This is a genomic window from Wolbachia endosymbiont of Litomosoides sigmodontis (assembly GCF_013365435.1).
GTDB lineage: Bacteria > Pseudomonadota > Alphaproteobacteria > Rickettsiales > Anaplasmataceae > Wolbachia.
Genome location: NZ_CP046577.1, coordinates 807,400 through 1,038,085, shown reverse-complemented (window position 1 = coordinate 1,038,085; position 230,686 = coordinate 807,400). Strand labels below are relative to the sequence as shown.

Genomic DNA, 230,686 nt, shown 5'->3' with positions numbered 1-230,686 from the left:
GGAGAAATTTTGAAGAGCGTGGTGAAGCATTTTGTAGGATGTTTGAAAATCTCAGAGATTCGTTTACAATTACACGTGCTATTTAGTACAATGTTGTTATGGAACAAGATGAAATAAAGTTGATAATAGATGAGCTAATCAAAGTTATTCCATTTGAAGGGATAAGCGATAAAACTCTCCTAAAAGTGTGCACAAACCTTAATCTAGCTAATAGCTTTTGCAAATTTTGTAATGGGATATATAGTGCTTTAGAGCACATAATGGAGAACTTAAATGCTTCAATGGAAGCTGAACTTCGAAAATCTAATTTAGAAGATATGAAAATACGGGAGCGAATAAGGTTAGCTATTCAAATACATCTCTCAAATTATGCTAAATTACCAAATTACAGAGAGTTTTTAAAAAATGTTTTATTCTTTTCTGTATTACCAAAAAATACATACTTTTCTAGTAAACTTTTGTATGAAACAGTTAATGTGATTTGGTATAGTATTCATGATCAATCGACAAATTTTAATTACTATACAAAACGGATAATACTAGCTTGGATATACTTAAGCACAATACTCTTTTTTATTAATGACTATTCAGAAGGTTTTGCACATACTCTATCATTTCTTGATAAGCTCATCAATAATGTTTTGATGTTTCAAAAATTTAAAATCCATCTAAAAGAAATTGTAGGGAGTTTTCTATAGGGCTTTTATTATGTTATAGTCCATATTTTAAAGCTATCTTGGCTTTTTTTTAAATTTTTATATTAAAATGACTGAATATTTACTAAAGATAAATGGAAGTTGTTTGTTATCTAGATAATGATATCAAGCTAAAAGATGGATGGATAACGTGTATAAACTTTTTTTGGAGTACTTGGATATATTAAGGTTAATGTACTTGGTAAAGGTATACCTAAGAAGCAAGAAAGTGAATTAGTTAAGCATTATTTGGCTGTCCTTATTTTTCTAGAACTATTAATTCAAAATTCCTTGAAGAGAAATTAAAGGATAAAGCAAGAAAATTTGCTATAAGGATGATATCATTATGGTTATTTTCTGTAATATTATCTATAACTTCTGTTGTATTATTATATTTATACTAATTCTCATTATTAATGAATAAAATAAGTGACATTGTAGAATTGTTTAATTGTGGAATGAGAAAGAAGATAATTAAATTTGCACAAAAAGCTCTCAAGCAAGGTAATTATATTACAAACTTTACTACGCAAAATGTTCTATTTTATACACAACCAAAGTCTCTCAATAGAATCAAGCTTTGGCAGTATGGTGGGGTGGTATATAACCTAGATATTTTTAGGTGCCATTTAAATTTTTTGACTTATTTCAATTAGCACAATTCACGATAAGAAAGGCATCTTGTCTTCTAAAATATTGCAACATTTGTTCAAGAAATATATCCATACAATAATCAGTATTTACATTGGGTGCAAATAAGCTAGGGGACTCTCTCCGTTTTTAGAACTAACTGTATTGTAAAGATAAAAATTTTTGTCTACCTAATTTTACTTTAACCTATATTCTGACGTCCTTTTAGAACTACCGATGTTCAACTTTTGAATGTATGCAAACTGCGATTCATCAAAGATGAATAACTCTTGTTTAGGATACTTACCAATAAGCTCATTAAGTTTTTTTAAATTGTTCTTGTTTACCTTTATATTGTTCATTATGAATTGGTCTTGATATAATACACGAAAGCTCATTTTTGCATATTTATGGTATGCTGTAGATTTGCTGATATTTAAACCAAATTTTTCCTGGATTTTTAACTCCTATTTCTTTAATAGTAATGTTATGATTTTCTTGTATCCGTGCTTCAACTTATTCAAATTTGCTCTGGTTCAATCTGATTTTTTTATGACGTTTAGAGAGGCAAAAAATTTTCTTCTCTTCCGAATTTTGGGTACTTTATTCATGCAATTAATGCTGTTCTTAAAATACAATATATTTTTTCTATGGTTGTTATATTGTAATTTTTTGCGGCAATTAAGTATTTGTTTTTTTTGCAATATATGTGTTATTTTGCGCTTTCTTCTGCATTTTTTTGCTAGTTTTACAACTTTTTTGATTCGTTAATTTTAATGCCATTTAAATTTTGCTATTTTACTTACTTCAATAGGGTTTCTTTTCTATTATTATCTATCTCTACCATTATGTAATAATGGGAATTGGTATTAGAATGCAGCCTAAAATAAAATTAAGTAGACAAAATTTTATCTCTACAGTGCAGTCTATTCTAAAAATAGAGAGAATTCTAGCTTATTTATACCTAATGTTAATACTGATTGTATGAATATATTTTTTGAAGAAATATTGCAATATTTAAGAAGGTAAGATGCCTTTCTTATCGTGAATTGTGCTAATTGAAATAAGTCAAAAAATTTAAATGGCACCTAAAAATATCTAGGTTATATACCACCCCACCATACTGCCAAAGCTTGATTCTATTGAGAGACTTTGGTTGTGTATAAAATAGAACATTTTGCGTAGTAAAGTTTGTAATATAATTACCTTGCTTGAGAGCTTTTTGTGCAAATTTAATTATCTTCTTTCTCATTTCGCAATTAAACAATTCTGCAATTCACTTGTTTAACTCGCTAACAATAAGAATTGGTATTAAGATTACCGTTTGTTTTTAAGCCTATAACCAAATATAGAGAAAGAAGTAAAACGTATAAAAAATCAAGGTTATACTGGAAAATCTGCTCTATATTTAAGCAGAGAGTTGCTAAATCATTAGTTTAGGTTTTTTAAATTGGCTAATGTACTGTAGCTATTTATAGCAGCAAGGTTTTTGACTTGACAGGGCAATACTAAAGAGTTATATCTCAAATATTTTTTCATAAGCTTTTTAAGCCTTTTTAGATTATTCAAATAGTTCCATTTTGCTTGTAGAACTTTTATGTCATTTTATACCAAATTAATCTCATTTCTTATTTCTATATAGTTCTTTATTTAATAACTGAACGTGTAATTTTACCTTAAACAGCCCTACAATAGTAAAAAGATATAACTATTGAATGGATACAGAAAATTCTTATAATAACCTCTGTATAGCTCTTAGCTTTGCTGAACGCGAACGTGGGTTTGCATTTACTTCTTCTGCGCTTGCTTTGATTGTTTTTTTATTTAGAAGAGAGAATGCCTTACAATCGGTAGATCTTGGCTCGCATAAACTTTTAAAAAAAGTTTTGACTATACGGTCTTCTAAAGAATGAAAAGTGACAACTATTAACTTGCCATTCTTATTTAAAATTTCAGATGCTGCTTTAATGCCCTTTTTAAGTTCTTCCAGCTCGTCGTTTACCCATATTCTGATTGCCTGAAATGTCTTAGTTGCAGGATCAATTTTACTTTTTCTACGAAACACTACAGAACGCACAATATTTGCAAGCTCTAATGTAGTTTTAATAGTTTTTTTCTTCCGTGCATTTACTATCGCTCTTGCAATTTTATATGAATGACGCTCATTTCCGTAGTTATATATAGTATTTGCAATTTCTTTTTCACGTAAAGCGTTAACAAATGTTGAAGCGTTTATATGAGAGGAGTTGTCCATGCTCATGTCAAGCGGACCATCGTGTAAAAATGAAAATCCTCTATCTCCGTCATCAAGTTGCATAGATGAAACTCCTATGTCAAATACAACCCCATCTACAGCATTACTTAGTGTCATTTCAGTGTTTGACACTGGAATACATATATTTTTTTTTTGAATCATAGATGAGATAACGGAAGAGGATTTTGAGGTAATAGAGGGATCTACTAAGCATTCAAGGCTATCATTGTCTAATATATTTTTCATATTGCTAAATCTTTCAATAAATAGCTTTATCCTGCTGGGATATCTAACATTTAAATCTTCATAAAATTTAATAACAGTCTTATCTCTATCAATTGCATACACTTTGCAATCAGCTGACTCCAGTATTGCTTTGCTATATCCACCAGCTCCGAATGTGGCATCTACATATATACCACCATTTTGTGGTGAAAGTTGTGATAGCATCTCTTTTAACAAGACTGGAGTATGTGTCATAGCTGTTTTATCAAAAGATTTTGTCCATATAAAAATAACTTTTTTTACTTAAGCATGGTATTTTATAGAAACATATTGGCAATAATATAAAAATGCTTAATATAGTCAATAATATAAAAAATATTAAAATTTAATGAGATATCGTTATTAACATAGTATTTATATCATACTCATATTTTTTCCCGTGTTTCAAAAAATAAGACATATCACTATGATATAAAACAAACTGTGATGTATACTCTCTCACTCTACCTATTTGGTGAAAGAGGTGGTTATAAGTTATAAGATATAGGTTATAAATGTTGTTTAAAGTTAGGTTTTTCTCAGTTACACTTTTTACTTGTGAATCAATTATAATAGCTGCATTCTTTGATTTGTCGTTTATTATCCAATACCTATGAATTTTTTAATTCAGTTTCACTCTCTTTAACAAAGAGCTGTTATACTTATTGGCTGATGTAATAGTATTATACATTTGCAGCACTAATTTTTCATTTAAGCAACACAAAATTGACAAGTCTGCTAAATAAATTATAGTGATACACTGGCAATTGTATTATAATCGTATACTGCTATGGCAATTCCAGCAACAGTAAGGTTAATAAGATTAATAGCGCGGCAATACACAATTTGCTTATTCTCATGTAGCTATAAAATGATTATACAGCCTTACATAGCTGTTCTTCTGTCAGATTAAAAGCTGCATCATAATTAAGATTATAAAATGCAAAACTACTATCTAGATTTTTCTTTATTAGTATGGTATGTCCAAGATTTCCACTTATAATAGGTTCATAAAGTATTTTTATATACTGATTTTATTTATTGTTGCCATATTTAAGTATACTACAGCTAATATCTTTAATTTTCTCCTTGCTAAGGAGGGTATTTTTTCTTTTTCTAAGAAATCTGTGTACATTTGTTTAAACTCTTTTAAGAAATTCTTTTATTTATCTTCTTTAAGTCAAATGCAATATACTTCAATATTTCTTTTTTCTACCTCTATAAAAACTTTTATTTTGTTAAAACTGTTGCTTACTTTCTGTCTAATTCTGATGGTTCACTCTATCTGGAGTAATAATACTATTCTTGACTTTCTTGATTAAGTCATCTACTTAACAAGTTTTTCCTCGATGCATATAAAATGCTCTAATAAAAGATTTTTTGTTAATTCACAAATCGTTCAAAGCAACTTAACCATATAAATTTCTACCATTTATTAGACACAAATCTTTCTTTGTATTTTAAAAATACTTCTCTTTAAAAAAACTATTAAATGAGCATAAAAAACTGTACTAGGTAAAACTTTTTGAGTTTTTTCTACGTATATAATTATGCTAAAACGTTAAAAAGATGTCAAATTTTTTACCTTGAGTAAGTTGAGTGTATGAATAAGACTTTAAAAGATTCTACGGTTAGGAAGTTAGTTGCATCAGCAATTTAAAACCTACAACTTTGTTATGGCTTGTAATTGGCTGAAGACTCAAAACTCTTGTCACTTTTAAATTTATATGTAATCAATGAACAAGAAACCTCCTGATTTATTTTACTCTTCATATTCTGAATGTAAAAGATTATGTGGTAAGTAACAAGAGTAATACTATCAAGTTTAATTTATAACACTTTAATTATAGTGTGATCACATGTTTTTTGGTCACCTATAAAATAACTGGCGATTAGTTGGCTAGCATATTAAAGGCTTTTGAGGTATTTGTTTGCAGTGAATTTTCTGATGAGATTAATCTGTGCTGCTATATTTGGCACTTGTATTGGCGATAGATATGAAGAAAAGGTTGCTCTATTTTATTTTCAATTATATTGATGACTCTATCAACCATATTAATTTCTTTTACGCTAGGGTACAAAAAACTTGAAGAGCTCATATTAATATTAGTGGTAAGTTTAAGGTTATTGCAGAATATATCTCTTAGAAGAAAGGCAAGAAATGCTCTGTCTTTAAATAAAGCATGCTCATAATACTAATTTCCACTATACAAGGAACGTATGAACAATAATAGAAAAGAAGCCTTACTGAAGTAGTAAAGTAGCAAGGTTGAAATGACGTTGAAATCAATAATTTTTGAATAAAAAATTGTGAAATTGGCAAAAGGAACGCTGAAGAAAATGCAAAATAACGTGTATATTTTGTAAAAGAACTAAATGCTATAATTGTAGCAAAAAGCACAGTATAACAACAGCCGTGGCAAAAATATGTTGCACTCAAAAACAGCATTGACTACATGAGCTAGGCACCTAAACTTTGGAAGAGAAGAAAAATTATTTACTTCTCATTAACGATGTAGAAAAACTGGATCGAATTAGAGTTAGTTTAAACGAATTGAAGTATGGATGCAAGAAAATTCTAGTATTGCCATTAAAGAAATAAAAATAAGAATCTAGGAGAAATTTAGCTTAAATGTTAGCAAATCTATATCATAACCATGATATACTAAGACCAATTTATAATGAACAAGATAAAGCAAATAGGAAGAGTATAAAAAACTTAATGAGACTATTAGTGATATCCTGAGTAAAAGTTATTCATCTTAGATAAGTCCTAAGTTGCACACATTTGAAAGTTGGGCACAGGTAGTTTAAAAATGGTATTAGGACATAGGCTAAAGTAAAATTAGGTAGATAAAATTTTTATCTTTACAGTGCAGTTAATTCTAGAAATGGAGAGAGTGCTAACTTATTTATACTGCGAATATTAACACTAATTGTATAAATATATTTCTTGAACAGATGTCGTAATATTTAAGAATACGAAAAGACTTTTTTGTCATGAATTATGTTAGTTTACATAATTCAAAAAACTTAAAGGTATCTAAAAATATCAAGATTATATACCTATCACCATACTCATCAAAACTCAATTCTATTGAGAGATTTTTGGTTATATATAAAACAGAGTATTTTGCGTAATAAAGTCTATAGTACAATTGCTTTGCTTGAGAGCGCTTTGTGCAAATTTATTACCTCTCTTTCTCACTCCATAATTAAACAACTCTACAATGTCACTTATTTGGACTATTAACAATAAGAATTGATATAAGTAGACACATAAAAAAAAGCAGCTACTTTAAGTATAGCTTCATAATGTGTTTTTTGTATATGATTATAGGTCTAACGGGTGGAATTGGAGTAGGGAAGAGTTTTGTAGCAAATTGCTTTAAAAGATTTGGTGCTGCTGTATTTGATGCTGATTCTGTTGTACGCCAGTTTTATAGAATGGATAAAAACATAATAAGCTACGCAGAAAAAAAATTTCCTGGAGTAATAATAAATGGTAAAATAGATAAAACAGTATTGTCCAAATATTTCTTAATTTATGATGAAAATTGGAGACAATTCCAATCTTTAGTTCATTCCTCTGTGCGAAATGAACTGGAAATTTTTATTGCTCGTGAGAAAGGGATCGATAGAAAACTCTTAGTTTTAGACGTTCCACTTCTACTAGAAGTGAGATTTCGTTTATATTGCGACTTTATTGTTTTCGTCTATGCAGATAGTACTACACAAGCTCAAAGGCTCAGTGAACGTAATATGGATAAAAAAAAGCTGAATCTAATTTTTAGTATCCAATTACCTGTTAAAAAAAAAGGCAAATGAGTGACTTTATCATTGACACCAGAGCAAGTAAAGAATATGTTCTCTCTCAAGTAAAAGATATAGTAGATTTATTAAGTCTTTATGGTTAATTCAATTTACAATTTACCTTCACTAAGTCACTCCGAATTTTGACTGTATTATTTGCAGATTTTATTACTGAAATTTCAAACTTTGAGTTTTCATTCAAAAATGACTCAATTGACATACCAAAAAAAATATATCTCCATCCCTTAAATAGTTTATCTACCTGACCGTGCATTGATTCAACTAATTCATCTTTTGACGAAACCAATTTTCTTGATATATTATTTTCCTTACATTTGTTCTCTAAAATAATTGAGAGCATATCGAATACAGACCTATCATAATTTTTTAACAAAGTATAATCTTGCTGCATAAAGTTTTTCTCATTTTCATTAAAAACATCTATAAATTCTAATAAATCTTCCTCTCTTATATTTTTTGTGTTCCTCCTAAGATCATCCAAAATTTCGTCAACGTGTTCCACGTTTTTTTCAATAAGACCAGCTACTACAGCATTATTCACTATTTTATTACGGTTTATATTATAACGCTGTGCTAAGGTCTCTTGCCATTCACTAACTGCTTTAATAGTTACCATCAATTTTGGATTTACCTCATAATTAAACTTAATCTTCTTCCATGCATCTTTTGGATTATGCAAATATCTATTTATATCAACTACTGATTCCATCTCCTCATAAAACCAGTCTATTCTGCTATTTTCTTCAAGTCTATCGTATAATATTTGGTGTAAGTCATATAAGTGTACCACATCGCTTATTGCGTAGTCTAATTGATCCTCGGACAATGGCCTTCTTAACCAATCTGAATTTTTAGCTTTAATTTTATCTAATACTACTCCTTGGTATTGTTCTACTACTTTTGAGTAACCAATAAAGTCGTGATAATAATGACAAAACATAGCAGCAACTTGGGTATCAAAAATAGGAGCAGGAATACATTTTAACATAGTGAATAGAGACTCTATATCTTGCCGACAACTATGGAATACTTTAGTTATTTCTTGGTTGAGCATGATTTTCTTAATAAATGATAAATCAATCTCTGGTGCTAATACATCTATAATAAAATTCTTCTTTCCATAAGAAATTTGAATTAACGACAATTTGGGGTAATAGGTTAAGTGATTTCTAATAAATTCCGTATCAACTGCTATAAACTTCGGCTTTTTTGCTATTAGCTCTTCACATATATTCTCCAGCTCCAATGTTGTATTAATTAACATATATTTTTTATTAAGTAGTTCTATTTTACTACTTATATTAAATTTTACAATTAACGACTTTCTTGATTAAGCTTTTAGCTCTTCAAGAACTTCGCTTGCTCTATTTAAAATATGGTCAGGAAAACCAGCAAGTTTTGCCACATGTATCCCGTATGACTCATCTGCAACGCCCTCAACTACTTCACGTAAAAAAATCACTTCTCCATTCCATTCTTTTATTCTTACGCAGAAACATTTTACACTTTTCAAGTATTTGCTTACTTTAGTTAGTTCATGATAATGAGTTGCAAAGATGGCACGGCACTTATTTACATTGTGAATATGTTCAATCACTGCCTGAGCAATAGATAAGCCATCATATACTCCTGTTCCTCTACCAATTTCATCAAGTATTACCAAGGAACGATCTGTTGCCTGATTGATTATGGTTGCTGTTTCAAGCATCTCCACCATGAAGGTAGAGTAACCAGCTGTTATATTATCTGTTGCGCCAACCCTGCTGAATATCTTATCAATCACTCCAATGTGTGCACTATCTGCTGGCACAAATGAGCCCATATGAGCTAAAATTGCAATGAGAGCGTTTTGTCTCAAGAAAGTGCTTTTTCCAGCCATATTAGGACCAGTAATTAGATGTATACCAGATAAATTGATGCTATTTGCAATGAATTTATCGTTATTTTCAATAACTGGGTGTCTTCCATTGCAGATATTGAATTCCTTACTATCGTCAATGATGGGTTTCGTGTAACTATTTTGTACCGCAAGCTCTGCAAACGCGGTTCTGATATCGAGTTTTGCCAAAGCATTTGCAGCAAGAGCAATACTCTCAGATTCTTTAGCAATTTTACTACACAATTCACTAAAGATTTTTATTTCTAAGCTGATTAGAGCATCACGTGCTGTAAGAATTTTATTTTCTAATTTTTTTAATTCATTAGTAGTATAGCGCGTGCTATTTGCTAAGCTTTGCCTGTGAATAAATATATCTGAAGTTATTTTGTGGTTTGCTGATACTTCAATGTAATAGCCTAGTATGTTATTGTGTAATATTTTTAACGTAGCAATACCAGTCAGGTCACGGTAAGATTCACGAAGTTTTGTTATTAGTTTGTTGCTATTACTCAGCACATAAGATAACTCGGATAGCTCTTGATTATATTTTGGATTGATAAATCCTCCTTCTTTTGCAGAGCTGAGATTATTATCAAGTACAGCGCTGTTTAGAAGCTCTAATAGGTCTTTATGGTTGCCAAGGCTTTTATGTATCATACTAAGTTCATTTTCATCTGATTTTACTGTCATTTCAGCACGCGTCACTGATTGTTGAATCTCAGCATCAAATATTGGGATGATACATTCTTGTAAGAGAGGTTCATTTTTACTAGATTTAATTCTAGATAAAAGCTGAGATAACTCTAAAGTTTTTCCAAGGCCTATTTTTAATAAATTAATATCTTTTGGTGAACCACGTCCCAGCATTAAACGTGATAAACACCTTTCAATATCTGAAATGTTAGATAATATTTCCCGTATTTTCTTGCGTGGTTCATGGTTATTTACAAAAAATTCAATGGTACTGAGCCTCAAGTTAATCGCCTTAGAACAAGCGAGCGGTGATGCAAGCATTTGTTTTAGCAAACGTCCACCAGAAGCTGTTACTGTGTGATCGATAACTGAAATTAGTGAGCCTTTCTTTTCACCAGACTGAGTTAAAAATAACTCAAGATTTCTTCTTGCTGAGGTATCAATAAGCATGAAATTTTGCTGCTTATAGGGTTTTGGTAATTCAAGTCTTGGAATGGAGCCTTTTTGTGTTACTCTAACATATTCAAGCAGTGTACCACACGCCATAATCTCCACTTTGCTGAAATTTCCTATAACCCCAAGTTCTCTAACTTTATAAAATTCGCACAGTGTTCTATGAGATTTATTATGCTCAAAAAAGCTCTGTGCATGCTGCGTAATCGATATTTTATAATTTTTTAAAATTGATCTGATTTTTTTATCCTCAGCTAATTTATCAGAAATTAGTAATTCTTTTGGTGATATGCGCAATAAATCACTGTCCAGAGCTTTTAAATTCGTTAAGGTATGAAAAAATTTTCCTGTTGACAATTCAAGCCAGCCAATAGCGTACTCCCCATTTTGCTCAACTATAGATGCGAGATAATTGTTGTTTTTATCCTCTAATAGCGAATCTTCAACAATTGTCCCTGGAGTTATAATTCGCACTACATCACGTTTTACTATAGATTTATAGCCTCTCCTTTTTGCTTCATCAGCAGTTTCTAACTGATCGCAGATTGCTACTTTAAATCCTAAATCTATTAATTTATGAAGGTAAGATTCACTACTATGTACTGGCACTCCACACATCGGCACTTCTTGCCCATACGAATTGCCCCTCTTAGTTAGTACTATATTCAACAACTTTGCAGCTTTAATAGCATCATCAAAAAATAACTCGTAAAAATCTCCCAGTCTATAAAATAACAGATGATCCTGATATTGAGCTTTTAGTCTTAAATATTGCTCTATTACAGGAGTGTTTTTTTCTCTAAAGAAATTCATAATTTTTTAAGTAAGTTGATTATATGGACGACATAGAATTTAAATGGGAACACTTTGCACTATGCGAAAATAATACTGCTCGTTTTTTAGGAAATTGTTCATATTTAATGAATCTGTGATAGTATCTTTTCTAGAATCTATAATTTATAACTAGAATTATATGGAATTTTGGCTTTTTGAAAAGCTTAAACTACCATTTATGGAGGTATGTATTAATCATTTTGCCAAACTGAATTACAGACTAGAATATCAACTAGAGGAAAAAGATGAAAAAACTCCTCTATATTCCATTTTTGGGGAAAATTGAAAATAAGGAGGTTTTTTATTTTCATACACGTAAATAAAATTAATCCTTAATTTTCTTTGAGTTTTTTTTGTAAATAGTGTTTACTATAAAAATAGTATGCTAGATTGAGTGAATGGATATTGATATTAATTCATTATTATTTGAGTCATGAATAACATTATCAAAGTTGTTTAATTGAGTAGTGAAAAAGAGAGATGATAAATTTACACAAAGCGCTCTCATAGTAATGCAATTCTATTATAGACTTTTTGTTCATAAAATATTCTGTTTATATACAATTAAAGTCTCTCAATATGATTAAGCTTAGGTAGGTGTGGTGTAGATATATAGCCTAGATATTTTAGATACTTCTAAATTTTTTGACTTAGATCAACTAGCACAGTCCATAATAAGAAAGGTTCCTAATATTCTTAAATATTGTGGTATTTGTTCAAAAAATATATTCATACAATCAGTGTTGATCACACATTTAGGACAAATAAGCTAAAAACTCTCTTCTTTTCTAGGATTAACTGCATTATAGAGGTAAAAGTTTTATCTACCTAATTTTGCTTTAATCTGTGTTTTAACGCCTTTTTTAAATCACCAGTACTCAACTTTTGAACATGTACCAAACTGCAATTCATCAAAGATGAATAACTCTTGTTCAGGATACCTACCAATAGTCTCATTAAGTTTTTTTAACTCTTCCTGTCTACCTTATATCTTATTTATTGTGAATTAATCTTGATATAATACATGAAAACTCATTTTTGTATATTATGGTGTATTGTAGGACTTACTGACATTTAAGCAAAAATTTTTCTGGATTTTTTTATTCTTATTTCTTTAAATGGTGATGTTATAACTTTCTTGTATTCGTGCTTCAACTTATTTAAATTAACTCTAATTCAATCTAGTTTTTCTATAACTTTGATAGAGAGTAAACAACTTTTCTTCTCTTCTAAATTTTAGCGCTTTATCCATATAGTCAATGCTGTTCTTGAATGTAACATATGCGTTATTTTGTACTTTTTTCAGTGTTTCTTTTGCTGATTTTACGGTTTTTTCATTTGATAATTATTGATTTCAATGTCATTTGAATCTTGCTACCTTACTTAGTAAGGCTTCTCTTTTATTATTGTTTATATGTTCCTTGTATAGTGGGAATTAGTATTAATATATAGAGACTTTGATTTGAGGAGAAAACTCTTCTATCACTGTTTTATAAACTTTCTTTTTAAATGGTATGGCATTAGCTACTAAATTATCTACACTTTGCCAACGCCACGCCTTAAACTCTGGATGATCAGTATAGTTGATATTAATATCTTTATCTTCTCCATTAAATTTCATTAAGAACCACCTTTGCTTTTGGCCAAAATATCTCCCGTTCCAGCATGTTGGTATAATTTCCTTAGGCAAGTTGTAATATATCCAATCCTTATTTTTAGCTATAATCTTTGCTTTATCAGTACCAACTTCCTCTAGCAATTCCCGTAGTGCTGCTTTCTCTAGCTTTTCACCATCATCAATTCCCCCTTGTGGCATTTGCCAGTAAGAGTCGCTATCAAAGCGTTTCCCAATGAATACATGTCCTTGTTTGTTAAATAGCATTATGCCAACGCAAGGACGATATTTATCTTTTTGCTCAATCACAAGTATGTCCTGTTATTAGATTATTTGTTGCGGAGGTTTTAATTAATCTTTTTCTGTTCTTTATCTTGTCAGCAATTTTTTTGCAACCCTCTTTACGCTTAATTTCGAGTTGTTAATCTCAAAAGCACCTTTAGATACAAATAACCTTTTTCTTTCAATTTTCTTTGAAGCAAGATCTAAATCGGTAATTTTATTTTCCTGATGCCTATCTTCTGATTGGATCCGCTCTACTAGTCCTTTACTATTGCAACGTAATACCATAAAAAGAATTTTTACGCTCATTTTTTTGCTTAAGTTTACTACTGAGTAGTATACTTTTTAGGTGCGGGGATTACCATCTATATAATTCATTTATAAATATGTAATGCTTTGATTTTGTGGAATACTGTTCTAATATTGCTAACATATTTTCTCTGATTGTAAAAATTTTTTTCATAAGTTACCTGTAACTTCGGTATTACTTAATTTAACGATTTTGAGTATAATATTATTAAAAAGGTTATTGCTTACTATCACCGCATCAATGACCTTACATAGTTCTTTTGCAATAATCAATTTTCTCCTACCTAGGAAGCCGATTAAGTAAATGAGAGTCTTACTCATAATAAATATAATAGAGAAATTACCTTTCATTGTATACAAGAGGATATGTGCTGTACATATTGTTACACTGAAAGCTTAAACTACTTGCTTAGCAAGCAACTATATCAAAATGGTTTATGTTTAGAGATTTTGGGTGTATAATTATAAATGAATTATATAATCTAGTATAATGACTAACGTATCCAGTGATACAGAATCAATAAAAAGCACAATTGTAAGTACAATAGATCAAAATAAAGGTCATAATATAGTCATTTTTGATGTGCAAAATAAAACCTTTATTGCAAAATATATGATTATTGCATCTGGTGATTCAAGTCGCCATGTGAAGGCATTAGCTGAACATGTAATAAAAAGTTTTAAGCAATATTATAAAATAGATGTGGAAGGTATGGATGAAGGCAATTGGGTGATTTTGAATTTTCAAGACATAATGGTTCATATATTCAGGTCAGAGGTAAGGGAATATTATAAAATAGAAGAATTGTGGAATTAACTTTCTTCCATTTATAAGATTTGTGAGTTAGAATCACTTTAATTAATAAAAGTAAACCGTGAAGCACAAGTCTGAATTTTTAAATCTCATTCAAGAAAGAGGATATCTGTATCAATGTACAAATATTAAAGGGTTAGACCAATTACTATTACAGGATAACTATGTGGTTGCGTATATTGGGTTTGATTGTACAGCGTCAAGTCTTCATATTGGTAGCTTAATCCAAATTATGATGCTTCGTCACCTACAAAAATTCGGTTATAAGCCGATAGTTTTACTTGGAGGTGGCACAACAAAGATTGGTGATCCATCTGGTAAAGACAAAGCAAGAAGCTTTTTGCCTATTGAAAATATAAATCAAAATATATCTAGCATAAAAAAAGTGCTTGAGAAAATGGTATCTTTTGATGATGGAAAGACTGGTGCAATTATAGTAAATAATGCAGATTGGCTAGATAATATAAAATACATAGATTTTTTGCGTGATATAGGGGTGCATTTTTCTGTAAATCGCATGCTCAGTTTTGATAGTGTAAAAACTAGACTTGATAGAGAACAAAATCTAAGTTTTCTAGAATTTAATTACATGTTATTACAGGCTTACGACTTTGCTGAGTTAAACAAAAGGTATGACTGCCGTTTACAAATAGGAGGATCGGACCAGTGGGGAAATATAATAAGTGGAATTGAACTTGGCAAAAAATTGAATTTACCTGAGCTATTTGGTCTTACTACGCCTCTTTTGTTGAGTACTCATGGAAAAAAAATGGGCAAAACTGAGAGTGGTACTGTGTGGCTTGATGGTGATATGCTAAAGCCTTATGACTACTGGCAGTACTTTCGCAACATTGATGATCAAGACATTGGGCGCTTTTTGAGATTTTTCACTGACTTATCAATTGATGAGATTAAAGAACTAGAATCTTTAAAAAATCAAGAAATAAACGAAGCAAAAAAAGTTTTGGCAACAGAGGTGACAAAAATATGTCATGGTGATAAAGAAACAGAACTTGCACAATCTGCTGCAGTCTCTGTTTTTGAAAATGAAGACGACTCTCTACTTCCTGATTATACTATAACAAAAGAACAAGTAGCAAATGGCATATCGTTAGTAGGCTTACTGTATGATATAGGTCTTGAACCTTCAAAAGGTGCTGCAAAGCGTTTAATACAGGGCAATGGATGCAGAGTTAATGATCATACTATAAATGATATTAATTACATAATAAATTCTAAAAGCTTTAAAGATCAGTCGTTTATAAAACTTTCTGCAGGAAAGAAACGCCACATAAAAATTATGGTGAGTTAGCTTTTGAAGGAGAAGGTAAGTTTCATACAAATAAGCAGCATGATATGAATGACTTAAATTCAATATATTTATTCCAATCATAAACCTGTATCAAATTTCATTTTAATTTTTGTATTACCTTTTACAAGGCACTAGAGTTATACGTGGATTACCTTGTGGAGGTAATCTTGATATACTGATTACTATCAGTACTCAATGAGAAATTAGGAATGTGTAATATAAGACATACACTGACTTATAAATTAAGCCACGAGTATGAGGTCAATATTACACTGCATATGATAGTTTTTATGATGAATAAAGTAAATACTCTAAAAGTCTCTACAGCCCCAAGTGAGTATAATTTATCACACATTTCAGAAATGGATTGCTATTTTCAGCATAAAGGTTAAATTATTAATGTAATTTGTCAGAAAACAGCACATTATTAGAACTGGTAGAGAAAGAGAGAATTAAATATGGATAACTTGGGCACTACTATAAAATAGAAAAGCACAAACAATCTATTGAAAATTGGCTAATGAACAGCCAAAACATACTCTACAGTATGGAGTAAATTTTTAAAATTCGGGAACTATACGTAGAATAACTAGAAAGATAGTAGAAAGCGAAGTTCTATTATATATACCTCCAAATGAAGATATAAGAATTGATGTTTTGTACCAGGAAAGTATTTATAACTTGCGCAAAAAAATGGCAGAGTTGTGTTTGATGTGCAATTTCTAGATATTAGTAAATACATAAAGAACATATTTAGATATGGTAAATTATTAAGAGGAAGTAATTGCTCCCATTTTAGAAACAACTGCTTCTGATGATAATTAAAGTATCTTGCACAATTTTACAACTTAGATGTAATTTTATCAGTTGATTGTTAGAGTGAATTCTGATTGTTAGTGAGTCAAATAAGTAACATTGTAGAGTTGTTTAATTGCGTGGTGAAAAAGAGAGGTGATAAATTCGCACGAAGCGCTCTCAAGCAAGGCGATTGTATTATAGATATAGACTTTATTACATAAAATATTCCATTTTATATATAAAACCAAAATCTCTCAATAGGATAAGCTTAAGAGGTGTAGTGGTAAGTATATAGCCTCGATATTTTAAAATACTTCTAAATTTTTGGCTTAGATCAACTAGCATAGTCCATGATAAGAAAGGCTTCTCGTATTCTTAAATATTGCGGCATTTATTCAAGAAATGTATTCATATAATCAGTATTAACATTTGATACAAATAAGCTAGAACTCTCTTCATTTCTAGGATTAACTGCATTATAGAGATAAAGATTTTGTCTAGCTAATTTTACTTTAACCTATGTTCCAATGCCTTTTTAAAATCACAGTATTCAACTTTTGAACATGTGCCAAACTGCAATTCATCAAAGGTGAATAACTCTTATTCAGGATACTTATCAATACTTTCATTAAGTTGTTTTGAAACTCTTTCCTGTCTACCTTTATCTTGTTCATTGTGAATTGGTCTTGGCGTAATATATAAAACTTTATTTTTTGCATACTACGGTGTAGTGTAGACTTGTTGATATTCAAGCCAAATTTTTTCTGAGTTCTTATTTCTTTAATGATAATATTATGGTTTTTTTATATCCATACTTCAACTTGTTCAAATTAACTTGGATTTAATCTAATTTTTTCACGCATTGGAAAGAGAAAATAATTTTTTCTCTTCCAAATTTTAGGTATTTTATTCATACAGTTAGTGCTATTCTTGATACGGCTGTTATACTATGTTTTTATTACAATTACAGCATTTGATTTTTTTGTAACATATGAGTTATTTTATACTTTCTTCAGCATTTCTTTCCTGATTTCACGATTTTTTATCTAATAATTTTGATACTATTTAAATATAGCTATTTTACTTGTTTCAGTATAGCTTCTTTCCATTATTGAAGATCCGTTTCTTGTATAGTGAGAATTAGTATAACACTATAGAACCTCTAGTTAAGAACATATCCATCCACCCCCGATAACTTGCTCATCTTTGTATACTACACAGGCTTGGCCAGGGCTGATGCCAAAGTAATCTTCGTTTAAAATGACATAAGCTTTATTTTGTTCTCTGATTGGATATATTGTTGCCAAATTTCCCGAGTGTGATGAACGGAGCTTTACAATTACTTCCATACCTTCCTTTGGTTGTTCTAACCAATTTAACTCCTTAACTAATACTTTTCTTTGCATTAGTGCATTAACTGGTCCTACTACTATTTCATTATTTTTCGTGTTGATTCTTACAACATAAAGAGGTTCACTATGTGCGATACCTAACCCTTTTCTTTGTCCCACTGTAAAGTTTACTATACCATTATGGTCGCCTAGTACTTTTCCATTTACATCTACAATTTTGCCTTTCTGTACAGATTGTGGAGCTAGCTTAGCTATTGTTTTGCTGTAGCTTTCGGAAACAAAGCATATATCTTGACTATCTGGCTTCTCAGAAATTGGCAAATTAAAGTACTTTGCTAATTTTCTTACATCGTGTTTACAGAACTTGCCAAGTGGAAATCTCAAAAATTCCAACTGCTTCTTTGTTATGGTAAACAGAAAATAGCTTTGGTCTTTACTTTTATCTATGCCTCTATACAACTTTACTTCACCATTTTTTTCTAATCTTCTCGCGTAGTGTCCTGTAATTAAGACATCTGCACTAAGATTTTTTGTGATTTGTAATAAATCACGGAACTTTACTGTTTGGTTACATTTTATGCATGGTATAGGAGTTTTTCCCTGCATATAGGTTTGTGCAAAATTCTCTATCACTTCTTTTTTGAATATTTTTTCATAATTTAAGATATAATGAGGAAACCCAGTACTTTCAGCTACATGCTTGGCATCGTAAATATCTTGTCCGGCGCAGCATGCACCTTTTCTTGCATTGGCATTGCTACTATCAGTAGCATATAGCTGAAGAGTTACACCAATTACTTGATACCCGAGATGATGTAGTAACACTGCAGCAACGGAGCTATCTACTCCACCAGACATTGCAACTACAGCCTTGATTTGATGTGGAGCTTTATCTTTTAACAGAGGTTCAATTTTAAGTTCTTTTAGCATATAACTTATAAGTAAATGTAGTAAATGGGGTAAGCTTTGCCTCTCTTTATCTTATGATAGGGAGTTCAGTGTAAAAAGCCTAAATCCCAGTATTAGCTGCTTGGGTAACTGCAACTTTCTATTGTTACCAGAGTAACTGACATTGGCATGGCTTTGTTGCATAATGGCCAAGAAACTTAGTGTGGTTGCTGATAGAGTTCATTATAAATGACTATTTAATTGCTTAAGAAAAAATAGGCCAGTAAAAATGAAATCAAGTAACCACAACCAATATAACAAATTTCTTGAAGAAGGGGGAAATATTTTTCATTCACTTAATGAAGTAGTCTCTAATTATTATGAAGATAGTCCAAAAATATAAGTGGCAATTACTTTTATAGTGATAAAGTAGTGATTTTGGTGCATATATAATCTTTAATTCTTCAGAATTGATTTAAGATAAACAGTAGGCTTTCAGTGTCAGTTATTTTCATGATATCGAACATTGCCGTTTCAATACTATTAGGATTTATACCTTTTTTCCCTGGTTACATGTTAGACGCAATTCATTGTACCGAGATTTATTCGCGATATCTCTAAGTTACGCTAACAAACAGCTGGATGACGGTAGATAATACAAATATTTGAGAAATTTACTAAATAGCACCGAATAGAAGAAATCTGCTAAACTTAGGAAGAGATTTCTTAGTTTAAAGTTTTTATACCAATTTCTACTTTATAAAGAACGGATAGATAATAATGGAAAAGAAGCATTACTGAAATAATACCAATTCTTATTGTTAGTGAGTAAGATAAGTGACATTGCAGAATTGTTTAATTACGGAGTAAGGAAGAGAGGTAATAAATTTGCACAAAGCGCTCTCAAGTAAAGCAATTTTATTATTGCCTTTATTATACAAAATGTTCTGTTTTATATATAACCAAAATCTCTCAATAAGGCTGAGCTCCAGTGAGTATGGTAATAGATATATAACCTAGATATTTTTAGATACCTTTAAATTTTTCAACCTATATCAATTAACACAATCCATGATAAGAGAGGCTTTCCATATTTTTAAATGTTGTAACATTTATTCAAGGAATATATTCACATAATCAGTGTTGACATTCGGTATAAATAAGCTGGGATTCTCTTCATTTTTAGGCTTAATTGGCCTATAGAGATAAAAAAATTTGCCTACCTAATTTTACTTTAACCTATGTTCTAATGCCGTTTTTAAATACCCGTGTCAACTTGAATATATGCTAAACTGCAATTTATCAAAGATGAATAACCTCTTGTTTAGGGTGCTTACCAATAATCTCATTAAGTTTTTTTAGCTCTTCTTATCTATCTTTATCTTGTTTATTGTGAATTGGTTTTGCGTAATATATGAAAATTTCATTTTTTGTATATTACGATGTGCTATAGACTTACTGACATTTAAGGCAAATTTTTCCTGGGTTCTTATTCTCATTTTTTTAGTGATGATATTAGTTTTTTTGGTATCTATACTTCAACTTATTCAAATTAGCTCTGATTCAATCTGCTTTTTCTATAACGTTTAGAGGGGGAGGCAAGGAATTTTCTCCTCTTCCAAATTTTAAGTGCTTTATTCATGCAGTTAGTGCTATTTAAAAAATACAACAACATACTTTTGCTATGGCTGTTATACTGTGCTTTTTTGCTGCAATTACAGCATTGGTTTTTTGCAACATATGCGTTGTTTTGTACTGTCTTCAGCATTTCTTTCACTAATTTCATGATTTTTACCTAATAATTTTGATTCTAGTGCCATTTAAATCTTGCTATTTTACTTACTTCAATATGGCTTCTTTTTCATTATTATTTGTCCATTTTTTACGCAGGAGAGTTGGTGTTAAAACACAGTTAAAGTAAAATTAGGTAGGCATAAATTTTATCTCTACAGCACAATTGAGCTTAAAAATGAAGAGAATCCTAGCTTATTTATACCGAATGTCAACACTGATTATGTGAATATATTCCTTGAATAAAGGTTACAACATTTAAAAACATGGAAAGCCTCTCTTATCATGGATTGTGTTAATTGATATAGGTTGAAAAATTTAAAGGTATCTAAAAATATCTAGGTTATATATCTATTACCATACTCACTGGAGCTCAGCCTTATTGAGAGATTTTGGTTATATATAAAACAGAACATTTTGTATAATAAAGGCAATAATAAAATTGCTTTACTTGAGAGCGCTTTGTGCAAATTTATTACCTCTCTTCCTTACTCCGTAATTAAACAATTCTGCAATGTCACTTATTTTGACCTATTAACAATGATAGATAATTAATCCTGTAATCTAATTTATGATGCACAATTTCATCAAAAAAAAATTAATAAATTACCTTCAAAACAGTTATCATACTTAATCTTGCTTAAATAAAACATGGCTAAAATAATCCATATTTTCAAGCACTTTACCACTACCAAGGGCAACGCAACAGAGTGGGTCATCTGCAACGCGTACTGGTAATTTTGTTGTTTCACCGATGACTTGCCCTAAATTGCGTAACAATCCACCTCCACCAGATAAAATTATTCCTTTATCGACTATGTCAGAAGAAAGTTCGGGAGGAGTACTCTCTAATGCTGTTTTAATAGCAGAGATTATCTGGTGTACAGGCTCTATTAAACTCTCCACAACTTGATATTCTGATAAAAGCATTTCTTTTGGCATACCGCTCACTAAGTCCCTGCCTTTGACTGTCATCCCTTCTTTATTATTTTTATCTGGTAGGCTTGCTGAACCTACGCTCTTTTTGATTTTTTCAGCTGTTGCCTCACCAATTAACAGTTTATGATTTTCACGGATATATGATCTTATTGCTTCATCCATAATATCGCCACCTACCCTAGCAGAACGTGAATAAACAATTCCACCTAAAGAAATAATTGCAACTTCAGTTGTACCACCTCCTATGTCAACAATCATGGAACCCTCAGGTTCAGTAACTGGAAGTCCTGCTCCAATAGCTGCAGCCATTGGTTCTTCAATTAAAAATACTTCATTCACACCAGCGCTTTCTGCTGCGTCTTGTATAGCACGTCTTTCAACTGGGGTGGATCCAGATGGAACACATATGACAATGTTAGGTTTATTGATAGTGAATTTTGTGTTTGCACTGCGTATGAAATATTTTAGCATCTCTTCCGCGCTTTTGAAATCGGCAATGACTCCATCTTTTAGTGGTCTGATTGCCTCTATTTCTCCTGGTGTTTTCCCTAGCATCATTTTAGCTTTTTTACCAAAAGCATAAGGAACATAGCTTCCTTTTTCCTTTATTCTTGCTACAACCGACGGCTCATCAAGCACTATTCCTTGATTTTTTTGATAAACTAAAGTGTTTGCAGTGCCAAGGTCTATAGCAATATCGCTAGCAAATAAACCTTTAAAGGTGAAAAAATTACAAAACTTTCTGGTTGATTTTTGAAAAAATTCATACATGACTCAAAGAGACCATTTTATTGAGATAAATCATACTTTTCAGATAAGTAGCTAGTACAGCATTCAACATCTAAGCCTTTACCTGTTACTTTTTTCATCAGATCCAAAAAACCACACCTTGCACTACATACGTTTTGAGATAACCAGCCAATGAGTAACCCAAAATCTCCTTTTATTATAGCACCCAAAAACTCGTAATGATTTTTTTTTATGAAAGAAAAAATCTGTACAGCAATAATTAAAGCTATAATTTTAATGGGGAAATAGCCTATAGTTCCGCTTACCCAATATTTATCTTGAAAATAAGTGTCTAGTTCATTTTTAGCTTTGACTGGGATTTTATAATGTTCCATACCTACTAGCCATGCGTCATGCAAGTCTTTGACCTCTAGCGTACCATTTATTATGTCTTGTTCTAACTTTGTTCTCAACATGATATGGGCTAGCAGGCTAAATTCATCTGCCTTCTTTAAAGGAGAGGAAAGATTCACTTTATTAAAAATCAAGTACAAGTTTTCAATACTATTGATCTTTGCATTAACTTTGCCTTTTATAGTAAACTTCTCTTTTATATGCGGTTGAATAAATTTAATAAATTCTCTTGATGTTCCAATCATTCTTTCCATGAACAATCCTTGAGCTTCACACATAACGTGTTTTGTAAATGAGCTTCTTATAGAATTTTGTGCTAAACATCTTTGATAAATTTCATGACCACTACACCGTAAAAGTAAAAACAAACCGTAACAAAAATCAGATTCGTCGTAATCTATAGGGTAGTGATAAAAAGTATGGTGTGACGTAACACTTATTTGCTGTAAACATAACGAGCCAAGTTCAATCTGCTTCTGAGTAGTAATCTTCTGTATATTAGTAATCTTGTCTTTCTTCTGCTTTTCAATTATTCTATCTATATTGTCGCTAAAAAATTTGCCTAGCTTGGAAAATATTTCTTTTATATCCTTTTCTGTAATATCAGAGTCGTAGTCAGCAAGCAGTGAATCATATTTTGAACATTTTAATTGCTGCGATTTTATTGAAGCTACTCCACGAATAAGTTTGATCAAGTCAGCAAAGCGTTCTTTTAGCTTTTCTAAGCTACTAGATTCAGATTGAGATAGCCTCCATAAATTTTGGCACTCAATTTTAGCTTTAGACAGGGATTTTACTAAATCAATGGGAATAGCACTGTTACTTTTATGCATTCTCTCTATTAACTTTAGCTGCCAACTATCACCTTTCTTTTTGTTACCAAGGGCACCTGCTTCTGCTAGTGACTCTTTTATTATGTTGTGAGAGATAACTTCATGTCTAATTTCTTCTAGGAGACCCATTTGTTCAATTTTATCCTCTACGTTCAGTTGACTCTGATCTAGTACTTTTAGTGTACTCTCAATATTCTTTAATCTATGTAATACTTCTTCTAGAAACTTGTAAGATTTCATAATTTGTGCATCTTTATTTAGAAAACATCTGTTTAATATCGTAATAGATTAATAATAAAGTTACAAAGTATATTTACTTAAATCACAATAAAAAATTGTACCTTTGCCAGATTTTTCTACCAAAGATCTGGCATTTTATTAGAAAATTAATTGTAAAACTGTAGAAAAAGTGTTTAGTATTTTATTTTTCTTGACTATATTGCAATAGAGAGACTATTAACTACTAAAAATTAAAGTTACGCACTGTTTTAAAATTTATGGAGGTTTAGTAATGTGGAATAAATTAGTTGCAATGTGCTGTTTTTGTTTACTGTTTACTGGTATAAGTTCTTGCCAAAAAAGAGAGGTAAATGCAACAAATAAAGTTAACTTTATTGTTAAGCAGATGAAAGAAAAAAGGATTTTCTTTGATTATGATAAATCTAATATTAATGAAGCAGGTGCAGATGCATTGCTTAATGTAGTGAAAATGTTGCAAAATGATCCTAATGTAAAAGTTACTTTGATTGGTCATACTGACAATCGTGGTTCTTATGAATACAACATTGCGCTAGGTGCTAGAAGGGCAGATGCGGCTAAAAAATTTATGGTTAGTTGTACACCTTACTTAGAAAATAGAATAAAAACTGCTTCTAAAGGTGAAACTGAACCTTTGGTTTATGTGGCAGATAATTCTAAGAACTCTAAATATGAAAAGGAGCATGCTAAAAATCGTAGAGTAGAGTTTTCATTTTCTAGAATAAAAAGGTAGTTTTTTAGCTACAGCTGATGCAGTTTCATATCATGCCGTGATTTGTCGTGGCCTTTTTAACGTAAGATCTAGCTTGCAAGCAGTAAAATGATGTAATTTTGAGCTACTTATAGCTATGAGGTTCAATTGTTAAGGAAGTTCTGGGTCTCAGTGTTTAAACACTGGGGTAAGAAATGGAATTAGAGTCGTTACTTCAAGATGTAATAGACGATCTTGCTATCTATAATAATAAAGTTGCAGTTGCAGTATCAGGTGGTATAGACAGTATAACTTTATTGCATTTAATAATCAGTTGGGCAAAAAAAAGACAATGTCTACCACCTATAGCATTAGTAGTAAATCACAGATTGCGTCCAGAATCTCAGAAAGAAGTTGAATTTGTTGTAAATTATGCAAAGGAACTTGGGGTGAAGGAATCGTTCATATTAAACTGGGAGAAGAAGAATATCAAAGGCAATGTTCAATCAGAGGCACGAAAAGCACGGTACGAGCTACTAACAAAATGGTGCAAAAATAACAATGTTAAGCACCTATTTATTGCGCATCATAAAGATGATCAAGCAGAAACTTTTCTACTGAGACTTGAGCGTGGTAGTGGCCTAGATGGATTGTCATCTATGGACTACAAGTTTTCTTTAAATGGGGTTTACATATTAAGACCATTATTAAGTTTTAGCCGTGGTAGAATAAGAAAATACGCCGACTTTTATCGGCTAAAGTGGGTTGAAGATAGAAGTAATCAAGATTTAAAATATAGGCGCACGTTATATCGCAACTTACTTAAAGTAAGTGATGATCAAGAGATTTTGACAGAACGAATATGTCTCACAGCTCTTCATATGAAAAGAGCCAAGAAAGCGTTAATATATTATACATATCTTGCATTCAATGATTGTGTTAATATTCATGATCTTGGTTATATCGAAATTAAACTAAGTGAATTTTATAAATTGCCAGAAGAAATAGGCTTAAGGCTTCTTCTTTATTCTATAATGGTAATCAGCAGTAAACACTATAAACCAAGATATAATAGTCTTATTAACATATTTAATAAAGTACTGCGAAAGGATAACGATGTTCATTGCACACTTTCTGAGTGTAAAATAAGGAAATATGGAGAGAGTATTTTAATAATTAGAGAATCTTCAAAGATACAGGAAGTATCTGTTAATTTGCCGTTAAATGGTTTTATTGAATGGGATAATAGATTTAGCTGCACGATACTTGGAAGTCAAGAATGTTCAGTAACTATTACTCCACTAAAAAAAACACAGAAGGTTCCTAAATTTTTAAAGGATTATAATTGCTGCCATGAAGTTTTTTATTCTTTACCTATAGTGTTAAAAGATGGAAAAGTGTTAGCTTATCCTTGCCTGAATTATAAGGAAAAAGACATCAATGATGATGAAGTTAAATGCATTATTAATAGCATAATAAAACAAAATTTGCTAAAATTAACTGATATTTAGTTAGAAGTAACAATGAAAAAATTTTTGGAAGGCTTATTGATTTGGTTAATAATTATTGTGCTTGTTTCTGTTGCTTATATTCAGTTTAGCGGGAATATAGGTAAAAGTAAAATAACCATACCTTTTTCAGAATTTTTAACCAAACTAGAAGATAATGATGTAGAAAAAATTGTTATAAAGAACCAGAGCATTGAAGGTAAGTTTAGAGACGGATCAAGCTTTAATTCAAGTGGTATTATATATAATGACTTAATAAAAAGCTTACATGACAAAAAAGTGAAATTCTCCTTTTCTACTGGAGATTCTGCAATGAGCATAATTGGTGGGTTACTTATCCAATGGATTCCAACGTTTATCTTTATTGGCTTATTGCTGTTTCTTTTAAAACAAACGCAAGCAGGAGGTAACAGAACTATAAGCTTTGGCAAATCAAAAGCTAGGCTCATGACTAGTGGAAAAAAAGTGACATTTGATGATGTTGCTGGGATTGACGAAGCAAAAGAAGAGTTAGTAGAAATTGTTGACTTTCTTAAACAGAGGCAAAAATTTCAAGTATTAGGTGGAAAAATACCAAAAGGGTGTCTTTTGATTGGCTCTCCTGGTACTGGTAAAACTCTCCTTGCTCGTGCAATTGCAGGTGAAGCCAATGTGCCGTTTTTTAGCATTTCTGGATCTGATTTTGTCGAGATGTTTGTTGGTGTTGGTGCAAGTCGTGTCCGTGATATGTTCGATCAGGGTAAAAAAAATGCTCCTTGTATAATTTTTATAGATGAAATAGATGCAGTAGGTAGACATCGTGGCATTGGTCTTGGTGGTGGTAATGACGAGAGAGAGCAAACATTAAATCAGTTATTAGTTGAGATGGATGGCTTTGAGTCTAATGAGGGTGTGATAATAGTTGCTGCGACTAACCGTCCGGATGTTTTAGATCCAGCACTGCTTAGGCCTGGTCGTTTTGATCGACAGATTACTATTTCTTTGCCCGATATAAATGGGCGTGAAAGGATATTAAATACGCATATAAAGAAAATATCAATAGCACCAGATGTAAATGTGAAAATAGTTGCAAGAGGAACACCTGGGTTTTCTGGAGCTGATCTAGCAAATTTAGTGAATGAATCTGCGCTTATCGCTGCGAGAAGAAATAAGAAGATTGTTACTATGGATGACTTTGAATATGCACGTGATAAAGTGATGATGGGTGTGGAAAGACGGTCTCTAATGATGACAGAAGAGGAGAAAAAGCTTACTGCATACCATGAAGCTGGTCATGCAATAGTTGCTGTTAACATGCCTGCCTCAGATCCAATACACAAGGCGACTATTATTCCAAGAGGTAGAGCTCTAGGCTTAGTTATGAGGTTGCCGGAAACAGATAGGGTGTCACATACAAGAGAAAAAATGATAGCAGATATAACTGTTGCCATGGGTGGAAGAGTAGCAGAAGAGCTAATTTTTGGTTATGATAAAATTACAAGTGGTGCATCTTCAGATATAAAACAAGCGTCTGATTTATCACGTGCTATGGTAATGAAATGGGGCATGAGCGACAAAATAGGACCGATATATCACAATTGTGAGCAAAATGTACATGGTTCTGAAATAATTTCTGAGGACACTTTGAAACTTATAGATGAAGAAATAAAACGGGTTATATCTTCATGTTATGAAAAGGCAAAGGATATCTTAACTAAACGTTGCAAAGATCTGGAACTTGTTGCTGAAAACTTGTTAGAGTTTGAGACTTTAACAGGGGATGAAATCAAAGATGTACTAAGCGGGAAAAAGATTGTTAGGAATGACAACGGAAGTAAAGAAAAAGTAAGAAAATCTTCTCTCTAAATGTGTTCTCTACAGCATACCTTCTATTTTTCTACTCTTTTCCATGCTGATTATATTAAACAATTTTTAATTAATCAAATGTTAGGCTAATACCGACTTCTAAAAATGAAGAAATAAATTATTTTATTGTCTGTAGCTACAGTTTTAAGTAATTTTGCGAATTTCTTATTTGTTTAGCTAATAACAAGATAGATGTTACTTATTTAATAATTAGATATTAATAATTAATAAAAACATTTAGTAATAACAATCCTTACTTTATTGTTGTCACAACGGTTTGAACAAGCAAAGCAAAAGGATTTTACTTGAGTGATAGATATTATAGTTAGTTTCTTGCCAGCATAGGTAAATAAAAACTAAGATCTGAAGATACTAATTATAAAATTGCAATGGGTTTTTGAAATGATCGTAGAAATACGACAGAAAAGTTGTATTACCTGGATGAGCGTAAGCTGAACTATAGTCTACTTTTTGCTGCAAATATGAGAAGTTTTGGCTACTTATACTGATTTTCATTATTAGTGGGTTAAATAAGTGAAATTGCAGAGCTGTTTTATTTTAAGTAAAAAAGAGAGTTAATGAATTTGCACACTTTATACAAAGTGCTCTCGAGCAAAGCAATTGTATTTATAGACTTTATTACGAAAAATGTTCTGTTTTATATATAACTAAAGTCCTCAATAAGATTAAGCTCGTGCAAGTTTGGTAATAGGTATACAATTTCAATATTTTTAGGTGCTTTAAATTTTTTGACCTATGTCAATTAACATAATCCATAACGAGAAAAGCCTCTCTTGTTCTTAAGTATTACAACATTTATTCAAGAATATATTCATGCAATCAGTATTGACCACACATTTCGGTACAAATAAGCTAAAACTCTCTCCATTTTTAAGATTAATTACACTGTGGAGATAAAAATCGTGTCTACCTAATTTTACTTTAACTTGGCTCTAACGCCCTTTTTAAATACCTGTGTCCAATTTTCGAATATGTGCCAACTTCGATTCATCAAAGATGAATAACTCTTATTTATGGTGTTATCAATAATCTAATTAAGTTTTTTAAACTCTTCTTATCTACTTTATATTTTGTTCATTGCAAGTTGGTCTTGGCGTGTATATGAAAACCTCAGACTTGCTAGAATTCAAGCTAAATTTCCCCCTTGATTTTTATTCTCATTTCTTTAAGGGTAATATTATAGTTTTCTTGTATCCATACTTCAAATTGATTCTGATTAATCTAATTTTCTACGAAATTGGAGAGAGTGAAAAGTAAACAAATTTTCTTCTCTTTCGAATTTTAGTAATTTATCTATGCGGTTAGTGCTATTTTTAAAATGTAATATATTTTTGCTATAGCTGTTATAATGCGCTTTTTTGCTGCAATTACAGCATTTAGTTTTTTTGCAACATATGCGTTATCTAGTGAGAATTGATACTAGAATATAGGTTAAAGTAAAATTAGGTAGATGCAATTTTTATCTCCACAAGTGTAATCAATCCTAAAAATGAAGAGAGTTCTAGCTTGTTTGTACTGAAATGTGGTCAATACTGATTGCATGAATATATTCTTGAATAAATGTTGTAATACTTAAGAATAAAAGAGAAGCTTTCTTATTATGGATTATGTTAGTTGACATAGGTTAAAAAATTTAAAATACCTAAAAATATCGAGGTTGCATACCTATTACTAAACTTGCCTAAACTTAATCTTATTGAGAAATTTTAATTATATATAAAACAGAACTATGTTTGTAATAGGGTCTATAAATACAATTACTTTGCTTGAGAGCCTTTGTACAAATTCATTAACTCTCTATATTTTACTCAGAATAAAACAACTCTGCAATTTTACTTATTTGACCTATTAATCAATGAGCATCGGTATAAATATACGTATCTGATATAGATATTTTAGTACGATTGTTAGAAGTTTAAAGTTTGAAACAGCACTACTAAGGAAAAGATAAAGAAGAAGGGCAAATTAGAGAAAGCTTAAATGCGGAGAATAACTTAAGTGTAGGCAGTGGATTATTTTTTATAAATAGTGTTGAAATTAACCTTTTACTTTTCATTTTTTAGCAAAGCTGGCTTTATTGCATAGTACTAGTGATTTTATTAATAATTTCAACATGAACTTGATTGTTATCTTTAGCTTTAATTTCAGTTATAATACTGCATCTGTCAGGCTCCTTTATAGCTATCTCTTGAAATCCTTTTTGAACCTTATAGTAAAAACTAGTGTTCATTTTTTCATATTTGTTTTTATCTTTTGCTCTATTTAGCCCAATTTGAACATCAATGTCTAGGATAAATGTGACATTTGGGCGTTTAATTTTTACTAATTTGTGTAGGTCTTGTATTAGCTCTAGGTCAATACCAAGTCCGTATCCTTGATATGCAATAGTTGAATCGATAAATCGATCACAAATCACTATCTTTCCTTCTTTTAGAGCTGGTAATATTACTTTTTTAACATGCTCATATCTCATTGAGATGAGCAGCAAAAGTTCAGAGATAGGATCAATGCTGTTCTTAAGCAGTATTCCTCTTATCTTTTCTGCAAAGTTAGTGCCACCTGGTTCTCGAGTCAATATCACATTATTTTCACCGCGAATTTGCTTGAGATAATTTGCAAGCAATTCAGACTGTGTTGTCTTACCAGAGCCATCTATTCCTTCAAAAGTTATGAACATAAATTTTGATTATAATACTAGAAAATGATATGCATATAGTTATGTATAAGAACTATTTGACATTTGAGTAATAAGACTATAAGTTATAGGTTGTAATGCTCTCTAAGCTATGATTGCTTTAAATACTCCTAAGGTAGATTTTAATTTTACTGCAAAGGATTTTAATCTTCTTGGGGTGGATAACAAATACTATACATTAAGTGATTGTTATGGAAAAAATGGTTTTATTGTAATGTTTATATGCAATCACTGTCCTTACGTTCAGTCAATTATTACTAACCTAGTGAGTGATGTTAATTTGTTAAAAAGAGATTATCAAATAAATGTCATTGCAATAATGCCAAATGATGTAAATGAGTCCTCGGAGGATTCCTTTAAAAATATGATTGATTTTGCCAAGGAAAATAAGTTTACATTTCCGTATTTGCTTGACAGCAAACAGGAAGTAGCTAAAGAGTATGGTGCTGTTTGTACTCCTGATTTTTTTGGCTTTAATGCTAATTTAAATCTTTGCTATCGTGGACGTTTTAACAGTGCAAAAAAAGAAAAAATACAAAACTATGAAATAGGGAGTAGTGATTTATTTCAAGCTATGAAATTTATTGCAGAAACTGGTAATCCTCCTGTTGATCAAAAATCAAGTATTGGTTGCTCAATAAAATGGTCTAATTCTACAAGTTAAATATCATGCACAGCGGTTCTCAACATTTGTTTGATATTATAATTTTACTTTCCGCTGCTGTCTTTATAGTCATAGCGTTTTGGAAAATGAATATCAGTCCAGTGCTAGGTTACTTTGTTGCAGGTGCGTTGATTGGCTCTCATGGATTTAATCTAATACATTCAGCCAAAGCAATGGATAACTTTGCAGAATTTGGCGTGGTATTTCTGTTGTTCATTATAGGTCTTGAGTTGACATTTGAACGCCTTATTGCTATGCGCATTCATGTATTTGGGTTTGGTTCCCTTCAAGTTATAGTCACTATGGTAGCGATATGGTGCATTGCTCTTGCTTTTGGAGTGAATACAAATATGGCAGCAGTTATTGGTGGCGGACTTGCATTGTCTTCAACAGCAATAGTGTTACAGGTTTTGCAAGAAAAAGGTTCTCAAGCAAGTCAGGTTGGTAGGTTATCAATAGCAGTGCTATTAATGCAAGATTTCGCAGTGGTGCCGTTAATAGTATTAGTGCCTCTACTTACTGGTAACTCTGAGAACAGTCTGATAAGTTCATTAACAGGTTCATTGTTACAAGCAGCTATTGCATTAGTAATGATATTTATAACTGGTAGGTTGTTACTTAGACCTTTATTTTCGATTATTGCTAGAATGGAAAGTAATGAGGTCTTTATATCAACTACACTTTTAATAATATTAGGAGCAGCATTTATTACTGAGCAATTTCGTTTATCGATGGCATTAGGTGCATTTGTTGCTGGATTGTTAGTTGCGGAAACAGAACATAGACACTCAGTAGAACATGCGGTGTTGCCATTTAAGGATTTGCTACTCGGCTTATTTTTTATGACTGTTGGCATGTCTATCAACATAGATCTTTTACTCAATAAGTTGCCACTAATTACTTTATTGTCGATTATTTTGATAGTTTTAAAAACATCTATCATATATATATTGTGTAGATTTTTTGGGTTTAAGTGTGCTCCTGCTATACAAGCTGGGCTACTGCTTGCACAAGGAGGTGAGTTCGCATTTATTCTATTTCGTTTAGCAGATGAATTGAATGTGCTACCAAGTGAAATTGCTCAAGTGCTTATGATGGTGACCACAGTAACTATGGCTTTTACTCCTCTTTTATCTGGACTTGGAGATTGGATAGTAAGTTCATTTAGCACTGAAAAAGTAATGCTAGATGATGAAGCTGTTGAGACAGATACACAAGATCTTTATAACCATGTAATAGTTGCTGGATTTGGTAGAGTAGGATATATGGTAACAAAAATGCTTACTGCAGAGCATTTAAGTTATGTTGTTGTAGATATTCAATCAAAAATAGTTAAGGAAGGGAAAAGTGACAGCTTTCCTATATATCTTGGAGATGCTACGAGATATGAAATTTTAAAATCAGTAGGAATAGAAAGAGCCCAAGCTCTTGTGATCTCAATAAAGAACGAAGTTACTATAAAGAAGATTATTTCTCTGGTTGCAACAAATTTTCCACATGTAAATATTATAATACGTTTACCAGATCTAAGTAATGTAGAAGTATATAAAGCTCTTGGAGCTAGCAAAATCATTCCAGAGACATCCGAGATGGGTTTGCAATTAGGTGGAGCAGCGTTGAGCTTAAGTGGAATTAGCGAAAGTGGAGTTGCATTTTTAAAGAGTAAGTTTAGGAAAGGTAACTATAGTATGATAAAGGACATTAGCAATGATATGGATGAATAGCGTTTTTTAAACTCTCCTCTGTTATCTCAATTTGTAATTGGGTAAGCTCACCTATTTTAGGTGGCATTTGTTTTGTCTATAATAAGCTATACACATAATTAACCAAGTCAAAGAAAGCGTAAACCAAGTTATTGCATACTCCAGATGTTTCATTGGCTGTATAGCTAATTTCCCGCCAAAACCTTTCTGCCACAGAATACATTTTTCTAGCTTAATACCTAATTCATTGGATATTTCTTTTGTATTAAGGGTAACCCACGTATTCAAAGTAATATTATTCTTGATTAACCAACTTTTGCTTTTACTGCTATCGCAGTACAAAATACCATCAGCAGCTACTTTTACGACTTTTGCTTTTTCCTCTTTTTTTTCTCTGATTATCCCTTTATTCACTAGCATATAACGTCCAGTAGTGAGTAGCATGGGAGACAGTGTATAATAACCGCGCTGTCCTGCAAAAACATATAGTTCTATATCACTTAAAATTCCATCGATTTTAACATGCCTGTAATTAAATCGAGCAAGATCATTATTAGGCAATAAATGAACAGCTGGGAGGTTCATATTTTGGATAATATTACTCTTCCAGTTCAGCCTAAATAACTGCCACAACCCTAATAAAAAAAGAAGTAAGCAAGGTATAATTAAAATAAATATTGTTTTTTTTAACACTTTATATTTTTTTGCATTCTTAAATAATTCTCAACACTATAACCTCAATGAGGTTGTAATCTTGCTCTTTCAATTCAATAATTGTACTCTTCCTCATTTTCTAATAGCTCTCCTAATAAGTTGCGCTGACAAAATCCTTTTCTTTTTCAGGTATAGAAATTGCCTTATTGTAGTTTTTTATTTCTTCTAATTTCAAGTCTCTTTCTAAAATTTTCCGTATTATATCTTTTATGAATTTTTCCTTATACTTTAAGATCTCATTTGTATCTTGAAAGTTTGGGATACCTTTAAGCAGTAGAATTCTTTCTATTTGCTTATTTTCATGCTCAAGTTTCTCATTAAGTTTGTTTTTCATCTTTATCTTGCAAATTTATTGATTCCATTTTCTTTGATGGTTAAAGAACACAGAAGACATTGGTACGCAGAAGTCAATTTACCGATTAGTAATTTGTTCAAATGCTTTACCATCTCTTTATTGATAATCTTCCTATAGTTAATTTATCGATATTATCTATATAACAACGAGGATGATATCAATTCATTTGATGACTCCTTTTACAACAATCGTATTAAATAGCATGTCGTGATATGTTTGCTTTTTCTGAGAGAAGCAAGCAATCAAATACCAGAAGAAAGTGAGCAGCAACGTAATTACTCCCAGCACGATTAAGGCACTTACTAACGTGTTTTGCTCTTGGAAAAACTCGATGAGGATAGATATTATGTTGTTTAATAGATGAAGAAAAAATTGAGAGATGCTTCTATCAAATGCTAAACTCAAGCCTATTTTGGAACCGTCTAGGCTTATGGTATGTATGTTCATTAACTGCTGACCTGGGGTTGCCTGAGCTGCTGAAGATATAAAATATGTGAAGTAACTACAATTTACACACATATATGATAGATCTAAAATTAATGGAAAATTCTTCAACAACAGTATAATTAATAAATTTGGAATTAATAAGATTGCTATATCTATTAAATACGCGCAAAGGCGCCTTTTTATACTGGTAATCTCTGTTACAGTGTTCATTGTCTATCTTTCAAATACTTTATTATGAAATCTGTAAGTCTGTTAAAATGTTGAAAACATAACAAATCTTCGTAGCCACTTATTGGTTGGCCGTATATAATAGGTAAGCAACTGGCATTTTGTGCACACAGAATATCCGTGATGCTGTCTCCAACAAAAAACACGTTTCCTCTATCTATAGGCAATGCGCTCTCTTCCAGTGCAAACAATAATGGGGTTGCAGATGGTTTATCTTCTGCAGTATCGCATGAACCAACCACTTTTTCAAAGTAAGAATCTAGTTTGAAATAGGTAACTTCTTCACGTAAATTAGTATTTTTTTTGTTACTTACTATTGCTAGATAAATATTGTGGCTTTTTAATGTCTGCAACATTTTCTCTACTCCTTGGTTTAGAGTAATGTTTTGCAACAGTGCGTTATCTAGGTATTGTTGGTATATCTGATTTGCTTTTTTCCATTGATTGCCAAATAAATTGACCATATAGCTTTTTCTTGACTCATAATAATTTTTTCTATCAGCAGCTTTATTACTATGTCCCATTGAGTCTAAAGTATGCTGGATGGCATTAAAAATATTGTCTCGGGTATCAACTAAGGTATTATCCCAATCGAATACCACTGCTAATGGGCTATTCTTCATTTCTACATTGTTACGTGTTTCAACTTAGTAAGTAAATAACATTTTAATGGAAGAGATGTAAATATGATGCTCTTGGTGATTGAAAGAGGCACTCCTTATTGCAAATTGTGTTAATTGTTTTATATAATGGGTTATTATACTAGTTTTTATATGTTTTATTATTAAGTAGGTGTATAATTAAGCTCAAAAACTCATCTTAAAGAGGTATCGAAAGAAAATTTAAAGATATTTTTTGAGCGTTTTTCAGGTCCTTTTTCAAAAGGAGCTTCATTAAAGGATAAAGTACAGACCATTACTAAATTGAATAAGAAGCTTGAAAATTGAAAGAGCTCGCACTGAAAAAGTACATCAAAATTTTGAGAAAATTGCTGAGCTTAACCACTAATATAGTTGTAGGACGAGAAGTGATAAAAATTCTAAGAAGCTCTGAAAAAGCCTATGGTAGAAGGTAAAAATTTTGAGTAAAGTGAACAAAAAGAGACTTCTATATAAACAGATACAACAATTATCGGTAAATAGAGGTGGATTTTTCAAACTTTACAAAAGCCTAAATCATAAAGCTATTGTGCCAATTCTCATTGTTAATGCGTTAAATAAGTGACACAATAGAGTTGTTTAATTGCGGAGTGAATAAAGAGAGTTGATAAATTTGCGCGAAGCGCTCTCAAACAAAGTAATTATATTATAGACTTTATTACGCAAAATGTTCTATTTTATATATAACTAAAATCTCTCAATAAGATTGAGCTATGGTAAGTCTGGTGATAGGTATATAATCTCGATATTTTTGGTACCTTTAAATTTTCTGACTTATGCCCACTAGCACCACCATGACAAGGAAGGCTTCTCTTGTCTTAAATATTGTGACATTTGTTCAAGAGATATATTCATACAATTAGTGTTGACAGTCCGGTAAGAATAAGCTGGTACTCTCTTCCATTTCTAGGATTTAATTGCACTTTAGGGATAAAAATTTTGTCTACATAATTTTACTTTAATCTGTGCTCTAATGTCCTTTTTTAATCACCAGTGTCCAACTTTCGAATGTGTGCAAACCACGATTCATCAAAGATGAATAACTCTTATTCAAGATATTTACAAAATAATCTCTCATTAAGTTTTTTTTAACTCTCCATATCTACCTTTATCTTATTCATTGTGAATTGGTCTTGGCGTAGTATACAAAAACTTCATTTTTTATATATTGTGGTATAATGTTAAGATTTTCTTGTATCCATACTTCAAATTAATCCTGATTCAATCTAATTTTCTACGACGTTGAAGATGGGGATAAATAAATTTTCTTCTCTTTTTTTTAAGTTTTAGGTGCTTTATCCATGTAATTAGTGCTGTTTTTGGAGTGTAACATATTTTTGCTATGGCTATTATACTGTGCTTTTTTGCTGCAATTATAGTATTTAGTTTTTTTGCGATATATGGTGTTATTTGTACTTTTTTAGCATTTCTTTTGCTGGTTCTACGACTTTTTCATCTAATAATTTCAATGTCATTTAAACTTTGCTATTTTGCTTGCTTCAGTAAGACTTCTTTTCTATTATTGTCTATCCATTCTTGTACAGTGTAAATTGGTATTATTTATACTAAATGTTAACACTGGTTGTATGAATATATTTCTTGAACAGATGTTACAATATTTAAGACTATGAGAAACTTTTTTTATCATAGGTTGTACTAGTTGGAATAAGTCAAAAAATTTAAAGGTATCTAAAAAAATATTGAGATTATGTACCTGCCATCATACTCACACCTGAACTTAATCCTATTAGAGACTTTGATTATATATAAAACAGAGCGTTTCGTATGATAAAATCTGTAATACAATTGCTTTGCTTGAGAACACTTTGCGCAAATTTATTAACTTTATTTTTCACTCTGCAATTAGATGCTTCTGCAAGTCATTTATTTGGCTTATTTAACAGTAAGAATTGGTATTAGATAGTATTATTTTACTCTCTAATCTTGTAAATTAGTGTACTATACGGACCTTGAACACTTTATAAGTGCATTTCAGCTTATATAGATAAAGACCGGAGAAATGTTATGAAAGTATAAAGTGTACATGGTGCAAAAAATTAAATGTAAGGTACAAATCACATAATGGTTTCGTTGCTTAATCTATATAAATTGAAGATGATTGAATACCCAATTATCATTGACAAGAAAATTGTCAGGGTTTATCAAGTGATTTTTTGCAGCTCTTATAGCTTAGAGCGACTATTAATAAATAGGGAAATCATCGCAAATCTCTTTAACTTTATTTTTTACTATTTCCTCAATATCTGTGCTGTTTCCGTTAATCAACCCATGAATCACTTCATTTATTAGGTTAGCTATTTCTTTAAAATGCTCTGCTCTAAGTCCGCGTGTTGTCTCAGCAGCAGTACCAAAACGCAGCCCTGAAGTAATAGTGGGTTTTTCCGTGTCAAATGGTATAGAATTCTTATTGCAGGTAATACCAGCCCTTTCAAGGCTATCTACAGTGCCTTTTCCAGTCAATTTTTGTGATCTTAAGTCAACTAGTACTATATGGGAGTCAGTGCCACCAGTTATAACGCTCAGTCCATGCTTTTGCAATTCTTGAGCTAGCACTTTTGCATTTTCCACAACTCTTTTGATATATGCTTTAAACTCTGGTGCCAATGCCTCTTTAAATGCAACGGCTTTTGCAGCTATCACGTGCATAAGAGGTCCACCTTGCAATCCTGGAAAAACTGTAGATTGAACTTTTTTGTGTAGTACTTCATCATTTGTCATTACCACTCCACCGCGAGGACCACGTAGAGTTTTATGAGTCGTGGAAGTTATAATATGCGCATACTCAGCAGGTGAAGGGTATTCACCTGCTGCAATAAGTCCGGCATAGTGAGCAATATCTGCAAGTAAATATGCACCAACTTTATCTGCAATCTCGCGAAAACGCTTGAAATCTATTTTTTTTGGGTAAGCAGAAGCACCAGCTATAATCAATTTTGGCTTATGTTCAAGTGCTAGCCTTTCCACTTCGTCCATGTTGAGCAGATAAGTGCCTTGATCAACTGTGTATTGAATCGATTTAAACCACTTGCCAGAAAGGCTTGGTGCTGCGCCATGAGTTAAATGTCCTCCGCAACTTAGTGATAACCCAAGTATTGTATCTCCTGGAGTAAGTAGTGAAGCAAATATCGCTTGATTTGCTTGAGAACCAGAGTGAAGTTGAACATTTGCAAATCTAATATCAAATAGCTTACAGAGTCTTTCTATAGCTAAATTTTCAACTTCATCTACATATTCACAACCACAGTAATACCTTTTGCCTGGATAGCCCTCTGCATATTTATTAGTCAGAAAAGAACCTTGTGCTTCCATTACTGCTTTACTTACAAAATTTTCTGATGCAATCAGTTGCAATTGTGATCTTTGACGCTGCAACTCTTTCTTTATAGATTGATAAATCTCATCATCGAAAAATTTTAAATTTCTTTTAGAATTACAGATTCTCTCTGAAACACTTGTCATAGGTAAGACTCCACTTTAATTTAATAATACTAAAATATCACGAGTAGCTTTAAAACCTTTTCTTTAACCAAACGAATCCAAAAACAGCCAAAAGTAAACATATAGGAATAATTGAGATTGCCTTTATTAGCAGCTCAATACCATATATAGGATTTCCTTGTATTACCGTTCTATCCCAGTATAAATCTACTATTTTTGCGATTCCAGTGTGAAAAAAATAACCAAAAACCATAACTATCATGTTCGACATAGCTGTAGCTATGCCTACCAAGCTATTGTTTACATAACTTATTGCTTTACAAATAATAAATGCCTGGTATCCAGATGCAAAGCCGACAATAAGAAGTGTAGGGAATACGGCATATAAACCTCCAATCTGTGTGAAAAGCAAGAGAAAACTGGCGATCATTGTAAGAGAACACACAATAATTGCTTCGTAGTACCTATTTGGATACTTCTCTAGAAAGTAAGCTAAAAATAATGACCCAGCTCCCGTGCCTATAAACATGAGAGAAGAAAGTGAAGAAGCTAAGTCTCCGGTTATTTGATATACTTCACATAAGAATGCCTTTGCCCACCCATCAGCAAAACCCTCTAACGGGCCAACCATTAAGCCACCAAAAAAGCTGATCAGCATGATATTTTTGTTAAAAAGCACAGTTTTTAAATCTTGAAATACATTATTACTTACATTTTTCTCTGTACTATTGTTTGGCGTTATAAAGAATAGCAGCAAGGCAAGTAAGCAACCAAACGCTGAGAAAGCATATATAACATAATCCCAACCAAACTTGCTAAATAAGAAATCCAGGGGTAATCCGCCATAAATAGCTCCAAGTAATCCTATTATTATAGATAAACTGACCATTCTTGCTGATTTTTCCTGCGAAAAATACATGCTCGCAATTTTAAAGATTCCAATCGCTGAAGCAGATGATCCTACTCCAACAATTACCCTACCGAGCATTGAGTAATACCACTCATCAAAACATATGAGCGGCAATGTTCCAACAGACGTTAAAACAATACATGTAGGCAAGACAAATTTTGGCCCAAACTTGTCAAGGGCAAGACCGACAGGTATATGAGTAAATGTGTAGCCTATATAGTATAGGCCTCCAAATTGACCAACATCCGTAATGCTTATGTTAAACTTCGTTATTAATTCAGGTGCAATTATGTTTGGAATTACACGTAATACATATTGGTATGCGTAGAACAGCGATGTTAACAACCATATTGAGAAATTTCTCTGTAGCATCAACCTCACCTCAAACTTAAAATTATAGGTAATTTATTTATAAAAAACAATATCTTTATAAATTCTTGATTTACTTTACTAAAGTTTAATAAGTTAACTTTATAGTAAGTAAGTAATTATGCATCAACTAAATTTTTGTGTGTTAGCTGCTTAAGAAAAAGGTCTTTTATTAAAGAGATTTTTTTTATTTTATACTAGTTCTCATTGTTAATACATCAAATAAGTGATATTACATAATTGTTTAATTGCGGAGTGAAAAAGAGAAGTGATAAATTTATATAAAGTGCTCTCAAGCAAAACAATTATATTAAAGTAGTGATATTATAGACTTTATTACGCAAAATATTCTATTTTATATACAACTAAAGTTTCTCAATAGGATTGAGCTCTGGTAATCTGGAATAAGTATATAGTCTCGATATTTTTGGTACCTTTAAATTTTTTGACTTATGCTCACTACATCATCCATGATAAGAAAGGCTTCTCTTGTTCTTAAATATTGCGACATTTATTCAAGAAATATATTAATATAATCAGTATTGATAGTCCGGTAAAAATAAGCTGTAACTCTCTCCATTTCTAAGATTAACTGCCCTGTAAGGATAAAAATTTTATTTGCCTAATTTTACTTTAATCCATGCTCTAACGCCATTTTTAAACTAACCCGTATTTAGCTTTTGAATGTGTGCAAAATCACGATTTATCAAAGATGAATAACTCTTGTTCATTGTGAATTGGTCTTGGCGTAATATACGAAAACTTCATTTTTTGTATATTGTGATTTATTGTAGTCTTGCTGACATTCAAGCTAAGTTTTTTTTGATTCTTATTTCTCATTTTTTTAATAGTAATATTAAGATTTTCTTGCATCCATGCTTCAAATTAATCTTGATTAAATAGCATTTCTTTTGCTGATTCCACGACTTTTTTTATCTAATAATTTCAATGTTATTTAAATTTTGCTATTTTACTTGCTTCAGCATGACTCTTTTTCATTATTGTCTGTCCATTTTTCTATGATCTCATTAATATGAGAAGTAATGGAGAATGTGCTAAAATCTGTTGAGCATAAGGCAATAAGTAATGTTATAAATAGTAATAAAAGCCCATTAAATAATTCTGGTTGACTATTTTTAATCAGTATCTACAAATGAAAAAATTATAATAGCTTCTCCTGTGGTGGTAATTGGGAGTGATGTTTTCTTCACTTATTGTGCTTACTACATTAATAGGCTTGTAATTATTGGAGTGTGTTATGCAAAAATAAGAAAAGCTGGTGAAGAAATAAAGGAATGGGTGATTGAAGTAGGGAAAACAGTGAAAAATTCACTTAAAGACTTTATCGATTAATTACCTATGGTTTAACCAAGAGAGAATAATTTCGGTAGGTTATATAGGAAGTTACTTAAATCTATTATGGATGCTGGTGAGTCAGAGAAAGGAGGGTGCAGTAAAGAATGCTCGTAATTAGATAAAGTAATAGAAATACTTCAAAACAAGAGACAACGGCTGATTATAAAAGAATTAATAAAAAGTAGAATCATTGATTTTTAAAAGAATGCCTATAGTAGTACTTAAGGAGCTTATAAAGAAGTTTTTGCTTGTAGTTATGGTTATTGATAACAACATGGAAGAGGTAAAAGAAAAAGTTGATGGGGAAGTTAAAACTGAGCCACTATTGTTACAATAGAGAGTCCAAGTTCTGAGTGAGTATAGAAGGAGAATTCAAGCTTAATGGCTTTTTACATGCTTATTAGCACCAAAAAAAGCTGCTCTACTTTCTGCTTAGTATATCTATTAAATCAGATTCTTTAAATTTGCTGTGGTCAACTTTACTAAACTTATTAACCATTGCGCTCATTTGAGCGTATTGTTTAATTAAAAGATTAACATCCTGTACTCTTGTACCAGAGCCCTTTGCGATTCTAAGCCTTCTCTTGCTATTTAAAACAGCTGGATTTTGCCTTTCTTTTTCAGTCATCGAATTTATGATAGCTATATATTTTTTCACTTTGCTATCATCTGGTACTCCACTGCTTAGCTTTTTTGTAAATGAGCTTGGAATGAATTTCATTATATTAGTGATGCCATCCATTTTTTTTAGGGTTTTTAACATTTTTACCAAGTCATTTAAGTCAAATTTGCCTTTTTTTACTTTCTTTTGTAATTTGTCAATTTCTTCCTGACCAACGATCTCGGCAGCTCTTTCAACCAATGAGATAACATCGCCCATATCAAGTATCCTTTTTGCAATTCTATCAGGGTAGAAATCATCAAGGTCGCTTAGCTTCTCACCGCAAGCAATGAACTTAATTGGGCAGTTAGTTACCATTTTCATAGAAAGGGCAGTACCGCCACGTGCGTCGCCATCAACACGAGTGAGAATAATACCGGTTATACCTATTATTTCATTGAATGATTTGGCTATATTTACTGCGTCCTGACCAATCATCGCATCTGCTACTAAAATAACTTCTATAGGTGAAGCTATTTTCTTCACAGCTTTTAATTCATTCATCATATTGTTATCTATGTGAAGTCTACCCGCAGTATCTAGTATCAATACATCATAATTATCATTTTTTGCTGCCGCTAGTGCCTTTTTTGTAATTGTAATAGGCTTCTCATCTGTTGCTGTAGATAAAGTTTGCACATCTATTTGTTTTCCAAGTACTTCAAGTTGTTTTTGAGCAGCAGGCCTGTAAATGTCTAAAGAGGCAAGCATCACTTTTTTCTTTTGTTTTTTTAGCTTTAAAGCAAGCTTTCCTGAGGTAGTTGTTTTACCTGCACCTTGCAAGCCCACCATCATAATTACAGCAGGGGGTTTGGCTGCAAGATTTAGATCACTTTTTTCTGATCCAAGAATTGCAATTAAATTATCCTGCACAACTTTAATTATCATTTGTGCTGGAGAAACACTTTTTATGACTTTTTCTCCTATTACTTTATCTTTAATGTCTTTAATAAATTTTTTTGCGACTTCAAGGGAAACATCAGCTTCAATTAAAGCTATGCGTATTTCACGTATAACAAGGTTGAAGTCATCTTCAGAAATGATAGACTTTCCCTTGAGCTTATTAAATGCAGAATTTAAACTTTCAGTTAACGATTTAAACATAACAGCACTAATAAAATACTTATCAAAAAAAGAGAAGAAGTTGAAACAAAACTTACTGAATTATAATTTAGTGCTTCTTTAAGTTTAGTAGTATTATTAAAGTATAAATTAGTAAGTGAATTGGTCAAGTTTTGCAATGCAACAGCAGATATTTTTCTTATTTTGAAAATTAATTTATTGAATAATGAAATAACATAGGGTATGAGAGCTCTGAAGATCCAATCGGTATCCATTTTAAAATTTATTCTTGGTAAAAATAACTTGCGTAAAGGAATAAATAGCAAAGTAGTACATAGTAGTAAATTGAATTGCAACCAGATGTTTTTTATGTTGTATGCAAAATTAAAAATTGATGACCTATTGTAAATAGGTAAGTAAGGATTGCCAACAATCACACATATAAATGTTAAGACAACCATGGATGCTTCTCCCCCTTTGTCTGCTAAAATTTTTGATCTGCTTTTGGCGATAAACATATAATAAAGAAACTTAATTCCCACACTTAAATAAAGTAATAAATTCAAAATCTTGTGTAAGTTTTTATACAATTCTAAATCAGCACCATTCGTTTTAATTTCGGCTGTAATGTATGATTTGCTGATAAATCCAGCAGTTCCTGGAAATGCGGCCATTGTAAGTATGGCAATCAGAGTATACATTCCTTCCGCTGACATGAATTTACCTGCTCTATTAAAATCCACTGCTTTTGTCCGTAAAATAATCGAATGGGCAACAGCAATAAACAATAATTGATAAGCGATGGAGAAAATTATGTTAAGCACAAGTAGTGATACAGCATTTTCTGAGTGGCTAAGTAAACTCCCTTCCATAATTAGCATGCCCATTTGTCCTACGACGTTATAGGCTAAGAATCTACGAATGTTTTGTTCAAGGGAAGTAAATATAATAGCATAAATTGCAGTGATAGTGCCTAAGAATGCTAATATTTTAGCATGATCTTGCCAAAGGTTGTAGGTATGAAGAAGTGCTACTAAAAAGGAAATCTTAGTAGTAAATAGGGAAAGGTATGATGCACCGTGCAATGACGCAGCAGGGTATGCATCAACAACCCAGAATGAAAAAGGAAAACAGGCACAATTTATTAATAGGCCCATGATTATTAGATTGGGATTTTGGATTGCTAGTCCTGCTGTTAGTATAATGCCGACAAAAAAGTGTACACAAGCGTATCTCATTGCAGGTCCGTTATCTTTGCAACTTGCTGCGATAATAAAAGATGCACTGATGGCCATTAATTCACAGAATATTATAACCGATATTATTTGCTTAGATAACATTGCACACAGTGAACTAATAGTATAAGCAAAAAAGGATAGCACTTCTGAAAAGCTAAAATTTTTTGCTGGTAAGACAATTAGAAATGCGGCTGATAAAAAAGATATTGGTATGATGCGGAAAGATAGGTCAAAATTTAAGGCTGGGTAAGACCAATTTACTATGACTTCAGGTAGTTTTAGAACTATAATCATTAATATAGTTAGCAGAAGTAACAGTGAAGATTTGTAGAGTTGCACAGTAATTTAAATTAATGTAGCCTATAATACCTTAATGTGTAAATAAAATCAATTCTCTTGTAATTGCTCTTAACTACTAATTAAACTAATTATTATATAGTTATATCATGGTCATGAGGTTATAGGGAATCGGTCAGGTTAGGTTTTTAATCTAATCTGACCGATAGCTTTAATAGTGAGGTAAGCTTTAATATAACATCCTCGGTTTATAGCGCTACACTCGTACATAATTTATTTTAAATTTGTGCACGAGTGTTAGTGGATTATTTACGTTTTAAAGTAGGATTTGCACTAATTTTTATGGCTAGCATAAGATACTTGCTATATTTTCTGTATTACTTATATTACAATAGTTATTGTATGGTGAAGTTATTAGTAATATATATTTAACTTAATAGATACAGATAAAGAATACTGATAACAATTCTCATTGTTAGTGAGTCAAATAAGTGACATTGTAAAATTGTTTAATTGCAAAGTTAAAAAAAGGTAATAAATTTGTATAAAGCACTCTCAAACAAAGTAATTCTATTATAGACTTTATTACACAAAATGCTCTGTTTTATATATAACTAAAGTCTCTCAATATGGTTGAATTCTGGTGAATATGGCAGTAGGTATATAATCTTAATATTTTTAGGTATTTTTAAATTTTTGACTTGCGCTAACTAAAATAATACATGACAAGAAAGGCTTTTCATATTCTTAAATATTGCAACATTTGTTCAGGAAATACATTCATATAATTAGTGTTGACATTCGTGATGCAAGTGAGCTAGAACTCTCTCCATTTCTAGAATTAACTGCACTGTAGAGATAAAAATTTTGTCTACTTAATTTTACTTTAATCTATGCTTTAATGCCTTTTTAAAATCACCTGTGTCTTTTGACTTTCGAATGTGTACCAAACCGAGATTCATCAAAGATAAATAATTCTTGTTCATGATATTTATCAAAATCTTATTAAGTTTTTTAACTCTTCCTGTCTGCTTTTTATTTTGTTCATTATGAATTGATTCTAGTGTAATATGTGAAAACTTCATTTTTGCATATTACGGTGTGCTGTAGATTTCCTAACATTCAAGGCAAATTTTGCCTAGATTCTTATTCTCATTTCTTTAAATGATAATGTTAAAGTTTTCTTATATCTAATGCTTCAGCTTATTCAAATTGACTCTAGCTCAATCTAATTCTTTTATAAAGTTGAGGAAGAGTAAACAATTTTCTTATCTTCCAAATTTTAGGTACGTTATCCATGCAGTTAGTGTTGTTCTTGAAATGTAATATATTTTTGCAGTGCTATTATACTGTGCTTTTTTGCTGCAATTACGGCATTTAGTTTTTTACAATATGTGCGTTATTTTGCACTTTCTTCAGCATTTCTTTTGCTGATTCCACTGCTTTTTTATTCAATGATTTTGATTTTAACAGCGTTTAAATCTTGCTATTTTACCTACTTCAGTAAGATTTCTTTTCTATTATTGAAAATCTTTTTCTTGTACGTTGCGAATTATTGTAAGAACATGAGAAACCTTTCTTGTCATGTATGCTTTAATTAGCATAAGTCAAAAAATTTAAAGGTACCTCAAAATATTAAGATTATATATCTATCACTATATTCATCAGAGCTTAGCCTTATTGAAAGGCTTTAATTATATATAAAATGGTAGCAAAGTCTATGGTACAATTGCTTTGTATTGAAAATGCTTTGTGCAAATTTATTACCCTCTCTCTCAATTTTGCAATTAAGCAATTCTGTATGTTGATTATTTGGCTTATTAACAATGATAATTGATATTCCTCAATTGGAATGAGGGAGATGTATTCCTTGAATGGATAATTTTATCATACTTAGCATAAAAATAAAATGAGCTAAATCTTTTTCACAATCTTCTACCTATTATCTTCCACACCGCTTGGCTGAATATGGAGGTATATTCTCCACTTCTCTTTAAAATGTTTTAGGTGCGCTTTTTGCATTCCAAAAGCATCTCCTCTACATTTTTGTTGTAGCTTTAGGTAGTGATTCTTCCATTAAGTGTTAACTACTTCTACTTCAGAATAATCTTGAATTTCTTGTATTTTTCTACTATTATACAAGCCTACAACTTGTAAGCAATCAGCTCTAATTTTTCCAAGAAAATTAAACGGCTATGCAAATCTCATTCATTTTTACTCTAGCAGAGGCTTAAAATCAGAGAAAGATTTAAGTAAATCACAATGCTAACCACTACTATATCTTTGATTATAGTTATTCTGCTTAAATGCTATGGACCATAGCATAATATTTCAGTATTGGTATTTCAAACGTGTATCTATTGTAAGGAAATTAGCTTGTTTTTTTCTCTGATATGTAATTAAAAAATCCTTTTACTAGTTCTTTTTTACTGAAATCTAGTGTTCTTCATAACCACTTTGTTAAGTTGATTGCAAATTAAAAAATTAATGACTTCAACTTGGTGAAAATTCTGATACAGAAAGGGTTTTGTCCATTTATTATTACGAGTTAATATTTTGTTAACGCGCCTCTCTTCTCTTTTATACTATTATCATCGCTAATACTGAGCAAATCTCTGCAGGAATTTACATCTGGTATAGTTTAAATATCAAATGCCAACAAAGGATTAAACATCATCTATATATTCTTCAGGACAATCAGTCCAAGGTCGCACTTTCACAAACAAAAATAGATGAACTTTACGCTCAAATAACTTTTCTAATTCAATACGCGCTTCAATGCCAATTTTCTTAATATTACTTCCACTCTTCCCTAGCACTATTTTTTTATGACTATCTTTCAGTACAAATATCACTTGTTTTATGACTAAACTTTCATCTTTTTTCTCTTCAAATTGTTCGGTCCTGATAGCTGCAGAATATGGCAATTCTTCACGCAAATTCAAGAACAATTTTTCCCTTGTAATTTCCGCTGACAAAAACCACGTTGAGGAATCAGTCACCTGATCTTCTCCATAAAACCAAGGGCTTACCGGTGCAACTTTAGATAAGTAATTCATCAAATCAGAAAGTCCATCGCTCTTTAGTGCTGATATTATGAAAGTTTTTTCAAATTTATAAAGCAAATTCAGATGTTCGTATGCCATCTTTAGCTCAGATTTTTTTACCAGATCAATTTTGTTAACGACCAAAATGCACTTTGTTTTCATGTGCTGCAGCCGTGCGAATATGGTTTTGATTTTTTCTATATTTTCCAAATAATTACTCACATCAATAAGCAACAAAGTAACGTCATCACCCTTGATTGCTGACCATGCGGATTTGATCAGGGCTTTCTCAAGTTTTGTTTCCGCTGAAAATATCCCTGGAGAGTCAGTAAAGATAGCTTGTGTATCATTGCATATTGCAATACCCCTTATTTGTGTTCTCGTTGTTTGCACTTTGGGAGTAACGATTGCAATTTTCTTACCGATAATGCTGTTAATTAGTGTAGACTTTCCTGCATTTGGTAAACCAGCTATGGTAATAAATAAGCATTTTTGTTCTTTCACAAAGGAAATTGTAAAGAAAACTAGGTTTTAGTGTCAAGCGTGCAATGAAGAGAATTCTAAAACAATAAACTTTAAGAGGGTCTTATATAAGATCTGACATTTATGAAAATTATACTTTTTTATATATCTTTAGATTTTATAATTGACAGAGAGTGATATGGTAGATAATTTTCATCTTTATGGAAAATTAGTAAAAGCCAAAGGAATGACATTATGTCTAAATGAAGTTAAAGCTATAATTTATAAAGATGGTGGAGGCAACGACTAATACCATAAGATGCTTCAAATATTTCTGCTCTAGTTAACATTAATGATATCAAATTAAGCAATCTGCTGAAAGGAAAGGTAAAATTTATATATCAGAAAAGAGATGTAGCGCAATTCAAATAAAAGGTCTTGGTAACATTGTAAGTACATTGCTTGCTACATAAAAAGCTATAGGTGGTAGATTAATTCTTGCAGAAGAAGTTATAAAAGAGCTCCTTATGAAGGATGTTCTTGATATGAAGAATGTTCGCTGATACAGCGATACTCCTTGCAGAAGAAGTGTCAATAAAGCCTATTGCAGATGCTATGTTTAGAGTAACAGATCTAAGTAATTCGAGTAAAAAAAGTTGTAAAACTGAACTAGAAGGCAAGTTTGTTAAAAAAGATACTTCCAATCTGACAGATGCAGCAAATCAAAAAGTTTTCACAGAGAAAGTACTTTCTTCAAAAGATGACCGAAAATCAATTCTAATAGAAAAATTTGCTAGATCTTTTGATGAGCTTAGCGCAGTGTACGGCAACAGCAATTCTAAAATGACAGTTAAGGATTTCTTAGCTGAAAAAGGCTCGCTTTGTTAAAGCTGATGAATCAAGCATTGCAACTCAAACAGATAAAGAAAAAGCTTTAATAGGAGCAATATTTAATGTGAAGGGGTATTAGCAATAAAGGAGTAAAGATTGTTGAAAGTGAATTAGCTAAGATATTTGTCAAAATTGCTGATCTTGGAACATCAGCTGTAGTAAAAAAAGTGCTTGATGCGAAAGATGACCAAAAATTAATTCTAGTAGAAAAGCTTAGTGGATCTCTTGGTATCACTGGTATAGAGTATAAGGTCAAATAGCAAAGGTTTTTAGCAAAAAAGGAATGGACCCAATAGCTAAAGAAGTAGTTACCAAACTATTTCCTAATAATAAAAAAGGTTAACTGATGAAGTTACGTGCAAAATCCAGATTTTTACACTGCTGTGATAAGTGACTCAAGGTTGCGAGGCACAGTAATAAATAACTTGAAGGTAATACAGATTTTAAAACTGATATTGTAATCCAGGTTAACGTTAAAGATCCAATATTTCAAGACTCTATAAGAGAAATAATGTCACAATTATTTTTTAAGATCTCAATAAATGATGCTGCTACACTTTCTTGAGATTGGTAATTTACTTGGATAGCGTTTCATCACGTTATTCTTGCACTTTTCTTATCATTTCAGCGCGTGACACTGTAATCTTAGTTAACTTTGACCATTATATCAGATATGGATTTCAGGATGATAGAAATAAATCATCGTTAATTATAAATTCTAGTGTCATGCACTAAGGTTTACCCCATTGGTAGGCAAAATTGCACTGCTCTATAGTCCAGCCACTTTCTGATGCCTCAATCATTGCCTTTCTAATAATACCATTGGGATTTATGTCTTCTTTCCTGATCATATGTTAAAATGACACATTATTTTCCTGTCATATTAGGTACTACTTTTCCTCTGTCATTGCAATGCGTAACATTGGGATCTCGATTTTATTTTATGATTTTCTCATGTAAATCAGTTCAATATAGATTTCTTTTCACAATCAAATCAATTTTCCATTCTCTTTTTCGCTTTTTATACCAATTTTCTTTGTTGGCAAGTCAAATAAGTGACATTGCAGAGTTATTTTATTGTAGAGTAAAAAAGAAAGGTAATAAATTTGTATAAAGCTTCCTCAAGTAAAGTAATTGCATTATAGACTTTGTTGTGCAAAATGCTCTGTTTTATATATAACTAAAATTTCTCAATAGGATTAAATTTGGGTGAGTATGGTAGTAAGTATATAATCTTGATATTTTTAGGTACTTTTAAATTTTTTAATTTATGTTAATTAGAATAATTCATGTCAAGAAAGGTTTTTCATGTTCTTAAATATTGCAACATTTATTCAAGAAATATATTCGATAATTAATGTTGACATTTGATGTAGGTAAGCCATAGGTTTCTGCATTTCTAGAATTAACTGCACTGTAGAGATAAAAATTTTGTTTACTTAATTTTACTTTAATCTATGCCCTAATGCCTTTTTTAAATTACCAGTGTTCAATTTTCGAATTGTATGCCAAACCGAGATTCATCAAAGATGAACAACTCTTATTCATGATATTTACCAATAATCTCATTAAATTTTTTAAAACTCTTCTTATTTACCTTTAATCTTGTTTACTATAAACTGGTCTTGGCGTGATATATGAAAACTTCATTTTTTGCGTATTACGATGTATTGTAGATTTTCTAACATTTAAGCCAAATTTTCCTAGATTTCTATCCTCATTTCTTTAAATGATAATGTTAGAGTTTTCTTGTTTTATGTCCAACTTATTCAAATTGACTATGACTGATCTGGTTTTTTTACGATGTTGAAGGAGAGTAAATAATTTTTCTTATCTTCCAAATTTTAGGTGCGTTATCCATGCAATTAATGTTGTTTATGAAGTGCAACATATTTTTGCTACGCTAGTATACTGTGCTTTTTTGCTGCAGTTACAGCATTTAATTTTTTACAACATGTACGTTATTTTGCACTTTCTTCAGTATTTCTTTTGCTGATTTCATTACTTTTTTATTCAATGATTTTGATTTTAACAGCGTTTGAATCTCGCTATTTTACTTACTTCAGTAAGATTTCTTTTCTATTATTGTCTATCTTTTTCTTTACATTGCAAATTATTATAAAAACACAAAAAACCTTTCTTGTCATGTATGGTTCTAGTTAGCATAAGTCAGAAAATTTAAAGGTACCTAAAAATATCAGGATTATATACCTATCACCATACTCACTAGAGCTTAATCTTATGAGAGGCTTTATTTGTATATAAAACAGAACATTTGTATAGTAAAGTCTATAGTACAATTGCTTTGCTTGAGAGTGCTTTTGCAAATTTATCACCTCTCTTTTCTCATTTTGCAATTAAGCAATTCTGTATGTCGCTTATTTGACCTATTACCAATGATAATTGGTGTTACTCAATCGGAAGAGGAAATTCATTCCTTGAATGAATAATTTTATCATACTTAGCATGAAAATAAAAGGAGCTAAAACCTTCTACAATCTCCTGCCTATCATCTTTCACGTTACTTAGCTGAGTGTAGATATATTTCCCACTCCTCTTTAAATTTTTTTAGGTGCGCTTTTTTTTCGCATTCCGAGAGTAGCTCCTCTACATTTTTGTTGTAGCTTTTGGTAGTGATTCTTCCTTGATGATGCATAAATCTCAAATAAATTAAATAAGTGTTAACTACGTCTGTTTCACAATAATTTCGGATTTCTTGTATTTTACCGCTATCATACAAATCTACAACTTGCGATCCATCAACTCCAATTTTACCAGGAAGATTAAATGCTGCACAGACCTCGTTCATTTTTACTCTAGCAGATGCTCCAAAATCAGAGAGAGATTCGAGTAAATCACAATGCCAATCACTACTATATCTTTGATTATAGCTATTCCACTTATCGCCAGCTTTATGAAAATATTCTGCTTGGATGCCATGGACCATAGCACGATATTTAAGTACTGGTATGTCAAAAGTGCGTCCATTGAAAGAAATTAGCCTTGGTTTTTTTTCTGATATGTAGTCAAAAAATTCTTTTACCAGTTCCTTTTCACTGGAATCTAGTGTGCCTCCAGATCTAATTTCCTGAAGGGTGAATACTTCGTAACCACTTTGGTAAGCTACACTGCAAAGTAAAAAACTAACAACTATAACTTGGTGAAAGGGCTGACGCAAAAAGGGGTTTTGTCCGTTTGTTATTTCAAGGTGGTATTTTGTTAACGCATCTCTTTTCTCTTTTACGCTACTATTATTAATATCGAGTAAATTCCTGCAGGAATTTACATCTGGTATAGTTTCAATATCAAATACCAATAAAGAATTAAACATTTTCTATATGTTCCTTAGGTGATCAGTTCAATGTTGTATTTTCAAAAACAAAAATAGATGCATTTTATGCTCAAATAACTTTTCTAATTCAACACATACCTTTGATGCCAATTTTTTCCTTAATATTACTTTCACGGCTTCTCTAGCACTATTTTTTATGACTATCTTTCAGGACAAACATTACTTGTTTTATGGACAAACTTTCATCTTTTCCCTCTTCAAATTGTTCTGTTATGACATCTGCAGAATATGGAAATTCCTTATGCAAATTCAAGAACAATTTTCCCTTTGTAATTTTCGCTGAACAAAAAACCTGTCGAGGAATTAGTTACCTGATCTTTCCTATAAAATTGAGAACTTACCAGTACAACTTCAGATAAGTAATCCATTAACTTATAAAGTCCATCACTCTTTTAATGCTGATATTATAAAAGTTTTTTCAAATTTATAAAGCAAGTTCAGATGTCCGCACACTATCTTTAGCTCAGCTTTTTTACCAGATCAATTTTGTTAATGACCAAAATGCACTTCATTTTTGTATGCATGTAGCCATGCGAATATGGTTTTGATTTTTCTATACAAGTAATGATGTTGCACTTTCTTGAGATTGGTAACCACCTGGATAACGTTCCATTACGTTATTTCTGTACTTTTCTTATCATTTTAGTGCGTAACACTGTAATCTAGTTGACTTTAATCCTTGTATTCGATATAGATTTTAGACGATAAAAGTAAATTATCGTTAGTTATAAATTCTAATGTCATGCACTAAAGTTTGCGCCATTAGTAGGCTAAGATCGCACTATTCTGCAGTCCAGACACTTTCATGATACCTCAATCGTTGTCTTTTCAATGCCACTGAGATTTATGTCTTTTTCCCTAATCATGTGTTGAAATGACACATTATTTTCCTGTCATAACAGCACTCCTTTTCCTCTGCTATTACAATGCGTAACATTGGGATCTTGATTTTATGATTTCCTCGTGTAAATCAGTTCGATATAGATTTCTTTTTACAATCAAATCAATTTTCCATTCTCTCTTTTTCGCTTTTTATACCAATTTTCTTTGTTAGTAACTTAAATAAGTGACATTGCAGGATTATTTTATTGTAGAGTAAAAAAGAGAGGCAATAAATTTGCATAAAGCTTCCTTAAGCAAGGAATTGCATTATAGACTTTGTTGCGCAAAATGTTCTGTTTTATATGTAATTAAAATCTCTCAATAAGATTAAACTTTGGTGAATATGGTAATAAGTATATAATCTTGATATTTTAAGGTACTTTTAAATTTTTTAACTTATGTTAATTAGAATAATTCATGCCAAGGAAGGCTTGTTATGTTCTTAAATATTGCAACATTTATTCAAGAAATATATTCATATAATTAGCGTTGACATTCTGTACAAATAAGCCAGAATTCTCTCTCTTTTTAAGATTAATTGCACTATAGAGATAAAAATTTTGTCTATCTAATTTTACTTTAACTTGTGTTTTAATACCTTTTTTAAATCACTAGTGTTCAATTTTCGAATATGTATCAGACCGAGATTTATAAAAGATGAATAACTCTTGTTTATGATACTTACCAATAATCTCATTAAGTTTTTCTGTTCTATACTTCAACTTGTTCAAATTGGCTCTGACTAATCTAGTTCTTTTACAATGTTGAAGGAGAGTAAACAATTTTACTTATCTTCTAAATTTTAAGTACGTTGTCCATGTAGTTAGTGTTATTCCTAAAATGAAACATATTTTTGCTACAGTATTATATTATGCTTTTTTTTGCTGCAATCACAGCATTTAATTTTTTATAACATGTGCGTTGTTTTACACTTTCTTCAGTATTTCTTTTGCTAATTTCCAAGGCTTTTTACCCCATAATTTTGATTTCATCATCATTTGAACCTCGTTATTTTGCTTACTTTAGTATGACTTCTTTTCCGTTATTATCTATTCGTTGCTTATAAAATGAGAATTGGTATTAGAACATGGATTAAAGTAAAGTTAGATAGACAAAATTTTTATCTCTATAGTGCAATTAATCTTAGAAATGTAGAGAATTTTGGCTTATTTGTACCGGGTGTCAACGCTAATTATACGAATATATTTCTTGAATAAATGTTGCAATGCTTAAGAATATGAAAAACCTTTCTTGGCTAGAATTATTCTAATTAAAATAAACCGAAAAATTTAAGGGTACCTAAAAATATTGAGATTACATACTTGCCACCAATTCACCTGGGCTAAATCTTATTGAGAGACTTTAATTCTATATATAGAATAGAATATTTTGCGTAATAAAGTCTATCATACAATTGCTTTGCTTGAGAGCGCTTTGCAAATTTATTACCTCCCTTTCTCACTCTGCAATTAAACAACTCTATAATTTCACTTATTTGGCCTGTTAATATAGTGAGAATTAGTATTAGCTTCATAATTTGTGACAAATTTTTGCTTGAGCAGTTAAGGGGCTCAAATGAGAAAAAGCACTAGTTAATATCTATTTAAAAACATAGGTGTTTTTTATATTTTGAATACTTACCGCGACTCAGCTACCTTTTATTACAATTAACCTTTAGTCATAAATGTTTTTAAATTTTATTAAGCAGAAAAAGGCGAGAGAATTCTGTGGTAAAAGTTGCTTATTTTCTAATTCTAAAATTAATATATTATATTACTTCGAGCGATCTGTAAGCATATTTCGGTTTCTATAGATATAGAACTAGAAACATTGTTAAAACATGATGTGTATGGTGCAAAAAATTAAACATAAGACGCCAACTATGATACCTTATCATTTTCTCTCTGCAGAGATTAAAGATAACTGAATATGTTCAATTCTAATGGTTTAAAAGAGCTGGCAAGGTTTGTTCAAGTAGTTTTTTTGTGCTAGTCAATTACTTATACATATTTAAGGTATTCTTCGTGTAAATATTATACCAACAATCTACTATTTTTCTTATGTCTTGTGGCTTGGTTTGTGGACCTATACTGACTCTAATTGAGCACTCTGCTTGTTCTTTTGTTGCCCCCATTGCAAGTAAAACATGGGAAGGCTCAACCTTTCCAGAAGAACACGCAGAGCCATTGCTAACTGCAATGTTATTTAAGTCAAAATGCATGAGCTGCACATCACTTTTCACTCCTGGCATATAAATGAGGCTCGTGTTTGGCAATCTTTTAGAGTTCTTACCGAAGATTTTGACATCACAGGCAAGATTCAATAACTCATGCTCTAATTGATCACGTAACTTCTTTATTTCATCCATCTTTGATAAGAGATTTTGAATACCTTGCAATGCAGAGGAAAGGCCTGCAATTGCAACAATATTTTCCGTGCCACCGCGCAATCCTTTTTCTTGTCCACCACCTACTATGATAGGTTCTATTACAAGGTCTTTATTAAATATTAAAACCCCGCTACCAGCTATACCGCCAAATTTGTGGGCAGATAAAGTTAATAAATCTATCCCTAAATCTTCCATATCAACCTTGATTTTCCCAACACTTTGAGCAGCGTCAGTGTGATAGATTGCTTCGAATTTATGTGCTATTTCAGCTATTTCTTTAACTGGTTGAATAACTCCAGTTTCGTTATTGGCCATTATAACTGAAACTATTACTCTGTTCCCTTTAAGTTTGTTTAGAATTCTTTCTAGTACCAAAAGATCGACAATACCTTCCTGATTAACGGGTATTATATGTGGATTGCATGCAGAATTAAGAATCGAGGGATGTTCTATAGCTGAAATCACATGTTGAAAGCCAGATATTCCTCTCATAACAAGACTATTTGTTTCAGTTGCACCAGATGTGAAAACTATTTCTTTATTACTTGGAACGCCAATGGCATTACGAACGTTATATCTTGCGGCCTGAAGAATCCTTCTTGCTTCTTGTCCTTTTCTATGTAGTGATGAAGGATTAAGAACCTGTCTTGATAGAACTTCAAGTATACTCTTTTTTACATCACCACTAACTGGAAAAGTCGCATTATAGTCAGCGTATATGTAATCACTACTTTCTAAAGAAGATGGATTCAAAGGTTCATTTGTCACTTAATTAACCTGCTATTAACTATATATTAGCTTTAACACGATAAAAAGCTTGTTGCAAGAATAGTAAAATTAATACATAATTAATACATGCACAATTTATATATCTGTTAACAGGTCTTTATTAGGAGCTGCTATGGTAGAAGTTTTTTTGAATAATGCAACAAAAAAAATAGAAGGTGAGTATCACCAAAGCAAAGAAATCAATGCACCAGTTGTGTTAATTTTACACCATCACCCTCAATATGGTGGAAGTATGGATAGTAAAATAATACATAGTATATATACATCTTTCATAGATAATAATTTTTCTGCATTGAAGATTAACTTCCGTGGTGTTGGAAAATCTACAGGAACCTTCGATAAGGGTATAGGAGAATTAACTGATGCTGCAATAGCTATTGATTGGCTTCAAGAACATAATCCTAGTAACGTTCCAATTTGGATTGTTGGTTTTTCTTTTGGAGCATGGGTAGCTATGCAATTAACAATGCGTAGACCTGAGATAGTAGGTTTTATTGCTCTTTCCCTTCCAGTAACAAAATATGATTTTTCTTTTCTCTCTCCTTGTCCAGTTCCTGGGCTTATCATACAAAGCAGTAATGACACAATTTCAGAAGAAAGCAATGTAACAGAGTTAGCAAGAAGGCTGATAAATTCAGTAAAGAGTGGTCACATGGAATACCACATTATAGACGACACTAATCACTTCTTGAGAGATAAAGAAGAGGAAGTAACTCAAATTATAGACAATTATGTAAGATTACGCTTAAATAGTACAGCTATTTCTTCTCAAAAGGTTAGAAAAGAGGTGAGAGTAAAAGAGTGTGCTTAATTAGAAAAAGATTTAGTCATGTTTAAGGAATTATTATTATGTATTTTAGTTGTTTTTGCTCTACAAGGTGGGTGTTCTAAGCCACGCAAGTTAAAAAGTCCATGTATAAAAGGCAATGAAAGCACTTCGTGTGAATTATATTCTGTCAATGATCACTGGCTGGGTAGATACAAGTTAATAGCTAAATAGGCTCTACCTATTTATAATTTTACTAACGATCCATCTTTTAATTGCAAAATATAATCTGCTTTTTCTGCAAGAAGATGATTATGTGTTACTATAAGCATAGAGCTATTATTTTCCTTTACGTACGAATACAATAGTAAAAATACATTTAAAGAATTTATTGGATCCAAATTTCCTGTAGGTTCATCTGCAAGTAAAAGCCTTGGAGAATTCACAATGCTTCTTGCAATTGCAACTCTTTGCCTTTCTCCGCCAGAAATCTCAGATATCATACTACTTGCTTTGTTTTCCAGACCAAATTTCTCTAACACTACTTGTGCATTTTTTATTGCTTCAGCTTTGCTTTTTCTTGCAATTAATTGAGGAAGAATAACATTTTCCAATACCGACAACTCTTGTAATAAATAGTGAAATTGATAAACAAAGCTAAGAAAATTCTTTCTCATATGAGTTTTGTTTTTATCACTGGCTTGTGTACAGTTTACTCCATCTATTGTAACTATTCCTGAAGTTGGCTTATCTAACAAACCTGCGACTTGCAGTATAGTTGTTTTTCCTGAACCAGAACTGCCAATTAATGCAACTACTTGTCCTTTGGCAACACTTAGATTGATATCTTGTATAATAGCAGAATTTCTTTTGAAGCTCTTACTTACAGAAGTAAGCTCTAGTGCTATATTACCACCCATATTGAAAATTCAAGATGCATCTAAACTCTGGTAATTAATTAAACTGAAAAGCTATTGCCACATCCACACTGAGACTTAGCGATGGCATTCTTTACTTGAAAACTAGAGCCACTTAAATCTTCAGTATAATCTATAATTGAATTATTTAAAAATTTCGCTGAACAATTATCTATCATTAATACAGGATTTCCATCTTTGTCATTAATTACTATATCTTTGTTTTTTCCACTCAAGCTAGAGTGTCCTCTATAGTCTTCGCTTTCTTCATAATCATCACCTTCATCATCAAATTCATCATCTTCATCGTCATCTTCATCATTCAAAGATAGGTTTTTATTTATTTGGTCCATAAGAAAATTGTACTTGAAGCCAGAGCATCCACCACCTGAAACTGCAATTCGCAAAATAGAACTTTTGTCCTTTTCTTGCTCTACAAGAGAATGAATTTTCTTTAATGCGCTGTCAGTTAGGTTAATATTGTAATCTATTGACATAATCATCACCATTTATTATTTTGATAATTTATTATAGTAGAAATTTACATGTCAAACAATAATTTTCTATTAAGTTACGCGTGCTTTCCAAATAAAACAAGAGGAAGATACTTTAAAGAGAAAGAAGATGAGAATCGCAGCTGTTTTCAGCGTGATAGAGATCGCATTATTCATTCTAATGCGTTTAGAAAATTGGAGTACAAAACCCAAGTTTTTATTAATTATGAACACGACTACTATCGTACTAGGCTTACCCATAGCCTTGAAGTTGCACAAATTGCGAGGTCTATCGCGCGTAGACTGGGTTTAGATGAGGATATTACTGAATGCATAGCACTTGCACACGATCTTGGTCACTCTCCATTTGGCCATACAGGTGAAAATGCTTTAAAGAGGGCAATTCAAGATCTGAATCTTAATAACGAGAAATATGAATTTGATCATAATGTTCAGGCTATAAGGATTTTAACTTATCTTGAACAAAAACATGCTGATTTTGATGGCATGAATTTAAGTTGGGAAGTAGTTGAAGGAGTTGCAAAGCATAACGGCCCATTGCTTGGTCAAAATGCAGTATCTTATACAAATAATCAGCTATTGCTAGAATATAATGAAAAATATAATCTAAAACTTGAAGAATTTTCAAGCATTGAAGCACAAGTTGCCTCAATTGCCGATGATATTGCTTACAGCGTTCATGACCTTGATGATGCATTAAGAGCGAATTTGGTAATTATCGAGGACTTGTTTAATGTTCCTTTGATTGGAAAAACGTTTAAAGACATAAAAAGTAAGTATTCGGAATTACCTCAGAGCAAACTTATACATGAATCATTGAGTCGGACTATAGGAATTATGATAGATGATGTTGTTTTTCAGACAAAAAAAAATATTGAAGATTATAAAATAAAAAGTGTAGAAGACGTAAGAAGTCTAGATAAAATGCTAGTCACATTTTCACCGGAAATAGCAAATGCTACAAAGGAAATAAAAAAATTTAATATGGAAAAAATATACAAAAGCTACAAGCTTAATAGAACGATGAACAAAGCAAAACGTATAGTAAAGGAGCTTTTTTACTGTTTTTATGAAAATCTAGGATTATTACCTGCAGAGTGGAGCAAGCTTGCTCATCAATTTCAGCGTTCAGTAGTGATATGTGACTATATCTCAGGCATGACAGATAGATTTGCTATACACGAGCATAGAAGAATCTTTGATACTTCATACGAAATGACTTCTTTCTAATGATTGACAACTATTTCATGTCAATTGCATTAAAGCTTGCAGAAAAAACTTTAGGAAATGTTGCACCAAACCCTGCTGTCGGGTGTGTCATTGTAAAAGATGGGATGGTAGCTGGTGAGGGCTATACAGGAATCGGTGGGCGCCCACATGCAGAAGTGGCCGCTTTGCAAAGTATTAAAGGTTCAATTCATGGTGCAACTATGTATGTCACCCTTGAGCCATGCTGCCATTATGGGGTTACAGGACCTTGCACTGTAGAAATCATAAGATCAGGAATAAAAAGGGTAGTGATTGCAGCGGTTGACCCTGATAAAAGAGTTTCAGGTAGTGGTATTAAAGCTTTAGAAGAAGCAGGAATTGCAGTGAAACAAGGAATTATGCAAGAGGAAGCGGAAAAATTAAATACCGGCTTTTTTACTGCTAAGAAGTTACACAGACCGTTTATAGCTTGCAAAATTGCAACAACTCTTGATGGGAAAATTGCGACATTTACAGGTGATAGCAAATGGATAACAAGTGAAAGCACAAGAAATTGGGTACACGAACTCAGAGCAAAATATGATGCAATTATGATTGGCAGTAATACTCTCATTAATGATGATCCGGTCTTAACGTGCAGATTACCAAGACTTGAAAATAAATTTCCAATAAGACTAATCGTGGATAGCCAAGAAAGATTAAAGGAAAAGCATAATATTGCAAGGACTGCAGACAAAGTAACAACTTGGGTAATAACAAATAAAGAGGTAGAGAAAAAAATAAAAAGTATTAACTATTTAATAGTTAACTCAAATGACAAACCTATTCTAGCGTGTAAGTCTGGAATGACATCAAATCAAGAGGAATATAGTGCAGATAAAATCTGCCTAAAAGATATGGCATTAAAACTTGTTTCAGAGATTGGTATAACAAGGTTATTAGTCGAAGGTGGAGGAGTATTAATTACAGAGCTATTAAAGTATGATTTAATTGACAGGTTGATAATCTGCCGTAGTGGTAAAATTCTAGGCAATGACTCCACTCCTTTTATAGGAAATTTGGGAATTCAGTCCATTAATAACTGCTACCAATTTAAGAAAGTAGAAGTAGTAGACTTTGATGAAGATATAGTTGAAGTTTGGAATAAATTATAGCAATTCTTATATACTTGAATATAAAAAAAATAGGTAGGAAATCTTCTCTAGTAGTGAATTATTGATTTCACACTAAAATTGAGGTTAAGCTATCTAGTTTTGTTTGTATAGTTTCAATTTTTTTATCAACGTCAGTTATATCATCTTTTGCATCTAGTGCATTTTTTTGTTGTTACACTAATCCTTGCTATTAGTAATTAATAGGTCAATAAGCTACGTCGCAGAGTAGTTTAATTGCGGAGTGGGAAAGAGAGATAAAATAAATTTATACAAAGTGCTCTTAAGCAAAGCAATTATATTATTGCCTTTATTTATAAAATGTTCTGTTTTATATATAACTAAAGTCTCTCAATAGAAAAGAGCTCAACTAAGTATGGTGGTAGGTATATAATCTCCATATTTTTAAGTACTTTTAAATGTGTTGACTTATGTTAACTAATAACACAATCTATAATAAGAAAGGCTTCTCGTGTTTTAAAAAGTTACAACATTTATTCAAGAAATACATTCATACGACCAGTGTTGACATTCAGTCAAATAAGCTAGAATCATTTCCATTTCTAGGATTATTTGCACTATAGAGATAAAAATTTTGTCTACTTAATTTTACTTTAATTTGTGTTCTAATATCCTTTTTAAACTACTCGTAGCTAATTTTTGAATATCTGCCAAATCGTGTTCATCAAAGATGAATAACCTTTTTTCAGAGTATTTACCAATAAGTCTCGTTAAATTTTTTTTAAACTCTTTCTGTTTACCTCTTAACCTTGTTCACTTTGAACTGGTTTTGGCGTAATATACGAGAATTTCATTTTTTACATATTGCAATGTATTATATACTCAGTTGACATCCAAGTCAATTTTTTTCTCAATTATTATTCTCATACCAGTTTCTATTACACAAGGAACGAATAGACAATAATGGAAAAGAAGTCATGCTAAAGTAAATAAAATAGCGAAGTTTAAATGGCATTGAAATTATTAGATGAAAAAAGTCATAAAATTAGAAAAAGAAATGCTGAGAAAAGTGCGAAATAACACATATGTTGCAAAAACTAAATGCTGTAAGTGCGGCAAAAAAAGCGAGTATAATAGCCGTGGCAAAAATATGTTTCATTTTAAGAACAGCACTAACTACATAGATAAAGCACCTAAAATTTGGAGAAGAAGAAAAATTGTTTGCTTTCTCTTAAAGTCATAGAAAAACTAGATTGAATCAAAGTCAATTTGAATAAGTTAAAGTATAGATACAAAGAAACTATAATATTGCCATTAAAGGAATGAAAATAATAATCTAAGAAAAATTTAGCTTGAATGTCAGCAAGACTACAGTACGCCTTAATATTCAAAAAATGAAGTTTTTGTATTACACCAAGAACAATTCACAATAAACAAGATAAAGGTAGCAGAAAGAGTTTAAAAAAACTCAATGAGACTTATTGGTAAGTACTCTGAAAAAAGGTTATTCATCTTTGATGAACACGATTTGGCAGATATTCAAAAATTAGCTACGAGTGGTTTAAAAAGGATATTAGAACACAAATTAAAGTAAAATTAAGTAGACAAAATTTTTATCTCTATAGTGCAAATAATCCTAGAAATGGAAATGATTCTAGCTTATTTGACTGAATGTCAACACTGGTCGTATGAATGTATTTCTTGAATAAATGTTGTAACTTTTTAAAACACGAGAAGCCTTTCTTATTATAGATTGTGTTATTAGTTAACATAAGTCAACACATTCAAAAGTACTTAAAAATATGTAGATTATATACCTACCACCATACTTAGTTGAGCTCTCTTCTATTGAGAGACTTTAGTTATATATAAAACAGAACATTTTATAAATAAAAGCAATAATATAATTGCTTTGCTTAAGAGTGCTTTGTGTAAATTTATTACTCTCTTTCTCACTTTGCAATGTCTCTTATTTAATCTATTAACAATGATAATGGTGTAACTATTGTATCAAGGAGAGTTTAAGAATACCAAAATATACACCTTAAAATGTGATTTTATTCTTTTATTTCCCATTATTGCATATATAATAACTAAATAAATAACGACGCGGGGTGGAGCAGCTCGGTAGCTCGTCAGGCTCATAACCTGAAGGTCGTAGGTTCAAATCCTACCCCCGCAACTTTTACCTACATCAAGGAAAATCTGAGGTGGTGTATGAGATTTAAATGTTAAAAAAAGACTAAAAATTTGAATATGAAGAAGGCATATTTATTTATATTGTTATTTATGGCCTGTACTATAGACTTGGGCTATGAAAAAGATATCTTATTGCAAGCACTACCACGATTTTCCAAAGAAATTACTGATAAAGCAATTATTTAAACTATATCTAAGTGGAATGAAGTGGACTACCTATTTTAGTCCGGAATTTTATGCATATTTTTTAATTAAATTTGGTGTGAATTATAATCCAGATTTTTGCTAATATTAACTGGTAATGAATTTGTTGACGAGCTAATATAAAGAGTAAATAAGCTTATTTGAGAGAGATGATGATGCTTTTAATTTATAGTTATGTTGATTTAACAGGCGCTCTCAAGCAAAGCAGTTATATCGTAAACTTTATTATGCGAAATGTTCTGTTTTATATGAACTAAAGTCTCTCAATAAGATTAAGTTCAACTAAGTATGGTAGTAGGTATATAATCTCCATATTTTTAAGTACTTTTGAATGTGTTGACTTATGTTAACTAATGTAATCTATGATAAGAAATGCTTCTCATATTTTTAAATATTACAACATTTATTCAAGAAATATATTCATATGACCAGTGTTGACATTCAGTGCAAATAAGCTAGAATCATCTCCATTTCTAAGATTATTTGCTCTATAGAAATGAAGATTTTTATCTACTTAATTTTACTTTAATTTGTGTTCTAACGCCCTTTTTAAATCACTCGTAGCTAATTTTTGAATGTATGCCAAATCGCGATTCATCAAAGATGAGTAACCTTTTTTCAGAGTACTTGTCAATAGTCTCATTAAGTTTTTTTAAACTCTTCCAGCTTACCTTTATCTTGTTTATTGTGAATTGTTCTTGGCGTAATATACAAAAACTTCATTTTTTGAATATTAAGGTGTACTGTAGATTTGCTGATATTCAAGCCAAATTTTTATTAAACTATTATTTTCATTTTTTAATATGGTAATATTAGTTTTTTATATCCATGAAATTATGCTGTTATTAAAATGCAATATATTTTTGCTACGGCTGTTATACAGTGTTTTTTTTGCTGCAATTACAGCATTTAGTTTTTTGCAATATATGCTTTATTCGGAATTTCTTTTATTGATTCCACGACTTTTTCACTAATAATTTCAATGCCATTTGACTTCGCTATTTTTCTTACTTCAGCAAGGATTTTTCCCCATTATTATCTATCTGTTCTTTGTAAAGTGGAAATTTCTATAATAGCATAGAAGACTTTCTTATCATGAATTGTGTTAATTGGTATGAATTAAAAAAATTTTAAAGGTACCTAAAAATACGGAGATTATATACTTACTACCATGCTCAGCTGAGCTTAATCCTATTGAGAGACTTTAATTGTGTATAAAACAGAACATTATTCATAATAAAGCAATAATACAATTGCTTGCTTGAGAGCACTTTGTGCAAATTTATTACCTATCTCTCTTCTCACTTCGCAATTAAATACTCTATAATGCTACTTATTTGACCTACTAACAATAAGAATTGGTATTAGCTAGAATTAGCTCTATCAAGGATTTAAAATTTTGCTTATATACGGCTCTCTTCAAGAGAAATACATTATTTCTTAATAAGCTCTTTTTCAAGTTTAAGAGTAGTAAAGATGAGAAATTTGATGATTACGTTAATGAAATGTGTACAGGGTCACTTGCTGTTGGGTGCTGCTATCAATTTGTATAATATTGATCTTATAAGCCTGCTTTTAGAGAAGAATTTTAATTCTAGTATAAAAACATTCCGTAAGTATACTTCATTGCGTTATTTGGGAATTATCACATGTGGTAATATTGTAAAATTACTTTTAGAGTGTAGTGCTAACTCTAATCTATAATGAATGCATGATCTTGCTCCATTAGATGGAGCTGCGCATGATAAATTCTATGAAGTTGCAGAATTAGTTTTAAAGATATAGGGCTGATCCTAAATATATAGAATATATTTGATAGCACTCCACTATATGAAATAATGCATTGTAGTGAGTGTGAAAAAGAAAAACACTTAGCTTTATTTTAAAGTATGGTGTAGATCTTAATGCAGCTGCTTCTCCTGTAAAAAGTTACTACGAAGGAGATTAATAGAACTCACTTCGTATTTTGCTTGTGATAATAAATTGCATTGGGGTGCTTGTTTTGCTGTACAGTAGTAAAAGTTAAAAAGTTAATAACTGAATATGATGGTGTTGATAGACGCTATATCATTAGCCGGGCTGGGCTTACTTGTTGTTGCTTAATGGTCGCTTCTGCTACTTTGTTTAGTATAGCTTCATCCATGATATTATATGCCGACAGCAGAGTATTTGTGTTTGCCGAGTATTTCTTTGTTAAAAAGCCTATGCGGGCCGCATTTTCGCAAAAATAAAGGAGCTTTCTTCCAACTTTGCTAAAGTTATTGCAAAAAGATTAGTAAATAATGTTAAGCTAAATGTTAAAATAGTCTTAAAGAGTTGCTAATGTGCTGACTTAATTTACAGATATCAAAAAAGTTCTCTTTTAAAAAACTTAAGTTATACTTATAAGTATTTGATATCTTATTGTAGTGATTATGTCAGCTTTGAGAAGCAGCTCCTGCTTTTATGGTGATAATGTAGAATTTGTAGAAGACATGTATAACCGTTATCTGCAGGGCGACAAATCAATAGGAGAGGATTGGTATAAAATTTTTTCGAATGATTTGGAAGTTAATAAAGCAGAGCCTTGTGTTGTGCAGCATATAGCTAAGGTAGATGATTCAGTAGCAAATTTTTTTAGATCTTACGGTCATTTTTTTGCGGATTTAAATCCATTGTTACCAAATGCAAATAAAGAAATAAATTATCAGAAATATTCGAATCTCTCTCCAGAGTATGATGCTGAAGTCTATAAAGATATTTACTGCAAGGACATTGGTTTTGAATTTATGCATATCTCCTCTTATGAAGAGAGAATGTGGCTGCAGGAAAAGATCGAAAATCAAACCTGTGTGCTGAGTTTGCAAGATAAAAAGGAAATGCTCAGACTCTTAATAGAGTCTGAAGTGTTCGAACAATTTCTCCATATGAAATTTCCTGGGTATAAGCGTTTTTCTATTGAGGGTGGGGAATCAGCTATTATTGCAATTGAGAGAATTATTACTGATTCCACTACTTTTGGTGTTGAGGAAATAGTTCTCGGTATGGCTCACCGCGGAAGGCTTAACGTTTTAACCAAAGTTATGGGAAAAGAATATGCAGCAGTGCTATCTGAATTCCAAGGCAATATTGCATATCCAAGCAATCTTGAAGTATCTGGTGATGTTAAATATCACCTTGGTTATTCTTCTAATCGAACACTTGCTAATGGCAAGATAATACATTTAAGTTTGTGCTCTAACCCATCTCATCTTGAAGCGGTCAATCCAGTTCTAGCTGGAAGGATGAGAGCAAAACAAAAAATAAGATCTGTGCTTGGAATATCAATTCATGGTGATGCAGCTTTTATTGGTCAAGGGGTGGTTAGCGAAACCTTGACCTTAAGCAATATTGAAGGGTATAAAGTGAATGGTATTATACACGTTATCATTAATAACCAAGTTGGTTTTACTACTAATCCGTGCTGTGCACGATCGTCTTCTTATTGCACTGACGTAACTAAATCTATAGAGGCTCCGGTGTTTCACGTAAGTGGAGATAGTCCTGAAGCTGTGAATTTTGTTGCAGGTCTGGCGATAGAATATAGGCAGAAATTTAAGAAAGACGTGGTGATTGATATAATATGCTATCGCAAATGTGGCCATAATGAAGGCGATGAGCCTAGTTTTACTCAGCCACTCATGTATAAAACAATATCAAGGCATAAAACTCCAGGGACGCTATATGAAGAGAAGTTGACTGCAGATAAAATATTAAGTGATAACGAAGTAAATAAATTACGCAGTGAGTTTAGGGCAAGATTGGATAAAAGCCTTGCTGAATCAGTGTCTTATGCTCCCAAAAAAGCTGACTGGTTTGGGGGAGTATGGTCAAAATTAAGAAGGGCAAGGTTAAATGATCTGAATGAATATCATACAGATTCTGGTGTCTCAGAAGGCGAGCTGAAAAAGCTAGGTGTACTCATAAATAGCAATATTCCAAGTAGTTTTAATATTAATAATAAAGTTAGAAAAATATTTGATAAAAGAATAGAGAATATAAATTCTGGTAATAATATAGACTGGGCAACAGCTGAGAGTTTTGCATTTGCATCATTGCTCACAGAAGGAATAGGTGTGCGTCTGTCAGGACAGGACTCGAGTCGAGGCACTTTTTCACACCGCCATTCAAGGCTTATTGATCAGGTGACAGAAGAAGTTTTTGTTCCACTGAACAATATAAATAAAGAGCAAGCTCACTTTGAAGTCATAGATAGCACTTTATCAGAGTATGCTGTAATGGGCTTTGAGTATGGATATAGTCTTGATTCTCCATATTCACTAGTGCTTTGGGAAGGACAGTTTGGTGACTTTGCAAATGGTGCGCAAATTATGATCGACCAGTTTATTGCATCTGCAGAAACAAAGTGGTTGCGATCAAGTGGTTTGGTCTTATTGTTACCTCATGGCTATGAAGGTCAGGGGCCTGAGCATAGCTCAGCGCGTATAGAAAGGTTTTTGCAACTCTGTGCAGAAGATAATATGCAAGTAGTTAATTGCTCTACTCCAGCGAATTATTTTCATGTTTTACGCCGGCAAATTCATCGAGACTTTCGTAAACCTTTAATAGTGTTTACACCTAAATCGCTATTACGTCATAAAAAAGCAGTTTCTAGCTTATCTGACTTTAAAGGTGAATTTCTTATGGTAATTCAGGAATATAGGAAGAATTTAGTTTCTGATGATGAAGTGCGTAAGATTGTAATATGTAGTGGTAAGATTTATTACGATGTAATTGAGGTATGTGAAGTACAAAAAATAAACGATATAGCAGTGATAAGGTTGGAACAGTTCTATCCATTTCCTGCCGATAAGCTAAGCATTGAGCTTGAAAAATATAAAAACGCTGAAATTATATGGTGTCAGGAAGAACCAAAAAATATGGGAGGGTGGTTTTTTGTCAATCCATTGATAGAGGAAGTATTGTCTAGCCTCAATATTAAAGCAAAAAGGCTTAGGTGCATCGCAAGACCTGCTTCTGCGTCTCCTGCATGTGGTTATGCTAATGTTCACGCTCAGCAACAAGAGAAGATTTTAAGGCAAGTTATTAAATAGCCTTACACAAGTGTTTATACTAATTATAATTGTTAATAGGTCAGATAAGTGACATTGAGAGTCGTTTAATTGCTGAGTGAGAAAAAGAGATGATAAATTTGTACAAAGTGCTCTCAAATAAGGCAATTATATCATAAACTTTATTACGCAAAATGCTCTGTTTTATATACAACTAAAGTCTCTCAATAGGATAAAATTTAGGTGAGTATGATGGTAGGTATATAATCTTGATATTTTAAAATATCTTTAAATTTCTCTACTTATGTAGACTAGCATAATCCCTGATAATAAAAGCTTCTCATGTCTTTAAATATTGCAACATTTATTAGAGCTCTTTCTATTCTTAGGATTAACTGCACTATAGAGATGAAAATTTTATCTACCTAATTTTACTTTAACCTGTGTTCTAATACTAATTTTAGCTGTACTGGGATGGATTAGGCAATAGTGGAAAAGGGGGGGGAGCTATATTGAAGTAAGTAAAATAGCGAAGTTAAATAGCGTTTAAAATCAAAATAAAGTTGTGGAATAGACAAAAGAAGTGTTGAAGAAAGTGAGAAATAATGTATATTTTGCAAAAAACTAAATGCTTTAATCACAGCAAAAAGCACTGTATAATAGCCATAGCAAAAATACGCTGCATTTCAAGAACAGCGCTACTGCATGGGCAAATCACCTAAAATTTGGAAAAGAAGTAAAATTGTTTACTCTTTCAAAGCTGTAAAAAAATTAGATTGAATCAGAGTTAATTTGAACAAGTTGAAGTATGGATACAAAAAAATCTTAATGTTTCTATTAAGGAATGAGGATAATAATCAGGAAAAATTTGGCTTGAGTATTAGTAAGTCTATAGCACATCTTAATGTGCGAAAAATGAAGTTTTTATATATTATGCCAAGATCAATTTACAATGAACAAGATAAAGATAAATAGGAAGAGTTTAAAAAAACTTAATGAAACTATTAGCAAATATCTTAAAAAAAGTTACTCATCTTTGATGGATTGCAGTTTAGTACACATTCGAAAGTTGGACACGGATGATTTGAAAATGGTGTTAGAGCGTAGGCTGAAGTAAAATTAGGTAAATAAAATTTTTATCTCTACAGTGCAGTTAATCCTAGAAATGGAGAGAGCTCTAACTTATTAATACAGAATGTCAACACTGATTATATGAATATATTTCTTGAATAAATGTTGCAATGTTTAAGGACATGAGAAGCATTTATTATCATGGATTATGCTAATCTACATAAGTAGAGAAATTTAAAGATATTTTAAAATATCAAGATTATATACCTACCATCATACCACCTAAGTTTTATCCTATTGAGAGACTTTGATTGTATATAAAACAGAGCTATTTGCGTAATAGAGTTTATGATATAATTGCCTTACTTGGAAGCACTTTGTGCAAATTTATTTCTCTCTTTTTCACTCCGAATTAAGCAATTCTGCAATGTCACTTGTTAGTCTATTAACAGTGGGAATTGATATAAGAAAGACAGAGAAAAACGACAAGAGGTTCGTTTTTTAAAGAAAATGCTGAAAGGAGATAATAGTAAATAAGCTAATAGTAATACAGTTAATAAAAAGGCAAAGTTGAGGTTTTATCATACCTTTTTAAAAATGAAAATGCGGTTGATAAAGGAAAAGATAGCTGTACTTTTACGGTCTTTCTAGTTTTTACTTAGTATTGCTATTAACTTTACTGCTTTCACGTAACATTTATGCTCTTCAGTTAAGATTCGTTCTGAGAGACTATGAATAGTATCATTTGGTAACACTGGTACAGCAGCTTGAGCAATTATAGTTCCAGAATCAACTTCAGGAGTGACGTAATGTACAGTACAACCTGTAATTTTTACACCTGCTTTCAGAGCTTGTTCCTGGGCATTTAGTCCCTTAAAAGAAGGAAGTAAAGAAGGATGAATATTTATAACTTTGCCATGCCATTTACTAAGAAAGTCAGCTTTGAGAATTCTCATAAATCCCGCAAGGCAAACTAAATTGACTTTATATTGAACGAGTATTTCATGAATTTTATCAACATCAAGTGGTTTATTTTTAACAATAAACGTTGGCATTCCTGCCTGCTCTGCTACTTTTAGACCAGCAGCTTTATTATTATTTGAGATAACACATGCCATTTCTGCAGGAAAGCTGTAATCTTGACATGCTTTCATCAATGCTTGCATGTTTGATCCCCTATCTGAAATTAATATTCCTAATTTTATCTTTTTCATCATTTATAGTTAATTTAGAGTTTAGTGTGAGAATTAATATTAGCAAAACAGTTTGTAAGGGAAACTTATTTTATAGTGAAGTGGTAACCTACTTATGCCTAATTCTCACTGAGCAAGGAACGGATAGATAATGATGAGAAAGAAGTCATGCTGAAGTAAGTGAAATAACAAAGATTTAAATGGCGTTGAAATCAAAATTATCTGATAAAAAAGTTGTAAAATCAGCAAAAGAAATGCTGAAGAAAGTGCAAAATAGCGCACATATTGCAAAAAACTAAATGCTGCAATTGCAGTAAAAAGCACAATATAATAGCTGTAGCAAAAATACGCTGTATTTCAAGAACAGCACCACTGCATGGATAAATCATCTTAAATTTGGAAAAAGTAAAATTATTTATTCTTTCAAAGCCATAAAAAACTAAATTAAATCAGAGTCAATTTGAATAAGTTGAAGTATGAATACAAGGAAACCTTATGTTATCATTAAGGAATGAAGATAATAATCAGGGAAAATTTGACTTGAGTATTAGCAAGTCTACAGCACATCTTAATATGCAAAAAATGTTATACATTACACCAAGACTAACTTGCAATGAACAAGATAAAGGTGGACAAGAGGAGTTAAAAAAACTTGACGAGATTATTAGTAAGTATCTCAAAAAAAGTTACTTTTCTTTAATGAATTGTGGTTTAGCACACATTCAGAAGTTGGATACGGGTGATTAAAAAAGGATGTTAAAACGCAGATTAAAGTAAAATTAGGTAGATAAAGTTTTTACTTCTACAATGCAGCCCATTTTAGAAATGGGAAGAATTCTATCTTATTTGCATCGAATGTCAACACTGATTGTATAAATATGTTTCTTGAACAAATGTTGCAGTATTTAGAAACATGAAGAGCATTTCTTGTCATGAATTGTACTAGTTAGTATAAGTAGAAAAATTTTAATGTGCCTAAAAATATTAAGACTATATATCTACCATCACATACTTACCTAAATTCAATCCTATTGAGAGACTTTGGTTATCTATATAAACAGACCATTTTGCATAATAAAGTTTATAACATAATTGCTTTGCTTGGAAGCACTTTATATAAACATATTACCTCTCTTTCTCATTCGCAATCAAATAACTTTGCAATTTTACTTATTTAACCAATTAATAACGAGAATTAGTATAAGTATGATGGTAGGTATGTAATCTCAATATTTTTAGGTACATTTAAATTTTTCTACTTATACTAACTAGCACAATTCATGACAAGAAATGCTCTTCATGTTTCTAAATACTGCAACATTTGTTCAAGAAACATATTTATATAATCAGTGTTGACATTCGATGCAAATAAGATAGAATTCTTCCCATTTCTAAAATGGGCTGCATTGTAGAAGTAAAAACTTTATCTACCTAATTTTACTTTAATCTGCGTTTTAACATCCTTTTTTAATCACCAGTATCCAACTTCTGAATGTGTGCTAAACCACAATTCATTAAAGAAAAGTAACTTTTTTTGAGATACTTACTAATAATCTCGTCAAGTTTTTTTTAACTCCTCTTGTCCACCTTTATCTTGTTCATTGCAAGTTAGTCTTGGTGTAATGTATAACATTTTTTGCATATTAAGATGTGCTGTAGACTTGCTAATACTCAAGTCAAATTTTCCCTGATTATTATCTTCATTCCTTAATGATAACATAAGGTTTCCTTGTATTCATACTTCAACTTATTCAAATTGACTCTGATTTAATTTAGTTTTTTATGGCTTTGAAAGAATAAATAATTTTACTTTTTTCAAATTTAAGATGATTTATCCATGCAGTGGTGCTGTTCTTGAAATACAGCGTATTTTTGCTACAGCTATTATATTGTGCTTTTTACTGCAATTGCAGCATTTAGTTTTTTGCAATATGTGCGCTATTTTGCACTTTCTTCAGCATTTCTTTTGCTGATTTTACAACTTTTTTATCAGATAATTTTGATTTCAACGCCATTTAAATCTTTGTTATTTCACTTACTTCAGCATGACTTCTTTCTCATCATTATCTATCCGTTCCTTGCTCAGTGGGAATTGGTATTAATAGTTACCATCTAGTGATTGATGGTAATTATTAATATAAATGTTGGGAATAAGTAAACCATGTTTGCTATTTATGTCTGTGGAGATGAAAAGTATTTGCATGTTACTAAAAAGATAGTAACTTATTATCAAGTAAATTTACTGAATTTGAGTAATTTAAATGTCAATTGACCTTAATTTACCAGAGATGCCTATATTACACCCAAGAATTACCGTTGTGGGAGTGGGAGGTGCTGGTGGGAATGCTGTGAACAATATGATCCAATCTGATTTGCAAGGAGTGAATTTTGTTGTAGCAAATACCGATGCTCAAGCATTAGAAAAATCGTTATGTAATAAGAAGATTCAGCTAGGTATTAATTTAACTAAGGGTCTTGGTGCTGGTGCTTTGCCTAATGTTGGCAAAGGTGCGGCAGAAGAGTCAATCGATGAGATTATGGAACATATAAAAGATAGTCATATGCTTTTCATTACGGCAGGGATGGGTGGTGGTACTGGAACAGGTGCAGCACCAGTAATTGCAAAAGCAGCAAGAGAGACAGGTGCTGCAATTAAGGATAAAGCGTCAAAAAAAAAGATATTAACTGTTGGGGTTGTAACTAAGCCATTTGACTTTGAAGGTGTGCGCCGTATGCGTATTGCGGAGCTTGGACTTGAAGAATTACAAAAATGCGTAGATACGCTTATTGTCATTCCAAACCAAAACTTATTTAGGGTTGCCAATGAAAAAACTACATTCTCTGATGCGTTTAAGCTTGCTGACAATGTACTGCATATTGGCATTAGAGGGGTAACTGACTTAATGGTTATGCCAGGGCTCATTAATCTTGATTTTGCTGATATAGAAACAGTAATGAGCGAAATGGGTAAAGCAATGATTGGTACTGGGGAGGCAGGGGGAGAAGATAGAGCAGTCAGTGCTGCAGAAGCTGCGATATCTAATCCATTGCTTGATAATGTATCAATGAAAGGAGCACAAGGAATATTGATTAATATTACTGGTGGTGCAGATATGACTCTGTTTGAAGTTGATGCTGCAGCGAATAGAGTGCGTGAAGAAGTAGATGAAAATGCAAATATAATATTTGGTGCTACCTTTGATCAAGCAATGGAAGGAAGAGTTAGGGTTTCTGTTCTTGCAACTGGCATTGATTATAGCGTTACTTATAATGATAAAACAGAAGCTTTATCTACAAATCAAGATTTGACTTCAGAGGAGGAAAAATTCGAGTGGTCTTACAGCCAAATTCCATTTCCAGAGACAAAACAAGCTGAACAAGCAAGTGAAAGAGTTAAGTGGAGTAGCAATATCTATGACATACCAGCTTATTTAAGAAGAAAGAAATAATGCCAATTTTAACTACTTAAGTCAGAGCAAGTAAGTTTTCATAATAAAGAATGGAAAGAGAGTAGGAAGTTAGGTGTGAGATGGTGTATACAATTATCAAGCTCAAAATTATATGGAAATTATAAAATTAGGTGATTTTGCATTTTTTTATCATATAAGTAAAGAGAAAGTAATATTTGGAGTAGCTGAAGTATTTAAAAAGTACCACCATGTTAATGGTTTTAAATTTGGGTTGGTAGGTGTAAGATTTTCTAAGCCTTTACTTAACCAAGTAACGTTAAGTGATATAAAAAGAAGTCTTCTTTTAGAAAACTTTAGTCATTTTAAAACAAGTACGCTTATCAATTTCTCTAGTTTTAGAATCAAATGGAATGAAATAGTAAAAATAAGTGATGTGTAGTACTTGTCATTTTAATTCACGAATGATGTCATTCAAGTGTATAACGCCACTCTTAGTATGTTGCTCATGCTAGAAGTAAATATTCTTGATAAGAAATGGTACAGCATTATAGAGGATCCAGAGAGCTTTATATTGAATATTATAAATGCCTTTCTCAAAGAGTTGAAAATAGGCCAATATAACCCGAATATATCGATTGCTCTTGCTGATGATAATTTGCTGCATCAACTTAATTTAAGATTTAGACAGATGGATAAGCCAACTAATGTGCTATCATTTCCGTGCGAGCAATTGTCTAGTGAATGCGACTTAGGAGACATAGCAATTTCAATAGACACAGTGAGAAAAGAATCAGATGAGTATCATATACCAATTCTGGCTCATGTTGCGCATATGTTAGTGCATGGATTATTGCATTTAATTGGCTATGATCACAAAAAAAAAAGTGAGGAAGTTGTAATGAAAAGCCTGGAAGGTAAGATTTTAACTTCGCTTGGCTACAATATATGTGCAATTTAAAAAGAATTTAATAAAAATATAGTAGATGATGCCAAAATATGTTATTCATAAAGCAAAGGGGCTTTTAGTTATAGACGATAAAAGGTAAGCAATATGATCCAATTTTCTTTGCCAAAAAATTCTAAAGTTAATGAAAAAGGCAAGATTTATCCTGCTCCTATTAGAGCAAAAAATGTTAGAAGATTTCAAATTTACCGTTGGTCTGCTGATGGTGAGAAAAATCCTAGAGTAGATATGTTTTTCATTGATATGGATGATTGTGGCTCTATGGTGCTTGATGCGTTAATAAAAATAAAGGATGAAATAGATTCCACCTTGACTTTTAGACGCTCTTGTAGGGAAGGGATATGTGGATCTTGTGCTATGAATATTGATGGAACAAATACTCTTGCATGTACTAAATCTATATCAGATATAAAGGGTGATATAAAAATATATCCATTACCTCATATGTATGTAATAAAAGATCTAGTTTCAGACTTGACCCAATTTTATGAGCAGTATAAGTCAGTTAGTCCTTGGTTACAGGCAGATAAGTCTCATTTGTTAAATCAAGAATATTTACAATCTCCTGAAGATAGAAAAAAATTGGATGGCCTTTCTGATTGTATATTATGTGCTTGCTGTTCTACTGGTTGCCCAAGTTATTGGTGGAATAATGATAAATTTTTAGGGCCAGCGATACTATTACAAGTTTACAGGTGGATTGTTGATAGTCGTGATAATAAAACAGATGAAAGACTTTATGCATTAAATGACCCATTCAAGTTGTATCGTTGTCATACAATAATGAATTGCACGAAAACCTGCCCTAAAGGGCTTAATCCAGCGAAAGCAATAGCGAAAATAAAACAGCTTATGGTAGAAAGAGAAGGATTTTAAGTTCTATCTTTTATATTCCTTATATGCAAAGAGTAAACCTTCTGAAGCGTAGGGTATCGTTAGTATTCTGAATATTTTTCCGTTTGTGAGATGGATTGTATCATTATGTGGTCCAAATAATTTTTTAAACAACTCATGCCTTTGGTTACTAATGGTTTGGAAATTTTCTTTTTCTAAAAGCTTTTTAGATTCGAATAGATAAAGCATAATTTCATGATAAGTTGGATAAGATATCAAAAATTTTGTATCAAGTTGGAAGCTTTTTACAAAAGCGTTATTGTAGAATTTTAGTTTTTGATTCTTACTATATATTGCGATAGCAATTGGTAATTCCTCAAGTAAATTTTTCTGTGTAGCCAGGTAGCTGTCTAATTCAGCGCGCAACCCCTCTGCATCACTAATATCTTTTCCATATATCACCATACTGCCGGAACTTCGTATTGGAATTTTTATAAAATCAAAAACCTTGCGTTCGTTTTTACAAGTGATCACATGTTTTCCTGATTTTGTGTTATAGACGCTACTAACTACAGCTAATCTCTGAGAGCTATTTATATATTTATCATAAAACAAGTTACAGAACTTTACTTTTTTATTCTCATTATATTTTAGTATTGGAAATGGCAAAGAGTTAAAAATATTTCTATAATTTTCTATCTCTTGTATGAGTTTGTTGTTTTCTAATTCAAGTGCATTAGCTTTTATCTTGTAGTCTGAAATATTTCTTATCCACAACAGCACACCAATCACTTTGTTAGAATCGTCTATTATGCTTCTTCCGTAACACATACAATAAACTTCACCGTCTTTTGACTTTAAATCCAAAGTGAAAGATTTATTTATTTCCTTTGCCTCAGTAAAATTTTTAATTAAGCTTTCCGATTGCTCGAAAAAATTTGCAAATTCATTAAATGAGTAAAAAACAGTATTAAGTAAAATCAATAAGTTAGGAGAAAATTTTTCTATACGTTTTTTTGCATCCCAAATATAAAAACCATCATCTACAGTATCAATTAAATTATTTATTATAATATTTTGATGTTGTAAACTCTTAATTTTATTATCCACTTTCAATTTAGAATAAGAAAGAAAGAATAATATTAAAATTAATAATAAAACTACTTCGTACAGAAAAAACATAGTACCTTTAAAACAGACGTAAAAATTTATAACCCCTTGGTAAGGGTATGTTAAGTTACGCTGAAGAAGTGTACAAGTAAAGATTGCCTAATATCTGAAAACCCAGTCTTTTATAAAGGTTAATAGAAGGTTTCATGCAATGTGCTACTACATATTTGCATTCAAGCTGCTGAATTATTTTGATTCTTTCTAAAACCATTTGTGTACCTATCCCACGATTTCTATAAATTGGCAAAACTCCATCACTATAAAAACCTGCTATTCCGTCTTGGGTATAAAAGCCGCATGTTCCAATAATTTCATTGTCTAGTGTTACAAGAAAAAATCTTAACCTTGAATTTTTATCATCATAACTTGATAACCCACGAAAAAATGTACTAACAATTCCAGTACTATGGTGAAAAATCTTAGAAGTATATGAATCTAACTGTTCTAAGAGAGTGCTACTAGTTACGGCGTTCAACTTTAAGCCTGGAACTACATCAGCTGGTAAGAAGTAATTTTTCATATTAAGTAAAACTTTTTTTGGTGTGCTAACGTGTTTTATTCCACACTTTTCTAAAATGCCCTGTGTCTTTGTATGCGAATTCATTACCCATGTTGCTTCTATATCTCTTGCTTTGAGATAAGCTAAAGTTTTTTGTACAGAAAGCTCAGTACGTTGATCTTCACAAAACACAAAATTAAATAATGACTCTCTAGTACCATTTATTGTGAATGTAACGTTATCGAATTTATCATGTACTTCCCATTTAGATAAATCCGCTGCATAAAGTATATAATCCTTTAGATTTTGAGTAACTAAGCTTGAATAATAAATTTTCTTATCCCGCATACACAGACAGTAGAAAGCCCCTATAAGAATACAGGCTAAAATTGCAGCTATAATATCATCTAGCATAACTCCTAGAGAACCTTTGATATTTTTATCGATCAAATTTATAGGCCACGTTTTTATTATATCAAAAAACCTAAAAAGAAGAAAGCACAACAGCAATAAAGAGCAATTCACCTCTTGGTTTAGTAATACTGAAATTAGAAATGTTGTCAGCAATTGACCAACTACTTCGTCAATCACTACCTCTTTTGGATCATGTGAGGTCTGATAGTGTTTTATGTAATTACCTGTGGACCACAATCCAATCAAGAATAAGAAAAGGATAATTACTGCGCCTAAAATTTTATTACCTAGTACTAAGGGAATAATTGGATAAGTAGCTAAGCTGCCAACAGTACCTGGCATTTTTTTTACTGTACCAGATAGCCACCATGTTGATATTAATTTATATAAAAATTTCACAGCAGAACGAACTACAAAATTAACCTACAAAAACGAAAATGGTATCCTCTATGGATGAATTTTCATACAATAATCTATACACTGCTTCACATATAGGCATTTTTATCTTTAGTTTCTCTGCTAAATTAAATGCAGATTGAGCGGTATTAAAACCTTCAATCACTGGCTTATCTTCTGATAGAGTCTGTTGAACATCAAAGCTATTGTTACTACTACCTATTTTGAGCCCAAAGGAGAAGTTTCTTGAATTCAAGGATGTGCATGTCATAATTAAGTCGCCCAGACATGCTGGTCCAAGTAAAGTATCTATGTTTATAACACTATCTGTTTTTGCTAGATATAAGGTCTTTATTTCATTCATGCTTTTTGTTATCAGTGCTGCATGAGCATTAAATCCAAGTTTTTTACCCAGAACAATTCCACATGCTATAGCAAAAACGTTCTTTAGTGCTGCACAGATCTGTACCCCTATAACATCGTTACTGAAATGCAATTTTATGTTTTCCTGTTGTAGTTCTGATATTAGCTTTAAACCTAATGTGTCATCTTGACATGCAAGAACCATTGAGTAAGGTAATTTTTTTGCAACTTCTATAGCGAAGCTTGGACCTGAGAAAATGGCAACTGGATTGTTAGGTAAAACTTCATTTACTATTTCACTTGGTAGTTTTAACGTAGATTTTTCTATCCCTTTACAAGCTAAAATTATTGCTACATCTTTTTTCAAGTTACAATCGTATAATTGCTGACATACTTTCCTCAGAGACTGAGTAGGAATGGCAAAGATCATTGCTGAAGCATTAACTGTTTCTTCAATAGCAAATTTTACTGATACATTGTCAGAGATTTGACAGCCTAATAATTTGTTGCTTTCTCTTGTTTTGCTAATTGATTCAAATGTGGTTTTATTGCGAGTCCATAGAATTACATCTTGCTTATCACTCAGTGAATTTGCAATTGCTGTACCCCATGCACCAGCACCTAAAATTGATATTGTCACACAGTATTCCTGAAAAGTATTACTTATACTTTAGGATAACAGAATAAGTAAATTAAAAATATAATATAGGTTATAAGATAGTTTAATATTTATTAACTTAAGTGTTCTTTTAGTGGTAATGACTTTAGTTCAATGTTTACTAAAATAGTACTATTCTTATAATATATATTATATCTATTATATTTTAAGATCTATTGATATGAGTTTGAAATGATATGTTTACTGTTAATAATTTTGGCCGTTTGTTAATAAAAGTTTGATTTGTTACTTTCCTTAGTTATATATATTACTAAAATTATAAAATATTTACGGAGTATAAAATATGCGTATATTACTAATTGAAGATGATCAAGTGAGTGCAAAGACTGTAGTTAACGCTTTAACGTCTGATGGGCACTTTTGTGATGTTGTAACTTCTGCACAAGACTACAACAACAACATGGTTTCTTCAAATGGAGATCACTATGATCTAGTTATTCTGGATATACACTTACCTGGAGATATTGATGGGTATGATATCTTGTTAAGATTGAGAAGTGCAAAAATTAAAGTTCCTGTCTTAATACTTTCATGTATTTCTGCTGTTAATCATAAGGCTAAGGGGCTTGGATATGGTGCTGATGACTACTTAACTAAGCCATTTCATAAAAGTGAGCTACTTGCTCGAATAAAAGCAATAGTGCGTCGTACTAAAGGCCATCCTGAATCAGTGATAAAGATTGGTAATATAAATATTAATTTCGATCATAGGGTTGTTGAGGTAAAAGGTAAAACAGTTCACCTCACTAATAAAGAATATTCTATGATAGAATTACTGGCGTTGCGCAAGGGAACAGTACTAACAAAAGAAATGTTTTTAAATCATCTTTATAATGGATTAGATGAACCTTCAGATAATAAGATAGTTGATGTCTTTATGTGTAAATTGCGTAAGAAACTTGAAAATGCAAATGATGGAAAAAGCCACATAGAAACTGTTTGGGGCAGAGGGTATGTTCTGAAAGAGTATGTTGATGAAGAAGAATATTCCAATGTCAATCTTGGGGAAGATAATAGCAATTATCAAACAGAACAGGTTAAGGATAATGCATAAAATGCTTTTATATATTTTAAAGTATAGCGGACCTATGTTCATGTGAATGTCTAGGTGAAATATAAGCCGAGTTCTGTTTATGTAGCTATTTATCTGAAGTAAATGTTACCATTTACTGCATGCGATTTACCCGAGTAGATATGAGGAAAACATAAAGTCTACCCTTAATTTAATCTTGCTCCTAATGTTGGTTACTCGACTACCAATGTTACCATTGCTATGGTGTGCTCTTACCACACCTTTTCACCCTTACCTAAAGATATTTAGGCGGTAATTTTCTGTAGCCCTATAACTGGAGTTACCTCCGGCGGGTATTACCCGTCACTATTTTCCCTTGGAGCCCGGACTTTCCTCTGTTGTGTTTATCGCACAACAGCAGCTACTTATTTCACCTAGAAATTATATTTTAACGCGAAAATCATAAAAGTAAAATAATTTCCCTGTGAGTCAATGGTATGCTATTAAACATCAGGCAATAGTTAGGGATAATGTCTTGATACATTCCTTACTATCACAAGTTAATCTTTCTAAGGCTAAACTTCTACTTCTTCCAGGCTGGATTACTTAATTTGCTCTGTTTTTTACTGGTATACTGTCTGGCACTATTTCAGGACTGCTTATTCTGCTATTACGTTGATAAAAAATTCCTTTATTACTATTTGAATATGATTGACTTTTATGATTTAAATCAACTAATTCTAATACATAGATGTCATTATGATGGCGGTATTTTTTTACGTATTTATATACTATAAATCCTCTTATTATTCCAATAAAACCTAATTGCTCTCAAATATAGATCCAGCTATTATTCTTGCTTCGTTAAGTTTACCTGCTATAGCGCGTTGAGCTAATTGTGCAGAATAGGTAATTGAGGAAATAAAGTTGTGGTAGATATAGGAGTTATTGATTCTTTATATTCCTCTAGCACTTGATATAGTAAATATTGTTTATGTAGTTTCCTCTGAATTTGTTATCTAGAACATGAGTTGACGTTATTACTTATTCAGTTGCTGTTGTTTGTGAGGTAATAGCTACTGTTGTGGATTTCATTGTTGCAAACTTTTCAGCACTTTGTATTAACATTCGAAGTTACTGTTGGTACGTTAGTTGACGTTATATTAGCTGTAGTTGCTTGTGAAGTGGAAGTTGTTTTAGCTATTTTTGATTCAGTTGTGTAGGTTTTACAGTGCTTGTTCTAACTTCTGTAGTATAATCGTAACTGCTTGCAATACCAATTCCTACTGTATAAGGAACAGATAAACAGTAGTGAAAAAGAAACTATCTAAAGCAAGCAAGATAGCAAGATTTAAATGGCGTTTTAAAGTGAAAATTATTGGATGAAAAAGTCGTGAAATCAGTAAAAGAAATGCTAAAGAAGTGCAAAATGATACATATGTTGCAAAAAAAACTAGATGCTGTAATTGCAGTAAAAAAGTACAGTATAACAGCTGTAGCAAAAAAATATGTTACATATTCAAGAATATGCACTAACTGCATGGATAAAGTATCTAAAGTTTAGAAAAGATAGAGAAATTGTTTATTTCTTTCAATTTCATAAAGAAATTCTCTAAATTAGAGTCAATTTGGACAAGTTAAAGTATGGATACAAGGAAACCATAATATGCAAAAAGTGAAGTTTTCATATATTATACAAAGCTGATTTATGATAACAAGATAAGGTAGACAGAAAGATCTTAAAGGAACTTAATGAGATTATTAGTAAGTATCTTAAATAAGAGTTATTCATCTTTGATGAATTGCAGTTTGTTGTTACACATTCAAGATTTGGACACTGGTAGTTTAAAAAGGACGTTAGAACACAAGTTGAAGTAAAATTAGGTGGATAGAAATTTTTATCTCTACAATGTAGTCAATTCTAGAAATGGAGGGAGTTCTAGCTTATTGCGCTAAATGTTAACGTTGATTATATGAATATATTTCTTGAACAAAGATCACAATATTTAAAAACACAAGAAGACTTTCTTATTTTTGATTGTATTAGTTAGCATAAGTCAAAAAATTTAAGGTACCTAAAAGTATAGAGATTATGTACTTATCTCCATATTCATCTGAGCTCAATCCTATTAAGAGACTTGGTTACATATAAAACAGAACATTTCGTATAGTAGAGCCTATAATATAATTGCTTTGCTTGAGAGCTCTTTGCCGCAGGTTTACTACTTTCTCTTTCTCACTCTGCAATGTCACTTATTTGCCCATTAACAATAAAAATTAGTATTAATTGTGTAGCGTAGCTATATTTTATGTAATAGCACGGAAACATGTGCTGCTATTCCTTCGTTTCTTCCAATAGAACCTAATTTTTCTGCAGTAGTCGCTTTGACATTTACAAATTCACTATCAATCTCTAATATTTCTGATATGAATTTCTTCATTGCCATCTTGTAGGGCGATATTTTAGGATCTTCGCAAACTATAGTGATATCTAGGTTGGATATACTGTATCCTTTTTCTTTTGCTTTCTTGGTAGCAAAATCAAGAAAGTAAGATGAATTGCAATCTCTCCATTCAGGGGAATTCGAAGGGAAATATGTTCCTATGTCGCCATATCCAAGCGCCCCCAGTATTGCATCAACAACTGCATGCATTGCAACATCACCATCAGAATGTGCTTCTATTTCCATGTCATGCTTGATTTTTACGCCACAGATCTTTATAAAACTCTTAGCCCTATCTTGAGCTTTAATAAACTTATGTATGTCATAACCAATTCCAATACGATATTTTTGTTCTTCAAGAAGAGACTTTGCCATATTAATATCCTCTTTTGTGGTTAACTTGAAATTGCTTTTCTCACCTTTAATAATTATAATACGTTTTTTGTGTTCTACCATTAGTGATGAATCATCAGTAAATTCTTTATTTAATTGATGGTATAATAATAATTCTTTGAAATTGAAAATTTGAGGAGTTTGTATGGCTCTAAGTCTTTCTCTTGAAATTGTGGATTCAATGAAATCATCATTTATTACTGATATAGTATCTTCCGCTTCTATTGCTGGCACTACTCCTGTATATTGGTTATTAATCATAGATCGAGCTAAGTTATCTATCAGAGTATTTGATACAAAAGGCCTACAAGCATCGTGTATAATTACGAAATCTGGGTTGATTTTTTGCAAGCTTTCGAGTCCTAGCTTAACTGAGCTTTTCCTACTTTCTCCTCCATATACTGGATTTAGTAATTTAGTATTTATACTTCCTGTCATTCTAGTATTTGAGACTGGAATCCATTCTTCTTTTTTTCTAGATTCTAGTGTTGCATATTGGAATGGGTGTACTACTTCACTTAAGTGATAGTTGTGTAGAGAATCTATCATTCCCCTATAAAGATCTTTATGATTTTTGTTAATTACAACTCTCACGTGATTTATATATTGGCTAGTTAAAAGTTTTTTGACTGCATATGATAAAACAGGTTTACCTGCTAGTGTTATGTATTGCTTAGGAATTGTATTACTACATCGGCTTCCTACTCCCGCTGCAACTATTAATGCTGCTATTTTGTATTTCTTAAGTCTGTTAATATATATATCTATCACAGGATTCTTTAATTATTAATTTTAGAATTGATAGACTTTTTCAACTTGCTGTACTATTTTATAAAAGTAATTAAAATCTAAGCTTGCACTGCCAATTAAAACTCCTGACAAACTTAAGATGTTCAATAAATTTTCTATATTTTCTGAATTGACTGAGCCGCCATATATAACGTGCTTTTTACTAGTATAGGATTGTATTACTTCTATTATCTCAGCAATTGCATTATTGCTTGGTACATGTCCTGTACCTATTGCCCATATTGGTTCATATGCTACGGTATATTCACCATGTATTGGCAAGCGATTTTTACATTGGTACTCTATTGCTTCCTTTATTTTACTACTCTCATGGTCTTCTGAATTTTCACCTACACAAATAATTGGGTGTAAGCCAAATTCTATTGCTGTTTCTGATTTAAGCTTTATTTCACCATTTGTTTCATGCATTCTTTCAGAATGCCCGAGTATTACGTAAGTACATCCTAACTCTTTTAGCATCTCTGCACTAATTTCACCTGTATAAGAACCAGATTTTTTATGATGGCAATTCTGTGCTCCTATATTAATATTATTATTTAGCTCTATATTACTTAAAAGTAATGTAAAAGGTGGGCAAATCACGAGCTTAGAAGTAATTTCATTGCTCTTGTTGTTGAGTTTATCTATAAAGTTAACGAATGAGGAACGTGTTCCATTCATCTTCCAATTTGCTACTATTAAAAAGGACATTAACTTTACTTATATAGATGAAAATATTCCAAACAGTACTAAAACGAACTCCTCTCATTCTTGCTTGTTAGTTGAACAAGATTAGCTATCGTTTTACTAACCTTTAACTTATATAAAAGTATGTACCTAGCTGAGAATTAATAATAAAATAAGTTAATTATATGGGATAAAGTTGAATTAAGTCAATAAATTTTTTTTTATCATGACTTTTACCTCACCAAATTTTCTCTTTGAAATTATAGCTTTCTTGAATTTTACTTACTCAACCTAAATTTTTCAACTTCCTTCTGACTTTATGACATTGCCAACTATGATGAATTAAAGATAAAAAAGGCTAAAATATTAGCAATTTATCGTTCTCTTATTTAAGAATGGTTAATAATACTAATTTTCATTGTTAATGGGTCAAATAAGTAACATTGCAGAGTTGTTTAACTGCAGAGTGAGAGAGGAAATAATAAATTTGCATAAAGCACTCTTACGCAAAGCAATTGTATTATAGACTTTATTGTCTAAAATGTTCTGTTTTATATACAACTAAAATTTCTCATAGGATTGAGCTCTGGTGAATATGGTGTAGGTATATAATCTTGATATTTTTAAGTGCCTTTAAATTTTTTGACTTATGCCAACTAGCACAGTACATGACAAGAAAGGCTTTTCATGTTTTTAAATGTTGCAACATTTGTTCAAGAAGTATATCCATATGGTCAATATTGACATTCAGTGCAAATGAGTTATGACCATCTTCATTTCTAGGATTAACTGCACTGTAGGGATAAAAGTTTTATCTATCTAATTTTACTTTATCATGTATTTTACGTCCTTTTTAAACTGCCCATGTTCAATTTTTAAATGTCTGCCGAATCTTGATTTGTCAAACAAAGATAACTCTTATTCACTGTACTTATTAATACTTTTATTAAGTTTTTAAACTCTTTCTACCTATCTTTATCTTGTTTATTATAAATTGGTCTTGGTATAGTATGCAAAAACTTTATTTTTGCATATTACGGTGTACTATAGATTTATTGACATTCAAGTTAAATTTTTATTCTCATTTCTTTAATGGTAGTCTTAGGTTTTCTTGTATCCGTACTTCAATCCGTTCAAGTTAGCTCTGATTCAATTTAATTTTTCTAGAACATTAATGTGGAGTGAATAATTTTTCTTCTCTCTTAAATTTTAGGTGCTTTGTTTATGCAGTTAATGCATGTCTTTAAAATGCAATATATTTTTACTAAGGTTGTTATACTGTGCTTTTTTACTGCAATTACAGCATCTAGTTTTTTTATGACATATATATTATTTCGTACTTTCTTCAGCATTTTTTTTGTTGACTCAACGACTTTTTCACCAGATAATCTTTGATTTAAACGCCATTTAAACCTTGCTATTTTACTTGCTTTAGTAAGGCTTCTTTCTTCATTACTGTTTATCCATTTCCTATGCAGTGGAAATTGGTATAAATTATCTATTTTCTTAAACGAGTGCTAAAAGCTACTATTTTTTCTTCTACTCTGTTGTTATCCATCTAAACGTTACTTTATCTTTTTTGAATTCTTAAAATATATTAAAGTGCTTTATAACATTTATTATTCAATTACCAAGGTCTCTAATATACAGTTTTATATCATATTTCTTTTTTAAAAGATTTAGGGCATTGGATATATAATACGGTGTTCTGGCTCATGATGTAGTGTTTACTACCCCATACATGTTTTATGTATAGGAAATGGATTTTTTAACAACTTTATCATCTGTTATACTAATTTCTTGCTGTGTATAGTGGAGGGTGCTGAAGTAGCCATACTAATTCATCAGATGAGTTATTGTGAATTTGTTAATTTTTTTTCATGAATTTTATAGCGTAGTTATAATTAATAAGTTGATCAGATGTTGTTTACTCTATCATATTCAATTTCTTTTCTTTTAGTTTATAAGATGAGCTAAGGGTAATTAGAAATATATATTATCCACAACTTTAAGGACGTTTTTGGCTTGATTCACTGAGATTGACCTCACCCCTCGAGAGGAGAGTAGATAACACTCACACATCCAGAATTTTTTTACTGATAGAATGATAGAAGTGTTTTGTGTTGGACTATAAGATTACAATGATAGGTTTTTAAGGTCATTTACAGCTTTCTTCATATTCTTAGCTCTAAATATTGCTGATCCAGCAACTAAAATATCTGCACCTGCTTTTATTATATCAGCAGCATTTGAAAGATTCACTCCACCATCTACTGAAATTTGCGTCTTAAGACCGCGCTCTTGTATCATTTTTTTCACAATAGATATTTTGCTCAGTTGTGAATAAATAAACTCCTGTCCTCCAAATCCAGGACTGACTGTCATAATTAATACAATATCCAACTCGTGTATGATATACTCAAGCACACCTGGGGGAGTTGAAGGAACAATTGATACTCCAACTTGAACCTTTTTTTTCGCATCGTTTACATTTTTATATGACTTTATCTTTCTTATTAGCCTTTCAAGATGTACTTCTGCTTCTACATGTATAGTAATGATATTAGCACCAGCATTTATAAAGCTTTCAATATGGTCACCAGGAGACTTGATCATTAAGTGTACATCAAAAAGAAGATTAGTATATTTACGTATTGCAGAGATAACGTCTGGACCAATTGTAATATTTGGGACAAAATTTCCATCCATAACGTCTATGTGTATGTAATCTGCACCTAAGTTGTTAATTCTTTTTACTTCTTCTCCTAATTTTGCAAAATTTGCTGAAAGTATGGAAGGTGCAATTTTAATGCCCATAGGCTGCCTTTTTACTGAAAAATAAAGAAATAACTTATTTTTACAACTCTGTCATCTTATACTAATTCCATTGCATAAGGAACGGATAGATAATAATGGGGAAAAAGCCCTCTGAAGGGATAACGATTTCATTGTTAGTGGGTTAAATAAGTGACATTGCGGAGTCGTTTAATTGTGTAGTGAGATAAATTTGTGTAAAGCACTCTCAAGCAAAGCAATTGTATTATAAACTTTATTGTGCAAAATGTTCTGTTTTATATACAACTAAAGTCTCTCAATAAGATTGAGCTTCGGTGAATATGGTAATAAGTATATAACCTCGATATTTTTGGGTACTTTTAAATTTTTTGACCTATATCAACTAGCACAGTCCATGATAAGAAAGACTTCTCATGTTCTTAAATGTTGTAACATTTGTTCAAGAAATATATTCACAAGATCAATGTTGACATTCTCAGTGCAAATAAGCTAGGTCTTTCTCCATTTCTAAGACTAGCTGTGTACTATAGAGGTAAAAATTTTATCTACCTAATTTTACTTTAACTGTGTTCTAACGCCCTTTTTAAACTGCCCATGTTCAACTTGCGAATGTGTGCAAGCTGTGATTCATCAAAATGAATAACCCTTATTCATGGTACTTATCAATAATTTTATTAAGTTTTTTAAAAACTTTTCCTGTCTATTTTTATCTTATTCATAGTGAATTGGTCTTGACATAATATATAAAAACTCCATTTTTTGCACATTACAGTGTGCCGTAGACTTATTGACATTCAAGCAAGATTTTTCTGAATTTTTATTCTCATAATAGTAATATTAAGGTTTTTCTATATTCATACTTCAACTTATTCAAATTAACTCTGATTCAATCTAGTTCATCTATGATGTTAAAGAAAAGTAAACAATTTTATCTCTCTTCTAAATTTTAGGTGCTTTGCCCATGCAGTTAGTGCTATTCTTAAAAATGAAACATATTTTTACTATAGCTGTTATATTGTGCTTTTTACTGCAATTACAGCATCTAATTTTTTGTAGTATATGTATTATTTTATGTTTTTTTCAGAATTACTTTTAGACCCAACGACTTTTTTATCCAATAATTTTGATCTCACGCCATTTAAACCTTGCTGTTTTGCTTACTTCAGCATAGCTTCTTTTTTATTATTGTCTATTCGTTCCTTATAAGGTTGAAATTGGTATTAGATCGAGACTATGTTCATATAGAAAGTGAGTCCTCTTTAATGTCATAACAAGCTCATTTATTTACTTGTTTACTTTTCTCGGAATTGTAAAAAAGTACCTACCTTTTTTGAAGAATATTAGAAAATAATAAATTATGGAAAAGAATAGGAAATTTTAAATAAATGATTAGAGCCAAAAGGCTATATATGTAAGTGGTTGAAGTAGACTGTTATAGCGGGTTTTGTATTATATGAATTGCTGTAGAGAAAAGCTTAAACGAACCAAGTGGAGGCAAGCGGGATTGAACCGCTGACCTTCTGCGTGCAAAACAGATGCTCTACCAGCTGAGCTATACCCCCCTCATTTAAAGGATAAACTAACACGAGCTAGAATACAAGAAGTATTTATCTGTAAGCTCCTTAAGAAACATTATATTAGACTTTTTGTATAACTTAAACTAAACGAAAAAGAGAGCAAATTAGTTTTTTAAAAATTTTAAATGCCTAGATACTTTTAAAGTGCTTTAGTTGTAAATGTTTGATAAACTTATCAAATAGGAAAAAGGGGAAAAGAAATCATGGTCAATATTTCTTTTTAGAACTTGGCATTAATGTTTTATACGCTTGATAAGTAACTGACTTTGTGAGTGTAAATATTCGTAATGTTGCGATCAAGGAGAATGCAAAAATTTGTTAAATAATTTTTTTATAAAAAGATAGGATAATTAAGTGTATAGCTAATTTTTAAAAAGGCAAAAGAAATCAAGCAATGTGAGTTATTTGTTATCTTATAGTAATGCCCATTATATAGGCAAAGGATAGATAATAATGGGAAAGAAACTATACTGAAGTAAGTAAAATAGCAAGGTTTAAATGGTGTTAAGATCAAAATTATTGGATAAAAAAGTCGTTGAGTCTAAAAGCAATGCTGAAAAACATAAAATAATACATATACTACAAAAAATTAGATGCTGTAATTGCAGTAAAAAGCACAATATAACAGCTATAGCAAAAATATGTTTCATTTTTAAGAATAGCACTAACTGCATGGGCAAAGCACCTAAAATTTAGAAGAGAGATAAAATTGTTTACTTTTCTTTAACATCATAGATGAATTAGATTGAATCAGAGTTAATTTGAATAAGTTGAAGTATGAATATAGAAAAACCTTAATATTACTATTAAAGAAATGAGAATAAAAATTCAGAAAAATCTTGCTTGAATGTCAATAAGTCTACGGCACACTGTAATGTGCAAAAAATGGAGTTTTTGTATATTATGTCAAGACCAATTCACTATGAATAAGATAAAAGTAGACAGGAAAAGTTTTTAAAAAACTTAATAAAATTATTGATAAGTACCATGAATAAGGGTTGTTCATTTTGATGAATCACAGCTTGCACACATTCGCAAGTTGAACATGGGCAGTTTAAAAAGGGCGTTAGAACACAGTTAAAGTAAAATTAGGTAGATAAAATTTTTACCTCTATAGTACACAGCTAGTCTTAGAAATGGAGAAAGACCTGGCTTATTTGCATTGAGAATGTCAACATTGATCTTGTGAATATATTTCTTGAACAAATGTTACAACATTTAAGAACATGAGAAGTCTTTCTTATCATGGACTGTGCTAATTGATATAGGTCAAAAAATTTAAAAGTACCTAAAAATATCGAGGTTATATACTTACTACCATATTCACCGAAGCTCAATCTTATTGAGAGACTTTGGTTCTATATAAAATAGAACATTTTGTACGATAAAATCTATAATACAATTACTTTGCTTGAGAGTGCTTTTGCGCAAAATTTATCTCGCTTAGCAATTAAACGACTCTGCAATGTCACTTATCTGATCCACTAACGATGAGAACTGGTATCAGCACTGTCAATATCGAAAGCTTGTTACATATTTTTGGATCTTTAATTGCATAGTGTTGTGTAAACTTGCATTCACTACTGTCATCTTTACAAAAAGAAAATTTTCCTTTTTAACATTATCTGTAGTAATATAAAATCTATTACCTTCTTCATTTTTTGCTATAAATTTATTACTGTTCTTATTTATAGAATATTATTCCTTTGGAAAGGTAAGTGTTAAATGATATGTTATAATACTGCCTTAATAAAAAGGGCTATTATAGCGTGGATTTATTAATGTATGCTATACATTATAGCACAATCAGTCTGGAACAGACTTAATAAACCTCAGTAGGCTTACCAGTTGGGCCCATAAGAATAATCTGCTCACCTTCTCTTAAGAATCTGCATAAGTTAGTAGAACCTCCGATTTCTAGCACAATGATAGAAATAAGTCCTTTTTTTTTATCTACTTCAGTGCCGGTTACAGCTATACCTTCCATAGCAAAAGTTGTATTATTGATTTTTCTACTGTTGGTTTCAAAATTTTGTAGCCTAAAGAATTGGCCAGGCTGAAAATTTTTTGCAGCAAGTGGTGCTTTAATTACTACTTCTACAACTTTGTCTGTTAAATATTGGACTTTTACTACTTTCGCAGTGAATTGTTCTTTAATCTTATTAAAGAATTCTTCATTAGTCCGGTGAATTGATGTCATCCTAGCACGTGGCACTGAGATCCAGTTCTTTGGTAATTTTACAGGAAATGTTGTATAATGCACTTGCTTATAATTGATTTTGCTAGGTTTCAGTGCCACGTGCTGGGATGATAGGAAAGAAGCATTGGGGTAATATTCTTTCTGGTAAAGCTTACTCTTAAGCCATGGTGTTTGTACGTCTGTGTTTAGTGTTGGGATGATATCCTTTGTGATGAAAGTTACTCTTATATCACAATATTCATATAGTTGTGTGTGTAGCGCTGAGATTTCAGTATTAAGTACTAAGGTGATAGGAAAAGATATTGGAATGACAGTAGTGGTGTTAACTCTACTCAAAAGCTGGGAAATAATGGGGTAACCGTTTTTGGCACTTGCCATAGCTTTCACAACACTGCCCCTATATGAGGGGTGAAGATCGCCAAAAAAACTAATTGTTCTATCACCTTGTTTATATACTAGTATTCTATCTTTATTTTGCATTTTAGGGGAGAATATTGGATCCACTTCTTCTCCTAATGAGTTTAGGTGGGTGAAATACCCATTGCTTAATTTAAAATGTTTTTTATCTTCTGTTGCAATAACTGTATTTGGCTCAGTGCCTGCTGCTATAAGGATAGAGCGTGCTTTGATATACTTAATTTCGCGAGATTTTGTGTTGATCAGTTTTATCGACTCAGTATGGCTATATTTATCTGTCAAGATTTCAACTGGCTCTAAGTTTTCGATGAAGTAGATTCCTTCTGACAATGCATTTTGCACCTCTTTGCTATTTAATCGGTAACTTGGTGAATCTTTTAGCTCTTTTCTGTATATAATTTTTACTCCCCCCAAGCTTTGCATTAGCTCTGATATTCTTGCTTCTCTATTCTCTTTTTTTGCCAGTTCTTTCTCTTTGCGAATCAGCTGCGCATGCGATATAAACTCATCCGCAATTTCGTGTTCTTCTTCTGTCCAATCTTGTTCAACATAATCTTTTCCATATTTATTGACTAATACTTCATAACGGAGGAGAAATTTTTCTGCTTGAATTGGATAATACGCTAAAGCTTCAGTTGCAGTGTCAATTGCAGTGAGTCCTGCGCCTATGACAACTATCGGCATACGTATTTGTAGGTTTGCTACAGAATTAAATTTGAGAACACCGGTAAGTTGTAGTGACATCAGAAAATCAGAAGCTATACGCACTCCGCGAGCTAGTATATTCTTTATTTTTATTATTCGTGATTTGCCAGAACCAAGTGCTAAGGCTATGTGATCAAAACCTAAATTGAACGCATCATCAACGGTTACTGTGCCACAGAAGCGAATGCCTCCGTAGATTGCAAAATTCTCACGTCTTTCCAGTAATAATCTAATGATCTTTAAATAGTTTTTATTCCACCTAGAAGTGATGCCGTATTCTGCCACTCCACCGAACCCACCGGCTATGCGTTCACTTAATTTTTCATGTTTAAAATATTTAATCGGCTGAAAATCATCGATTAAAGGCTCTATTTTTAATCCATCAATGGCGATAACATTGTGTCCATCGTTTAATAAATGATGAGCTAAATTAAAGCCTGCTGGACCAAGTCCAACAACTAGGACGTTTTTTCCAGTATTTTCTTTTGGTAATGGCCGGTGAAAATTTAAAGGGTTCCAACGGCTAAGTAGAGAATATATTTCAAATCCGTACGGCAAACTAAGCACATCATCTAAAATTCTTGTTTCAATCATTGGTACATTCACAGGCTCTTGTTTTTGATATATGCACGAATTCATGCAGTCATTGCATATTCTATGTCCGGTAGCTGCACACAGCGGGTTATCTATCATCACAATTGCAAGGCTTGCTATGTTGTACCCTTCGCTTTTTACTAGATTCATTTCTGATATTTTCTGTTCCAGTGGACAACCGTGCAATTCAACTTCTAGTAAGGATCTTTTAAAAGTATTGTAGTTATTCAGTGGACTTTTTATGCATTCCTCTGACAGAGGAATGTATTCTCCTGTCATCCTAGTGCTTGATACTGAGATCCATTCTTCTTTTTTTTGGGATTCTTGCATCACGCGCCAGGATGATATCGGAGCTTCCAATAACCCCTTTGAACAGCTATCCTTATTTTGCTTATGACAAAATATGCAATAGTGAGCATTATCTAATGCTTTATCTAAACTTACCTTTTCACTTGTTAAGTCAAAGCCATATCGTCTTTTTATTTCGTTTGAATACAACACTTCAACTTTGTCCACTTCTTTTTTAGAAAGTGATATGAGATTTTCGTGGTCAATTTTTCTGTGAATGCTAAAGAATGTACTTTGTTTATTTGTCACTTTCCATACTGCATATTGTGCTGCGAGTTCTATTTCATCTTTATGATTTTCTCTATCTTCAAACCAGTTCATTACCTGCTCAGCAAATTTTTTTTCTGTTGTTGGTAATGCAAGAAAGAGATTTAGTTTACTAGTAACATGATCAATGTCTATATTCGTTGTATCGGTGTATTTCTTCAATGCATAGCGTTGAATAAATAACCTTTTGCATTTGTATATTATAGCGAAGTCGTTATGCTTTTTTTTTAACTCTTCTATTTCTTTTTTAATGTTGAAAAGTTTTGCGATAAACTCATCGAGTAAGTATGCAAGATCTATAATCAATTGGCTATCTGTCATTTGATTAGTTAACATTGAGTATTTTTCGGATTCCAGTATTGTGCCCTGGGATGGCTCCAACGGAAAAGCTGTTTTTTTTTTGCTTAACACTGGTTCTTTTTTTTTAAATTCTGATGTCCAGTGCTGAGATGACCTTGCATGGGCTGTTTCTTCTCTTGCTTTAATCAATGAGCAAAATAAATCTTCATCGCATGATTTAATATAATCTAAAAATGCCTCGTCTAATTTTATCAATCCATTGCGGGTGTATAAATTCGAAAATGAGGTATTAAAATCCAGTAGCATTGCTTATTATACAGTAGATACGCTGTTTTTTACAGATAAAGGTTTTGTATGTTTTGCAGCATAGCTAAAATTGTTGCTTCTGCAACTTTTTCTTTGCCAACATATGCAAAACACTCAAATTTACATACACTTAAACGCGCATTTTTAAAATCAGCTTGAAGTATCAATGTATCTCCCGGAGTAACTGGCTTTCTGAATTTTGCATTTTTAATGGACATAAGGTAAACAACTTTATTTTCCGCAATACTTTTGTTGCCTCTGCTAAGAATGCATATTGCGGATGCTTGGGCCAAAGCTTCAACTATTAAAGCTCCTGGCATTATTGGATAACTGGGGAAGTGGCCAATAAAAAACGGCTCATTGAAGGTTACATTTTTAATTGCTTTTATACTTTTACCTGGATCACATTCTATCACTCTATCTACCAAGAGAAATGGATAAGAATGTGGTAGTATTTTTATAATATCACTAATATTACACTGCATGATACCCCTTGAATTAAGCCCTAGTTAATGCCTTTTAAAATAAATTCTGGTGTTTCCTCATTTATATTTTTTAATACTATATCTGATAAATCAATTTCATCCATAGAGTATAAAACTTGATTTTTCTTTGAAATAAATAATACCAAGCCTATGTTGTTTTTTTTTGCCGTTTTTTTAGCAATTTTTTTTACCTTGTTAAATACACTATCTACTGCATCTTTATAATTTTCTTCTAAGTATGACATTTTTTCATTGTAATTATCTCTAGCACTTAAAGCTAGCTTGTTAAATTGCTCAGCCCTTTCTTTTTTTGCTTCTTCTGACAAGAGTTCAAGTTCTTCTTTGGAAGGCTTAAGTTTATCTAGCTCATTTTCGAACTCCTGCTGCAGCTTAGAGTTTTGCTCTTTTATTTGCTGTTGTATATTGTGCAAAGTAAGAGATTCATTGATAACTTTGTCACTATCAATAATTGCGACTTTTATGTTGAGTGCACCATGATGTTGGGGTTTTACAACCTTATAACCTGTAAACAAGGAAATAATTAATGCAATAACTGATATAAATAATTGTATATATTTCATTTAAATCCCGACTTCAATAGAAAATTTAATATTTGATGGTGGTATTATATCATAAGGTTCCTTAGCTAAAGGAAATCCAAAATCTAACCTAAGTCTGCCACCAAAAGGAGAAGGCATTGAAAATCCAAGGCCTGATGAAACTCTCACAAGCTTACTATCGTGATATTTCCCCTCATACTCCTTTTTAATATCTAAGCCGAAAAGCGTTGCATAGTCAAGAAATAATGAGCCTTTAATACCGGTGTAATTGTATAATTTTGGTAGAGGAAAGTCCACTTGTTGTGTTAGGTTAAAATAAGTTTTGCCTCCTAACGAACTTTTATTTTTATCTTTTGCTCTTGGCCCAATACCAGAGAGGTCAAACCCCCTAATTTCATTACCGCCTTTAAAAAAGCGCTGGCCAATGTTTAGCTCTTTATCAGAGTAGGAAAAAATATAACCTGCTGCCATTTTAAAACGCAGTATTATATCATCGTCAATCCTACTTAATATAGGATGCGTATAAAAAGATAAGAATTCAGATTTTAGAAAATTCATATTTCCTCCAAGTCCAGAGATATCCTGGCTTAAGCGTAATAAATACCCATCTTTTGGAGCATAAAAATTGTCCAGTTTATTATATGTTAATGTGTATCCTATTGATGAAATTTGGTATTCACCTTGTTGACTTCGTATTATTTCAGAGATATCTTCATCTTTTTCACCATTATTGTCCATGTGTATATGGTTATACTTATAAGAATAACGAATAGAATTAGTTAAGTTTTCTATAATTTTATGTGATAATTGTGTTGTTCCTCCCCAATCATAGCTATCAAAAGTAGTGTTTGGTTTATCTTGCCTTTCATAAAATACATCTATACCTAATGATGTATCAGAATCATTAAAATTATTTTCAACAACTTCCACGTTGGTAGAAAATACATATTGACTTTTTTCAAGAGCAAAAGAGAGCTCTTTTCCAGTACCAAATAAATTACGGTCTTTGAAATCAGTTTTTATAAATGCTCCACCAGGAAAAGATATACCTCCTCCTAAATACAACAAGGTGGTGCTTTTTTCTTTAACATTTACATTAAGATTTACTGCGCTATCATTAATTGTATAATTATTTATCTTTACTGTTTCAAAAAAATCACTACCGATTAGTCTTCTATGTGATTTTTGAATTTCAGATGTATTATAGGCATCACCTTCTGCTACACTTAGCTTGCTTCTGATTACTTTGTCTAAAGTACGATTATTACCGTCGATTGTAATTTGATTTATATAAATCTTTTTACCTGGCAGCACTCTATAGGTTACATCTACAACATTATCGTGCTGTACATATTCTGGATCAACTTTTGCAAATATATATCCTATCTCGTTTAGATACTTGTTTATCTTTTCCGCCACATTTTTCACTTTAACCATATCAAATACTGTATTGTCTTTTTTAATTATCAATTCCAATACTTTCTTTTTTAGGTCTGGATCTTGAATTTCAGCTTCAATATTAACTTCATTATTTCCAAACAAATATTGTTGTCCTTCATCAATCAAAAAAGTTAACTCTATTTGATTATTATTATCAATCTCAGCAATTGGCTGAATACTATTGTTGATATAACCCTTAGATGAATAAAAGCGATTAAGTAATTCTTCATTAATTAACAAATACTGTGGCGAATAATGATTTCCACTTTTAAAAATGGCTCTAAATAATTTATTAAATATATCATTACTTTGCATTTTAATAGCTTGCTCTAGCTCATTTTCAGAAAAGTTTTTACTACCTATAAATTTCACACTCTTAACTCTAGAGGTTTTACCTTCCTTTACTTTAAAGGTTAAATTAACCCTATTACCATTAAGCTTATTCAGCTCATATTCAATTTTAACACTAATCTTACCATTATGCCTGTAGAGAGTGACTAAATTCACTAAATCACTTTGCAATTTTGTCTCAGTGAAAATAGTTAAAGGTTTTGATTGGATTACGTTATTTAGCAATTCTTTGCTTTTAAATTGTTTATTGCCTTTTAATATTACCTTATTAATCAATGGATTTTCTTGTACTTTTATTACTAGTTTTTTTTCATTATCGATATAAGCATGGACGCTGGCAAATAACTTTGTTTTATATAGGCTTTTTATAATCGAATCTATGTCATTATCGTTTATATAACTATCTGGCTCTAATTTGATGTAAAACTTTATTGTTTGATCATCAACTCGCTTGTTACCAATGCATTTGATATCCTTTATCTGCGTTTTTTCATTGTTTTCTGAGGCGGCAAGCAAGGTAGGAAAAGAGATAAAAATTACCATTAGTACACAAAATAGTTTTCTCATATTGATCTTAAAAAAGATGCCTTATATCATTTGAGATTGCGATTGCCATTAGCAAGAGTAGAACGGAAGCACCAAAAGTAGCTGCATATTTTTGATATTTTAAACTCAAATCTCTGCGTATGAGCGCTTCTATAACGTAGTGAAATAAATGTCCACCATCAAGTAGTGGGATTGGTAGCAAATTAATCGCAGCTAAATTAGCTGAAATAATTGCCATAAAATATAAAACTATAATAAATCCTTTTTTGGCTGATTGCCCTGAATATTTTGCGATTTTTATCGGGCCACCTATTTCATTTACACTTCTCTTACCAATGATAATTTGAAAAAGAGCTTTGATTGTTAGGTACATAGTATGATAAGTTTCGCTTACTGATAAGCTTACAGCTCCAAGAAAAGATGACTGCTTTAACTCCTTTATATTAATTGAAGTAATTCCTATGGTTTTTTTTTCTATTATATTGCCAAAAATATCCTTATCTTCAATTATCGATGGAGTAAGGCTAGTGCTAAGCTTCTCATTATTTCTACTATATTTAATTTCTATTTTTGTCTCAGGGTTTGACATCATTACACGTGAAATATCTTCAAAGTATTTTATTTTATACTCATTGATTTGTGTAATAGTATCGCCTGGTAATAGGCCAGCATATTTTGCTGCACTACCTTCAATCACCTTTCCAATTATCGGTGGAGTGTGATAATAACCTACTGTGCTAAAAAATATCGTCAAGGCTACAACGGAAAATATCCCATTTGCAAATGGGCCTGCAGAAACTATTGCTGCTCTTTGATATCGAGGTTTTGTATGGAGCGAATATGATTTTTCCTCTTTGGTTAATTCTTGTTGATCAATTGGAACGCTTGCTGCGTTGCTGTCTCCTACCATTTTAACATAGCCGCCAAGTGGAACGGTACTTAATTTCCATCTGGTTCCAGACTTATCGTAAAAACCAAAAATTTCAGGACCAAATCCTATAGAAAAAGACTCGACTTTAACCTTGTATGCTTTAGCAACAATGTAATGTCCATATTCATGTACAAATACTACGACAGAGATGATTAAAGAAAATGACAAAAGATTGTATATTCCATCGCCAAATTGATGGATAAGATTAGAAATTAGTTCCACCTGTATTTTTTAGATCTTAACCAAGCGTTAAGTATATTAAAATATGCCTCGCTTGACAAGTGCTTAATTTAAGCTTTTAATTGAAAAAAACTTAATGATAATGACAGATGCCTCTTTATTAAGAAAAAAATTGATATATAGAAGCTGGAATAGAGGCTGCAAAGAAACCAATATTCTTTTAGGGCACTTTGCACTGAAATATCTTGATAAATTTTCTCTGAATGAACTAATTGAGTATGAGAAAATAGTTGATCTTGATGATTATGAATTATATTACTACATAACTTGCAAGATAAATCTTCCTTCTAACTTAAGTAGTAAGATAGTCAATTTAATTACTCATTTTATTAAAACTAACCCTTTGTGCACTCGATGATCTTAATTTACTCTATCTAACACTTTGGTATATTCTATTCTTTTTTCATTTCTGTAGTTTTCACGTTTTTGATTTACTTCATTTAGCTTTTTTGTTAGATTTAAAACTTTATCCTCAAGAATCAATGCTACAAGTAGGAAATTTAGTGCACTCGAACCTTTACTTTCGGTTTTGGTAAGATATAGAACTAAGTAGTTTGTTAAGGCTATTAGCAAGATGTAATAAACAATTCACCTTTCCACTTTCACAAGATATTTTATATATACTATTGTATATAACTATTTCTAGTACTTGCATATCATGGTGAAAACTTTTATTGTAGATGGTTAAGTTAACCTCTACTTTTATCTAATTTGCAATATAAACTTTTATTCATTTATTAAATTGGATAATTTTTTACTGCTGCGAAAATATGTTTTAAAGTATTGATTTTTTGCAAACTTCTGTAATATCAAATGACTTGTGTCTTTTAGATTGTAATTCCTAATTGAAAAAGAACCAAATCCCCTAATTTCAACTCTGTTATGACGCTCCAGTGTACTTGAAAGTATCTTAAAAAATCTATTAACTATAGCTGCTATAACTACCTTATCTAAAAGAGGATGCCTTTTTGCCACTTTCATTATTATATTAGATTTCGTTGCCATTTACGCAAAGCTAAAATTACATATTATTTAGCAGATAGTACTATATTGTATTCTTCAATACCTAATACTTCAACTTCTATTTTATCTGATATAGAAAACTTTTTGCTTTCCGGTAGATATTCTTGATCTATTAAGAGAGCTACATCATTTTCAACTTCAACAACTAGCCCGCTATCTTCTCTTTTGCCTACAGTAACCTGCATTTTATCTCCTACTTTAACTTTCTTTATCAGCTCTATAAGAGGGTCGTACTCTATTTGTTTTATACCAAGATAAATTCTTGTTCGATTTACATTAGCTCTTATTACTTTTGCTTCTATTGTGTCACCAACATTATACTTTTTTATCTCATCTGAACCATTTTTAGACCAGCTTAGATCTTGTGCATAAATTATTCCCTCTACGTTTTCATCTATTTCATCATCATCAAAAGTAACGGACATGTATAAGCCTGTATTATTTTTAACTTTACCAGAAACAATAGAACCAGGAGAATATTTATTGACAAATACTTGCCAGGGATTATCTACACATCTTTTCATGCTTAAGCTCATTCTATTTTTAGTGACGTCAACATTGAGAATTTTGACAGATACCTCTTGTCCCCTAGTTACAAGACTGCTAATTGGCAGATTATTTTTAACCCAAGTTATTTCCGATGAGTGTACTAAACCTTCAATTCCAGGTTTAAGTTCAACAAATAATCCATAATCTTCTATACTTGTTATATGGCCTTTATGTATGCTATCAACTTGGTAATTTGACTCTGCATCTTGCCAGGGATTATTCTCTAGCTGCTTTATACCTAGAGAAACTTTCGCATTTTCTTTGTCTATTTTTATAATTTTAACTTTTATGAGCTGACCACAAGTAAAAACTGCAGATGGATGGCTCACTCTGCTCCAAGAGATGTCTGTAATATGTAGCAGTCCGTCTATCACTCCTACTGCATCTGATTCATGAATACCGACGAATACACCGTAATGAGTGATACTCTTTATTTTCCCTTCTATTATATCGCCCTCATTTAAAGATTCTAAGAACTTAGTTTTTTCACCAGCGTGCAATTTTTCTAATACCAGCTTTCTTGATACCACAATGTTGCCCTGTTTCTTATCCATTTTAAGCACGATAAACTTTTGTTCAGTTTCAATAAGGTGCTTAGCATCTTTTACTTGCTTTAAATCTACATGGCTTAGCGGTAAAAAAGCGCTTATTCCATCACCAAGGTCAACAATAAAGCCACATTTAATTGAACGTTTAATTACTCCGCTTACTTCAGCTTTTGTAACTGCATCTTCTTCTAGCTTATTCCATTTTTCATCCCTAATTGCTTTTTCACGGCTAAGAACTATGTTGCCATGATAATCTTCAATTCTTTCTACGTATACTCTGACTTTGGACCCAATAACAATTTTATCATTATAACTGAATTCCTTGATTGGAATCCTTCCATCAGACTTTAGCCCAATGTCAACTACGATATCATTAGGGTTCACTCTTGTAATTACACCTTCTACTGCATCTCCTTCCTTGATTTTATTAATGAAAGAATCTTCAAGTAAAACATTATCTTGATCTTCAAATTGGTCTTGATACATCTCCTCTATAAATTTGTTTGATGATAATTTCCTGATATTGATAGGTAGATTTATAGTTGGATCATTATTATTCATGCAATGTGACCTCTAATTTAAACTTTATTAGAAATAATATATTATATAATGTTAACGGCTATTTACAAGCAGTTTTTCTATAAGGCCCTTTTCAAAAAGCTTGTCCAACCTGCGAGGGTATAGATAGTTAAAGTAGGTGTTGCTACAGTAGATTTTGTAGCATGTAGGGGAATTGGTACCTGTGAAGCAAGGCGGTATGTAATTTATAGAAGCTTGCTTATAAGTTCTTGTGCGATTTGTTAATGTCATGTTAAGCGATTGACAATTGCTGAAATACTAACTATAGTATTTTTTATAATATATTAAATATAGAGGGTAAGTGAATTTTATACCAATTCCTATTGTATAAAGAGTGGGTAGATCATAATGGGAAGGCAGCCATGCTGAAGTAAGTAAAATAACAAAGTTTAAAATAGCGTTGTGAAATCAAAATTATTAGATAGAGGAGTCGCGGAATCAGCAAAAAATGTGAAAGAAAGTGCAAAGTAATGCATATGTACAAAAAAATAAATGCTATAATTGTAGCAAAAAAGCACAGTATAATAGCCTTAGCAAAAATATGTTTCATTTCAAGAACAGTACTAATTACATAGATAAAGCACTAAGATTTGAAAGAGAAGTAAAATTGTTTACTCTTCCCTTAATTTAGTAGAAAAATTAGACTGAATTATAGTCAATTTGAATAAGGTAATATGGATACGAGAAAGTCCTAAATATTACCATCAAAGAAATTAAGGATAAGAAGAAAATCTAGGGAAATTTTGGCTTGAATGTATCAGCAAGTCTATAATACACTGTAATATGTAAAAATGAAGTTTCATATATTACATCAAGACCAATTCATAATAAACAAGATTAGGAGTTATTTTTCTTTGGTGAATTGCGGCTTAGCGTACATTTGAAAGTTAGCACAGGTGGTTTAAAAAGGGCATTAGAACATAGGTTAAAGTAAAATTAGGTAGATAAAATTTTCATCTCTGCAGTGCAATCTATTTTAAAAATAGAGAAGATTCTAGTTTATTTATACTGAATGTCAATACTGATTGTATGAATATACTTCTTGGGCAAATGTTATAATATTTTAAGAACACGAGAAGCCTTTTTTTTGTTATGGATTATGCTAATTGACATAAGTCAAAAAATTTTAAATTACCTAAAAAATATCGAAATTATATACTCACCTAAGTTCAATCTTATTGAGAGACTTTGGTTGCATACAAAACAGAACATTTTGTATGATAAAGTTTATAATATAATTGCTCTGCTTGAGGGCACCTTATATGCAAATTTATTATTTCTTTTTCTCACTTCGCAATTAAACAACTCTATAATGTCACTTACTTAACCTACTACCAATGAGAATTGGTGTTAAGTGCTTTTATTCACGTAGTCAATGCTATTCTAAAATGTAACATATTTTTGTTGCAGCTGTTATGTTGTGCTTTTTTATTGTAATTTACGGCATTTAGTTTTTTTGTAACATATATGTTATTTCGCACTTTCTTCAGCATTTTTTTTGCTGATTTCACGACTATTTCATTCAATCATTTTGATTTCAACGCTATTTAAATCTTGTGTTTTACTTACTTCAGTAAAGCTTCCTTCCATTATTGTCTATCCATTATTCTTTATAAAGTGGGAATTGTATCGGCATTTTCTATCTTCAAAGTCTTGTTCTCTGGCTTTAAACTTTCATTCTCTCTTTTTAAATCTTTTTATTTTTCTTCTAACTTGCTATTTTCTGCTTTAGATTTTTGCGTAGTTCTAAAAAGTTTGCCATGTTACTTCACTTTTGCTTTATTATTATACCTTTGTATACTGCCTTGTTTATCTTATTTTGCCACTCCGTGAACAAATATGTGGAGCTGAATTATAAGCTAGTGGCATTCACACTCTGAGGACTTTGGTCTTTACTTTGTTGATTTATAGTAGTTCCTTCAAGTTTAGTAAATGGTGTATTATCTTTTACTTTTTCTTGAGCCGATTGTTTTTTAGTTATTACAGAAGGTTGCTCACTCTTTTTATTTCCTTTACCTTTTGGTTCTAAAATTTTATTAATGCCATCAAGAAATTCCTCATTCCATTGTTCTTTTTTCTTTTCTTCTTCTTGTGGGTGAGGGTTATACAAAGTACCTGGTTTATTATTTGAAAAGAGGCTTTTTATTGCATTATATTCAGCAGTAGCAAAACAAAAAATAGCAAATCCTATTGTTATAAAGTGAAAAATACCGGATAATAAAGTTGAGCTTATGAATAATATTGTAGATGTTAAAGCAATGATAGGTAGTAAAGATTTGCGTAAGAACGTTGTTACTATTTCTTCGTCACTAAGTGGTGGTTCATCTTCTTTTTTTTTAACAATTAAAACTTTTCCAAGACTTGGTATTTTTTCTAATAATCCTCTACCAGGTATCTGGTATTTAGCAAAATCAGTAAATTGATGCCAAGCTTCTTTGCGAACACACTCAGCTACAATTTTTTTTATCTCATTACTTTTTAAATTCTCTTCATTAGCTAATTTTTTTTCTCTAATTTCTTTAAATACAGAAAGTAAAAACTGAGAAAGATCTTCTTCACTAAGTGATTTTATTTTTGGACTAACATTGTTGAATACCCTTTCGCTGTTCTCAAATACAAAAGCAAAAATCTTCTTTTCATCTTTATTCTTTAGCCTATTTAATAGTTCCTTTAATGACTGTTGTTTACGCCGCAATTTTTGTATTTCCTGTTCTGAGAACTCTCTTTGTAGTTTTTCTTGTGTTTTGTTTATTTTCTGTTGTATTTGCTTCTCTGGATTCTCTAAAATGTCTAGAAAAGCACGATAGATTAACTGATGCTTTTCTTTTTTAAAGATTTTCTCATCTTTGTTAACTTCCTGAATGGACATCTTTGAAGACTCCCGGTTCTTTGTTTGTGAGATTAATATTTTTGTCATAATTGACTTGTTCACATTTACTATACCTTAATTATAACATATTTTTTATATTATTTTAAATGATTTACATTCTCGAAATTTGTGATATTGAAATCATAATTAAGAGAATTTAGGTCTAGGTTGCATAACTGTACAAGCATTGAGGCTGGGTATCATTACATTTTTTCCTTTCCCTATATCATCTAGGTAATGTGATACACAGCTGTACAAATATTGTAATTTTAATTTACCAAGACGGTGTTATTTACAACGTGTAATGCTAAGCAAATTCATCATATCACGATTCATTCGTAATATCTCTAGATCTTATTAATAAGCGGTGTGATGACGATAGCTGCAAAATATTAAAAAATATATCAAACGAGAAAAAGGATTCCTAGTCATACCAATTTCTACTCTCCTGTACAGGAACAGATAGACAGTAATAGAAAAGAAACCATGCTGAAGCAAGTAAAATAGCAAGGTTTAAATAGCATTATAATCAAAATTATTAGGTGAAAAAGTCGTGGAATCAGCAAAAATGCTTGAAGAAAGTCTGAAATAACATTTATTTTATAAAAAGACTAAATGCTGTAAATTGCAATAAAAAAGCACAACATAATAGCCGCAACAAAAATATGTTACATTTTAGAATAGTATTAACTACGTGAATAAAGTACCTAATACTAATTTTCATTGTTAGTGAGTCAAGCAAGTGACCCACCCACATTACAGTGGTTTGTTTAATTGCGAAGTGAGAAAGAGGGATGATAAATTTGTATATTAAGGTGCCATCAAGCAGAACAATTATATTATAAACCTTATCATATGAAATGTTCTGTTTTATATGTAAACAAAGTCTCTCAATAGGATTAAGTTTAGGTTAATATGGTGATGGTATATAATCTCGATATTTTTAGGTAACTTTAAATTTTTCTACTTACGTCAACTAATACAATCCATAACAAAAAAGGCTTCTCATGTTCTTAAATATTATAATATTTGTTCAAGAAATATATTCATATAATCAGTGTTGACATTCAGTACAAATAAACTAAAGCTCTCTCCATTTCTAGGATCAACTGCACTGTAGAGATAAAAATTTTGTCTATCTAGTTTTACTTTAACCATGCATTCTAACGCCCTTTTTAAATTACCAATGCTCAATTTTTGAATGTGTGCCAAGACGTGATTCACCCAAGAAAAATAACTATTATCCAGGATACTTACAGTAATCTCATTAAATTTTCTTAAATTTTTCCTGTCTACCTTTATTTTGTTTATTATGGATTGGTCTTGACATAATATATGAAATTTCATTTTTTGCATATTATAGTATGCTATAGACTTGCTAACATTTAAGCCAAATTTTTCCTGAATTCTTGTTCTCATTTTTTTAATGGTAATATTAGTTTTTTTATATCCATATTTCAACTTGTTCAAATTGACTCTGATTCAATCTAGTTGTTCTACAACGTTGAGGAGAAGCAAGTAATTTTCTTCTCTTTCAAGTTTTAGGTGCTTTATCTATGCAGTTAGTACTGTTTTTGAAATACAAACATATTTTTGCTAAGGCTATTATACTATACTTTTTACTGCAATTACAGCATTTAGTTTTTTTGCAACATATATGTTTATTTCGGACTTCTTCAGCATTTTTTTTGCTGATTCCACGACTTTTTTTATCCAATAATTTTGATTTCAAATGCTATTTAAATCTCGCTATTTTATTTACTTCAGTATGGCTTCTTTTTCATTAATTTTCTATCCGTCCCTTTATACAGTGGGAATTAGTATTGGCTGCTTTTAAATACAACTAATTTGGGCTACAAGTATTTAAGAAATTTACCAGGAAGAAAAATGGTAAAAAACTATAGAGTAGCTAGTTACTAACTCTTTGATTTTAAAAATTTGATGGTTGGATGATGTCTTAAACGCTTTATAAACACGTTTTAGCTTATGTAGGTGAAAACTTAGAGATTTTTTTATAAAGACGTTATGGATGGCATTGGTGCAAAAAATTAAACAAACAGTACGCTAAACACAAGATCTTATTTTAATCGCATTCGAAGGTATATAAAATAATTCCATGATAAAAGAGCTGACCGAGGTATGTCCAAGCATTTTTTTGCATTTCTATGAGCTGCTTAAATAACATCTACCGGTCTCTTGAATCACAATGTTTGTCTGATTGCTCCCCAGTTATCACTGATTTTTACCTCTACCTTAAGTGGTATAGAAATTTTCACTACATTTTCCATTACATCTTTCATAAGTTTTGCTGTTTCTTGTACTTTTTTATCCTCTACTTCAACTAATAGCTCATTATGAACTTGGAGGATTATTTTGCCTGTTTTTAATTGATCAAAAAGCTGAATCATTGCACGTTTTATTATATCAGCGGCAGTTCCTTGCAGTGGTGCATTTATTGCCGCTCTTTCCGCAAATTGTCTTAGATAAGGAATTGTGTTGTTTATGTCTTTTACAAAGCATCTTCTGCCAAACAAAGTTTCTATATAACCATCCTGTCTCGCGATAGACACTGCTTTTTCCATATAGATCTTTATTTCTGGGTAACAGGAGAAGTAGTAATTAATGTACTCATTAGCTTTCTCAATGGAAATTCCAAGACGTTTTGCAAGGCCAAAAGGGCTTATTCCATATATAATTTCAAAATTAATAGATTTTGCTTTGCGCCTTAATTGTTCATTAACTTCTATGCCCTTTTGCACTCCAAGGACTTGTTCTGCAGTAATGTTATGAATATCCTTTCCATTTGCAAAAGCTTCTTTAAACGAAGCAACATTTGCGATGTGTGCTAGAAGCCTTAGTTCTATCTGTGAGTAATCAGAAGAGATTATCTTGTATCCCTTTGGCGCAATAAATGCCTGTCTAATAAGATTTCCTTCTTCGCTCCTGATAGGAATATTCTGCAAATTAGGGTTGCTTGAATTGAGCTTTCCAGTTGCAGTTATAGTTGTTGAGAAATTTGTGTGTATTCTGCCATTAAGCGGGTCAACTTGCTTTATTAGTGCGTCAGTGTAGGTGTCTTTTAATTTACTTAAATGTCGCCAATCTAAAATTTTGCTTGCAATTTTAACTCCTTCTATTTTAAGTTCCTCTAGTACTGAGGAGTTTGTGCTATATGACCCAGATTTCAACTTTTTTTTCTTATTAAGCTCCATCTTATTAAAGAGAACATCACTTAATTGTTTTTGTGAGGCAATGTTAAACTTTTCTCCTGCCAAATCATATATGTCATTTTCAAGTATAGCGATTAGCTGTTGGAATTTATCAGACAATTTTTGTAGTTTTTGAATATTTAGTAATATTCCATTTTTTTCCATGTTAAGTATTACTTTTGTAAGCGGCTTATCGAAGCGCTCGTAAATTGTAAAAAGCTTTTCCTGAAATAACCTTTGTTTCAGTTTTTTATGAATTTCTATTAAAGTTTTTGCTGAAAAGGTCTCTATATTTTTACTCAAATTATGTGCGATTATGTTTGGAATGCTATGATCATGTTTTCCTGTGTCTAGGCTGTGTGACATTATCATCAAATCGTCAACTGAGCTAAGTACTTTTTCTATTGTAGGAATGATTTTTCTGATTTCTCTGATATCATGTATTATTTTAAGTATCCCCTTTGAAAATAGAATTGAATTGATTGTAATAAGTCCATCTTGTAAATAGTTTTGGTCTATGTAGAAAATATTATCTTCATTACAAGATAGGGAGATTTTACTAAGTATTTTTTTTTCAAAATGGCAATAAATTGCAATTTTGTCTTTGTATCTGCAGTGTTCCAAAAATTTTTCTAGTGCTTCATTGCTATATTCTGTTTTCTCTTTTATATTAGGTTCATTATAAGAAAAAAGCTTTTCTACTTTATTTATCAAGGAATTTAATTCATACTTCTTTAAAAAAGATAATAATTTATCCATATTTGGAGAGAGAATCTTATATTTTACTGCGTCATGTTGGAGATTAACTTTTTTACATAGTGATAAAAGTTCTCTTGAAATTAACGCTTTTTCTTTATGCTCATTGAGGATATTACGTATTCTTGTTTGCTTGATGTTATTGATGTTTTTTATAATATTGTTTAATGAATCAAATTCATCTAGCAATTTAGCTGCGGTCTTTGGGCCTATTCCTGGAACACCAGGAATGTTATCGGATGCATCTCCAGTAAGAGAAAATAAATCAAGAAGCTTGTTTAAGTTTACACCAAATTTTTCCATTATTTGTTTTTCATCTATGTATATATTTTTGATAGGATCAAATATTAAAACGTTGTAGTTCAAGAGCTGAAGCAAATCTTTATCTGATGAAATTATTACTATTTTAAAATCTTGGTGGTTGGCATATTTTGTAGCTAGTGTTGCAATTATATCATCTGCTTCATAGCCTTCGATCTCTTCGTAACTGAGGTTAAAAGCTTCTATTGCTTCCCTCAGTATTGTAAATTGTGGAATTAAATCTTCAGGAGGAATGACTCTGTTTGCTTTATACTCAGGGTATAAATCATGTCTGAAATTTTTTTTACCGGAGTCAAGTACTATGGTTAAGTAATCTGAATGTATGATATACTTTAGAACCATATTCAGAAATCCGTATACAGCACCTATTGGCATACCGGTTGTGGTAGTTAAATGATGCAAAACGTAATAAGCTCTAAAAAGAAAGCTGTAACCATCGATAATTGTGAAAGTTTTTTTTTGCATTGTAGAGATATTTATGTGTGCCCTTGATAGTCCATTATTTAGCTGCAGAAGTTAAGTCTTTGTTTCCTTGCTTTACAAATAGCTTAGAAACTTTTGTACCAAAATAGTATTTGCACATAGTTAATAATTAACATTTAAAGTTGAGTTGTATTAAAAAATTGAAAACTCAACTCAAGATGAGTAAAAAGAAAGTCCAAAGAAGTATAAATCAGCTAGCAGAATTGTAAAGCCTATTGGTAGGCTGGTTATTTTTGATTCTGCTTCAATAAAATGTGAAGTAGTACCAATAAAAGTTAGGCCAAAGATTAAGAATAATCGAGCCTCTTAAAAAGAGTAAAGCTCACGCTTTCTTAACTTTCAATCCAAGCTTAATAAGTAACAGTAAAGTATTTGATGTACGTCAAGGATAGTGAGGTGTCATCAAATGACAAGCACGCACAATAAATGATAACGAAATATTTAGTGCAAGCTCAATGTTAAGTGGTAGTGGAATATTATTTGGTTAAACAACATCAACTGCTTTAGTAACAAATAACAGCGAAGTGTTTAATATAAGTTAGATATTAAGTGAAAGTGAAATATCATCTAGCTTAAAGCTAGCGGCTTCAAAAAGAGGTGCTAGGAAAGTGCTTATACTAATTTTAGTAGTAGCTAGTCAAATGAGCGAAGTTACAGAATTGTTTAACTGCGGAGTGAGAAAAAAGAAAGGTAATAAATTTGCCAAGGCGCTCTTAAGCGAAGCTTTGTATTATAGATTTTATTATGTAAAATGTTCTGTTTTATATACAATCAAAATTCTTCAACAGGATTGAGCTTAGGTGAGTATGGTGACAGGTATATAGTCTCGATATTTTTAGGTACCTTTAAATTTTTCTACTTATTCTAATTAGCATGATCCTTGACAAGAAAGGTTTATCGTGTTCTTAAATATTATAAGATTTGTTTAAGAAATATATTCATACAATTAGTGTTGACATTCAGTATGAATAAGCTAGAACTCTTCCCATTTCTAGATCAACTGCACTGTAGAGATAAAAATTTTATCTATCTAACTTTACTTTAACCTTACGTTCTAACACCCTTTTCAAATCACCAGTGTTTAACTTTCGAATGTGTACCAATAAATCGTGATTCATTAAAGAAAGACAATTCTTGTCCAGGATATTTGATAATCTCATTAAGTTTTTTAACTATTCCTGTCTACTTTATCCTGTTTATTATGGATTGGTCTTGACGTAAGATATAAAATTTCATTTTATGCATATAATGATGTATAGACTTGCTGACATTTAAGTTAAATTTTTCCTAAATTCTTATTCTCATTTCTTTAATGGTGATATTAGTTTTTTGTATTCATATTTCAACTTGTTTAAATTGACTCTGATTCAATCTAATTATTTTCCGATGTTGAGGAGAAGCAAATAAATTTCTTTTCTTTCAAATTTTAGTACTTTATCTGTGTAGTTAGTACTGTTCGCAAAATGAGACATATTTTTACTACAGCTGTTATAGTGTATTTTTCTGCAATTACAGCATTTAGTTTTTTTGCAACATATACATTATCTCGCGTTTTCTTCAGTATTTCTTGTGCTGATTTCATGACTTTTTCATTTAATAATTTTGATTTCAATACCATTTAAACCTTGCTATTTTACTTATTTCAGCAAAGCCTCTTTTCTGTTATTGTCTATCCGTTCCTTGTGTGGTAAGAATTGGTATTAGCCAAAGAGTACGAAGAAAAAGTTGAAATTCTAACTCTTTCTAAAGAGAAAAATAACTCTGCTGCATTCGAGGGAGAATTTCTGCAGATCAAAGAGCGAATCTGAACAAATTTAAAAAAGGAGTTGGACAAATTATTGGTCTTGATGATCAGATTAAAATTCTACAAAATAGACAAAATGATCTGCAAAAGAAACTTGATAAGCTTGAGCAGTATAGTAAGTTATTCATATTTATAATGTTAAAAAACATAGAATTGAAGAAAGGGAGCTAAAGTCTCAGTTAAGTAGGTAACTAAGCTAGGTACAGAGCTGAGATTAATAAAATATTTAAGAATTTTATATTTTATAAATAGGTCTTGTAATACAAGTAACTCTAGTGATAAATATTTAGAAGAAATAGATAAAATAGTACAAAAGCATTTTTAACAGTATGGGCATTATATATGTGAGATCTTGGTAATTTTTTAGGTTCAAAGGCCTTTTGTATGTAGATCTCTTCAGGGAAAATCTTATGCTAATTCTTGCCAAACTGAAGCAAGTAAATAACGAGGTTTAAATGATATTGAAATCAAAATTATTAAATGAAAAAGTCATGAAATCAGCACAAGAAATGCTGAAGAAAATGCGAGATAATGTATATGTTGCAAAAAAACTAAATGCTGTAATTGCAGAAAAATACACTATAACAGCTGTAGTAAAAATATGTCTCATTTTGCGAACAGTACTAACTACACAGATAAAGTACTAAAATTTGAAAGAAAAGAAATTTATTTGCTTCTCCTCAACATCGGAAAATAATTAGATTGAATCAGAGTCAATTTAAACAAGTTGAAATATGAATACAAAAAACTAATATCACCATTAAAGAAATGAGAATAAGAATTTAGGAAAAATTTAACTTAAATGTCAGCAAGTCTATACATCATTATATGCATAAAATGAAATTTTATATCTTACGTCAAGACCAATCCATAATAAACAGGATAAAGTGGACAGGAATAGTTAAAAAACTTAATGAGATTATCAAATATCCTGGACAAGAGTTGTCTTTCTTTAATGAATCACGATTTATTGGTACACATTCGAAAGTTAAACACTGGTGATTTGAAAAGGGTGTTAGAACGTAAGGTTAAAGTAAAGTTAGATAGATAAAATTTTTATCTCTACAGTGCAGTTGATCTAGAAATGGGAAGAGTTCTAGCTTATTCATACTGAATGTCAACACTAATTGTATGAATATATTTCTTAAACAAATCTTATAATATTTAAGAACACGATAAACCTTTCTTGTCAAGGATCATGCTAGTTAGAATAAGTAGAAAAATTTAAAGGTACCTAAAAATATCGAGACTATATACCTGTCACCATACTCACCTAAGCTCAATCCTGTTGAAGAATTTTGATTGTATATAAAACAGAACATTTTACATAATAAAATCTATAATACAAAGCTTCGCTTAAGAGCGCCTTGGCAAATTTATTACCTTTCTTTTTTCTCACTCCGCAGTTAAACAATTCTGTAACTTCGCTCATTTGACTAGCTAATAATGAGAATTGGTGTTAGATCTTAATATGGTGAAATTCTTCTATTTCTAGTTCTTTTATAGCGTCAATAAGACTTGGTTCCTTATCGTCAAATTTGATTTTAACGTCTATGTTTCCTTTAAATCTTGATAACTTAGTTTGCTATCCTATTATTTTAATATTGCCATTGCTATCAGAGCTCGATGTAATGTTGCACATTCTTTTCCATTATGTACCAATTATAAATTGTAATTCACATTCATATAGAGAAGAATTAGCTAAGTCATAACATCTGACTTTTTTACCGTCATCACTCTCAACAACATAATTACTTATAATTTTTCTGTCATCATTATTTAATATTGCAAAATCAACGATTTTATGATTTTTGTAAAATTTGCTATTTAAAAATTCGCTTATTTTTATAGCTGTGCCTCTATCTTGTAGCATTGCTTTTGCATGAGAACTACTATTAGTATTCCGTAACTTTGATAAATTAATATGTTATTAATAATACTATCTTTTAATTTAATGCCTTCTTTAGAAGGCTTTTTTGCATAAAAAATTTATCACTTTCGTCTAACATACCTTGAATACTTTGTGCTAACATCTTTCTGCTCTATTACATATCTATGTTAAAATAGTATATTAAAGCACTAACGCATCAGTATATTTTATTAAAGTATAAACTTAGATAAATCTAGCTGTTTTGAAATTGATTCAAGTTTATCTTTTACATATTTTCTATCTATAATAAATTTTTCACCATTTTTTTCAGAAGCGATAAAACTTATTTCATCCAAAAGCTTCTCCATGATAGTATGAAGCCTCCTTGCACCTATGTTTTCCACTTCCCTATTAACTGTAGATGCTATTTCAGCTATGGTTTCAATTCCATCATCGGTGAACTCAAGTATCACATTTTCTGTTTTCATTAAAGCTATGTACTGCTTTAACAAACTTGATTCAGGTTCTTTTAATATTTTTATTAAATCCTCCTGAGTAAGTGCTTTAAGTTCCACTCTAATTGGTAGCCTACCTTGCAATTCTGGTAAAAGATCAGATGGCTTAGATAGATGAAATGCACCTGATGCAATAAATAATATATAGTCTGTTTTTACGTGGCCATATTTGGTTGAAACAGTTGTTCCTTCAAGCAAAGGTAATAAATCACGTTGTACTCCTTCTCTATTTACTTCACCTTTTACTTCTGTGCGTGCAGCAATTTTATCTATTTCATCCAAGAATACTATGCCTTCATTGCTGGCAAGATCAATTGCTTCTTTGATTATCTTATCTTCATCCATTAACCTTTCGCTTTCTTCATTAATCAATATTTCACGCGCTTCTTTTACCTTAACGGTAATGGTTTTTGTCTTTTTGCCTCCGTTGAACATTTTATCCATGAGCTCTGTTACATTTACTACGCCAACTTGCCTGCCTGGCATCCCTGGTATATCAAAAGTAGGTAACATGCTCTTGCTCTCTCTAACGTTAATGGAAACTTCTCCATCTTCAAATTCTTTGTTTCTTAACCTTTCTCTGTAAGTTCTTTTACTTTCTTCGGTTGCATTTTCGCCAACCATAGAATTGACTATTATCTTCTCAGCTAAATTTAAAGCTTTCTTAGCAAGAGCTTTGCGAGCTTTTTCCTTAACTAAAACTATTGCTGCATCAACTAAATCACGTGTTATTGAATCAACATCACGTCCAACATATCCTATCTCAGTAAATTTAGTTGCCTCAACTTTTATGAACGGTGCACCTGCAAGCTTTGCTAAGCGGCGGGCTATTTCAGTTTTACCAACACCTGTGTGACCAATCATCAGTATGTTTTTAGGTATAATTTCGTCACGCAAAGGAGAGGGGACTTTGTTGCGACGCCAACGATTTCTGAGTGCAATTGCAACAGCACGCTTTGCATCATCTTGCCCAATTATAAACCTATCTAGCTCTTTAACTATTTTCTGTGGTGGCAGATCATCTAATAAAATTTGTGTGTTATTATTAACTTGAACGCTGCTATTATTCGAATCACAGTTACTTCTGGTATCTTTATGTAGGTCACTTTTTTTATTGTAAGTATCACTGTTACAAGATTGTCCTTCTAAGAGAGTCATAGATTGATTAGAGAAATTAGTGCGTAAAATTTTTCGTTCATCAAAAGACATATTATCCCTCTATCTTTTCAATAACTATATTATGATTTGTGTAAATACATATGTTAGCTGCTATTTTCATAGCTTTTTTTGCAATTTCCTCTATTGATATTCCTTTAATATCAATCAAAGCTTTTGCTGCAGATAGTGCAAAATTTCCCCCAGAACCAATTGCTGCAATTCCATCTTCAGGTTCAAGAACATCACCTGTTCCTGTGATTACTAGTGAAATAGATTTATCTGCAACTATCATCATAGCTTCCAATTTTCTTAAATATTTATCCATTCTCCAATCTTTTGCAAGCTCAACACATGCTCTCATTAATTGTCCTGGATGTTTATCAAGTTTAGATTCTAATCTCTCAAAAAGAGTAAATGCGTCAGCTGTTGCTCCAGCAAAACCTGCAATAACAGAATCACCAGAAAGACGCCTGACTTTTTTTGCCCCGGATTTTATAACGGTATGTCCCAGTGAAACCTGACCATCACCTATTACTATTACGCTTTTTTCTCTTCTAATTGATAGTATGGTAGTTCCATACATTTTATCTCTGTCATGTTGAATCATTTTCATGTCACTTTAAAATAGCAATTTCATTATACCGTAATCGTTAATTAAATATGTTTAGCTATAGCTTATAATATAGTACCTTCCTTATAATATTTAAAGTGCAGATGCAAAATATAATTCACTCAAATTTAGAAAAAAATATAAATAATTGGTTTGAGGCGCAGTTTGATAGCCTTATATTGCCATTTTATAGCTCTATAGATCTTAGAAACTCTGGCTACAAAATTGCCCCAATAGACGCTAATTTGTTTCCCGCAGGGTTCAACAATCTAAGTGAAATGTCAAAAGCAATAGCAGCAAAGCTAATGAAGAGCTACTTTAAAAAGAGACAATATAAAAAAGTTATTATAATACCTGAAAATTACACGCGAAATAAAATGTATATAGAAAACGTGTTTGCTATAGAGTTGATACTACAACAAGCAGGTTTTGAAACGAGAGTTGGTCTCTTTTATAATGAAGCACACAATTTAATAGAGCCATATGAGACGATTGTGAGAGAAGATTCACTGCTCAAGACAACTTCAGGATTTGTGCCAGATGTTATTATATTAAATCGGGATATGACAAGTCATATTCCTGGTACGTTAGAGAATGTAAAACAAGAGATAATACCAAGCCCATTATATGGCTGGCACAGCAGGAGGAAGTTTAAATATTTTGAAATTTATAAAAAATTAGTGTCCGAGTTCTGTGACGAATTTAAAATAGGTTCGTGGCTTATTTCTGTATTTACAGAGAACTGTGATGAAGTTGATTTTAATGATGATTCATCGCTGGAAAAAGTAGCGACTAAAGTTGATCAAGTATTGTCTCTAGTGCAAAGAAAATATGAGGAATATGAGATAAAGACTAAACCTTATGCTTTTATCAAAGCAAGCAATGGAACATATGGAAGGGGCATTATAACAGCAACAAGCGGAGAAGAGATATTAACCCTCAATAAAAAAAGGCGTCATAAAATGAAAAAGGTAAAAGAAGGCATAGAAATTGATAGCGTTATTATACAAGAAGGTGTACCAACTATTGATATATTTGAACATAGTCCTGCAGAGCCAATTATATACTATATAGGAAATACTCCAACTTGCTATTTATATCGGTGCAATAGTAGAAAAGATATATATTCTAGCTTAAATTCTACTGACTGTAGGTTTTATGATGTTGGCCAAGTTATAGAAAATAAAACCCTGTCACTTTGGGGTATAGTTAGCAAATTAGCAGTGCTAGCATTAGCAGTGGAAATGAGGTCTTTTCATATCTAATTCCTACCCCCACATAGTGCAGCCATTGTATAGGTTATGATTATGATTAATAGTACCACTAAGTTTAGTAGAAGGATTATCGTTGATAGGCTGATTAAACAGTTTATTAAGCTGGATTGCTAGAAATACTGTACTATATATTATGCTGACTGTTACGCTCCAATTGAAATTATAGATTATATCGTTACCCAAATTTATCGGTATGGTTGCAATTTCTACCCTTTTTAATATGAAATTTAATAAACCTAATGATAAAGTTAATGTACTAGTAATGAAGTCCTTATTGCATTTAGTAAGCTCAGCTTTATATTTTATAAGTTCATCAATATCCTTTTTACCTTGACATCCTTTGCTTGCGTCTTGGTATTTTTTATATGCTTCTTGATATTGTCTGTATGTATAATAGTAACTTATAGGTTCTGAAATGAATAGAAATAGCATTGTTGATGCAAGTCCCACATGACTAACTGCACCTGCAGCAAATAAATGAATGATTTTCGTCTGTATTAACACTCCTATGATGCTGCTTATCAATGGGGCTAATTCACCTATAAACTCTGCTAGTTCTTTGGGTTTATCTTTATGAACTAATTTACTTTTAGATTTGTATCCAGCTAAATTGAGTCCTAAATGGAGAGTATATAATATGGATGCTGGCAATTTTATTAGCTTTGCAACATCCCTTATAAAGGTGATATTTGATCTATTATTGTTAATAAACTCACAGCAAAATTGTAGCGAAATCTTACACAGCAACATTGTTAAAGCTGTTGTAATATAAATTATCTTCCTGATGCAATGACTATGCAGCCTATGTATTGTTTGTACGGGCATATTTGATTCTCTTATTATCTTGTTCGGCATAAATAGCTGATAAAATAATATTTTTTATCATTCTATCATATGAAATCCTAAAAGAAAAGCGCTATAAGTCAGGACTTTAAGGGTGATTTATACATAAACCAGCTAAACACTTAATAAATAAGGAATTAGTACTAAGGGTTGGTATGCGAAAGTAGTATCCATCCTTGATAATAGTCTTATATTCCATGTCAAGTTCAACGAGCGTTTCTGAATGCTCAGATACAAAAGATATTGGTGATAAAACTACAGGTACACCATCAGCTTTTGCGCGTAATAATTCGCTTTCAGTGCTTGGTTCTAACCATTTTATGGGGCCTATCTTGCTCTGATAGCATATTGACCAGTCAAGGTCTTTAATGTTTAATTTTTTTACTATCAATTTTACTGTTTCTTCTACCTGTAAGGCATAAGGATCGCCTTTTTTAATAATACTGAGAGGTAGGCTATGTGCTGAAAATAAGATTCTTGGTTTGCCAACTTCGCTAGCTAATTTATAGTGTTTAATTGTTAAGTTAGCGTGGGCCTCAATAAAATCTTGGTTATCATAATGGTGGCGGATTATTTTTGTATTGCATTTTATGCCATATTGTTTAGCATTTTTTTGCCAATTTTCGATAGATGACAAAGTTGTAGTAGTTGAATATTGTGGATATAGCGGTAGCAGAATTACTTCATCAGGACCGAACTGCTTTACACTTTTAACAGCTTCATCAGCAAGTGGATGCCAGTAGCGCATGCAGATAAAAACTTTGGTCAGTTTTGATGTCATTCCTGTGCATGATGCTGGAATCCAATTTTCTTTTCTAGACCTAAGTGTTACGCTGCTTGGATGATAAATAACAGATCTATTAAGCTCTCGCTCAAGTGCTTCAGCTTGCATTTTTGTGTTTTCTAAAATTGGCGATTTACCTCCAATTTGTTCATATATTCTTCGTGCAGTATTTTCTCGTTTTGCGGATATAAATTTTGCTAAAAGGAACCGAAAAGGATTTGGCAAATTAATTATTCTCTTATCATAAAAAAGATTAAATAAAAAAGGACGGACTGCATTTGGTGAGTCAGGTCCGCCAAGGTTAAGTAAGACAACTGCCTTTTTCACCTACGCACTACTGCAACAAATTGCCTTTGGTACGCCTATAAAATCAGCTACACACTCATCAAGTATAGATATGGGCACTAAATTTCTTACACTAGCATATAATAAATGACCAGATCTTTGTAAGTTGCTTTTTATAGATGCAAAAGAATTTCTATTGAAAACTAAATCAACACAAAGACTCGGCACTGTTTCAAGAAGTTCAATAGCGGCTAAAGATAGCATTATACAGCTTTGAAGAAGCTTTAAAGGAAAAATTAAAAAAGTAACAAAAAAAGAGGTGCTGCCTGTTTTATTTAACAATTGTTCTTGGTTGGGTGAATTATACTCAATGTGTTTTCTACTCTGATCAAAAATAGGAAATTTTATAGAATCCTTCTTAAATTCTTCATCTATTTCTTTTTTGCTATGGTTAGTGATCTTTTCTAGCAATTTCTCGCGCAGATTAAAAGTTCTTATGACAAAACATGTGGCAATCATCAATGCAGCACATATAGATGTGCATAGCGTGAAGCTTATATTACCTGCTATAGCTAATAATATAAAGCAGGTGAGTGGTGCTATGATTATTATTTCAAAAAATGGAATAGTATTTCTTTTCATTGTAAAAGTAGCATCTTTTTGTAATTTTGTATTGCGACATGAGCTATATTCCAAATAACTTAAAAAGGCCAAACTAAAAGTCAAAAACCCTTTTACCCCGCAAAAAATTGGTGACTTAAGGTTGTTTGCTAATTTTTTACGACAGTAACCCATACAATACTCCATTGATGATTTATTCTTAACTATAAAGAAAAAACTACTTTTATGAAACCGGAATTTACAATAAGATAAATATATGAGTATGTAATTTTATGCAAGGCAGTATGGTAATTGAGAGGACACTTTCTATATTAAAACCTGATACGGTAAAAAATAATATTACAGGTAATATAAATTCCTATATCGAAAAATCCGGATTAAGGATAATAGCACAAAAGATGATATTATTAACAAAAAAACAAGCAGAACTGTTTTATGCGATTCATAAAGATAGACCTTTTTTTGGAGGATTGATAGAATTTATGATTTCTGGTCCTGTAGTAGTTCAAGTTTTAGTTGGTGAAAATGCAGTTAGTAGATACAGACAAATCATGGGAGCTACAGATCCAAAGCAGGCAGATAAGAGTACAATCAGAGGTGACTTTGCTGGTGACATTAATGAAAATAGAGTTCACGGTTCTGATAGTTTAGAAAGTGCTCATAAGGAAATAGCTTTCTTTTTTGCTGAGTGTGAATTAGTATAGCTTCAGATTTACTAACATAGCTAAATTTTACTATGATTTTTGATGATATTCAGTAAAACAGGATTTGAAATTTTGCGTAATCTCGTTGATTATAGTAAGATATGCATCTTTTCCAGGTTCTATATTTGACCCAATAGGGTCAAGGATTACCATTTTTGCATCCTTGGAAAGGATTTTAGGTTTTATACTATCTTCTGGTGAATGAGAAAATATACATTTAATGTTTTCTTTTTCCATAACCTTTTTTAGCTTCATTAAGCTTTTCATGCCTATATAAGAGTCCTCTTCTATAGAGAGAATAACACTTGGGTGATTTAAGCCGAAATATTTTTCAAAATATTGATAAGCATCATGAGTGACTATGTATTTTTGACTTTTAAAATCATTCAGTCCTCTCGTAATTTTTTCTGCTACTTGATTTATTTCTTGTATAGCTTTTAATGCATTGTAGTTATACCTGGAAGCGTTCTCCTTATCTATGTTGGATAGTGTTTCACTTATAGAAAGTATCATACTCTTTGCATTTTCAGGACTTAGCCAAATGTGTAGGTCTTTTGCATTTTGAGTATGGATGATTCTTTTAGAAAATGAGTGTGGTCTGACAGGAAGTAAATTGATTGTTTTTGACAACTGCACAAGTTCTTTTTTGCCCTTAGTAAAAGTTTTAATAAATGTTTCTAAGTTACCACCAATGTAGAATATAACATCGCTTGATTCTAAGTTACTCGCGTCAGATGGCTTTAATATATGATCGTGTGCAGATGTTATGTAAGTAAGCAAGTTAGGTTTTAAAATTCCATCTGTGACAGAGGCTACAAGTGAATGTATAGGCTTTATTGTGGCTACAATTTTTAAATTGGATGAAAGAGCGATATTATAGTATAGTGTAAATAAAAGTAATAGAAAAAAAGCTAGTAAATGTCTCATGAAAGCGTAGAGAAAAATTTAAATTTTGTCAAAAAGTTAAATGATGTCAATAATAGTGTACTAAAAATAGAAAATCTTGCTCTTGCATATGATAATAAAAAGGTTCTCAATGATATTAACATATCAATAGAAAAAGGAGATGTAGTTACTATACTTGGCCCAAATGGTGGCGGTAAAACTTCTTTGATGAAGGTAGTTGCTGGCATAAATAAGAATTATACAGGTAATATTATATTTGCTGCTAATATAAAAATTAGCTATATGCCACAAAATTTTAGCATTAGCCATTTAATGCCAATAACAGTTAAATATTTCCTTTTAAATAGTTTTTCAAAAAAAATAAAGAAAAGTCAATCTTTTATTACGGAAGTGATAGATTTGGTTGGTATTGGTGATATTTTAAAAAATCAGGTATTAGAAATTTCCGCAGGACAGATGCAATTATTACTGCTTGCACACTGTTTAATTGCAGAGCCTGACTTGATTATTCTAGATGAGCCTGTTAGTGCAATGGACATTAACGCGCGTGCTAAGTTTTATGATATTATAGGGAAAATAGCAAAAAACAGATTAATTTCGATCCTTATGACATCTCATGATTTAAGTTCCATTGTACCATGTTCAGATTATATTATTTGTATAAATCGTACTATCTATTGCCAAGGTAAGCCCGATAAAATTATGGAGGGCAAAACTCTAAGTGAGATATTTAGCAATTACATAGCGAAATGATTCAAAATATTCTGCGCCTTTTGTATATAACTGTAGTACTAACTCAGTATAACATATCACCTTATTTACTTTCTCCGTCAAGGAAGTCAATAAATAAAATACAGGGCTATAGACTAAAATGCGCTCTTGAGAAATTAGGTCCGGTGTTTATTAAATTTGGGCAGTCTATCTCATCACGTACTGATATTTTAAATGAGGATATAACGAATAACTTGTTGTTGATATGTGATAGATTACCTTCTTTTTCACACAAAATAGCAATTAAAACTATAGAGAGCGAATTTAATTGTAAGTTGGGTGATGTTTTTTCAAGTTTTTCTGAGAAGCCAATTGCAGCAGCGTCAATTTCTCAGGTTTATAAGGCAATTACAACAGAAGGTAAAGAAGTTGCTGTAAAAGTTTTAAGGCCAAATATTGAAAAAACGTTCTCAAAAGATATCAAAATGCTTTTTTGGCTTGCAGGAATTACAGGAAAATTTAGCAAGCAATCAAGGAGGCTGAAACCAATCAAGTTAGTTGAAACTTTTGCTGAAATTTGCCGATTAGAGCTAGATCTACGTTTTGAAGCTGCTCACTCTTCAGAGCTTAGAGAAAATACAAAAAATGACAGAGGTTTTTATGTTCCTAAAGTAGATTGGAGTAGAACTTCAAAGAGGGTTCTAACACTGGAGTGGATAGAGGCTACACCAATATATGAGGTTGAAAAACTAAATAATCATAAGCAAATAGCTATTAATCTTATAGAGTCGTTTTGCAACCAAGTATACAGAGATTGTTTCTTTCACGCGGATATGCATCCTGGCAATCTAATGATTGATAGTAACAACAATATTATTGCTTTAGATTGTGGGATTATGGGTAGAATAGATCGAGAAACATGTTACTATGTAATAGAAATACTGAAAGGTTTTTTGAATCGAGATTATGATCGAGTTGCAAAAGTGCACTTTAGAGCTGGCTATGTTTCACCGCAGCATAAAAGTTTTATTACGGCGTGCAGAGCAATAGGTGAACCTATTATAGGACAGCCTATACAGAAAATTTCTTTTGCTAATTTACTTGCTCAATTATTAAAAATAACTGATGATTTTGATATGGAAGTTCAAACACAATTATTACTTCTACAAAAAACTATGATTTTGCTAGAGGGAACTTGTAGAAAAATCTACCCCAAAATTAATATGTGGAAGGTGGTTGAAGCATGGACAGAAAATCAACATAAACGTAAAATAAGCTATAAAGAGAAAATAAAAAACTCTTGTTCCTTAAGAACAATTCAAGAGATTTTTAGTCTTGTAGAAAAATTAAACCTAATAGCTAATCAGAAACTAGAGAATATTCAAGTTAAGAATAAATCAAATGGAAAAATTTACTTTTTACTGTGGTCTATAATTATAGGCCTAATCGTTAGGCTTTTGATTTTTTAATGATAGACTTCTTGCATGACTACACGGCTTACATAAAAAGTGTTGGCTATCACACTTGGTGTCATACAAGTGCTTAACACTGGGACTGTGCAGCTAATACTAATTCCCAATGCACAAGGAATGTGTGAACAATAATAGACAGGAAGTCTTACTGGAGTAAGTAAAATTGCGAGGTTCAAATGGCATTGAAATTAAAATTATTGAATGAAAAAGTCGTGAAATCAGCAAAAGAAATGTTAAAGAAAGTGCGAAATGACATATATATTACAAAAAAATTAAATGCTGTAATTGCAACAAAAAAAGTACAATATAACAGAGCCGTAGCAAAAGCGTGTTGTACTTCGAGAACAGTATTGACTACATGAATAAAGCTCTAAAATTTAGAAAAGGAGAAAGGTTATTTACTCTCTGCCCAATCTAGATTGAATCAGAGTCAATTTGAATAAGTTGAAATATAAATACAAGAAAACCTTAATATTGCCATTTAAGAAATAAGAATAATAATCCAGAGAAAAATTTGGCTTGAATGTCAGCAAGACTACAGCACATTGTAATATGTAAAAATGAAGTTTCTGTATACTACGCCAAGACCAATTTACAACGAGCAAGATAAAGGTAGACGGGAAGAGTTTAAAAATTTAACAAAGCTATTGGTAAGTGCCTATGAACAAGAGTTATTTTTCTTTAATGAATTGAGGTTTGGTATATATTCAAAAATTGGACACAGATGATTTAAAAGGGATGTTAGAACACAGGTTAAAAGTGAAATTAGGTAGACAAAATTCTTATCTCTACAGTATAGCTAATTCTGGCAGCGGAGAAAGTTCTAGTTTATTTGCAATGAATGCCAACATTTATTATATGAATATATTTCTTGAACAAATGTTACAATATTTAAGAATACGAGAAGCTTTATTAATATAAAATTAATATTAGCATATTTTATCATAAATTGTGCTGGTTAGCATGATTCAAAGATTTAAAGGTACCTAAAAATATTGAAATTATATATCCACCACATATACTTACCAGAGCTCAGTCCTTTTGAGAGACTTTAGTTGTATATAAAATAAAATGTTTTGTGTAATAAAGTCTATAATAGAATTGCTTTACTTGAGAACTCTTTGTACAAATTTATTATCTCTCTTTCTTACTCAGCAATCAAATAATTCTGCAACGTCACTTATTTGACTTACTACAATGAGAATTAGTATTACAGATGAAAAGAGTTTATCTAATGTACTGAAGAGTACTAGAGTAAGTTTTACAATTTCTTTATTGTTATATTTAGTAGCTTGAATTAATAGGTCGCTTTTGATACTCATTCATTGATTATACCTCGCCTTTTATTCTATATTCTTGGAAATATATTATCTTAGAGTGGTTGATTTTTCCTAAAATTAGGTGGTGTTGTGACTAGTTGAGTACGCAGCTATCTTATACTCAGTAAATTAGTTCAGATAACTGAAATAATATTAGATCACAAGCTTTCATAAAATCGTTTAGTCCATGTTGTGAAGTTTTATAAATTTTAGTCTTGTTTCTACCTTGCCTATGGGGATTATCTTGCTCACATTCTTCAAATTTACAGCCATATTCAGTAATTTTGAGTAAGCTATTGCAGCATTTTTGAAATCTGATAGTTTGTCTAGAATGATAGCTAGATTATAGATATAAAAAATATTATTTTGATCAAAGGAAATTGCAGTTACCATATATTCTTTGGCTTTTATATAATTTTCCTTTTTCATATAGATTAGACCTAAGTTTGCTAACAAAGGAGTAAATTTTTTTTGTATATCATACAATTTTAACATTTCATTTAATGCTAGATTAGGATTATACTGTGAAATTATTGTTAGAAAGTTTTCTAGTATGTAAGAATTATCAGGATTTTCTTTTAAAAGTTTTATCCATATTTCTATAGCTCTTTTATATTCTTTGTTAGCATAATAAATGTTTCCTAGCCAAATTAAAGCATTTTTATGATGAGCAAATTTTGCAATAACTTGATTAAGAAGAGAGATAGCTGTTTTACTATCTCCTGACTTAAAGGAATCCTTTACCTTTTCTAAGATAGAGTGCATGCTAAAGCTTTTGCTTGGGTTTTGTGAAATTTTGATATTAAATTTGTCACTCTTTCTCTCAATAACATCAAGGTCTTTATATTTTTTGTCGGCTTTTATATGCTTAGCGACGCTATCAAAGGCTTTTTGTATCTCCAAATTTTCGTTAGCATGAACAGTAGAAACTCTTAATAAGATTGTGGCGCAAATTAATAATATATAAGCAAGTACAGGTCTAAGTGTTGCAGTATCTAGGTTGCACATTTATATTATTCCAGTGCGTAGCCAATAAATTTTACTCTCCTGAACTATGTGTAACATGGTATGAATTTATAAGTACTAGTCTACTTATCTCATATAATAATAAAAATATTGTTAATGTGGGGTCAAACGTAAATTAGCTGTGCTGACTACTATTTTATAACATGTGTATAGTTAGGATGTTCGTTTTATAATAAAATATGTAATAATTGTATATTCTGGTCGCTTTTTTATTTGCTCCAAATTAGCTATGTAACAAAATTACTCATGAAAGTAATTTTATATTTTTATTAATATAAAGCTAATATTAGTACATTAGCATAAACGCCTATTGTTAAAACTTAATGGGTTTATTTTATGACAAAATATTTCATAAAGGATGAATCTTTAAAAGAACTGTCCTAATTTATAGATGAAACTGCAATTGAAGAAGTTGAAATCACCTTGACTTTACAAAAGCTATTCTAGTTCGTGTAAAACACTTTTCAATGAAGTAGAAGAGTAGTTTCTGACCTGATGTCTTTAATGTTTGCAATCACAAAAACTTATATTAATTCTCTTTGTTTGTAGGTCAAATAAGTGACGTTGCAGAATTGTTTGATTGCGAAATGAGGAAGAGAGATAATAAATTTGTACAAAGAACTCTCAAGTAAAGCAATTCTATTATAGACTTTATTACACAAAACATTTTATTTTATATACAACTAAAGTCTCTCAAAAGGACTGAGTTCTGGTGAATATATAATTTCAATATTTTTAGGTACCTTTAAATTTTTTGACTTATACTAGCTAGTATAATTCCTGATAAGACAGGCTAACATGCTAATATTAATTTTATATTAATAAAGCTTCTCATGTTCTTTAATATTGTGACATTTGTTCAAGAAATATATTCATATAATAAATCTTGGTATTCATTACAAATAAACTAGAACTTTCTTCACTGCTAGAATCTACTGCACTGTAGAGATAAGAATTTTTTTGTCTACCTAATTTTACTTTAACCTGTGTTCTAAGTCCTTTTTAAATCATCTGTGTCCAATTTTGAATGTATACCAAACCTCAATTCATCAAAGAAAAGTAACTCTTATTCATAGACACTTACCAATATAGCCTCATTAAATTTTTTAAACTCTTCCTGTCTACCTTTATCTTGTTCATTATTGTCTATCCGTTCTTTATATAGTAGAAATTGGTCTTATAATGAAGATAGAGCAGAAGATGGTGAAGGTGGGTAATTGATAATGATGCGGGGTAGATGTAGTAGGATGTACAGGCAAGTACAGGTATAATATATATTACATAGATCAACAAACGTGCATTATAACTTGACAAATTAAGGAATAATGCATTTTTAACTACAGCAGGGACTTTTGTATTAGTGCAAAAATTTCTGCTTTATCCTGTTTACTTTTACTGTATTAGCTGGCAATTAACAATTAGATGTCTGAATCACTTGACAAGTTGTTGGATACTTGATAAACATAATTTGGAGATTCCTGTGTGATAGTTATGTCATGAACATGGCTTTCTCTTAATCCTGATGCAGTCATAACTGTAAACTTACAATTTTTCTTCATCTCTTCTATATTTCTATTACCGGTATACCCCATTGCAGCTTGTAACCCACCAATTAATTGATGAATTACTCCTGAAGCTGGACCTTTGAATGGCACTCTTCCTTCCACTCCTTGTGGAACTAATTTGAGTTTTGGATCTTTATCTTGAAAATAACGGCTAGCAGAACCTCGTTTCATTGCACTGATAGACCCCATTCCTCGATAACTTTTATATGCTCTACCTTTATACATGATAATCTCACCTGGACTTTCATTAGTACCAGCAAAAATTGCACCTATCATCACGGAATCAGCACCAGCTGCAATAGCTTTTGCAATATCTCCTGAGTATTTCACTCCACCATCAGCAATTAACCTTACTTTTCTTGTTTTACATGTCTCTGCAACGCTTTGGATTGCAGAAAATTGTGGAACACCCACACCTGTAACTATTCTAGTTGTACAAATTGATCCAGGCCCTACCCCAACCTTTACTGCATCAGCACCAGCGTTAATCAACGCTTCAGCAGCTTCTTTTGTTGTAATATTTCCAGCAACTAGCTGCGTACTTGGATACATTGTTTTTATTTCTTTAATAGTATTAATAACATTTTCGGAATGACCGTGAGCAGTATCTACAATAATCACGTCAATCTCTTCTCTGATCAAAGCTTCACATCTTTCTATACCATCTTTTTTACCAGTGCCAACTGCAGCGGCAACTCTGAGCCGCCCTTTACTATCTTTGCATGAATTGGGGTATCTATTGTATTCTTTAATGTCTTTAGCTGTGATCAGACCTATGCAGCAGAAGTTTTCATCTATGACCAAAAGCTTCTCTATCCTGTTTTCATGCAGGAGTTTCATTGCTGAAGTGCTGTCTATCCCCTGCTCCCGTACTGTAACTAATTTCTCTTTTGTCATTACCTCAGAGACTTTTGTACTCATGTTCTGATTTTCAATAAATCTTATATCTTTGTTAGTTAAAATTCCGACTAACTTGCATTGCTCAACTACAGGAATACAAGAATAATCATGCTCTTTCATCAATGAAATTGCTTCTGCAACTGTTTTGTCCGGGGAAATTGTGATTGGGTTGTATACGATCCAACTTTCGTATTTTTTTACTCTCCTTACTTCTGAAGCTTGCTCATCTATTGATAAGTTTTTATGTATGCAACCTATTCCACCATGTTGTGCAATAGCTATTGCAAAATCTGATTCAGTGACAGTATCCATTGCAGAAGATATCAGAGGGATGTTGAGTTCTATACTATTTGTTAAATAAGTTTTTGTATCTGCGTCACAAGGCAATATATTAGAATAAGCTGGTAAAAGGAGTATATCGTCAAATGAATAACAAGCTTTCATTTTTTTTCATAGGCTTTATTTAAAGCTTATACGTCAATTAAGTAAATTGCAATAGGGCATTGCAAAATTAGCTGAGTGTATGATTACAGGATATAGGACAATAAGAGCAGGCTTTGTGCATAGAGTTATCGGTTATTTAAGAATAATTTCACAGGAATGCAAAAAGCTACTTGACATACTTTATAGCTTTTCAAGCATAGTATTGAAGTTGTTTTATATAACTTTCTAATTTTAGTAGGTTAAAATGATAAGAAGGCCTTATATTTGGTGACTGTTGTTTAATTTTTTGTACTATTTGTATTTTATGTCTTTATAAAATTTCTAAATTTTTACCTAAATATAAGCTGAGGTGTTTAAGACATTCTCAACATTAAGTTTTTAAAATAGAGGATTAGTAATCCACTACTCTGATATTTTTTTACTTAGTAAGTTTTTTAAATATTCATAGCCCCAATTAATTAAATTTAAAAACAGCTAAACTGCAGCATTTAAGACTTAAAAACTCTGCTAATACAGGAAATAAAGAGCTGTGTCCTTAGTTCTTTCATGCGTAGTGATACAAATCCTTATATGTTGTGTATCAATAGGTGGCGTTGCAGAATTGTTTGATTGCAAAGTGAGAAAGAGAGATGATAAATTTGTACAAAGAGCTTTCAAATAAAGTTATTCTATTATAGGCTTTATTATACAAAACATTTTGTTTTATATACAACTAAAGTCTCTCAAGGAGACTGAGCTCTGGTAAATATATGTGGTAGGTATATAATCTTAATATTTTGGGGTACCTTTAAATTTTTTGACTTATGCTAACTAGCACAATTTATGATAAGATGTGCTAACGTGCTAATATTAATTTTATATTAATAAAGCTTTTTGTGTTCTTGAATATTGTAACATTTATTCAAGAAATATATTCATATAATAAATGTTGGCATTCATTGCAAATAAACTAGAACTTTCTACTCTGTAAAGATAAGAATTTTTTGTCTACCTAATTTTACTTTAATCTGTGTTCTAACGTCTTTTTTAAATCACTGTGTCCAACTTTAAATGTATACCAAACCAATTCATCAAAGATGAGTAACTTTTGTTCATAGATACTTATCAATAACTTTATTAAGTTTTTTAAACTCTTCCTATCTACCTTTTATCTTGTTCTTTGTAAATTAATCTTGGCATAGTATACTGGAATTTCATTTTTACATATTACAATGTGCTGTAGTCTTGCTGACATTCAAGCCAAATTTTTTCTGGATTATTATTCTTACTATATCCCTAATATCGTATTTTCTTATAATGGTATTGTCCGTGCTATACTGCTCAGAGTAATTACTATACTGTATTACAGACAAGCGCTCAAGTTTCTTCTTTTTTCTTGAATGGCAATATTAGGATTTTCTTGTATCTATCTTTAACTTGTTCAAATTAACTCTGATTTAATCTAGTTTTTTTTATGACATTAAGCAGAGAGTAAACAATTTTATTTCTCTTCTAAATTTTAGAGCTTTATTTATGTAGTAATGCTGTTCTCGAAGAACAACATGTTTTTGCTATGGCTGTTATATATTATGCTTTTTTGCTACAATTACAGCATTTAATTTTTTGTAACATATACGTCATTTCGCACTTTTTTAACATTTCTTTTGCTGACTACACGACTTTTTATCCAAAAATTTTGATTTCAACGCCATTTTACCCTCGCTACTTTACTTGCTTCAGAAGACTTCTTGTTCATTATTGTCTATCCGTTCTTTATATGGTAGAAATTGGTATTATAAATGAAGATAGAGCAGAAGATGGTGAAGGATAATTGATGATGCGGTAGATGTAGCAAGATGTACAGCAAGCACAGGTCTAATATAAATTACATAGATTAACAAATGTGTATTATAACTTAACAAACTAAAAGCTAATGCATTTTTAACTATAGCAGGGACTTTTATATTAGTGCAAAAACCTCTGCTTTACCTATTTACTTTTACTGTATTAATTGACAATTAATAATTAGACGTCTGAATCAATTGACAAGTTGTTGGACACTTGATAAACATAATTTGGAGATTCCTGTGTGATAGTTATGTCATGAACATGGCTTTCTCTTAATCCTGATGCAGTCATAACTGTAAACTTACAGTTTTCTTTCATCTCTTCTATATTTCTATTACCGGTATACCCCATTGCAGCTTGTAACCCACCAATTAATTGATGAATTACTCCTGAAGCTGGACCTTTGAATGGCACTCTTCCTTCCACTCCTTGTGGAACTAATTTGAGTTTTGGATCTTTATCTTGAAAATAACGGCTAGCAGAACCTCGTTTCATTGCACTGATAGACCCCATTCCTCGATAACTTTTATATGCTCTACCTTTATACATGATAATCTCACCTGGACTTTCATTAGTACCAGCAAAAATTGCACCTATCATTACGGAATCAGCACCAGCTGCAATAGCTTTTGCAATATCTCCTGAGTATTTCACTCCACCATCAGCAATTAACCTTACTTTTCTTGTTTTACATGTTTCTGCAACGCTTTGGATTGCAGAAAATTGTGGAACACCCACACCTGTAACTATTCTAGTTGTACAAATTGATCCAGGCCCTACCCCAACCTTTACTGCATCAGCACCAGCGTTAATCAATGCTTCAGCAGCTTCTTTTGTTGTAATATTTCCAGCAACTAGCTGCGTACTTGGATACATTGTTTTTATTTCTTTAATAGTATTAATAACATTTTCGGAATGACCGTGAGCAGTATCTACAATAATCACGTCAATCTCTTCTCTGATCAAAGCTTCACATCTTTCTATACCATCTTTTTTACCAGTGCCAACTGCAGCGGCAACTCTGAGCCGCCCTTTACTATCTTTGCATGAATTGGGGTATCTATTGTATTCTTTAATGTCTTTAGCTGTGATCAGACCTATGCAGCAGAAGTTTTCATCTATGACCAAAAGCTTCTCTATCCTGTTTTCATGCAGGAGTTTCATTGCTGAAGTGCTGTCTATCCCCTGCTCCCGTACTGTAACTAATTTCTCTTTTGTCATTACCTCAGAGACTTTTGTACTCATGTTCTGATCTTCAATAAATCTTATATCTTTGTTAGTTAAAATTCCGACTAACTTGCATTGCTCAACTACAGGAATACAAGAATAATCATGCTCTTTCATCAATGAAATTGCTTCTGCAACTGTTTTGTCCGGGGAAATTGTGATTGGGTTGTATACGATCCAACTTTCGTATTTTTTTACTCTCCTTACTTCTGAAGCTTGCTCATCTATTGATAAGTTTTTATGTATGCAACCTATTCCACCATGTTGTGCAATAGCTATTGCAAAATCTGATTCAGTGACAGTATCCATTGCAGAAGATATCAGAGGGATGTTGAGTTCTATACTATTTGTTAAATAAGTTTTTGTATCTGCGTCACAAGGCAATATATTAGAATAAGCTGGTAAAAGGAGTATATCGTCAAATGAATAACAAGCTTTCATTTTTTTTCATAGGCTTTATTTAAAGCTTATACGTCAATTAAGTAAATTGCAATAGGGCATTGCAAAATTAGCTGAGTGTATGATTACAGGATATAGGACAATAAGAGCAGGCTTTGTGCATAGAGTTATCGGTTATTTAAGAGTAGTTCACAGAAATGCAAAAAGCTACTTGACATACTTTGTAGCTTTTTAAGCATAGTATTGAAGTTGTTTTATATAACTTTCCAATCTTAGCAGGTTAAAATGGTAAGAAGGCCTTATATTTGGTGTACTGTTGTTTAATTCTTTGTACTATTTATATCTTATGTCTTTATAAACTTTCTAAGTTTTTACCTATATAAGCTGAAACGTTTAAAATATTATATAATTTTAAGTTTTTAAAACAGAGAGTTAATAATTTACTATTTTAGTGTTTTTTTTGCTTAGTAAATTTAAAAATATTTATAGCCCCAATAAGTTACATTAGAAAGCAGCTAGATTACAGCATTTAAGACTTAAAAACCTAGCAATATAGAAAATAAGTAGTGATACGAATCTTCATATTGTTAGTGGTTAAATAAGTAACATTGTAGAGTTATTTGATTGCGGAGCAAGAGGTAAAGAGGTAATAAATTGGTATACAGCCTTCTCAAAGAAAGCAATTGTGTTATAGACTTTATTATGCAGGATGTTCTGTTTTATGTACAACCAAAATCTCTCAATAAAATTGAGTTCTGAGTATAGTGGTAGGTATATAGTCTCAATATTTTTAGGTAATTTTAAATTTTTTGACTTATATTAACTAGCACAATCCATGATAAGTTATGCTAACGTGCTAATACTAATTTCATATTAATTAAGGCTCATCATATTTTTAAATATTGCAACGTTTGTTTAAGAGATACATTCATACAATCAGTGTTAATATATCCAGTACAAATAAGCTAAAGCTCTTTCCATTTCTTAGGATTAACTGCACTGTAGAGATAAAAGTTTTTATCTACTTAATTTTACTGCAATCTGTGTTCTAATGCCATTTTAAAGTCACCAATGTTCAACTTTTGAACGTGTATCAAATCGCGATTTATCAAAGGGAAATAACTCTATAATTCAGGGTACTTATATCAAATTCTTAATGTATTAAGGAGCGGATAGCCAAGAGTGGAAAAGAAGCCTTACTGAAGTAAGTAAAATAGCAAGATTTAAATGGTGTGAAATTAAAATTATTGGTAAAAAAGTTGTGAAATCAGTAAAAGGAATGTTGAAAAAAGTATGAAATAACACATATGTTGCAAAAAAACTGAATGCTGTAATTGTAGCAAAAAGCACTGTATAACAGCCATAGCAAAAATATATTGCATTTCAATGATATGTATTAACTACATAGAAAAGCACCTGGAGTTTAGAAGGGAAGAAAAGTTGTTTACTTCATACTTAACGTTGTAGAAAAACTAGATTAAATCGGAGTTAATTTGAACAAGTTGAGGCATGTGTACAAGAAAATCATAGCATTTTTGTTTAAAAAATAAGGATAAGAACTTGGGACAATTTAGCTTGAATGCTAGCAAGTTTATAATATACCGTGATAAGCAAAAAAATGAAATTTTCATGTGTTATGCCAAGATCAATCTACAATGAGCAAGATAAAGGTAGACAGGAAGAGTTAAAATGAAAATTTAATAAGGCTATTGGTAAGCATCTATGAATAAAAGTTACTCATCTTTGATGAATTGAGATTTGGCGTACATTCAAAAGTTAGATACGGGTGATTTGAAAATGGCGTTAGAGCATAAGTTAAATTAGAATTAGCTAGACAAAAAAACTTTTATCTCTACAGTGCAGTGATCCTAAAAAATGGAAAGAGCTTTAACTTATTTGTACTGGATATATCAACACTGATTGTATGAATGTATCTCTATAAACAAACGTTGCAATATTTAAAAATATGATGAGCCTTAATTAATATGAAGTTAGTATTAGCACGTTAGCATATCTCTTATCATGGATTGTGCTAGTTAATATAAGTCAAAAAATTTGCAAGATATCTGAAAATATTAAGATTACGTACCTGTCATCATATTCACTGAACTCAATTTATTGCAAGATTTTGGTCGTATATAAAACAGAACATCCTGCATAATTAAAAGCAATAATAGAATTGCTTTACTTGAGAAGGCGTATACAAATATATTATCTCTCTCTATCTTGTTCTGCAGTTAAACAATTCTATAATGTTACTTAATTTAATCTATTAACAACGATAATTATTATGAGCTATTATGTATGGTATTACACTATATTAAGTTTAGAATTAGCTATTTCTCAAGTGTAAATATATACTTGATTAAGTATCATGCTTAGGGAGAGAAAATATTTTTTGGGTCTACTTAAGACAGGTCTAGCTGCTTGATTAGTCTAGGAAGTTAAACCAAAAAGGTCATCTAGTGACGAAATTAATGCTTTTTTAATTTTAATAGCTTATATTTTAGCTCTATGTAATGACAATTGATTTTATTTTGGAGATGTTTCTTTGATGTCAACAGAATTTTCTAAAGGTGATAATGATAGAATTAAACAGTTTTACATGCAAATTGCTGCTTGGCTAATAGATAATACTGCTTTAACTTTTAATCAAATAGCGCGGTGTTGTAAATTGGCTATTGAAGAGGTGCAAAGTATAGCTGATGAGGAAATAGACATAGAAAAATTTAATCCTGTGATTTCTGGAATAATAACCGAAAAAGAAATTGATAACTGTAAAGAAGACCCAAATCGTATTCCAGATTTGATTGCAAAAAATGTAAAAAAAAGGAATAAGGTGGGCGGTAATATTTTGGGTTTTGCTTCTACAGTGAGGCGTAGAGATAAACCTGACGCGATTTTTTATTTAATAAAAAAATTTCCTGCCTTAGACAATAATGTTATAGCTAGACTGATCAGTACAACAAGTTATACGGTGGAACAAATAAGAGATGGATCTCATTACAATATGCAGAATATAAAACCTCAAGATCCAGTATTGCTTGGCTTATGTAGCCAAGAAAACTTAGAAGCAGAAGTGGAAAAAGCAAGAGTGAAAGAAGAAAAGCAAGAAAGGTTGAGAAATATAAAGGAAGATTATTAAAATTTTTAAATCATTTACTTGTTTTCATACTATGTTAGTAGTAAATTAACTTGACTTGCCGGTATTTATTGATATTACATTTAGGTAAAGTATATAGCTTAGTAATAATTGAGTTCAGTACTTCCTAAAGATTAGCTCAGCCTAATTTATTATCTTGTAATCACATTTTAGGTTAGTAAGCATCAATTAGAATTTTTGGAGGACTATGGTAACAATCAACAAAGATGTTTTAGCGAAAGAAAAGGTTGCAGTTGCAACAGAACTAATAGAAAAAAGCGAGCAAATTTCTAATAACGATATGATAAAACAAACAACAAACGAAGGTGTAAAGGAAAATAGAAAAACACTAGATCTGAGTGAGCTGAGGGAAAAAACAGCAGAAGAATTATTAAATCTAGCTGAAGAAAGAAAAGTTTCAACTAATGGTAAGGGCAATGGCAGAATGTTGAAACAGGAAGTGATATTCAGCTTAATGAAGAAAATGAGTGAAGAAGGAGGTATTACTACAGGGAGTGGAGTAGTGGAAATATTACCTGATGGTTTCGGTTTTTTGCGCTCAGCAAATGCAAATTATGCTCCAAGTACTGATGATGTTTATATTTCTAATGGACAAATAAAAAAGTTTAGTTTGCGCACGGGAGATATGGTATGTGGAGAAATAAGACCGCCTGGTGATAAGGAAAGATATTTTACTTTAACTAAAGTTCAAGGTATAAACTTTACTGAAGTAAGTGAATTAAGAAAGTACGCCCATTTTGATAATTTACTTCCTCTTTATCCTGAAGAAAGTTTAATTCTTGAAAATAACAGCAGCGGTGATAATAAAAAAGATATAAATATGCGTGCCGTGGATATAGTTGCACCTCTTGGAAAAGGGCAAAGAGCATTAATAGTTGCTCCACCACGTACGGGAAAAACTATACTACTTCAGCAAATGGCTCATTCTATAGCTACAAATCATCCTGAAATAGAGTTGATAGTATTACTCATAGATGAAAGACCTGAAGAAGTGACAGATATGATGCGCTCTGTGAAAGGCGAAGTAGTAAGCTCTACATTTGATGAACCTGCTTACCGTCATGTACAGCTTGCTGAAATAGTAATAGAAAAAGCTAAAAGGATGGTTGAGCATAAGAAAGATGTGGTAATCTTGCTTGATTCTATAACTCGTCTTGCACGTGCTTATAATGCAGTCATTCCTTCGTCTGGAAAAGTTCTAACTGGTGGTGTAGATTCTAATGCATTACAAAGACCAAAACGTTTTTTTGGAGCAGCTCGTAACATTGAAAATGGTGGTTCTTTAACAGTAATTGCTACTGCTCTTATAGAGACTGGCTCAAAAATGGATGAAGTTATTTTTGAAGAATTTAAAGGTACAGGTAATGCTGAGATTATTCTTGATAGAAAACTTGCCGATAAGCGTATATTTCCAGCTATTGACATTACGAAATCTGGAACTAGAAAAGAAGAGTTATTAATTGACAAAGCTACATTAAATAAAATATGGGTATTGCGTAGGATACTAAGCCCTATGGGGCCTGTTGAAGCAATGGAGTTTTTGCGTGATAAACTGCTTTTGACAAAGAGTAACGCTGACTTTTTTAGCTCTATGAATAATTAAGAATAAGCTAGCTTTAATAGATATGTGTGATAAAAATGATGGGCCTTACTTCCTATAAGGAAGGTTACATTAATTCATTAACTAAGTTCTTGGCTTTTAACGTGGCTTATTATTAATAAATAGCATTCAGAAGAATCTGATGACTTTCTTAAGGTTATGACAACACAGGAAAGGTATGTAATAAAAGAATTGAGCAATTAAAAAAGTTCTTCAGTAAGAATAGTGAAATAGCAATTAACAAGAAAATATTTGAGTCAGATCTGTTCATAAAGCCTGATGTAGACATAACAAGTAATAGTATACCTTATATTTTGTGTCATTGCGTCGAACACAATGGTGCAAGATTTGAATGGAGGGGGTAAATTACCATTTAAGACGTAATAGAGCATTTGAAGGGGCTATTGAAGATAGAATATATGCAAAAGATAAATCAATGAAGAGAGTTTCTTGTTTACGTGAATTTTAGAGTTGAGAAGAGGAATACATTATTACACCAAGTTGTTGTGTAGTAACACTGAGACAACAACTACCCTACTTTAATATAGGGCAAATTCTTTGATATAAAACGCAAATAATTAAACTATTGCAGAGTTGGCTTAAAGAGAAAAACAAAACGAGCACTTATTGACGTTATAGGAGATTAAGCTACCTCGAAAAAGGAAGTGTTAGAGATAGTGCAATGATGATGAGCATTTTTATGCCGTTATTGATGTTGGACTTAGTAGTAGCATTTGTGTGAGTATAAGATTTTCTTTTGATATTGTGTTATACTAATTCTCATTAGTGATAGGTCAAATAAGTAATACAACAGAGTTGTTTTATTGTGTAGTGAGAAAGAGAGATGGTAAATTTACACAAAACGCTCTCAAGCAAAACAATTGTATTATAGACTTTGTGACGCAAAATATTCTGTTTATATGCAATCTAAAGTCTCTCAATATGGTTGAGCTCAGATGAGTATCATAGTGGATATATAATCTCAATATTTTTGATACCTTTAAATTTTTCGACCCATGTCAACTAGCACAATTCATGACAAAAATTGCTTTATTTAAGAGTGCTTTGTACAAATTTATTACCCTCATTCTCACTCTGCAACTTCACTTATTTGACTTACTAACATGAGAATTGGTATAATTAATCAGTAGATTTACAAAAGATAAATTAGCACTATTCTACGATTAACCGCTAATCAACTTTTGTTTATGAATGTTAATTTTTTTTTTACTAAAATAATTGTTATCATTTTAACTTGTTTGTTACTCTTTATGGGGCTTGGCACCCTTTTTTTGGATGATAATAAAAAGGAAGAATTGGCTAGAGTTGGAAAGGAAGTTATAACATTGGATGAGTACAAGTCGCTATATCAAAATTATGGAAATCATGCTTCTAGATCTGATCTTAGTGAAGAGCAGATAAAAAGATTGAAATACGGTTTACTTAATGCACTTATAGAGCAAAAACTGTTGTTTAACTTGATTAGTGATTTAGGGTTAGTGATTGGAGAAGAATCCATAAAAGACCACATTAGAAATACTGAGTATTTTCAAAACAATAAAGGAGAATTTGACAAAAAAAAATTTCATGAGGCCTTGAATAATTTGCACATAACGGAAAGAGAATACGTAGCAAAGTTAAAGAAAGTCTTGCCTACAATTATGTTCATAACTTCATTATTTCATGATAATTATCCAGTAACTTTTGGAGAAAAAATCGATGAACAGATATATAAGAACCGCTATCAAACTAGAGTGGTTGATATTGTTAAAATAACTCAAGATGTAGTTACAGACGTTACTGAGCCAGATGAACGAACTTTATTTGATTTATATGAAAAAAATAAATCTCGTTTTTATTACCCTGAATATCGAACTGCACAATATATTTCTTTAGATCAAAAATACTTTAAAGACCAGATTCAGATTTCAGATAGAGAAGTTGACGATATAATAGAACAACAAGAGCTTAAAGATCAAAGAGATATATTTAATTTAATATTCCATTCTAAAGAAGAGGCTGAAGCAGCATATAAGGCATTTGAGGAAGGCAAAATAAGCTTTGAACAAATGGTAGAAGAATTTGGAAAGACAAAGCTTGAAGAAATTAGGTTAAACAATATAACTAAGGATTTTTTGCCAGAAGACATGAGGGAAAAGGTGTTTGCTCTCAAAGTTGGTGAAGTAAGTGAAGCTTTAGCAAGTAGTTTTGGTTGGCATATAATAAAAGTGTATAGTGTACATCAAATCTCTAATGAGAACTTGGCTGATTTGAAGAAAAATATAAAGTTAGTTTTGATTAATCAGAAGTCTTTTGAGAAGGTTAATGATTTTACAAATCAAGTAAACTATGAGATATATAATGGTATGACGATTGAAGAAATATCCAGTGAATACAATTTACCTATGCAAACTATTGGTCCAGTAGATGCTAGTGGAAAGGATCAGAGCGGTAATATTGTGGAAAGCTCTAATGATTTGGTTTCTTTCATCTTTTCACGAGAAAAAGATCAGAAAGATTATTTTAAAAGTGTTGGCGATGCTGTTGTTGGTGTAAAGATCATCAACATTGTTCCACCTAAATTGCGAGATTTTGAAGAAAGTAAGGCATTAGTGATAGATCTTTGGCATAATTGGTTTGTAAAAGAGAAGATGTTTGAAATTGGACAGGAAGTTGCAGTTCGACTAAGAGAAAAGGTAGATTTGGAAAAAACTCAAGGTATAGAATTGATTAAGGACCAGCAAATATATCGCAATGAAGTGGGTCAGCAAAGTTACCCATTTTCTTTTGTAGAGAAAGTTTTCTCTCTGAAAAAGATTGGTTCAGTAACAGATCCTGTTCAGCACGATAATGAAGTTATAGTAGGTATTTTAAAAGAAATGTACTCGTTAAATGGCAAGTTAGACACATTTGATACTGGAAAACGTGTGATGATATCGCTAAAAGGGCAGTTAATTAGCTACTTAGAATCAAAATATAAGGTTGAGATTAATCATGCTATACTTGATAATATGTAATAAGGTCTAGTTATCACTATCTCATACGGCTAACTAATAGCAGTTATATTATTCTTAAATGGAAGAGTGATGATTGGTTTGACTAGAATTACTTAATTATATAAATTGTATTAGTATAATAAATAAAGGTTAACATGGCAGTTAAAATAAGGTTGGCAAGATTTGGTGCAAAGAAATACCCTTTTTACAGAATAGTTGTAGCCGATTCGCGTGCACCAAGAGATGGACGTTTTATCGAGAGAATAGGGCAGTACAATCCAATGCTACCAAAAGACAATAAAAATCGTGTCATGGTAAAAGCTGATAGATTAAAATATTGGCTAAGTGTGGGTGCACAAGCAAGTGAAAGGGTGCTGTGGTTCATTAAAAAAGGCATAATAACTTTAGAAACAGAAGCAAAAAAAACAAAAAAAAAGAAAACAGAGACAAAAAAAGCAAAAGAACAAGAGGCATAAGTCTCATTAAATGTTGAACACTGATTTAATAAGTAATGATATATTAGACAATATCTTATCTTCTGATTTATCAGCTATGAAGAACTTTATCTTTAAGGATATTGACAATGAAGATGTCAAATTTGCTGCCAATATTATATCTCATCTTGTTAAGTCAGGTGGAAAAAAAGTAAGGCCCAAACTTGTCTTTATCATATGTAAGATGCTAAACTACTCCGGAGAAGATAGGATTAAAATTGCTGCGTCAGTAGAATTTATACATAACGCTACTTTACTTCATGATGATGTGCTTGATGAAAGTGAAGCACGACATGGAGTTAAAACAGCGAATAAAATTTGGGGGAATAAGTCGAGCATTTTGGTTGGTGATCTGTTATTGACTTTGGCATTTAAATGGCTTATAGAGTGTGGAAGTTTAAATATTCTTTCCACTTTATCTAGAGCGTCGTGTTCACTTGTAAAAGGCGAGATAAGCCAAATGGCAGCACACTTTAGCCCTCACACTATTAGGAAAAATTATTTTGATATCATTGGAAAGAAAACGGCGTCTTTATTTTCTGCATGCTGTGAAGCTGCTTCTATAATATCCAGTGCTACAAGTAATGAAACAGAGAGGTTAAAAAATTTTGGCTTTAATTTTGGTATGGCATTTCAAATAATTGATGATATGCTCGACTATGCTGCCGATCAATGTACTTCTGGAAAGCAAATTGGAAAGGACTTTTTTGAAGGTAAAGTAACTTTACCTGCTATTATAGCGTATGAAAAAGGTAGTTCAGCAGAACAAAAGTTCTGGAAAAAATGTTTTTCTTTGGCTGAATGCAACTTTGATCAAGCATTACATTATATTAATAATCATAATGCTATTCAGCTTTCTATAGAAAAGGCGAGACACTATGTTAACATGGCGCAAAATGATATTAACACTTTTCCTAATTCTTCTTATAAGATTGCTTTAATTGATTTTTTAAATGCGAGCATAGAACGGCAAGCCTAGCTAGTTCTTGATATTTTCAGATTAATTGTTATATATTTATTAGATTTTTAGGGGTAATGATATGTCAGATAGTAGTAAAGAAAGAGAGAGGAAATTCACTGACATGGTGAATAAACAGGAAAGCGAAGACCAACAGGATAATAACAAACAAGCTTGTGATCTAGATGAGCTCAAAATATTGAAAGAACGTGCAGTTCAGCTTGAAGATCATTTACGTCGTGCTGTTGCAGATAACGAAAATATTAAACGTATAATGCAAAAGCAAATTAGCGATGCAAGTGACTACGCAGTTACAAAATTTGCTCGTGATATGATCGACTCGTGTGATAATTTAAAAAGAGTAATGGAGATTTTAAAGGACGATGATCCTGTTCATGAGGGAATTAAAGTAGCTCATCAAAAGATCATGAATGATCTTAAAAAGCATGGAATAGAAGAGGTAAACCCAATCGGGGAGATTTTTGATAGCAATTTACATCAAGCTGTTGTAGAAAGAGAGGATAATGAAAAACAAATTGGCACTATTGTGGAAGTCTTGCAAACTGGCTATACTATTAAAAATAGGTTACTTCGTCCTGCAATGGTTATTATCTCCAAAAGAAACTGCTAATTATGGAAGCAGTTAGCAATATACGTACAATTAGGCAGATATGTAATGACAAGTGTGGTCTTTTCAGGCATTCAACCAAGCGGTGTACTGCATTTAGGTAATTATCTTGGCGCAATCAAGCAGTGGATAACTTTACAGGATAAGTACAAATCTCTTTTTTGTATAGTTGATTTGCATGCGATCACAGCCAATAAGCTTCCTGCAAGCGAGTTAAAAAATAATATTTTTAAAACAGTGGCAATTTACATTGCGTGTGGAATAGATCCAGAAAAATCCATTATTTTTAATCAGTCTACAATTAGTGGTCACGCGGAACTTAGTTGGATGCTAGGGTGTTATACACCAATTAGTTGGCTCAATCGTATGACTCAATTTAAAGATAAGGCTGGCAGGGATAAACAAAAAGCCTCTCTTGGGTTATATAGTTACCCAGTGCTTATGGCGGCAGATATATTACTATATCAAACTAAATATGTTCCTGTTGGTGATGATCAAAGACAGCATTTAGAGCTCGCACGCGATATCGCATTAGCTTTCAATAATTACTATAAGCTTGGTCATTTTGTTGTACCTGAAATACTAGTTTTAGACCACGTATCGAGGATAATGAGTTTAAGAGATGGTACGAGCAAAATGAGTAAATCTGATCCTTCAGCATATTCATGCATTAACCTTGACGACACAGATGACTTGATTGTTAAAAAAGTAATAAAAGCAAAAACAGATTCAATACTAGGCTTTGATTTTGCTACTTTAAAGTATCGCCCAGAAATAAGCAACCTGATAAATATATACTCAGTACTTAGTAATTTAGATGTAGATGAAGTGTGTGAAGAGATGAATAAGCATGATATGCAGCACTTTAAAGGAGAATTGGCTGATCTAATTATAAGTGTTATATCACCCATACGTGAGGAAATAAATGATCTTTTAAAGGATCAATCTCACTTGTATGGAGTGTTAAAAAAAGGCACGGAAAAAGCAGCAGAAATTGTTGGCCACAACATAAAAGAAATCAAAAATATTATAGGGTTTGTTCAATAAGTTGAATCAGTTGTTATTGTTAGTGAGTTAGGTAGGTAAATTGCAGAGTGAGAAGGGGAGGTGAAAGATTTGCAAAAATGCTCTCAAGCAAAGCAATTATATTATAAACTTTATCACGTAAAATGTTTTATTTGATATGTAATCAAAGTCTCTCAATAAGATTGAACTTAGGCGAGTATGGTGGTGAGTATATGATCTAGATATTTAAAAGTGCCTTCAATTTTTTAATGTGTACTAACTAGCACAATCCGTGACAAGAAAAGTTTCTTATGCTCTTAGATATTGTGACATTTATTCAAGAAATATACTCATACAATTAGTGTTAGCATTCAGTGTAAATAAGTTGAAATTTTCCCATTCTAGGATTTTAACTGCCCTGTAAAGGGGTAAAATTTTTGCTTACCTAACCTTACTTTGACCCGTGTTCTCATGCCATTTTTAAGTTACTCATGTCCAACTTTCGAATGCGTACCAACTACGATTCATCAAAGATGAATAACTCTTATTCAGGATATTTGCCAATAGGCTTAATGAGATTTTTTAACTCTTCCTGTCTACTTTTATCTTATTTATTATGGACTGATCTTGGCGTAATATATGAAAACTTCATTTTTTGCATATTGTACTGTACTATAGACTTGCTGACGTTTAGGCCAAATTTTTTCTAGATTCTTATTTTCATTTCTTTAATGGTGATACAAGTTTTTTTGTATCTATGCTTTAACTTGTGCGAATTGACTCTTGGCTCAGCTCATTTCTCAATGATATTGAGAGGAAGCATACAATTTTTTTTCTTTTCCAAATTTTAGGTGTTTTGTCCATGCAGTTAATGCTTTTCCTGAAATGAAACATGTTTTTGCTACGGCTGTTATGCAGTACTTTTTGTTGCAATTATAGCATTTAGTTTTTTTAAACATATGCGTTATCTTGCATTTTCTTCAGCATTTTTTTGCTGATTTCACGCTTTTTCATCCAATAATTTTGATTTCAACACCATTTAGACCTTGTTGTTTTACTTACTTCAATATGACTTCTTTCTCATTATTGTTTATCCGTTTCTTGTATGATGAGATTAGTATAAGTAGAAAAAAATGGTTAATATCTATTAAAAACATTGGCATTTTTATGTTTTAAACACTTAATAATCGTGACCTTAGCTGCATTTTAAATGTAACTAACCTTTGGTATAAATCTTAAGGAATTTACTAAGCAAAAAAAAGGCAAAAGTTATCTCGTGTTGGATGATATTCACTCTCCAACCTTACTGCAAATTGGCGTGCTGTACTTCCTAAAATTTTCTATAAGTAAGTTTCAGCTTATGTGAGTAAAAACTTAGAAATGTTGAAAGACATTAAAATGTACATAGTGCGAAAAATTGAATATAAAACTACAGCTGTGTAATACTTTGCATTTAACGTGCATGAATTGAAGATAATTGAATATCTTCAATACTAGGATGAAGCCTAGCGAGGCTTGTCAAGTATTTTTTGCATTTTTATGATACATGGTCTCGCAAATTGCAATGTTTGTATAGTTGGGTGTCACGTACAATAATTGTATGAATGTTGATTAATACAGCAAGGTTTTGTACAAATAATTTTGATTGAAAAATAGTTTTTCTACTATATAAGTTCTACATATGGGTTCTGTTTTGGAACAATCAAATGGAAGATAGTAAATATAACTTAAAGCTAAGGATTATTCATTGGTTAATAGCTATTTTTATTATTGGTATGCTTTGCTTTGAGTTTTACATGAAAAGCTTGCCAGTTAATAATGAAATTAAATTCAGCATATACCCTATTCATAGGGCTTGCGTGATTGTTATTCTTAGATTAGTCATATTACGCGTATTTTCTTGTGTCTTCACTTGTGATCCACTATTTTTAGCAAATTTTCCTTGTGTAATTAATGTAAGTGAAACAATACACTTTATTTTATACTCTTTAGTGATAGTGATGCTATTGTCTAGTTATGTCATGTCTTTTGCATCTGATATAAAGATTGAGTATATTTTCTATATTCCTTTATTAATCAATAAAGACAAAGATCTAGCGAATACAGCCAATTTGCTATACTTGATACTTGCGTACTTTATGGTGTTTTTTATAGTCTCGCATATATTTGGTGCTTTAAAGCATATATTTATAGGTAAACAAAACATTCTTAAACGCATTATATAGATAATATGTTGAGTAACCTCTGGAAAAAGGGAACAGATTTTCTTGGTAGTGAGTTTGCAATAATGGGTGGTGCTATGAGCTGGGTTTCAGAGAGGAATTTAGTTTCAGCAATCTCAAATGCTGGTGGATTTGGTGTAATTGCATGCGGTGCTATGTCTTCAGACTTACTGGGAAAGGAAATAACAGAGACACAGAAGTTAACTAACAAGCCATTTGGTGTAAATCTAATTACTATGCACCCAAATTTGAATGAGCTGATAGATGTATGTATTAAAGCAAGAGTAAGCCATATAGTTCTTGCTGGTGGACTACCGTCAAAGCCTAGCATAGAAAAAATCAAAAATGTAGGCATTGAGGTTATGTGCTTTGCACCATCATTAAGCCTTGCAAAGAGGTTAGTAAAAATGGGGGTGGGTGCGTTAATAATAGAGGGAATGGAAGCTGGTGGGCATATAGGTCCAGTCAGCACTTCTGTTCTTTCGCAAGAGATATTACCTTATTTAAAGGATAAGGAAATACCAGTATTTGTTGCAGGTGGGATAGGAAGGGGCGAAATAGTGGTAAATTACTTAGAAATGGGAGCAAGTGGCTGTCAAATAGGTACATTATTTGTTTGTACTAATGAATCGATTGCCCACAAAAACTTTAAGGAAATATTTATTAAATCAGCTGCACGTAATGCGGTATCTTCTGTACAGATAAGCGCTGATTTTCCTATCATTCCAGTAAGAGCCATAGCTAATAAAGCGAGTGATGACTTTATACAACATCAAAGAGAAATTATTGATAAATATCATAAAGGACAGATCTCAAAAGAAGGTGGGCAGCTTGAAATAGAAAAATTCTGGGCTGGAGCCTTAAAAAGAGCAGTGATTGAAGGAGATGTCGAAACTGGATCTTTAATGGCTGGTCAAAGTGTCGGTATGGTTGATAAGGAAAAGTCTGTAAAAGAAGTGATAGATATTTTAATTCGACAGGCGAACAATTATATTGAAAGTAAATCTATAAAAACAGGAGATTCGACCATTAGCAAAGTAAATAATTGAACAATAGAGAAGTTGCCATAATCCTCAGAAGGATACAACTGTTCAGTTTTAATGCAAAATTAACGTCAAAAAGGTATCTATATATTTTATTATGTATGGAAGAATATTTTATGGATGGTAATGCAGAGGTAATTTCTAATTTAACAAGAAGTGATTATTACAACTCTCTTGGTAATTCTACTAAGAGTTCACAAGCCTTGAAAAGGGTAAAAAATTATTCAGCGTCAAAAACAGAAGAATTGTGCAAAGTTATAAGAAAAAAGGTAACAGAAGAAAATTATCGAGAAAATCAAGAGAGTAGACAAGACAAGATTCCCAGGAAGTGCAAAAAGTTGTTTAAGAAAGGAGCTAATCCTGAGGTATTAATGAAATTAAGAAAATCATTAATGGGACAAGCGAAATATTATAATAGTTATATCCAACACTTTCTTCCAGCGTTGAAAAGAGAAATAGCAAAGTCAAAAGAACTAAATCTAATAGAAAGAACAAAAATAGAACAAATAATTATGAAATTAATAACTTCAGATGCTGTTTACAAGAACAGTAATGAAAATTATTCTAGTACAGAAATGAATAAACGGTCTATAAATGGAGCAAGTAATATCCTTAATTGCACTGCTAAAAATTTAGAATTAAGTAATACACGTGAAGAAATAAATCCAAAACGTTGGGAAAACTCGCCTAATCTGAGAGATGATAGTCAATTTAATTTTGGAGAAAGATTGTCTAAAACAATGGATAATTTAGAACCAGAAATAAATACTTCTGAGATCGATAGTAGTGGTAGTGTAGATGGTGGAGTAAATTCACCTGGTTTAAGTGAAGAAAGTTTGGAGTCATTGGTAAGTAATGGAAGGAGCAGTGTAGGCTTAATATTAAGCTCTGCTGAAGAAGATAGCAGTCTACAAAAAGAAGAAAATAAGAACCAAATGAAACTAGAGCGGACTGCAAAAGAAGAGCTGCAGGTGCAAAAAAACAAAAAACCAGGCAATGAAGCAAGTCCAGTTCAATATCCTGAAAAGAAAAGGAGCATGGAAGATACTACCATGCAGGAGCTTCTTATGAATAAAAGGAAAGGTAAAGATGCCCTATCTGAAAGACAACTCAGTAGTAGAGAATTTTATGCTACATTTATAGCAAATTGTGCTCTTTTGGCAATTTGGTGTTTTGTTGGAGCAGTAGTAAGAAAATCTAGAATATTGTGTCTTGGGTGGTATGTTATGACTGTAGCACTTGCTATAGCTGCTGCATGGTATTTATCTCCTTCTCCTTCAAGTAAATTAGCGTGCACCAATTCGATCCCTGTTATTAATAATGAAAAAAGCCTACGGATATTTAATACTAATTTTTATTGTTAATAGGTTAATGAGTAACATTGCAGAGTTGTTAAATTGCTGAATGAGAAAGAGAGGTAATAAATTTGCAAAAGCGCTTTCAGGCAAAGTAATTGTATTATAGGCTTTATTATGTAAAATATTCTGTTTTGTCTCTCGATAAGATTGAGCTTAGGTAAGTATGACTGCAGGTATATATTCTCGATATTTTTAGATACATTTAAATTTTTAACTTATACTAACTAGTATAATCCATGACAAAAAAGCTTCTTGTGCTCTTTAAAACTCCACCTCTTTCTAAAATTAACTGTACTGTAAAGATAAAAATTTTGTCTACCGATTTTACTTTAACTTGTGTTCTAATGCCCTTTTTAAATCAGCCTAGTTCAACTTTTGAATATGTGCTAAACTGAGATTCGTCAAAGAAAAATAACTTTTATTCGGATGCTTACCAATAGTCTCATTAAAATTTGAAAAAATTCTTCCTGTCTACCTTTATCTTGTTTATTATGAATTGATCTTGGCATAATATATAAAAACTTCATTTTTTGCACATTACGATGTACTATAAGCTTACTAACATTCAAGCTAAATTTTTTTCTAGATTCTTATTCTCATTTTTTTAATGTAAATATTACGATTTTTTCGTATCAATACTCAACTTGTTCAAATTGATTCTGTATTTAGTCTGGTTTTCTACCCATTGGGGAGAAGTAAACAACTTTTCTTCTCTTCTAAATTTTAAATGCTTTATTCATGTAGTCAATGTTGTTCTTGAAATGCAACATATTTTTGCTACAGTTGCTATACAGCATTTAATTTTTTTTGTAACATATATACGTTTTTGCATTTTCTCTAGCGTTTCTTTTGCTGATTTTACGGCTCTTTCATCCAATAATTTTGATTTTATACAATGCCGTTTAAACCTTGCTACTTTACTTACTTCAGTATGGCTCTTCTTCCTATTATTTTCTAGCAGTTCTTTGTACAGTGAAAATTGATATAAGACGGTAAAAGTTAAATGCATGTATATGTTAATCATAGTAAACAAGAGTAAATTCAGCTCTTGCCTGTTGATATGAAAGTTATTATAATTAAAAGGTGTTTAGAAGGTATTTAGTTGATGCACATTCAATTGAATAAAGTTTTGGTTTTTATAGCTCTGTTAAGCTTCATTTTTGCATCATATTCTGGTGGAGCAGATTCGATGCGTGATGAGTTAAAGGATGTACAAAAGACGGTAAGAAGTTTTATTTCTTCATTTTCAGTGAAAGATACTGTAAAAAACATGAGTCCTTCAACAGTTATAGGGCTATGTATAGCTGCAGTGATGCTTGCAATAGTGTTTAGGGGGCTGATCTTTTTTATGATAATGTTTGGTGTACTGATTATGATGTTTGGTAGTACAGAAAAGGCAACGGATTACTTGAAAGAGAAGTTTAATTTTGTAAAAGTGCAGCCAGATAGCAAAAAAAAAGATAAAAATTAAGTATCACTTATTAAAGTTATCTTTGTTGAATATGCATGATGTTGTATGCAAGTAAAAACACCAACAATTAATCCTAAGTTTAAAAAAAAGAATAATTTAGCATTATTAGAGAGTATTAATTTGGATTTCATTCCTTATGCTTGTCATTACGATAAAGAAACAATACTGACAAAACATGGGGAGTTATTAAAGATAATTAAATTAGAAGATTACTTCTCTGCTGATAATTACAGCGATCTTAGAACTGAGATTAGAAAAAGTATATTAAAAAATATTAATAGCCTATGTTTTACCATTTGGATTCATACTGTTAGAAAGCGTAATAAGCTGAGTTTGAAATGGAATAAGACTGGAGATTTTTCTGATAAGCTACACTTAACGTGGCTTGGTAAACTCACTGATAGTAAATTACAGTATATAAATGAGTTGTACATTGTGGTATTAGTTAGCAATTTTAATAAGCATAGTAATAATTCACTTTTTTTCGGTGGGATAAAGAATAAGCATAAGTTGTCTTTACAAGAAAATTATCGCAAATTACAGAAGGTAACTGATTTAATTCAAAGTGACTTAGAATTTTTCGGAGCTAAAAAACTGGCTCTGAGGTTTAATGAGGATGAAATATATTCTGAGATGATGGAATTTCTCCATTATATTGTTACATTAACGCATAAGGATCATCCAATATGTGAAATGGATCTGTCGCAACATATTAAAAATTTAAAAGTAGCTTTCGGTTTTAATACATTTCAAACAATATTTGAAAATCAACAGAAGTTTGGCTCTATTTTTTGCATAAAGGAATATCGGGAAATTCCCTTGGGCAATATAAACAAGTGCTTGCAACTTGACTCTGAGCTTATTATCACAGAAATAATAATATTTACTAGTAATAATAAGGCAGTAAAAGAATTTAAAAAACAAATTAATATGCTACAAGCCAGTGAGGATAATACTTTATTTCGAAATTCAGAAATAAAAGAAATAATAGAACTTGAAAAAACTTCTGCTATAGACTTTTGCCAACAGAAGATTATTTTTACGATTTTTGCAGATGGTAAAAATAAATTGGCCGAAAATATTAGCAGTTTATCTTCCGTGATGTCGTTAATTGGTTTGATGATGTTTAGGACTGACCTTCATATGGAAGATCATTTTTGGGCACGCCTTCCAGGCAATTTTGCTTTTATTACACAACCAAAAAATATATTAGCAAAATACGCTTGCAGTTTTGCTATGCTACATGATTTTACGTCAGGTACATTTAAAGGTGGAAGATGGAAAGAAGCAGTAACGGTCTTTTTTTCGAAAAAGGGAAGTCCTTACTTCTTTAATTTTCATGGAAAGAAAAACAATGGTCACACTACGATACTTGGAGCTCCAAATTCTGGTAGAACCTCATTGATTAATTTTCTATTGTCGGAGTCAAGAAAATTTAATCCCAGGATTATCATATTAGATAATACTGGAAAATCAATAATTTTTACCAAAGCAGTGAGTGGTAAATATTATGTAATCGATCCGAGATATAAAAATAAAAGCCTAAAATTTAACCCATTAAACGTTGAAGATAATGTTTCCAATCGCAATGTGCTGATTGAACTGATCAAGAGAATGGTGGTAGATACTGACTTAGTAGATGTAGAAGAAAAGATAAAAAAAGTTGTAGATTTTATATTTGCTATACCTAGAGAATCGCGTTCTATTTCACAAATTTCTGAGATGCTCTTGCTCTTGGAAGGTAAGATAAATAAATGGTGTGGTGATGGTGAATTTGCTTATTTATTTCAAGGTGGTGATGAATCAAATATTGACTGGGGAACAAAAATTATATCTCTTAATACTGCAAACCTGACAAAATGTAAAGAATGTATGTCTGTAATACTTTACTATTTTTTACATTCTTTTGAAGCTCAGTGTGATGGCTCGCCTGCAATACTTGTTTTAGATGAAGCATGGGAGATAAGTAATATTTTTTCTACAGAGGAAGAATTTGATAATTGGATGCAAAGAATGACAGAATTAAATGTTGTAGTAATTCTAAGTACTGAAAACTTAAACTTGGCATTTGCTAGCGAATTTACTCAATATTTAGATAAACATGTTGATACAAGAATTTTAATGCCGAATGTCAATGCGAATAGATTGTATATGAAAGCATTTTCCTTATCAAAAGAGGAACTGAATATAATTTTGCAAACACCAACTCAAGAAGGTTTATTTTTAATAAAGCAGTATAAAGGATTAGTAACTTTAAATTTAGATTTGAAGAATATGCAAGAAATACATGTGCTCTCAGCCAACAAAGAGACTATAAAGTATATGTATGAAGCAATAAAAGAAGAAGGAGAAGAAGTGAATAAGTGGCTGCCGATATTTTATGGAAAGTGTAAGACTTAATTTTTTATTGATACTATTTTTAACATTTTATCTTTCGTGCCAAGTATATGCTGATTGTCCACCTTTTGTAGAGAGTAATACTAAATTTGAAGCTGGGGGCAGAAAAGCTTTAGAGGGTTTTGCAAAAATTTTTAGTCTCGGTACTGCTGGAAGTTTTCGAATCGACGAAGAATCATACCAATACATTACAGTAAGGCAGGTAAGAGACCAAGGGATTGATGGTTATTTTAATCCAAAGATTCAGGTCTGTGATTATGGGGGAAAAAATAATTGTTATATATTAACTAGTGGAACATCTTGCCATCAGATATATGGAACACAAAGTACAGGTGCTGGAGTTTCTGCTGCAGTTTTTATCGATTGGGAAGGGGATAAAATGTTGGCTAGTGGAACGATTCAGGCAGATAGCAGTAAAAAAATCAAAGAAGGAATTGCGAAGGGTCTTGAGTGGGAATGGGCAGACAATGTTACTGATGAAGAGAAAGTAAAATTTGCTAACTCTCCTAAAATATGCGCTTGCAGTCAAAAGGGGGCTTGTATGTCAGGAATTTCTTCATGGGGTGCTAGAGTATTTTTAGGTGGAAATATTTTCCGTCCTGGGGAGATGGAAAAAGCTTGTGATACCTGTTCATCGTGGAGTCAGGGAAAGCAAAAGATAAAGTGTGCTCCTATACCACTTGCACCTGGTCCACTTCCATTCTGTGAACAACTTGGAATGTTCTCTCCACAGGTTAAAATTGTTCCTATAACAGATAAGGACAATGATTACTTTAATCCAAGAGTTAGAGTAATCATTGATAAACTAGGAAAAAAAGACTTGAATTTTCAAAGAACTTCACATGAAATTGAAGATGATAGAGGTACTACCCATTACTTTAAGACCTATAGAAAAAGGGGTAAGCTCTGTGCTGAATACTATGGAACTCAAAATATAGATAAAGAAAATCTGCAGTCTGTCCGCTGTTTTCCAGCTCCACCTGCTCCAGAACCTGAAAGGGTGGAAATAGTAGATGAAAATACACTAGAAGTAAAGATGAAGATGAGTGCAAATACTTTCTATGTTAATACTGATTCTTTAACAAATATTGGCCCTCTATCTTTAAAAGTAGTCAAGCCCAGGATAGTAAAAAAAACAACTAATGGTAATAATAATAAAGGTAATATCACTGATATTGTAGAAAGTATATTAAAAAAGAATCCTCAGTTTAAAATTTTAGAAAAGTATGGGCTTACTCCTAATATTGGGATTCGGTTTTCTGATGGCAAGGATTACAGTATAACAAATTCTACCAAAAATAATGAAATTGGACCTACTAAGTGGGAATTGGATGATATGGGACAACCAAAAATAAAAGTGAGATATATGAGAGTAAGAGATCAAGGAGATTCTAATAATAAAATGCTTTGCCTTTCTGGTTGGAAGGCAGAGCCAGAAGAGTTTGTTCTTGAGAAGGATGGTGAGATAGTATTGCTAAAATCAATAGGAGCGAGGTATATTAAATACAATGCTGTTTATTCAATGGAATCAAATCAGTTCTATTATCTTCCAAGTAAGAAAAGGGAAATAGTCGACCTGTTGAAAAGACCTCAAAAACAGTTAGATGAAATGATATTTGACAAGCAAGGATACATTTTCTTTCCTGAAGAAAATGAACAAGAGAAGAAGAAATGTAGTTACTGTGTAAAAAGAGATGATGAAATAGATAAAGCATTTGCATCTGATAAAGGACTGAGAATAGTATATAAACTGGTAGATTTAGAGCAATATTTAAATAAAGAAGATGGTAATCCGTTTTACTTAAGATATGAAGAAGTGGATTGTAAAGACAAAGATGGTAAAACATTGAGAAATGAAAAAAATGAAATACAGAAGTGCACACAATTAAAAGATCGACCAATTAAAGCAGACAGAACAGAGGTCTTTTACGCTGATAAATTATGTAGGCTTGATTTAGAGAGTGTGAAGAAGAAGGTGCTTGATACAATAAATAAGCGGCTAAAAAGTAGAAATTTGCCACAAGCTTATATCTTTTCAAGTGATGATAATTATACAGATGATTTATCGAAATATGATTCTATTGAGATAGAAGCATGGGGAGGTGGTGAAGCAGGTCATATAAAAAATACAGCTCACTCTACGGAAAGTAGATTAGGAATGCCGGGAGATTATATTAAAGTTCAATTGAAGATTGACCCTAATTATCCTATAATTAGGGCTCAAGCTACAGAGGGAGGAGGGGGACTCACAAATAATATATCCAATAAGGATGGTGGACCAACTTTCATAAAGATGTGCAAAGACTCTTCAGAAGTAAATTGTAAAGATTTAATTACTGTTGCAGGTGGTGGTAAGCATAGAATATATGGTGGAAAAGAGTATAAGAAGACAAAGGTTCATGATAATTTAGGTAATTTAGAGATATTAGGAAATCCAACAGTAGTAACAGGTAAAGATTTTACAGAAGATAATCAAGTAGCGTATATAGAAGATGGTAAAGTTAAGTATGAAATAGTAAAGTGTAGCAGTGATTTTAAGAGTAGTAATCCTGGTGCAGGTGGTTGTATTGATAACACTAATCAAGTCTATAGCAGAGGCTCTCCTGGTTATGTTATTATTAAATCTGTACAAGTTGATGATAAAGAAGTGGAAAAAATAGTTAATGCTCTTGTAGGCCAGAATAGTAATGCTAGTATTAGCAATTTAATTGGAAAATTTTATTCTAATCTGACTAGGGAGATAGAGGAAGAAATCAAAAAGAAATTATTAGGGCTATAGCTAAAAGATCCAGAATTATAACTAAACTACCTGAAAGGTATAGGTTCTATCACTGTACTTTAATAATTAATTAAAATAAAATACGTGTAAGCTTGTTATTTAGGCTTAGTTGCTGTTATTTTTGCAAAAAGGGTATAGGCTCTTATATAAAGATGGGGTATTTTATACCTCTAAAAAGCAAAATTTCTGAGTTAATAGAACAACAATTTTACGTTGAACATCATAATGATTATTTGATTTACGCCATATATAAGTGCTGCAAGTGATCTATTTAATTCTATTACTCTTTATGTAATTGATAGTAGCTATTATAGGATCAAGCATTTAAGGTATTGCAAATTCATTCAACATAATAAAAAAGGAAATTGACTAAGATGAAATTGCAAGTATAGGAAATAAAATCAAAAGTGAAGCTAAAAAAGAAGATAGCACAAATTTCCTAGATTGATTTCTTGGCAGGTCAATTACTAAAAGAACAAAGTGAAAAATCTATTATAAAAATTTTAAATTTATCTGCTGGAGAGGTGTTAAGGAGTTTCTGTGTGCAATGTAATAGTCCTGTACAAGAGAGTAATTTTCCGAAGTGTGAAGAACCTTCTACTTCACACGAAGAGGATGCTGCAGAAGGTTCAGAAACTACTATCATTCGAGATCTTTTTTGACCTAATTAATTTCATATATATGTTTTTTTATATTCAAGCTTTGTGTTTTAGTAAAATAGCAAGGCACCATTCTTTATTACACTTTTCTAGTCTCATTATAACTGACTTGTCTATTTTTATAATAATCTTACTGTCTGTACTCTGTTTTGATATTCATGAGTATCTTTTTTTATCATCGCGAGCGCTTATTGCTAAGTAGATTACTTTTTGTCCATCCACAGTCTTTGTTGATATTATAGACCTTTTGCCAATTTTTAAACTCTTCTATTATTTTTAGGAGTAGATTTTTACAAGTGTATATCCATGTTATAGGATAGTGAAACCCTTGCACTGTTTTCAGATTGAATTTGTTTGATTTTGTTGTGATAAAGTCGTGAGCAAACAAATTGAAGCTAAATAATAAAGACAATAATATGGTAGATTTATTTATTAAGATTCATGATTAGATTGACACAAGATAAAGAATAAATTAAAAATTGAATAGATTTTAAACTTATAATAAATGCCTATAGAAGTATTAATGCCTGCTCTTTCTCCAACGATGAGTAAAACTGGGGGAAAGATTGTGAAGTGGTGTAAAAAAGAGCAGGATAGAGTTGAAGTAGGTGATGTCATTGCTGAAATAGAAACTGATAAAGCTATAATGGAGTTTGAATCTGTGGATGAGGGAGTTTTGGCTAAAATTTTAGTATCGGAAGGAACAAGTGGCGTACCTGTAAATCAGCTGATAGCTATAATGCTGGAAGAAGGAGAAGACAAAAGTGCGGCTGATAACTATGTTTCAGTTTCTGCTACCAGTATTGTGGCTAAGGAAAAAGTTGCAACCACCTCTTCAATGTCATCCAACTCTTTCGTATCATTTAATTCTTCAGTATTATCTAACCGTTCAATCTCCTCTCAGTGCTTGACACTGTGGGACAAGAAGGAAGGGGGTACCAAGATAACAGAAGAAAGTAGAATAAAAATAAGCCCATTAGCTAAAAAGATAGCTCAGAATGAAGGGGTTAATATTAGACGGTTAAAGGGTACTGGGCCATATGGTCGCATTATTAAAGTTGACGTGTTGGAGTTTTTAGATAGTGATATACAAATTAAAAATCGTGAAAGATCGGATGAAGATACTATAATTGAAGTAAGTAACATGCGCCAAGTGATAGCACAGCGCCTAATTGAGGCCAAACGAAATGTTCCACATTTTTACTTAACTGTAGACTGCCAAGTTGATAAGCTAATATCGCTCAAAAATGAAATTAACTCAGCAGATGTAAACAATAAAGTGACGATTAACGACTTAATTATAAAAGCTGCAGCTTTCAGCATGAAAAAATTTCCTGATATAAATTCTTCATGGATAGATAATAAGATACTGAGATATGTGAATATAGATATTTCAATCGCTGTAGCACTTGAAGATGGGCTTATCACTCCTATAGTGAAAAATGCTGATGAAAAAGGTATTTTATCTATATCAAAAGAAGTGAAAGATTTAGTAATCAGAGCAAGATCTGGAAAATTGAGACTAGAAGAATTTCAAGGTGGAGGATTTACTATCTCCAACTTAGGTATGTTCAATATAAAAGCTTTTAGCGCTATAATTAATCCACCACAATCTTGCATTATGGCTGTTGGTACATCTAAAAAACAGCCTATTGTTATCAATGAAAAAATAGAGATAGCAGAAATAATAACAGTAACACTCTCTGTTGACCACAGAATAGTTGACGGAGTGTTAGGAGCAAAGTTTTTAAATGCCTTTAAACATTATATAGAGAATCCTTTAACAATGCTTATTGAAACTAGAGCAAATATTTAGTTTGGTCAGCATTATTGTTATAAAATTGATATCTCTAAGTTTATAATCTATATAAGCTTACACCAATTCTTATTTTTAATAATTCAAATAAGTTACATTGCAGAGTTGCTTAATTACAGAGTGAAAAAGAGAGGTGATAGCTTTGCACAAAGCGCTCTCAAACAAAAGGCAATTGTATTATAAACTTTACTGCACAAAATGTTCTGTGTTTTATATAGAACTAAAGTTCTCAACAGAATTGAGTTCTGGTAAGCATGGTGGTAGGTATATAATCTCAATATTTTAGGTGCCTTTAAATTTCTTGGCTTATCTCAACTGACACAATCCATGATAAGAAAGATTTCTCTTATTCTTAAATATTGCAACATTTATTCAAGAAATGTATTCATACAATCAGTACTTATATTTAAGCGCAAATAAGATAGTACTCTTTCTATTTCTAGGATTAACTGCACTGTAAAGATGAAAATTTTTGTCTATTTAATTCTACTTTAACCTGCGTTCTAACACCCTTTTTAGACCACCAGTATTCAACTTTTAAATGTATGCAACCTCCGCGATTCATCAAAGATGAATAACTCTTGTTCAGAATACTTACCAATAGTTTCATTAAGTTTTTTAAAGTCTTCTTATCTACTTTATCTTGTTTATTGAGAATTGGTTTTGACGTAATATACGAAAACTTCATTTTTTGCATATGTTTGTAGACTTCTGGCATTTAAGCCAAATTTTTTCTAGATTACTATTATCATTCCTTTAATGGTGATATTAGATTTTTTTGTATACATACTCAACCTGTTCAAATTGCTTTGATTCAATCTAGTTTTTCTACCCCTTTGAGGTAAAGTAAACAGTTTTTCTTTTTTTTCAAATTTTAGGTGCTTTATTCATACAGTTAGTGCTGTTCTTGAAATACAAGGTATTCTTGATACGGCTGTTATATTGTGCTTTTTGCTACAATTACAGCATTTAATTTTTTTGCAACGTATGCATTATTTCGCACTTTCTTCAGTATTTATTTTGCTGATTTCACGATTTTTTCATTCAATGATTTTGATTTTTATGCCATCTAAACATCGCTATTTTACTTACTTCAGTAAGGCTTCCTTTTCCATTATTGTTTATCCGTTCTTTATACAGTAAGACTTGGTATTAAAACACAGGTTAAAGTAAAATTGGGTAGACAAAATTTTTATTTCTACAGTCAGTTAATCCTAGAAATAGAAAGAGTTCTAGCTTGTTTACGCTTAAATGTAAGTACTGATTGTATGAGTATATTTTTTGAATAAATGTTGCAATGTTTTAGAATGGGAGAAGTATTTTTTGTTATAGATTGTACTAGTTGGTATAAGTCAAAATTTAAAGGTGCCTAAAAATATCGAGGTTATATATTTATCACTGTACTTACCTGAACTCAATCATATTGAGGGATTTTGGTTGTATATAAAACGGAATATTTTGCGTAATAAAGTCTGTAATATAATTGCTTAGTTTGAGAGTGCTTTGTACAAATTTATTTCCTTTTTTTTGCTTCACAATTAAATAACTCTACGATTTAACTTATTTGACTTATTGTTACTAGAATTAGTATTAAAACTGATTTAATGTGCAAAAAGTCTATTGTATAATTTATTTAACCACATATGAAAATTTTAGTTTGATTAAAACGGATAAAGGTTGTATTACTGTTTAATATAGAATATGGCCGAAAAACGATCCCGTAGCTCAGTCGGTAGAGCAACTGACTTTTAATCAGTGGGTCGCGCGTTCGATTCGCGCCGGGATCACTAAAGTCTCGGAAAGCATGATGAAAGAACAGGACAAAGTATTCACTAATTTGAATGGTAAAGAAACTCCACTACTCAATGGTGCAAAAAAACGTGGTACTTGGCAAAAAACAAAAAAAATATTGGATTTAGGATCAGAAAAAATCATTGATGAAATAAAAAAATCTGGCTTAAGAGGTCGAGGTGGGGCGGGATTCTCTACTGGGCTTAAGTGGAGCTTTATGCCTAAGAATCCTTCAAAAGAGCAACCGACATACTTAGTAATCAATGCGGATGAATCGGAACCTGGTACATGTAAGGATAGAGATATATTGCGGTATGAGCCGCACAAATTGCTTGAAGGGATTCTTCTGGCTGGTAGGGCAATTAGTACGTCTGTTGCGTATATTTATATTAGGGGTGAATTTTATAATGAATATTTAGTTTTAAAACAAGCACTTGAAGAAGCATATAAAGAAGGTCTAATTGGAAAGAATGCATGCAAATCAGGTTATGATCTTGACGTGTTTATCCATAGAGGTGCAGGGGCTTATATATGTGGAGAAGAAACAGCTCAGCTTGAATCAATTGAGGGGAAAAAGGGCTTTCCCCGCATGAAACCTCCATTTCCTGCGAATATTGGACTTTTTGGCTGCCCAACCATGATAAACAATGTTGAGACTATAGCTATGGTTCCAGACATTCTGCGTCGTGGGGGGGAGTGGTTTGCATCTCTTGGCAAACCAAATAATACTGGTACTAAGATCTTTTGTATTTCAGGGCATGTAAATAATCCGTGTAATGTTGAAGAAGAACTTGGAATTCCTCTGCGTGAATTGATTGAAAAGTGTGCGGGTGGAGTACGAGGGGGTTGGGATAATTTGCTTGCTGTAATACCTGGTGGGTCTTCAGTACCATTAATTCCAAAATCTATATGTGATATTATTGAAATGGATTTTGATTCATTAAGGGCGGCACAGTCAGGGCTTGGTACTGCTGCAGTAATAGTGATGGATAAATCAACTGATATAATAGCTGCAATAGAAAGGTTGTCGCACTTCTATATGCACGAATCATGTGGACAGTGCACACCATGCCGCGAGGGTACTGGATGGATGTGGAGGATTATGAAAAGGATGGTAACAGGAAATATTAAGCCTAGTGAAATAGATAAATTACTTGACCTTACAACTCAAATAGAAGGTCATACGATTTGTGCACTTGGTGATGCTGCAGCTTGGCCAATTCAAGGATTAATCAGACATTTTCGCCACGTTATTGAAGAGAGGTGTACGTTCAGCAAAATGGTAAAATAAGATAGAGCGGAAGTGAGATAATATAATAAATTAGAACTATTCAAAAGTCTAGAGTGGAAAAAATAGCAAAGTTAGACTAATTCTTATTGTTAATGGATCATAAACTACATTGCAGAGTTATTTAATTGTAAAGTGAGAAAGAGAAGGTAATAAACTTGCACAAAGCACTCTCGAGCAGATCAACTGTATTACAAATTTTATTATGCAAAATACTCTATTTTATATACAACTAGAGTCCCTCAATAGAATTGAGCTCAGGTGAGTATGGTGGTAGATATATGATCTCAATATTTTTGGTACCTTTAAATTTTTGACTTATTTCACTAGAACAATTCAGGATAAGAAAGACTTCTCTTATTTTTAAATATTGCAACATTTGTTCAAAAAATATATTGATGCAATCAGTACTTAATATTTAAGCTCAAATGAGCTAGAACTCTTTCTATTTCTAGGATTAATTGTACTGTAGAGATGAAAATTTTATTTATCTGATTCTACTTTGATCTGCGTTCTAATACCCTTTTTAGACTACCAGTATTAAATTTTCAAATGTGTGTTAACCGCGATTCATCAAAGATGAGCAACTCTTGTTCAGAATACTTATCAATAGTCTCATTAAGTTTTTTAAAGTCTTCTTATCTACTTTATCTTGTTCATTGTAAATTGGTCTTGACGTAATATATGAAAACTTCATTTTTTGTATATTACTGTAGACTTCTGATGTTCAAGCGAAATTTCTCCTAGATTACTATTATCATTCCTTTAATGGTAATATTGGATTTTTATATATACTTCAACCTGTTTAAATTGTTTTAATTCAATCTAATTTTTCTACCACTTTGAGATGGAGTAAACAATTTTTCTTTTCTTCCAAATTTTAAGTGCTTTATTCATACGGTTAATGCTGTTCTTGAAATACAAGATATTCTTGATACAGCTGTTATACAGTGTTTTTTGCTACAATTACAGTATTTATTTTTTTACAACATGTGCATTATTTTGCACTTTCTTCAGCATTTCTTTTGCTGATTTCACGATTTTTTCATTTCATAATTTTGGTTTTGATGCCATTTAAATATTGCTATCTTACTTACTTCAGTATTGTCTATGCGTTTCTTGTATAGTGAGAATTGATATAAGTCTTAAACGCTGTAATTTAGCTGCTTTTAAACTGCAACTAACTTTTGCTTTAATGTTTAAGAAATTGACTAAATAGAAAAAGGCAAAAGAACTACAGTTAGGTAACTAGTTATTTATATTTAACTTTCTAAACACGGCGTCTTTTTATTCTAACGCTTAACAACTACAATTTAGTTGCTTTTAATCTACAATTATTCCAATCATAGTATCAAGAAAATTACTAACAGTAAAAAAGACAAAAGAAAATACATGACAGCTAATTATTCACTATCATTTTACCAGTTACATTTTAAAATATTTTTAAGCGATTAGCAAGCTAATTCACAGCACTGGTTGGTATACAGATAACGATGCAAAAAACATTAAGGTGCACATAGTACAAAAAATCAAACATGAGGCACCAGACATGTTAAGCTTTTTTGTCATTTAATATGTACAGAAAAGGTAAATAACTAGTTTTAATGCTAGGTAAGGAAGAAGATGGTGAAGTTTGTCAAGAGATTTTTGTATTTCCCATAAGCTGTGCAAATGATGTCCTTCTTAAGTAAGCTTGTATTCATTTTATTTTCCATAATAGTTAAAAATTAGTGGAAAGTTACTGCAAGTTTATGTATTTATAAACTATAATAATTGAAGGTATGCGATATATGGACGATTTTATAAAAGTTAAGGGTGCAAGAGAGCATAATCTGCAAGGTGTAGATGTCAATATACCAAAAAATAAGTTAGTTGTTATAACTGGGCTAAGTGGCTCTGGCAAATCTAGCCTTGCGTTTGATACAATTTATGCAGAAGGCCAACGTAGATATATTGAAAGCCTGTCAGCTTACGCGCGTCAATTTCTTAACATTCAAGATAAACCAGATGTTGAATCGATTACGGGCCTCTCTCCTGCAATATCCATTAATCAGAAGTCAATTTCAAAAAATCCAAGATCAACGGTTGGAACTGTTACTGAAATTTACGATTACTTGCGCTTAATGTATGCGCGAATAGGAGTACCTTATTCGCCTGCAACAGGATTGCCAATAACAAAGCAAACTGTATCTCAAATTGCAGATATTATAATGGCGCTACCTTTAGAAACTAAAATACATATACTTGCTCCCATTGTACGTGGTAGAAAGGGAGAATATCTCAAAGAGATATTAGAAATAAAAAAGCAAGGCTATGTGAGGTTAGAAATAGACGGTGAGATACATAACATAGATGCTTTACCTAAGATCGATGAAAATAAGAAACATGACATTTTCGTTGTTACAGATAGGATATTGGTATCAGACGATATAGGAAATCGATTACCCAGTAGTATAGAATCAGCATTGAGGCTTGGCCACGGCTTAATGTACGCAAAAATAATAAGCTTGCCTGATAATCATAATTCCAAGTATAAAAATGGTCAAATTTTAATTTTCTCAGAAAATTTTGCATGTCCTGAATCTGGTTTCGCTCTTGAGGAAGTGGAACCAAGATTATTCTCTTTTAATAGTCCTTACGGTGCATGTTATTCATGTAATGGGCTTGGTAAAAAGCTGGATATTGACATAAAGCTGATAGTACCAGATGAAACGCTTTCAATATCTGAAGGTGCTTTAAGGCCAGTGGGATCAATATCTCGTCAAGTACATGCAAGCTATGGATTTTTGAAAAATGTGATCTTATCACTGGCTGAAGATCGTAAATTTAGCCTTGACGCTCCGTGGAAGAATATAGATCAAAATGTAAAAGATGTAATATTTTTTGGTTCTAAAGAAATGAAATTTCAAGGTTTAGTAGATATCTTAAAAAATCAGATAGATTATGACGAAACGCTTATTGAACGATATTGCTCTGTCACTAACTGTAAGGAGTGCGTTGGTTTTAGAATAAGAAAGGAAGCACTAACAGTGAAGATTGATGGTAGACATATAGGTGAGATATCTAGGCTCAGTATAGATGAATTTCTTAAATGGTTTAAGAATCTACCGAGCAAGCTTACAGAACAACAGAAGCAAATCTCAAATAAGATATTAAATGAAATAATTAAGAGGCTAACTTTTTTAAAGAATGTAGGGTTGAGTTATCTTACACTTGATCGTGAATCAAGCACTCTCTCTGGTGGTGAGAGTCAAAGAATCAGGCTTGCTTCACAAATCGGTTCAGGGTTAACAGGTGTTCTATATGTGCTTGATGAACCATCAATAGGCCTTCATCAATGCGATAATGACCGATTAATTGCCACACTTAAAAAGTTGAGAGATATGGGAAACACCGTGATTGTTGTTGAGCATGATGAAGATACAATAATGGCTGCTGATTATGCAATTGATATTGGTCCTGGAGCTGGTGTAAATGGAGGGAAAATTGTTGCAGAAGGAACACCAGATCAAGTGCAAAAGAGCTCAATAAGCATAACAGGGCAATATTTAAGTGGAAAGAAAACAATCTCAATTTCAAAAAGAAGAAAGCGAGCAACTCAGTACATAAAAGTGATAAATGCGCGTGAGAATAACTTAAAAAATATAGATGTTGAGTTTCCTATAGGGAATCTTGTTTGCGTAACTGGGGTATCAGGGGGGGGAAAATCAAGTTTAGTTATAGAAACTTTATATAAATATTTGGCACGTAAAATGTATGGTTCATCTGCGAAGTATGGTCAATGTGATAAGATTGAAGGTTTTGAATATATAGATAAAATTATAGAAATAGACCAATCGCCAATTGGTAGAACTCCAGCATCGAATCCAGCAACATATGTCGGCATTTTCACTCATGTAAGAAATTGGTTTGCAGGTCTTCCAGAATCAAAAGCACGAGGCTATAACATAGGCAGATTTTCGTTTAATACTAAGGGAGGGAGGTGTGAAGCGTGTAAAGGTGATGGACATTTAAGAATAGAAATGCATTTTTTACCTGACGTTTATGTCAAATGTGAGCAGTGTAAAGGTCGGCGATATAATCGAGAAACGCTAGAAGTTACTTACGAAGGAAAATCAGTTTCTGACATACTTGATATGACAATAGATCAAGCGTGTGATTTTTTTAAAAACCTTTCAATGGTAAAAGAAAAGCTGATTTCTTTGCGGGAAGTAGGACTTGGTTATATAAAACTTGGACAGCCGTCAACAACATTGTCTGGAGGTGAAGCACAACGGATAAAACTCTCCAGAGAGCTATCAAAAAGGTCTACTGGGAAAACATTATACATTCTTGATGAACCAACGACAGGATTGCATTTTGAAGATGTAAATAATTTACTGAAGATACTTCATAAGTTAGTCGATCTAGGAAATACTGTTATAGTCATTGAGCACAACTTACATGTTATAAAAACTGCAGATTATATAATAGACATTGGTCCAGAGGGTGGGGTAAAAGGCGGTGAAGTGATTGCCACAGGAACTCCAGAAGAAATAATAGATATACCAGAAAGTATTACTGGTAAGTATCTTAAGCCATATCTGTTAAAGTTAGTCAAGGTATAAAGTTGTTATAGTAATTAGGGTATCTAGCGCCAATTCTCACTGTACAAGAAATGGATAGACAATAATAGAAAAGAAGCCATACTGAAGTAAGTAGAATAGCAAGATTTAATGGCATTTGAAATTAAAATTTTTAGATAAAAAAGTCATGTAATCAGCAAAAAAAACGTGAAGAGAGTGTAAAATAATGCATATGTTGTAAAAAAACTAATGCTGTAATTATAGCAAAAAAGTACTGTATAACAGCTGTAGTAAGAATATGTTGCATTTTAAGAACAGTACTAGCTGTATGAATAAAGCACCTAAAATTTGGAAGAAAAGTAAAATTGTTTACTTTCTATCAAAGTTGTGGAAAAACTAGGTTGAATTAAAGTCAATTTAGATAAGCTGAAGTATGAATATAAGAGAACTCTAAAATATATAAAAATGAAGTTTTTACATATCATGCTAAGACCAATTTACGGTGAATAAGACAAAGGTAAATAGAAAGCGTTTTAAAAGAACTTAATGAGATTATTAATAAGTACTCTGAACAAGAAGTTTTTCTTTGAAGAATTGCGGTTTACACGCATTTGAAAATTGAATACGAGTAGTTTAAAAATGGCGTTAGAACGCAGGTTAAAGTAAAATATAGGTAGATAAAACTTTTGTCTCTATAGTGCAGTTAGTCCTGAAAATGAAGAAAATTTTAGCTTATTTGTATTGGATGTATCAACACTGATTGTATGAATATATTTCTTAACAAATATTGCAATATTTAGGAACATGAGAAGTTTTTCTTGTCATATGGATTGACTTAAAGTGCTTTGTACAAATTTATTGCCTCTTTTTCTTACTCTACAATTAAACAATTCTGTAATGTCACTTATTTAAATCTACTAACAGTGAGAATTAGTATTAACATGGCTTCTTTCCCATTATTATCCGTCTGTTCTTTTTGCAGTAAGAATTAGGCTAAAGCCTAAATTTGCTACGTACTTCTGATAGTGTCAAAGGAAAATAAACAGCTATTATTTTTTTAGTAACCAAGTAAAATAGAACAAAAAATTATGAGGAAGCTTTGAAAAACAAGATAAAAAAAATGATAATTTCAGGAAAGGAAGTGTGGCCAATTATTGAGGGTGGTAAGGGTATTGCAATTAGTAATGGAAGATCAAGTGGAGCATTTGCAGCAGCAGGTGCTGTTGGAACGTTTTCTGGCGCAAATGCTAAGCTTATTGATGATAACGGTGAGTTAGTACCGTTGATTTACAAAGGTAAAACAAGAAATGAAAAACATGAAGAGTTGATTGAATATAGTATCTGGGCTGGAATTAGTCAGGCAAGAATAGCAAATGAAATATCAAGAGGTCGTGGAAGAGTGCATATGAATGTGCTTTGGGAAATGGGTGCGGCAGAACGTGTACTTCATGGTATATTAGAAAAAGCAAAGGGCTTGGTTCATGGTATTACCTGCGGTGCCGGTATGCCTTACAGGCTTGGAGAAATTGCAGCCAAATATCAGGTTTATTATTATCCTATTATTTCATCAGTACGTGCTTTTAGAGCATTGTGGAAACGCGCTTACCAAAAAATATCTTCTTTTTTACTTGGTGGAGTAGTATACGAGGATCCGTGGCTTGCTGGAGGGCATAACGGATTAAGTAATACTGAGGATCCGGAGTTACCCCAAGCTCCATTTGAAAGAGTTGTAGAACTTAGGTCTTTTATGAACGAAATCGGTCTTTCAGAAACACCAATTGTTATGGCAGGGGGAGTGTGGCATTTAAAAGATTGGGAACATTGGTTTGACAATCTGCAAATTGGGCCAATAGCTTTTCAGTTTGGTACTCGTCCGCTTTTAACGAAAGAAAGCCCAATTTCTGCAGATTGGAAAAAGAGGTTATTAACTTTGGAAGAAGGTGATGTATTTTTGAATAAGTTCAGTCCAACTGGGTTTTACTCATCTGCAGTAAGAAATAACTTCATACGCGAGTTACAGGAACGAAATTCACGTCAAGTAAAATTTTCAGAAAATGCCAGCGAGGAGTTTGATAATGAATTTATAATTGGTGCAAGAGGTAGAAAGATTTACCTTACTTCAAAAGACAAGGAATTGGTAAATATATGGACTGAAGCAGGGTATACAGAAGCAATGAGAACTCCAGATACAACTGTTATTTTTGTAACGCCAGATAAATTTGCAGAGGTTAGACAAGATCAAATTAATTGCATGGGATGTTTGAGTCATTGTATATTTAGTAATTGGAAAGATCATGGCAATCATTCGACGGGGCGAAAGCCGGATCCGCGAAGTTTTTGTATACAAAAGACATTGCAAAATATTATACATGACGGCAATATTGAAAATGAGCTTATGTTTTCTGGGCACAGTGTGTACAAGTTTAAGCAAGATCCGTTTTATAAAAATGGCTACATACCGACAGTAAAAGAGCTAGTAAAAAGAATATTGACAGGGCATTAAATTGTCCTCTCTTGATAAAGGAATATTACTTTATTATGATGAATATTTATTAATTTAATCTTAATTTAGAGAAATATCATATCACTAGTAAGAATGTTTTAAAGTTATGCATTATGCTCTATTAAGAAGTAGAGTGATAATAGTAACGTTAGGGGATTTTTATAATTTTGTGATATACAAAATGTCACAGATATTAAAATGAAGAAAATTTTAAAAGGGTTATATAAAAGATTTGTGTGCTAGGATTCAAGCAGTGGACGGGATATGGGAGTGATTTATGTAATGAAAAAAGTGATGAGCAATTTACTACACATATACATACACAATAGAAATTTAGATTTTTGTAATTATTTACCATTCAATGTTATATTGATTCTTTGCTTGGTGAGCTTGGTTATATTACAGTTATCTATGGCAATACCATTAGCAAAAGCAAGGAAAATAGGAAAAGGCTTAAAAGATAGTAGAAAGGTGTTAGCCTTAGGTTATAATAGTGCGTATTACTTTCTATGTTGGTATGTGCTTTTTTGCTACTATAGTAGCAAAAAGTGGCAAGAAAAGAAGGAAAGCTAGATTAGCTGGATATAAACCTAAAGTGTTTAGAAATATTGAGTTTGTAGTTATAATGATTCCTACTATACAAAGAATAAACGACAATAATGGAAAAGAAGACTTACTGAAGTAAGTAAAATAGCAAAGTTTGAATGTCGTTAGAATCAATAATTTTTAGGTGGAAAAAGTTATGGAATTAGCAAAAGAAACGCTGAAGAAAATGTAAAACAAATGCGTAAGCAAAAATGTGTTGCATTTCAAGGTCAGCATAACTACATAGATAAAGTACTTAAAATTTAGAAGAGAAGAAAATTGTTCACTTTTCTTCAACATTGTAGAAAAATCAGATTTGGATCAGAATCAATTTGAATAAATTGAAGTGTAAATACAAGAGAACTCTAATATTACCGTTAAAGAAATGAGAATAAGAATTTAAGAAAAATTTAGCTTAAATGTCAGCAAGTTTACAGCACAGCGTAATATGCAAGAAATGAAGTTTTCGTATATTACGTTAAAACCAATCAACAATGAGCAAGATAAAGGTAGATAAGAAAAGTTAAAAAATTTAATGAGATTATTGGTAAGTATTCTGGGCAAGAATTATTCATCTTTGATGAATTGCGGTTACACATTCGTAAGTTGAGTATGGATGGTTTAAAAAGGGTGTTAAAACCTAGGTAAAGTAGAATTAGGTAGACAAAATTTTTATCTCTATAAGAGCAATTAATACTAGAAATAGAAAAGGTTCTAGCTTATTTGCACCAGGAAGCTTTTCTTGTTATGGATTGTGTTAATTGGGATAAGTCGAAAAGTTTAAAGGTGTCTAAAAATATTGAATTATATACCTATAACCATGCTCACCAAAGCTCAGTTCTGTTGAGAGACTTTGATTCTATATAAAATAGAACATTTTGCATAATAAAGGCAATAATATAATTGCTTTGCTTGAGAGCGTTTCGTGCAAATTTATTACCTCTCTTCTCACTCCGCAATGTCACTTATTTGGCCTATTAACAATGAGAATAAGTGTTACTAATAGTCTCAATTAAATTGAGAGGACTTTTCTCTTATCTATCTTTATCTTGCTCATTGTTGATTGGTTTTAACGTAATATACGAAAACTTCATTTCTTGCATATTACGCTGTGCTGTAAACTTGCTGACATTTAAGCTAAATTTTTCTTAAATTCTTATTCTCATTTCTTTAACGGTAATATTAGAGTTCTCTTGTATTTACACTTCAATTTATTCAAATTGATTCTGATCCAAATCTGATTTTTCTATAATGTTGAAGAAAAGTGAACAATTTTCTTCTCTTCCAAATTTTAGGTACTTTATCCATGTAATTATGCTGCCCTTAAAATGCAACATATTTTTGCTTATACATTGTTTTATACTTTCTTCAGCGTTTCTTTTGCTTGATTCCACAACTTTTTCACCTATCAATTATTAATTCTAACGACATCAAACCTTGCTATTTTACTTGCTTCAGTAAGTCTTCTTTTCCATTATTGTCATTTATTCCTTGTATACTAAGAATTAGTATAACCTTTAGTCTTAAATATTTAAGAAGTTTATTTAATGAGAAAAAGAACACTTGATTGGTATCTATTTAAAAATATCAGCGTTTTTTATGTTTTAAACACTTAACAATTGCGACTTAGCTGCTTTTTATCGTAACTAAGCCTTTGATCATCAATATTAAAGGAATTTTCCTAGTAGGAAAAAGACAAAAAATATTTTATGATAGTGGAAACTTGGGAAATATTGCAGAGATATAAGGTACACATAGTGCAAAGAGATTAATATAAGACGCCAATTACGTGGTACTTCGTTGTTCTATCTGCATAGTAGATTGAAAATAGATGAATACCTTTAGCTTCTTAGTTAAGGAGGATGACAAGGCTTATCAAGAGATTTTTTCGTTTTTATGACCTTACTTAAGTACCTCTATAACATAAGCAAAATAAACTGTGTATTTTTTCAATAAATTGACTATGCTAAAGTCATGCAAAAGCGTCATATAACCATTTGTCTTGTACCACTTCTTATAATAGGCATCTTATTCTTAGTACGTCCTATGATTTTCCCGTGTTTAATGTCTATCGTCGTTGCATATCTATTTAATCCGCTAGTAATAAAGTTTGGGAAGTATGGAATATCACGCCTATATTCTGTAGTTTTCATAATATTTGTCCTGCTAATGATCTTTATACTAACTGTTATGTTAATTTTACCCATTACATATGTTCAAATTACTTCAATATTAAATTTTTTAGTAAGTAAAGTGCCTTCATTAAACCTTAAAATTATTCCATCCATACTAGAATTTCTTAATATAAAGATTGACAATAGTTTGTTTGATCACTCATCTAAAAATTTAGCAGAAAATTACAGCGATTATGTATCTTATTTTATAAATGCTTTTAATATTGCCAGTAACTTTGCAATCCAGGTATTAAGCTCAAGCTTCAACTTAATCCATATAGTATCATTAGTAGTGATCACTCCAGTAATGCAATTCTATATATTGCGTGATTGGCCTCTCATCGTAAGAAAAGTTAATAAATTAGTTCCTATTCCTTATAGAAAAGGAGTTGTAAGTTATTTTTCAGAAGTAGATTTTATTATATCTAATTACTTGAAAGGGCAGGCAAATGTGTGCATTTTTATGACAGCTTTTTATTCTATAGGTCTTGGTATGATCGGATTAAAATATCCTATTACTATTGGAATTTTATCAGGAACACTAACATTTATACCTTATATAGGACCATTGTTATATACTGTTATTGGCTTTTTAAGTGCCGTTACTCAATTTAGTGAATGGTTTGAAAGTATTGCAGTTCTACTGTTATTTGGTGTCGGGCAGTTAATAGATGCAAATATATTGGTTCCTTTATTGATAGGAAAAAAGGTTCATGTGCATCCGGCTATAATCATTATTGGAATTACTATATGTATCTCATATTTTGGTCTCATGGGAATATTACTTTTTGCTCCAATAATAGCAATATTTACTGTATCGGTAAGGTATATAATCAATCTTTATCTTAAAAGTGAGTTTTATAAAAGTGGCTAATAGATTTTTTCATAACCAACTTATAATAAGAAGAAATGAGTTGTAGAATGCCTGATGGTTCTTAAAGAAGAAAGCGAACAAATTTTGGCAAAAAGATTATTAATCAGGGACACAAGATGTTTAACATGCAACTGAATTTATTTAACAATAATCAGGTTGATTATAGTCGGCAAAATTATATTGTTTTAGATGAAAATAAGCTTGTATATGATGCAGTAATTAATGATTTATCTTGGAAATGCTTGTTTCTCTTTGGGCCTAAAGGCTCTGGCAAAACTCACCTTGCTCACATTTGGCAGTCGATAAGCAATGCAATCTTTGTCAATGTAAACGACTTTATAAGTGAGATTGGGAATAGCGATGCTTTTATTTTAGAAGATGTGCAAGATATTCAAGATGAAGCAACTCTATTACACTGTTATAACTACATGAAAGAAAATAACAAGAGATTGCTAATTACTTCCTCAACTTCACTAAAAAAGCTCAATTTTAAATTGAAAGACTTAAGCTCTCGCATATTATCAACTATCAGCGTAAAAATTCCATCTGCAAGCGAGGAATTATTGCGAATTATGTTAATGAAAAGATTTTCAGATAAACAATTGAAAATTAATTTGAAAGTGATTAATTATATTTTAGCAAGAATAGAGCGTTCTTTTTGTAGCGTTACTAGGATTATAGAGAAAATAGATAATGGATTTGTGGGATCAAATGTTACCATTCCTTTTGTTAGCACTTTACTAAAAAAGGATACTATGTGATTCCTTTTTTTTGTAGATAATTTTTTGCGTATACTGAAAGTTTGTTGACATTCGTGACACTGGTGCCTCTGCATTGTTATGCTAAGACTATAAAAATGTTATTTTATAATATAAATATTAATGAATATGGTTAAGAGGCAGTATATTATAGTATAACTCACTTTGTAAGATGTTTTTTGGAGATTTGATGTTATAATTTAACTATGGTAAAAGCAAGATTGAATCTAAAAAAAAGGTTAAGACGAAAGTTTGTTATACTTATCCTATTGATAAATGCTTTATTTGTTTCGTATTTTTTAATAAGGAATACGAATAACATTTCCAGTCAAATGATAGTAAAAGAAATAGATATAGGAGCTGATAATGAAAAATAGGCAGTTACATGATAAAAAAGAAAATCTTTACATCACATATTACATAGATGCTTTAGTGTCAGAAAGGTCCGCTACACAAAATACTTTGGAAAGTTATCGTTCTGATTTACATCAACTTGAAGCTTTTCTGCTGAAAAGCGGTACTACTTTGGTTGGTGCAGGTAAAACTAATATTAAAGATTATGTAAAGTTTCTATGCACACAAAAAAAATACAAAAGCAGTTCTATATCAAGGAAAATATCTGCTATGAAAAATTTTTATAAATGCCTGTTTAATGATGGGATAATAGATTTTAATCCAGCTCCAGCTAATGATGATGAGTTGAAAAATCCAAAGGTTTTTCGTCCTTTGCCCAAGTATTTAAGTGTTAAAGAAATGTTTTTGCTAATGGACACAGTTAGAAAGTCAGCAAATGAATCGAGTAAAGAGATAAATAGCAGAAGGTTATGTGCTATCTTAGACATCTTATACTCTTCAGGAGTACGTATCTCTGAGCTAATTAGCATAAAATTATATGAAGTGTCACATTTATTAAACAGTAGTGACAAAGAATGTTATATAATAATAAAAGGAAAAAACAGTAAAGAAAGGCAAATCTTCTTTAATGAGCAAGCATTGCAAAGCCTTAGAAATTATTTGTTAGTTCGCAATAATCTGATTTCTGACGGAAAGGAATCTGATTGGTTATTTCCAGGTAATAAGCCTAGTAAGGCAATTACAAGACAGAGAATCGGTCAATTGATTAAGGAACTAGCAAAAAAATGCAATATTGATAAAAACAAAATCTCCCCACATGTGATTAGGCATTCCTTTGCTACTCATCTACTAGATAGTGGAGCAAGCATTATGTTGATACAGAAAATTCTTGGACATACTAACCTTTCTACAACACAAATATACACTCATATTGCTAACAAAAAATTAAAGGATAAATTAGTTGATTCGCATTCTATCACTCAGGTAATCAATAGTTAGACTTGTTATTTTTAATTTATGGTAAAGTTAAATTCAAATAAGTTCATTTAGGACGACAGGCTTTTGTGATTTCAAGTTTATTGTTTAATTTTTTTCTTATACTGTGGGAAGTGTTCTATACTTTGGGTGCTCTTCCTGTAATTTTCTTTCCTGCACATGTGATAACTATTTTTCTTATTTGCTCAGCAAGGGTTGTATTACTCATGCTTCGTTTACTATGTGGAATTAAATACGAAGTTAGGGGAATGGAAAATATTCCAAAACATCCTTTTATAATTGCCTCTAAACACCAATCTCCACTTGAAACATTTATCTTTATACTTTTATTTAGAAACGCGGTTTTTATTTTGAAACGTGAACTAAAATGGATTCCTTTTATTGGCTTGCATCTTATGGCGCTTAGAATGATTTTTATTAACCGTTTAGATGGCGTTAATGCTATGCGCCGTATCATCAAGCTAGCAAGAATGCGTATAGTAGAAAATAGAAGCATAATAATATTTCCTGAAGGTACTAGAACAGCTGCAAAGCAAAAAACAAAATATCAACCAGGTATTGCTGCTTTGTATAGTGTGTTATCTATTCCTGTATTACCTGTCGCTTTAAATACCGGTTTATTTTGGCCAAAGAGCATACTTTCTATGAGAAGGAATTCAGGGAAGGCAGTAATAGAGGTATTGCCTCCAATATATCATGGATTAAATAAAAATGAGTTCTTAGAAAATTTGGAAAAAATTATTGAAGAAAGGAGTAATGAACTAACTGCAGAGAAAAACTAGTATTGCAAATCAGTAAGAAAATTTTATAATGAAAGGAGAGTACAGTGTTTAAGGTATTAATACATGGCAAATCATAAGAATGCTAAAAAGATGATAAAGGTAATAGCGAAGCGCACTTTGATAAATAAAATGCGTAAAAGTAAAACTCGCACTGCTGTTAGAAAATTGATTGATATAATTAAGTCTAGCAATAAAGAAAATGTCATTCCAGCATTTCGAAACGCCGAGTCTAGTTTACACAAGTGTGTTAGTAAAGGTGTTATCCATAAAAACGCTGCTGCACGTAAAATAAGTCGCTTGAATGCAAAAGTAAAAGCATTGATGACCGCTTAACGTGATTAATGCAAAGTTAACCGTTCAATTTATATGCTTCCGCAAAATTCAAGTAGCTTAAATGATGAATAAAAAAGCGTTATTGGAACTAAGCAACGGACTAAAAATTGAGTTACCTGTATTAAGCGGAACAATAGGTTTTGATGTGTTAAATATTAAAGATTTATGTAAGGCCACAGGGTTACTCACCTATGATCCAGGATTTGTTTCCACAGCTTCGTGTTCTTCTGCAATTACATTCATTGATGGAGATAAAGGAATTCTTAGGTATAGAGGTCATGATATAGCTGATTTAGCAAAAAACAATGATTTTACTGCTGTAATTTATTTGCTACTCTATGGTAAATTGCCTAATCTAGAACAATACAAAAAATTTTTTCTAAAAATACAAGAATTATCTAAAGTACCTGGGCAGGTTGTAAATGTAATTAAAACATTTCCAAAAGCTGCTCACCCTATGTCAATTTTAATTGCGTGTTTTGCAAGTTTGTCAGCGCTTTATTACGAGAAATATGGTAACAATGTCAGTAATGAAAACCTAGATTTTGGAATCTCTGTAATAGCGCAGGTTCCTGCAATTATTGCTATGATTTATAGGCATACCTATAATCAGGAATTTATAGATACTGATAATGAATTGAGCTATAGCAAAAATTTCTTAAGAATGATGTTTGGTAATGCTCTTACTAACGAGAAAAGTCACCTTTTTGCTAAAGCCTTAGACAAAATATTTATTCTTCATGCTGATCATGAGCAGAATGTGTCAACAGCAGCTGTCAGAGTAGTAGGATCAGCTGGTTCTAATTTATTTGCATGTCTTTCTGCAGGGGTTGCTGCACTTTGGGGACCTGCACATGGTGGAGCTAATGAGGCAGTTGTAAATATGTTAAAGGAGATAGAGCAAAGCGGGAATGTAAATAAATTTATTAAAAAAGCTAAAGATGACAAAGACCCATTTAAATTAATGGGATTTGGGCATCGTGTTTATAAAAATTACGATCCACGTGCACGTATATTGAAAGATGCTTGTGATGAATTTTTAAATAAGCTAGAACAAAATAGTGAACTGCTCAAGATTGCAAAAGAACTTGAAGAAATAGCTTTAAAAGATAAGTATTTTGTTGTGCGTAAGTTATATCCAAATGTTGATTTCTATTCAGGTATAATAATGAATGCTATCAATATTCCTTCAACCATGTTCACACCTATTTTTGCACTTGCAAGAACTACTGGGTGGGTTGCTCAGTGGTATGAAATGGTAAATGATAAAGAAACCAAGATTTGTAGGCCAAGGCAGCTCTATGTTGGTAAATGAGCTGTCATTTACAGGCAGTAGTGTAGCAGAAAAACCTTAAGCAAGTATAACCATTAAATTAAGATAGATTGAGCTTAGATGTGCAATAATAGAGACGGTGTTTGTGAGTTAAACATAGAAATTACTTGATAATCTTATCAATTCCCTTACCGTGGTGGTACTTTGGGACTGAAATTTATCTTTAATCTTTGTTTTATGCTAGTTTCCACTGTACAAGGAATGGATAGACGATAATGAAAAAGGAGCTATACTGAAGTATAGTAGAATAGCGAAGTTTAAAAAGTACAGTATAACTGCCTTAGTGAAAATAAGTTACATTTCAAGAGCAGCACTAACTGTGTAGATAAAGCACCTAAGATTTGGAAGAGAAGAAAAATTATTTATTCTTTTTCAAAGTTGTAGAAAAACTAGATTGGATCAAAGTCAATTGGAACAAGTTGAAGTATGGGTACAGAAAAATCCTAGTATTACCATGAAAGGAATGAGAATATGTAGAAAATAAAATTTTCATATATTACGCCAAGATCAGTTCACAGTGAATAAGATAAAAGTAGATAGGAGAAGTTTAAGAAAAATTTAATGAGACTATTGGTAAGTATTCTAAACAAGAGTTATTTTTTTGGTGAACTATGGTTTAATACACATTAAAAAATTGGATACGTGTGATTTTAAAAGGGCTAAATATAGATTAAAGTAAAATGAAGTAGACAAAGTTTTTGTCTCTACAGTGCAGTTAATCTAGAAATGGAGGGAGTTCTAGCTTATTTGCACTGAGCATCAACACTGATTGTATGAATATATTTCTTGAACAAATGTTACAATGTTTAAGAATATAAGAAACCTTTCTTGTTATGACTTATATAAGTTGACATGAGTCAAAAAATTGAGAAGTATCTACCACCGTACTCCTAGGCTTAATTCTATGTTGCATATGAAACAAAATATTTTGCTCAATAAAGAGTCTATAATATACAATTGCTTTGCTTAGGAGAGCTTTGTGCAAATTTATTTTGCCTTTTCTTCCTCACTACACAATTAAATAACTTTGCAATGTTACTTATTGTCCTGTTAATAATGAGAATTAGTATTACTTGTTGGGTCAGCAATATTTAGAGCAAAAATATGAGGAGAGCGGTAATAATTTAAAAAATCTGTCATTGTAATTCTATGCCTAACACAAATCACTTCTGTCATTCTGTCAGTAAAAAATTTTCTAATGCGAGTATCAGCTACTTTAGTGATGATCATCTCAGTAAATCAAGTCGAAAATGTCAGTAAAGTTGTGGTAATATATATTTTTACTATCATTAACTTATTTTATAAGCTAAAAAGAGAAGAGATTGAACATGGTAGAGTGGCTAATATCTGATCAACTTGTTGATTATAACTACGCTGTAAAATTCATGGAAAAAAAAATTCAACAAATCCACAATAACTTATCTGATGAATTGGTATGGCTACTCCAGCATCCTCCACTATACACAGCAGGAATTAGCGCAGCAGATGATGACGTTGTCGAAAAATTATTTCCTATACATAAGACGGGTAGGGGTGGTAAATACACATATCATGGGCCAGGGCAACGCATTATGTATTTAATGCTGAATCTTAAAAAAAGAAATAAATGTGATATAAAATTATATATTAGAGACCTTGGTAGTTGGATAATAAATGTTTTAAAGTACTTTAATATATTTGGAGAATTTAAAGAAGATAGAGTAGGTGTTTGGGTAGATAATAATGGAGTAGAGGAAAAAATAGCAGCTTTTGGCATTCGCTTAAGAAAATGGGTAACTTACCATGGCATAGCGCTTAATGTGTTTCCAGATCTTTCTCACTATAAGGGAATTATTCCTTGTGGATTGAAAGATTATGGTGTTACATCAATGAAAGCATTAGGTATCAGAGCTCCACTCTCTAAATTAGATGACATACTAAAAAAAGAATTTTATAAGATATTTTAGTGTACTCTGTTGTCATTTGCTTCTTATATTTTATTTTCACTTTATGTGCTAGCACAGATACTTATGCAGTTAATCAAGTAAATATTATTGCTCCTTCTTCTAAGGGAAAAGAGCCAGATTTAACTACTATAAAAGAATATGTAGAAGCTTTGGGTTTTAATTCCCATATTTCAGAGAAAATATATAGTAATAATGATCCATTTTACTCCAACTCTGATGAATTTAGAGCAAGCGATTTGGTTAGTGCTCTAATTGACAATGATAACAAAATAATTTGGTGTATCAGAGGAGGAACAGGATCTTCTCGGTTAATTCCTTATCTAGAAAGGTTATCAAACGATAAAAAAGCAAGAATTGCTCAAAATAAGAACAAAAAGATTCTTATAGGCTATAGCGATATAACTGCCTTACACATTTACTTACAAGTCAAATACGATTGGCAAACTCTTCATGGTACTACGTTAGAAATGATGGTAAATAACTTCGTTTCTGAAAGTTCTGTTGAAAAATTAAAAAGGTTAATCCTAAATCAGCAGAGCTCTATTAGGTTTAATAACCTAAAAATAATTAATGATGACATTAAACTAAAAAATGGCAGATTAGAATCTAAAATCATTGGTGGCAACATGATTTTGGTTGAAAATAGTATAGGAACCACTTGGCAAATAAATGCAAAAGGAAAAATTCTATTTTTGGAAGATGTAAGAGTCTATCCATATGCAATAGAGCGCAGTTTAGATCATCTAAAACAAGCCCATGTTTTTGATGAAGTACACGCAGTAATTTTTGGAGATTTTATTAATTCCGGTAACGATAATCTTGTTGAAGTTGTAAAAGAAAGATTTGCAAAGAGTGTTAATTTTCCAGTGTTTACGGTTCAAGGAATAGGTCATGGATATGTAAACGACCCTTTACCTCTCAATACCTATGCTACTGTTGGCGTTCAGGACGAAAAGGAAGGTTTGTTTTTTATAGATGTGCAGAATGTTGGCTTTATGGATTGATTTACATTGCACTAATACCAATTTACTCTCTACAAAGAAACGGATAGGCAGTGATAAAAGAGAAGCCATACTGTGGAGTAAGTAAAATAGCATGATTAAATGATAAAACATAGTATAACAGCCGCAGCGGAGATATATTGCATTTCAAGAACGGCACTAACTGTGTAAGTAAAGTACTAAGATTTGGATAGAGAAGAAAAATTATTTGTACCTTAACGCCATAAAAAACTTAATTAAATCAAAGTCAATTTTGACAAGTTAAAGTATGGATATAAGAAAGCCCTAATATAACCCATTAAAGAAATGAGAATAATGATCTAGGAAAGATTTGGCTTAAATGTCAGCAAGTCTACAATAATATGCAAAAAATGAAATTTTCTGTTATGCCAAGACCAATTCATAATGAACAAGATGAAGGTAAACAGGAAGAGTTGAAAAAACTTAATGAGACTATCGGAAGTATTCTGAACAAGAGTTATTCATCTTTGATAAATCGCCGATTTAGTAGACAACTCAGAAGTTGGACATGGGTGATTTTAAAAAGGCGTTAGAGTACAGATTAAAGTAAAATTAGGTAGACAAAAATTTTTATTTCTATAGTGCAATTAATTCCAGAAAAAGAGAGAGTTCTGACTTATTTGTACTGAATGTCAACACCGATTATATGAATATATTTTTTAAACAAGTATTTTAATATTTAAGAATATAAAAAGCCTTTCTTATCGTAAATTGTGCTAATTAGCATAAGTTAAAAATTTAAAGGTACCTAAAAATATCTAGATTATATACTTATCACCATACTCATCAGAGCTTAATCGTATTGAGAGACTTTAGTTGTATATGAAGCAGAACATTTTGTGTAATAAAATCTATAATACAATTACTTTGCTTGAGAGCATTTTATATTAATTTATTAACTCTCTTTATTCATTCTGCAATTAAATAACTCTGCAATGTTACTTATTTGATCTACTAACAATAAGAATTGGTATTACCAATAGTCGTCTCATTAATGGTTATATTATTGCTTTCTTGTATCCATTCTATCCAAATCTTAGTACTTTACTTATACAGTTAGTGCTGTTCTTGAAATGCAATATGTTTTCGCTGTGGCTGTTATACTATGCTTTGTCATTAACTATGTTATTTTTTTTACTTACTTCAGTGTGGTTCCTCTTCTATTATTGCCTGTCCGTTCCTTATAGAGTGTGAATTAGTATAATTACAACTTACCATTTATTAAAATATAAGCTTAAAAGATTAAGGTCTAGTAAATATCATTTGTATGGTTTATAGGGCCAAGATTAAGTTCTATTGAGTGAGTTTAAATGATCTAATTTTGTTGGTATGCAGATTTTGTAATCTAATTGGCAGAGTTCATAACTCTATCTAAAAAGATACCAAAAAAAAGCAGTAATCCTATATAGGAATTATTTTTAAATATGGACATGCATTGACTGGAGTTATCAGGATTGAAATGTTTGTACTGGCAATAGAATATAAATCCTACAGCGAGCAAAGCAATGTAAAAAATGTTGTTCAACGATGATAAAATACCGGCATATAGCCACATCATAAGAGATGTTAAGTAAAACCTTTTTAGCCAAGATTTTGTTTGATCACCAAAATATAATGCAGCTGATTTCATTCCGAGTTTTTCATCATCCTTTTTATCTTGATGAGCATATATGGTATCATAACTCAGTGTCCAAAAGATGCATCCTGCATAAAAGAACATGGGTTCTATACTGATCTGGTTCTTCACTGCTGCCCAGCCCATGAGTGATCCCATATTGAAAGTAAATCCTAAAAACAGTTGTGGCCACCACACATAACGCTTTAATAATGGGTAAATAATTACCATACACATTGAAACTATTCCAAGTATAAGTGTAGTTTCATTAGTAAACAGTAGAACGGCTAAGGCAATAGACAGTAACAGAGAAAGTAAAATTAAAGCTTGCTTTACATTTAATTTACCACTTGCGAGTGGTCTATATTTTGTTCGTTCAACATGCGCATCTATTTCTTTATCGAAAATATCATTGATTATGCAACCTGCAGGTCTCATTAAGAATGCACCTATAGTAAATAAAATAAAGAAAAAAAAAGTCTGCCAAGATAGAGGAGAGGTTGAGGCTAGGATAATACCACTCAAACTAGGGAATAACACAAGCCACAAGCCTGTTAAACAGTGTAACCTCATTAATGAAAAGTAACAATTGAAATGCATTTGTTAAGTATAATTAACTTAGTACTTTGCTTATGTTAACAAAATTATCGAACGCTAAATCAGCTTTAAAAACTAGCTTTGGTATAAATCGTAAATTAACATAATTCAGTATGGATTTGCGTATTAACCATGAAGATTGGTTAATTTCATTAATAATAGTATTTATATTATAATCTTCTTTGTTTAACGAAGATAACACAATATATACATCTGCTTTTTTCAAATCTTCACTTAATTTTACATCAGATACCACTATATTTTTATTGAATACTCTATCTTCCATTAAAACTTTGGATATTGCTCTACGCAATACAGATGCTATTTTTAGATTTCTGATTTTCTTTTTCATATTAAACTACGACAATACCCTTTCTTCTTGCACTAATTGATAAGCTTCAAGAATATCTCCAACTTTAATATCAGCATTACCATCTAGAGATACTCCACATTCAAAGTTTGTGCCTATTTCTTTAATGTCATCCTTAAATCTACGTAAAGCTTTCAACTTTCCTTCATATATCAACTTATTATTACGCATTATCTTAATTAGAGAATCTTTTTTTACAACTCCATCACTTACATAACATCCAATAATATTTCCTGCTTTAGATACATTAAATATCTGCCTTACAGATGCAGAACCAATGCGCACTTCTCGTGTCACAGGCTTTAACATTTTAGTTAAATACATTCTCATGTCATCAATAAGCTCGTATATTATATTATAAGTATATATTTCTACGCCTTTCCTTTTTGCTAAATCCCTTATTTTTGAATCTACTTTAACATTGAATACTAAAATTACTGCACTTGATGCTTCTGCAAGCAGCACGTCTGAATCCGTTATTCCTCCTACTGCTTTGTGTAAGATATTCAACTTTACTTGATCTTTACCTAGCTTATCGATTGAATTCGATATTGCTTCAATAGAACCAGTTACATCACACTTTAAAACTATAGATAGTTCTTCTATTTTGCTGTTGTTGCAACTGAGCATGTCTAAATTATTGTTGCTAAAATCTTCTTTCTTTTCCTTAATTAATTCTAACCTATATCCAGCAATTTCACGTGCCTGTTTTTCAGAATTTACCACAACAAATTTATCTCCAGCATTTGGTACAGCATTTAGACCAGTTATCTCAATTGGAGAAGATGGTAGTGCTATCTTTTCTCTTTGACCGAGGTGATTAACCATACTGCGTACTTTACCGTATGTTGTACCAACCACCAACATATCACCAACTTTTAGCGTTCCTTCCTCAACTATCAATGTAGCTGATATTCCCTTAGCTTTATCTATTTTAGATTCTATTACCCACCCCAGTGCTCTGCAATCTTCTATTACTTCTAGCTTCATTAATTCAGCGATCAACAAAATCGCCTCTTCTAGTTTATCCAAGTTAATTTTCTTTTTTGCTGATACTGGCACAACTATAATATCGCCACCGAGCTCTTCAGGAATGAGATCATATTGAGGTAAACTACTAATTATTCTTTCCACATCACCTGATTGTGATTTATCAATTTTATTAATAGCAACTATAATAGAAACATTTGCCGCTTTTGCATGGTTTATTGCTTCAATTGTTTGTTTCATGACTCCTTCGCCAGCCGCAACTACTATTACAACTATATTAGTGATATTAGCACCACACGCACGCATTGCAGTGAACGCTTCGTGTCCTGGCGTGTCAATGAAAGTAATTTTTTGCTTATTTTTTGTAATTATCTGATAAGCACCTATGTGCTGAGTTATTCCACCTGACTCTTTTTCTGCAACATTAGATTCACGAAATGCATCGAGCAAAGAAGTTTTACCATGATCAACGTGTCCCATAAAAGTGACAATTGGTGGTCTAGTTTTTTTAGGCAAATTTTCTCTCTCTTCTATGAAGAATAAATCTTTTTCTTTATTAGCATCGCTTACTCGTTTAACCGTATGATTAAATTTTTCTACTATTTCGCATGCTATTTCTGGATCTACTAAATCATCCACTCCATAATTCTCACTTACTTCCTCCTTTAACATTTTTAGTACACTTTTGCTATCTTCTGCCATGCGGATAGATAATTCCTTAATTGTAATCTCATCTGGTATAATAACTTCCCTTGAGATATTTTTACCCTTAGTAAATTCTAACTTTCTATTTCTTATACCAAATCTTTGCTTAAACACAGAAGGTTGTTCAATTTTATCATCTATTGACTGTGCAATTATCTGTTTAGAATACTTGAAGTATATATCTTTGTTAGTCCTTAAAGACTTTTTATTATTATTTTTGTTGTCAGTATTATTCTCCATTAGCTTAGCTAAGCTAACATCATTTAGAACTTCCTTTTCAGTTTCTTTAAATGAAGTGTATGTGGTGCTATCTTCATCGTTAATCTTCTCATTATTATCTTTTTTTACTATAACTTCTTTTTCTTCTTTTAGATTTCTTTCTTTCAGTAAAGCAGCGTTCTGTACGGCATTGATACGAGAAATTTGCTCTTTTTCTGTTAAAGAACTTAATAATTTATTTTTATCTTGCTCTTCCGTGTTGCGAGCTTTTCCTCTTCTTTTTTTTACTATTGTAGCTCCCATACCTGGACTTGTAGAAGAGCTCAAATTGAGGTCTAATTTAAGTTTACTAAAGCCTTGAAGGGTTAGTTTTTTGCTACTGATATCTTCATTATTCATGTTATATTACACCAAGCTTCTTGCGTGCTTTCATAATCATTGAGTCCACCTTGTCTTTTAAATTTTCTTTATCACTCGCTGAAGAAGAAAGTATACTATAAAGTTCATAATTTGACAAGTCTGCTATATTTTCTAAAGTTTTAATACCATGTTCTCTGAGAGCAATCTTATCATCTGTCGATAAAGGTAAATTAATTACATCATCTTCCATACCTAAGCTTTTTAACTCTTCTATTTTTCTGTCGTTTTCTGCTTTTAGATATTTGTTTGCCCTGTTATGCAGTTCATTTGCAATATCTTCGTTAAAGCCTTCTATTGAAGCAAGCTCTTTAATGGAAGCATTCGATATATCCTCTACATTTGCAAAGCCTTCTGTGACTAATAATTGGCCCATAATCTCCTCTAAGTTTAAAGCTTCAGCGAATAGGGCTGAACACTGACTAAGCTCTCTACTGCGCCTTTCCGACTCTTGCTGAGTGCTTAGTATCTCAATCTTCCACCCAACAAGCTCAGAAGCTAATCTTACATTCTGGCCCTTTTTTCCTATCGCTAAACTCAATTGGTCTTCAGCGACTATTAGTTCTACGCAATTCTTATTTTCATCAATAATAACCTTCGATACTTCTGCAGGAGTGATTGCTTTAATAACAAATTGGCCTAAGTCTGAAGAATAATGTATGATATCAATTTTTTCACCATTTAATTCGTGTATGATGGTTTTTATTCTCTCTCCCTTAATTCCAACACATGCGCCTACTGGATCAATGTTTTTATCGGGAGAGAAAACAGCGACTTTGGACCTTGAACCAGCATCTCTAGCTATACCCTTAACTATCACTAATCCATCAGCAATCTCCGGTATCTCCTGATTTAGTAATGCCTCTAAAAAACCTTCATTTGCCCGAGAGAGAATAATTTGGCGTCCATCATCAGAACGCTTAACAATTTGTATGTAAGCTTTAATCTTATCACCTTCGTGAAAGGATTCACCACCGATTAAGTTTCGCAATGGAAGGTATGCCTTAGTACCATTCATGTCTATAATTAGATCTGAATATTCTACTTGTTTGACAATACCATATCTTATTTCTCCTACCTTATCCTTGAAGGCTTCATATTGCTTTTTTAACTCTTCATATTTAATTACTTGAGTGATTCTTTGCTGAGCAATCCTTGCTGAGGCAAGATCAGTATTAAGAGAGAGCAATTCATTAATAGTGTCTCCAACTTTTGCATCTTTTTTTATTAATTTGGCTTGTGTAAGCGTAATTGACTCATATCCGGTATTCTCTTCTCTATTTAATTCATCATCAATGACCTTTAATTCTCTGTATGAAATAACTTCGCCTGTGCTTCTATCTATATTAACCACGACTTTACTTTTGTTACCGTACTTTTGATGTGCCACTGCTTTTATAGCACTTTCTAATGCCTTCATTATAACTTCAAAATCCAGACCTTTTTGAAGTGAAATCTCCCCTGCTGTCTTTATTATATCAAGACTTCCTACTAAATTATTTTTGTCACTTTTCTGTTTAACATTTCTTTTGCGATTAGCAATCATACAAACAAACCCTATATAATTAGTTATAACTATAGCTTCAGCAAACAAGGGACGCTATTCTCAATAGTAAATAATTACTGATTTAAGTCAAGTTTTTTCATATCTTTATATTACAAGTAATATTGAGTTAAAGCCGTTGTAGCTAATATTCCATCTGCTATTAGTCATAAAATCTTAACTCAGCACTGACTTGATGAGGCGTTATATGCGGGCTTTGTAAAGCAAAAAAAATCGATATTTAACTTAGTGATCATTGATATCGGTATAAGGACTGTGCTTGTAATGGTAAGCAATATTAGTCTAATACTAATTCTCATTGTTAATGAATCAAATAAGTGACATTGCAGGGTTGTTTAATTATAGAGTGAGAAGAGGGGTAATAAATTTGTACAAAACGCTATCAAGCAAAGCAACTATGTTATAGACTTTACTACGTGAAATGTTCTATTTTTACATACAATTAAAGTCTCTCAATAAGATTGAACTCAGGTGAGTATGTGTTAGGTATATAATCTTGGTATTTTTAAATACCTTTAAATTTTTTGACTTATGCTAATTAGCACAATTTATGACAAGAAAGGCTTTTCATATTCTTAAATATTGCAACTTTCGTTAAAGAAATATATTCATATAATCAGTGTTGATGTTCAATGCAAATAAGCTAGAATTCTCTCCATTTCTAGGATTAATTGCCGCTGTAGAGATAAAAATTTTATCTATCCAATTTTACTTTAACCTGTGTTCTAACACCTTTCAAAACTATCCATATTCAACTTTTAAATGTGTGCTAAATCGCAATTCATCAAAGGGAAATAGCCTTTTGTTCATGGCGATTACCAAAATAGTCTCATTAGTTTTTTCAACTCTTCCTGTTTATCTTAATCTTGTTTATTGTAAATTGATTTTAGCCGATATAGGGAAGTTTCATTTTTGCATATGACTATAGACTTGCTGATATTAAAGCCAAATTTTTTCTAGATTCTTATTCTCATTTCTTTAATGGTAATATTAGGATCTTCTTATATCTATACTTCAGCTTGTCCAAATTGACTTTGATTTAATCTAGTTTTCTACAACCATGAGGAGAGAATAAACAACTTTACTTTTCTTTCAAATTTTAGGTGCTTTATTCATACAGCTAATTCTATTCTTGAAATGCAGCATATTCCTTACTATGGCTATTATACTGCTTTTTTACTGTAATTGCAGCGTTAGTTTTTTTGTAACATATGCGTTGTTTTGCACTCTCTTCAACGCTTCTTTTGCTAATTCCATGACTTTTTTATCCAGTAATTTTGATTTTAATGCCATTAAACCTTGCTATTTTGCTTACTTTAGCATGGCTTCTTTTTCATTATTGTCTGTCCTCTCTTTGATAGAGTGAAAATTGGTATAAGTAGCAAGTAAGAGCTGATGCCTTAACAGTTGCAGTTTGTGTTTCTCAATGATAAAATGAGGATTAGTATATATTTTTAATGTTATGGTTAGTTTATTGTTTGCTATACTGTTATTTTTTTGTAGTGGTGATGTATTTGCAAAACAGGAGCCACGTTCAATAGCTGCAGACAGTCACATAAAGGTAATAAACTATAATCCACAGGCTATACATAAATACACTGGTTTTTATGGTTACCAATCCAGTATATTGTTTGAAGCAGGTGAAATAATACAAAATCTTTCAATGGGTGATTCAACTGGTTGGCAGCTTGTTCCTCAAGGTAATAGGTTGTTTATCAAGCCTGTAGATGATATTGCTGATACTAACGCAACTGTAATTACTAATAAAAGAGTCTATTACTTCGAACTTCATGCTGAGGAAGCAACTGGGTTGGATGATCCAAGATTAGCTTACGAAGTAAGATTTCTTTATCCACTATTCAGCAATGGTGAAATTTACACGACCAATAATGGTGATATCCTTGAACAGGCTAATCCCACTACTATTCCCGACATAAATGATATTGAGATTATAAAGAAGGGCATAAATTTTAATTATTCCATCTCACATGTTAAGGGCAGCCAGTCAATAATACCAACTAAAGCTTTTGATGATGGGAGATTTACATATTTGCAATTTAATAAGGTAAATTCTAATTTTCCAGCGGTTTTTATAGTTGATTCTTCTGGGCATGAATCTTTAGTAAATTTTCGTACAGTAGATGATTATCTTATAATTGAAAGAATAGGTTCAGTATTTACCTTGAGAAATGGGTCAGGTACAGTTTGTTTATTTAATGAAAATATGCCTTTTATAAAGGGTAAATGACTAATATAGACTCAAATGTGCATCTGTTTTAGCACAAAGTGGTAAAATAAATGGTGTCACAAGGAGGAAAATAACAAAAATACACATCGCGGTGATAATTGGTGGTAAAATTAGAAAGATTGGTGTTTTTTTAATAAAAAAATTCTTAGGAGATTGTGAGAAAAAAGCGTTGTAAATTATTGGCAAAAAGTACATAGCATTAAGTATAGTACTTATAATTAATACTAGAGTGACAAATATAGAAAGCGTTATACTGCCAGAGTTAAAAACAACTTGAAAAATGAGAAACTTACCCCAGAAGGTTGGGGCAGGTGGCACTCCTATCATAGATAATGCACCTATAGCAAATGCTACCATGGTAATTGGCATACTTCTTCCTATGCCATGAATTCTATTTATATGTTCTTCACCTGTTTTTGTTATTATACTACCTGCAATAAAAAATAAAGTGATTTTTGCAAATGCATGACAAACTAACTGAAAAATTGCTACTCTTGCGCCAAGCTCGCTAAAAATTGAAGCAAATAGTATAATATATGACAATTGAGAAATAGTAGAGTAAGCAAGCAATTTTTTTAATTCTTTCTGCTCTAATGCAATGAATGAAGCAGCAATGATGGTAAATCCTGCAACATACGGTAGCCATCCTCCAGCGAACCAATTTTGTTGTGTAAAGCGCTGCAGGTTGTCGATACCGAAAGTGTATAATATGGCTTTTATAATGATGAAAACCCCAGATTTTACGACAGCAACAGCATGTAGCAATGCACTTACAGGAGTTGGTGCAACCATTGCTCTTGGTAACCAAAAATGCATTGGCATTAATGCAGCTTTGCTCAAGCCATAAATTAGCATAGCAAAACACACTGCAGTAAAGGTAATGAGTGAGGTATCAAATTTAAATATTCCACCGCTTACAAAATCCAAAGTATGAAATTTATTATACAAGAGACCGAGAACTGGAAAAAATAATACTAAGGAAGAAAAGAACAACACACCAAAATAATAACGTCCAGCTATTGTTGATTCATTTGTTGCGTTATAAGTAACAAGAGGATAAGTGCTGATAGTCAAGAGCTCATAAAAGACAAACGTAGTAAGCAAGTCGCCAGAAAAAGCGATAAACATCGTGCAGCTGATTGATACCAAAAGAAAACATAAAAAATTTGAATAGTTACTGTCAGGGTAATTGTTCTGCATATAATATATTGCGTATATGCTAGTTAATATCCATAAAAATGATATTAATAAACTAAACACTACTCCAGTAGATTCTAGCTTTAAACTAATATGCAAACCTTTACCAAAATCCATGAGAATAAACTGAGAATAATCGCCATATGCCCAATATAAAGTGCATAAACATGTATATGTAAATAAAAGTATAGAAGAAGCAACAGTAATGCCATTACTTACCTTAGGCCATTTACCAATAAAGAGAATAATTACTGCGTTTAAAAACGGAATCAATGCAGTAATTAACAAATAATTTTTAGTAATAAAAAATGGTAAAGAAAGAGATGCTAAAATATAGTCTACTAAATAATTCATCTTTACTACTTAGATAAAGCTTGAATTATACTCAAATCATAAAAAACTGCTATGTTTTTATACTTCATAGTTAATTAACTGTGTTTCACTAACCCAATTACTTTTTTCTTGGTCTAGCTTATCATCTAATATTGCTTGTCTTATTGACTTCATCAGTTTATTCATAAAGAAAACATTGTGGATGGTAACGAGAGTATAGGCTAGCAGTTCTTTAGCTTTCAATAAATGATGTATATAAGCTCTCGAGTGTTTTCTGCAAGTAAAACATAAACAGTCGCTCTCAATTGGATTATTGTCTAATTCAAATTGTTGATTTCGCAAATTAATATACTCTTTGCATCTTGAAGAAATTGAATTTCTATTTTTTATCTTAATAAGCGCGCTACCATGTCTTGCCAAGCGGGTCGGATGTACGCAATCAAATGTATCAATTCCAAGTTCTACTGTACGAAAAATATCTATAATCCCACCAATACCAAGCAAATGAGTTGGCCTGTCTTTTTTTAAGTATTCCATAGTAAAGGAAACTACATCATACATCTGTTCCTTACTGTGACCAAGTGATCCACCTATTGCTTGACCAAAAAATGGTAAATTGTTAATAAAGCTACAACTTTCTCTACGCAAATCTTGATACACTCCACCTTGGCTAATTCCATACAGTGCTTGTTTGCCAGCATCATCTCTTCTAAATTCATTTAAAGAACGTTCAGCCCACTTGCAGCTCATGAGCATTGACCTTTGTGTATATTCTTTACTAACGTGAAATGGGGTGCATTCATCTAAAACTAGGATTAAATCTGCACCTAATTTCTGTTGAATTTGTATAGACCTCTCAGGAGTTAAATAATAGGTTTTACCATTAATGTAAGAACGAAAAATTGCCCCATCTTCATCAATTTTAATCAGAGTTTTTTGTTTTTTTCCTATTCCCTTCACCTCCTCAAAAACTGATCCATGTCCTAAACTAAATGTCTGGTATCCACCTGAGTCAGTTAGCATTGGCCCATTCCATCCCATCATCTTGTGTAAACCACCGAGTTTTGCAACAGTATTTTCTCCTGGTTGAAGCATTAGATGATAGGTGTTAGAAAGTATTATTTGAGTACCTGCTTCACTGATCCTTTCGATATCTGCAGCTTTAATTGCAGCTTTTGTTGCGCAAAATATAAACGCTGGTGTTTCTATGTTTCCGCTTGGAGTTTTAATTATTCCAGTTCTTGCATAAGCTGATTGTTTAATTATCTTGAATGCGAAATCTTCTTTCATCTATTTATTGGAAAGTTCTGCTATAATATTTTCTACTTTTTTAGGAGTAAGGTTTTCATAAAAATCGTTGTTAACCTGCACAACAGGAGCATTGATACACGCACCAAGGCATTCAACTTCTTTTAGAGTAAACAGATTATCCTTAGTAGTCTCACCTACGTTAATTTTAAGTTTCTTTTTAAGGGTATTTAAAATTTCTTCACTACTGCATAACCAGCAAGGAGTTGTCCTGCAAACTTGTATTAGATATTTACCCACCTGTTTTAAATTATATATGGTATAAAAATTTGCTACTTCATATGCACGAATATGTGGAATATGCAGCATGTCAGCAACGTAGCGCATAGCTGATTCAGGTACCCATCCACATTGCTCTTGAACGAGATATAATAAAGGCATAACTGCACTGCCTTCCTTACCTTTTGGGTATACCTTTATAATTTTTTTTGCTTTCTTAAGGTTTCCTGACGTAAAACTAAACTGCTCTTCTTTTTTTTTCATTTGTAAAGCTCATGTAAATTTCAACAGATTATACTTAAAGAGCTCACAATTGCAATTGCTGGTTTTTTGAGAAACAGCGTCCTATTATCTGTAAGAGTGATATTAATTATTTATTTAATTTATAAACTCTTTATTTCTATTCGTTTCCTGTATTTCATTTTAAGATCATGATTCTACTTATACTAATTTTTATTGTTGGTGAGTTAAATAAGTGACATGGTAGAGTTGTTTAATTGCGGAATGAGAAAGAGTGGTAATAAATTTGCACAAAGTACTCTCAAGCAAAGCGATTGTATTATAGGCTTTATTACGCAAAGTGTTAGTTTTGTATATAACTAAAGTCTCTCAATAAGATTAAGCTTCGGTAAATATGGTATTAAGTATATAATCTTGGTATTTTTCGGTACTTTTAAACTTTTAACTTATGCTAATATCATAATCTATGATAAAAAAGCGCCTCGTATTCTTAAATATTACAACCCTTATTGAGGAAATATATTCATAGAATCAGTGTTGATATTTAGTATAAATACACTAGAACTCTCTATATTTCCAGGATTAATTGCACTGTAGAGATAAAAATTTTTATCTACCTAATTTTACTTTAATCTATATTCTAACGCCCTTTTAAAATCACTCATGTCCAACTTTTGAATGTTGTACTAAATCACGATCCATCAAAAATGAATAATTCTTATTCAGGATATTTACCAATAATCTCATTAAGTTTTTTAAAATTCTTTCCTATTATCTACCTTTATCTTGTTCATTATGAATTGCTTTTGGCATAATACACGAAAATTATTTTTTGCATATTACGGTGTACTGTAGACTTGCTAACATTTAAGCTAAATTTTTCTTAGATTCTTATTTTCAACGATAATATTAAGATTTTTTTTATATCCGTACTTACAACTTATTCAAATTAATTCTGATTTTGCTACTGTTGTTATACAGTGCTTTTTTGCTGCAATTACAGCATTTAATTTTTCGCAACATATGTATTATTTTAGACTTTTTTTCAACATTTTTTTTGCTGATTTCATGACTTTTTTTTGTCTAATAATCTTGGTTTTAAACACCATTTAAACCTTGTTGTTTTACTTACGCAAAGCCTTCCTTTCCGTTATTGTCTATCCGTTCCTTGCACAGTAGAAATTAGTATGGGTAGAACACAGTTAACTTTCATGGTGTTTTAAAGTATAGTTTCAGTAGTACATAACTAGATATAAATGAAAACTATTTTGGCCGTTGAAACAAGCTGTGATGAAACTGCAGTAGCAGTTGTAAATAGTAATAAGCAAGTCCTTGCTCACGAAATTCTTTCTCAAACAGAGCACAAAAAACACGGTGGTGTGATTCCTGAGATAGCGTCACGTGTTCATATGGAGCATCTAGGTAATCTGATAAGAAATGCTATGGAAAAATCTAACCTCAAATTTTGTGATCTGGATGCGACTGCAGCAACATCAGGACCAGGGCTTATAGGTGGATTAATAGTTGGCACAATGATGACCAAAGCAATTGCACACGTGACACAAAAACCATTCATTGCCGTTAATCATCTAGAGGCGCATGCATTGGTTATTAGGTTGCTATATGAGGTCAAATTTCCATTTTTAGTCCTGTTAATATCAGGTGGTCACTGCCAATTTTTAATTGCGCAGAATATAGGTAAATATATTAAACTTGGAGAAACGCTTGATGACTCATTAGGTGAAGCCTTTGATAAGGTTGCTAGAATGTTGGGGTTAAGCTATCCAGGAGGTCCGTTAATTGAGAAGCTAGCTAAAAGAGGCAATGGTACAAGATTTAAGTTCCCAAGGGCGATGAAAAAACGTCCTGGATGCAATTTTTCATTTTCTGGAATCAAGACTGTAGTAAAAAATCTAGTGCGGGAACTTAAAATGAGTGAACAAGACGTGTGTGATATATGTGCTTCATTTCAAGAGTGTATTAGTGAAATATTATTAGATAGAGTTAAAAATGCAGTTATTATGGCTGAATCTTTAAATATTAAGATCAATAACTTTGTGATTACTGGTGGGGTTGCAGCAAATAATTTTCTGAGAAGAAAGTTGAAAGAACACATAAACTTAAATATATTTTTCCCGCCAAGTAACTTATGTACAGATAATGCAGTAATGGTTGGGTGGGCGGGAATTGAAATGTTACAGAAGAATTACATGAATTCCCTCAATTTTGCACCGAGACCAAGATGGGAATTGGGAAGTTGTTAAAAATTTTCAACTTTGTGTTAGGTAACAAAGAAAATATTAATTTTATTTCTTTTTATTATTGTTTATATTTTTTATTTGCATATGTTAATATTTTATTATATTAACTTAAAGTAAGCTAACTACCGTTATTAATATTTTTATAATAAAAATTGTATACGGTGTATGAGTAAAATTGAGAGAGAAATTGTGGAAATTACTCCATCAATAAAAAAAGAATTGAAGCAAAGCGCACTGTATGTCTGCTTAGAAAAATGCAAAAGTACATTTTGGTTTATTTTTTGGTTTAGTTCAGGAATAAATTTGTTAATGTTATTTCTGCCACTTTATACCTCTCAAGTACTTGACCGAGTGATATTAAGCGAAAGTGTATCAACGCTAACTATGCTGACAATTATCACTTTATCCGCATTTGCGTGTTCTGCAATGCTTGAAACTTGCAGATATTTAACTATGGCAAAAGTTGGTGATTGGATTGATAAAACTGTAACACCAGATCTAATAGTAAGGTCAATCAGGCTAACATCAGTGCAGAGCTCAACTTCTAGTGGTGAAGCAATACGAGATCTTGGAGTGATAAAAAATTTTATTACAGGAAATGGAATATTTTCGCTATTTGACACTCCATGGTCTTTAATTTACCTTATTGTAATCTTTATGATACATCCTTTCACAGGATTCATAGCTATTACTGGAATTATTATATTAGTCTCTATGGCAGTATGGAATGAGCTTGCTACTAAACGTATATTACAAGAAACCAACGAAGAAACTATACGTAACATCAATGCTATAGACGTTGCAACAAGAAATGCAGAAGTAGTTGAAGCTATGGGTATGTCAGAATCCATAGTCTCTGATTGGTGTAAACGAAATGACCTAAACCGAGCGATGCAAATCAAAGCACAGAATCGTTCTAATGTGATTACTGGTATCACTAAATTTTTACGCTCAACTCTGCAAATATCGGTAATTGGAACAGGTGCATTACTTGCGATTATAGCTCATAAGACTGCTGGTAGTATTATTGCTGCTTCAATTTTAATGGGTAGAGTATTAGCTCCATTTGATGCAGCAATTCATACTTGGAAGTTCTTAAATCAGGCAAGGATGTCATATGGAAGGCTACAAAGACTTATATTAATGTCACCAAAGAGAGAGCAAACCATGGCTCTGCCAGAACCTGCAGGAAAATTGGAATTTGATAGAGTATTTTTTACGCCTTATGGAAGCAACAAACCAACAATAAAGGGTATATCATTTGTAATAGAACCAGGCGATGTAGTTGGTGTTATTGGTGCAAGTGCTTCTGGTAAGTCGACTATAGCAAAGCTAACTGTTGGTGTGTGGAAACCTATATCTGGTGTAGTAAGGCTGGACGGTGCTGATGTATACACTTGGAATCGAGAAAATTTCGGTAATTATGTTGGCTACTTACCTCAAGATATTGAGTTATTTAATACTAGTGTTAAAGCTAATATTGCTCGCATGAGACCAGATCCAAATCCTGAAGAAATAATCAAAGCAGCAAAAGTCACAGGAATACATGAACTAATACTAAGTCTACCAAATGGGTATGATACAACAATAGGGAGTTTTGGAGTAACACTTTCTGGTGGGCAGAAACAGCTACTAGGTCTTGCAAGAGCTTTTTATGGGAATACAAAACTTTTGGTGCTTGATGAGCCAAATGCTAACTTAGATAGTAGTGGAGAGGCATGCTTAATTAATGCAATTAATGTTGCAAGGAAGCAAAATACAACTACCATTATCGTAACTCACAAACTAACGTTATTGTCCGTGGTTGATAAAGTAATACTCATGTCAGACGGTATTATTTACTCTATGGGACCAAAAGATGAGATTTTGAGTAAATTAGAGCTGCTTCATCATTAAGTACTATAAAGATAAGTGTTCTTTGACAAGTAGTTAACAAAAGCAGTATTTGTTACTTTCCTTTACCTTGATAAATCCGCTTATTTACTAATGCATTCATATCTATTTAGTTAGGTGATGTGAGAGATGATGAATAAGAGGTTGTAAAATGGTTTAGCTCTTTTTGTTTTCATGTTGTACTAATTCCCACTATAAAAGGAACATATAGACAAGTGATGCGAAAGGACCAATACTGAAGTAAGTAAAATAGCAAGGTTTAATGGTATTGAAATCAAAATTATTGGTGAAAAAGTCGTAGAATCAACAAAAGAAGTGCAAAATAACGTTCTGTTTGCAAAGAAAATTAAATGCTGTAATTGAAGCAAAAAAAGCACAGTATAATAGCAGTAGCAAAATCAGAATTAATTTGAATAAGTTGTAAGTATGGATACAAAGAAATCTTGATATTATTGTTGAAAATAAGGATATAAGAAAAATTTGGCTTAAATGTCAGCAAGTCTACAGTACACCGTAATATGCAAAAAATAATTTTCGTGTATTATGCCAAAAGCAATTCATAATGAACAAGATAAAAGTAGATAGGGCAGAGTTTCAAAAAAAATTTAATGAGATTATTAGTAAGTATCCTGAATAAGAATTATTTATCTTTGATGAATCGTGATTTGGTGCACGTTCAAAAGTTGGATGTGAGTGATTTAAAAAGGGTATTGAAACATAGGTTAAAGTAAAATTAAGTAGATAAAAATTTTTATCTCTACAGTGCAATTAATCCTGGAAATAGAGAGTTCTAGTGTATTTATACCAAATGTCAACACTGATTCTATGAATGTATTTCCTCAACAAGTGTTGTAATATTTAAGAATACGAGACACTTTTCTTATCATAGATTATGATATCAGCATAAAGAAAAAATTTAAAGGCATCTAAAAATATTGAGATTATATACCTCGTACCATGCTTACCAGAGCTCAATCATATTGAGAAATTTTGATTCTATATAAAATAGAACATTTTACATAATAAAGCTTATAATATTATTGCTTTGCTTGATAGCGTTTTGTGCAAATTTATTACTTCTCTCTTGTGACGCTGTAATCTAGACTGGATCTTATGGTCAAGCTGTGGGACAATAAAAATGGTTAGCTTTTTCTAAATTTAGAATTATTTCAGTTGCTTTTTTTATCTCATCAATAGAAGGTAAGTCTTGTGCACTAAGTGGTAAGCGGACAGTTCTATGTTTTATAAGTCCAATATCATGTAGCAGTGCTTTGGTAGGGATTGGGTTACTAGCAATAAATAAAGCTTTACAAGCTTGTTGCCAGATTTCTGTGTGAATACTCTTGCCATTAAGGCATTGCTTAACATATTCATGCGCTACGTGTGGCCAGACATTAGAAGCAACGGAAACTAGGCCAGCTGTACCATGGGTAGCCATGTCGTGTACCATGTCATCATCTCCACAAAAAACCTTGATATTTGGTGCTACTTTCTTATACTTAATTAAAGTATCAACGGTTCTGCTTGAATCTTTAATAGCCCAAAATTTTTCGTGGCTAGATAAGTTATATACAGTTTCAGTATGAAGGCTTACTCCTGCTCTTGATGGAATGTTATAAAACATAACTGGCACGTGAGCTTTTTCAAGCAGCTTTTCAAACCATAAAGTTTGCCCCATAATACCAGGCTTTGTGTAAATAGGAGTTGTCATTAGGTAGCCATAAATGGGTATATCTTTACAAAAGTTAAGCCATTCAAGAGTTTGATGTAAATTTATTCCAGGTACACCAATTATAATTTTCATGTTTAATTTTAGCTTACATGCAAATTCAACTAATGTGCGTTTTTCAGAATCAATGAGTGATAGACCTTCACCTGTACTACCTAGCAGAACTACACCATTTTTAGCTTTAGCTTGCATTTCTAGCAAGTGCTGTAAACTGCAATAGTCTATACTATCTCCGTTGTAATTAAAGGGAGTGACGCAAGCAGTCCATAAAAATGTAGACAATGGTTTCAATTGCAGTTATTAAAATGGTATTTCATCGTCGATTAACTCTTCTTTTTCCTCATTGTCAAAATTTTCATACTGATTTTTTTGCTCTGTTTCGTCTTGCTTGTATTCATTTGATTTGTAGTCAAAGCTTGGTGCATTATTTCGTGAGTCTAAAAGTGTAAGAGTACCATTAAAATTCTGTAGTACTACTTCTGTTATATATCTTTCACTACCATTTTGGTCAGTCCATTTTCTAGTTTTCAAAGAGCCTTCAATATAAACTTTACTGCCTTTGCGTGCAAAATCTTTTACGACTTTTACTAATCCTTCACTAAAAATTACGATATTGTGCCATTCTGTTTTTTCAGAGCGCATACCAGAGAGTTTGTCAGTCCAACCTTCAGATGTAGCTATTGAAAAATTTGCCATTTCTTTTCCATTTTGCATAGTTCTAATTTCAGGATCCCTCCCTAAATTACCAACTAATATGACTTTATTTACAGTACCGTTAGACATAATTGTGCTTTGAATAAACTCTTTATATTATCTTGTGAAAATGATATTGTCAAATTTAATAAAAAATGCATTACACATCTTACGTTTGAATCATTTTGTGCAAAAAGTAAAAGAAGATGTTTCAGATAAGATCCAATCAGGTCATCTTAAGTGGTAGATTTTAGGAAGAACGAGATGCCGCTGCTATGGGAAAAGCTGCTTAGAGAAAAGGGTATGTGAAACTAAGTCTTATCTTTTGCGTGTAACCCTTATATGCTTTTGAACGTTACATAAAGTGGTTGGCAGTTACTACTGAAGTGCTAGTTAAGATATTAATGTAAATATATCGTGGGGAGGTAAGTAAACTTTAACTAGTATGTGGGAGCTAATACTTAAAAGTATTAGATACTACGATCAATATAAGCAAGCCAGTAAGTTTTTAAAAGCAACAAACACATTGTGAAACTTAGTTTTAAATATGCAAGAACTGATGATTAAAGGTGCAAAAGAATTAGCTAAGCTTACATATTTTACTGTACTTAATCTAAGTATGAACAGAATTTATGACAAAGGATTTAGCTAATGAATAATCTTTGTTGAAAAAACGAATAGAGAAAGAGAAGCGAAGAGGGGCATGCTGAAGTAGTTATAGATCAAGAAAAAGATCTTTCAGGTAGTAAGTTAGTTAAGGTGTAGCTCCAAAATATGATGTATTACTTCATTCTTCATGAAAGTCTTAAGCGCGTTTTATGAAGATAGATTTTTTTCTTGATTAAGTTATAGTGCGCTTGAGGGGATTCGAACCCACGACCTTTACCTCCGGAGGGCAACGCTCTATCCAGCTGAGCTACAAGCGCAAAGCTATTAAATTATTTAATAGATAAGTTATCTAAGTCAAATTTTTGTTTCGGATAAAGTGTAAACATAACATTCCCATGTCCAAGGTATATATTTTTAGAATTATTAGGTTGTTTTTTTGTCATTTTTTGGTTTATAATCCATACAAAAGTTACATAATTTTCGGTTACTGAGTGGACTTTTAAATCTTTAGTATTTGTAAACAGTTTTCTATTTACCCATATTTTCCATGTGTCAGGGGAGAAATATAAAATTGAGTCTAAGTTTACTACCTTACTGTTAAAATTACTTAATATCTCCTCTTTTACAGCTCTTGAGGATCGTAGGTAAAATTTTTCCATTTCACTAACTATTTTATTGACTGATTCCTTATCAAAAAAAATGCTTTTTATATCATTATATCGTAATAAGGTATCAAATTCACTCTCTACTGCTTCCTTTATTATATCGTCACGATTTGTGTAGCTTGCCTTTTGATTGCTTATAAAAAAACATTCCTTTGCACGCTGTTTTGCTATATCGATAAAATCATTGATTTCTTGATTGCTAACTTTGAAAAAGCTTTCAAAATATTTTTTCTCTATCATCATTCCATACTTAGAATGATGACAAACCATCTCATCATTATCCTGTTTTTCTATATATATACATAAATCTTTGCTGTTTAAGCCTAATATTTTATGCTCGATAAAGTCTTCATTATCAATGTATTGTTGACAAGTATATTCTTTGCAAGTTTCTATATTTTCTATAATATCTTTACAATTACAGTATGTGCTAGCATTGAAGAAAAGTAAGGTAAAAGTAAAAAATAGCTTTATTTTCATTATTTCATCTACTTAGTATAGTATACCAGTCGAAGATCATGTTAGCTTTTACTATTTCTATCATATTGCCATTTAAAATCTGATTCATAGTTGCAGCATCAATATTTCTCTCTTTATTCAAAACAAGAGATTTGATCATAACATAACCAGGCAGGCTTGGAAAAGATTGTAAAAATAAAAAAATGTGCTTATCGCTGATTGAACTTAAATTTAGGTTTACTTCACTCTTGATTACTTTTGTGTGTTTACTTTTGTTATATATTTCAATTTCCTCAGGTATAGAGATTGATATTTCAGGTTTTAATATGCAATACTTTTTATATAACTTGCTAAGCTCAAAATTTAAATTCGTAATGTATCTGCTGCTGTGTAAATTTGAAGAGGAAATTTTTTGCCATAAATCTAGGTTTTTATCTAAAGCAACTTCCTTTTTTTGAATATCAGTGATTTGCAAATTAATAGAACGTATTTCATCAATGGTACTCTGGTTTTTATTATAGGCTTTTCTATTATAAATACTAGCGTATATTAGTAATCCTATTAATCCAATAGATAATAACAGATACGATATAAATTGAATTGCAGCTCTTCTTTTTAACTGAAAAACGTTCATTAGCTTACATAGCCTCTCCTATTTTAATGTTAATAGGTATATTTTGCTCTTTAGTAGTGGGCAAGCTAGAAATGCTAATATCATAGGTGCGAAAATTATTGTTTAATTTTTTTTGTAATTCCTTATATTGGTAAGAAACATCTTTACCAGGCTCCAAATTAAACCTTAAAGTCGTGGTAATGTAATTTTTTGCTTCATTATAATTCCACTCAAACGATTGAAGCTTTACATCTGATACTTTTAACTTTTCTACATATTTAACCTGTGTAAGGGGAGAATATTCCATCTTCGATAGAATATTATTGATATTAATAAAATCGTAAAGTTCATCTATTTTTTTTATGTTGTAGCTTTGACTTAGCTTTGCTAATTGCTTGTCTAAAGCTTCCTTTTTTGCTAATAGCTTATTAGCAACATTAAAATTTGAATGCAAATTTAGCAGACAAAGAATGTTGATTGTAATTAGAATTAAAGCAAAATATAGGAAAATTCGAGGAGAGTTCAGATAGAAGTAATTTAATAAGTAAAATTCTTTAGTTTCTTTTGTGTAAAAAACAGCTGTTGGCTTATTCTTAGAACTGTGAAATAGGATTATAGTATCACAAAAACTATCTTTTTCGCTGATAGCTAATTCTGACCTCAATAACTTACCCAATTCATATGGAGTTAATATATTTACACTATTCTCTAAAAAATTTATAACTGATAAACTAGCTTTAATATCTTCTTGTACTACCATACAAAGATCAATTGGGTCGTTTTTTTTTAAACCAAATTTAGTTAAATATCGAATGGTATTTTGCACTTCTTGATATATTCCACCAGCAATAATTCCTGGTAAATTATCATTGATAAATGGAACTAGGCGCGTAAATACCATTTTATTTTCTTTAAAAATTACTTGTCTATAGCCTCCGGTTTTGGTTGCGGCCACTATAATTTTCCAATTATTAAGATCCTTATAAAAAATCTTTTTTACTATATTATTTATTTCTATAGGAAACATTAATATTCCCTTAAAATTAGAGCCTATTTCAATAAATACACTCAGCCAATATTCTACTAAATGCTTTGCTTTTGATGAAACAAGAAGGTAACACCAATTTGGGTTGAGTTTGTTTGGTCTTTCAATCAGAAGAGCTGAGCTTATATCATCATTGCGAATGAAATGTTCCATCTTCGTTTTTGCTGACAGATAGGCACTAATTCTATTTACTCTTGGAATGAATTGTAGCGAGTAATTTTGATCTGCATGGTTTAATACCAAGTATAAAGGTGCTTTTTTATCAGATGAAAGACATGAATTTAAGTCGGACACTGCTTTGTCATTTTTGTCCTTAACAAAATACCTTTTATTTAAGGTATTTTTTTTAAAATACAGCAATATTGTACCTTCTTCTCCAATGGAAAGCATGAACTTACCTTTGGATTTTGAGCTAAACATGTTAACAAAGTGTATATCCATCTAGAATTCAAAAGACAATTTATTGAAATTAGTAAAACATTATCGAGTAATATTATTACAGGTTTCCACTGCAATATCATTTATATTATTCTTTCTTAATAAGATTATTACTAATGTTAATCTATTCATATAACAAAATTAAGAAAATTTATTCTACAATTTTGATTAACATGATTATTGTCAATATTGTATTAATATGTGGGGTAAAAAAGTGAGTACTTCTGAAGTATCTTCGTCAATTTTATCTATATTAAATATAGCAATTCAATTGCTACTTTTTCACTATAGGCATATAGATTTATAGCTGTTGTGTTTGTTTATTCTATGATTCTGGCGATTTCGAGTACTGCTGTAGTACCAGTACTTTTTACAGTAATTGTTTCTATTCCTATAATAGTTGCATTGAGTTCAGCAGTATATCTTTTTAAATCAACTTCATGCCATGGATGATAATACGATAACTTTTGGTAATAATGTTAGTACGCAAACGACGAAAACAGTAACTTTATGTAGTGGTGTAGTTGTACAGGAGGAAATAATAACTTTAGGTAATAACTTCAGCGTACAAGCAACATTAATAACTTTAGATAGTGAGTCAGGGCACATGGACCAGAACGTTAACTTTTTAGGTGCTTCTGATACCAACTCGCTTCCGTTACTCATCTTCTACAGCCGTACTGCTTTTATCTTCTCTGCTAAATCAAAGTGAAAGTGGATTATTTTTAGTAGATAGTAGAGTAAAAAGCCTGTTCTTCTTGATTAAGGTTTTTAAGAGTGTAAAAAGCAAAAAGAATAAAAAACATCTTAATGTATGTGTAGTTCAGCAATATAGTAAGATAAGAGAGATAAGGTAGTATATAAGAGTTTTAATGGTAAGGTAAAAATGAGATAGTGCGATTTTAATCCTTTAAAGCTCTGCAAAAATCTAGGGTAGAAAATAGCGAAGTTAAAACTAAAATAGAAAGGTTGAAAAGAGAGAATAAAAATCTAAAGCCAAAAAGCTAGGGAAATAAGACTTTGAAGATAGGAAATATAAGGAGAAGCTTGGTTTAGATTCAAAAATTTATCAATACCGAGTTTTAGAGAGCTGAATAAAGTGAAAAAGAATAAGACGAACAGTGAAAGGAATGTTGTAATCAAGTTTGGCATCAGAGTGACTGTCTAGCTAAATTGCCTCTACCTGTTAATATGGAGAAAAATTGCAATATGTGGTAAATCATGTATTTACCAAAAAGTTGATCTCTTGAAGGTCAAGCTTTGCAATTAGCTAAGATGCGAAAAAAGGAAGAGTAGCAAATTACAGAAGGTCCTACCTAGATGCATTTCAGCTAAAAATTAAGTTGATAATTGTAACACTTTAGCTGATTTTATAAAAATTTGAAACGTAAGGTAATGCTGCTAATTTTCACTATATGAGAACAGATAGATAATAATGGAAGAGAGGAAAACATACTGAAGTGAGTAAAATAGCGAAGTTTAAATGGCGTTGAAATCAAAATTATTAGATAAAAGAGTCATAGAATCAGTAAAAGAAGTGCTAAAGGAAATGCGAAATAACACATATGTTGCGAGAAAACTAAGTGCTATAATTGCAGCGAAAAAGTACTATATAACAGTCTTAGCAAAAATATGTTTCATTTTAAAAATGGTACTAACTGTATAGATAAGGCACCTAAAATTTAGGAAAGAAGAAAAATTATTTGCTTCTCTTCAACGTCGTAGAATAACTAATTGAATTAGAGTAACTCTAAATAAGTTGAAATATGGATACGAAAAACTAATATCACTATTAAAGAAATGAGGAGAAGAATTTAGGGAAAATTTTTGCTTAAATGTCAGCAAGTCTATAGTGCACCATAATATGTAAAAATAAAGTTTTCACATATTACACTAAGACTAATTCAGAATGAACAAGATAAAGGTAGACAGGAAGAGTTAAAAAAAACTTAATAAGACTGTTGATGAATATCTTGGATATGAATTGAGGTTTGTCACATATTCAAAAGTTGGACATGGGTGGTTTAAAAGGGCGTTAGAGCACAGGTTGGAATAAAATTAGGTAGACAAAAGTTTTTGTTTCTGCAGTGCAATTAATCCTAGAAATGGAGAGAGAGTTCTAGCTTATTTGTACTGAAATTTTTCAACACTGGTTATATGAATATATTTCTTGAACAAATGCTTAATCTTATTGAAAGGCTTTTGTTGTGTGTAAAACAGAACATTTTGCATAACTAAAGTCTATAATACAATTGTCTTACTTGAGATCTCTTTGTGCAAATTTATTATCCTGTTTCTCACTCAGCAATGAAGCAACTCTTCAATGTTACTTATTTGCCCACAAACAATAAGAATTGGTGTGAATATATACTTTAGGATATAACTAAATTAATGTGGGGTTAGCAGAATATCGAATAACTAAAAATTTACCGAAAAATATCAAAGAAAGCTCTCCAATAATAGAAAAATTGGAAGCTAAGTTATCAAGAATTCCAGATAAGAAAAAGTCATTTTACGAAAATCATTTTTGTGAATACACAGTTTTGCCTGACACAATAGTGCGTACTACGCGCCCTTTTACTTTGCGTCCGTCAAAAGGAGAATTTTTTGACTTGCTAGCAAAGCTGTCAATTTTAATTTCCCACTCATGATTTAAATCAACTAAAATTAGGTCTGCAACAAAATTCTTCTGTATACGACCACGTGGTACGTGTATTATATCCGCAGGCTTGTACGTCAATTTTGCAAGTACATCAAATAGGCTCATCTGTCCACTATGGTAAAGTTCAAGTGAAAGGGGTAGCATTGTTTCAAGGCCTACAATACCAAATGCAGCACTCTCGAGTGGTAGATTTTTAGAACTACGATCATGTGGCGCATGGTCAGTTGCAATGCAATCAACCACACTTGTTTTTAAACCTTCAACCATAGCCAAACGATCTTCTTCAGTACGAAGCGGAGGATTCATTTTTGCAATTGCTCCGTGTTGTTTTACTATATCTTCGGTTAAAGTGAAGTGATGAGGAGTTACTTCACATGTGACGTTTAGCCCTAAATCTTTTGCACGTTTGACAGCGTTAAGTGAGTCTTTTGAAGAGATATGTAAAATGTGATAGTGCACATTCTTTATGTCTTTCATAAGCAGTATATCACGGTTTACTATAACTGACTCTGATGCACTTAAGATTCCCTTTACTCCTAATGCTTCAGAAATCTTACCTTCGTTGATTGCACCGCCTGCTGATAAATTCAGGTCTTCGGCATGTTGGGCAATAGGGACGTTCAGCATACTTGAATAAAGCAATGCCTGCCTCATAGTCATTGAGTTCATGATTGGCATGCCATCATCAGTAAATCCAACTGCACCTGCTTCTTTTAAAAGTGCCATTTCAGTTAACTTTTTCTCTGAATTAGTAATTTTAGCATAAAATTCAATGTTCACATGCGAAGTTTCAAATGCTCTGTATTTTAAATACTTAGCTAGAATAACACTATCTATTGCTGGAGTAGTATTTGGTTGACAAACTACAGTTGTAATACCTCCTGCTGCTGCAGATTTGCTACCTGTATATATAGTTTCTTTATGTTCCTGTCCTGGCTCACGGAAATGTACGTGAATGTCAATAAGTCCTGGCATTAAAATAAGTCCTTTACAGTTTATTGTCTCATCAACTTCACTTAGCATTTCGTTTGAAAATAATGATTCGCCAAAATCAATGATTTTATTTCCTTCAGTTAGCAGTGAACCATTTATATCAAGTTTGCTTTCTGGGTCAATAATACGAGCATTTATATATGCTACCTTGTAATTCTCCTTCTGCCCTGCTTGCAATAAATTCCAAGTTTGAGTCATTAAGTTATAAGTGTTGATTATGAAATAAATCTAAAGTTTTTTTTAATAAAGCGCAACTAAATTAAGATGTAGGCTATAGCTAAGGTAATCTGGCGATTTTGTTATCTATGCCTATTAGCACGTGAGATACTGCAGCAGTATGACATCGAGCTAATGGCAATGTCATGTTTTGCAGAGATATCTTATCTATTTTAGCTATATTTATTATTTTTTAAGATTAAATAGTTAAAATAGTGAATAAATGTTAAAGTGGGGTTTAACTATAGTGGCAAGTTTTCTAATAAAAACTAGTTTTCTACCTTTTTATCTATATTTCGACTACGTATACGACACCTAGTTCAATTTAAAAGTCTAATTCAATAAGTTATTGGTTTAAGCAAAAGAGGCTCCAGCACTAATGACTGAGAGGATACATAGCTTTAATAGTGGGGTTTTAATATGGGTATAAATATAACTGTACTAACTACTAGTGCAGATAAATTAGGTGAATGCATAGATAAAAATGAAAAGCGAGAGCAGGATAGAAGGGATGAGCAATTATATGGCGCTATAGAAAGAAAGGTAAAAAAAGAAGAGCAGAAGTATAAAAAATTAAGAGATCTGGATGTAATCATTAAAAAGTGTACAAGGTTATTTAAGGAAGGTACTAGCTCTGAAGTATTAATGACGTTGGAAGAATCACTTAGGAAGCAAGAAAAGTATTATAGGTATTATATTCAGTATTTTCTTCCAATCTTGAATAGAAAAATATCAAGGGAATTAAATCATATAAAAAGAGAGAAAATAAGACGGGTAATTTCTGAGATTACTTATAATAGCAAATATTGTTTTAGTAGTATTACCCATAATCAAAATGACCATAGGAATAGTGAAGATAGTAGAAGTGATATTGGTTGTGAACATCAAATCAATGATAAAGAGCCTAAAAATGTGGAAAGACCTTTTGGTGTATTTGCAAATAAGGACATTGATAATCATTTACTGGAAGCAGCAAAACTAGGCAATAAGAAAAAAATTAAGAAACTTGTGCAAAAAGGTGCAGACATTAGCATAAAAGACAGTAACGATAACAATACTTTAGACTATGTTGTTGCTTTACCGCAAGGAAAGCAAAGAGTTGCATGCTTAAATCTAATATTAGGTTTAGTAAAAAAAGAAAAGATATCTCAAGATAAACTCGGTAAGGCTGTAAATCCTAAAGAAGGGCGAACACCATTACAAAAATTGCTATTTAGCAAGATAACTAAGAGAGAGCATAGCTCTAAAGATATACCTGGAAAAATTAGAAAATTTCTAAAAGGTCTATTTACGCAATATAGTGATTATACAATAGAGTCTGCTATAAGTTTGTTTAAGTTAGGAGCTAACGTGAATGATTTGCAGTTATCTAAAGAGGAATTACAAAACTTAGATAAAGAGCAAAGGAAATATCATTTTAAACTCTTAGAAAAATTGGCAGAATTGATAGGGCAGTCTACATTAGAGCACAAAATCAATATAGTAGACAGAATTGAAGATATTACAGCGTGTATTATAGATATCCCAGATGCTGATGGTAATCATTTATTACATTCGACAATTAACGATTGTGATGAAAAATTTTTTAAAAAACTACTGCAAAAAGGGGCGGATATTGGCCTAAAAGATGCAAGTGGAAATAATATTTTACACCTTATTGCGCTGCTGAAGAAAGAACAAAAGCGCAGATCTTTAAACGTTATAATGGAAGTAATTTCTAAGGAAGATCTAGCACGACTTGTTGATAGTGAAAATCATGGTGAAAGAACTCCTCTTCAGGTGGCACTCATTGACAAGATAATAAAAGGGAAACATGGGTCTCACGCAGTCCGGAATAATGATAACACACTTAAGTTTTTTGTTACATTGTTAGAGCATGAGATTAAACTGGACCAGTTAAAATTACCTCAAGAAGCGCTACGAAGTTTAAGTGAAAAGCAAAAGATATATTATTTTAGTTTCTTAGAAAAACTAGCGGAGTCAGTAAAGAAGCCTAAGTTAGAACTAGAGATAAAAACAAGAATTAAAGAAATTGTAGCGCATATCATAAATACTCCAAATGGTAATGATAATTATTTATTACATTCAGCGATTAAAAATAAAAATGGGAAATTTTTTAAAGAGTTATTACAAAAAGGGGCGGATATTAGTATTAAGGGTGTAAGTGACAACAATGCTTTGCATCTAATAGTTGCAGAATCAAAGGGAGAACAAAAGCTTGAATTTTTAAATATAGTATTAAATGTAAGCGAGGAGAAAGGAAAAGAGCAAATTAAAGCGCAGTTTAAAAAAGCTGTAGATGCTGAAAATACAGCAAAACAAACGCCACTTCATCAAGTGCTTCAGTGTATACAAGAAAAGAGTAAAAAATCTTCATTGGGAAATAAAATACAAAATATAGTTAAAAAAGAATTTAACGCTACTAGTAGATATCACATTTTAGCACTATTCTTACAAAATGGTGCTGATGTTAGCAAAAAAGATGGTAAAGGCAATAATGCTGTGCACTATATTGTGTCATTCAAAGGTAAACAAAAGGTTGTATGTTTGAAGTTAATTTCAGATAAAGATGGATTTAGTAATGCTGTAAATACTGCTAATAAGGAAGGACAAACACCTCTTCATCAATTGCTTCAGTATATAAGAAAAAAAGGTGAAAGTCAGTTGCTTACAGATAAGAAATTTGAAAAAACTAATAGGTATAAAATACTAGAACTATTCTTACAGAATGGTGCTGATATTACTGTTCAGGATAAAGAAGGGAATGGTGCTTTGCACTATATTGTGTCATTTAAAGGCAGGCAAAAAGTTGTATGTTTGGATCTAATATTAGGCAAAAGTGAGTTAAGTGAGGCTAAGGCAGTCACCTACGACAAAGATACGCTTGTACATGAGGCGTTAAAGGGGAGGGCAATGAAAGGAAAATTTAAACATCTTTCTCAACACAAAAAGATTGCTTTCAGAAAATACGGTGATGGCAATATAACAAAATTTTGTGCAATATTATTAAAAGAAGGTGCTAACCCTCATTCTTTATGGTTAGAAGATGAGAAATTTCATACTAAGAAGTATTATCTTGCTCTACGAAATGCAAAGAATGATAAAGCAATACCACAAAAAGCACGTGATAAAGCCAAAGAATTAAAAGAAAAGCTTGAAGCAAAATATAGTGTATATACCATTTCTAAATGGTTTAATTCTCAAAGCTGGGCTACTGCAGATCGATTGAAGAGCACTATGAAAAAAATAGGACGTGCTTTCAAAGTTGTACGGAAGTGCGTTAATCCTGGCAGGAGAGCTAGTGTATTGTTAGCAATTGCAATAGCAGCCACTATTATTGCAATGGTAGTATTTTCTTACTTTCAAGGGCAAATTACAATCTTAGCGGCGTTACCTACTATAGCTATTACTGTAGTATTCTGCCTAATATTCACTTTAAGGTTTAGTGATATTAAGAAATCTGTGAAAGAACTTGCCACTGATGAACAGGGTATACTTAAAAATAAAAATGATCATCACCTAGCTGCAGGGCAAGTAGGAGCTCCTAAAAGGACTACTCAACAGAATGTAGAAAGTAAACATAAAAATTTAGAGAAGGAAGAAACACAAAAATCATCAGATAGATCAAAAGATAGTAAAAGCCTTCCTAGTTCTGAAATATATGATATATCAATATTTCAAATTATTAAGGGGTTGTTAGGCTTCAACAAGCAAATCAATAAACCCTCTTTTCTGGCGCGATGAAATTAATTTCATCACTCAGAGTGTCTTCAGCAACTTTCTTGTAATCAATTTTTATATTGATCTGCCCTTTCTTTTCTTCGAGCCATGCTATAGTGTGCTTCATCCAGTTTTGGTCGTTGCGTTCAGGAAAATCTTCACGAGCATGAGCACCTCTACTTTCCTTGCGATTGGCTGCGCACTCCATAGTAATAACTGCTTGTGGAAGCATGTTAGCAAGCTCTAAAGCTTCAACTAAGTTGCTGTTCCATATCATGCTGCGGTCTTCAATTGCGATATCAGGCATCATTTTTACTACTCCTTTTATAGCTTTTTTACCTTCTTCTAAAACCTCAGCAACACGGAACACTGATGCATATTTTTGCATAATATGCTGCATTTTGCTGCGTATTTCAGATACCCTGAGCCCTCCGGAAGCAAACCGCATCTTATTGAATCTATCTACTATCCAATCTATACAAGTTGAGTGTAATTTTTTATGTGGTATATTAGACTTTAATTTCTCTTTTGCTCTGAGTGCTGCAGCTCTACCAAAAACTATAAGATCAAGAAGCGAGTTAGAACCAAGTCGATTTGCACCATGCACAGAGACACACGCTGCTTCTCCGATTGCAAATAATCCTTCTACTACTTCTTCCTTGCCTTTCTTCAATGTGATCACTTCTCCATGATAATTAGTTGGAATACCACCCATATTGTAGTGCACAGTTGGAATAACAGGTATCGGATCTTTAGTAACGTCAACTCCAGCAAAGGTCCTTGCGGTTTCGCTAATTCCTGGAAGTCTTAGTTTTATTACTTCCGGGTCGAGATGTGCTATAGTTAAATATATGTGATCTTTTTTTGGTCCTACACCTCTTCCTTCTCTAATTTCAATTGTTATTGCACGACTTACCACGTCGCGAGAAGCTAAATCCTTTGCTTTTGGTGCATAACGTTCCATAAACCTTTCACCTTGAGAATTTACAAGGTACCCTCCCTCACCACGGCACCCTTCTGTTATCAAGCACCCTGAACCATATGTCCCTGTTGGATGAAATTGTACAAACTCCATATCTTCAAGTGGTAATCCAGCTCTTACTACCATGCCGTTACCATCACCTGTGCAAGTGTGTGCGCTTGTTGTAGAGAAATAAGCACGTCCATATCCACCTGTTGCTAATACCACCGAATGTGCACGAAATTTATGTAATGTGCCGTCGCATAGTGACCAAGCAAGAACTCCACAGCATGCCCCAGTTTCATTATCCATGATTAAATCTATTACAAAATATTCGACAAAAAATTCAGCGTTGAATTTAAGACACTGCTGATATAGAGTGTGAAGGATTGCGTGCCCAGTTTTGTCTGCTGCTGCACAGGTGCGCTGAGCTGATTTTCCTTTGCCAAAGTGAGTTGTCATTCCACCGAATGGACGCTGATATATTTTACCGCTTTCTGTACGAGAAAAAGGTACACCGAAATTTTCAAGTTCAATAACAGCTTTAGCAGCATTTTTACACATATATTCTATTGCGTCTTGATCACCAAGCCAGTCTGAGCCTTTTATTGTGTCATACGCATGCCAGCGCCAATCATCTTCAGCAATATTACCTAGAGCTGCACTAATTCCACCTTGCGCCGCAACCGTATGACTACGTGTAGGAAAAATTTTAGAGATGCAAGCAACTGAGAAATTAGTAGCAGCCATTCCAAGTGTTGCTCTGAGTCCTGCTCCACCTGCACCCACTACTACTATATCATATTCATGTTCTATGATCTCATACGCTGATTTATTCATATATGCTTATTCATGATTACAACCTTATGATATCATAAAAATGGAAAAATCTATATAAATTTTCTAATAAAAAATTGATCTCAGTATCAAATATTTTAGGTGACGCCTGGGTGATTGACGCATGTTTAGCTGAATCTTAAATTAGGTAAAAAAGATGGTCTTAATATAATTAACTTGTAGCAAGCCTTTTTATTTTGGGCTCTTGTTTGCTTTTTTATGTCCTAGCTTATTGTTTTATATACTCTATTCATCTTTTTTGGATTAGCTATTGCGATGCACACCCCTATTATTATAGCAAAAGCTAAGGTAATAAGCATTAAATTTTGTAAAAATACCTTCCATCAGTTCTTTTTTCTTGCATACTAGCAGTATATATACTTTGTCAGGTTCTTGTACATATTTATGCTATGTGTAATTACAGTTGCACACTTTACTTTCTTTCATAGTCACCTATTTTATTCAGGAAGTACTGAGTAGATTTTAGTGCAATTATTACATACTATTTTTATGGTACTTGCATGTAAAGTAGTGACAAGCTAAATTATAAGAAATTATAAATTATTGTTAATATATAGTAAATGGTAGATTTGCAATTAGAAAAAATACAGAGTGATATAGAGAATATTTGGAAAAATAGAAGTGAACTTAGCGATTGCAGTGTGCAAAGAGCAGCAAGAGTAATAATTAGAAAAGTAATCAAACTTTTAGATAGTGGCAAAATTAGAGTAGCAGAAAGGCTGTCAGATGGGAAGTGGATAGTACATACATGGATAAAGCAGGCAATATCATTACATTTTCTTACTGAAGAGAGTAAAATGATAGGTTATACCGGTTGGTGGTTTGATAAAGTCAATAACAAATTTGATGGATGGAGTGAAGAAGAATTTTATCAGTCAAAAATTAGAGCAGTTACTGGATGTTTTGTTCGCCGATCTGCTTATATAGGCACAAACGTTGTTCTTATGCCAAGTTTTATCAATGTTGGTGCATATATTAGTTCTGGTACAATGATAGACACTTGGTCAACAATTGGTAGCTGTGCACAAATAGGGAAAAATTGTCATATTTCTGGAGGAGTGGGAATTGGTGGAGTTTTAGAACCTATTCAGACTTCTCCAGTTATTATAGAGGATAATTGCTTCATTGGCGCACGTAGCGAAATAGCTGAAGGTGTTATAATAAGAGAAGGGTCTGTTTTAGGCATGGGAGTTTTTATCGGAGCGTCAACAAGGATCATTGATAGGGAAACTAATGAGGTGTTTTATGGCGAAGTGCCACCTTATTCTGTGGTGATACCAGGATCTACTTTATTCGAAAATAATATTTCAATCTATTGTGCAATTATAGTAAAAAAAGTAAATAAAAAGACGAGATTGAGGACTTCCATAAATGAAATATTGAGAGATTAAACTATCTCATTTCTTGTTTTTACTTTTTTTATCATTGTTATTAACTATAGTAATGGCATAGGTGCATAACTCTGAAAAAGGAATTCCATTTTCTTGAGATAATTTGTGTAACTTCTGTAGACTTTCTTTGACTTTATTGGGGATGTTTCCTCCACGTTCTTTTACAAGCCATAAATCTTGATAATGTATTGGATGAGTGTCGCTTTTTGGATTTCCTATGTATATGGTAAAAGGTGAGCTTTGTCCTTTGAAATTACACTGCACAGTAAATTTTCTTATAGAGTTAGCCATCTAAAAAACTCTGCTTTTCTTTTTGATCGGCTTTACAGCAGATAGAGGAGGAAGTTTATTCATAAAGTTTTGTCTATGAGAAATATTTTCTTTGCTTTCTAAAGCTCGGTAAACATCAGCTTTACTCAATTGCGACTCTTTTGCGAGCTTCATTCCATGCTTTGCCATAATATTAGCGTATGCTAGCACTTTTTTTACTAATTCTAGATCGCTACTTAACATTTGGACTAACGCTTGAAATACTTCTACTAAAGTTAGCCCGTCAGCACTTATAACCTTATTTTCTGAAAAATTGACAGCTTCTTTAAACTTATATTTAATATTATTCTTTTGAAGCATAAGAGTAACGTTTTCTTCGTCCATAATTAAAGCACTATTTATTAGCTTTTAAATTTATACTATATATAAAAATATTCTACTATCTTATAGTATAACACGCTATAGTTAAACATTTATTAATAATATGCTTGCTTATATACATGAATTAATTGATAAAAGCCAAGGATCAATATCCATTAGTGATTTTATGAATGCTGCTTTATATCATAAAGAGTATGGCTATTACATGAATAAATTACCGCTTGGTAAAAGTGGTGATTTTATTACAGCGCCTGAAATCAGTCAATTATTTGGTGAAATAATTGCAGTTTGGGTAATGCATGCATGGAAAAAGTTAGGGGAGCCATCAAGGTTTTCTCTAGTTGAACTTGGGCCAGGTAGAGGAACACTTGTTCATGATATAATAAGAGCTACTGAAAAATATTGCAGCTTTTTTAGTTCAATGGCCATTTACCTGATTGAGATAAGTCCTGCTTTGCAGAAAATACAAAAGGAAAAGTTAAAAGGTTTAGGAATTAGTTGGTGCGAAAATATTTATAATCTACCGGAACAACCAACCATTTTTTTAGCGAATGAATTCTTCGATGCTCTTCCGATAGATCAATTTGTATATCGTAATGGAGAGTGGTATGAAAATAGAGTGACAAAGCAGGATGATGTAACATCATCTCAATGTCCATTTCTTGTTATTCCAGTGCCACTTTCTTATTGTTCTAATGCTCTTTCCTTATCTTCTCAGAGCATAGCACTAAAATCTAGAAAAGTTGATCGCAAACAAGCACGCTATTCAACATTTTCAATGAAATTACCCAAAAACTGGATTTCAATGTCATTCTCTGAGAAGATAAAGGGTTTTGATGGTGCAGTAGTGGAAGTATGTTCAGCTGGGATTGAAATATTAAAAATGCTTGAAGATAAGTTAATGAATAACGGAGGAGCTGCTTTAATTGTAGATTATGGTTATGTATACTCTTCTTACAAAAGCACTTTGCAATCGGTAAAACAACACAAGTATGTTAATTTTCTTGAAAATGTTGGTAATAGTGATATTACTGCGCTTGTAAATTTTCAAGCGTTAAGAGATTCATTAAAACATGTAGACTGTGAAATTTCAACTCAGAGAGAATTTTTACATCTTTTTGGTATAAAAGAAAGAACTAAGGCTTTAATAAAAAATGCAAGTGATGAACAAAGGGGTAAGATTTTTAGTGAGTTTTTAAGGTTGACTGAAAACATGGGTACTCTCTTTAAAGCAATATTGATTTATCGTTCATAGTCTTGTATTGCCTTTACACTAAACTGCTTTAGCTATAAATATTTTAAGAAGTTTATTAAAGCAGAAAAGGCAAAATAATCACGTAGTAGAAATTGTTTATTTTCTAATTCTGCAAGTTGGCGTTCTATACTGCCTTAAACGTTTGTAAACGCGTTTCATCTCATATGAGTAAGATACTTGGAAATGTTGTGGAAGTATGAGGTATACATAGTGCAAAAAAATTAAACACGAGGCACCAACTACGTGGCACTTCGTCATTATAACTGCACAGATTGAAGATAACTAAGTACCTTTAGTACTATAATTAAGGTGCTGTAAAAATTTGTTAAGTAATTTCTTTTATTCATTTAAATTGCTTGCAATCTCCTTATACACTCATCTTTGCCAAGAATTATCATGATATCAATGATTCCTGGTGCATCCATTACTCCAGTTATAGGAGCTCGTAATGAGTGGTAAATATTGCTCATTTTGACATTATACAACTTTGAAAATTCCTTGATCTGAGAGGACAGAGAGTCCTTGTTCCAGCTTTCATTCCCGACATTTGAGAGAAATGACGCAAGTAACTTGATTATATTGAAATTAGATCTGACAACTTGCTCAGCTTCTTCACTTAAACTAAAGGGTGGATCTTTTATATAAAACTCCGCTAAATCCAGCAATTCTGTCAAGTAGTTTACTCTTTTTTTTAGTTCTGTTAATCCTTGTAATAAATAGTCCTTTTTTTTATCAGCTAGAGTGTTTTCTTTAAATATCAGAGTTAGAATATCTTCATTGCTCATATTATTAATATAATGGTTATTCAAATGCTCCAATTTTTTAAAATCAAGCCGTGCAGGCGAACGACCAATGTTTTCTAAATTAAACCACTCTATTGCTTGCTCATCGTCAATAATCTCATCATTGCCATGACTCCACCCAAGTCTCAGTAAGTAATTACGCATCGCTTTTGGTAATATTCCCATCTTTTCGTAGTAGCAAATGCTTATTGCACCGTGTCTTTTTGACAGCTTATTTCCATCTTCTCCATGAATTAGCGGTACATGCGTAAAACGTGGAATGTCAAAATCAAGAGCCTGATATATTAGTATTTGCTTGAAGGTATTAGTGAGGTGATCAGAACCACGTATTATATCAGTTATTCCTGCATCGTGATCGTCAACTACCACTGCAAAAATATACGTTGGAGTGTTATCAGAGCGTAAGATCACTATATCATCAAGTTGATTGCTATTTACTTTAATTTGGCCGTATATTTTATCATTTACAACAATATCTTGTGAATCTGGCACCCTAAAGCGGAGAACTGGCTTTGCATTTGGTATGATACTAGTGCACTTGTGCTTATATATTTTTCCTTTCTTTCTCGCTTTTACTTTCTTTTCTGTAACCTCACCTTTAGGGCAATAACAGCGGTATGCTTTACCTTTTTTAATAAGAAGATTTGCAACTTCAATGTGCCGTTCTATTCTTTTTGATTGGTATATTATTTCTCCGTCATAGCTCAAACCGAGCCATTTTAGTCCATTTATTATCGCATCAATTGCTTCTTGTGTTGAGCGTTTCTTGTCAGTATCCTCAATCCTAAGTAAAAATCTGCCACCATGGTACTTTGCATAGAGCCAATTAAATAAGGCAGTACGAGCCCCACCAATATGTAAAAACCCTGTTGGTGATGGAGCAAATCTTGTAACTATATTTGGCATATTTGTTTATTATAGCAATGTAAACGATGATAGCTAAAATCTATGTTTATGACAATTTAGAATTACTATAAATTATTTGCCCTGGAGGATTAATTGTATTTATTTTTCGTAAATTATGATATATAATTTAATATTAGTTAAATATAATTGAGGTGTGTGATGGGAGAACTTGAATATATAAAAAATCTGCTTTTAAGCAATATAGATGCACTTGATTGGTGTTATACAGGTCCTTCCGATAAAGCAAAATTAATAGCAAATGGAGACAATCTCTTGCATTTAGCTGCAAAGATAAGAAATGTTGAAGTTTTTTTATCTATTTTCAAGAAAAGTATTAAAAATGATGTTCGTTTATTAGAATATAGCGAAAGTAACATAAATCCATTTCATATAGCAGCAAGGATGCAGATACTGCCAAAAGTAGTAGAAGGAATATTTGAGCACTTGAATTCGGAAAAAGCTAAATTGCAGTCTGATCCAGAAAAGCTAGAAAAGTTTAAGAATTACGTTAGAAGTGCATTAAGTAGTAGATGTGCGTTAACTGATTCCACAAAAAGGACTCCCCTTGATATGGTTAGTAAGGAAGATAAAGAGGATATAAGAAAAATTGCAGGCATAAAAGAGAGCATTTTATGTAATAAGAAATTTCGCCTGTGCTTATATGTAGTAGGGACTATAGTATATATTGCTGCCTTATGTTTATCTTTATATTTTCTGTACCTGTGTTCTCAAGAACTTGCACTAGTTTCGGTAACGACAATCGCTTCTGGTGGGGTTGCATGTTTGTCGTTTAAGGTATTTGAAGAGATATATGACTTGAGTGATGTGAATACTCTAATGGAAAATATCAGTGCTAAGGGCGCTGCAAAAATAGTAGCACCTGGCACTTATATGTGAAGAAAGGAAATTACTTGTAGGAGGTGATATAGAAATTTACTTTCTTAAGTTAAGAAAGTGTATTTGTATGGTAATAGAAAAGAAGTACAGTAAGATTTTAATAGCAAATAGGGGGGAAATTGCCTGCAGAATTATTAAAACTGCCCGTAAAATGGGTATATCTTGTGTATGTGTATATTCAGATGCAGATATAAATTCTATGCATGTAAGGCAGGCAGATGAGTCAAGGTATATCGGTCCTTCACCTGCTTGTCTTAGTTACTTAAATATTGAGAAAATGTGCGAAGTGGCAATTGAAACAGGTGCACAAGCTGTGCATCCAGGCTACGGCTTTTTAGCAGAAAATTCAGATTTTCCATGTGCTCTACAAAAACATAATATAGATTTCATTGGACCAAGTGCAGAAATAATAGAAGTTACAGCTAACAAAATAACAGCAAAAGAAGTTGCAAGAAAGGCTGGAGTCAATGTAGTACCAGGATATATTGGTAAGGTTGGTGGTGCTATTCATGCAGCTCAGGTTGCAGAAGAGATTGGTTTCCCCGTTATGTTAAAGGCAGCTTCTGGTGGTGGTGGCAAAGGTATGCGAGTTGTAAACTCCAAAAGGGAAATTGAATTAGCATTCACATCAGCAGTAAACGAAGCGGAGAAGAGCTTTAAGGATGGTAGTATCTTTATAGAGAAATATATAGAGCTACCAAGACATATCGAAATACAGATCATAGCAGATAAATATGGCAATGTAGTGTGTCTTGGAGAGAGGGAGTGCTCAGTACAAAGGAATAATCAGAAAATAATAGAAGAAACGCCAGGACCATTCATTAGTGAGAAAGTAAAACAAGAGATGTATTCTCAATGTATTTCCCTAGCAAAGCAAGTTGGCTATTTTTCAGTAGGTACTGTTGAATTTGTTGTGGATAAGGACCAAAACTTCTATTTTCTTGAAGTAAACACGAGATTGCAAGTTGAGCATCCAGTTACAGAATTTGTAACTGGAATAGATATAGTAGAAGAAATGATACGAACTTCCTGTGGAGAGAAATTAAGGTTCAGTCAAGAAGATATTAGATTGATCGGTTCTGCAATAGAAAGTAGAATTTGTGCTGAAGATCCATCAAAGAGGTTTTTCCCTTCGAATGGAAGTATAAAATACTATGATAAACCAAATGAAAATGATTATGTAAGAGTGGATGATGGAGTCTCTGCAGGCTCAGAAATCAGTGTGTTCTATGACTCGATGATTGCAAAGGTAATAACATATGGGAAAGATAGAATAGAAGCAATCAGTAGAATGCAAAAAGCGTTGTCTGAGTGCTATATAGGAGGGGTAACAAGTAATATAGAATTTTTAGAATCTATCTTCCACAATCCAAATTTTATTGCAGCAAAGCTCCATACAAGATTCATTCCAGATTATTATCCAAGTGGGTTTCATGGTGATTTTGTTACAGAGGAATATATTAAAATGTTTATTTTTGCTGGGTTATATATTCATTTAGAAGGTAAGGAAAAGTATTACGGTAAATTGATTGATGAAGTGTTTGTGGTTAGAATAAATGACAATGAATATCTTGTAAATGCAAGGTACCAAGATAATGTTTTAACGACAATATACAATCATAACATGTATTCTGTAAGTGGTAAGTGGAAATCAAGTTATAGGTTACTATGTATTACAATTAATGATGATACTAATATAACATTTAAAGTGGAAAAAAAAGGCAGTGAATACTTCATAAGACATGCAGGAATGCAGGCTGAGTGCTGTATATTTAAACCTCATGTAGCTGAGTTAAGTAAGTTAATGTTAAATAATAAAGCAGAAAAGGTCTCAATAGATGTCGTGAAATCTCCAATATCAGGTTTATTAGTTAAATTACATGTAAACGTAGGAGATCAGGTAGAAATAGGACAACCTTTATTTATTGTGGAAGCAATGAAAATGGAAAATATTATATGTGCTGAAGCGGAAATGGTGATAAAAAATGTTCTCGTTCAAGAAGGAAAAAATGTACAGATTGGTGATGTAGTATTAGCTTTGCTTTCTTAAATAACATAGGAAATATAAACCTGATCCAAATAAGATAAATGAGAATATTTGATGAGCTATAGCAGTAATTATTGGTATGTGCATCAACAAAGTGACCACTCCTAAGATTATTTGGATGATGATGGAGAGTAGCATAGCATACACTTGTTTTACACTGGTATTTTTTATTGTGAGTGTTGTTGTCAAAGCCAGGATTAACAATGCTAGTGCTCGGTGTATAAATTGTACTGTTGCTCTGTTTTCAAAGATATTTAACCATGTAGGCCGTAAGAAAAATAAATCTTTTGGGATAATGTATCCATCCATTAGTGGGAAAGTATTGTAAATTAAACCAGCATTTAATCCTGCAACAAACGCTCCAAAAATTATCTGTACTACAATTAGGGTCAAGATTATTCCTGTATAGTGTATACTGTTACCACTAATCTTAAGTTTAGTTTGCTTTGGCCTAATTTGATAATCAAAAAATTGATATAATAATAATGCAAAAATAACCAATGCTAACAGCAAGTGAAGTGCAAGCATATAGTGGCTTACATGAGGTTTAGTTACCAAACCGCTTTTAACCATATACCACCCAGCAAAAGCTTGCAAGACTCCGAATAATAGTGCTATAGATAACCTTATTGCTATCTTTTTAGATATTCTTTTTTTTAGTGTGAAATATATAAATGGTAGAATAAAAATCAGTCCAGTTAGCCTTGCAGCTAATCTATGTATATACTCTATTAAATATAGAGCACGAAACTCTTCCATGCTCATACCATAGTTAAATGCTTTATATTCAGGTGTAGCCTCATATTTCGATTTTTCTTGTAACCAATCTTGCTTGTTAAGTGGTGGAAGTACTCCGGTAATTGGGTTCCACTCTGTTATAGATAGTCCTGCGTTTGAAAGTCTAGTGAATCCACCGATTCCTACCATGAGGATTGTCATGATAGAGCAGAGAAATAGCCAAATAGCTATGGATTTTGATCTCTTTTGTTTCATAAATCATGCTGAGTTTTATTCCATTGTTGAGAGTGAATAATGAATTCTCCAGGGTGCGAAAAGCTGTAACATTATGCAACAGATTATAGACAAGAAAAAATGCCGATGCTATATAAAAATCAAAAGGCATCTTTTGTTGCTTAATGACTATTGTCAAAAGAATCAGATTAGTAATGTATATCACTACAAAGCAAGACAAAAATAATTCATTTAAACTTGAATTGATATCAATGAAAACAATAAAAACTGAGTAGTGAAAAATTACGAGCTGCAGAGTCAACAAAAAGGTTCAATAGCAAAATTCCTTTAAGTGCAGTATGTTTATAAAGTAATTTCATATTTTAAAAATGAACAATATAAGTTTGCATGTAGCCCTTGATCTAACGTGCTTGTTATTTAATCCAAGCAGACATAGTAGTTGGTGATTCTTCTAATGTTTCCCAAAATCAATAATTTTAATTTGGTGTCCATATTTTGTAATCTTAAACCCAAGTATCAGTGTGTTCACTAACGTTATAAACACCACAGAAAAACACTTTTCTTTAAATCTCTCTACTGAAAAATGGTTACTGCTATTATCCAAAGGTATCATCATATTCATTTTTTGAAATCCAGGCATAAGCGCTGGAACTAATTCATATATTCTAGAGAAAAGGATTTTGTCAGAAAGTTGTGATTGTGATTATAGTAATTCAGTCTTGTCTGCACATAAACTAACTTATCTTACTCTGGTCAAATTCAATCAGTTTTTTTTTAACTGTAATGGATCTAAGTTGTCATTTGCATCATATATTATCACATCTCTTATTAAAATAATAGCATTATTGTATAACCTGGCCTTATTTTAGGTATAGCTGCAAGTATTTCTTGATTCATTACTTTCTATAAGAAGCTTTATGTCTAATTTTAGTCTTGAGTGATCCAAATTTTTGTACTTTCAATCAATTGCTCTATTACCATACTTTGTTCATCTTATTCTAATCCATTTTTTGGTTAGATGTTTCGCATAAGCTAAAAATAGTAGTTATAAATTTAAATAAATAACTAAAATATCTAACTATAAATATTAACATTAAAGTAAAATGTATATATTTCTCTGTTAGAGTTAAAATTGAATCTACAATAAGGAAAGAAGCAAAGAATACTAAGCTTAACTTGATTTTCTTGACTGAGAAGTCATGGTATTTTATAGTATAAATATAAGGAAATTTAAAATTTGTTCGCCATCTGCTTTTATTAATACATGGCCATCACTGTAGCGTATCTTAATCCAATGATTGATGCCTCAATTTGCGTATTTGAACTGTAAAAGATGCTGTATTAGATTTATAATAGAAGAGTTTTCCTTAATTAAACCCCTAATGCAGTTTTTTATTTAGGTTGCGTGAGAATGAAGATATGATCTCACTACTGCGCTTATTATCCTTATGTTCTTGCATTATTTTCTTTACAGCATCAGCGGCTATGTTTGCTGTGTTAGCTTGCAAACCTCCAATGGCTTTTTCAATTTGGTCAGTAACTTTCTTCAAGTGAGAACGGGCATTGTTATTTAACGTCTGATCTAGTTGTTTTCTATTGTGTTTAATGATACTATCAGCCTTGTCAAACGCTTCATTCATCATTTTATTAACTTCTTCATCTAATTTTTTATATTTTTCAGAAGATTTCTTGTAATACTCTAACATATCTCTTCTGAATTTTTCAATCTCTTCATTCGTAAGTTTACTCTTGTTGCGCTTATTGTTAAGAGCATTTTTAATCACTTTCTTTAATGACTTATATGAAAGGATAAAGCCTACAAAAAAAGCAAGACCAATAATCAGTGATGTAGACATAAGAACTCCTAAAATTCTTTGGATATCAAATTAGCAACAAATTCCTCTTCAATTTCAGAATTAGTTAACTTATTGTAATAAATCAAGGCAATATTAGTAGCCATTTGCCTTAACTCATCAGTGTACTCAGACTTAAACTTTGCAACTCCTTCTTCAATAAGCTTGCTTATTTTTTTATCTTCCTCTTCTAATGTATTTTTTACGTCATCCGTCATCTTTTTTACTTGGACTAGTGCATCATCTATGATTTTTTTAGCTTGTATCCTAGCTTGATTTAAAGCTAGATTGTATTTAAGAGTCTGATTTTCTATGAGCATTAGAAGGTAAATGGAACTATTAAAAGAGTCTAATATTTTTTTACTTCTAGTATTTATTATTCTATCTAACTTTGGCAGAAATGAATAGCGTACTACAAAAAACAGTAAAGAAAAAAAAATTAAAAACCAAAAAACTTGAGAAAAGAAAGTTGAAACATCAAGCTGTGGCATATGTTAAGCAACAAACATCAATAGCATTGCAAGAACAAATGCAAGCAACCCTGTAAATTCAACCATACCGGCACCAACATAAACGTAAATTTTCATTTTACTTTCCGATTCAGGATTTCTTGCAAGCCCACTTAGCATAGTAGAAAATATACTTGCTACACCAAGACCTGCTCCCAGTATTCCAAGTACGCTTAAACCAATTGCTATAAACTTTAAAGCTACTAATTCCATATATTACCTTTAACTATTTCTTTATGTATTAATTATAAAATATTCTGGAGAGAAGTCAATTACTTTACCGCATCTGATAAATATATACACATTAATATAGTAAATATATAAGCTTGTAGAATTGCAACAAACACTTCGAATCCTATTAATGCAATTATAAACAGAAACGGTACAGGGGTTAGAGTCAAATGCATATTCATAATAAACCCTGCTACTACTTTGATAATTGTATGGCCTGCGATCATGTTTGCAGTAAGCCTTATTGATAAGCTTATAGGCCTTGCCAAGTAAGCAAGTAGCTTAATAAAAACCATCATGGGTGCAAGCCATGATGGGATGCCTTCCGGTAAGAATATGCGTAAAAATTTTATTCCTCTTTCTTTGAATCCAATAACTGTTGTATAAGTGAAAACTATCAGTGATAAGGTAAAAGTAACTATCACATGACTTGTAACCGTAAAACTATAAGGAAGCACACCAACTAAATTACACGATAAAATGAAAATAAATACTGTAAATACCAACGAAATGTGCTTTAGGCCTTTGCTTCCAGTGTTATTTTCTATTATGGAAATAACAAAATCATATACGTACTCGACCGCAGCTTGCAAATAGCCTGGTATTACTGCCTCTTGCCTTATACCTAAGAGCAAGAAAAGTATGACCAGTACTACTGAAATCATCATAAAAAGGGATGAGTTGGTAAAATTTATGTCATGCCCAAATAATTTAGGTAATTCTACTATTGTATGTATTTTAAACTGTTCTAGTGGATTTAATTCCATTTTTTACCCTATAGATTTAGACTGTAACAGTAAATAAGGTATTAATTCTATAGGATGAAGTCAAGAATTTAAGATAGTACAGGATCATATAACACTAGACTTTTTACAAACCATATAGTTTTTGCTTAGCTGTCATTTAGGTAAACCGAAAAACTACTTGGTAAGCCTTGTCGTAGATTTAAGGTGTTTAGTTGGTCTTTAATTTATGTAGATTAAGTGACGAGGTATCATATAATTGGCGTCTTATGTTTAATTTTTTACACTATGTGCATTCTATGTCTTTATAACCTTTCTAAGTTTTAGCTACATAAGCTGGAACGCCCTTATAGAGAGTTTAGAGTAAATACTATCTAATACAGGATATTTTTTACTTTTTTCTACTTAGTGAGTTTCTTAATATTTATGCTAGGATTTAGTTGCATTAAAAAGCAACTAAGTTATGGTTATTAATTATTTAAAATGTAAAAAAATGCCAATGTTTTTAAATGGATATTAGCCAAGGCTTTTTTTCTTATATTAATCTTACTATATAAGAAATGGGTAAACAATAGTGAAAAGGAGGTCTTGCTGAAGTAAGTAAAATATCAGGTTTTTTTAATGGCATTAGAATCAAAATTATTGGATAAAAAGTTTGTGAAGTAGACAAAAGAAGTGCTGAAAAAAGTGCGAAATAACTCATATTTTACAAAAAACTAAATGCTGTAATTGTAGTAAAAATATGTTGCTCTTCAAGAGCAGCACTAATTGCATGGATAAAGTATCTAAAACTTAGAAGAGAAGAAAAATTTTTTGCTTATCTTTAACGTCGTAGAAAAATTAGATTGAATAATGGTCGATTTGGACAAGTTAAAGTGTGAATATAAGTAAATACTAATATTATCATTAAAGATAAAGAGAGTGAGAATTTAGGAAAAATTTGGCTTAAATGTTAGCAAGTCTGTAGTATATCGTAATATAAAAAAATGAGATTTTTGTATATTACACCAAAATTAATTCACAATGAACGGGATATAAAGTAAACAGGAAGAGTAAAAAAACTTAGTGAAGTTATTGGTGAGTATCATGAATTAAGAGTTATTCATCTTTGATGAATTGTGGTTGGCACGCATTTAAAAGTTGGATTGGTGATCTAAAAAGGGCGTTAAAACATGGGTGAAAGTAAGATTAAATGGACAAAACTTTTATCTCTACAATGTAGTGAATTCTAGAAATGGAGAGCTCTAGCTTATTTGTGCCGAATATCAACACTGATTGTATGAATATATTTCTTGAACAAATGTCGTAATGTTTAGAACACAAAAAGACTTTTCTATCATAGATTGTGCTAATTAGAATAAGTTAAAAAATTTAAAGATACCTAAAAATATCAAAATTATATGCTTATCATCATACTTGCCTGAGCTCAATCCTATTGAAAGATTTTGGTTACATATGAAACAGAACATTTTGCGTAATTAAGTCTATAATATAATTACTTTGCTTGAGTGTGCTTTGTGTAAGTTCATTACCTCTCTTCTCACTTACTCCACAATTAAACAACTCTACAATGTCACTTATTAACCTATTAATAATAAGAATTAGTTATAAACTTCTCTATTGTTTCTTGTAATAGAGAAGCCATTTGCTACAACAAACTTTAAAAGCATTACATTTTATATTACAATAACTTTTTTGTTTCTTTCAGGATTCATGAAGTTTACATTATCTTGGTTACTAGAGTACTTAGAAACCAATGCTAGTTTAGAAGAAATCACTGATAAGTTAACTCATATAGGGTTAGAAGTAGAGGATGTGGTCAACAATACCAAATTAGCTGGATTTATTGTTGCAAAAATATTGGAAGTAATACCTCATCCCGATGCTGATAAGTTGAAGCTCTGCAAAGTACATGATGGAAATAAAACTCTACAAATAGTTTGTGGAGCAAATAACGTTAGAGAAGGCTTAAAGACTGTACTTGCATCTCTTGGCAGCACATTGCCAGAAAGTAATCTTACAATTAAGACCATGAAAGTACGAGGGGTGCTAAGTGAAGGAATGCTCTGCTCTGCTTCTGAGCTTACCTTGGCTCAAGAAAAAAGCAAAGAGATAATTGAGCTTTCTGATGATTATAAAGTGGGGGATAAATTTTTCAATTGTGATTCTGTAATTGATATAAATGTCACTGCAAATCGTGGAGATTGTCTGAGCGTGTATGGAATAGCTCGAGATTTGGCAGCAACTGGAATTGGGACATTGAGTTCCTTAACTCGTTTTAATGCTATTTCAGTGCATAATGTAAGAATTCAAGATAGATTCCAGTCTGGAATAACAAAGAGTTCTTCTATAAATGTTAAGGTTATCGATGGCGAGAGCTTTATTAGTGGAGTATACATTTCCAATGTGAGAAATAAGGGGAGCCCAAGGTGGTTAAAAGATAGGCTGGAGTCAATAGGAATGCGTTCTGTTTCTGCAATAGTTGATATTACTAACTATATTATGATGTCATTTGGTCGCCCGATGCATGTGTATGATGCAAGAAAAATAGAAGGAGAACTTATAGTACGCAAAGCAAATGATGGAGAAAAATTTACTGATTTAAATGGTAAAGAGTACTTATTAAATAATGATATAAGCGTTATTTCTGATGGTAAGAATATTCATGCAATTGCTGGAATTATAGGTAGTGAGTGCAGTGGATGTACACTTGAAACTACTGAGATCTTTTTAGAATCTGCTTGGTTTAATCCTATCTCTGTTACTAAATCTTCAAGGCAACTTAACATTTCCACAGACTCGAGTTACAGATTTGTACGTTCAGTTGATCCTGGATTTGTTCTTGATGGGCTCCATTTTGCAACTCAGATGATTGTTGATTTGTGTGGTGGGGAAGCCTCAAATATAGTGTTTGCTGGCAGCTTAGATGAGGCTGATACTAAGGTGAGTTTTAATTATCAAGATGTAAACAAGTTTGGAAGTGTGTCTATATTGCCTAATGAGATGTTTGATATCTTAACAAAATTAGGGTTTAGCACTGATAAAAAAACTGAGAATAATTGGGATGTAAAAGTACCAAGCTGGAGATCGGACATTGCTATATCTGCCGATCTAATTGAAGAGGTAGTAAGAATATATGGATATGATAAAATAAAAGAGGAGCCACTAATAGACAGCGTTGATGTAGAAATTAATACGCACGGTGATTTGCGCATTTTGATGGCAAGTAGAGGATTTTATGAAGTGCTCACTTGGTCATTTATGAGTGAATCGATGGCTGAAAAATTTGGCTACTCAGATAAGTTATTTATCATTGATAATCCATTTAATAGTAATTTCAATATAATGAGGCCAAGTATCATTCCAAATTTATTGCAAGTTACCGCCGACAACATTGTCAATGGAATTTTTGATCTTGCAATTTTTGAGATTGGACAGGTTTATGATAGTCTTGATCAACCTAAGTATGTTTTGAGTGGAACAAGAACAGGCAATAATTTGCCGAGAAACCATTATAATACTGATAGGAAGATAGATATTTTTGATGCAAAGGCTGACTTAATAGCAGTTTTGGAGTTTTTTAATGTCAGTTATGAAAATTTAACAGTAGAAAAAGCAGAAAAAGAATATTATCATCCAGGTAAGTCAGGCACTTTCTTCTTCAAAAATAAAGTGATAGGTTGTTTTGGGGAGTTGCATCCTGATATATTAGGTCTTTTTAATATTAAACAAAAAATTGTAAGCTTTGAGATGATATTAGAAAATATTGAAAATTTACCTGTGAGAAGAAAAAATTTTATTGATTATAAGTATCAAAGCGTAAAGCGCGATTTTGCGTTTATTGTAAATAGGGATATAGAAGTTGGTAAAATAGTTAACATGGTAAAAAAAAGCTCAGAGCTCATCACGGAAGCTTTCTTATTTGACGTATACCATGGAAATAACATGGAGCCGAATAAAATGTCTATAGCATTATCAGTTACTTTCTGTTCTCCGACTCACACCTTAATTGAAGAGGAAATTCAAAAAGAATCAAGTGCTATAGTTAATTTAGTGTGTAAAAATACTGGAGGAATCTTAAGGTGTACCTAATTCATATTTGACTAAAGAAGCTAACTATATTTTCTTTTACTTCCATACTATCTATTGTGTTATTTACTCTCATGCGAAATTCAGATGAATCTTTAAACCCGCTGCTGTACCAGCCTATGTGTTTGCGTGCCATCTTTATTCCCATGTCATTTCCATAATATTCGAGAATATTGTCGTAATGCTCAAGTATGATGTTCAGTCTCTCTGAAGCTGTTGGCTCAGAAATTTCACTTCCACTTAAAAAGTTCATTGCTTGATTAATCAACCAAGGCCTGCCGTAAGCACCACGACCTATCATTACTCCATCTGCTTCAGATTCTTTGAGTGCGTTTTGAATATCATTCATATTTTTAATATCGCCGTTTACTATTACCGGAATCTTTACTTGTTCTTTAACATTTCTAATAAATTTCCAATCTGCTTGACCATTATAAAGCTGTGTCCTTGTTCTTCCATGCACAGTTATCATCTTTACTCCAAGGTCCTCTGCAATCTTTGCTAAACGTGGGGCATTGCGATTTTCATCATTCCACCCGATACGCATTTTTACCGTAACTGGCACGTTCACCGCTTTGACTACAGCCTTTATTATTTTAGCAGCCTTTTTTTCATCGCGCATTAGCGCTGATCCTGCATAACCATTTACAACTTTTTTAACTGGGCAACCAAAATTTATATCTATGATTTTAGCTCCCATGTTCTCATTTAATTTTGCAGCTTCTGCCATTACATCTGGCTCGCATCCAGCAAGCTGCACAGCAGTTAAGTCATCAACCTTTGCCTTTTGTATACTTTGGCGAGTTTGCATAATCATAGCTCTGCTTGCAATCATCTCTGACACTAACAATTTTGCACCAAGTTTCTTTACAATGCTTCTAAATGGATAATCTGTCACTCCAGACATTGGAGCTAAGATCACAGGAGAATCAATCATCACATTTCCTATCTGCAGGGGCATGGAGTTAATGGCAATTTTTTATTGTAAATCCATGGTGTACAAGCTTGAACATTTTGCTCTTTTAAAGCAATAGATGTTTGTGTGCTTGGCGGAAGGTCACATAACAATCCGTATTTTAAATGTTCTTTCCATTCTGTATCATTCATAAGTGCTTCAGCAAATTCTTTTCTTTTCTCTTTTAATTGCTTTAAATCAGGTTTGTATTTTGATAGCTCTGCATCAATCTCATCAAATGATTTATTTTCCTTAAACATTTGTGTAATTTTATGAGCATTTTCTAATGCAAATATTCCGCAGTTATAACCATCATTTTGCTGCTTAATCGAAGAGCTTCTTATATCATCATTCCCAATTCCCAAAGCTGCTTCCAATGCACTTACTATACTATCAGTGTTTATTGGAATGTTAACTAATCCATCCTTTCTTTTCTTACACATTTGTGCTGTTTCTTGCACATCTTTGCTCATTTCTTTTTTTCCTTGTGTATTTAATGCCCAAGCTTGCTTGTTGAGAGGAAGCATTAAATCGTTTTTAATTTCATTTGCGTTTTCTATATTACTACGTTGACTGCCAAAACGTGGTAGTTTGGCACTAAAAGAATCACAGTAATAGGCTCTAAATTGCCCACTGCCTGGATTATATGCAATAACTAATGTGGTCCAATGACGATTTCTTAAATTTACCACTGAAGTAAACGTTACTTTTCGATCTTCTTGTTCTACCTTATTTTCGTATTCTATTAACCTTTCATTCAAAGTTTCAAGATTGCCAGGAATGCAGAAAAATACATCATTCGAAGAGCTTTCTGAATATCCATATTTAATTCTTGCAATATGAGCAATATCGTGCTGCTGTAGCCAGTAAGCATATTTTCCTCCATTTGTCTGATGTACAAGAGTTTGTAAATCTTCATTAAACTTTTTACTGCCCAAATCACTATCTTTTGATGCCATAGAGATAGAGCTTCTATGATTGTTGTTTCTTGAGCCATATTCACTGCTAATAACACTATTCTCACTTAGAGTCTTTTGATTTTTCTCTCTTGCATTGACATAATCCTTTACTGAATGATATAAAATCTCAATAATTTTATATGCTACTGCAAGAGCTGTCCATATCACAATCCAAACTATAGGATGAGAGATTAGCACAGCAAGTGGTAAGATTGAGAGTGAAGATCCTATTATCAATCCCAAATAGCTAATAGTAAACGTAGCTGCTAGATGTATACTAAAAGTGTAAATAGCAAATTTCTCACCGACCTTGAGCTTAATAAAGCAAATGCTTTCTTCTATAGTGCCTGACATATTTACTCTGTGAATGCAAGTTAACTAAATTTAAACAAATCCTAAGGGTAAAGTCAACCATGATGAGCTTAGCATCTATTTCATGATATGTGCAAAAGTATTGAGTATTAAAAGCTTTTAAAGTACAGTAATAGTATCAGTAGTAGCACAATGTATGCATGATATAGAATATATACGCCAAAATTCTGAAAGCTTTGAAAAAGCAATGAAAAGCAGGGGAGTGAAAGAATTTTCTGCAGAAGAGATACTAAAAATTGATTGCGAGAAAAGGTCATTGACTACTAAATTGCAGGATTTGAATAGAAAACGCAATGAAATCACTGAGAAAATAAAAAAGCTTAAAATGAGTAAGAGCTCTTGTGAAGAGCAAGTAAAGTCATCAAAAAATATCACAAATGAGATAGAAGCAATCAGCTTAAAGGAGCAAATAGAAAAAGATAAATTAATTAATATCTTGTCTAGTTTACCGAATATCCCTGTGCAAGATGTACCAATAGGTGCGGGTGAGAATTCTAATTTAGAAATGAGAAAATATGGAGAAAAAAGGAAATTTGATTTTGTGCCAAAGTCTCATTATGAGCTGGGAGAAGAGTTGGGTCTAATGGATTTTGAGCAAGCAGCAAAAATTTCTGGATCAAGATTTGCAATATTAAAAGGGCAGTTAGCTAAGCTTGGGCGAGTGCTAATAAATTTTATGCTTGAAATGCATGTTAATGAATTTGGCTATACTGAGGTATATCACCCGGCATTAGTAAAAAATGAGGCTATGTATAACGTTGGTCAGCTACCAAAATTTTCTGATGACTCATACTTAACTACCAGCGAATTAAGATTAATTCCTACAGGCGAGGTGTTTTTAACGAATTCAGTTGCTAATAAAATAGCGGAGGAAAAGGAATTGCCTATTCGTTTTACTGCATATTCAGAATGTTTTCGTAAAGAGGCTGGTAGTGCGGGACGAGATACTAGAGGTATGATAAGGCAACATCAATTTGGTAAAGTAGAGTTGGTAAGCATCACAACTGAGGATCAATCAAATGATGAACTTGAGCGTATGATAGGCGTTGCTGAAGAGATATTAAAAAAATTAGAATTGCCATATAGAGTAATGCTACTATGTAGCGGCGATATGGGCTTTGCTGCACAAAAGACTTATGATATAGAGGTGTGGTTACCTGGGCAAAATAAGTATAGAGAAATATCAAGCTGTTCAAATTGTGGTGCGTTTCAAGCAAGGAGAATGAGCACTAAATACTCTTTAGAAACGGATAAAAGGGTAAAAAAATATGTTCACACTTTAAATGGCTCAGCTTTAGCTATAGGAAGAACGATTATTGCCATAATGGAGAATTATCAAAATTCTGATGGGTCGATTATAATACCAAACGTGTTGCAAAAATACATGAGTAATGATATTGTTATAAACAAATAATACTCTTGATATATAAGAACGAGGAAATAGAGATGAAGGTTCTGGTTATAGGTTCTGGTGGACGTGAGCATGCTTTGCTTTGGGCTTTAAAAAAGTCTCCTATCTTAACCGAATTATATATCACTCCTGGACGTTCAGCTATGAAAAATCTGGGAATTCTTGTGAATATAAATATTCAAAATTCAATTGATGTGACACAATTTTGCAAGAGGGAAAATATAGAGTTAGTTATTATTGGTCCAGAGCAACCAATAATTGATGGGCTTGCTGATAACTTAGTTGCAGAGGGAATAAATGTTTTTGCTCCAAGTCAAGCAGCTGCAAAACTCGAAGCATCAAAATCCTTTACCAAGGGAATATGTAAGCAATACAGTATACCAACTGCTAAGTACGAATGTTTTGTTGATGAAGAATTGGCGAAAAGTTTTATACGCAGTAATAAAATAAGATTGCCACTTGTGGTGAAAGCAAATGGAATCGCAGCAGGTAAAGGTGTGGTGATATGCAATACAGAAAACGAGGCTTTTTCAGCAATAGATTCAATGTTGGTGGAAAAAAAATTTGGTAAATCAGGCGAAGAAATAATCATAGAAGAATTTTTAGTTGGAGAGGAAGTAAGCTTCTTTGCTCTTGTTGATGGATTAAAAGTAGCAACCCTTGGGTGTGCAAAAGATTATAAGAGGGCTGATGAGAATAATGATAGTCAAAATACTGGAGGTATGGGTTCATACTCGTCACCTTCAATTATAAGTAAGGATATGGAACAAAAAATTATCCAAAGAATAATATATCCTACAATTCAAGCATTGGCTAACATGGGAACTCCTTATCGAGGAGTGCTTTTTGCTGGTTTAATGATTTGCAAAGATAGTTTAAAACTTCTTGAGTATAATGTTAGATTTGGTGATCCTGAAGCACAATCTATATTACCTAGATTTGATGCAAGTTGTGACTTGTTGGAGTTAATGTTGTCAGTTGCAAAGGGAAAGTTAAGTACTAAAGCAGTGGAGCTCAATAGCAAAGCTATAGTTTGTGTAGTTGTTGCAAGTAAAGGCTACCCAGGTAGCTATCAAAAGGGAGATATAATTAAAGGACTTGGTAAAATTGAAAGCATTCCTGGTGTATTGGTGTTTCATGCTGGTACTAAGTTAGATGAAAACGGCAATTGGATTTCCGATGGAGGAAGAGTATTGAATATAGTAGGAGAAGGGAATACTTTAGAAGAAGCTAAGAGTAAAGTGTACTCTGCGTTAAATTTTTTAGAATGGCCAGGAGGTTTTTTCAGATATGACATTGGAAGTTAATATTAGCTGTGCTTAAGGATTTTATCCAAAAATAACTTGTAGAAGTGTAAAACCACTTGACAAGCTTCCTTAGCTCTATATATTTTTATAAGGAAACTTTTTAAGTA

151 protein-coding genes, 4 tRNA genes, 1 other RNA gene and 23 pseudogenes (1 of these 179 cut by a window edge) are annotated in these 230,686 nt (G+C 31.8%); 82 read left to right on the top strand and 97 right to left on the bottom strand.

The window, feature by feature from the left end; all coding sequences use genetic code 11:
• Positions 1 to 86: the final stretch of a UDP-N-acetylmuramoyl-L-alanine--D-glutamate ligase gene (gene murD, locus GOY07_RS04115; RefSeq protein ID WP_175838562.1), read on the top strand. The gene continues 1,411 nt to the left of window position 1, outside the view; only the last 86 of its 1,497 coding nucleotides appear in the window; its start codon lies beyond the left edge, outside the window; the stop codon is at positions 84 to 86.
• Between the two features lie 12 nt (positions 87 to 98).
• Positions 99 to 698, top strand: a complete 600-nt coding sequence (locus GOY07_RS04110) for a COQ9 family protein (protein WP_175838448.1) — start codon at positions 99 to 101, stop codon at positions 696 to 698.
• 824 nt (positions 699 to 1,522) lie between these two features.
• Here the strand turns inward: GOY07_RS04110 and GOY07_RS04105 are convergent.
• Together GOY07_RS04105 and rsmH are read right to left on the bottom strand one after the other, a co-directional pair.
• Complete coding sequence (locus tag GOY07_RS04105; RefSeq protein WP_175838446.1) at positions 1,523 to 1,723, bottom strand: hypothetical protein; 201 nt, start codon at positions 1,721 to 1,723, stop codon at positions 1,523 to 1,525.
• Between the two features lie 1,334 nt (positions 1,724 to 3,057).
• The gene (gene rsmH, locus GOY07_RS04100; protein ID WP_175838445.1) at positions 3,058 to 4,059 is read right to left on the bottom strand and encodes a 16S rRNA (cytosine(1402)-N(4))-methyltransferase RsmH; all 1,002 of its coding nucleotides are present in this window, start codon (positions 4,057 to 4,059) and stop codon (positions 3,058 to 3,060) included.
• Between the two features lie 3,114 nt (positions 4,060 to 7,173).
• On the opposite strand from rsmH, the pseudogene coaE reads away from it, so the two are divergent.
• Positions 7,174 to 7,760 (top strand): annotated as a pseudogene (gene coaE, locus GOY07_RS04090) (dephospho-CoA kinase).
• On the opposite strand, the gene GOY07_RS04085 reads toward coaE, so the two are convergent.
• Both GOY07_RS04085 and mutS read right to left on the bottom strand, forming a co-directional pair.
• Positions 7,757 to 8,941, bottom strand: coding sequence for a ribonuclease D (locus GOY07_RS04085; protein ID WP_175838442.1), 1,185 nt, complete (start codon positions 8,939 to 8,941; stop codon positions 7,757 to 7,759). The pseudogene coaE and the gene GOY07_RS04085 sit on opposite strands and share 4 nt — an antisense overlap.
• 66 nt (positions 8,942 to 9,007) lie before the next feature.
• Entirely contained in the window at positions 9,008 to 11,515 is a 2,508-nt protein-coding gene (mutS, locus tag GOY07_RS04080; protein ID WP_175838440.1) for a DNA mismatch repair protein MutS, read from the bottom strand.
• Between the two features lie 160 nt (positions 11,516 to 11,675).
• Between mutS and GOY07_RS04240 the strand changes: the two genes are divergently transcribed.
• Positions 11,676 to 11,822 carry a hypothetical protein gene (locus GOY07_RS04240; RefSeq protein ID WP_218938969.1) on the top strand — a complete coding sequence of 49 codons (147 nt, stop codon included), beginning with the start codon at positions 11,676 to 11,678 and terminating at the stop codon, positions 11,820 to 11,822.
• 1,155 nt (positions 11,823 to 12,977) lie between these two features.
• Here the strand turns inward: GOY07_RS04240 and GOY07_RS04075 are convergent.
• Both GOY07_RS04075 and GOY07_RS04475 read right to left on the bottom strand, forming a co-directional pair.
• Entirely contained in the window at positions 12,978 to 13,418 is a 441-nt protein-coding gene (locus tag GOY07_RS04075; RefSeq protein WP_369800445.1) for an RNA pyrophosphohydrolase, read from the bottom strand.
• A gap of 102 nt (positions 13,419 to 13,520) precedes the next feature.
• Positions 13,521 to 13,742 carry a hypothetical protein gene (locus tag GOY07_RS04475; RefSeq protein WP_246224404.1) on the bottom strand — a complete coding sequence of 74 codons (222 nt, stop codon included), beginning with the start codon at positions 13,740 to 13,742 and terminating at the stop codon, positions 13,521 to 13,523.
• 490 nt (positions 13,743 to 14,232) lie between these two features.
• Between GOY07_RS04475 and rsfS the strand changes: the two genes are divergently transcribed.
• Positions 14,233 to 14,559, top strand: coding sequence for a ribosome silencing factor (gene rsfS, locus GOY07_RS04065; protein ID WP_175838436.1), 327 nt, complete (start codon positions 14,233 to 14,235; stop codon positions 14,557 to 14,559).
• A 58-nt stretch (positions 14,560 to 14,617) separates the two neighbouring features.
• On the top strand, positions 14,618 to 15,868 hold the full coding sequence (tyrS, locus tag GOY07_RS04060) for a tyrosine--tRNA ligase (protein WP_175838434.1): 1,251 nt from the start codon (positions 14,618 to 14,620) through the stop codon (positions 15,866 to 15,868).
• Between the two features lie 1,964 nt (positions 15,869 to 17,832).
• On the opposite strand, the gene mnmA is transcribed toward tyrS, so the two are convergent.
• A complete protein-coding gene (mnmA, locus tag GOY07_RS04050; RefSeq protein WP_175838432.1) occupies positions 17,833 to 18,948 on the bottom strand; it encodes a tRNA 2-thiouridine(34) synthase MnmA in 1,116 nt (371 codons plus the stop codon).
• 247 nt (positions 18,949 to 19,195) lie between these two features.
• Here mnmA and GOY07_RS04765 point away from each other — a divergent pair.
• Positions 19,196 to 19,356, top strand: a pseudogene (locus GOY07_RS04765) (IS5 family transposase); the annotation flags it as partial.
• 371 nt (positions 19,357 to 19,727) lie between these two features.
• Here the strand turns inward: GOY07_RS04765 and GOY07_RS04045 are convergent.
• From GOY07_RS04045 to GOY07_RS04035, 3 genes and pseudogenes are all read right to left on the bottom strand, one after another.
• Positions 19,728 to 20,726: pseudogene (locus tag GOY07_RS04045) on the bottom strand (transposase).
• Between the two features lie 601 nt (positions 20,727 to 21,327).
• Positions 21,328 to 22,407, bottom strand: coding sequence for a rod shape-determining protein (locus GOY07_RS04040; RefSeq protein WP_175838431.1), 1,080 nt, complete (start codon positions 22,405 to 22,407; stop codon positions 21,328 to 21,330).
• A 17-nt stretch (positions 22,408 to 22,424) separates the two neighbouring features.
• Entirely contained in the window at positions 22,425 to 23,852 is a 1,428-nt protein-coding gene (locus GOY07_RS04035; protein ID WP_175838429.1) for a gluzincin family metallopeptidase, read from the bottom strand.
• A 271-nt stretch (positions 23,853 to 24,123) separates the two neighbouring features.
• Between GOY07_RS04035 and GOY07_RS04030 the strand changes: the two genes are divergently transcribed.
• From GOY07_RS04030 to ftsH, 3 genes are all read left to right on the top strand, one after another.
• Positions 24,124 to 24,603: an OmpA family protein gene (locus GOY07_RS04030; RefSeq protein WP_175838428.1), complete on the top strand. Its 480-nt coding sequence runs from the start codon at positions 24,124 to 24,126 to the stop codon at positions 24,601 to 24,603.
• A 173-nt stretch (positions 24,604 to 24,776) separates the two neighbouring features.
• Positions 24,777 to 26,072, top strand: coding sequence for a tRNA lysidine(34) synthetase TilS (gene tilS / locus GOY07_RS04025; protein ID WP_175838426.1), 1,296 nt, complete (start codon positions 24,777 to 24,779; stop codon positions 26,070 to 26,072).
• A gap of 12 nt (positions 26,073 to 26,084) precedes the next feature.
• Positions 26,085 to 27,914 carry an ATP-dependent zinc metalloprotease FtsH gene (gene ftsH / locus GOY07_RS04020; RefSeq protein ID WP_175838424.1) on the top strand — a complete coding sequence of 610 codons (1,830 nt, stop codon included), beginning with the start codon at positions 26,085 to 26,087 and terminating at the stop codon, positions 27,912 to 27,914.
• A gap of 2,095 nt (positions 27,915 to 30,009) precedes the next feature.
• Here the strand turns inward: ftsH and tmk are convergent.
• A complete protein-coding gene (gene tmk / locus GOY07_RS04015) occupies positions 30,010 to 30,612 on the bottom strand; it encodes a dTMP kinase (RefSeq protein ID WP_175838422.1) in 603 nt (200 codons plus the stop codon).
• A 109-nt stretch (positions 30,613 to 30,721) separates the two neighbouring features.
• Here tmk and GOY07_RS04010 point away from each other — a divergent pair, with 109 nt between their 5' ends.
• Together GOY07_RS04010 and GOY07_RS04005 are read left to right on the top strand one after the other, a co-directional pair.
• Positions 30,722 to 31,294, top strand: a complete 573-nt coding sequence (locus GOY07_RS04010; protein WP_175838421.1) for a thioredoxin family protein — start codon at positions 30,722 to 30,724, stop codon at positions 31,292 to 31,294.
• Between the two features lie 5 nt (positions 31,295 to 31,299).
• Positions 31,300 to 33,018, top strand: coding sequence for a cation:proton antiporter domain-containing protein (locus GOY07_RS04005; RefSeq protein WP_175838419.1), 1,719 nt, complete (start codon positions 31,300 to 31,302; stop codon positions 33,016 to 33,018).
• 51 nt (positions 33,019 to 33,069) lie between these two features.
• Here the strand turns inward: GOY07_RS04005 and GOY07_RS04000 are convergent, their stop codons facing one another.
• From GOY07_RS04000 to GOY07_RS03975, 7 genes and pseudogenes are all read right to left on the bottom strand, one after another.
• A complete protein-coding gene (locus GOY07_RS04000) occupies positions 33,070 to 33,690 on the bottom strand; it encodes an SURF1 family protein (protein ID WP_175838417.1) in 621 nt (206 codons plus the stop codon).
• A 112-nt stretch (positions 33,691 to 33,802) separates the two neighbouring features.
• The gene (locus tag GOY07_RS04470; protein WP_246224402.1) at positions 33,803 to 34,045 is read right to left on the bottom strand and encodes a ferritin-like domain-containing protein; all 243 of its coding nucleotides are present in this window, start codon (positions 34,043 to 34,045) and stop codon (positions 33,803 to 33,805) included.
• 183 nt (positions 34,046 to 34,228) lie between these two features.
• The gene (locus GOY07_RS03990) at positions 34,229 to 34,723 is read right to left on the bottom strand and encodes an RDD family protein (protein WP_175838416.1); all 495 of its coding nucleotides are present in this window, start codon (positions 34,721 to 34,723) and stop codon (positions 34,229 to 34,231) included.
• A complete protein-coding gene (locus GOY07_RS03985; RefSeq protein ID WP_175838414.1) occupies positions 34,720 to 35,364 on the bottom strand; it encodes an HAD family hydrolase in 645 nt (214 codons plus the stop codon). Before GOY07_RS03985 ends, GOY07_RS03990 begins: the two co-directional genes overlap by 4 nt.
• A 615-nt stretch (positions 35,365 to 35,979) precedes the next feature.
• Positions 35,980 to 36,875: pseudogene (locus GOY07_RS04750) on the bottom strand (transposase).
• 727 nt (positions 36,876 to 37,602) lie between these two features.
• A complete protein-coding gene (gene glyA, locus GOY07_RS03980) occupies positions 37,603 to 38,880 on the bottom strand; it encodes a serine hydroxymethyltransferase (RefSeq protein WP_175838412.1) in 1,278 nt (425 codons plus the stop codon).
• A 49-nt stretch (positions 38,881 to 38,929) separates the two neighbouring features.
• Positions 38,930 to 40,141 (bottom strand): MFS transporter, encoded by a 1,212-nt coding sequence (locus GOY07_RS03975; protein ID WP_175838411.1) that lies wholly within the window; start codon positions 40,139 to 40,141, stop codon positions 38,930 to 38,932.
• A gap of 1,179 nt (positions 40,142 to 41,320) precedes the next feature.
• Here GOY07_RS03975 and GOY07_RS03970 point away from each other — a divergent pair.
• Together GOY07_RS03970 and GOY07_RS04550 are read left to right on the top strand one after the other, a co-directional pair.
• On the top strand, positions 41,321 to 41,491 hold the full coding sequence (locus GOY07_RS03970; protein ID WP_218938968.1) for a hypothetical protein: 171 nt from the start codon (positions 41,321 to 41,323) through the stop codon (positions 41,489 to 41,491).
• 208 nt (positions 41,492 to 41,699) lie between these two features.
• Positions 41,700 to 41,831, top strand: a complete 132-nt coding sequence (locus GOY07_RS04550) for a hypothetical protein (protein ID WP_256359452.1) — start codon at positions 41,700 to 41,702, stop codon at positions 41,829 to 41,831.
• A gap of 84 nt (positions 41,832 to 41,915) precedes the next feature.
• On the opposite strand, the gene ffh is transcribed toward GOY07_RS04550, so the two are convergent.
• The 4 genes and pseudogenes from ffh to era form a co-directional block, all read right to left on the bottom strand.
• Positions 41,916 to 43,259 carry a signal recognition particle protein gene (ffh, locus tag GOY07_RS03965; protein ID WP_175838407.1) on the bottom strand — a complete coding sequence of 448 codons (1,344 nt, stop codon included), beginning with the start codon at positions 43,257 to 43,259 and terminating at the stop codon, positions 41,916 to 41,918.
• Positions 43,244 to 44,794 (bottom strand): proton-conducting transporter transmembrane domain-containing protein, encoded by a 1,551-nt coding sequence (locus tag GOY07_RS03960; protein WP_175838406.1) that lies wholly within the window; start codon positions 44,792 to 44,794, stop codon positions 43,244 to 43,246. Before GOY07_RS03960 ends, ffh begins: the two co-directional genes overlap by 16 nt.
• Before the next feature lie 1,893 nt (positions 44,795 to 46,687).
• Positions 46,688 to 47,390, bottom strand: a pseudogene (locus GOY07_RS04745) (3'-5' exonuclease family protein).
• A gap of 28 nt (positions 47,391 to 47,418) precedes the next feature.
• A complete protein-coding gene (gene era / locus GOY07_RS03955) occupies positions 47,419 to 48,303 on the bottom strand; it encodes a GTPase Era (RefSeq protein ID WP_175838404.1) in 885 nt (294 codons plus the stop codon).
• A 510-nt stretch (positions 48,304 to 48,813) separates the two neighbouring features.
• On the opposite strand from era, the gene GOY07_RS03950 reads away from it, so the two are divergent.
• Positions 48,814 to 49,149: a hypothetical protein gene (locus GOY07_RS03950; protein ID WP_175838403.1), complete on the top strand. Its 336-nt coding sequence runs from the start codon at positions 48,814 to 48,816 to the stop codon at positions 49,147 to 49,149.
• 1,072 nt (positions 49,150 to 50,221) lie between these two features.
• On the opposite strand, the pseudogene GOY07_RS04740 reads toward GOY07_RS03950, so the two are convergent.
• The 5 genes and pseudogenes from GOY07_RS04740 to GOY07_RS03940 form a co-directional block, all read right to left on the bottom strand.
• Positions 50,222 to 51,154 (bottom strand): annotated as a pseudogene (locus GOY07_RS04740) (IS630 family transposase).
• Between the two features lie 519 nt (positions 51,155 to 51,673).
• On the bottom strand, positions 51,674 to 52,483 hold the full coding sequence (locus GOY07_RS03945) for a 3'-5' exonuclease (RefSeq protein ID WP_175838401.1): 810 nt from the start codon (positions 52,481 to 52,483) through the stop codon (positions 51,674 to 51,676).
• Between the two features lie 148 nt (positions 52,484 to 52,631).
• The gene (locus tag GOY07_RS04545) at positions 52,632 to 52,763 is read right to left on the bottom strand and encodes a hypothetical protein (protein ID WP_256359451.1); all 132 of its coding nucleotides are present in this window, start codon (positions 52,761 to 52,763) and stop codon (positions 52,632 to 52,634) included.
• A 1,965-nt stretch (positions 52,764 to 54,728) separates the two neighbouring features.
• Positions 54,729 to 54,920: a hypothetical protein gene (locus GOY07_RS04235; RefSeq protein ID WP_218938967.1), complete on the bottom strand. Its 192-nt coding sequence runs from the start codon at positions 54,918 to 54,920 to the stop codon at positions 54,729 to 54,731.
• A 462-nt stretch (positions 54,921 to 55,382) separates the two neighbouring features.
• Complete coding sequence (locus GOY07_RS03940) at positions 55,383 to 56,528, bottom strand: cysteine desulfurase family protein (protein ID WP_369800444.1); 1,146 nt, start codon at positions 56,526 to 56,528, stop codon at positions 55,383 to 55,385.
• A 148-nt stretch (positions 56,529 to 56,676) separates the two neighbouring features.
• Here GOY07_RS03940 and GOY07_RS03935 point away from each other — a divergent pair, with 148 nt between their 5' ends.
• Together GOY07_RS03935 and GOY07_RS03930 are read left to right on the top strand one after the other, a co-directional pair.
• Entirely contained in the window at positions 56,677 to 57,375 is a 699-nt protein-coding gene (locus GOY07_RS03935; RefSeq protein ID WP_175838397.1) for an alpha/beta hydrolase, read from the top strand.
• A gap of 18 nt (positions 57,376 to 57,393) precedes the next feature.
• Positions 57,394 to 57,564 (top strand): type IV secretion system protein VirB7, encoded by a 171-nt coding sequence (locus tag GOY07_RS03930; RefSeq protein WP_175838395.1) that lies wholly within the window; start codon positions 57,394 to 57,396, stop codon positions 57,562 to 57,564.
• An 11-nt stretch (positions 57,565 to 57,575) separates the two neighbouring features.
• On the opposite strand, the gene GOY07_RS03925 is transcribed toward GOY07_RS03930, so the two are convergent.
• Positions 57,576 to 58,250 (bottom strand): ABC transporter ATP-binding protein, encoded by a 675-nt coding sequence (locus tag GOY07_RS03925; protein ID WP_175838394.1) that lies wholly within the window; start codon positions 58,248 to 58,250, stop codon positions 57,576 to 57,578.
• A gap of 38 nt (positions 58,251 to 58,288) precedes the next feature.
• The gene (locus GOY07_RS03920; protein ID WP_175838392.1) at positions 58,289 to 58,744 is read right to left on the bottom strand and encodes a HesB/IscA family protein; all 456 of its coding nucleotides are present in this window, start codon (positions 58,742 to 58,744) and stop codon (positions 58,289 to 58,291) included.
• Between the two features lie 48 nt (positions 58,745 to 58,792).
• Here GOY07_RS03920 and GOY07_RS03915 point away from each other — a divergent pair, with 48 nt between their 5' ends.
• The 4 genes and pseudogenes from GOY07_RS03915 (at position 58,793) to GOY07_RS03900 (ending at position 63,265) form a co-directional block, all read left to right on the top strand.
• On the top strand, positions 58,793 to 59,992 hold the full coding sequence (locus GOY07_RS03915; RefSeq protein ID WP_175838390.1) for a deoxyguanosinetriphosphate triphosphohydrolase: 1,200 nt from the start codon (positions 58,793 to 58,795) through the stop codon (positions 59,990 to 59,992).
• Positions 59,992 to 61,125, top strand: a complete 1,134-nt coding sequence (gene ribD / locus GOY07_RS03910; RefSeq protein ID WP_175838389.1) for a bifunctional diaminohydroxyphosphoribosylaminopyrimidine deaminase/5-amino-6-(5-phosphoribosylamino)uracil reductase RibD — start codon at positions 59,992 to 59,994, stop codon at positions 61,123 to 61,125. Before GOY07_RS03915 ends, ribD begins: the two co-directional genes overlap by 1 nt.
• A gap of 985 nt (positions 61,126 to 62,110) precedes the next feature.
• Positions 62,111 to 63,068, top strand: a pseudogene (locus GOY07_RS04735) (IS630 family transposase).
• A 123-nt stretch (positions 63,069 to 63,191) separates the two neighbouring features.
• Positions 63,192 to 63,265, top strand: a tRNA-Met gene (locus GOY07_RS03900).
• A 651-nt stretch (positions 63,266 to 63,916) separates the two neighbouring features.
• Here the strand turns inward: GOY07_RS03900 and GOY07_RS04760 are convergent.
• Positions 63,917 to 64,260, bottom strand: a pseudogene (locus tag GOY07_RS04760) (transposase); the annotation flags it as partial.
• 1,640 nt (positions 64,261 to 65,900) lie between these two features.
• Here GOY07_RS04760 and GOY07_RS03890 point away from each other — a divergent pair.
• Positions 65,901 to 68,558 carry a 2-oxoglutarate dehydrogenase E1 component gene (locus GOY07_RS03890; protein ID WP_369800427.1) on the top strand — a complete coding sequence of 886 codons (2,658 nt, stop codon included), beginning with the start codon at positions 65,901 to 65,903 and terminating at the stop codon, positions 68,556 to 68,558.
• A gap of 541 nt (positions 68,559 to 69,099) precedes the next feature.
• Positions 69,100 to 70,028: pseudogene (locus tag GOY07_RS04725) on the top strand (IS630 family transposase).
• A 206-nt stretch (positions 70,029 to 70,234) separates the two neighbouring features.
• Here the strand turns inward: GOY07_RS04725 and purN are convergent.
• A complete protein-coding gene (gene purN / locus GOY07_RS03880; RefSeq protein WP_175838559.1) occupies positions 70,235 to 70,801 on the bottom strand; it encodes a phosphoribosylglycinamide formyltransferase in 567 nt (188 codons plus the stop codon).
• A gap of 474 nt (positions 70,802 to 71,275) precedes the next feature.
• On the opposite strand from purN, the gene GOY07_RS03875 reads away from it, so the two are divergent.
• Positions 71,276 to 71,527 (top strand): hypothetical protein, encoded by a 252-nt coding sequence (locus GOY07_RS03875; RefSeq protein ID WP_175838382.1) that lies wholly within the window; start codon positions 71,276 to 71,278, stop codon positions 71,525 to 71,527.
• 811 nt (positions 71,528 to 72,338) lie between these two features.
• On the opposite strand, the gene GOY07_RS03870 is transcribed toward GOY07_RS03875, so the two are convergent.
• Positions 72,339 to 72,500 carry a hypothetical protein gene (locus GOY07_RS03870; protein ID WP_175838380.1) on the bottom strand — a complete coding sequence of 54 codons (162 nt, stop codon included), beginning with the start codon at positions 72,498 to 72,500 and terminating at the stop codon, positions 72,339 to 72,341.
• Between the two features lie 541 nt (positions 72,501 to 73,041).
• On the opposite strand from GOY07_RS03870, the gene ftsZ reads away from it, so the two are divergent.
• The 4 genes from ftsZ to GOY07_RS03850 all read left to right on the top strand — a co-directional run bounded on the left by ftsZ (position 73,042) and on the right by GOY07_RS03850 (position 76,030).
• Positions 73,042 to 74,229: a cell division protein FtsZ gene (gene ftsZ, locus GOY07_RS03865; RefSeq protein ID WP_175838378.1), complete on the top strand. Its 1,188-nt coding sequence runs from the start codon at positions 73,042 to 73,044 to the stop codon at positions 74,227 to 74,229.
• A 112-nt stretch (positions 74,230 to 74,341) separates the two neighbouring features.
• Complete coding sequence (locus tag GOY07_RS03860; RefSeq protein WP_175838376.1) at positions 74,342 to 74,629, top strand: EVE domain-containing protein; 288 nt, start codon at positions 74,342 to 74,344, stop codon at positions 74,627 to 74,629.
• Between the two features lie 66 nt (positions 74,630 to 74,695).
• Complete coding sequence (gene ybeY, locus GOY07_RS03855; RefSeq protein WP_175838374.1) at positions 74,696 to 75,148, top strand: rRNA maturation RNase YbeY; 453 nt, start codon at positions 74,696 to 74,698, stop codon at positions 75,146 to 75,148.
• Between the two features lie 93 nt (positions 75,149 to 75,241).
• A complete protein-coding gene (locus GOY07_RS03850) occupies positions 75,242 to 76,030 on the top strand; it encodes a succinate dehydrogenase iron-sulfur subunit (protein WP_175838373.1) in 789 nt (262 codons plus the stop codon).
• Between the two features lie 3 nt (positions 76,031 to 76,033).
• Here GOY07_RS03850 and GOY07_RS03845 read toward each other — a convergent pair whose 3' ends face one another.
• From GOY07_RS03845 to GOY07_RS03830, 4 genes and pseudogenes are all read right to left on the bottom strand, one after another.
• A complete protein-coding gene (locus tag GOY07_RS03845) occupies positions 76,034 to 77,170 on the bottom strand; it encodes a transcriptional regulator (RefSeq protein ID WP_175838371.1) in 1,137 nt (378 codons plus the stop codon).
• Between the two features lie 55 nt (positions 77,171 to 77,225).
• Positions 77,226 to 77,678, bottom strand: coding sequence for a GNAT family N-acetyltransferase (locus tag GOY07_RS04465; RefSeq protein WP_246224489.1), 453 nt, complete (start codon positions 77,676 to 77,678; stop codon positions 77,226 to 77,228).
• Between the two features lie 333 nt (positions 77,679 to 78,011).
• Positions 78,012 to 78,413, bottom strand: a pseudogene (locus GOY07_RS03835) (phosphatidylglycerophosphatase A family protein); the annotation flags it as partial.
• A gap of 76 nt (positions 78,414 to 78,489) precedes the next feature.
• Positions 78,490 to 79,470: an NAD(P)H-dependent glycerol-3-phosphate dehydrogenase gene (locus GOY07_RS03830; RefSeq protein ID WP_175838369.1), complete on the bottom strand. Its 981-nt coding sequence runs from the start codon at positions 79,468 to 79,470 to the stop codon at positions 78,490 to 78,492.
• Positions 79,471 to 79,792: 322 nt separating this feature from the next.
• Here GOY07_RS03830 and GOY07_RS03825 point away from each other — a divergent pair, with 322 nt between their 5' ends.
• Entirely contained in the window at positions 79,793 to 80,563 is a 771-nt protein-coding gene (locus GOY07_RS03825; protein ID WP_175838367.1) for a response regulator transcription factor, read from the top strand.
• 46 nt (positions 80,564 to 80,609) lie between these two features.
• On the opposite strand, the gene rnpB is transcribed toward GOY07_RS03825, so the two are convergent.
• Positions 80,610 to 80,959, bottom strand: an RNA gene (gene rnpB, locus GOY07_RS03820) — RNase P RNA component class A.
• Between the two features lie 659 nt (positions 80,960 to 81,618).
• Here rnpB and GOY07_RS04540 point away from each other — a divergent pair.
• Positions 81,619 to 81,744 carry a hypothetical protein gene (locus GOY07_RS04540; RefSeq protein ID WP_256359450.1) on the top strand — a complete coding sequence of 42 codons (126 nt, stop codon included), beginning with the start codon at positions 81,619 to 81,621 and terminating at the stop codon, positions 81,742 to 81,744.
• 170 nt (positions 81,745 to 81,914) lie between these two features.
• Positions 81,915 to 82,085 (top strand): hypothetical protein, encoded by a 171-nt coding sequence (locus GOY07_RS03815; RefSeq protein WP_175838365.1) that lies wholly within the window; start codon positions 81,915 to 81,917, stop codon positions 82,083 to 82,085.
• Between the two features lie 736 nt (positions 82,086 to 82,821).
• On the opposite strand, the gene ispF is transcribed toward GOY07_RS03815, so the two are convergent.
• From ispF to GOY07_RS03790, 6 genes and pseudogenes are all read right to left on the bottom strand, one after another.
• Positions 82,822 to 84,120, bottom strand: a complete 1,299-nt coding sequence (ispF, locus tag GOY07_RS03810; RefSeq protein ID WP_369800442.1) for a 2-C-methyl-D-erythritol 2,4-cyclodiphosphate synthase — start codon at positions 84,118 to 84,120, stop codon at positions 82,822 to 82,824.
• Positions 84,121 to 84,150: 30 nt separating this feature from the next.
• Positions 84,151 to 84,858: a triosephosphate isomerase gene (locus GOY07_RS03805; RefSeq protein ID WP_175838364.1), complete on the bottom strand. Its 708-nt coding sequence runs from the start codon at positions 84,856 to 84,858 to the stop codon at positions 84,151 to 84,153.
• Positions 84,859 to 85,255: 397 nt separating this feature from the next.
• Positions 85,256 to 86,186 (bottom strand): annotated as a pseudogene (locus GOY07_RS03800) (transposase).
• 784 nt (positions 86,187 to 86,970) lie between these two features.
• Positions 86,971 to 87,651: a ribulose-phosphate 3-epimerase gene (gene rpe / locus GOY07_RS03795; RefSeq protein ID WP_175838362.1), complete on the bottom strand. Its 681-nt coding sequence runs from the start codon at positions 87,649 to 87,651 to the stop codon at positions 86,971 to 86,973.
• Between the two features lie 134 nt (positions 87,652 to 87,785).
• Positions 87,786 to 88,763, bottom strand: a pseudogene (locus tag GOY07_RS04720) (IS630 family transposase).
• A gap of 356 nt (positions 88,764 to 89,119) precedes the next feature.
• Positions 89,120 to 89,192, bottom strand: a tRNA-Ala gene (locus GOY07_RS03790).
• Positions 89,193 to 89,705: 513 nt separating this feature from the next.
• On the opposite strand from GOY07_RS03790, the gene GOY07_RS03785 reads away from it, so the two are divergent.
• Positions 89,706 to 89,903: a hypothetical protein gene (locus GOY07_RS03785; RefSeq protein ID WP_175838360.1), complete on the top strand. Its 198-nt coding sequence runs from the start codon at positions 89,706 to 89,708 to the stop codon at positions 89,901 to 89,903.
• Between the two features lie 1,126 nt (positions 89,904 to 91,029).
• Here the strand turns inward: GOY07_RS03785 and GOY07_RS03780 are convergent.
• The 5 genes from GOY07_RS03780 to rseP are packed head-to-tail and all read right to left on the bottom strand — an operon-like array spanning position 91,030 to position 98,879.
• On the bottom strand, positions 91,030 to 94,344 hold the full coding sequence (locus tag GOY07_RS03780; protein WP_175838358.1) for an FAD-dependent oxidoreductase: 3,315 nt from the start codon (positions 94,342 to 94,344) through the stop codon (positions 91,030 to 91,032).
• A gap of 29 nt (positions 94,345 to 94,373) precedes the next feature.
• Complete coding sequence (gene fabZ, locus GOY07_RS03775) at positions 94,374 to 94,829, bottom strand: 3-hydroxyacyl-ACP dehydratase FabZ (RefSeq protein WP_175838356.1); 456 nt, start codon at positions 94,827 to 94,829, stop codon at positions 94,374 to 94,376.
• A 20-nt stretch (positions 94,830 to 94,849) separates the two neighbouring features.
• Entirely contained in the window at positions 94,850 to 95,410 is a 561-nt protein-coding gene (locus GOY07_RS03770) for an OmpH family outer membrane protein (RefSeq protein ID WP_175838355.1), read from the bottom strand.
• Positions 95,411 to 97,747, bottom strand: coding sequence for an outer membrane protein assembly factor BamA (bamA, locus tag GOY07_RS03765; RefSeq protein ID WP_175838353.1), 2,337 nt, complete (start codon positions 97,745 to 97,747; stop codon positions 95,411 to 95,413).
• A 7-nt stretch (positions 97,748 to 97,754) separates the two neighbouring features.
• Positions 97,755 to 98,879, bottom strand: a complete 1,125-nt coding sequence (gene rseP, locus GOY07_RS03760; RefSeq protein WP_175838351.1) for an RIP metalloprotease RseP — start codon at positions 98,877 to 98,879, stop codon at positions 97,755 to 97,757.
• A 100-nt stretch (positions 98,880 to 98,979) separates the two neighbouring features.
• Here rseP and GOY07_RS03755 point away from each other — a divergent pair, with 100 nt between their 5' ends.
• Positions 98,980 to 99,255: an FAD assembly factor SdhE gene (locus tag GOY07_RS03755; protein ID WP_175838349.1), complete on the top strand. Its 276-nt coding sequence runs from the start codon at positions 98,980 to 98,982 to the stop codon at positions 99,253 to 99,255.
• 368 nt (positions 99,256 to 99,623) lie between these two features.
• Here the strand turns inward: GOY07_RS03755 and GOY07_RS03750 are convergent, their stop codons facing one another.
• From GOY07_RS03750 to GOY07_RS03725, 7 genes and pseudogenes are all read right to left on the bottom strand, one after another.
• Entirely contained in the window at positions 99,624 to 99,902 is a 279-nt protein-coding gene (locus GOY07_RS03750; protein ID WP_175838348.1) for an HU family DNA-binding protein, read from the bottom strand.
• A 23-nt stretch (positions 99,903 to 99,925) separates the two neighbouring features.
• The gene (locus GOY07_RS03745) at positions 99,926 to 101,578 is read right to left on the bottom strand and encodes a 30S ribosomal protein S1 (RefSeq protein WP_175838346.1); all 1,653 of its coding nucleotides are present in this window, start codon (positions 101,576 to 101,578) and stop codon (positions 99,926 to 99,928) included.
• 1,405 nt (positions 101,579 to 102,983) lie between these two features.
• Positions 102,984 to 103,122, bottom strand: a pseudogene (locus tag GOY07_RS04230) (IS630-like element ISWpi10 family transposase); the annotation flags it as partial.
• Between the two features lie 326 nt (positions 103,123 to 103,448).
• Complete coding sequence (locus GOY07_RS03740) at positions 103,449 to 104,528, bottom strand: hypothetical protein (protein ID WP_175838344.1); 1,080 nt, start codon at positions 104,526 to 104,528, stop codon at positions 103,449 to 103,451.
• A 670-nt stretch (positions 104,529 to 105,198) separates the two neighbouring features.
• Positions 105,199 to 106,197, bottom strand: a pseudogene (locus GOY07_RS03735) (IS630 family transposase); the annotation flags it as partial.
• A 469-nt stretch (positions 106,198 to 106,666) separates the two neighbouring features.
• Positions 106,667 to 109,216 carry a DNA polymerase I gene (gene polA / locus GOY07_RS03730; RefSeq protein WP_175838343.1) on the bottom strand — a complete coding sequence of 850 codons (2,550 nt, stop codon included), beginning with the start codon at positions 109,214 to 109,216 and terminating at the stop codon, positions 106,667 to 106,669.
• A 641-nt stretch (positions 109,217 to 109,857) separates the two neighbouring features.
• A pseudogene (locus GOY07_RS03725) lies at positions 109,858 to 110,852 on the bottom strand (IS630 family transposase).
• A 641-nt stretch (positions 110,853 to 111,493) separates the two neighbouring features.
• Between GOY07_RS03725 and GOY07_RS03720 the strand changes: the two are divergent.
• Positions 111,494 to 112,482, top strand: a pseudogene (locus GOY07_RS03720) (IS630 family transposase).
• A 207-nt stretch (positions 112,483 to 112,689) separates the two neighbouring features.
• Here the strand turns inward: GOY07_RS03720 and GOY07_RS03715 are convergent.
• The 3 genes from GOY07_RS03715 to hslV all read right to left on the bottom strand — a co-directional run bounded on the left by GOY07_RS03715 (position 112,690) and on the right by hslV (position 115,188).
• Positions 112,690 to 112,911: a hypothetical protein gene (locus tag GOY07_RS03715; RefSeq protein ID WP_175838341.1), complete on the bottom strand. Its 222-nt coding sequence runs from the start codon at positions 112,909 to 112,911 to the stop codon at positions 112,690 to 112,692.
• A 227-nt stretch (positions 112,912 to 113,138) separates the two neighbouring features.
• Positions 113,139 to 114,581 (bottom strand): ATP-dependent protease ATPase subunit HslU, encoded by a 1,443-nt coding sequence (gene hslU / locus GOY07_RS03710; RefSeq protein WP_369800441.1) that lies wholly within the window; start codon positions 114,579 to 114,581, stop codon positions 113,139 to 113,141.
• A gap of 52 nt (positions 114,582 to 114,633) precedes the next feature.
• Positions 114,634 to 115,188 (bottom strand): ATP-dependent protease subunit HslV, encoded by a 555-nt coding sequence (gene hslV / locus GOY07_RS03705; RefSeq protein ID WP_175838339.1) that lies wholly within the window; start codon positions 115,186 to 115,188, stop codon positions 114,634 to 114,636.
• Positions 115,189 to 115,295: 107 nt separating this feature from the next.
• Here hslV and gshA point away from each other — a divergent pair, with 107 nt between their 5' ends.
• Positions 115,296 to 116,456, top strand: a complete 1,161-nt coding sequence (gshA, locus tag GOY07_RS03700; protein WP_175838337.1) for a glutamate--cysteine ligase — start codon at positions 115,296 to 115,298, stop codon at positions 116,454 to 116,456.
• 3 nt (positions 116,457 to 116,459) lie between these two features.
• Here gshA and GOY07_RS03695 read toward each other — a convergent pair whose 3' ends face one another.
• From GOY07_RS03695 to GOY07_RS03685, 3 genes are all read right to left on the bottom strand, one after another.
• Positions 116,460 to 117,320, bottom strand: coding sequence for a hypothetical protein (locus GOY07_RS03695; RefSeq protein WP_175838335.1), 861 nt, complete (start codon positions 117,318 to 117,320; stop codon positions 116,460 to 116,462).
• Between the two features lie 76 nt (positions 117,321 to 117,396).
• Positions 117,397 to 118,419, bottom strand: a complete 1,023-nt coding sequence (gene hemH / locus GOY07_RS03690; protein ID WP_175838333.1) for a ferrochelatase — start codon at positions 118,417 to 118,419, stop codon at positions 117,397 to 117,399.
• Positions 118,420 to 119,172 carry a hypothetical protein gene (locus tag GOY07_RS03685; RefSeq protein WP_175838332.1) on the bottom strand — a complete coding sequence of 251 codons (753 nt, stop codon included), beginning with the start codon at positions 119,170 to 119,172 and terminating at the stop codon, positions 118,420 to 118,422.
• A 110-nt stretch (positions 119,173 to 119,282) separates the two neighbouring features.
• Between GOY07_RS03685 and ndk the strand changes: the two genes are divergently transcribed.
• The gene (gene ndk, locus GOY07_RS03680; protein ID WP_175838330.1) at positions 119,283 to 119,702 is read left to right on the top strand and encodes a nucleoside-diphosphate kinase; all 420 of its coding nucleotides are present in this window, start codon (positions 119,283 to 119,285) and stop codon (positions 119,700 to 119,702) included.
• A 30-nt stretch (positions 119,703 to 119,732) separates the two neighbouring features.
• Here the strand turns inward: ndk and GOY07_RS03675 are convergent, their stop codons facing one another.
• Positions 119,733 to 120,629: a zinc ABC transporter substrate-binding protein gene (locus tag GOY07_RS03675; protein ID WP_175838328.1), complete on the bottom strand. Its 897-nt coding sequence runs from the start codon at positions 120,627 to 120,629 to the stop codon at positions 119,733 to 119,735.
• On the opposite strand from GOY07_RS03675, the gene GOY07_RS03670 reads away from it, so the two are divergent.
• The 3 genes and pseudogenes from GOY07_RS03670 to GOY07_RS03660 all read left to right on the top strand — a co-directional run bounded on the left by GOY07_RS03670 (position 120,621) and on the right by GOY07_RS03660 (position 123,957).
• A complete protein-coding gene (locus GOY07_RS03670) occupies positions 120,621 to 121,361 on the top strand; it encodes a metal ABC transporter ATP-binding protein (RefSeq protein WP_175838327.1) in 741 nt (246 codons plus the stop codon). The two genes, GOY07_RS03675 and GOY07_RS03670, sit on opposite strands and share 9 nt — an antisense overlap.
• A complete protein-coding gene (gene ubiB / locus GOY07_RS03665; RefSeq protein ID WP_175838325.1) occupies positions 121,358 to 122,788 on the top strand; it encodes a 2-polyprenylphenol 6-hydroxylase in 1,431 nt (476 codons plus the stop codon). The genes GOY07_RS03670 and ubiB overlap by 4 nt, the downstream gene beginning before the upstream one ends.
• 179 nt (positions 122,789 to 122,967) lie before the next feature.
• Positions 122,968 to 123,957: pseudogene (locus GOY07_RS03660) on the top strand (transposase).
• Between the two features lie 333 nt (positions 123,958 to 124,290).
• Here GOY07_RS03660 and GOY07_RS03655 read toward each other — a convergent pair.
• The 3 genes from GOY07_RS03655 to guaB (GOY07_RS03645) form a co-directional block, all read right to left on the bottom strand.
• Positions 124,291 to 125,118: a tetratricopeptide repeat protein gene (locus GOY07_RS03655; RefSeq protein WP_175838323.1), complete on the bottom strand. Its 828-nt coding sequence runs from the start codon at positions 125,116 to 125,118 to the stop codon at positions 124,291 to 124,293.
• Positions 125,119 to 126,554: 1,436 nt separating this feature from the next.
• Positions 126,555 to 128,045: an IMP dehydrogenase gene (gene guaB / locus GOY07_RS03650; protein ID WP_175838321.1), complete on the bottom strand. Its 1,491-nt coding sequence runs from the start codon at positions 128,043 to 128,045 to the stop codon at positions 126,555 to 126,557.
• Between the two features lie 2,004 nt (positions 128,046 to 130,049).
• Positions 130,050 to 131,540, bottom strand: a complete 1,491-nt coding sequence (gene guaB, locus GOY07_RS03645) for an IMP dehydrogenase (protein ID WP_175838320.1) — start codon at positions 131,538 to 131,540, stop codon at positions 130,050 to 130,052.
• A 2,512-nt stretch (positions 131,541 to 134,052) separates the two neighbouring features.
• Here guaB (GOY07_RS03645) and GOY07_RS03640 point away from each other — a divergent pair.
• From GOY07_RS03640 to trpS, 7 genes are all read left to right on the top strand, one after another.
• Positions 134,053 to 134,643: a cell cycle transcriptional regulator TrcR gene (locus tag GOY07_RS03640; RefSeq protein ID WP_175838318.1), complete on the top strand. Its 591-nt coding sequence runs from the start codon at positions 134,053 to 134,055 to the stop codon at positions 134,641 to 134,643.
• A 205-nt stretch (positions 134,644 to 134,848) separates the two neighbouring features.
• On the top strand, positions 134,849 to 136,264 hold the full coding sequence (gene rho, locus GOY07_RS03635; protein WP_175838316.1) for a transcription termination factor Rho: 1,416 nt from the start codon (positions 134,849 to 134,851) through the stop codon (positions 136,262 to 136,264).
• 1,205 nt (positions 136,265 to 137,469) lie between these two features.
• Entirely contained in the window at positions 137,470 to 139,278 is a 1,809-nt protein-coding gene (locus tag GOY07_RS03630) for a peptidylprolyl isomerase (protein ID WP_175838314.1), read from the top strand.
• Between the two features lie 134 nt (positions 139,279 to 139,412).
• Positions 139,413 to 139,733 (top strand): 30S ribosomal protein S16, encoded by a 321-nt coding sequence (gene rpsP, locus GOY07_RS03625; protein ID WP_175838312.1) that lies wholly within the window; start codon positions 139,413 to 139,415, stop codon positions 139,731 to 139,733.
• A gap of 10 nt (positions 139,734 to 139,743) precedes the next feature.
• Positions 139,744 to 140,730: a polyprenyl synthetase family protein gene (locus GOY07_RS03620; protein ID WP_175838310.1), complete on the top strand. Its 987-nt coding sequence runs from the start codon at positions 139,744 to 139,746 to the stop codon at positions 140,728 to 140,730.
• A gap of 61 nt (positions 140,731 to 140,791) precedes the next feature.
• Positions 140,792 to 141,340 carry a nucleotide exchange factor GrpE gene (locus GOY07_RS03615; RefSeq protein ID WP_175838308.1) on the top strand — a complete coding sequence of 183 codons (549 nt, stop codon included), beginning with the start codon at positions 140,792 to 140,794 and terminating at the stop codon, positions 141,338 to 141,340.
• Positions 141,341 to 141,385: 45 nt separating this feature from the next.
• Positions 141,386 to 142,384, top strand: coding sequence for a tryptophan--tRNA ligase (gene trpS, locus GOY07_RS03610; RefSeq protein ID WP_175838306.1), 999 nt, complete (start codon positions 141,386 to 141,388; stop codon positions 142,382 to 142,384).
• A gap of 758 nt (positions 142,385 to 143,142) precedes the next feature.
• Here the strand turns inward: trpS and GOY07_RS04225 are convergent.
• Entirely contained in the window at positions 143,143 to 143,301 is a 159-nt protein-coding gene (locus tag GOY07_RS04225; protein WP_218938964.1) for a hypothetical protein, read from the bottom strand.
• A 747-nt stretch (positions 143,302 to 144,048) separates the two neighbouring features.
• On the opposite strand from GOY07_RS04225, the gene GOY07_RS03605 reads away from it, so the two are divergent.
• Genes GOY07_RS03605 through GOY07_RS03595 form a run of 3 tightly spaced genes read left to right on the top strand, consistent with a single transcriptional unit; the run spans position 144,049 to position 146,971 of the window.
• Positions 144,049 to 144,567 (top strand): cytochrome b, encoded by a 519-nt coding sequence (locus GOY07_RS03605; RefSeq protein ID WP_175838304.1) that lies wholly within the window; start codon positions 144,049 to 144,051, stop codon positions 144,565 to 144,567.
• Between the two features lie 5 nt (positions 144,568 to 144,572).
• Positions 144,573 to 145,613: an NAD(P)H-dependent flavin oxidoreductase gene (locus tag GOY07_RS03600; protein WP_175838302.1), complete on the top strand. Its 1,041-nt coding sequence runs from the start codon at positions 144,573 to 144,575 to the stop codon at positions 145,611 to 145,613.
• Positions 145,610 to 146,971, top strand: coding sequence for a hypothetical protein (locus GOY07_RS03595; RefSeq protein ID WP_218938963.1), 1,362 nt, complete (start codon positions 145,610 to 145,612; stop codon positions 146,969 to 146,971). The genes GOY07_RS03600 and GOY07_RS03595 overlap by 4 nt, the downstream gene beginning before the upstream one ends.
• Here GOY07_RS03595 and GOY07_RS04715 read toward each other — a convergent pair.
• Positions 146,939 to 147,857: pseudogene (locus GOY07_RS04715) on the bottom strand (transposase). The gene GOY07_RS03595 and the pseudogene GOY07_RS04715 overlap by 33 nt on opposite strands.
• Positions 147,858 to 148,070: 213 nt before the next feature.
• On the opposite strand from GOY07_RS04715, the gene GOY07_RS03585 reads away from it, so the two are divergent.
• The 5 genes from GOY07_RS03585 to GOY07_RS03565 all read left to right on the top strand — a co-directional run bounded on the left by GOY07_RS03585 (position 148,071) and on the right by GOY07_RS03565 (position 156,087).
• Positions 148,071 to 148,436, top strand: a complete 366-nt coding sequence (locus GOY07_RS03585; protein WP_175838297.1) for a hypothetical protein — start codon at positions 148,071 to 148,073, stop codon at positions 148,434 to 148,436.
• A gap of 45 nt (positions 148,437 to 148,481) precedes the next feature.
• Positions 148,482 to 150,836: a VirB4 family type IV secretion/conjugal transfer ATPase gene (locus tag GOY07_RS03580; RefSeq protein WP_175838295.1), complete on the top strand. Its 2,355-nt coding sequence runs from the start codon at positions 148,482 to 148,484 to the stop codon at positions 150,834 to 150,836.
• Positions 150,817 to 153,612, top strand: a complete 2,796-nt coding sequence (locus GOY07_RS03575) for a hypothetical protein (protein WP_175838294.1) — start codon at positions 150,817 to 150,819, stop codon at positions 153,610 to 153,612. The genes GOY07_RS03580 and GOY07_RS03575 overlap by 20 nt, the downstream gene beginning before the upstream one ends.
• A gap of 452 nt (positions 153,613 to 154,064) precedes the next feature.
• Positions 154,065 to 154,274 (top strand): hypothetical protein, encoded by a 210-nt coding sequence (locus GOY07_RS04455; protein WP_246224391.1) that lies wholly within the window; start codon positions 154,065 to 154,067, stop codon positions 154,272 to 154,274.
• A 502-nt stretch (positions 154,275 to 154,776) separates the two neighbouring features.
• Positions 154,777 to 156,087, top strand: coding sequence for a pyruvate dehydrogenase complex dihydrolipoamide acetyltransferase (locus tag GOY07_RS03565; protein WP_175838292.1), 1,311 nt, complete (start codon positions 154,777 to 154,779; stop codon positions 156,085 to 156,087).
• Between the two features lie 75 nt (positions 156,088 to 156,162).
• Here the strand turns inward: GOY07_RS03565 and GOY07_RS03560 are convergent.
• Positions 156,163 to 157,102 (bottom strand): annotated as a pseudogene (locus tag GOY07_RS03560) (IS630 family transposase).
• 699 nt (positions 157,103 to 157,801) lie between these two features.
• Between GOY07_RS03560 and GOY07_RS03550 the strand changes: the two are divergent.
• Both GOY07_RS03550 and nuoF read left to right on the top strand, forming a co-directional pair.
• A tRNA-Lys gene (locus tag GOY07_RS03550) sits at positions 157,802 to 157,874 on the top strand.
• Positions 157,875 to 157,891: 17 nt separating this feature from the next.
• Positions 157,892 to 159,169, top strand: coding sequence for an NADH-quinone oxidoreductase subunit NuoF (gene nuoF, locus GOY07_RS03545; RefSeq protein WP_175838288.1), 1,278 nt, complete (start codon positions 157,892 to 157,894; stop codon positions 159,167 to 159,169).
• Positions 159,170 to 159,290: 121 nt separating this feature from the next.
• Here the strand turns inward: nuoF and GOY07_RS03540 are convergent.
• Positions 159,291 to 160,186 (bottom strand): annotated as a pseudogene (locus GOY07_RS03540) (IS630 family transposase).
• Positions 160,187 to 160,956: 770 nt separating this feature from the next.
• Between GOY07_RS03540 and uvrA the strand changes: the two are divergent.
• The 3 genes from uvrA (at position 160,957) to GOY07_RS03525 (ending at position 166,919) form a co-directional block, all read left to right on the top strand.
• Entirely contained in the window at positions 160,957 to 163,773 is a 2,817-nt protein-coding gene (gene uvrA, locus GOY07_RS03535; protein ID WP_175838287.1) for an excinuclease ABC subunit UvrA, read from the top strand.
• Positions 163,774 to 164,830: 1,057 nt separating this feature from the next.
• Positions 164,831 to 166,234 carry an NAD(P)H-dependent flavin oxidoreductase gene (locus GOY07_RS03530; RefSeq protein ID WP_175838285.1) on the top strand — a complete coding sequence of 468 codons (1,404 nt, stop codon included), beginning with the start codon at positions 164,831 to 164,833 and terminating at the stop codon, positions 166,232 to 166,234.
• A gap of 493 nt (positions 166,235 to 166,727) precedes the next feature.
• On the top strand, positions 166,728 to 166,919 hold the full coding sequence (locus GOY07_RS03525; protein ID WP_175838278.1) for a hypothetical protein: 192 nt from the start codon (positions 166,728 to 166,730) through the stop codon (positions 166,917 to 166,919).
• Positions 166,920 to 168,030: 1,111 nt separating this feature from the next.
• On the opposite strand, the gene GOY07_RS04220 is transcribed toward GOY07_RS03525, so the two are convergent.
• Positions 168,031 to 168,231 carry a hypothetical protein gene (locus tag GOY07_RS04220; protein WP_218938962.1) on the bottom strand — a complete coding sequence of 67 codons (201 nt, stop codon included), beginning with the start codon at positions 168,229 to 168,231 and terminating at the stop codon, positions 168,031 to 168,033.
• Between the two features lie 562 nt (positions 168,232 to 168,793).
• Between GOY07_RS04220 and GOY07_RS03515 the strand changes: the two genes are divergently transcribed.
• The 6 genes from GOY07_RS03515 (at position 168,794) to GOY07_RS03490 (ending at position 174,405) form a co-directional block, all read left to right on the top strand.
• Positions 168,794 to 169,867, top strand: a complete 1,074-nt coding sequence (locus GOY07_RS03515) for an AI-2E family transporter (RefSeq protein ID WP_175838276.1) — start codon at positions 168,794 to 168,796, stop codon at positions 169,865 to 169,867.
• A gap of 125 nt (positions 169,868 to 169,992) precedes the next feature.
• Positions 169,993 to 170,628 carry a P-loop NTPase family protein gene (locus GOY07_RS03510; RefSeq protein ID WP_175838552.1) on the top strand — a complete coding sequence of 212 codons (636 nt, stop codon included), beginning with the start codon at positions 169,993 to 169,995 and terminating at the stop codon, positions 170,626 to 170,628.
• Between the two features lie 363 nt (positions 170,629 to 170,991).
• Positions 170,992 to 171,978 carry a tyrosine-type recombinase/integrase gene (locus GOY07_RS03505; RefSeq protein WP_175838274.1) on the top strand — a complete coding sequence of 329 codons (987 nt, stop codon included), beginning with the start codon at positions 170,992 to 170,994 and terminating at the stop codon, positions 171,976 to 171,978.
• Positions 171,979 to 172,181: 203 nt separating this feature from the next.
• Positions 172,182 to 172,757: a lysophospholipid acyltransferase family protein gene (locus GOY07_RS03500; RefSeq protein ID WP_246224388.1), complete on the top strand. Its 576-nt coding sequence runs from the start codon at positions 172,182 to 172,184 to the stop codon at positions 172,755 to 172,757.
• Between the two features lie 63 nt (positions 172,758 to 172,820).
• Positions 172,821 to 173,090: a 30S ribosomal protein S20 gene (rpsT, locus tag GOY07_RS03495; protein ID WP_175838270.1), complete on the top strand. Its 270-nt coding sequence runs from the start codon at positions 172,821 to 172,823 to the stop codon at positions 173,088 to 173,090.
• Between the two features lie 64 nt (positions 173,091 to 173,154).
• Positions 173,155 to 174,405, top strand: a complete 1,251-nt coding sequence (locus GOY07_RS03490) for a citrate synthase (RefSeq protein WP_175838551.1) — start codon at positions 173,155 to 173,157, stop codon at positions 174,403 to 174,405.
• A 1,068-nt stretch (positions 174,406 to 175,473) separates the two neighbouring features.
• On the opposite strand, the gene GOY07_RS03485 is transcribed toward GOY07_RS03490, so the two are convergent.
• Positions 175,474 to 175,653 (bottom strand): hypothetical protein, encoded by a 180-nt coding sequence (locus GOY07_RS03485; RefSeq protein WP_175838268.1) that lies wholly within the window; start codon positions 175,651 to 175,653, stop codon positions 175,474 to 175,476.
• A 98-nt stretch (positions 175,654 to 175,751) separates the two neighbouring features.
• Here GOY07_RS03485 and lipB point away from each other — a divergent pair, with 98 nt between their 5' ends.
• From lipB to GOY07_RS03470, 3 genes are all read left to right on the top strand, one after another.
• Positions 175,752 to 176,369: a lipoyl(octanoyl) transferase LipB gene (gene lipB / locus GOY07_RS03480; RefSeq protein WP_175838266.1), complete on the top strand. Its 618-nt coding sequence runs from the start codon at positions 175,752 to 175,754 to the stop codon at positions 176,367 to 176,369.
• Positions 176,369 to 177,373: an LD-carboxypeptidase gene (locus GOY07_RS03475; RefSeq protein ID WP_369800426.1), complete on the top strand. Its 1,005-nt coding sequence runs from the start codon at positions 176,369 to 176,371 to the stop codon at positions 177,371 to 177,373. Before lipB ends, GOY07_RS03475 begins: the two co-directional genes overlap by 1 nt.
• Positions 177,374 to 177,741: 368 nt before the next feature.
• Entirely contained in the window at positions 177,742 to 177,924 is a 183-nt protein-coding gene (locus GOY07_RS03470; protein ID WP_175838265.1) for a hypothetical protein, read from the top strand.
• Between the two features lie 812 nt (positions 177,925 to 178,736).
• On the opposite strand, the gene ubiA is transcribed toward GOY07_RS03470, so the two are convergent.
• The 5 genes and pseudogenes from ubiA to GOY07_RS03445 form a co-directional block, all read right to left on the bottom strand.
• A complete protein-coding gene (ubiA, locus tag GOY07_RS03465; protein WP_175838264.1) occupies positions 178,737 to 179,606 on the bottom strand; it encodes a 4-hydroxybenzoate octaprenyltransferase in 870 nt (289 codons plus the stop codon).
• Positions 179,607 to 179,619: 13 nt separating this feature from the next.
• Entirely contained in the window at positions 179,620 to 179,955 is a 336-nt protein-coding gene (locus GOY07_RS03460; RefSeq protein WP_175838262.1) for a ribosome-binding factor A, read from the bottom strand.
• Positions 179,956 to 179,961: 6 nt separating this feature from the next.
• Positions 179,962 to 182,286, bottom strand: coding sequence for a translation initiation factor IF-2 (infB, locus tag GOY07_RS03455; RefSeq protein WP_175838260.1), 2,325 nt, complete (start codon positions 182,284 to 182,286; stop codon positions 179,962 to 179,964).
• A gap of 1 nt (position 182,287) precedes the next feature.
• Entirely contained in the window at positions 182,288 to 183,850 is a 1,563-nt protein-coding gene (nusA, locus tag GOY07_RS03450) for a transcription termination factor NusA (protein WP_175838258.1), read from the bottom strand.
• Positions 183,851 to 184,169: 319 nt separating this feature from the next.
• Positions 184,170 to 185,161 (bottom strand): annotated as a pseudogene (locus tag GOY07_RS03445) (transposase).
• 169 nt (positions 185,162 to 185,330) lie between these two features.
• Here GOY07_RS03445 and virB9 point away from each other — a divergent pair.
• Positions 185,331 to 186,116 carry a P-type conjugative transfer protein VirB9 gene (gene virB9, locus GOY07_RS03440; RefSeq protein ID WP_175838257.1) on the top strand — a complete coding sequence of 262 codons (786 nt, stop codon included), beginning with the start codon at positions 185,331 to 185,333 and terminating at the stop codon, positions 186,114 to 186,116.
• Here the strand turns inward: virB9 and GOY07_RS03435 are convergent, their stop codons facing one another.
• The 3 genes from GOY07_RS03435 to nuoE are packed head-to-tail and all read right to left on the bottom strand — an operon-like array spanning position 186,117 to position 189,437.
• Positions 186,117 to 187,667 carry a proton-conducting transporter transmembrane domain-containing protein gene (locus GOY07_RS03435; protein ID WP_175838255.1) on the bottom strand — a complete coding sequence of 517 codons (1,551 nt, stop codon included), beginning with the start codon at positions 187,665 to 187,667 and terminating at the stop codon, positions 186,117 to 186,119.
• A 57-nt stretch (positions 187,668 to 187,724) separates the two neighbouring features.
• Positions 187,725 to 188,936 carry a tRNA guanosine(34) transglycosylase Tgt gene (gene tgt, locus GOY07_RS03430; RefSeq protein WP_175838254.1) on the bottom strand — a complete coding sequence of 404 codons (1,212 nt, stop codon included), beginning with the start codon at positions 188,934 to 188,936 and terminating at the stop codon, positions 187,725 to 187,727.
• A complete protein-coding gene (gene nuoE, locus GOY07_RS03425) occupies positions 188,937 to 189,437 on the bottom strand; it encodes an NADH-quinone oxidoreductase subunit NuoE (protein WP_175838236.1) in 501 nt (166 codons plus the stop codon).
• A 1,232-nt stretch (positions 189,438 to 190,669) separates the two neighbouring features.
• Between nuoE and tsaD the strand changes: the two genes are divergently transcribed.
• Together tsaD and GOY07_RS03415 are read left to right on the top strand one after the other, a co-directional pair.
• Complete coding sequence (gene tsaD, locus GOY07_RS03420; RefSeq protein ID WP_175838234.1) at positions 190,670 to 191,677, top strand: tRNA (adenosine(37)-N6)-threonylcarbamoyltransferase complex transferase subunit TsaD; 1,008 nt, start codon at positions 190,670 to 190,672, stop codon at positions 191,675 to 191,677.
• A gap of 186 nt (positions 191,678 to 191,863) precedes the next feature.
• The gene (locus tag GOY07_RS03415) at positions 191,864 to 193,570 is read left to right on the top strand and encodes a type I secretion system permease/ATPase (RefSeq protein ID WP_175838547.1); all 1,707 of its coding nucleotides are present in this window, start codon (positions 191,864 to 191,866) and stop codon (positions 193,568 to 193,570) included.
• Positions 193,571 to 194,684: 1,114 nt separating this feature from the next.
• Here the strand turns inward: GOY07_RS03415 and dapA are convergent.
• From dapA to GOY07_RS03385, 6 genes are all read right to left on the bottom strand, one after another.
• Positions 194,685 to 195,587, bottom strand: a complete 903-nt coding sequence (dapA, locus tag GOY07_RS03410; RefSeq protein ID WP_175838232.1) for a 4-hydroxy-tetrahydrodipicolinate synthase — start codon at positions 195,585 to 195,587, stop codon at positions 194,685 to 194,687.
• Positions 195,588 to 195,596: 9 nt separating this feature from the next.
• Positions 195,597 to 196,079: a single-stranded DNA-binding protein gene (gene ssb, locus GOY07_RS03405; protein WP_175838230.1), complete on the bottom strand. Its 483-nt coding sequence runs from the start codon at positions 196,077 to 196,079 to the stop codon at positions 195,597 to 195,599.
• 762 nt (positions 196,080 to 196,841) lie between these two features.
• Positions 196,842 to 196,915 (bottom strand) — tRNA-Arg (locus GOY07_RS03400).
• Between the two features lie 12 nt (positions 196,916 to 196,927).
• Positions 196,928 to 197,743, bottom strand: coding sequence for a hypothetical protein (locus GOY07_RS03395; RefSeq protein ID WP_175838228.1), 816 nt, complete (start codon positions 197,741 to 197,743; stop codon positions 196,928 to 196,930).
• A gap of 4 nt (positions 197,744 to 197,747) precedes the next feature.
• A complete protein-coding gene (locus tag GOY07_RS03390; protein ID WP_175838227.1) occupies positions 197,748 to 198,356 on the bottom strand; it encodes a hypothetical protein in 609 nt (202 codons plus the stop codon).
• A gap of 4 nt (positions 198,357 to 198,360) precedes the next feature.
• A complete protein-coding gene (locus tag GOY07_RS03385) occupies positions 198,361 to 199,800 on the bottom strand; it encodes a hypothetical protein (RefSeq protein WP_175838225.1) in 1,440 nt (479 codons plus the stop codon).
• Positions 199,801 to 200,263: 463 nt separating this feature from the next.
• Here GOY07_RS03385 and GOY07_RS03380 point away from each other — a divergent pair, with 463 nt between their 5' ends.
• Both GOY07_RS03380 and GOY07_RS04710 read left to right on the top strand, forming a co-directional pair.
• Positions 200,264 to 200,530: a hypothetical protein gene (locus GOY07_RS03380; protein ID WP_175838223.1), complete on the top strand. Its 267-nt coding sequence runs from the start codon at positions 200,264 to 200,266 to the stop codon at positions 200,528 to 200,530.
• A gap of 771 nt (positions 200,531 to 201,301) precedes the next feature.
• Positions 201,302 to 202,194, top strand: a pseudogene (locus GOY07_RS04710) (IS630-like element ISWpi10 family transposase).
• Positions 202,195 to 202,339: 145 nt separating this feature from the next.
• Here GOY07_RS04710 and GOY07_RS03370 read toward each other — a convergent pair.
• A complete protein-coding gene (locus GOY07_RS03370; RefSeq protein WP_175838219.1) occupies positions 202,340 to 203,671 on the bottom strand; it encodes a dihydroorotase in 1,332 nt (443 codons plus the stop codon).
• 438 nt (positions 203,672 to 204,109) lie between these two features.
• Here GOY07_RS03370 and GOY07_RS03365 point away from each other — a divergent pair, with 438 nt between their 5' ends.
• Positions 204,110 to 207,433, top strand: coding sequence for an ankyrin repeat domain-containing protein (locus GOY07_RS03365; RefSeq protein WP_175838217.1), 3,324 nt, complete (start codon positions 204,110 to 204,112; stop codon positions 207,431 to 207,433).
• On the opposite strand, the gene sdhA is transcribed toward GOY07_RS03365, so the two are convergent.
• The gene (sdhA, locus tag GOY07_RS03360; protein ID WP_175838215.1) at positions 207,405 to 209,210 is read right to left on the bottom strand and encodes a succinate dehydrogenase flavoprotein subunit; all 1,806 of its coding nucleotides are present in this window, start codon (positions 209,208 to 209,210) and stop codon (positions 207,405 to 207,407) included. The two genes, GOY07_RS03365 and sdhA, sit on opposite strands and share 29 nt — an antisense overlap.
• 578 nt (positions 209,211 to 209,788) lie before the next feature.
• On the opposite strand from sdhA, the gene dapD reads away from it, so the two are divergent.
• On the top strand, positions 209,789 to 210,619 hold the full coding sequence (dapD, locus tag GOY07_RS03355; RefSeq protein ID WP_175838213.1) for a 2,3,4,5-tetrahydropyridine-2,6-dicarboxylate N-succinyltransferase: 831 nt from the start codon (positions 209,789 to 209,791) through the stop codon (positions 210,617 to 210,619).
• A gap of 6 nt (positions 210,620 to 210,625) precedes the next feature.
• On the opposite strand, the gene GOY07_RS03350 is transcribed toward dapD, so the two are convergent.
• Both GOY07_RS03350 and GOY07_RS03345 read right to left on the bottom strand, forming a co-directional pair.
• Positions 210,626 to 210,910, bottom strand: a complete 285-nt coding sequence (locus GOY07_RS03350) for a DUF2610 domain-containing protein (RefSeq protein WP_175838211.1) — start codon at positions 210,908 to 210,910, stop codon at positions 210,626 to 210,628.
• Positions 210,911 to 211,273, bottom strand: coding sequence for a hypothetical protein (locus GOY07_RS03345; protein ID WP_175838209.1), 363 nt, complete (start codon positions 211,271 to 211,273; stop codon positions 210,911 to 210,913).
• 100 nt (positions 211,274 to 211,373) lie between these two features.
• Here GOY07_RS03345 and GOY07_RS03340 point away from each other — a divergent pair, with 100 nt between their 5' ends.
• Positions 211,374 to 212,525: a class I SAM-dependent methyltransferase gene (locus GOY07_RS03340; protein ID WP_175838207.1), complete on the top strand. Its 1,152-nt coding sequence runs from the start codon at positions 211,374 to 211,376 to the stop codon at positions 212,523 to 212,525.
• Between the two features lie 347 nt (positions 212,526 to 212,872).
• On the opposite strand, the gene gltX is transcribed toward GOY07_RS03340, so the two are convergent.
• Entirely contained in the window at positions 212,873 to 214,234 is a 1,362-nt protein-coding gene (gene gltX, locus GOY07_RS03335; protein WP_175838206.1) for a glutamate--tRNA ligase, read from the bottom strand.
• A gap of 159 nt (positions 214,235 to 214,393) precedes the next feature.
• On the opposite strand from gltX, the gene GOY07_RS03330 reads away from it, so the two are divergent.
• Together GOY07_RS03330 and GOY07_RS03325 are read left to right on the top strand one after the other, a co-directional pair.
• Complete coding sequence (locus GOY07_RS03330; RefSeq protein WP_175838204.1) at positions 214,394 to 215,131, top strand: hypothetical protein; 738 nt, start codon at positions 214,394 to 214,396, stop codon at positions 215,129 to 215,131.
• Between the two features lie 67 nt (positions 215,132 to 215,198).
• On the top strand, positions 215,199 to 217,181 hold the full coding sequence (locus GOY07_RS03325; RefSeq protein WP_175838202.1) for an ATP-binding protein: 1,983 nt from the start codon (positions 215,199 to 215,201) through the stop codon (positions 217,179 to 217,181).
• Here the strand turns inward: GOY07_RS03325 and GOY07_RS03320 are convergent.
• The 5 genes from GOY07_RS03320 to GOY07_RS03300 form a co-directional block, all read right to left on the bottom strand.
• Positions 217,164 to 218,171: a COX15/CtaA family protein gene (locus GOY07_RS03320; RefSeq protein ID WP_175838201.1), complete on the bottom strand. Its 1,008-nt coding sequence runs from the start codon at positions 218,169 to 218,171 to the stop codon at positions 217,164 to 217,166. The two genes, GOY07_RS03325 and GOY07_RS03320, sit on opposite strands and share 18 nt — an antisense overlap.
• A 1,358-nt stretch (positions 218,172 to 219,529) precedes the next feature.
• Positions 219,530 to 220,006, bottom strand: coding sequence for a hypothetical protein (locus GOY07_RS03315; RefSeq protein WP_175838199.1), 477 nt, complete (start codon positions 220,004 to 220,006; stop codon positions 219,530 to 219,532).
• An 8-nt stretch (positions 220,007 to 220,014) separates the two neighbouring features.
• The gene (locus tag GOY07_RS03310) at positions 220,015 to 220,494 is read right to left on the bottom strand and encodes a F0F1 ATP synthase subunit B family protein (protein ID WP_175838197.1); all 480 of its coding nucleotides are present in this window, start codon (positions 220,492 to 220,494) and stop codon (positions 220,015 to 220,017) included.
• Positions 220,495 to 220,497: 3 nt separating this feature from the next.
• Positions 220,498 to 220,725 (bottom strand): F0F1 ATP synthase subunit C, encoded by a 228-nt coding sequence (locus tag GOY07_RS03305; RefSeq protein WP_175838195.1) that lies wholly within the window; start codon positions 220,723 to 220,725, stop codon positions 220,498 to 220,500.
• A 59-nt stretch (positions 220,726 to 220,784) separates the two neighbouring features.
• Entirely contained in the window at positions 220,785 to 221,510 is a 726-nt protein-coding gene (locus GOY07_RS03300) for a F0F1 ATP synthase subunit A (RefSeq protein WP_175838193.1), read from the bottom strand.
• Between the two features lie 651 nt (positions 221,511 to 222,161).
• Between GOY07_RS03300 and GOY07_RS03295 the strand changes: the two are divergent.
• Both GOY07_RS03295 and pheT read left to right on the top strand, forming a co-directional pair.
• A pseudogene (locus tag GOY07_RS03295) lies at positions 222,162 to 223,070 on the top strand (IS630 family transposase).
• 129 nt (positions 223,071 to 223,199) lie between these two features.
• Positions 223,200 to 225,578 (top strand): phenylalanine--tRNA ligase subunit beta, encoded by a 2,379-nt coding sequence (gene pheT / locus GOY07_RS03290; RefSeq protein ID WP_175838192.1) that lies wholly within the window; start codon positions 223,200 to 223,202, stop codon positions 225,576 to 225,578.
• Between the two features lies 1 nt (position 225,579).
• Here the strand turns inward: pheT and dusB are convergent, their stop codons facing one another.
• Both dusB and GOY07_RS03280 read right to left on the bottom strand, forming a co-directional pair.
• On the bottom strand, positions 225,580 to 226,536 hold the full coding sequence (gene dusB, locus GOY07_RS03285) for a tRNA dihydrouridine synthase DusB (protein ID WP_175838190.1): 957 nt from the start codon (positions 226,534 to 226,536) through the stop codon (positions 225,580 to 225,582).
• Positions 226,521 to 227,843: a hypothetical protein gene (locus GOY07_RS03280; RefSeq protein ID WP_175838189.1), complete on the bottom strand. Its 1,323-nt coding sequence runs from the start codon at positions 227,841 to 227,843 to the stop codon at positions 226,521 to 226,523. The genes dusB and GOY07_RS03280 overlap by 16 nt, the downstream gene beginning before the upstream one ends.
• Positions 227,844 to 227,997: 154 nt before the next feature.
• On the opposite strand from GOY07_RS03280, the gene serS reads away from it, so the two are divergent.
• A complete protein-coding gene (serS, locus tag GOY07_RS03275) occupies positions 227,998 to 229,275 on the top strand; it encodes a serine--tRNA ligase (protein WP_175838187.1) in 1,278 nt (425 codons plus the stop codon).
• Between the two features lie 32 nt (positions 229,276 to 229,307).
• The gene (purD, locus tag GOY07_RS03270; RefSeq protein ID WP_175838186.1) at positions 229,308 to 230,579 is read left to right on the top strand and encodes a phosphoribosylamine--glycine ligase; all 1,272 of its coding nucleotides are present in this window, start codon (positions 229,308 to 229,310) and stop codon (positions 230,577 to 230,579) included.
• Positions 230,580 to 230,686: the final 107 nt, after the last annotated feature.

Bases quoted from the DNA above. Each gene is read 5' to 3' on its own strand.
- GOY07_RS03750 (WP_175838348.1), bottom strand. From the start codon at position 99,902: ATGGCAACGAAATCTAATATAATAATGAAAGTGGCAAAAAGGCATCCT.
- GOY07_RS03615 (WP_175838308.1), top strand. From the start codon at position 140,792: ATGTCAGATAGTAGTAAAGAAAGAGAGAGGAAATTCACTGACATGGTG.
- nuoE (WP_175838236.1), bottom strand. From the start codon at position 189,437: ATGAAAAAAAAAGAAGAGCAGTTTAGTTTTACGTCAGGAAACCTTAAG.
- GOY07_RS03805 (WP_175838364.1), bottom strand. From the start codon at position 84,858: ATGTCCTTTTTAATAGTAGCAAATTGGAAGATGAATGGAACACGTTCC.
- ybeY (WP_175838374.1), top strand. From the start codon at position 74,696: ATGCTAGAAGTAAATATTCTTGATAAGAAATGGTACAGCATTATAGAG.
- GOY07_RS03770 (WP_175838355.1), bottom strand. From the start codon at position 95,410: ATGAAATATATACAATTATTTATATCAGTTATTGCATTAATTATTTCC.
- GOY07_RS03340 (WP_175838207.1), top strand. From the start codon at position 211,374: ATGCTTGCTTATATACATGAATTAATTGATAAAAGCCAAGGATCAATA.
- GOY07_RS03605 (WP_175838304.1), top strand. From the start codon at position 144,049: ATGGAAGATAGTAAATATAACTTAAAGCTAAGGATTATTCATTGGTTA.
- GOY07_RS03330 (WP_175838204.1), top strand. From the start codon at position 214,394: ATGGGAGAACTTGAATATATAAAAAATCTGCTTTTAAGCAATATAGAT.
- GOY07_RS03630 (WP_175838314.1), top strand. From the start codon at position 137,470: ATGAATGTTAATTTTTTTTTTACTAAAATAATTGTTATCATTTTAACT.
- GOY07_RS03325 (WP_175838202.1), top strand. From the start codon at position 215,199: ATGGTAATAGAAAAGAAGTACAGTAAGATTTTAATAGCAAATAGGGGG.
- GOY07_RS04110 (WP_175838448.1), top strand. From the start codon at position 99: ATGGAACAAGATGAAATAAAGTTGATAATAGATGAGCTAATCAAAGTT.
- GOY07_RS03505 (WP_175838274.1), top strand. From the start codon at position 170,992: ATGAAAAATAGGCAGTTACATGATAAAAAAGAAAATCTTTACATCACA.
- GOY07_RS03715 (WP_175838341.1), bottom strand. From the start codon at position 112,911: ATGCTACAAGATAGAGGCACAGCTATAAAAATAAGCGAATTTTTAAAT.
- GOY07_RS03300 (WP_175838193.1), bottom strand. From the start codon at position 221,510: ATGGAATTAAATCCACTAGAACAGTTTAAAATACATACAATAGTAGAA.
- GOY07_RS03365 (WP_175838217.1), top strand. From the start codon at position 204,110: ATGGGTATAAATATAACTGTACTAACTACTAGTGCAGATAAATTAGGT.
- ndk (WP_175838330.1), top strand. From the start codon at position 119,283: ATGGTAATTGAGAGGACACTTTCTATATTAAAACCTGATACGGTAAAA.
- GOY07_RS03370 (WP_175838219.1), bottom strand. From the start codon at position 203,671: ATGACTCAAACTTGGAATTTATTGCAAGCAGGGCAGAAGGAGAATTAC.
- ubiA (WP_175838264.1), bottom strand. From the start codon at position 179,606: ATGCATTTCAATTGTTACTTTTCATTAATGAGGTTACACTGTTTAACA.
- GOY07_RS03490 (WP_175838551.1), top strand. From the start codon at position 173,155: ATGAATAAAAAAGCGTTATTGGAACTAAGCAACGGACTAAAAATTGAG.
- fabZ (WP_175838356.1), bottom strand. From the start codon at position 94,829: ATGCAGTGTAATATTAGTGATATTATAAAAATACTACCACATTCTTAT.
- GOY07_RS03305 (WP_175838195.1), bottom strand. From the start codon at position 220,725: ATGGAATTAGTAGCTTTAAAGTTTATAGCAATTGGTTTAAGCGTACTT.
- GOY07_RS03920 (WP_175838392.1), bottom strand. From the start codon at position 58,744: ATGTCAATAGATTACAATATTAACCTAACTGACAGCGCATTAAAGAAA.
- GOY07_RS03320 (WP_175838201.1), bottom strand. From the start codon at position 218,171: ATGAAACAAAAGAGATCAAAATCCATAGCTATTTGGCTATTTCTCTGC.
- GOY07_RS03780 (WP_175838358.1), bottom strand. From the start codon at position 94,344: ATGCTACTGGATTTTAATACCTCATTTTCGAATTTATACACCCGCAAT.
- GOY07_RS03500 (WP_246224388.1), top strand. From the start codon at position 172,182: ATGCTTCGTTTACTATGTGGAATTAAATACGAAGTTAGGGGAATGGAA.
- sdhA (WP_175838215.1), bottom strand. From the start codon at position 209,210: ATGAATAAATCAGCGTATGAGATCATAGAACATGAATATGATATAGTA.
- GOY07_RS04470 (WP_246224402.1), bottom strand. From the start codon at position 34,045: ATGAAAAACAAACTTAATGAGAAACTTGAGCATGAAAATAAGCAAATA.
- purD (WP_175838186.1), top strand. From the start codon at position 229,308: ATGAAGGTTCTGGTTATAGGTTCTGGTGGACGTGAGCATGCTTTGCTT.
- GOY07_RS03845 (WP_175838371.1), bottom strand. From the start codon at position 77,170: ATGTTTTTTCTGTACGAAGTAGTTTTATTATTAATTTTAATATTATTC.
- GOY07_RS03825 (WP_175838367.1), top strand. From the start codon at position 79,793: ATGCGTATATTACTAATTGAAGATGATCAAGTGAGTGCAAAGACTGTA.
- hslU (WP_369800441.1), bottom strand. From the start codon at position 114,581: ATGACTCTCTTAGAAGGACAATCTTGTAACAGTGATACTTACAATAAA.
- GOY07_RS04075 (WP_369800445.1), bottom strand. From the start codon at position 13,418: ATGCTATTTAACAAACAAGGACATGTATTCATTGGGAAACGCTTTGAT.
- GOY07_RS03925 (WP_175838394.1), bottom strand. From the start codon at position 58,250: ATGGGTGGTAATATAGCACTAGAGCTTACTTCTGTAAGTAAGAGCTTC.
- GOY07_RS04105 (WP_175838446.1), bottom strand. From the start codon at position 1,723: ATGAGCTTTCGTGTATTATATCAAGACCAATTCATAATGAACAATATA.
- GOY07_RS03695 (WP_175838335.1), bottom strand. From the start codon at position 117,320: ATGCCGAACAAGATAATAAGAGAATCAAATATGCCCGTACAAACAATA.
- ftsZ (WP_175838378.1), top strand. From the start codon at position 73,042: ATGTCAATTGACCTTAATTTACCAGAGATGCCTATATTACACCCAAGA.
- GOY07_RS03930 (WP_175838395.1), top strand. From the start codon at position 57,394: ATGTTTAAGGAATTATTATTATGTATTTTAGTTGTTTTTGCTCTACAA.
- GOY07_RS03350 (WP_175838211.1), bottom strand. From the start codon at position 210,910: ATGGCTAACTCTATAAGAAAATTTACTGTGCAGTGTAATTTCAAAGGA.
- GOY07_RS04550 (WP_256359452.1), top strand. From the start codon at position 41,700: ATGCCTATAGTAGTACTTAAGGAGCTTATAAAGAAGTTTTTGCTTGTA.
- polA (WP_175838343.1), bottom strand. From the start codon at position 109,216: ATGCAAAAAAAAACTTTCACAATTATCGATGGTTACAGCTTTCTTTTT.
- GOY07_RS03485 (WP_175838268.1), bottom strand. From the start codon at position 175,653: ATGATCATCACTAAAGTAGCTGATACTCGCATTAGAAAATTTTTTACT.
- GOY07_RS03655 (WP_175838323.1), bottom strand. From the start codon at position 125,118: ATGTGCAACCTAGATACTGCAACACTTAGACCTGTACTTGCTTATATA.
- virB9 (WP_175838257.1), top strand. From the start codon at position 185,331: ATGGTTAGTTTATTGTTTGCTATACTGTTATTTTTTTGTAGTGGTGAT.
- rho (WP_175838316.1), top strand. From the start codon at position 134,849: ATGGTAACAATCAACAAAGATGTTTTAGCGAAAGAAAAGGTTGCAGTT.
- GOY07_RS03580 (WP_175838295.1), top strand. From the start codon at position 148,482: ATGCAAGTAAAAACACCAACAATTAATCCTAAGTTTAAAAAAAAGAAT.
- glyA (WP_175838412.1), bottom strand. From the start codon at position 38,880: ATGACAAGTGTTTCAGAGAGAATCTGTAATTCTAAAAGAAATTTAAAA.
- GOY07_RS04030 (WP_175838428.1), top strand. From the start codon at position 24,124: ATGTGGAATAAATTAGTTGCAATGTGCTGTTTTTGTTTACTGTTTACT.
- GOY07_RS03575 (WP_175838294.1), top strand. From the start codon at position 150,817: ATGGAAAGTGTAAGACTTAATTTTTTATTGATACTATTTTTAACATTT.
- rpsT (WP_175838270.1), top strand. From the start codon at position 172,821: ATGGCAAATCATAAGAATGCTAAAAAGATGATAAAGGTAATAGCGAAG.
- pheT (WP_175838192.1), top strand. From the start codon at position 223,200: ATGAAGTTTACATTATCTTGGTTACTAGAGTACTTAGAAACCAATGCT.
- mutS (WP_175838440.1), bottom strand. From the start codon at position 11,515: ATGAATTTCTTTAGAGAAAAAAACACTCCTGTAATAGAGCAATATTTA.
- rpe (WP_175838362.1), bottom strand. From the start codon at position 87,651: ATGGGCATTAAAATTGCACCTTCCATACTTTCAGCAAATTTTGCAAAA.
- GOY07_RS03435 (WP_175838255.1), bottom strand. From the start codon at position 187,667: ATGAATTATTTAGTAGACTATATTTTAGCATCTCTTTCTTTACCATTT.
- GOY07_RS03950 (WP_175838403.1), top strand. From the start codon at position 48,814: ATGTTCGCTGATACAGCGATACTCCTTGCAGAAGAAGTGTCAATAAAG.
- GOY07_RS03600 (WP_175838302.1), top strand. From the start codon at position 144,573: ATGTTGAGTAACCTCTGGAAAAAGGGAACAGATTTTCTTGGTAGTGAG.
- ffh (WP_175838407.1), bottom strand. From the start codon at position 43,259: ATGTTTAAATCGTTAACTGAAAGTTTAAATTCTGCATTTAATAAGCTC.
- GOY07_RS03745 (WP_175838346.1), bottom strand. From the start codon at position 101,578: ATGAATAATAATGATCCAACTATAAATCTACCTATCAATATCAGGAAA.
- hslV (WP_175838339.1), bottom strand. From the start codon at position 115,188: ATGATTCAACATGACAGAGATAAAATGTATGGAACTACCATACTATCA.
- GOY07_RS03875 (WP_175838382.1), top strand. From the start codon at position 71,276: ATGTTATCATTAAGGAATGAAGATAATAATCAGGGAAAATTTGACTTG.
- GOY07_RS03755 (WP_175838349.1), top strand. From the start codon at position 98,980: ATGACAGATGCCTCTTTATTAAGAAAAAAATTGATATATAGAAGCTGG.
- GOY07_RS03985 (WP_175838414.1), bottom strand. From the start codon at position 35,364: ATGAAGAATAGCCCATTAGCAGTGGTATTCGATTGGGATAATACCTTA.
- ribD (WP_175838389.1), top strand. From the start codon at position 59,992: ATGATTGACAACTATTTCATGTCAATTGCATTAAAGCTTGCAGAAAAA.
- GOY07_RS03675 (WP_175838328.1), bottom strand. From the start codon at position 120,629: ATGAGACATTTACTAGCTTTTTTTCTATTACTTTTATTTACACTATAC.
- GOY07_RS03990 (WP_175838416.1), bottom strand. From the start codon at position 34,723: ATGAACACTGTAACAGAGATTACCAGTATAAAAAGGCGCCTTTGCGCG.
- GOY07_RS04040 (WP_175838431.1), bottom strand. From the start codon at position 22,407: ATGTATGAATTTTTTCAAAAATCAACCAGAAAGTTTTGTAATTTTTTC.
- dapD (WP_175838213.1), top strand. From the start codon at position 209,789: ATGGTAGATTTGCAATTAGAAAAAATACAGAGTGATATAGAGAATATT.
- rsfS (WP_175838436.1), top strand. From the start codon at position 14,233: ATGACTAACGTATCCAGTGATACAGAATCAATAAAAAGCACAATTGTA.
- GOY07_RS03890 (WP_369800427.1), top strand. From the start codon at position 65,901: ATGTCAGCTTTGAGAAGCAGCTCCTGCTTTTATGGTGATAATGTAGAA.
- GOY07_RS03310 (WP_175838197.1), bottom strand. From the start codon at position 220,494: ATGCCACAGCTTGATGTTTCAACTTTCTTTTCTCAAGTTTTTTGGTTT.
- GOY07_RS03395 (WP_175838228.1), bottom strand. From the start codon at position 197,743: ATGAAAATAAAGCTATTTTTTACTTTTACCTTACTTTTCTTCAATGCT.
- tsaD (WP_175838234.1), top strand. From the start codon at position 190,670: ATGAAAACTATTTTGGCCGTTGAAACAAGCTGTGATGAAACTGCAGTA.
- rpsP (WP_175838312.1), top strand. From the start codon at position 139,413: ATGGCAGTTAAAATAAGGTTGGCAAGATTTGGTGCAAAGAAATACCCT.
- GOY07_RS03870 (WP_175838380.1), bottom strand. From the start codon at position 72,500: ATGTTATCATTAAGGAATGAAGATAATAATCAGGGAAAATTTGACTTG.
- GOY07_RS03280 (WP_175838189.1), bottom strand. From the start codon at position 227,843: ATGTCAGGCACTATAGAAGAAAGCATTTGCTTTATTAAGCTCAAGGTC.
- bamA (WP_175838353.1), bottom strand. From the start codon at position 97,747: ATGAGAAAACTATTTTGTGTACTAATGGTAATTTTTATCTCTTTTCCT.
- lipB (WP_175838266.1), top strand. From the start codon at position 175,752: ATGGTAGAGTGGCTAATATCTGATCAACTTGTTGATTATAACTACGCT.
- GOY07_RS03620 (WP_175838310.1), top strand. From the start codon at position 139,744: ATGTTGAACACTGATTTAATAAGTAATGATATATTAGACAATATCTTA.
- nuoF (WP_175838288.1), top strand. From the start codon at position 157,892: ATGATGAAAGAACAGGACAAAGTATTCACTAATTTGAATGGTAAAGAA.
- GOY07_RS03915 (WP_175838390.1), top strand. From the start codon at position 58,793: ATGTCAAACAATAATTTTCTATTAAGTTACGCGTGCTTTCCAAATAAA.
- GOY07_RS04085 (WP_175838442.1), bottom strand. From the start codon at position 8,941: ATGTTAATTAATACAACATTGGAGCTGGAGAATATATGTGAAGAGCTA.
- GOY07_RS04005 (WP_175838419.1), top strand. From the start codon at position 31,300: ATGCACAGCGGTTCTCAACATTTGTTTGATATTATAATTTTACTTTCC.
- GOY07_RS03585 (WP_175838297.1), top strand. From the start codon at position 148,071: ATGCACATTCAATTGAATAAAGTTTTGGTTTTTATAGCTCTGTTAAGC.
- ssb (WP_175838230.1), bottom strand. From the start codon at position 196,079: ATGTCTAACGGTACTGTAAATAAAGTCATATTAGTTGGTAATTTAGGG.
- GOY07_RS04475 (WP_246224404.1), bottom strand. From the start codon at position 13,742: ATGAGCGTAAAAATTCTTTTTATGGTATTACGTTGCAATAGTAAAGGA.
- GOY07_RS03515 (WP_175838276.1), top strand. From the start codon at position 168,794: ATGCAAAAGCGTCATATAACCATTTGTCTTGTACCACTTCTTATAATA.
- GOY07_RS03670 (WP_175838327.1), top strand. From the start codon at position 120,621: ATGTCTCATGAAAGCGTAGAGAAAAATTTAAATTTTGTCAAAAAGTTA.
- tilS (WP_175838426.1), top strand. From the start codon at position 24,777: ATGGAATTAGAGTCGTTACTTCAAGATGTAATAGACGATCTTGCTATC.
- guaB (WP_175838321.1), bottom strand. From the start codon at position 128,045: ATGAAAGCTTGTTATTCATTTGACGATATACTCCTTTTACCAGCTTAT.
- GOY07_RS03640 (WP_175838318.1), top strand. From the start codon at position 134,053: ATGTCAACAGAATTTTCTAAAGGTGATAATGATAGAATTAAACAGTTT.
- GOY07_RS04035 (WP_175838429.1), bottom strand. From the start codon at position 23,852: ATGAAATCTTACAAGTTTCTAGAAGAAGTATTACATAGATTAAAGAAT.
- ftsH (WP_175838424.1), top strand. From the start codon at position 26,085: ATGAAAAAATTTTTGGAAGGCTTATTGATTTGGTTAATAATTATTGTG.
- GOY07_RS03460 (WP_175838262.1), bottom strand. From the start codon at position 179,955: ATGAAAAAGAAAATCAGAAATCTAAAAATAGCATCTGTATTGCGTAGA.
- gshA (WP_175838337.1), top strand. From the start codon at position 115,296: ATGCAAAATATAATTCACTCAAATTTAGAAAAAAATATAAATAATTGG.
- GOY07_RS03860 (WP_175838376.1), top strand. From the start codon at position 74,342: ATGGAAATTATAAAATTAGGTGATTTTGCATTTTTTTATCATATAAGT.
- ubiB (WP_175838325.1), top strand. From the start codon at position 121,358: ATGATTCAAAATATTCTGCGCCTTTTGTATATAACTGTAGTACTAACT.
- guaB (WP_175838320.1), bottom strand. From the start codon at position 131,540: ATGAAAGCTTGTTATTCATTTGACGATATACTCCTTTTACCAGCTTAT.
- purN (WP_175838559.1), bottom strand. From the start codon at position 70,801: ATGAAAAAGATAAAATTAGGAATATTAATTTCAGATAGGGGATCAAAC.
- GOY07_RS04225 (WP_218938964.1), bottom strand. From the start codon at position 143,301: ATGTTTAAAAAAACTAAATGCTATAATTGCAACAAAAAGTACTGCATA.
- GOY07_RS03850 (WP_175838373.1), top strand. From the start codon at position 75,242: ATGATCCAATTTTCTTTGCCAAAAAATTCTAAAGTTAATGAAAAAGGC.
- GOY07_RS04240 (WP_218938969.1), top strand. From the start codon at position 11,676: ATGGAATTTTGGCTTTTTGAAAAGCTTAAACTACCATTTATGGAGGTA.
- GOY07_RS03975 (WP_175838411.1), bottom strand. From the start codon at position 40,141: ATGCTACAGAGAAATTTCTCAATATGGTTGTTAACATCGCTGTTCTAC.
- GOY07_RS03315 (WP_175838199.1), bottom strand. From the start codon at position 220,006: ATGTCTACATCACTGATTATTGGTCTTGCTTTTTTTGTAGGCTTTATC.
- mnmA (WP_175838432.1), bottom strand. From the start codon at position 18,948: ATGCTAAAAGAACTTAAAATTGAACCTCTGTTAAAAGATAAAGCTCCA.
- nusA (WP_175838258.1), bottom strand. From the start codon at position 183,850: ATGATTGCTAATCGCAAAAGAAATGTTAAACAGAAAAGTGACAAAAAT.
- GOY07_RS03565 (WP_175838292.1), top strand. From the start codon at position 154,777: ATGCCTATAGAAGTATTAATGCCTGCTCTTTCTCCAACGATGAGTAAA.
- GOY07_RS03380 (WP_175838223.1), top strand. From the start codon at position 200,264: ATGGATGATAATACGATAACTTTTGGTAATAATGTTAGTACGCAAACG.
- GOY07_RS03390 (WP_175838227.1), bottom strand. From the start codon at position 198,356: ATGAACGTTTTTCAGTTAAAAAGAAGAGCTGCAATTCAATTTATATCG.
- GOY07_RS03470 (WP_175838265.1), top strand. From the start codon at position 177,742: ATGAAATTTTCTGTTATGCCAAGACCAATTCATAATGAACAAGATGAA.
- gltX (WP_175838206.1), bottom strand. From the start codon at position 214,234: ATGCCAAATATAGTTACAAGATTTGCTCCATCACCAACAGGGTTTTTA.
- trpS (WP_175838306.1), top strand. From the start codon at position 141,386: ATGACAAGTGTGGTCTTTTCAGGCATTCAACCAAGCGGTGTACTGCAT.
- GOY07_RS04235 (WP_218938967.1), bottom strand. From the start codon at position 54,920: ATGAAGCTAATACTAATTCTCACTATATTAACAGGCCAAATAAGTGAA.
- GOY07_RS04465 (WP_246224489.1), bottom strand. From the start codon at position 77,678: ATGAAAAATTACTTCTTACCAGCTGATGTAGTTCCAGGCTTAAAGTTG.
- GOY07_RS03345 (WP_175838209.1), bottom strand. From the start codon at position 211,273: ATGGACGAAGAAAACGTTACTCTTATGCTTCAAAAGAATAATATTAAA.
- GOY07_RS03785 (WP_175838360.1), top strand. From the start codon at position 89,706: ATGGTGTTAAGATCAAAATTATTGGATAAAAAAGTCGTTGAGTCTAAA.
- GOY07_RS03385 (WP_175838225.1), bottom strand. From the start codon at position 199,800: ATGTTTAGCTCAAAATCCAAAGGTAAGTTCATGCTTTCCATTGGAGAA.
- dusB (WP_175838190.1), bottom strand. From the start codon at position 226,536: ATGCCCCTGCAGATAGGAAATGTGATGATTGATTCTCCTGTGATCTTA.
- GOY07_RS03685 (WP_175838332.1), bottom strand. From the start codon at position 119,172: ATGGGTTACTGTCGTAAAAAATTAGCAAACAACCTTAAGTCACCAATT.
- GOY07_RS04010 (WP_175838421.1), top strand. From the start codon at position 30,722: ATGATTGCTTTAAATACTCCTAAGGTAGATTTTAATTTTACTGCAAAG.
- GOY07_RS03935 (WP_175838397.1), top strand. From the start codon at position 56,677: ATGGTAGAAGTTTTTTTGAATAATGCAACAAAAAAAATAGAAGGTGAG.
- tmk (WP_175838422.1), bottom strand. From the start codon at position 30,612: ATGTTCATAACTTTTGAAGGAATAGATGGCTCTGGTAAGACAACACAG.
- uvrA (WP_175838287.1), top strand. From the start codon at position 160,957: ATGGACGATTTTATAAAAGTTAAGGGTGCAAGAGAGCATAATCTGCAA.
- GOY07_RS03945 (WP_175838401.1), bottom strand. From the start codon at position 52,483: ATGTTTAATTCTTTATTGGTATTTGATATTGAAACTATACCAGATGTA.
- serS (WP_175838187.1), top strand. From the start codon at position 227,998: ATGCATGATATAGAATATATACGCCAAAATTCTGAAAGCTTTGAAAAA.
- tgt (WP_175838254.1), bottom strand. From the start codon at position 188,936: ATGAAAGAAGATTTCGCATTCAAGATAATTAAACAATCAGCTTATGCA.
- infB (WP_175838260.1), bottom strand. From the start codon at position 182,286: ATGAATAATGAAGATATCAGTAGCAAAAAACTAACCCTTCAAGGCTTT.
- GOY07_RS03510 (WP_175838552.1), top strand. From the start codon at position 169,993: ATGCAACTGAATTTATTTAACAATAATCAGGTTGATTATAGTCGGCAA.
- rsmH (WP_175838445.1), bottom strand. From the start codon at position 4,059: ATGACACATACTCCAGTCTTGTTAAAAGAGATGCTATCACAACTTTCA.